This window comes from Faecalicatena sp. (assembly GCF_058819085.1).
This window is the reverse complement of record NZ_JBZUUL010000004.1, coordinates 1-230,686: the sequence shown is the minus strand read 5'-3', so window position 1 is coordinate 230,686 and position 230,686 is coordinate 1. Positions and strand designations below refer to the sequence as shown.

The 230,686-nt window shown below is 43.6% G+C and carries 225 protein-coding genes and 3 pseudogenes (1 of these 228 cut by a window edge); 190 read left to right on the top strand and 38 right to left on the bottom strand.

Annotated features, from left to right (window positions below; genetic code table 11):
* The 3 genes in view from AC4OGX_RS03150 to dnaB are tightly spaced (at most 13 nt apart) and all read left to right on the top strand, a layout consistent with a single transcriptional unit that may run on beyond the window.
* Nucleotides 1–3 carry the end of a DHH family phosphoesterase gene (locus AC4OGX_RS03150; protein WP_493328393.1) on the top strand. The gene continues 2,043 nt to the left of window position 1, outside the view, so 3 of the gene's 2,046 nt are visible here — the last part of the coding sequence; the start codon falls outside the window, past its left edge; it ends in the stop codon at nucleotides 1–3.
* A gap of 2 nt (nucleotides 4–5) precedes the next feature.
* Entirely contained in the window at nucleotides 6–455 is a 450-nt protein-coding gene (rplI, locus tag AC4OGX_RS03145; RefSeq protein ID WP_493328392.1) for a 50S ribosomal protein L9, read from the top strand.
* 13 nt (nucleotides 456–468) lie between these two features.
* Nucleotides 469–1,815 carry a replicative DNA helicase gene (gene dnaB, locus AC4OGX_RS03140; protein ID WP_493328391.1) on the top strand — a complete coding sequence of 449 codons (1,347 nt, stop codon included), beginning with the start codon at nucleotides 469–471 and terminating at the stop codon, nucleotides 1,813–1,815.
* Between the two features lie 61 nt (nucleotides 1,816–1,876).
* Here dnaB and AC4OGX_RS03135 read toward each other — a convergent pair whose 3' ends face one another.
* Both AC4OGX_RS03135 and fdxA read right to left on the bottom strand, forming a co-directional pair.
* Nucleotides 1,877–2,632: a helix-turn-helix domain-containing protein gene (locus AC4OGX_RS03135; protein ID WP_493328389.1), complete on the bottom strand. Its 756-nt coding sequence runs from the start codon at nucleotides 2,630–2,632 to the stop codon at nucleotides 1,877–1,879.
* Nucleotides 2,633–2,842: 210 nt separating this feature from the next.
* Nucleotides 2,843–3,013, bottom strand: coding sequence for a 4Fe-4S ferredoxin (fdxA, locus tag AC4OGX_RS03130; protein ID WP_493328387.1), 171 nt, complete (start codon nucleotides 3,011–3,013; stop codon nucleotides 2,843–2,845).
* 294 nt (nucleotides 3,014–3,307) lie between these two features.
* On the opposite strand from fdxA, the gene AC4OGX_RS03125 reads away from it, so the two are divergent.
* On the top strand, nucleotides 3,308–4,471 hold the full coding sequence (locus tag AC4OGX_RS03125; protein ID WP_493328385.1) for a substrate-binding domain-containing protein: 1,164 nt from the start codon (nucleotides 3,308–3,310) through the stop codon (nucleotides 4,469–4,471).
* 178 nt (nucleotides 4,472–4,649) lie between these two features.
* On the opposite strand, the gene AC4OGX_RS03120 is transcribed toward AC4OGX_RS03125, so the two are convergent.
* The 3 genes from AC4OGX_RS03120 to AC4OGX_RS03110 all read right to left on the bottom strand — a co-directional run bounded on the left by AC4OGX_RS03120 (nucleotide 4,650) and on the right by AC4OGX_RS03110 (nucleotide 9,292).
* A complete protein-coding gene (locus AC4OGX_RS03120) occupies nucleotides 4,650–6,059 on the bottom strand; it encodes a sensor histidine kinase (protein ID WP_493328383.1) in 1,410 nt (469 codons plus the stop codon).
* Nucleotides 6,060–6,116: 57 nt separating this feature from the next.
* Nucleotides 6,117–6,818: a response regulator gene (locus tag AC4OGX_RS03115; protein ID WP_493328381.1), complete on the bottom strand. Its 702-nt coding sequence runs from the start codon at nucleotides 6,816–6,818 to the stop codon at nucleotides 6,117–6,119.
* Between the two features lie 98 nt (nucleotides 6,819–6,916).
* Nucleotides 6,917–9,292 carry an endonuclease MutS2 gene (locus tag AC4OGX_RS03110; protein ID WP_493328379.1) on the bottom strand — a complete coding sequence of 792 codons (2,376 nt, stop codon included), beginning with the start codon at nucleotides 9,290–9,292 and terminating at the stop codon, nucleotides 6,917–6,919.
* 137 nt (nucleotides 9,293–9,429) lie between these two features.
* On the opposite strand from AC4OGX_RS03110, the gene AC4OGX_RS03105 reads away from it, so the two are divergent.
* The 23 genes and pseudogenes from AC4OGX_RS03105 (at nucleotide 9,430) to AC4OGX_RS02995 (ending at nucleotide 32,789) form a co-directional block, all read left to right on the top strand.
* Nucleotides 9,430–10,719 carry a S1C family serine protease gene (locus AC4OGX_RS03105; protein ID WP_493328378.1) on the top strand — a complete coding sequence of 430 codons (1,290 nt, stop codon included), beginning with the start codon at nucleotides 9,430–9,432 and terminating at the stop codon, nucleotides 10,717–10,719.
* Between the two features lie 247 nt (nucleotides 10,720–10,966).
* Nucleotides 10,967–11,908, top strand: a complete 942-nt coding sequence (locus AC4OGX_RS03100; protein ID WP_493328377.1) for a 3'-5' exoribonuclease YhaM family protein — start codon at nucleotides 10,967–10,969, stop codon at nucleotides 11,906–11,908.
* Nucleotides 11,909–12,007: 99 nt separating this feature from the next.
* Entirely contained in the window at nucleotides 12,008–13,411 is a 1,404-nt protein-coding gene (gene rlmD, locus AC4OGX_RS03095) for a 23S rRNA (uracil(1939)-C(5))-methyltransferase RlmD (RefSeq protein ID WP_493328375.1), read from the top strand.
* Nucleotides 13,408–13,590 (top strand): DUF7695 domain-containing protein, encoded by a 183-nt coding sequence (locus tag AC4OGX_RS03090; protein WP_074664381.1) that lies wholly within the window; start codon nucleotides 13,408–13,410, stop codon nucleotides 13,588–13,590. The genes rlmD and AC4OGX_RS03090 overlap by 4 nt, the downstream gene beginning before the upstream one ends.
* Before the next feature lie 67 nt (nucleotides 13,591–13,657).
* Nucleotides 13,658–14,917, top strand: coding sequence for a recombinase family protein (locus tag AC4OGX_RS03085; protein WP_493328373.1), 1,260 nt, complete (start codon nucleotides 13,658–13,660; stop codon nucleotides 14,915–14,917).
* 265 nt (nucleotides 14,918–15,182) lie between these two features.
* Nucleotides 15,183–15,452: a hypothetical protein gene (locus AC4OGX_RS03080; protein WP_493328372.1), complete on the top strand. Its 270-nt coding sequence runs from the start codon at nucleotides 15,183–15,185 to the stop codon at nucleotides 15,450–15,452.
* Nucleotides 15,453–15,517: 65 nt separating this feature from the next.
* Nucleotides 15,518–15,640, top strand: coding sequence for a hypothetical protein (locus tag AC4OGX_RS03075; RefSeq protein WP_493328371.1), 123 nt, complete (start codon nucleotides 15,518–15,520; stop codon nucleotides 15,638–15,640).
* Between the two features lie 414 nt (nucleotides 15,641–16,054).
* Nucleotides 16,055–16,900: a TIGR02391 family protein gene (locus AC4OGX_RS03070; RefSeq protein ID WP_074664383.1), complete on the top strand. Its 846-nt coding sequence runs from the start codon at nucleotides 16,055–16,057 to the stop codon at nucleotides 16,898–16,900.
* An 11-nt stretch (nucleotides 16,901–16,911) separates the two neighbouring features.
* On the top strand, nucleotides 16,912–17,715 hold the full coding sequence (locus AC4OGX_RS03065; protein WP_493328367.1) for a Hachiman antiphage defense system protein HamA: 804 nt from the start codon (nucleotides 16,912–16,914) through the stop codon (nucleotides 17,713–17,715).
* Nucleotides 17,709–20,873, top strand: coding sequence for a DEAD/DEAH box helicase (locus AC4OGX_RS03060; protein WP_493328366.1), 3,165 nt, complete (start codon nucleotides 17,709–17,711; stop codon nucleotides 20,871–20,873). Before AC4OGX_RS03065 ends, AC4OGX_RS03060 begins: the two co-directional genes overlap by 7 nt.
* Before the next feature lie 206 nt (nucleotides 20,874–21,079).
* Complete coding sequence (locus AC4OGX_RS03055; RefSeq protein ID WP_493328364.1) at nucleotides 21,080–22,075, top strand: hypothetical protein; 996 nt, start codon at nucleotides 21,080–21,082, stop codon at nucleotides 22,073–22,075.
* Nucleotides 22,076–22,587: 512 nt separating this feature from the next.
* On the top strand, nucleotides 22,588–22,764 hold the full coding sequence (locus AC4OGX_RS03050; RefSeq protein ID WP_493328363.1) for a hypothetical protein: 177 nt from the start codon (nucleotides 22,588–22,590) through the stop codon (nucleotides 22,762–22,764).
* A gap of 179 nt (nucleotides 22,765–22,943) precedes the next feature.
* Entirely contained in the window at nucleotides 22,944–23,705 is a 762-nt protein-coding gene (locus AC4OGX_RS03045; protein WP_493328361.1) for a hypothetical protein, read from the top strand.
* Nucleotides 23,706–24,142: 437 nt separating this feature from the next.
* Nucleotides 24,143–24,625, top strand: a pseudogene (locus tag AC4OGX_RS03040) (DUF1016 N-terminal domain-containing protein); the annotation flags it as partial.
* A gap of 3 nt (nucleotides 24,626–24,628) precedes the next feature.
* The gene (locus AC4OGX_RS03035; protein ID WP_493328530.1) at nucleotides 24,629–25,201 is read left to right on the top strand and encodes a PDDEXK nuclease domain-containing protein; all 573 of its coding nucleotides are present in this window, start codon (nucleotides 24,629–24,631) and stop codon (nucleotides 25,199–25,201) included.
* A gap of 609 nt (nucleotides 25,202–25,810) precedes the next feature.
* A complete protein-coding gene (locus AC4OGX_RS03030; RefSeq protein WP_493328359.1) occupies nucleotides 25,811–26,353 on the top strand; it encodes a GNAT family N-acetyltransferase in 543 nt (180 codons plus the stop codon).
* A 31-nt stretch (nucleotides 26,354–26,384) separates the two neighbouring features.
* The gene (locus AC4OGX_RS03025; protein WP_493328358.1) at nucleotides 26,385–26,834 is read left to right on the top strand and encodes a HEAT-like fold family protein; all 450 of its coding nucleotides are present in this window, start codon (nucleotides 26,385–26,387) and stop codon (nucleotides 26,832–26,834) included.
* A 260-nt stretch (nucleotides 26,835–27,094) separates the two neighbouring features.
* On the top strand, nucleotides 27,095–27,667 hold the full coding sequence (locus AC4OGX_RS03020; RefSeq protein ID WP_493328357.1) for a CatA-like O-acetyltransferase, family 3: 573 nt from the start codon (nucleotides 27,095–27,097) through the stop codon (nucleotides 27,665–27,667).
* A gap of 278 nt (nucleotides 27,668–27,945) precedes the next feature.
* Nucleotides 27,946–28,503, top strand: a complete 558-nt coding sequence (locus AC4OGX_RS03015; RefSeq protein ID WP_493328356.1) for an N-acetyltransferase — start codon at nucleotides 27,946–27,948, stop codon at nucleotides 28,501–28,503.
* Nucleotides 28,504–28,588: 85 nt separating this feature from the next.
* Nucleotides 28,589–29,194 carry a class I SAM-dependent methyltransferase gene (locus AC4OGX_RS03010; protein WP_493328354.1) on the top strand — a complete coding sequence of 202 codons (606 nt, stop codon included), beginning with the start codon at nucleotides 28,589–28,591 and terminating at the stop codon, nucleotides 29,192–29,194.
* Nucleotides 29,195–29,254: 60 nt separating this feature from the next.
* Nucleotides 29,255–30,136 (top strand): hypothetical protein, encoded by an 882-nt coding sequence (locus AC4OGX_RS03005; RefSeq protein WP_493328353.1) that lies wholly within the window; start codon nucleotides 29,255–29,257, stop codon nucleotides 30,134–30,136.
* Nucleotides 30,114–30,311, top strand: coding sequence for a hypothetical protein (locus AC4OGX_RS03000; protein WP_493328351.1), 198 nt, complete (start codon nucleotides 30,114–30,116; stop codon nucleotides 30,309–30,311). Before AC4OGX_RS03005 ends, AC4OGX_RS03000 begins: the two co-directional genes overlap by 23 nt.
* Nucleotides 30,312–30,563: 252 nt before the next feature.
* The gene (locus tag AC4OGX_RS02995) at nucleotides 30,564–32,789 is read left to right on the top strand and encodes an ATP-binding protein (protein WP_493328349.1); all 2,226 of its coding nucleotides are present in this window, start codon (nucleotides 30,564–30,566) and stop codon (nucleotides 32,787–32,789) included.
* Nucleotides 32,790–32,829: 40 nt separating this feature from the next.
* Here AC4OGX_RS02995 and AC4OGX_RS02990 read toward each other — a convergent pair whose 3' ends face one another.
* The 6 genes from AC4OGX_RS02990 to AC4OGX_RS02965 form a co-directional block, all read right to left on the bottom strand.
* Complete coding sequence (locus tag AC4OGX_RS02990) at nucleotides 32,830–33,591, bottom strand: glucose 1-dehydrogenase (RefSeq protein ID WP_493328529.1); 762 nt, start codon at nucleotides 33,589–33,591, stop codon at nucleotides 32,830–32,832.
* Nucleotides 33,592–33,684: 93 nt separating this feature from the next.
* Nucleotides 33,685–34,983 (bottom strand): ABC transporter substrate-binding protein, encoded by a 1,299-nt coding sequence (locus AC4OGX_RS02985; protein WP_493328348.1) that lies wholly within the window; start codon nucleotides 34,981–34,983, stop codon nucleotides 33,685–33,687.
* A gap of 51 nt (nucleotides 34,984–35,034) precedes the next feature.
* The gene (locus AC4OGX_RS02980; RefSeq protein ID WP_493328346.1) at nucleotides 35,035–35,754 is read right to left on the bottom strand and encodes an ABC transporter ATP-binding protein; all 720 of its coding nucleotides are present in this window, start codon (nucleotides 35,752–35,754) and stop codon (nucleotides 35,035–35,037) included.
* Nucleotide 35,755: 1 nt separating this feature from the next.
* Nucleotides 35,756–36,487 (bottom strand): ABC transporter ATP-binding protein, encoded by a 732-nt coding sequence (locus tag AC4OGX_RS02975; protein ID WP_493328344.1) that lies wholly within the window; start codon nucleotides 36,485–36,487, stop codon nucleotides 35,756–35,758.
* 18 nt (nucleotides 36,488–36,505) lie between these two features.
* Nucleotides 36,506–37,504 (bottom strand): branched-chain amino acid ABC transporter permease, encoded by a 999-nt coding sequence (locus AC4OGX_RS02970; protein WP_493328343.1) that lies wholly within the window; start codon nucleotides 37,502–37,504, stop codon nucleotides 36,506–36,508.
* A 5-nt stretch (nucleotides 37,505–37,509) separates the two neighbouring features.
* A complete protein-coding gene (locus AC4OGX_RS02965) occupies nucleotides 37,510–38,385 on the bottom strand; it encodes a branched-chain amino acid ABC transporter permease (protein ID WP_493328342.1) in 876 nt (291 codons plus the stop codon).
* Nucleotides 38,386–38,844: 459 nt separating this feature from the next.
* Between AC4OGX_RS02965 and AC4OGX_RS02960 the strand changes: the two genes are divergently transcribed.
* From AC4OGX_RS02960 to AC4OGX_RS02940, 5 genes are all read left to right on the top strand, one after another.
* The gene (locus tag AC4OGX_RS02960; protein WP_493328341.1) at nucleotides 38,845–40,476 is read left to right on the top strand and encodes a class I adenylate-forming enzyme family protein; all 1,632 of its coding nucleotides are present in this window, start codon (nucleotides 38,845–38,847) and stop codon (nucleotides 40,474–40,476) included.
* Nucleotides 40,477–40,602: 126 nt separating this feature from the next.
* Nucleotides 40,603–42,189, top strand: coding sequence for an acyl CoA:acetate/3-ketoacid CoA transferase (locus AC4OGX_RS02955; protein ID WP_493328339.1), 1,587 nt, complete (start codon nucleotides 40,603–40,605; stop codon nucleotides 42,187–42,189).
* 26 nt (nucleotides 42,190–42,215) lie between these two features.
* Nucleotides 42,216–42,959 carry a 3-oxoacyl-ACP reductase FabG gene (gene fabG, locus AC4OGX_RS02950; protein WP_493328338.1) on the top strand — a complete coding sequence of 248 codons (744 nt, stop codon included), beginning with the start codon at nucleotides 42,216–42,218 and terminating at the stop codon, nucleotides 42,957–42,959.
* A gap of 18 nt (nucleotides 42,960–42,977) precedes the next feature.
* The gene (locus AC4OGX_RS02945; RefSeq protein ID WP_493328337.1) at nucleotides 42,978–44,171 is read left to right on the top strand and encodes a thiolase family protein; all 1,194 of its coding nucleotides are present in this window, start codon (nucleotides 42,978–42,980) and stop codon (nucleotides 44,169–44,171) included.
* Between the two features lie 172 nt (nucleotides 44,172–44,343).
* The gene (locus AC4OGX_RS02940; RefSeq protein ID WP_493328335.1) at nucleotides 44,344–45,357 is read left to right on the top strand and encodes a LacI family DNA-binding transcriptional regulator; all 1,014 of its coding nucleotides are present in this window, start codon (nucleotides 44,344–44,346) and stop codon (nucleotides 45,355–45,357) included.
* 196 nt (nucleotides 45,358–45,553) lie between these two features.
* Here AC4OGX_RS02940 and AC4OGX_RS02935 read toward each other — a convergent pair whose 3' ends face one another.
* Nucleotides 45,554–46,318, bottom strand: a complete 765-nt coding sequence (locus tag AC4OGX_RS02935; RefSeq protein WP_493328333.1) for an IclR family transcriptional regulator — start codon at nucleotides 46,316–46,318, stop codon at nucleotides 45,554–45,556.
* Nucleotides 46,319–46,625: 307 nt separating this feature from the next.
* Between AC4OGX_RS02935 and kduI the strand changes: the two genes are divergently transcribed.
* From kduI to AC4OGX_RS02900, 7 genes are all read left to right on the top strand, one after another.
* Nucleotides 46,626–47,489 (top strand): 5-dehydro-4-deoxy-D-glucuronate isomerase, encoded by an 864-nt coding sequence (kduI, locus tag AC4OGX_RS02930; protein WP_493328332.1) that lies wholly within the window; start codon nucleotides 46,626–46,628, stop codon nucleotides 47,487–47,489.
* Between the two features lie 63 nt (nucleotides 47,490–47,552).
* Entirely contained in the window at nucleotides 47,553–48,194 is a 642-nt protein-coding gene (locus tag AC4OGX_RS02925) for an RpiB/LacA/LacB family sugar-phosphate isomerase (protein WP_493328331.1), read from the top strand.
* A gap of 3 nt (nucleotides 48,195–48,197) precedes the next feature.
* Nucleotides 48,198–49,010: a sugar phosphate isomerase/epimerase family protein gene (locus tag AC4OGX_RS02920; protein WP_493328330.1), complete on the top strand. Its 813-nt coding sequence runs from the start codon at nucleotides 48,198–48,200 to the stop codon at nucleotides 49,008–49,010.
* 206 nt (nucleotides 49,011–49,216) lie between these two features.
* Nucleotides 49,217–50,086, top strand: a complete 870-nt coding sequence (locus tag AC4OGX_RS02915) for a polysaccharide deacetylase family protein (protein WP_493328329.1) — start codon at nucleotides 49,217–49,219, stop codon at nucleotides 50,084–50,086.
* 218 nt (nucleotides 50,087–50,304) lie between these two features.
* Nucleotides 50,305–51,357 (top strand): TRAP transporter substrate-binding protein DctP, encoded by a 1,053-nt coding sequence (gene dctP, locus AC4OGX_RS02910; protein WP_493328528.1) that lies wholly within the window; start codon nucleotides 50,305–50,307, stop codon nucleotides 51,355–51,357.
* Nucleotides 51,338–51,820: a TRAP transporter small permease gene (locus tag AC4OGX_RS02905; RefSeq protein ID WP_493328328.1), complete on the top strand. Its 483-nt coding sequence runs from the start codon at nucleotides 51,338–51,340 to the stop codon at nucleotides 51,818–51,820. The genes dctP and AC4OGX_RS02905 overlap by 20 nt, the downstream gene beginning before the upstream one ends.
* Nucleotides 51,821–53,125, top strand: coding sequence for a TRAP transporter large permease (locus AC4OGX_RS02900; RefSeq protein ID WP_493328327.1), 1,305 nt, complete (start codon nucleotides 51,821–51,823; stop codon nucleotides 53,123–53,125). It abuts the gene before it with no gap.
* A gap of 44 nt (nucleotides 53,126–53,169) precedes the next feature.
* On the opposite strand, the gene AC4OGX_RS02895 is transcribed toward AC4OGX_RS02900, so the two are convergent.
* Complete coding sequence (locus AC4OGX_RS02895; RefSeq protein ID WP_493328325.1) at nucleotides 53,170–54,057, bottom strand: helix-turn-helix domain-containing protein; 888 nt, start codon at nucleotides 54,055–54,057, stop codon at nucleotides 53,170–53,172.
* Nucleotides 54,058–54,211: 154 nt separating this feature from the next.
* Here AC4OGX_RS02895 and AC4OGX_RS02890 point away from each other — a divergent pair, with 154 nt between their 5' ends.
* Complete coding sequence (locus AC4OGX_RS02890; RefSeq protein ID WP_493328323.1) at nucleotides 54,212–55,333, top strand: glycoside hydrolase family 88/105 protein; 1,122 nt, start codon at nucleotides 54,212–54,214, stop codon at nucleotides 55,331–55,333.
* Nucleotides 55,334–55,426: 93 nt separating this feature from the next.
* Complete coding sequence (locus AC4OGX_RS02885) at nucleotides 55,427–56,230, top strand: gluconate 5-dehydrogenase (protein WP_493328322.1); 804 nt, start codon at nucleotides 55,427–55,429, stop codon at nucleotides 56,228–56,230.
* A 129-nt stretch (nucleotides 56,231–56,359) separates the two neighbouring features.
* On the opposite strand, the gene AC4OGX_RS02880 is transcribed toward AC4OGX_RS02885, so the two are convergent.
* A complete protein-coding gene (locus AC4OGX_RS02880; RefSeq protein WP_493328321.1) occupies nucleotides 56,360–57,274 on the bottom strand; it encodes an AraC family transcriptional regulator in 915 nt (304 codons plus the stop codon).
* 264 nt (nucleotides 57,275–57,538) lie between these two features.
* On the opposite strand from AC4OGX_RS02880, the gene eda reads away from it, so the two are divergent.
* The 27 genes from eda to AC4OGX_RS02745 all read left to right on the top strand — a co-directional run bounded on the left by eda (nucleotide 57,539) and on the right by AC4OGX_RS02745 (nucleotide 84,783).
* Complete coding sequence (gene eda / locus AC4OGX_RS02875) at nucleotides 57,539–58,498, top strand: bifunctional 4-hydroxy-2-oxoglutarate aldolase/2-dehydro-3-deoxy-phosphogluconate aldolase (RefSeq protein ID WP_493328320.1); 960 nt, start codon at nucleotides 57,539–57,541, stop codon at nucleotides 58,496–58,498.
* Between the two features lie 25 nt (nucleotides 58,499–58,523).
* Nucleotides 58,524–59,549 (top strand): PfkB family carbohydrate kinase, encoded by a 1,026-nt coding sequence (locus AC4OGX_RS02870; RefSeq protein ID WP_493328319.1) that lies wholly within the window; start codon nucleotides 58,524–58,526, stop codon nucleotides 59,547–59,549.
* A 315-nt stretch (nucleotides 59,550–59,864) separates the two neighbouring features.
* The gene (locus tag AC4OGX_RS02865; RefSeq protein WP_493328317.1) at nucleotides 59,865–60,791 is read left to right on the top strand and encodes a sensor domain-containing diguanylate cyclase; all 927 of its coding nucleotides are present in this window, start codon (nucleotides 59,865–59,867) and stop codon (nucleotides 60,789–60,791) included.
* A 35-nt stretch (nucleotides 60,792–60,826) separates the two neighbouring features.
* Nucleotides 60,827–61,492: a response regulator transcription factor gene (locus AC4OGX_RS02860; protein WP_493328316.1), complete on the top strand. Its 666-nt coding sequence runs from the start codon at nucleotides 60,827–60,829 to the stop codon at nucleotides 61,490–61,492.
* Entirely contained in the window at nucleotides 61,489–62,502 is a 1,014-nt protein-coding gene (locus AC4OGX_RS02855; protein ID WP_493328314.1) for a sensor histidine kinase, read from the top strand. Before AC4OGX_RS02860 ends, AC4OGX_RS02855 begins: the two co-directional genes overlap by 4 nt.
* A 325-nt stretch (nucleotides 62,503–62,827) precedes the next feature.
* Complete coding sequence (locus AC4OGX_RS02850) at nucleotides 62,828–62,989, top strand: hypothetical protein (RefSeq protein ID WP_493328312.1); 162 nt, start codon at nucleotides 62,828–62,830, stop codon at nucleotides 62,987–62,989.
* Nucleotides 62,946–63,713 (top strand): ABC transporter ATP-binding protein, encoded by a 768-nt coding sequence (locus AC4OGX_RS02845; RefSeq protein WP_493328311.1) that lies wholly within the window; start codon nucleotides 62,946–62,948, stop codon nucleotides 63,711–63,713. Before AC4OGX_RS02850 ends, AC4OGX_RS02845 begins: the two co-directional genes overlap by 44 nt.
* Nucleotides 63,703–65,730, top strand: coding sequence for an ABC transporter permease (locus tag AC4OGX_RS02840; RefSeq protein ID WP_493328310.1), 2,028 nt, complete (start codon nucleotides 63,703–63,705; stop codon nucleotides 65,728–65,730). Before AC4OGX_RS02845 ends, AC4OGX_RS02840 begins: the two co-directional genes overlap by 11 nt.
* Before the next feature lie 77 nt (nucleotides 65,731–65,807).
* Nucleotides 65,808–66,383 carry a TlpA family protein disulfide reductase gene (locus AC4OGX_RS02835; protein ID WP_493328309.1) on the top strand — a complete coding sequence of 192 codons (576 nt, stop codon included), beginning with the start codon at nucleotides 65,808–65,810 and terminating at the stop codon, nucleotides 66,381–66,383.
* Nucleotides 66,376–66,525 carry a CD1871A family CXXC motif-containing protein gene (locus tag AC4OGX_RS02830; RefSeq protein ID WP_493328308.1) on the top strand — a complete coding sequence of 50 codons (150 nt, stop codon included), beginning with the start codon at nucleotides 66,376–66,378 and terminating at the stop codon, nucleotides 66,523–66,525. Before AC4OGX_RS02835 ends, AC4OGX_RS02830 begins: the two co-directional genes overlap by 8 nt.
* 33 nt (nucleotides 66,526–66,558) lie before the next feature.
* Complete coding sequence (locus AC4OGX_RS02825) at nucleotides 66,559–67,413, top strand: 4Fe-4S binding protein (RefSeq protein ID WP_493328306.1); 855 nt, start codon at nucleotides 66,559–66,561, stop codon at nucleotides 67,411–67,413.
* A gap of 186 nt (nucleotides 67,414–67,599) precedes the next feature.
* Nucleotides 67,600–68,283, top strand: a complete 684-nt coding sequence (locus AC4OGX_RS02820) for a CD225/dispanin family protein (protein ID WP_493328305.1) — start codon at nucleotides 67,600–67,602, stop codon at nucleotides 68,281–68,283.
* A gap of 58 nt (nucleotides 68,284–68,341) precedes the next feature.
* Nucleotides 68,342–68,776, top strand: coding sequence for a DUF2752 domain-containing protein (locus AC4OGX_RS02815; RefSeq protein WP_493328304.1), 435 nt, complete (start codon nucleotides 68,342–68,344; stop codon nucleotides 68,774–68,776).
* Between the two features lie 13 nt (nucleotides 68,777–68,789).
* Nucleotides 68,790–70,187 (top strand): MATE family efflux transporter, encoded by a 1,398-nt coding sequence (locus AC4OGX_RS02810; RefSeq protein ID WP_493328303.1) that lies wholly within the window; start codon nucleotides 68,790–68,792, stop codon nucleotides 70,185–70,187.
* A gap of 652 nt (nucleotides 70,188–70,839) precedes the next feature.
* Nucleotides 70,840–71,553 (top strand): LytR/AlgR family response regulator transcription factor, encoded by a 714-nt coding sequence (locus AC4OGX_RS02805; RefSeq protein WP_493328302.1) that lies wholly within the window; start codon nucleotides 70,840–70,842, stop codon nucleotides 71,551–71,553.
* Nucleotides 71,554–72,879, top strand: a complete 1,326-nt coding sequence (locus AC4OGX_RS02800) for a sensor histidine kinase (RefSeq protein ID WP_493328301.1) — start codon at nucleotides 71,554–71,556, stop codon at nucleotides 72,877–72,879.
* A gap of 31 nt (nucleotides 72,880–72,910) precedes the next feature.
* Entirely contained in the window at nucleotides 72,911–73,063 is a 153-nt protein-coding gene (locus AC4OGX_RS02795; protein ID WP_493328300.1) for a hypothetical protein, read from the top strand.
* A 152-nt stretch (nucleotides 73,064–73,215) separates the two neighbouring features.
* On the top strand, nucleotides 73,216–76,311 hold the full coding sequence (locus tag AC4OGX_RS02790) for a type 2 lanthipeptide synthetase LanM family protein (RefSeq protein WP_493328299.1): 3,096 nt from the start codon (nucleotides 73,216–73,218) through the stop codon (nucleotides 76,309–76,311).
* Nucleotides 76,312–76,618: 307 nt separating this feature from the next.
* Nucleotides 76,619–77,035 carry a DUF2712 domain-containing protein gene (locus AC4OGX_RS02785; protein WP_493328298.1) on the top strand — a complete coding sequence of 139 codons (417 nt, stop codon included), beginning with the start codon at nucleotides 76,619–76,621 and terminating at the stop codon, nucleotides 77,033–77,035.
* A 53-nt stretch (nucleotides 77,036–77,088) separates the two neighbouring features.
* Nucleotides 77,089–77,841, top strand: coding sequence for a hypothetical protein (locus tag AC4OGX_RS02780; RefSeq protein ID WP_493328297.1), 753 nt, complete (start codon nucleotides 77,089–77,091; stop codon nucleotides 77,839–77,841).
* 36 nt (nucleotides 77,842–77,877) lie between these two features.
* The gene (locus tag AC4OGX_RS02775; protein WP_493328296.1) at nucleotides 77,878–78,681 is read left to right on the top strand and encodes a hypothetical protein; all 804 of its coding nucleotides are present in this window, start codon (nucleotides 77,878–77,880) and stop codon (nucleotides 78,679–78,681) included.
* Between the two features lie 38 nt (nucleotides 78,682–78,719).
* Entirely contained in the window at nucleotides 78,720–79,553 is an 834-nt protein-coding gene (locus tag AC4OGX_RS02770; protein ID WP_493328295.1) for a hypothetical protein, read from the top strand.
* A gap of 16 nt (nucleotides 79,554–79,569) precedes the next feature.
* Complete coding sequence (locus AC4OGX_RS02765; RefSeq protein ID WP_493328294.1) at nucleotides 79,570–80,205, top strand: ATP-binding cassette domain-containing protein; 636 nt, start codon at nucleotides 79,570–79,572, stop codon at nucleotides 80,203–80,205.
* A 4-nt stretch (nucleotides 80,206–80,209) separates the two neighbouring features.
* A complete protein-coding gene (locus AC4OGX_RS02760; RefSeq protein WP_493328292.1) occupies nucleotides 80,210–80,782 on the top strand; it encodes a DUF5028 domain-containing protein in 573 nt (190 codons plus the stop codon).
* Between the two features lie 318 nt (nucleotides 80,783–81,100).
* Nucleotides 81,101–82,006, top strand: a complete 906-nt coding sequence (gene pfkB, locus AC4OGX_RS02755) for a 1-phosphofructokinase (RefSeq protein ID WP_493328290.1) — start codon at nucleotides 81,101–81,103, stop codon at nucleotides 82,004–82,006.
* A 14-nt stretch (nucleotides 82,007–82,020) separates the two neighbouring features.
* Nucleotides 82,021–83,931 carry a PTS fructose transporter subunit IIABC gene (locus tag AC4OGX_RS02750; protein WP_493328289.1) on the top strand — a complete coding sequence of 637 codons (1,911 nt, stop codon included), beginning with the start codon at nucleotides 82,021–82,023 and terminating at the stop codon, nucleotides 83,929–83,931.
* Between the two features lie 111 nt (nucleotides 83,932–84,042).
* Nucleotides 84,043–84,783, top strand: coding sequence for a DeoR/GlpR family DNA-binding transcription regulator (locus AC4OGX_RS02745; RefSeq protein WP_493328288.1), 741 nt, complete (start codon nucleotides 84,043–84,045; stop codon nucleotides 84,781–84,783).
* A 184-nt stretch (nucleotides 84,784–84,967) separates the two neighbouring features.
* On the opposite strand, the gene AC4OGX_RS02740 is transcribed toward AC4OGX_RS02745, so the two are convergent.
* Both AC4OGX_RS02740 and AC4OGX_RS02735 read right to left on the bottom strand, forming a co-directional pair.
* The gene (locus AC4OGX_RS02740) at nucleotides 84,968–86,578 is read right to left on the bottom strand and encodes a sensor domain-containing diguanylate cyclase (protein ID WP_493328287.1); all 1,611 of its coding nucleotides are present in this window, start codon (nucleotides 86,576–86,578) and stop codon (nucleotides 84,968–84,970) included.
* Between the two features lie 26 nt (nucleotides 86,579–86,604).
* Nucleotides 86,605–86,874, bottom strand: coding sequence for a hypothetical protein (locus AC4OGX_RS02735; protein ID WP_493328285.1), 270 nt, complete (start codon nucleotides 86,872–86,874; stop codon nucleotides 86,605–86,607).
* Between the two features lie 322 nt (nucleotides 86,875–87,196).
* On the opposite strand from AC4OGX_RS02735, the gene AC4OGX_RS02730 reads away from it, so the two are divergent.
* Nucleotides 87,197–88,123, top strand: a complete 927-nt coding sequence (locus AC4OGX_RS02730) for a DMT family transporter (RefSeq protein WP_493328284.1) — start codon at nucleotides 87,197–87,199, stop codon at nucleotides 88,121–88,123.
* On the opposite strand, the gene AC4OGX_RS02725 is transcribed toward AC4OGX_RS02730, so the two are convergent.
* From AC4OGX_RS02725 to AC4OGX_RS02700, 6 genes are read right to left on the bottom strand one after another with little or no spacing between them, the layout of a single operon-like run.
* Nucleotides 88,062–90,140, bottom strand: a complete 2,079-nt coding sequence (locus AC4OGX_RS02725; RefSeq protein ID WP_493328283.1) for a GGDEF/HDGYP domain-containing response regulator — start codon at nucleotides 90,138–90,140, stop codon at nucleotides 88,062–88,064. The two genes, AC4OGX_RS02730 and AC4OGX_RS02725, sit on opposite strands and share 62 nt — an antisense overlap.
* A gap of 12 nt (nucleotides 90,141–90,152) precedes the next feature.
* Nucleotides 90,153–90,500 carry an Hpt domain-containing protein gene (locus AC4OGX_RS02720; protein ID WP_493328282.1) on the bottom strand — a complete coding sequence of 116 codons (348 nt, stop codon included), beginning with the start codon at nucleotides 90,498–90,500 and terminating at the stop codon, nucleotides 90,153–90,155.
* Between the two features lie 13 nt (nucleotides 90,501–90,513).
* The gene (locus AC4OGX_RS02715; RefSeq protein ID WP_493328281.1) at nucleotides 90,514–91,326 is read right to left on the bottom strand and encodes a Cof-type HAD-IIB family hydrolase; all 813 of its coding nucleotides are present in this window, start codon (nucleotides 91,324–91,326) and stop codon (nucleotides 90,514–90,516) included.
* 2 nt (nucleotides 91,327–91,328) lie between these two features.
* Complete coding sequence (locus AC4OGX_RS02710; protein ID WP_493328280.1) at nucleotides 91,329–92,699, bottom strand: UDP-N-acetylmuramoyl-tripeptide--D-alanyl-D-alanine ligase; 1,371 nt, start codon at nucleotides 92,697–92,699, stop codon at nucleotides 91,329–91,331.
* A 9-nt stretch (nucleotides 92,700–92,708) separates the two neighbouring features.
* Entirely contained in the window at nucleotides 92,709–93,767 is a 1,059-nt protein-coding gene (locus tag AC4OGX_RS02705; RefSeq protein ID WP_493328279.1) for a D-alanine--D-alanine ligase family protein, read from the bottom strand.
* Between the two features lie 16 nt (nucleotides 93,768–93,783).
* The gene (locus AC4OGX_RS02700) at nucleotides 93,784–95,232 is read right to left on the bottom strand and encodes a nicotinate phosphoribosyltransferase (protein ID WP_493328278.1); all 1,449 of its coding nucleotides are present in this window, start codon (nucleotides 95,230–95,232) and stop codon (nucleotides 93,784–93,786) included.
* 220 nt (nucleotides 95,233–95,452) lie between these two features.
* Here AC4OGX_RS02700 and AC4OGX_RS02695 point away from each other — a divergent pair, with 220 nt between their 5' ends.
* Both AC4OGX_RS02695 and AC4OGX_RS02690 read left to right on the top strand, forming a co-directional pair.
* A complete protein-coding gene (locus AC4OGX_RS02695; protein WP_493328277.1) occupies nucleotides 95,453–95,731 on the top strand; it encodes a hypothetical protein in 279 nt (92 codons plus the stop codon).
* A gap of 193 nt (nucleotides 95,732–95,924) precedes the next feature.
* Nucleotides 95,925–96,452 (top strand): putative immunity protein, encoded by a 528-nt coding sequence (locus tag AC4OGX_RS02690; protein WP_493328276.1) that lies wholly within the window; start codon nucleotides 95,925–95,927, stop codon nucleotides 96,450–96,452.
* 114 nt (nucleotides 96,453–96,566) lie between these two features.
* Here AC4OGX_RS02690 and AC4OGX_RS02685 read toward each other — a convergent pair whose 3' ends face one another.
* Entirely contained in the window at nucleotides 96,567–97,301 is a 735-nt protein-coding gene (locus AC4OGX_RS02685) for a lysophospholipid acyltransferase family protein (protein ID WP_493328275.1), read from the bottom strand.
* Between the two features lie 320 nt (nucleotides 97,302–97,621).
* On the opposite strand from AC4OGX_RS02685, the gene AC4OGX_RS02680 reads away from it, so the two are divergent.
* The 12 genes from AC4OGX_RS02680 to AC4OGX_RS02625 all read left to right on the top strand — a co-directional run bounded on the left by AC4OGX_RS02680 (nucleotide 97,622) and on the right by AC4OGX_RS02625 (nucleotide 108,794).
* Entirely contained in the window at nucleotides 97,622–98,098 is a 477-nt protein-coding gene (locus tag AC4OGX_RS02680; protein WP_493328273.1) for a protease complex subunit PrcB family protein, read from the top strand.
* 12 nt (nucleotides 98,099–98,110) lie between these two features.
* Entirely contained in the window at nucleotides 98,111–99,670 is a 1,560-nt protein-coding gene (locus AC4OGX_RS02675) for a DUF3794 and LysM peptidoglycan-binding domain-containing protein (protein WP_493328272.1), read from the top strand.
* Nucleotides 99,671–99,852: 182 nt separating this feature from the next.
* Nucleotides 99,853–100,809 (top strand): 4-(cytidine 5'-diphospho)-2-C-methyl-D-erythritol kinase, encoded by a 957-nt coding sequence (gene ispE, locus AC4OGX_RS02670; protein ID WP_493328271.1) that lies wholly within the window; start codon nucleotides 99,853–99,855, stop codon nucleotides 100,807–100,809.
* Nucleotides 100,799–101,476 carry a GntR family transcriptional regulator gene (locus AC4OGX_RS02665; protein WP_493328270.1) on the top strand — a complete coding sequence of 226 codons (678 nt, stop codon included), beginning with the start codon at nucleotides 100,799–100,801 and terminating at the stop codon, nucleotides 101,474–101,476. Before ispE ends, AC4OGX_RS02665 begins: the two co-directional genes overlap by 11 nt.
* A 131-nt stretch (nucleotides 101,477–101,607) precedes the next feature.
* Nucleotides 101,608–102,249 carry a stage II sporulation protein R gene (spoIIR, locus tag AC4OGX_RS02660; protein WP_493328269.1) on the top strand — a complete coding sequence of 214 codons (642 nt, stop codon included), beginning with the start codon at nucleotides 101,608–101,610 and terminating at the stop codon, nucleotides 102,247–102,249.
* Nucleotides 102,250–102,317: 68 nt separating this feature from the next.
* Entirely contained in the window at nucleotides 102,318–103,505 is a 1,188-nt protein-coding gene (locus tag AC4OGX_RS02655; RefSeq protein WP_493328268.1) for a cation diffusion facilitator family transporter, read from the top strand.
* Nucleotides 103,506–103,613: 108 nt separating this feature from the next.
* A complete protein-coding gene (locus AC4OGX_RS02650; protein WP_493328267.1) occupies nucleotides 103,614–104,321 on the top strand; it encodes an acyl-[acyl-carrier-protein] thioesterase in 708 nt (235 codons plus the stop codon).
* 38 nt (nucleotides 104,322–104,359) lie between these two features.
* Nucleotides 104,360–105,415 (top strand): AlbA family DNA-binding domain-containing protein, encoded by a 1,056-nt coding sequence (locus AC4OGX_RS02645; protein ID WP_493328266.1) that lies wholly within the window; start codon nucleotides 104,360–104,362, stop codon nucleotides 105,413–105,415.
* Nucleotides 105,416–105,644: 229 nt separating this feature from the next.
* On the top strand, nucleotides 105,645–106,094 hold the full coding sequence (locus AC4OGX_RS02640; RefSeq protein WP_493328265.1) for an RNA polymerase sigma factor: 450 nt from the start codon (nucleotides 105,645–105,647) through the stop codon (nucleotides 106,092–106,094).
* Nucleotides 106,095–106,186: 92 nt separating this feature from the next.
* A complete protein-coding gene (locus AC4OGX_RS02635; protein WP_493328264.1) occupies nucleotides 106,187–106,933 on the top strand; it encodes a hypothetical protein in 747 nt (248 codons plus the stop codon).
* On the top strand, nucleotides 106,924–107,625 hold the full coding sequence (locus AC4OGX_RS02630) for an ABC transporter ATP-binding protein (RefSeq protein ID WP_493328263.1): 702 nt from the start codon (nucleotides 106,924–106,926) through the stop codon (nucleotides 107,623–107,625). Before AC4OGX_RS02635 ends, AC4OGX_RS02630 begins: the two co-directional genes overlap by 10 nt.
* Nucleotides 107,622–108,794: an ABC-2 transporter permease family protein gene (locus AC4OGX_RS02625; protein ID WP_493328262.1), complete on the top strand. Its 1,173-nt coding sequence runs from the start codon at nucleotides 107,622–107,624 to the stop codon at nucleotides 108,792–108,794. The genes AC4OGX_RS02630 and AC4OGX_RS02625 overlap by 4 nt, the downstream gene beginning before the upstream one ends.
* A gap of 5 nt (nucleotides 108,795–108,799) precedes the next feature.
* On the opposite strand, the gene AC4OGX_RS02620 is transcribed toward AC4OGX_RS02625, so the two are convergent.
* The 3 genes from AC4OGX_RS02620 to mobC all read right to left on the bottom strand — a co-directional run bounded on the left by AC4OGX_RS02620 (nucleotide 108,800) and on the right by mobC (nucleotide 110,167).
* The gene (locus AC4OGX_RS02620; protein WP_493328261.1) at nucleotides 108,800–109,276 is read right to left on the bottom strand and encodes a DUF1648 domain-containing protein; all 477 of its coding nucleotides are present in this window, start codon (nucleotides 109,274–109,276) and stop codon (nucleotides 108,800–108,802) included.
* A gap of 245 nt (nucleotides 109,277–109,521) precedes the next feature.
* Nucleotides 109,522–109,620 (bottom strand): hypothetical protein, encoded by a 99-nt coding sequence (locus AC4OGX_RS02615; RefSeq protein ID WP_493328527.1) that lies wholly within the window; start codon nucleotides 109,618–109,620, stop codon nucleotides 109,522–109,524.
* Nucleotides 109,621–110,023: 403 nt separating this feature from the next.
* Complete coding sequence (gene mobC / locus AC4OGX_RS02610; protein ID WP_493328260.1) at nucleotides 110,024–110,167, bottom strand: plasmid mobilization relaxosome protein MobC; 144 nt, start codon at nucleotides 110,165–110,167, stop codon at nucleotides 110,024–110,026.
* 206 nt (nucleotides 110,168–110,373) lie between these two features.
* On the opposite strand from mobC, the gene AC4OGX_RS02605 reads away from it, so the two are divergent.
* The 3 genes from AC4OGX_RS02605 to AC4OGX_RS02595 all read left to right on the top strand — a co-directional run bounded on the left by AC4OGX_RS02605 (nucleotide 110,374) and on the right by AC4OGX_RS02595 (nucleotide 112,355).
* A complete protein-coding gene (locus AC4OGX_RS02605; protein ID WP_493328258.1) occupies nucleotides 110,374–111,189 on the top strand; it encodes a MerR family transcriptional regulator in 816 nt (271 codons plus the stop codon).
* A gap of 98 nt (nucleotides 111,190–111,287) precedes the next feature.
* On the top strand, nucleotides 111,288–111,764 hold the full coding sequence (gene tsaA, locus AC4OGX_RS02600) for a tRNA (N6-threonylcarbamoyladenosine(37)-N6)-methyltransferase TrmO (RefSeq protein ID WP_493328256.1): 477 nt from the start codon (nucleotides 111,288–111,290) through the stop codon (nucleotides 111,762–111,764).
* Nucleotides 111,765–111,773: 9 nt separating this feature from the next.
* The gene (locus AC4OGX_RS02595) at nucleotides 111,774–112,355 is read left to right on the top strand and encodes a GNAT family N-acetyltransferase (protein WP_493328255.1); all 582 of its coding nucleotides are present in this window, start codon (nucleotides 111,774–111,776) and stop codon (nucleotides 112,353–112,355) included.
* A gap of 10 nt (nucleotides 112,356–112,365) precedes the next feature.
* On the opposite strand, the gene AC4OGX_RS02590 is transcribed toward AC4OGX_RS02595, so the two are convergent.
* On the bottom strand, nucleotides 112,366–112,695 hold the full coding sequence (locus AC4OGX_RS02590) for a hypothetical protein (RefSeq protein ID WP_493328254.1): 330 nt from the start codon (nucleotides 112,693–112,695) through the stop codon (nucleotides 112,366–112,368).
* 234 nt (nucleotides 112,696–112,929) lie between these two features.
* On the opposite strand from AC4OGX_RS02590, the gene AC4OGX_RS02585 reads away from it, so the two are divergent.
* The 7 genes from AC4OGX_RS02585 (at nucleotide 112,930) to AC4OGX_RS02555 (ending at nucleotide 120,766) form a co-directional block, all read left to right on the top strand.
* On the top strand, nucleotides 112,930–113,355 hold the full coding sequence (locus AC4OGX_RS02585) for an HIT family protein (RefSeq protein ID WP_493328253.1): 426 nt from the start codon (nucleotides 112,930–112,932) through the stop codon (nucleotides 113,353–113,355).
* A gap of 38 nt (nucleotides 113,356–113,393) precedes the next feature.
* Entirely contained in the window at nucleotides 113,394–114,215 is an 822-nt protein-coding gene (locus AC4OGX_RS02580) for a CvfB family protein (RefSeq protein WP_493328252.1), read from the top strand.
* A 260-nt stretch (nucleotides 114,216–114,475) separates the two neighbouring features.
* Entirely contained in the window at nucleotides 114,476–114,715 is a 240-nt protein-coding gene (locus AC4OGX_RS02575) for a polya polymerase (RefSeq protein WP_493328251.1), read from the top strand.
* Between the two features lie 97 nt (nucleotides 114,716–114,812).
* Nucleotides 114,813–118,286, top strand: a complete 3,474-nt coding sequence (locus AC4OGX_RS02570; RefSeq protein ID WP_493328250.1) for a DNA polymerase III subunit alpha — start codon at nucleotides 114,813–114,815, stop codon at nucleotides 118,284–118,286.
* Nucleotides 118,287–118,441: 155 nt separating this feature from the next.
* On the top strand, nucleotides 118,442–119,458 hold the full coding sequence (gene pfkA / locus AC4OGX_RS02565; RefSeq protein ID WP_493328249.1) for a 6-phosphofructokinase: 1,017 nt from the start codon (nucleotides 118,442–118,444) through the stop codon (nucleotides 119,456–119,458).
* Nucleotides 119,459–119,476: 18 nt separating this feature from the next.
* Nucleotides 119,477–120,298: a glutamate racemase gene (gene murI, locus AC4OGX_RS02560; protein ID WP_493328248.1), complete on the top strand. Its 822-nt coding sequence runs from the start codon at nucleotides 119,477–119,479 to the stop codon at nucleotides 120,296–120,298.
* A gap of 9 nt (nucleotides 120,299–120,307) precedes the next feature.
* Nucleotides 120,308–120,766, top strand: a complete 459-nt coding sequence (locus AC4OGX_RS02555; RefSeq protein ID WP_493328247.1) for a YwiB family protein — start codon at nucleotides 120,308–120,310, stop codon at nucleotides 120,764–120,766.
* 95 nt (nucleotides 120,767–120,861) lie between these two features.
* Here AC4OGX_RS02555 and AC4OGX_RS02550 read toward each other — a convergent pair whose 3' ends face one another.
* The gene (locus AC4OGX_RS02550; RefSeq protein ID WP_493328525.1) at nucleotides 120,862–121,284 is read right to left on the bottom strand and encodes a hypothetical protein; all 423 of its coding nucleotides are present in this window, start codon (nucleotides 121,282–121,284) and stop codon (nucleotides 120,862–120,864) included.
* A gap of 212 nt (nucleotides 121,285–121,496) precedes the next feature.
* Between AC4OGX_RS02550 and cls the strand changes: the two genes are divergently transcribed.
* The 33 genes from cls (at nucleotide 121,497) to guaA (ending at nucleotide 159,431) form a co-directional block, all read left to right on the top strand.
* Nucleotides 121,497–122,972 carry a cardiolipin synthase gene (cls, locus tag AC4OGX_RS02545; protein WP_493328246.1) on the top strand — a complete coding sequence of 492 codons (1,476 nt, stop codon included), beginning with the start codon at nucleotides 121,497–121,499 and terminating at the stop codon, nucleotides 122,970–122,972.
* 169 nt (nucleotides 122,973–123,141) lie between these two features.
* Nucleotides 123,142–124,218: a trigger factor gene (gene tig, locus AC4OGX_RS02540; protein ID WP_493328245.1), complete on the top strand. Its 1,077-nt coding sequence runs from the start codon at nucleotides 123,142–123,144 to the stop codon at nucleotides 124,216–124,218.
* Nucleotides 124,219–124,347: 129 nt separating this feature from the next.
* Nucleotides 124,348–124,590: an HPr family phosphocarrier protein gene (locus AC4OGX_RS02535; RefSeq protein ID WP_493328244.1), complete on the top strand. Its 243-nt coding sequence runs from the start codon at nucleotides 124,348–124,350 to the stop codon at nucleotides 124,588–124,590.
* Between the two features lie 209 nt (nucleotides 124,591–124,799).
* Nucleotides 124,800–126,074 carry an L-cysteine desulfidase family protein gene (locus tag AC4OGX_RS02530; RefSeq protein ID WP_493328243.1) on the top strand — a complete coding sequence of 425 codons (1,275 nt, stop codon included), beginning with the start codon at nucleotides 124,800–124,802 and terminating at the stop codon, nucleotides 126,072–126,074.
* Between the two features lie 46 nt (nucleotides 126,075–126,120).
* The gene (locus tag AC4OGX_RS02525) at nucleotides 126,121–126,990 is read left to right on the top strand and encodes an aldose 1-epimerase family protein (RefSeq protein WP_493328242.1); all 870 of its coding nucleotides are present in this window, start codon (nucleotides 126,121–126,123) and stop codon (nucleotides 126,988–126,990) included.
* A 150-nt stretch (nucleotides 126,991–127,140) separates the two neighbouring features.
* Complete coding sequence (locus AC4OGX_RS02520; protein ID WP_493328241.1) at nucleotides 127,141–128,751, top strand: ABC transporter substrate-binding protein; 1,611 nt, start codon at nucleotides 127,141–127,143, stop codon at nucleotides 128,749–128,751.
* Nucleotides 128,752–128,781: 30 nt separating this feature from the next.
* The gene (locus tag AC4OGX_RS02515; RefSeq protein ID WP_493328240.1) at nucleotides 128,782–129,777 is read left to right on the top strand and encodes an ABC transporter permease; all 996 of its coding nucleotides are present in this window, start codon (nucleotides 128,782–128,784) and stop codon (nucleotides 129,775–129,777) included.
* Nucleotides 129,774–130,613, top strand: a complete 840-nt coding sequence (locus AC4OGX_RS02510; RefSeq protein ID WP_493328239.1) for an ABC transporter permease — start codon at nucleotides 129,774–129,776, stop codon at nucleotides 130,611–130,613. The genes AC4OGX_RS02515 and AC4OGX_RS02510 overlap by 4 nt, the downstream gene beginning before the upstream one ends.
* 88 nt (nucleotides 130,614–130,701) lie before the next feature.
* The gene (locus tag AC4OGX_RS02505) at nucleotides 130,702–131,649 is read left to right on the top strand and encodes an ABC transporter ATP-binding protein (protein WP_493328238.1); all 948 of its coding nucleotides are present in this window, start codon (nucleotides 130,702–130,704) and stop codon (nucleotides 131,647–131,649) included.
* Between the two features lie 9 nt (nucleotides 131,650–131,658).
* Nucleotides 131,659–132,267 carry an ABC transporter ATP-binding protein gene (locus AC4OGX_RS02500; RefSeq protein ID WP_493328237.1) on the top strand — a complete coding sequence of 203 codons (609 nt, stop codon included), beginning with the start codon at nucleotides 131,659–131,661 and terminating at the stop codon, nucleotides 132,265–132,267.
* A gap of 204 nt (nucleotides 132,268–132,471) precedes the next feature.
* Complete coding sequence (locus AC4OGX_RS02495) at nucleotides 132,472–133,053, top strand: YesL family protein (protein ID WP_493328236.1); 582 nt, start codon at nucleotides 132,472–132,474, stop codon at nucleotides 133,051–133,053.
* A gap of 9 nt (nucleotides 133,054–133,062) precedes the next feature.
* On the top strand, nucleotides 133,063–133,641 hold the full coding sequence (locus AC4OGX_RS02490; protein WP_493328235.1) for a hypothetical protein: 579 nt from the start codon (nucleotides 133,063–133,065) through the stop codon (nucleotides 133,639–133,641).
* Nucleotides 133,642–133,689: 48 nt separating this feature from the next.
* Nucleotides 133,690–134,718 (top strand): LacI family DNA-binding transcriptional regulator, encoded by a 1,029-nt coding sequence (locus tag AC4OGX_RS02485; protein WP_493328234.1) that lies wholly within the window; start codon nucleotides 133,690–133,692, stop codon nucleotides 134,716–134,718.
* A 360-nt stretch (nucleotides 134,719–135,078) separates the two neighbouring features.
* Nucleotides 135,079–136,518 (top strand): ABC transporter substrate-binding protein, encoded by a 1,440-nt coding sequence (locus tag AC4OGX_RS02480; protein ID WP_493328233.1) that lies wholly within the window; start codon nucleotides 135,079–135,081, stop codon nucleotides 136,516–136,518.
* A gap of 79 nt (nucleotides 136,519–136,597) precedes the next feature.
* Nucleotides 136,598–137,467, top strand: coding sequence for a carbohydrate ABC transporter permease (locus tag AC4OGX_RS02475; RefSeq protein WP_493328231.1), 870 nt, complete (start codon nucleotides 136,598–136,600; stop codon nucleotides 137,465–137,467).
* Between the two features lie 12 nt (nucleotides 137,468–137,479).
* Nucleotides 137,480–138,322, top strand: a complete 843-nt coding sequence (locus AC4OGX_RS02470) for a carbohydrate ABC transporter permease (protein WP_493328230.1) — start codon at nucleotides 137,480–137,482, stop codon at nucleotides 138,320–138,322.
* Between the two features lie 24 nt (nucleotides 138,323–138,346).
* The gene (locus tag AC4OGX_RS02465) at nucleotides 138,347–140,464 is read left to right on the top strand and encodes an ADP-ribosylglycohydrolase family protein (RefSeq protein WP_493328229.1); all 2,118 of its coding nucleotides are present in this window, start codon (nucleotides 138,347–138,349) and stop codon (nucleotides 140,462–140,464) included.
* Between the two features lie 16 nt (nucleotides 140,465–140,480).
* Nucleotides 140,481–142,574 (top strand): ADP-ribosylglycohydrolase family protein, encoded by a 2,094-nt coding sequence (locus AC4OGX_RS02460; protein WP_493328228.1) that lies wholly within the window; start codon nucleotides 140,481–140,483, stop codon nucleotides 142,572–142,574.
* A 10-nt stretch (nucleotides 142,575–142,584) separates the two neighbouring features.
* Nucleotides 142,585–144,396 carry a PfkB family carbohydrate kinase gene (locus AC4OGX_RS02455; RefSeq protein ID WP_493328224.1) on the top strand — a complete coding sequence of 604 codons (1,812 nt, stop codon included), beginning with the start codon at nucleotides 142,585–142,587 and terminating at the stop codon, nucleotides 144,394–144,396.
* Between the two features lie 3 nt (nucleotides 144,397–144,399).
* Nucleotides 144,400–145,539 (top strand): SIS domain-containing protein, encoded by a 1,140-nt coding sequence (locus AC4OGX_RS02450; protein ID WP_493328223.1) that lies wholly within the window; start codon nucleotides 144,400–144,402, stop codon nucleotides 145,537–145,539.
* Nucleotides 145,540–145,550: 11 nt separating this feature from the next.
* Nucleotides 145,551–145,955 carry a secondary thiamine-phosphate synthase enzyme YjbQ gene (locus AC4OGX_RS02445; RefSeq protein WP_493328222.1) on the top strand — a complete coding sequence of 135 codons (405 nt, stop codon included), beginning with the start codon at nucleotides 145,551–145,553 and terminating at the stop codon, nucleotides 145,953–145,955.
* A gap of 28 nt (nucleotides 145,956–145,983) precedes the next feature.
* On the top strand, nucleotides 145,984–146,931 hold the full coding sequence (locus AC4OGX_RS02440; protein ID WP_493328220.1) for a nucleoside hydrolase: 948 nt from the start codon (nucleotides 145,984–145,986) through the stop codon (nucleotides 146,929–146,931).
* A gap of 14 nt (nucleotides 146,932–146,945) precedes the next feature.
* Nucleotides 146,946–148,058 (top strand): nucleoside 2-deoxyribosyltransferase, encoded by a 1,113-nt coding sequence (locus AC4OGX_RS02435; protein ID WP_493328219.1) that lies wholly within the window; start codon nucleotides 146,946–146,948, stop codon nucleotides 148,056–148,058.
* A gap of 90 nt (nucleotides 148,059–148,148) precedes the next feature.
* Nucleotides 148,149–148,853, top strand: coding sequence for a purine-nucleoside phosphorylase (gene deoD, locus AC4OGX_RS02430; RefSeq protein ID WP_493328218.1), 705 nt, complete (start codon nucleotides 148,149–148,151; stop codon nucleotides 148,851–148,853).
* Nucleotides 148,854–148,878: 25 nt separating this feature from the next.
* The gene (locus AC4OGX_RS02425) at nucleotides 148,879–150,048 is read left to right on the top strand and encodes a phosphopentomutase (protein WP_493328217.1); all 1,170 of its coding nucleotides are present in this window, start codon (nucleotides 148,879–148,881) and stop codon (nucleotides 150,046–150,048) included.
* 112 nt (nucleotides 150,049–150,160) lie between these two features.
* The gene (locus AC4OGX_RS02420) at nucleotides 150,161–150,556 is read left to right on the top strand and encodes a metal-sensing transcriptional repressor (RefSeq protein ID WP_493328216.1); all 396 of its coding nucleotides are present in this window, start codon (nucleotides 150,161–150,163) and stop codon (nucleotides 150,554–150,556) included.
* Between the two features lie 244 nt (nucleotides 150,557–150,800).
* On the top strand, nucleotides 150,801–151,052 hold the full coding sequence (gene spoIIID / locus AC4OGX_RS02415; RefSeq protein ID WP_493328215.1) for a sporulation transcriptional regulator SpoIIID: 252 nt from the start codon (nucleotides 150,801–150,803) through the stop codon (nucleotides 151,050–151,052).
* 99 nt (nucleotides 151,053–151,151) lie between these two features.
* Entirely contained in the window at nucleotides 151,152–152,387 is a 1,236-nt protein-coding gene (locus AC4OGX_RS02410; RefSeq protein WP_493328214.1) for an extracellular solute-binding protein, read from the top strand.
* The gene (locus tag AC4OGX_RS02405; RefSeq protein ID WP_493328213.1) at nucleotides 152,384–154,087 is read left to right on the top strand and encodes a sensor histidine kinase; all 1,704 of its coding nucleotides are present in this window, start codon (nucleotides 152,384–152,386) and stop codon (nucleotides 154,085–154,087) included. The genes AC4OGX_RS02410 and AC4OGX_RS02405 overlap by 4 nt, the downstream gene beginning before the upstream one ends.
* Nucleotides 154,088–154,157: 70 nt before the next feature.
* Complete coding sequence (locus AC4OGX_RS02400; protein ID WP_493328212.1) at nucleotides 154,158–155,684, top strand: response regulator transcription factor; 1,527 nt, start codon at nucleotides 154,158–154,160, stop codon at nucleotides 155,682–155,684.
* A gap of 124 nt (nucleotides 155,685–155,808) precedes the next feature.
* A complete protein-coding gene (locus AC4OGX_RS02395; RefSeq protein ID WP_493328211.1) occupies nucleotides 155,809–156,039 on the top strand; it encodes an HPr family phosphocarrier protein in 231 nt (76 codons plus the stop codon).
* Nucleotides 156,040–156,207: 168 nt separating this feature from the next.
* Nucleotides 156,208–157,581, top strand: a complete 1,374-nt coding sequence (locus AC4OGX_RS02390; RefSeq protein WP_493328210.1) for an MATE family efflux transporter — start codon at nucleotides 156,208–156,210, stop codon at nucleotides 157,579–157,581.
* Nucleotides 157,582–157,883: 302 nt separating this feature from the next.
* Nucleotides 157,884–159,431 carry a glutamine-hydrolyzing GMP synthase gene (gene guaA / locus AC4OGX_RS02385; protein ID WP_493328209.1) on the top strand — a complete coding sequence of 516 codons (1,548 nt, stop codon included), beginning with the start codon at nucleotides 157,884–157,886 and terminating at the stop codon, nucleotides 159,429–159,431.
* Nucleotides 159,432–159,492: 61 nt separating this feature from the next.
* On the opposite strand, the gene AC4OGX_RS02380 is transcribed toward guaA, so the two are convergent.
* Together AC4OGX_RS02380 and AC4OGX_RS02375 are read right to left on the bottom strand one after the other, a co-directional pair.
* Nucleotides 159,493–160,611 carry a site-specific integrase gene (locus tag AC4OGX_RS02380; protein WP_493328208.1) on the bottom strand — a complete coding sequence of 373 codons (1,119 nt, stop codon included), beginning with the start codon at nucleotides 160,609–160,611 and terminating at the stop codon, nucleotides 159,493–159,495.
* A gap of 47 nt (nucleotides 160,612–160,658) precedes the next feature.
* Nucleotides 160,659–161,243 (bottom strand): helix-turn-helix domain-containing protein, encoded by a 585-nt coding sequence (locus tag AC4OGX_RS02375; protein WP_493328207.1) that lies wholly within the window; start codon nucleotides 161,241–161,243, stop codon nucleotides 160,659–160,661.
* A 210-nt stretch (nucleotides 161,244–161,453) separates the two neighbouring features.
* Here AC4OGX_RS02375 and AC4OGX_RS02370 point away from each other — a divergent pair, with 210 nt between their 5' ends.
* The 4 genes from AC4OGX_RS02370 to AC4OGX_RS02355 all read left to right on the top strand — a co-directional run bounded on the left by AC4OGX_RS02370 (nucleotide 161,454) and on the right by AC4OGX_RS02355 (nucleotide 165,501).
* Nucleotides 161,454–161,642 carry an ICEBs1 excisionase gene (locus AC4OGX_RS02370; RefSeq protein ID WP_087166868.1) on the top strand — a complete coding sequence of 63 codons (189 nt, stop codon included), beginning with the start codon at nucleotides 161,454–161,456 and terminating at the stop codon, nucleotides 161,640–161,642.
* A gap of 3 nt (nucleotides 161,643–161,645) precedes the next feature.
* The gene (locus AC4OGX_RS02365) at nucleotides 161,646–162,392 is read left to right on the top strand and encodes a CHC2 zinc finger domain-containing protein (protein WP_087174555.1); all 747 of its coding nucleotides are present in this window, start codon (nucleotides 161,646–161,648) and stop codon (nucleotides 162,390–162,392) included.
* The gene (locus AC4OGX_RS02360; protein WP_278825556.1) at nucleotides 162,295–163,590 is read left to right on the top strand and encodes a virulence-associated E family protein; all 1,296 of its coding nucleotides are present in this window, start codon (nucleotides 162,295–162,297) and stop codon (nucleotides 163,588–163,590) included. The genes AC4OGX_RS02365 and AC4OGX_RS02360 overlap by 98 nt, the downstream gene beginning before the upstream one ends.
* A gap of 369 nt (nucleotides 163,591–163,959) precedes the next feature.
* Nucleotides 163,960–165,501 carry a MobA/MobL family protein gene (locus tag AC4OGX_RS02355; RefSeq protein WP_278825547.1) on the top strand — a complete coding sequence of 514 codons (1,542 nt, stop codon included), beginning with the start codon at nucleotides 163,960–163,962 and terminating at the stop codon, nucleotides 165,499–165,501.
* A gap of 68 nt (nucleotides 165,502–165,569) precedes the next feature.
* On the opposite strand, the gene AC4OGX_RS02350 is transcribed toward AC4OGX_RS02355, so the two are convergent.
* Complete coding sequence (locus AC4OGX_RS02350) at nucleotides 165,570–165,806, bottom strand: helix-turn-helix domain-containing protein (protein ID WP_278825548.1); 237 nt, start codon at nucleotides 165,804–165,806, stop codon at nucleotides 165,570–165,572.
* Between the two features lie 118 nt (nucleotides 165,807–165,924).
* Here AC4OGX_RS02350 and AC4OGX_RS02345 point away from each other — a divergent pair, with 118 nt between their 5' ends.
* The 24 genes and pseudogenes from AC4OGX_RS02345 to AC4OGX_RS02230 all read left to right on the top strand — a co-directional run bounded on the left by AC4OGX_RS02345 (nucleotide 165,925) and on the right by AC4OGX_RS02230 (nucleotide 187,681).
* Nucleotides 165,925–166,521 (top strand): hypothetical protein, encoded by a 597-nt coding sequence (locus AC4OGX_RS02345; protein WP_493328203.1) that lies wholly within the window; start codon nucleotides 165,925–165,927, stop codon nucleotides 166,519–166,521.
* 138 nt (nucleotides 166,522–166,659) lie between these two features.
* Complete coding sequence (locus tag AC4OGX_RS02340) at nucleotides 166,660–167,097, top strand: hypothetical protein (protein WP_493328201.1); 438 nt, start codon at nucleotides 166,660–166,662, stop codon at nucleotides 167,095–167,097.
* 58 nt (nucleotides 167,098–167,155) lie between these two features.
* Complete coding sequence (locus AC4OGX_RS02335; protein WP_278825554.1) at nucleotides 167,156–167,317, top strand: hypothetical protein; 162 nt, start codon at nucleotides 167,156–167,158, stop codon at nucleotides 167,315–167,317.
* 334 nt (nucleotides 167,318–167,651) lie between these two features.
* Nucleotides 167,652–168,119 carry a response regulator transcription factor gene (locus tag AC4OGX_RS02330; protein ID WP_493328200.1) on the top strand — a complete coding sequence of 156 codons (468 nt, stop codon included), beginning with the start codon at nucleotides 167,652–167,654 and terminating at the stop codon, nucleotides 168,117–168,119.
* A 150-nt stretch (nucleotides 168,120–168,269) separates the two neighbouring features.
* Entirely contained in the window at nucleotides 168,270–169,634 is a 1,365-nt protein-coding gene (locus AC4OGX_RS02325; RefSeq protein ID WP_493328199.1) for an extracellular solute-binding protein, read from the top strand.
* Nucleotides 169,635–169,828: 194 nt separating this feature from the next.
* Entirely contained in the window at nucleotides 169,829–171,271 is a 1,443-nt protein-coding gene (locus AC4OGX_RS02320) for a helix-turn-helix transcriptional regulator (RefSeq protein WP_493328198.1), read from the top strand.
* 316 nt (nucleotides 171,272–171,587) lie between these two features.
* On the top strand, nucleotides 171,588–171,938 hold the full coding sequence (locus AC4OGX_RS02315; protein ID WP_055283089.1) for a hypothetical protein: 351 nt from the start codon (nucleotides 171,588–171,590) through the stop codon (nucleotides 171,936–171,938).
* Between the two features lie 41 nt (nucleotides 171,939–171,979).
* Nucleotides 171,980–172,663, top strand: a complete 684-nt coding sequence (locus tag AC4OGX_RS02310) for a TIGR00266 family protein (RefSeq protein ID WP_493328197.1) — start codon at nucleotides 171,980–171,982, stop codon at nucleotides 172,661–172,663.
* A gap of 18 nt (nucleotides 172,664–172,681) precedes the next feature.
* Nucleotides 172,682–173,422 (top strand): hypothetical protein, encoded by a 741-nt coding sequence (locus AC4OGX_RS02305; RefSeq protein ID WP_493328195.1) that lies wholly within the window; start codon nucleotides 172,682–172,684, stop codon nucleotides 173,420–173,422.
* Between the two features lie 40 nt (nucleotides 173,423–173,462).
* On the top strand, nucleotides 173,463–174,941 hold the full coding sequence (locus tag AC4OGX_RS02300; RefSeq protein ID WP_493328193.1) for a hypothetical protein: 1,479 nt from the start codon (nucleotides 173,463–173,465) through the stop codon (nucleotides 174,939–174,941).
* A gap of 238 nt (nucleotides 174,942–175,179) precedes the next feature.
* Nucleotides 175,180–175,413: pseudogene (locus tag AC4OGX_RS02295) on the top strand (MobA/MobL family protein); the annotation flags it as partial.
* Between the two features lie 84 nt (nucleotides 175,414–175,497).
* Nucleotides 175,498–176,856: an SPFH domain-containing protein gene (locus tag AC4OGX_RS02290; RefSeq protein ID WP_493328192.1), complete on the top strand. Its 1,359-nt coding sequence runs from the start codon at nucleotides 175,498–175,500 to the stop codon at nucleotides 176,854–176,856.
* Nucleotides 176,857–176,889: 33 nt separating this feature from the next.
* Nucleotides 176,890–177,948, top strand: a complete 1,059-nt coding sequence (locus AC4OGX_RS02285) for a DUF4428 domain-containing protein (protein WP_493328191.1) — start codon at nucleotides 176,890–176,892, stop codon at nucleotides 177,946–177,948.
* A 76-nt stretch (nucleotides 177,949–178,024) separates the two neighbouring features.
* A complete protein-coding gene (locus AC4OGX_RS02280; RefSeq protein ID WP_493328189.1) occupies nucleotides 178,025–178,444 on the top strand; it encodes a hypothetical protein in 420 nt (139 codons plus the stop codon).
* 33 nt (nucleotides 178,445–178,477) lie between these two features.
* Entirely contained in the window at nucleotides 178,478–179,575 is a 1,098-nt protein-coding gene (locus tag AC4OGX_RS02275) for a TFIIB-type zinc ribbon-containing protein (RefSeq protein ID WP_278493483.1), read from the top strand.
* A 16-nt stretch (nucleotides 179,576–179,591) separates the two neighbouring features.
* Nucleotides 179,592–180,413, top strand: a complete 822-nt coding sequence (locus AC4OGX_RS02270; protein ID WP_493328187.1) for a TPM domain-containing protein — start codon at nucleotides 179,592–179,594, stop codon at nucleotides 180,411–180,413.
* Between the two features lie 40 nt (nucleotides 180,414–180,453).
* On the top strand, nucleotides 180,454–181,461 hold the full coding sequence (locus tag AC4OGX_RS02265; RefSeq protein WP_493328186.1) for a hypothetical protein: 1,008 nt from the start codon (nucleotides 180,454–180,456) through the stop codon (nucleotides 181,459–181,461).
* Between the two features lie 49 nt (nucleotides 181,462–181,510).
* On the top strand, nucleotides 181,511–182,848 hold the full coding sequence (locus AC4OGX_RS02260; RefSeq protein ID WP_493328185.1) for a hypothetical protein: 1,338 nt from the start codon (nucleotides 181,511–181,513) through the stop codon (nucleotides 182,846–182,848).
* A gap of 12 nt (nucleotides 182,849–182,860) precedes the next feature.
* The gene (locus tag AC4OGX_RS02255; protein ID WP_493328184.1) at nucleotides 182,861–183,307 is read left to right on the top strand and encodes a DUF6935 domain-containing protein; all 447 of its coding nucleotides are present in this window, start codon (nucleotides 182,861–182,863) and stop codon (nucleotides 183,305–183,307) included.
* A gap of 76 nt (nucleotides 183,308–183,383) precedes the next feature.
* Entirely contained in the window at nucleotides 183,384–185,006 is a 1,623-nt protein-coding gene (locus AC4OGX_RS02250) for a hypothetical protein (RefSeq protein ID WP_118348828.1), read from the top strand.
* A 24-nt stretch (nucleotides 185,007–185,030) separates the two neighbouring features.
* Nucleotides 185,031–185,900, top strand: coding sequence for a hypothetical protein (locus AC4OGX_RS02245; protein ID WP_493328183.1), 870 nt, complete (start codon nucleotides 185,031–185,033; stop codon nucleotides 185,898–185,900).
* On the top strand, nucleotides 185,897–186,529 hold the full coding sequence (locus tag AC4OGX_RS02240) for a hypothetical protein (RefSeq protein WP_493328182.1): 633 nt from the start codon (nucleotides 185,897–185,899) through the stop codon (nucleotides 186,527–186,529). The genes AC4OGX_RS02245 and AC4OGX_RS02240 overlap by 4 nt, the downstream gene beginning before the upstream one ends.
* A gap of 118 nt (nucleotides 186,530–186,647) precedes the next feature.
* Nucleotides 186,648–187,013: a hypothetical protein gene (locus tag AC4OGX_RS02235; RefSeq protein ID WP_493328181.1), complete on the top strand. Its 366-nt coding sequence runs from the start codon at nucleotides 186,648–186,650 to the stop codon at nucleotides 187,011–187,013.
* Nucleotides 187,014–187,141: 128 nt separating this feature from the next.
* Nucleotides 187,142–187,681, top strand: coding sequence for a DUF6933 domain-containing protein (locus tag AC4OGX_RS02230; protein ID WP_493328180.1), 540 nt, complete (start codon nucleotides 187,142–187,144; stop codon nucleotides 187,679–187,681).
* Nucleotides 187,682–188,428: 747 nt separating this feature from the next.
* Here AC4OGX_RS02230 and AC4OGX_RS02225 read toward each other — a convergent pair.
* The 3 genes from AC4OGX_RS02225 to AC4OGX_RS02215 all read right to left on the bottom strand — a co-directional run bounded on the left by AC4OGX_RS02225 (nucleotide 188,429) and on the right by AC4OGX_RS02215 (nucleotide 190,512).
* The gene (locus AC4OGX_RS02225; RefSeq protein ID WP_154322051.1) at nucleotides 188,429–189,613 is read right to left on the bottom strand and encodes a site-specific integrase; all 1,185 of its coding nucleotides are present in this window, start codon (nucleotides 189,611–189,613) and stop codon (nucleotides 188,429–188,431) included.
* Nucleotides 189,614–189,646: 33 nt separating this feature from the next.
* Complete coding sequence (locus AC4OGX_RS02220; protein WP_154322052.1) at nucleotides 189,647–189,841, bottom strand: DUF3173 domain-containing protein; 195 nt, start codon at nucleotides 189,839–189,841, stop codon at nucleotides 189,647–189,649.
* 353 nt (nucleotides 189,842–190,194) lie between these two features.
* The gene (locus AC4OGX_RS02215; RefSeq protein WP_154322053.1) at nucleotides 190,195–190,512 is read right to left on the bottom strand and encodes a helix-turn-helix transcriptional regulator; all 318 of its coding nucleotides are present in this window, start codon (nucleotides 190,510–190,512) and stop codon (nucleotides 190,195–190,197) included.
* A 236-nt stretch (nucleotides 190,513–190,748) separates the two neighbouring features.
* Between AC4OGX_RS02215 and AC4OGX_RS02210 the strand changes: the two genes are divergently transcribed.
* From AC4OGX_RS02210 to AC4OGX_RS02170, 9 genes are all read left to right on the top strand, one after another.
* The gene (locus tag AC4OGX_RS02210; protein ID WP_154322054.1) at nucleotides 190,749–190,943 is read left to right on the top strand and encodes a 2-ketoisovalerate ferredoxin oxidoreductase; all 195 of its coding nucleotides are present in this window, start codon (nucleotides 190,749–190,751) and stop codon (nucleotides 190,941–190,943) included.
* 353 nt (nucleotides 190,944–191,296) lie between these two features.
* Nucleotides 191,297–192,439 carry a transposase gene (locus AC4OGX_RS02205; protein ID WP_279000070.1) on the top strand — a complete coding sequence of 381 codons (1,143 nt, stop codon included), beginning with the start codon at nucleotides 191,297–191,299 and terminating at the stop codon, nucleotides 192,437–192,439.
* Nucleotides 192,440–192,473: 34 nt separating this feature from the next.
* Nucleotides 192,474–193,517, top strand: a complete 1,044-nt coding sequence (locus AC4OGX_RS02200) for a YqaJ viral recombinase family nuclease (RefSeq protein WP_493328178.1) — start codon at nucleotides 192,474–192,476, stop codon at nucleotides 193,515–193,517.
* A gap of 25 nt (nucleotides 193,518–193,542) precedes the next feature.
* Nucleotides 193,543–195,789: an SF1B family DNA helicase RecD2 gene (recD2, locus tag AC4OGX_RS02195; RefSeq protein ID WP_493328177.1), complete on the top strand. Its 2,247-nt coding sequence runs from the start codon at nucleotides 193,543–193,545 to the stop codon at nucleotides 195,787–195,789.
* A 103-nt stretch (nucleotides 195,790–195,892) separates the two neighbouring features.
* Complete coding sequence (locus tag AC4OGX_RS02190) at nucleotides 195,893–196,837, top strand: hypothetical protein (protein ID WP_493328176.1); 945 nt, start codon at nucleotides 195,893–195,895, stop codon at nucleotides 196,835–196,837.
* Nucleotides 196,838–196,904: 67 nt separating this feature from the next.
* Complete coding sequence (locus tag AC4OGX_RS02185) at nucleotides 196,905–198,122, top strand: CHC2 zinc finger domain-containing protein (protein ID WP_493328175.1); 1,218 nt, start codon at nucleotides 196,905–196,907, stop codon at nucleotides 198,120–198,122.
* 51 nt (nucleotides 198,123–198,173) lie between these two features.
* Nucleotides 198,174–198,956 carry a class B sortase gene (gene srtB, locus AC4OGX_RS02180; RefSeq protein ID WP_427761883.1) on the top strand — a complete coding sequence of 261 codons (783 nt, stop codon included), beginning with the start codon at nucleotides 198,174–198,176 and terminating at the stop codon, nucleotides 198,954–198,956.
* 116 nt (nucleotides 198,957–199,072) lie between these two features.
* Entirely contained in the window at nucleotides 199,073–200,005 is a 933-nt protein-coding gene (locus AC4OGX_RS02175; RefSeq protein WP_154322061.1) for a ParM/StbA family protein, read from the top strand.
* Nucleotides 200,006–200,022: 17 nt separating this feature from the next.
* Entirely contained in the window at nucleotides 200,023–200,400 is a 378-nt protein-coding gene (locus AC4OGX_RS02170; RefSeq protein ID WP_154322062.1) for a hypothetical protein, read from the top strand.
* Between the two features lie 141 nt (nucleotides 200,401–200,541).
* Here AC4OGX_RS02170 and AC4OGX_RS02165 read toward each other — a convergent pair whose 3' ends face one another.
* A complete protein-coding gene (locus tag AC4OGX_RS02165) occupies nucleotides 200,542–200,874 on the bottom strand; it encodes a helix-turn-helix transcriptional regulator (RefSeq protein ID WP_243133589.1) in 333 nt (110 codons plus the stop codon).
* Between the two features lie 414 nt (nucleotides 200,875–201,288).
* Between AC4OGX_RS02165 and AC4OGX_RS02160 the strand changes: the two genes are divergently transcribed.
* The 6 genes and pseudogenes from AC4OGX_RS02160 (at nucleotide 201,289) to AC4OGX_RS02135 (ending at nucleotide 205,512) form a co-directional block, all read left to right on the top strand.
* Entirely contained in the window at nucleotides 201,289–201,729 is a 441-nt protein-coding gene (locus AC4OGX_RS02160; protein ID WP_493328171.1) for a sigma-70 RNA polymerase sigma factor region 4 domain-containing protein, read from the top strand.
* Nucleotides 201,726–201,917 (top strand): helix-turn-helix domain-containing protein, encoded by a 192-nt coding sequence (locus AC4OGX_RS02155; RefSeq protein WP_330578514.1) that lies wholly within the window; start codon nucleotides 201,726–201,728, stop codon nucleotides 201,915–201,917. Before AC4OGX_RS02160 ends, AC4OGX_RS02155 begins: the two co-directional genes overlap by 4 nt.
* A 194-nt stretch (nucleotides 201,918–202,111) precedes the next feature.
* Entirely contained in the window at nucleotides 202,112–202,498 is a 387-nt protein-coding gene (locus tag AC4OGX_RS02150; protein WP_278999735.1) for a sortase family protein, read from the top strand.
* Nucleotides 202,479–202,877: pseudogene (locus tag AC4OGX_RS02145) on the top strand (ATP-binding cassette domain-containing protein); the annotation flags it as partial. The gene AC4OGX_RS02150 and the pseudogene AC4OGX_RS02145, both read left to right, overlap by 20 nt.
* 214 nt (nucleotides 202,878–203,091) lie before the next feature.
* The gene (locus tag AC4OGX_RS02140) at nucleotides 203,092–203,397 is read left to right on the top strand and encodes a DUF6110 family protein (protein WP_278999734.1); all 306 of its coding nucleotides are present in this window, start codon (nucleotides 203,092–203,094) and stop codon (nucleotides 203,395–203,397) included.
* Nucleotides 203,398–205,512 (top strand): heavy metal translocating P-type ATPase, encoded by a 2,115-nt coding sequence (locus AC4OGX_RS02135; RefSeq protein WP_493328170.1) that lies wholly within the window; start codon nucleotides 203,398–203,400, stop codon nucleotides 205,510–205,512.
* On the opposite strand, the gene AC4OGX_RS02130 is transcribed toward AC4OGX_RS02135, so the two are convergent.
* On the bottom strand, nucleotides 205,509–205,913 hold the full coding sequence (locus AC4OGX_RS02130) for a metal-dependent transcriptional regulator (protein ID WP_427761890.1): 405 nt from the start codon (nucleotides 205,911–205,913) through the stop codon (nucleotides 205,509–205,511). The genes AC4OGX_RS02135 and AC4OGX_RS02130 overlap by 4 nt on opposite strands.
* Nucleotides 205,914–206,133: 220 nt before the next feature.
* Here AC4OGX_RS02130 and AC4OGX_RS02125 point away from each other — a divergent pair, with 220 nt between their 5' ends.
* From AC4OGX_RS02125 to AC4OGX_RS02035, 19 genes are all read left to right on the top strand, one after another.
* Nucleotides 206,134–206,346: a FeoA family protein gene (locus AC4OGX_RS02125; RefSeq protein ID WP_278999730.1), complete on the top strand. Its 213-nt coding sequence runs from the start codon at nucleotides 206,134–206,136 to the stop codon at nucleotides 206,344–206,346.
* A gap of 13 nt (nucleotides 206,347–206,359) precedes the next feature.
* Entirely contained in the window at nucleotides 206,360–206,581 is a 222-nt protein-coding gene (locus AC4OGX_RS02120; RefSeq protein ID WP_278999729.1) for a FeoA family protein, read from the top strand.
* 74 nt (nucleotides 206,582–206,655) lie between these two features.
* Entirely contained in the window at nucleotides 206,656–208,830 is a 2,175-nt protein-coding gene (gene feoB / locus AC4OGX_RS02115; protein WP_493328166.1) for a ferrous iron transport protein B, read from the top strand.
* Nucleotides 208,831–208,872: 42 nt separating this feature from the next.
* The gene (locus AC4OGX_RS02110) at nucleotides 208,873–209,019 is read left to right on the top strand and encodes a FeoB-associated Cys-rich membrane protein (protein WP_278999727.1); all 147 of its coding nucleotides are present in this window, start codon (nucleotides 208,873–208,875) and stop codon (nucleotides 209,017–209,019) included.
* Nucleotides 209,006–209,500 (top strand): transcriptional repressor, encoded by a 495-nt coding sequence (locus tag AC4OGX_RS02105; RefSeq protein ID WP_278999726.1) that lies wholly within the window; start codon nucleotides 209,006–209,008, stop codon nucleotides 209,498–209,500. The genes AC4OGX_RS02110 and AC4OGX_RS02105 overlap by 14 nt, the downstream gene beginning before the upstream one ends.
* 135 nt (nucleotides 209,501–209,635) lie before the next feature.
* Nucleotides 209,636–210,334 carry an ABC transporter ATP-binding protein gene (locus AC4OGX_RS02100; RefSeq protein ID WP_278999725.1) on the top strand — a complete coding sequence of 233 codons (699 nt, stop codon included), beginning with the start codon at nucleotides 209,636–209,638 and terminating at the stop codon, nucleotides 210,332–210,334.
* A complete protein-coding gene (locus tag AC4OGX_RS02095; RefSeq protein WP_493328163.1) occupies nucleotides 210,334–212,814 on the top strand; it encodes an ABC transporter permease in 2,481 nt (826 codons plus the stop codon). The genes AC4OGX_RS02100 and AC4OGX_RS02095 overlap by 1 nt, the downstream gene beginning before the upstream one ends.
* 1 nt (nucleotide 212,815) lies before the next feature.
* Nucleotides 212,816–213,169, top strand: a complete 354-nt coding sequence (locus tag AC4OGX_RS02090) for a heavy-metal-associated domain-containing protein (protein ID WP_427761433.1) — start codon at nucleotides 212,816–212,818, stop codon at nucleotides 213,167–213,169.
* Nucleotides 213,170–213,258: 89 nt separating this feature from the next.
* Nucleotides 213,259–213,885 (top strand): TetR/AcrR family transcriptional regulator, encoded by a 627-nt coding sequence (locus AC4OGX_RS02085; protein ID WP_278999722.1) that lies wholly within the window; start codon nucleotides 213,259–213,261, stop codon nucleotides 213,883–213,885.
* 84 nt (nucleotides 213,886–213,969) lie between these two features.
* A complete protein-coding gene (locus AC4OGX_RS02080) occupies nucleotides 213,970–214,671 on the top strand; it encodes an ABC transporter ATP-binding protein (protein WP_493328161.1) in 702 nt (233 codons plus the stop codon).
* A 91-nt stretch (nucleotides 214,672–214,762) separates the two neighbouring features.
* Nucleotides 214,763–217,192 (top strand): FtsX-like permease family protein, encoded by a 2,430-nt coding sequence (locus AC4OGX_RS02075; protein ID WP_493328160.1) that lies wholly within the window; start codon nucleotides 214,763–214,765, stop codon nucleotides 217,190–217,192.
* 212 nt (nucleotides 217,193–217,404) lie between these two features.
* On the top strand, nucleotides 217,405–217,968 hold the full coding sequence (ahpC, locus tag AC4OGX_RS02070; protein WP_493328159.1) for an alkyl hydroperoxide reductase subunit C: 564 nt from the start codon (nucleotides 217,405–217,407) through the stop codon (nucleotides 217,966–217,968).
* A 73-nt stretch (nucleotides 217,969–218,041) separates the two neighbouring features.
* Nucleotides 218,042–219,661: an FAD-dependent oxidoreductase gene (locus AC4OGX_RS02065; RefSeq protein ID WP_278999716.1), complete on the top strand. Its 1,620-nt coding sequence runs from the start codon at nucleotides 218,042–218,044 to the stop codon at nucleotides 219,659–219,661.
* Nucleotides 219,662–219,705: 44 nt separating this feature from the next.
* The gene (locus AC4OGX_RS02060; protein ID WP_154322089.1) at nucleotides 219,706–220,683 is read left to right on the top strand and encodes a helix-turn-helix domain-containing protein; all 978 of its coding nucleotides are present in this window, start codon (nucleotides 219,706–219,708) and stop codon (nucleotides 220,681–220,683) included.
* Nucleotides 220,684–220,852: 169 nt separating this feature from the next.
* Complete coding sequence (locus AC4OGX_RS02055; protein WP_278999715.1) at nucleotides 220,853–221,431, top strand: MptD family putative ECF transporter S component; 579 nt, start codon at nucleotides 220,853–220,855, stop codon at nucleotides 221,429–221,431.
* Complete coding sequence (locus tag AC4OGX_RS02050) at nucleotides 221,428–222,132, top strand: energy-coupling factor transporter transmembrane component T (protein WP_278999713.1); 705 nt, start codon at nucleotides 221,428–221,430, stop codon at nucleotides 222,130–222,132. The genes AC4OGX_RS02055 and AC4OGX_RS02050 overlap by 4 nt, the downstream gene beginning before the upstream one ends.
* 16 nt (nucleotides 222,133–222,148) lie before the next feature.
* Nucleotides 222,149–222,454, top strand: a complete 306-nt coding sequence (locus tag AC4OGX_RS02045; protein WP_493328157.1) for an ATP-binding cassette domain-containing protein — start codon at nucleotides 222,149–222,151, stop codon at nucleotides 222,452–222,454.
* Nucleotides 222,406–225,426, top strand: a complete 3,021-nt coding sequence (locus tag AC4OGX_RS02040) for an ATP-binding cassette domain-containing protein (protein ID WP_493328522.1) — start codon at nucleotides 222,406–222,408, stop codon at nucleotides 225,424–225,426. Before AC4OGX_RS02045 ends, AC4OGX_RS02040 begins: the two co-directional genes overlap by 49 nt.
* Nucleotides 225,420–227,138 carry an ABC transporter ATP-binding protein gene (locus tag AC4OGX_RS02035; protein ID WP_493328156.1) on the top strand — a complete coding sequence of 573 codons (1,719 nt, stop codon included), beginning with the start codon at nucleotides 225,420–225,422 and terminating at the stop codon, nucleotides 227,136–227,138. The genes AC4OGX_RS02040 and AC4OGX_RS02035 overlap by 7 nt, the downstream gene beginning before the upstream one ends.
* A gap of 355 nt (nucleotides 227,139–227,493) precedes the next feature.
* Here the strand turns inward: AC4OGX_RS02035 and AC4OGX_RS02030 are convergent, their stop codons facing one another.
* Together AC4OGX_RS02030 and AC4OGX_RS02025 are read right to left on the bottom strand one after the other, a co-directional pair.
* Nucleotides 227,494–228,645, bottom strand: coding sequence for an IS91 family transposase (locus AC4OGX_RS02030; RefSeq protein WP_493328154.1), 1,152 nt, complete (start codon nucleotides 228,643–228,645; stop codon nucleotides 227,494–227,496).
* Nucleotides 228,645–229,487, bottom strand: coding sequence for a tyrosine-type recombinase/integrase (locus tag AC4OGX_RS02025; RefSeq protein WP_004452852.1), 843 nt, complete (start codon nucleotides 229,485–229,487; stop codon nucleotides 228,645–228,647). The genes AC4OGX_RS02030 and AC4OGX_RS02025 overlap by 1 nt, the downstream gene beginning before the upstream one ends.
* A 142-nt stretch (nucleotides 229,488–229,629) precedes the next feature.
* On the opposite strand from AC4OGX_RS02025, the gene AC4OGX_RS02020 reads away from it, so the two are divergent.
* Nucleotides 229,630–229,779 carry a hypothetical protein gene (locus AC4OGX_RS02020; RefSeq protein WP_493328152.1) on the top strand — a complete coding sequence of 50 codons (150 nt, stop codon included), beginning with the start codon at nucleotides 229,630–229,632 and terminating at the stop codon, nucleotides 229,777–229,779.
* A 4-nt stretch (nucleotides 229,780–229,783) separates the two neighbouring features.
* Nucleotides 229,784–230,395 carry a class I SAM-dependent methyltransferase gene (locus AC4OGX_RS02015; RefSeq protein ID WP_278999736.1) on the top strand — a complete coding sequence of 204 codons (612 nt, stop codon included), beginning with the start codon at nucleotides 229,784–229,786 and terminating at the stop codon, nucleotides 230,393–230,395.
* The last annotated feature ends 291 nt before the right edge of the window (nucleotides 230,396–230,686 follow it).

Below are 230,686 nucleotides of genomic sequence, written 5' to 3'. Positions count from 1 at the left end.
TAATTATGAAAGTGATTTTATTACAGGATGTGAAGTCTCTCGGTAAAAAGGGAGAAATTGTGAATGTAAATGACGGATATGCAAGAAACTTTATCCTCCCTAAGAAGCTTGGTGTTGAGGCAAATAATAAGAACCTGAACGAGTTAAAGCTTCAGAAGAAGAAGGAGGAGAAGATCGCCCAGGAGAATCTTGATGCAGCAAAGCAGTTAAAGGAAAAGATCGAAGCCGGAAAGGTAGTGCTTTACATCAAGGTAGGAGAGGGCGGAAGGACATTCGGATCGGTTTCCAGCAAGGAGATCGCAGCGGCAGTGAAGGACCAGATGGGATTAGATGTGGATAAAAAGAAGATCCAGTTAAAAGAGACGATCAAGACTCTTGGCATGCATCCGGTTCCTGTGAAGCTTCACACGGAAGTAACTGCTGAGTTAAAAGTATCTGTCGTAGAAGAAGCATAAGGGGATTTGCTTTATGGAAATGGAAGCAGCGATTAAGAGAATACTCCCTCACAGCGCCGAGGCAGAACAGGCTGTTGTGGGAGCTATGCTGATGAACAAGGATGCGATCATGTCGGCATCGGAGATCATCCGGGGGGAAGACTTTTATCAGACCGCTTATGGAATTCTGTTTGACTCGATGGTAGAGCTTTTTCAGGCGGGGAAGCCTGTAGATCTGATCACCCTGCAGGAGCATTTGAAAGAGAAGGATGTTCCGCCGGAGATCAGCAGCATGGAGTTTGCCAGGGATCTGGTGGCAAGTGTCACGACATCTGCGAATGTAAAATACTATGCAGAGATCGTGCAGGAGAAAGCTACCTTGCGCAAGCTGATCAAGGTCAACGAAGAGGTGACCAGCGCCTGTTATATGGAGAATCAGCCTCTAGAGGTAATCCTGGATAAGGCTGAGAAGGGGGTATTCGAGCTTGCCGAGCGGGGCAGTGTACAGGAATATACGCCCATCAAGCAGGTCGTGCTGAACGCTCTGGATGTGATCGAGAAGGCCTCTAAGACAACGGGAAGCGTTACGGGAATTCCCACCGGGTTCATCGATCTGGATTACAAACTGTCCGGGCTGCAGCGTTCAGACCTGATCCTGGTTGCGGCCAGACCTTCTATGGGAAAGACCGCATTTGTATTGAATATTGCCCAGCATGCGGCGTTCAGGCAGAATCTGGCTGTTGCCATCTTTAGTTTGGAGATGTCCAAGGAACAGCTGGTGAACCGTCTGTTCTCCCTGGAATCACATGTGGATGCGCAGCTTCTGCGTACGGGTAACTTAAAGGATACGGACTGGGAGAAGCTCATAGAAGGTGCCGGAAGGATTGGAAAGTCCAGGCTGGTCATTGACGATACATCCGGTATCTCGATCACGGAGATGCGTTCTAAGTGCAGGAAGTTCAAGATGGAGCTGGGACTGGACCTGATCATCATTGACTATCTGCAGTTGATGAGCGGAAGCGGCGGTAAGAGCAACGAGAGTCGTCAGCAGGAGATTTCCGAGATCTCCCGTTCCCTGAAGGGACTGGCAAGGGAGTTGAATGTGCCGGTTATCGCTCTGTCACAGCTCAGCCGTGCCGTTGAGCAGAGGACGGACAAGCGGCCTATGCTTTCTGACCTTCGTGAATCCGGAGCTATCGAGCAGGATGCCGACGTATGTATGTTTATTTACCGTGAGGATTACTATATCCCTGATACGGAGGATAAGGGGATCGCCGAGATCATCATAGCGAAGCAGAGAAACGGCCCGGTCGGGACCGTAAGGCTTGCATGGATCCCGCAGTATACCCGTTTTGGAAACGAGCTCCGTCAGCAGGAATAAAAAGAAAAATAAAAAAGCGGAAAATCAGGAGAATGGTGTCCTGGTTTTTCGCTTTTCTTTGTTAATTGAGAAGTTTCTTAAGCTTGCCGATGGGTGTTTCCCTGGCAGCTTCCTTCCGGTTTGCCTGCTGCTGGCGGATAAGACAGTCCAGCTTGCGGAAATGCTCTTCCTCCTGCCGTTCCTTGGCCTGAAACAGAAAATCCATTTCCCGGATCACGTCCTTGGTCACAGTCTGGCTGATCTCTTTTTTTAGAGCATCGTTGTTTGTAGTAACAACCTCGGTCAGAACATCCCCGATCAGGGAACGTACCTGCTCTAACTGGGTGACTGGAATCACCTCAGCCTGGGCGATGTCCAGAGCCGTCGGCTTGTCCTTTGCAGAAAGTGTCTTTTCCATTTCTTTAGCAAGTAAAAAGTCTTCACCTGCAGCTTTCGCATGAGAGCTTATGGATGTACTCTGAGGATTCCTGGAATTGGCGGAACTCTCAGCCGGTTTTATGTCTTTTTGAGTATCCTGGGTTGTGAGCCTGTCCTGTTTCTGAACATCTTGAGATTTTGAGTGCTCAGCTCCCTGAACCTTAAGGCGTGTTGCTTTTAACTCTGGGATCAAAGGCTTTAAGTCCTTCAGAAGCATCCCCTCATCTTTTAGTTTTTTAATACAGCGGAAAAGTTGTATATCGTCTTTTGTATAATATCGATGCCCCATTTCTGTGCGCCCGATCACCAGATTCAGCTCTTCTTCCCAATAACGCAGGACGTGGGATTCTACCTTCACCTGTTTGGCGGCTTCAGAAATCATAAATCTGACCTCACCCATATTATACCTATACCTCCTTAAGACATTGATGTTACAAAATTCTTGTGTTCGCTGTTATTATACCATAGCATGAAGGGGGTTTAGACAGAAATCGTTCGTCAAATTATGTCAGGATATTTAAGGAAAGAGAGTTTGTAAAAGGACAAAAAATACCGCTCCAATATGGAACGGTACTTTTGCTTGTGATCACTTTGCGATATATTACTGAAATTATTCTGCTGAAATAGCGCCTGTAGGACAAGCACCTTCGCATGCTCCACAATCAACGCAAGCATCAGCGTCGATAACGTACTTGCCGTCTCCCTCAGAGATAGCTCCTACTGGGCATTCGCTTTCGCAAGTACCACAGCTTACACATTCATCACTAATTACGTGTGCCATAGTATGTATCCTCCTTTACGAAATATAAACAGTGCTTATGCAACTGCCGATATGCTTATTCTAATATAAATCAAATAAATATACAAGCTATTTCGTGCTCTAAATTAGAAACAATTTCTGCTGTTTTGCTGTCTTGTTCTGTGAATACAGCGCCGCGCCTGCGCTTAAGCGGGAATACTGAAATAAATACTTTTTAAAAAATTAAGAAAAAATTCCTTTATTTTTCACAAGATTAGTGTATAGTATATAAGTGGTAATCTGGAGGCAGTAAGACAAAATCTGGAGGCAGTAATTATGAAAAAGAAATGGACGATCATCATCCCGGCAGTATTATGCATTATGATGGCTTTTAGTGCATGTACGAAGAAGGAAGAGAAGCCAAAATTCACAGGCGATACAACAGAGGAGCCGCCATATCAGGACAACCTGAATGCGATTTCTCCCTCAGCCTATAATAATGTGAAGGGGCTGAACTTAGAGCCGGGAGCTTATATATCAATTATAGGAAAGGACGACGGTTCTGCTTATTGGAAAGCAATCAAAAAGGGTGTAGAACAGGCTGCGGATGACCTGAATAAGGAGCTGGGATATAAGGGGGATGACAAGATCAAGGTCACATATAATGCGCCCAGCCAGATGGAGAATATTGACGAGCAGGTGAATATTCTGGACGAGGAGCTGGCACGTTATCCCGATGCGATCGGGATCGCGAGCATCGATGCGGATGCCTGCACAGTGCAGTTTGATCTTGCTACGGAGAATGGGATACCGATCATTGCATTGGACTCGGGAAATTCCTATCAGGGAATCCAGTGCACGATCAAGACGGATAATGACCAGGCAGCAAGGACCGGAGCGTACAAGCTGAGTAATCAGATTGAGAACAGCGGAGAGATCCTTCTTCTTGTACACGACTCTAAGTCGACCACTGGGAGAGAACGTGAAAGCAGTTTTGCGAAGGAGATCACGGAGAATTATCCGAATGTTAAGATCGTGGAGACTTTGTATCTGGATAAGATGGACGATATGAAGAAATCCATCGCAGAAGAGAAGAATAAAGCAAAGAAAGAGGGAGAGAAGGACATATCTCCTGACAGCCTTACGGATGAAGATGTGATTCTATACTATCTGGAGAAGCATCCAAATCTTAAGGGATGTTTCGGAACGAATGTGACGGCTGCACAGCTGGGACTTTCCTCACTTAAAAAGGCAGATAGGCTGGAGGACGTAGTGCTGATGGGATTCGATGGAGGAAAAGAGCAGATTGAGGCTTTAAAAGCAGGAGAGATCAAAGGTCTTGTGATCCAGAACCCATTTGGCATTGGTTATGCTTCTGTCATTGCCGCATCCCGTACTATTTTGGAGATCGGGAATGAGGCAGTAGTGGATACCGGATATATCTGGGTGACGAAGGATAATCTGGAAGAAGAGTCAATTCAGAATATGCTGTATGAATAGGATAAAGAACAGGGTCTAACCTGATTAAGGAAGCATCCAGGCGGACTTTGAGTATCCGCTTTGACAAAGGACGTGAAAGTACAGGGACGGGATATATTTTACCCGCCGCGATACATTTCACGTCCTTTTTATATGGATATCTCTGTTTTTAGGATTTTAAGTCATCCTTCTTTTAAACTTAACTTTCCTTTCGGCTGAGAGAGAAGATAAATTCTGTGCCGACCCCTTCTGTACTAATCACGTTGATATGCTCGTCATGCGCCTGGATGGCTTCCTTAACGATAGCAAGTCCAAGTCCGGTTCCTTTTTTGTCTTTTCCACGGGATAGATCTGATTTATAGAAGCGTTCCCAGATTTTATTCAGTTCTTTTCGCGGAATACCCATACCGGAGTCTTTTACGGAAACAAATATTTTCTCTCCGCGTTCGGATACCTCAACTGTAACGGTGGATTCATTTTCGCTGAATTTGATCGCATTATCGATCAGATTATATAAAACCTGCTGTATCTTTCTGCGGTCTGCGTAAACAGTTACAGTATCCGGCAGAAGTAAGAGATTAATGGAGATTCGTTTTGGCGTACAAGTGCCTTCGAAGGATGCAGCAGTATTCTTGATCATTTCCTGGATATCAAATTCTGTTTTATCCAGAAGCAGTTCTTTTGTATCGAATTCATTCAATGTAAGCAGGTCTTTGGTCAGATCTGTCAGCCGTTCTGTTTCAAATAAAATAATGTTCAGATATTTGCCATACAGTTCCGGCGGGATGGTACCGTCAGCCATGGCTTGGACATATCCTTTGATGGAGGTCAGGGGAGAACGGAAATCGTGGGAAACATTTGCCACGATCTTCTTCTGATACTCTTCCATATCCCTGAGCTGAGCGGACATATAATTCAAAGAAGCCGACAGATACCCCATCTCATCGTGTGTGTTGACCGGGATCTCGTAGGTCAGGTTGCCGGATGCGTACTGGGTGGCAGCTTCTGTGATCAGCCGCAGTGGGCGGTAGATCAAATAATGAAAGGCCAGGAGAATGATAAACGACAGGATATATATTGCGATCATCGTAATATAGACCGGGAACATCATCCTGCTGCATACAGCCTGGATATAGGAAACCGGCTTATGGATGAGGAGATATCCCCTGATATAAAAGCCCTGTGTTACGGGCGCCATGACAGTGATCACGTCTTCCTCGAAATATCCGTGATAGTCCCCGATCATATACTGGCTGCTCCCGATCTCAGCAGGATCAAAATCCTGAACTGCCTCCGGCGCTGTCGTATTTTCGAGGTTAGCGGAGGTGATCAGAGTGCCGTCCTCCTCCACAAACCACAGCGAAGAATTCAGGTACAGCTTCATTGCCTTTAACTGGGAATGGACAGCCCAGGAAGAGGCATCTCCCTGAAAATAAGAGGGCAGGTAATCTGTTGCGATTAAATTTGCTTCCTTATATAAGTTCTGAGAATCATTCTGCTCCAGACGGTCCAGCATGAGCTGGCTGGGCAGAATGCCGACAGTGAAGAAGCTTAAAAACCCGAATATGATATAGATAATGATAAACTTTAAGTACAAGGTACTTTTCATGCCGCACTTCCTTTTATTATGAATACATCCTGATGCTGAACCGGCAGAAGACCGCTTTTACTTTACTTCGAATTTATATCCTATCCCCCAGACGGTGCTCAGCCCCCAGGATGGATGATCCTTGATCTTCTCACGCAGACGCTTAATATGCACATCGACAGTTCTCGTATCCCCGATATACTCATATCCCCAGATCTGGTCTAAAAGCTGTTCACGTGTAAATACCTGGTTTGGTGAGGCTGCCAGGAAATAGAGCAGTTCCAGTTCTTTTGGCGGCATATCCACCTGATGACCGTCGCAGACAACTGCATAGTTTGTCAGGTTGATCGTCAGACCATCATATTCTACACATTTTGTCTTGTCCTCCGTGGGCTCCTCGGCCTTTACAGGATGATAACGGCGCAGGACTGCCCGGACCCTGGCGACCATTTCTTTGGAATCAAAGGGCTTCATGATATAGTCATCTGCTCCAAGCTCCAATCCCAGGACCTTGTCGAAGACCTCACCCTTTGCAGACAGCATAATGATCGGTGTAGAGGACTTGGCCCGGATCTCACGGCACACCTGATACCCATCGATTCCCGGAAGCATCAGATCCAGCAGGATCAGGTTCGGGTGATAGGTCTCAAAAGCCGAAAGGGCATCCTCCCCATTGTATACGATCTTTGTATCGAAACACTCCTTCACCAGATAGAGCGAGATCAATTCAGCAATATTTTCGTCATCATCAACAATCAAGATTTTTTGTTTGGTAACCATAAGCAGCCTCCTTCAAAGGGGTCAGGCCCTTTTGCTCGCCGTATTCTGACAACTCGAACAATTCAAGGGGATAACCCTGGTTTCTGTTATATTGTGTATTATTTTAATTCAACAATTGTGACACCTGCGTCTCCCTCGCCAAATTCTGCGAGGCGGTATGACTTGACATGTTTTTGTCTGCGCAGATATTCGTGGATACCTTTCCGAAGGGCGCCGGTACCTTTTCCGTGTACGACACGCACGGTGTTCAAATGTGATAACAGTGCATCGTCCAGATATTTATCCAGTTCGGAGACTGCTTCGTCCACGGTCTTGCCGAGAAGATTGATCTCGGGCCTTACAGAGAGTGACTTGCTCATCTTCAGCCTGCCTTTAGAGGTCCCTTTTGTAGATTTCGCGGAATAGGAAGGGGCTTCCTCAATGATCTCCAGATCGGAAATATTCACCTGGGAACGCAGGATTCCCATCTGTACAGTCAGATTGCCGCGGGAATCAGGCAGGGAGCTGATTGTTCCGGTCAGGTTCATGCTCAATACCTTGACGGACTCGCCGAGCTTGAAATCACTCGGTTTATAGGCCTTCTTCTGCTTCTGCACTGGCAGTTCACTGGCGGATGAGGTCTCCTTGATCTTCTGGCGCAGGCGTTCACGCTCTTTCTCCATCTCCGCGGCGGAAATATTTTCTTTTCCGAACTTACGGAAATTTTTCATCGTCTCATCGGCCAGTTCCTTGGCCTCACGCAGGATGCTGCTGGCCTTTTCATTGGCCTCCTTGAGGATTCTGTCACGCTGCTCCTCGATCTTCTCCTGCTTTTGTTTAGCCTGTACTTTTAAGGCCTCTATCTCACGTTTATAGGCGTTGATCGCCTCCTGCTCCTTCTCTATGGTACGTTTGCTTGTCTCCAGATCAGTCAGAAGGTCTTCAAAGGATACATCCTGATCGGATAAACGTTCCTTTGCATCCTCAATGATATAATCCGGCAGCCCCAGTTTCCCGGAAATGGCGAATGCATTACTCTTTCCCGGAATTCCGATCAGCAGACGGTAGGTAGGCTTCAAACTCTCAACATCGAATTCGCAGCAGGCATTTTCCACGCCGGGAGTAGAGAGAGCATAGACCTTCAGCTCGCTGTAATGAGTGGTTGCCATAGTGCGGATGTTTCTGTTATGCAGATGGGAAAGGATTGCAATGGCAAGAGCCGCTCCCTCTGTTGGGTCGGTCCCGGCCCCTAACTCATCGAATAGCACAAGTGATTTCTCATCCACATCTTTTAGAAAGGAAACGATATTCGTCATATGGGAGGAGAAGGTACTCAAGCTCTGTTCAATGCTCTGCTCATCTCCGATATCTGCATAAACCTGATGAAAGACAGCTAATTCGGAACGGTCGCCCGCCGGAATATGCAGGCCGGCCTGACCCATCAGTGTAAATAATCCGACTGTTTTCAGTGAAACTGTCTTACCTCCGGTATTGGGTCCTGTAATGATGAGCAGGGAAAAATCTTCCCCGAGTGAAACTGTGATCGGTACGACCTTCTTAGGATCCAGCAGTGGATGGCGTCCCTCCCGGATACGGATGCGTCCCTCAGCATTGAGTACCGGACGGCTTCCGTTCATAGCCAGGGCCAGAGATCCCCTGGCAAAAATAAAGTCTAGCTCGGTCAAAAGTTTATAATTTGTACGAATCTCTTCTATATATAATGCGGTATCTTCACTTAATCTGGCGAGAATGACCTGGATCTCTTCCTGTTCCTTAGCATACAGCTCCTTTAAATCGTTATTCAGCTTGACTACGGCCATGGGTTCGATAAAGAGAGTAGAGCCTGTTGAGGATTGGTCGTGGATCAGTCCATTCACCTGGCTGCGGTATTCTGCTTTGACAGGAACACAGTAACGGTCCCCTCTCATGGTGATGATCGGGTCCTGCAAATAGGTACGCAGGGAGCCATTCACCAGATTTGTAAGGGTCGCATGGACCTTGTCATTCAGACCGTTTATACTGCGGCGGATACTTTTCAGCGTACTGCTGGCCTCATCGCTGATCTCATCCTCGGCAGGGATACAGCGTTCGATCTCGGTAGTCAGCGGTGTCAGCGGTTCAAGCTGTTCGAAATAGACATCCAGGCAGTCAGCTAATTCGTCCTGAGTATCATGACGCCCATAAGCCTTGGCCCGTGCAGCAGTCTGCAAAAGCTTACAGATACGCAGCAGCTCACCGCTTCCGATCGCTCCGCCTATCTCCAGGCGCTTTAGTGATTCCCCCACGGGAAATGCGTCGCTTAAGGAGATCCTCCCCTTTTTAATGATCCTGGTAAATGCCGCAGAGGTTTGTTCCTGCAGAGTATCAATGCGCTCTAAGTCGGTCAATGGCTTTATTTTCCTGCAGAGCTGCCGGCCTCTCATAGAGGAGGCCTGCTCTTCTAATAATGCAGTGATCTTATCAAATTCTAATTTATATAATGTTTTCTGATTCATTTTCTTCACCTTTTACTTTAGTTCATAGGTACATTCTACCTTATTTAATGCATATTGAAAAGGACAAATTGAAAAGGATAAATATTGAACAATCCCAGTGAATCGGTTATACTATAGACTAAAGGAGATTAGAGCCTATGCCGTACGATGAAGAGCCGAAGCAAAAGCCGGAAAAAGGATTGGAAGAGCCGAAAGAAGAACAATTTTCTTTTCTGCAGGAGACGATCAAGCCCAAACCAGTCACCAGAAGAAAGATTCTGACCCAGCTTGCGAGAGTGGGGATTTATGGACTGATATTCGGGACGTTTGCCTGCCTTGGTTTCTTTGCGCTTAAACCATGGGCACAGAGTCAGTTTCAGGGAAATCCTAAGACTGTCACCATACCGGAGGATGAGGAGCCAAAGAAGGAACCTGCAGAGGATGCGCAGACAGAAGCGGTGCAGACCCCTGTACTGGATGCGGAAAGCTTCAAGGCGCTGATGAAAAGTGTCTTTGACATCGCAAAAGAGGCAAACAGAAGTGTCGTTTCGGTTCAGCCGGAGAGGGATAATCCTGTCCTTATGGCAGAGGGAAGTGGAACGGAAGGCAGTACGGCGGGGATCATCGTGGCAGATAATGGTCAGGAGCTCCTTGTACTCTGTGATAATGCAGTTTGTAATGATACAAAGAAGTGGACGGTTACCTTTGCAGACAATACACAGTATGGTGCGAATTTAAAAAAGCAGGATAAGAACAGCGGATTTGCAGTATTTGCTATTCCCCGCGTAAAGATCACAAAGGCAACATGGAACAATATTGATGTGGCTGTACTGGGAAATTCTAATCTGGTCACAAAAGGAGATGTAACGATCGCCCTGGGCAACATGTTTGGCTATGCAGACGGAGTCGGTTACGGGATTATCAGCTCTAATGAATACCAGGAGAATTTGGCAGACGGACAGCGCCGTGTGCTGGCAACAGATATTCCGGCGTCGTCAAATGGGACGGGTATTTTGTTTAATCTGTCTGGTGAAGTGATCGGTATCGTGAAGCCGGATGTGTGGGGTGAGAGCGCCGGCAATACAGCGAAGGCACTGGCAATCTCTGATCTAAAGGCTGTGATCGAGCTTTTGGTAAATGGCCAGGGTGTTCCTTATGTGGGAATCTATGGCACAACGATCAATGAAGCGCTGGCTAAAGAGCAGGATATGCCGGCCGGAATTTATGTCACGCAGGTGAATGCAGACTCACCGGGAATGGCAGCGGGTATTCAGAATGGAGACGTTCTGCAGGAAGTTTCGGGGGAAAAGCTTTCGAATCTTTTGTCTTATGAAAAGGCAGTGCTGGACTGCAAGGTCGGACAGAATGTTAAGATCAAAGGAAAACGCCGCGGGGCCGGAGGGTATGTGGATATCGACTTCAACGTTGTGATTGGAAGTCTGGAGTAGAGGCTTTCGTGACGATGTAAGATCCATAGTGATGACTGAGATACCAGGGAAACGAATAGTGGACAGTGTATAAAGCATAGGAAGTAAAGCATAGAAAGTAAAGTTTAGAAAGTAAAGTTTAGTGTAAAACGGCTGCCGGGCGACATGGCAGCCGCAGTTATGTCAGAGGCGGTCCGGGGGGGATGCAGCAGTTAAGATCTGGTGAAATATCTGCCGATATGGCAGTGAATATAGAATGGAGGATATCATGAAATTTATTAATGAATTACACGAAGGCGAGACATTACGCGGTATTTATCTTTGTAAGGGAAAGCGTTCCGCAGAGACTCGGAACGGAAAACCTTATGATAATGTGCTGCTTCAGGATAAAACAGGAACACTGGACGGCAAGGTATGGGATCCGAATTCACAGGGAATCGCTGATTATGAAGAAAAGGATTTTATTGAAGTATTCGGTGATGTGATCAGTTATAATAATAATCTTCAGCTTAATATTAAACAGATCAGAAAGGCCGGTGAGGGAGAATATAATCCGGCAGATTATATGCCGACTTCCGAGAAGAGTGTGGAGGGAATGTATGAAGAGCTGCTTTCCTACATACGCCAGATTTCCAATGATTATCTGAGACAGCTTGTGGAATATTATTTTGTAAATGATGCTGATTTTGTGAAAGGATTCAAAGGCCATTCGGCAGCGAAGACCGTGCACCATGGATTTGCCGGGGGACTGCTGGAGCATACTTTGAGTGTAGTTAAGATGTGCGAATATTTTGCAGGCACATATTCTATCCTGAATAAGGATCTGCTCATCGCATCCGCAATCTGTCACGATATCGGAAAAACAAAGGAGCTGTCTGCATTCCCGGATAATGACTATACGGATGACGGACAGCTGCTGGGACATATTGTGATGGGGGTCGAGATGGTGGGAGAGGCTGTCAGGGCTATCCCCGGATTCCCGGATAAGCTTGCGAGTGAGCTGAAACACTGTATTCTTGCACATCATGGTGAGCTGGAGTACGGGTCACCAAAAAAACCGGCGCTGGCAGAGGCGTTTGCACTGAATCTGGCTGATAACGCGGATGCAAAGATGCAGACACTGACAGAGATATTTAAGGACAAGACCGGAACAGACTGGCTGGGATATAACCGGATGTTTGAGACGAACTTGAGAAAGACTTCAATATAAAAATAGACGGATATGGAAGGCATGAGGGACGTAGTTTTATATGAAACTACGTCCTAACTTAAAATATTAGGAATATAGAATTGTAAAAGGGGTATTTTTATGCAGAAAAATGAGACTGCCAGAGTGACAATTGAAGATATAGGCGTGAATGGTGAGGGTATAGGCAGGGTGAATGGCTATACCTTATTTATTAAGGATGCAGTGATCGGTGATGTGGTGGAAGCTAAAGTGATGAAGGCAAAGAAAAATTATGGATATGCAAGGCTCATGCAGATCATCACACCCTCCCCGGACCGTGTAGAGCCAAAGTGCCCATTTGCGAGGAAATGCGGGGGCTGTCAGATCCAGGAAATGTCCTATGAAAAGCAGCTTGAGTTTAAGAATAAGAAGATCCGGGGGAATCTGGAGAGGATCGGCGGATTTTCACCGGATGTGCTGGACAAGGTGATGGAGCCGATCATTGGGATGGAGGAACCATTTTATTATAGGAATAAGGCACAGTTTCCCTTTGGAACAGATAAGGATGGGAATCCGGTTACAGGGTTTTATGCTGGAAGGACCCATGATATTATCGCCAATACGGACTGTGCGCTGGGCGTGCCAGTGAATCAGGAGATATTGGAGATCGTGCTGGAGTTTATGAAGAAGCATGGGATTGCTTCTTATAATGAGAAGACCGGGAAAGGGCTGGTCCGGCATGTTCTGATCCGTTTTGGTTTTACGACGAAAGAGATCATGGTGTGTCTGGTTGTGAATGGAAAGAAGATTCCTCACAGTGAGGAATTGGTGGAAAAGCTTAGAAAGATCGAGGGCATGACCAGTATCACAATGAGTCCGAATATGAAGAATACGAATGTGATCATGGGAGAAAGTTATGAGACTCTGTGGGGGCAGGGATTTATTACAGATTATATCGGGGATGTGAAGTATCAGATTTCCCCGCTGTCTTTTTATCAGGTGAACCCTGTGCAGACGGAAAAGCTTTATGAACTGGCATTGGAGTATGCAGGGTTAAAGGGAGACGAGACGGTATGGGATCTGTATTGTGGTATTGGTACCATTTCTCTGTTCCTGGCACAGAAAGCGAAGGAAGTCTACGGAGTGGAGATCGTACCGCAGGCGATCGAGGATGCGAAAAATAATGCCCGGATCAATGGGATCGAGAACGCAAGCTTCTATGTGGGGAAGGCGGAAGAGGTGCTGCCGGAGTATTATCGAGAGTATGAGGAAAAACACCCGGGGGAGACTGCTCATGCGGATGTGATCGTGGTGGACCCGCCCCGGAAGGGATGCGAGGAATCACTGCTGGAGACGATGGCAGCTATGAGGCCTGACCGGATCGTGTATGTGAGCTGCGACTCGGCCACGCTGGCGAGGGATTTAAAGGTGCTTTGTCAGGAGGGGTATCAGCTGGAGAGAGTGAGAGGGACGGATCAGTTTCCGATGAGTGTGCATATAGAATGCTGCGTTCTGTTGCAGCGAGTGGATGGTAAGATAAAATGAAAATACTGAAAAATCAGATTCAATGCAGGGGTTGCGGAGAGATTATTGAATCAAAATTTGAACATGATTTTGTAACCTGCTCTTGTGGTAAATGCAGTGTAGATGGAGGTAATGAATATTTAAGGCGATTGGCCGCAAACAAAGAAAGTTATACTGAACTGTCAATTTTAGAAAAATAAATGAGTGAGCAGAAGCGTGAAGGCTGTTAGCCTTTGCGCTTCTGCTATTTTAGGGAGGGAATGCTATATGAAAAGTGTTAAAGTTTTACCTGCAATGCCGTTTAGGGAGGGAGAATTCCAAAAGAAAAGGGTAGCCGTATACTGCCGCATCAGTACAGAATTTGAAGAGCAGCACAGAAGCTTAGCGGCACAGATGGAATATTACGGGGAGAAGACTCAGAGCAATCCTGACTGGGTACTAGTTGGAGTTTTCTTTGATTGTGAAAGTGGATTAAGAATTGAAAAACGAAGTGGGCTGAAAAAGATGATGGAACTGGTGCGGTTAGGACAGATTGATTACATATTGACAAAATCCATCAGCAGAGTGTCAAGAAATGCATTGGATACATTGCTCATTATTCGCAAATTGAAAGAAAGAGGTGTTGACATATATTTTGAAAAAGAGAATATTCACTCCATCAACAGCGCAAAAGAAATCGACATTGTGGTTGGCGCGGCGCTGGCACAGGAGGAAAGTTATAACCTAAGCGAAAATATTGGCTGGGGATATAAGCGAAGATGCGAAACAGGTGCTAAGAGTCTACTGCTGAAACCGATCTATGGCTTTTGTTGTAAAAATGATGAACTGGTTATTATGCCGGAAGAAGCCGATGTGGTTAAAGAAATTTTCAATCTTTATTTGTCCGGAAAAACTGTTCGGCAGATTAAAATGCATTTAGAGAACAGTCACATATTGTCGCCCAGCCAAAAGACGGTTTGGGCGGATAGCACAATCCGAAAAATACTAAAATGCGAAAAATACAAAGGTGATGTCATGTTGCATAAAACGTACACAGACAGTTATTTGACCGGAAAGCGAGCCGTAAATTATGGACAAAGAGCAAGATATTATGTGGCGGGCAATCACATCGGTATCATTTCACCAGAAATATTCCAGCGGGTTCAGGATGAAATATTCCGCCGGGCGCAAGTTGTTATAGATGAACAAGGCGAACAGATAAATACCGGAAATCGATACAGTGGCAAATATTTGCTTGGTAATCTTCTGAAATGTGGAAACTGCGGAGCAAGTTATTACCGCCGCACAGAACGTGGAAAAATTGTATGGAGGTGCGGAACGAGGATGGAAAAGGGCCGGAATGCCTGCCAGCACTCGGTAACATTGTGTGAAGAACGGATTCAAGAAATTTTGGCAGAAGCTGTCTGTGACGGTGTGTATAACGAAACTGTGATTAGAGAAAAGGTACAAAGAATTGATGTTTACGAATTGCAGATTATTATTTGCTTTTTGACGAAGGGTGAATTTCGAATTTGTGAATTGAACTAGATGGTTGTAGTTTACGTAAAAATAATGGAAATTGAAGTTTTAGAATGGAATTGCTTACTTTGGCGCAACAGCTATAAAATCAAGCAGATAGCGCTAAGGCCGGCACGGCCATATGGTGTAGAGCACCACGGAAATTGATAAAATGTTGTCAAACCCCTTGTTATAATAAGCATAAGCTCAAAAATCTAGCAACTAAGCGGCTTTTACCGGGTTATGCTTAATTTCTTTGGCGAGATAAAAGGGCGCTGTCGAAGAATGTAAAAATATGCTGACAAACCAGTATTACATCGAGGACAACCATGGAGCCATCATCCCCAAAGAATTATTCCACCGGGTGCAGGAAGAAAAGGCCCGACATTCTGCAATTTATTACCCACCACCAAGAAAAAGGCTGAACCAGTTAAGGGGAAATACAGCTTCAAATATGTGCTGTCCGATATCATGGCCTGCGTCGAATGTGGCCAGCCATATCGTAGACAGGTGTGATCAAAGTATGGGCAGAAGAAAGCTGTGTGGCGCTGCGACAGCCACTTAAAGCAGCGCTCCAAGCGGTGCAAGCATTCCCCCACCTTAAGGCAAGAAATCCCACATCAAGCCATTATGGCAGCCATCAACAGCGTAGTGGAGGATCAGGGCGAATTTGTGCAGGCATTTCGGGAGAACATCGTACGGATTATAGGTATCTATGCTCCCCAAAGTAAGCTGACCAGATTAAAATTCTAGAAAAGGAAAAAGCCAAGCTCATCCGGGAACGCCAACTTGCCTAGTCCTATGACCAGCGACTGCAGGATATGGAGAGCTACATGAAGAAAACCGGATACTTAAAGCAGGAAATTGATGATGACCTAGTCCCTAGGTTGCTGCAGACGGTCAGAGACATCAATGAAAATAAGATAGTAATCCAATTCAAATCCGGCATTATTATGAGCCAGCGGATTGATCTTGAGGATTGAACAGGCGGCGGGAGACGAGGATGCGAGAAAGCTCATGCCGCGTACATAAATACTGCTGAGAATTTTGTTGTTGGTAGTGTTTACAGAATAAACAATTAAATGTGAATTCATTTTATTAATTTGTGCATCAGTGCTATAATGGTTTTATTAATAACTATATATTCGCTTGGACAGAGGTGGCGAGATGACGAGTAAAGTATTAGATCAACAACAGTTGAAAGCTGTGTGTGATGTTTTGGGTCATACAAAAGAGGGATTTACAAAGACAGAATTGACGCGGTTATTGCAACAAAGTCAAATTGTTTTAATGGATGATGGGAATTCCAACAACGGCTACAGCTATACATTTGGGTTAAACAAGCGTGATTGGTTATACAACTGTTTAGTCAACGAAGTAAACGCTAATAAATCTTTGAAAAGAATATATCAATTTCTTACAAATGCGTTAAACCCTGTTTCCTTTACAGGACAGGCTGATAGAGAAAGATACCATCACCTTTTAGAAGAAACCAATAAGGTGCTCTTATTAGCGGGGTTGTCTGTTAATAATGCAGGGCAACTGGTTGAGGTTGATCAGGCAAAAACATTGGATGAAGTTGATCGGCGTGTAAACCATTTAAAACGCGAACTTTATAACAGGGCTATTCATAGTGAAGTACAAAAGTATTGCATTAAGGATTACTTGCGCAAAGATTATTATGATGCCGTATTCGAGGCAGCTAAAGGACTAGCCGAGCGAGTTCGTCAGATAACTGGTTTGACCTCTGATGGTGGCGAATTATTTCAGAAGGCGTTTGCCAAAGGTGATCCGTATCTATTTTTTAATTCCATGCAGACTGACAGTGAAAAAAGTGAGTTTACAGGGGTAAAAGAATTGCTTGAATCTATATTTCATCTGGTGAGAAACCCAGCAGCCCATGTTCCTAAAGTTAACTGGAATGTAGAAGAAACAAAGGCATTAGATATTTTGACGTTAATCTCATTTGCACATAAATATTTGGATGAATGTCACAGAATGCCTAACAAATAGGAGAATTGCATATGAGACCTCAATATTTAGACTGGCTTATTCAAGAAAAACCAGTAACTACTTATGAAGGAAAGCAGATTGTTATATATGAACTCGTCATTCAAAATGATGAGAGTGTTCTAAATTCATGGGCAAAGCATTTGCGGGAGCATTATTGTGCAGATTCAGAAATGGATGTCTTACGAGCAGGATATGGTTTTAAAAGAGATGAATATCTGGCAAAAATAAAGTTTCCAGATGCAAATATTAATCCGGGGCCCTCTGTGCGTTCGGGAGATTTTACAGAAATACTAATTGCCGACTACGTTCAATACGTGTTGGACTATATCGTTCCGAGAACACGTTATGACCGCAAGGTAAATAGAAACTCATCTACTATGGGCAGTGACCTTATAGGATACAAATGTGGCAAAAAAATAAGTAGCAGCGATGAACTTATAGTTTTTGAAGTGAAAGCTACCGCCAGTGAGACTCGTCCATCGTCGAAAGCTCGATTACAAAAGGCAGTGGACGATTCCAATAAGGATGTTGTTAGACTTGCAGAATCATTGAATGCAGTTGTTCAACGTTTAATTGATCGAGGTGATTTGGATGAAGCAAGACATGTGCAACGCTTTCAAAATGCTTCCGATACTCCTTATCGAAAGACCTTTGCTGCAGCTGCAGTACATTCCAACATGTCTTATTCCGAGAACCTACTTAAAACAGTTTCCACCAAGAATCATGCTGATCCAGATTTGAAGCTTATAGTTATGCACTGTGATAAGTTAATGGAGTTCATCCATGAAATGTATGGGAGGGCGTGTGGATGTTAATAGGAAAAAATTCTAAATACTTGCTAAAACAGACACGCTCAAAAGCGAAAATGTATGAATATAGTGTTCCAGATGAATTGCACATCGCAGTTGAAGATAACGCAAATGAACTATTACTGAGTGCAATTGCGGCAATTGGGAATATTTCAGCGCAGGTACTTCATGAAAACAACCCATACAGGATAATTTCAGCAGATAAAAAAGAAGAGCTTGAATTTGCATCACATTATTTTGATGCTTTTTTACAATCAAAATTAGAACCAAGTTATCCTCAGTATTACTTGGTTCTAGGAGCAGTTGCATATTATTTGTGTGATTACGCTGGTAGTGCAAAAGTTATGGCAAATATGATTGACACCAATGAGCTAGATCTGGGGTGTGGTGGAATTGAAACAATATTGGCGTTGTTACTTCAAGACCAATTAGATGCAAATAAGTTTGGGACGGCGGTTCAAGGAACCGCATACACACAATATTTGCATCAAGTAACCACAGCTTATGCCACCTGCTTTCATCAGCATAAAGCTGCTAAATTAGACTTTATATCGGAATTTCGTTCTTTAATATATTCACAAGGTTCCCCGCGAGAATTGCTGTTAACCGATGCTATGCTTGCCATTTTGCTTATAAAGATAGAACGCTCGGCGTTAAATCTGCTTCCAGTATATTCAGGGTTATCGGCAGATAATTGGAAGGGAATGCTACAGAACAAAAAGAGTATCTATGAACTTTGGCCAGCTCAAATTCGGCTTGGTGAGGCTGGCATCTTTTTTGGAAAATCAGCAATTATTCAAATGCCTACTAGTTCTGGTAAAACGACATCCATGTCAATCACTATAAGAGCTTCTTTTCTATCGGGTAGAACCTCCATGGCTGTTATTGTTGCACCTTTTAGATCATTGTGTCGAGAAATAAGTGTTGATATTTCCAACGATTTTTCTGATGATTCAAGTGTTCATGTCAACGCGCTTTCTGATGTTCCAGAGATGGGTGATCTACTTGAATTATTACAATCTGGCGGAGAAAACAGCAAGAACATTTTGGTTTTAACCCCGGAAAAGTTGCTATATTTACTTAGACAGGACAATGAACTAATTGTAGATACAGGTTTAATCATATTTGACGAGGCTCATATGTTTGATGATGCTTCGAGAGGCGCTCAATACGAGCTCTTAGTTTCTTCCATTATGATGTATTTAAGAGCTGGTACCCAAAGAATCCTTCTCTCTGCTGTCATTCCAAACGCAGCGCAAATTAATGGCTGGTTTACCGGCGGCGAAGGTGTTGTAATTGCTGATAACTCGATACGCGCAACAGAAAAAACGGTTGCAATTACTGACTGGGAAATATCTCATAAGGAGCCATATGGTTATCTATACTTTCTCGATTCAGACAATCCTAATGAACTCGAATTTTTTGTACCACGTATCATTGAAATCAAATCATTGAACAAGCTGAAAAAGAACGAAAAAGATCGGTTCTTTCCATCTGTAAATTTCCAAACAGCCAAGGTGGAACATAATGATATAGCAATTTATCTTGCCCTCAAGCTAAACCATAATGGCGGGGTGGCAATATTTTGCGGAAGAAAAGATACTGCAGATAGTGTTTTGCGAAGAATTCTTGAGATTAATAACAGAGGTATTGATATATCGTCTTTCAGCACTCATGTGGTTGATGATGAACACAAGAAAATAGCGCAATTGATAAAAGAAAACTATGGGCAAGACAATATTTATTATGACGCTGTTTTGAAAGGAGTGTTTACTCATCATAGAGGTATATCGAATGGAATTAGGATTGCCACCGAATATGCAATGAAGAAAAACCTAATTAGATGCATTATATGTACCTCAACCCTAGCACAAGGAGTTAATTTGCCTATTCGGTATTTAATTATTTCCAGCCTCTATCAAGCTCAAGAAAAAATCAAAGTGCGAGATTTTCATAATCTTATTGGACGAGCTGGACGCGCAGGGTTATACACAGAAGGAACTATACTGTTTTCTGAAACATTTGTATATTCCAGAAGAAATATATTTAAGGACAGATGGCGCTGGAGGGGCTATCTAGAAATGCTAGATTCCAGTAACGCTGAGTCTTGTCTTAGCCAGTTCCTGTTACTAGTGCGCCCCGAAACTTTCGAGGTTGCATATGACACCTACGAAACATATGATTTTTATAAGTTGGCATTGGCACGCTATACACATGCTGAAGAGTATGAACACGCTGTGGAGACATTGGTATCACAGTTTCAAGAAAAATATCCAGCAAAAGTATTAACCTTTAAATCTGCTATTTATAAAGTTAATCTTAGCTTGGATACAATAGAAAGCTATCTCCTCTCATTTCTCACAGAAGATGATCCGCAGGATATTAATTTGCTTGTGTCCAGCACATTTGGTTACTTCCTCTCAAATGAAGAAGAAAAAGAACGAATGCGAAATTTGTTTGCGACCGTAAAAAACTATTTGCTTGATACCGTTAATAGCCCTACTAGGCGAGCTGTTTTTAGCCGTACCCTTCTTGGAATAAACCAATTGCTCCAAATAGAACTGTGGGTTGCTGGAAATTTTAGCGCTCTTATAGGATGCGAAACAACTTCTGAAGTTCTTCAACTGATTATGTCTCAAATAATAGAATACAGTGAAAACAAATGTATTAAAGCTGTACTTTTAAAAGATGAGCTTTTTGGGATTGCTAATATGTGGATTGAGGGTATGTCCTATAAGCAAATACTTGAGTATGCACTTGAACACAATGTTAAGGTAATTCGTAGAAATAAAGAGACAGAAATACAGCTTGGTGACATCATAGATATTTGTGACGAGGGATTTGGGTATGCATCAACACTTATTATCAATGCCGTCTCTGATTTGTTACAATTTAATTATCAGGAAAGTGAAGATGCCTGTAAGCTGATAACTGAGCTGAGCAAACAGATGCGGTATGGCCTTCCAACAAGAAAAAGCATAATTATTTATGAATCTGGATTTTCTGATCGGGTGATATCTTTAAAGATTTCAAGCGAATTGTTGGGAATTCGCATAAAGACTAAAAAACAATTTCAAGAAGCCGCAAAAAAAAGAAAGGCTGCTTTGATGGAAGTATTATCCGAGTATCCTAGAGTATTTTTTGATAGAATGTCTGAACTATAATGATTAAAATAGCTTTTCGGAAAAGGATAATAAACGCAGATACATAGAATTTGCACTACTTAGAATAAGGCGCTTGAGTCTGCTGGTTCAAGCGTTTTTTTCTTAGTAGTATTCCGCTTTAATAATTCAATAGTTTGAAAATCTATGTTATAATTTTCTTCAAATGAACAGTGTTGGTATCAAAGATTTATGAAAGGAAAATACAAATGGAGACAAAGGGAATTATAGCAACTACACATATAGATAGGCACGGCGATAAAATTGAAAAAGAGGCATTGGAAACCTTAGTACAAGCAATTAATACTCAGGAAAGTGCTATTGCGGTTAGTGTTGAACATGACGGTTTAGCTATGCCAATTGGGAAAGTTCTAAAAGGAAACTTAGTACAGCTGCCTGATGGCGAATTTGCAGTTACTACTGTTCAAGAAATTTTTGATGTGCACAGCATAACCCCCCAAAATTCTGATGAAACATTTTATATGGCTGGAAGTGAACAGGATTATCGTCCATTTGCTGATTTTAAGATTGAAAATACAGATAGGCTAACGGTATCCTTCGATCCAAATAATTTTACTCAGAAAGATTTCACAGAAATAAAGAATTTCTTATTAGAAGAAGATGTAGAGATAGAATTAGAAGTAAGAAAATCATTAATTCCCGATCCGGAAATTGTTTTTCACCTGATAGAAGGTACGTTTATATACCTAATAGGAAAAAAAGTTGTAGGAAATTTAGCGGACGATATAGCAGCAGATATTAGCAGTTGCTATAGAATTATTAAAAATACCATATTAAAATTTGCACATTATAGTATTCCTGCGAATCGCCCTAAGACATATAGATTGAGAGAACAGGGAGAATACATGAGGGAATTGGCAGTTAGGACATCTGATCCAAATGTTGTATTTGAGGCATTACAACCAGATAAGCTGGAAAAAATAGAAACATTGATAAAAGGAACCTTGGGGCAATTCAATGTTTCACCTGCAAAAGTGCAATTGCTTTATGATGCTGGCGACAAGGAGTGGAAATTAAATTATCTGCTTACGACGTCAGGGCAAGCAATAGGAACTGAAAAATGTTACAAAAGAACAAGAGATCTATTTAATAGTCTGGGGCATGAGGATGGTTCAGCTAATGTATCAATTGCGGGATTGAATCCGGCTGTCATCAATGTGGTTGATGAAGACGATAGCAAATAAAAAAGTATCATCTGCAAATTACATATATTCTACAAAGAATAAAATCCTTAGATAATATGCTGAGGATTTTATTGTTGGTAGTATTTCACTATCAACGATTTTGGGGTGATGTGTTGCATCGCCAAAGGCAAAAATCTATGCTATAATTTTATCAGGAAAAGGGCATGGCATCAAGTAAACAAATGGTGTATTCGGCCTTGGGTAAGGAACTATAAGGCTTCCGCCAAGGTCATACTGCGCCTTTCGGGAATCTTTTTCACAGCCTCAACACATACGGAAGTTTGTATCGAATTATGTCGAAAATAAGTGATGATTTTATACCGCAACTTTTAAGGGTATGATTTTTTCGCAGGTGTGTCTGTGTTTGAATAAAATCATTTTTAGCATAGCCAATTAAGTCATTCTTGATTTCTCTGTACATTGTGGTAAACTTAGTATAAGTATTTTTTGAGTAATCTTAAATGCGAATAATATGTCAAAATTAGATGAATGTTTATACTGGAGGATTTTAGATGTTAGGACCAGAGTTAACAAAACTGAAAGAAGATTTAGAAGCTAGGGAACAAAATATTAATACTGAAAGGTTATTGGCAGAATTGAATGAACTGGAAAACGTGGATGATTGTTTAAATGAAAGCTTATCGTTGTCCCAAAATGTGTGCCCAACCTGTGGAAGGAGCCTTACATGATGGATTATAGAGAATTACGAAAATTGAAAGCGCAGTTGCTACAAAAGGAATATAAGACAAATGACGAAATACAATTATTGGCTGAATTACAGTCGTTAAGCCAAATTATTGATACGATGCATCATTCATTGACTTTGTCAACAAAAGTGTGCAGATCATGCGGAAGGCCATTGTAAGATATGGAGGGTTATTTTGTTGTATCTGAAAATCAAAGCGAAAAGTTTGATATTAAATGTGAATTGCGCCCAGATGTTAAAGATGAGGTTCCAGAAGAGCAAAGTCTTCTTTATGCTGATGTGGAAGATACATGTAATGTGATAAAAGCTCTTAATAAGACAACAGAAGATGTTAAACAAAAATATTTTGATAAGTTACTGTCTTTGGCTCAGGTTGGTCTTGTTCCAGAATGCGGAGCACAGCCTAGAATGGCAATGATATCATTAGAAAAACTAAAAGCTGAGATGCTTTTGGTTGAAGGTAAGAGAATTAAAAATCAGTATATGCGTCGGCTGGGGATTACAGCTACTATTCTGGCGGGCATAATTGGAGTAATTACTTCAGTATGTTATGCAATTACTAAGATGAATGCATTTTCAATGATAGGATATACATGGTTGGGAGCGATGGCAGGAGCATGGGTTTCTTATGGTGCAAGAAAATTTCGCTTGGCTTTTGAAGACATGGCACTGATTGAAAAGGATATGCTGGAGCCAGTTATTCGGCTTATCTATATTGGTGTGTGTGCGCTGATTTTTGAACTATTTTTGTCCTGTGGAATTGCAACTGTAACTGTTGGAAGTATTACAACAAAAGGTTTGACAAGTGATATTCAAACGCAGATCCTTATAGGGGTTTTGTGCGGATTGATTGAAAGTAAGATTGGGATTGATATATATAAAAAGGCGAATTCAGCACTTGATATAGCGGATGTTGAAAAATAACTTAATTTTCGGTTAGGGATTTCTACTGGAGTGATTCTACCACAGATTCTGGTAAAAATTTTTCGGTTATGTAGAATGCAGATGGTAAGAATAAGACGCTTGAGCTTTTATAGTTCAAGCGTCTTATTCTTGGCAGTGTTTTCTATCGACAAATCGACAAATTTTTTTCTGGTGATGCCGGAAGAACCCTCAAATTTTAAATTATGTGGTATAATCTAAAAATAGGAGAAATTGAGGTCTTGAGTAATGGAGACTACTTTTGCAGCAAATATAATATATCCGCCAAGGCTCAACTGCGCCTTACGGGAATCATTATCTCTACCTCAATACATACAGAATGCTGCGTGAAACTGGAACGGAAAGAAAGATAGAAGAAACAAACTTGTAATAACAAATAAGTGGATTGCAAGCTGAAACAATTGGATAATCGAAAGCGAATGGGAAAGAATAAAGATGGAGTGCTGTTTCCATTTGATCCAAATCTTTCTAAGATGAGTGATGCTTATTTGAAATTTATAGAAGAAGTGAAATCAGAAATTGAAAAGCAGAGGATTTCGGTTGTATTAAGTGCAAATTCCAGTATGATCTGCCTTTACTGGAACACCGGCAAAGCGATTCTGAAAAAGCAGGAGGAAGAAGGCTGGGGTGCAAAAGTGATTGACCGCATGGCCAAGGATTTAAAGGATGCGTTCCCTGAAATGTCTGGTTTTTCTCTGAGAAATATCAAATATATGCGGAAGTTCGCCGAGTGTTGACCTGATTTTGAATTTGTGCAACGGGTTGTTGCACAAATTCCGTGGAGAACTAATCTGAAGTTGATTGATAAACTGGATTCTCTGGAAAGTCGTATTTGGTATGCACATAAAACGATAGAAAACGGTTGGAGCAGCTATGTGCTGGAACTGCAAATACAGAGTGGTCTTATGGAGCGTTCAGGAAGAAGCGTAAATAATTTTCCGGCAGCACTTTCGCCAACAGATTCGGATATGGTCAACCAAGTGTTCAAAGATCCGCACTTGTTTGATTTCCTTGGAACGGATATGCCGCGCCGGGAGGTCGAGATTGAGCGGAAGTTGACAGAACATATTCAAAGTTTCTTGTTGGAATTGGGACAGGGGTTTGCATTTGTGGGCAGACAGGTACATTTGGAAGTGGGCGGTGATGATTTTTTTATTGATCTTTTGTTTTATCATTTGAAACTGAGATGCTATGTGGTAATCGAATTGAAAGCTTGTGACTTTGAGCCGGGATTTATCAGGCAGCTTAATATGTATCAAAATGTGGTAAATGATATTCTACGCCATCCAGACGATAAGCCCACAATTGGTCTGTTACTTGTAAAGGGCAAGAATGAAACTGTAGTAGAGTATTCTCTGGCGGGTTATAAGAACCCTATTGGTGTGGCTGAGTGGAAAAATCAGATTGCCAAGGCACGGCCTGAAGAACTAAGAAGTAGCCTTCCATCTGTAGAAGAAATCGAAAAAGAACTGGAGTAATTGTGCCACAGCTTGTGGCGCAATTAGAATTTGGTTAAGCAGAACATAACTGGTAAAAATAAGGCGCTTGAGCTTTCATGGTTCAAGCATCTTATTCATGGCATTTTTCTGCCAGCATATTGCCTTTCAAGTGATGCGTAAGCGTCCCAAAGTCTTAAATTCTATAATATAATCTAAAGCAGGACAAGGTTAAGGTTTTGAAAAGGAGTAAGGAAGTCACTTTTGCAGGAATTATAATGCTCCGCTAAGGTCAAACTGCGCCTTTTGGGAATCTTTTTCACAGTCTCACCGCATGTGGAGACCGCCGTGTTGCTGGTGCGGAAACCTTGATTCTATGTGCGAGTGCGGAATTATTTGGCGGAAAAGTAGTTGTGTTTTTATGAAAATAGATATGGATAAGTTCCGTGGAAGTGAAGATAGGGTAATGCCATGTGAGTTCAATACGCAGTTGGAGATTGGTTTTACCGGGAAATTTGTACACATTGGCAACCCCATACTTTTTAGCCAGAGGGATAATCCGCGGCAAAAGCGGGCTTCTGGTGTTTTAATATAGTACATATTGTGGTATATTGAGAAAAAGATAACCTGAGTCAGTTAGGAGGCTTGAATATGATACTGAGTACAGACCGATTACTCCTGCGCCCATGGAAAGAAACGGATGCAGAGAGTTTATATGAATATGCAAAAAATCCGGCAATTGGACCGATTGCAGGGTGGCCGCCGCATAAGAATATTGAGGAAAGCCGGGATGTGATACAGAATGTTTTTAATGGGAAAGAGTGTTATGCTGTCTGTTTGAAATCAGACAACCGGGCGATTGGCGCTGTCGAACTGAAACTGAATGGCAGCACGGATATGACGGATAAAGATGATGAGTGTGAGCTTGGCTACTGGATAGGTGAGGATTTCTGGGGACAGGGGCTGATTCCGGAAGCAGCCAGAGAGCTGCTGCGACACGGCTTTGAGGATCTTGGTATGAATATCATATGGTGTGGCTATTATGAGGGAAATACGAAATCAAAAAGGGTGCAGGAGAAGGTGGGATTTGTTTATCATCATACATGCAGTGATGTGCCTCTGCCACTCTTGGGTGAGACAAGAACCGGGCATACAAACTATATGACAAGGGAACAATGGGAAGCTAATAGATAGAAACAAATTTCAAGCTGTAAAGGAGAATATTGTGTTGCTTAATATAGCAGATACATTTGAATTATTGTTCGATAAAAATAATAATGTTGCATATAAGGCTTTACAGGAATTGCAAAGAGAAAGTAAAGAAACGGATTGTGTTTATCCCTATATGGATAGATTAAGTGATATGCTTGACAGCGATAATTCTTATATCCGTACAAGAGGGCTTACACTACTTGCCTATAATGCAAAGTGGGATAAAGATTATAAAATTGATGAAATTATTGATAAATATTTAAAACACATAACGGATGTTAAACCTATCACGGCAAGACAATGTATTAAGCTGCTTCCGGTTATCGCAAAGTATAAGCCAGAATTAAAAAATGATATTCTTTCCGCACTTCATAAGGCAGATATATCTGTTTATGGCGATAGTATGCAGCCCTTAGTTTATAAGGATATTCAAAAAGCATTGAAAGAAATACAAAAATTATGAAAACATAAATTCCAGTCTGCATAACTGGATAAATTTAGAAGCAGCAGTATTTCAGTACATGAAATTCATCTGGGGGTGACAATTATGAGGCTGTGCATTGCATTAGCCGATATCGCTCAATAAACTTAACGAATTTTAATTGGAGGAGTAAAAAAGGCTATATCGGATATTAACACGAATTATAAAATAATAGACAAGCAAAAGTATAATCGGAGCGTGTATTCAGGCATTTTTCGGAGGACTGTAAATGTTCCACTTCTATGACATCACGTATAAATGTGACAAAAATTAAAGTGTTATCAGAAGCTGCCGGTACGAAGTTTTATATCATTTTTCTGTATATTCTCCCAAAGGTACTTAATTCCAGAGAGGATTACAGGATGGGATGCCTTTGGCAGACGGAAGAACTGATTTGTTATGAGCAGATAAATCCTACTCAGTATATTTTTCATGAGGATACGGAAACCTGTACACCTGTTTATACCGTTTATGACGAGAATTACAAGAGTTTCTATGAGAAGTGTGTGACGGATATAAAAAATGCGAAGGAAACACGGGAGTATCTTCTTGACATGGTTAATCATCCTAATTGGTTTGATACATCCTATATTTCGTGGCTGTCTTATGATTCGCTGAATATTGAACTTCCGGACGGACATCTGTTTTTTGCGCCGATTGTCAACTGGGGAAAATATCGTGAGGAAAACGGTCAGTTTTTAATGCCTGTCAGTGTGAGACTGAATCATGCCATTGCGAATGGATATCTGGTTGCAAAAGTGTTCAAACTGCTGGAAGATGAGATATCCGCATTTTGCGATGAGCAGAAAGGTTAGAGGAATCCTGCTTCCAGAATGTTATAATAATTTATTTATAAAAAAGAAATCTATTATAGAACAGCATCTCTTCGAAGGTGCTTTCTTTTTGCCTATTTTAAGGAGGAGCCTATAAAACTGCCATTCATTTTAGATATAGATCGGCATCCCGCCGGAGGATATGGACAAGTTTTGGTTTTCGTTGATGTGCCAGTCTCTTTTTGTTATACTTGTTGTTAGAAAGAGCGTGGCGGGAGTCAGCGATAAGTATGAACTTTAGAATTTGCGGAGGATAAATTGTGAACATTTATGAATCATGCCCTGTATTAGAGAATGAGAAATTTTTATTAAGATTAGTGAATTATGAGGATTGTGAGGATTTGCTAAAAGTTTACAGTGACAAAAATGCTTTGCCGTTTTTTAATAGTGATAGTTGTGATGGAGATATTTTTTACTATGAAACAAAAGAAAGAATGACAGAAGCCCTCGACTTTTGGAACTTGGCATATCAAAATGGCTGGTTTGTCAGACTTTCTATTGTTGATAAAACAGTAGCAGGCGTAATCGGAACAATCGAGCTATGCTTACGAGTTTCCGAAGATGAATTTAATCATATGGGAATTTTAAGAGTTGATGTAAGAAGCGACTATGAAAAAGAAGATGTATTGTACAATGTGATGGCACTAATAACACCTCATATCTCCGCGATGTTAGATTGTGATGGAATAATTACTAAAGTTCCAGCCTATGCAGTTGAAAGAATTAAAGCAATACAAAGGATAGGATTTACGAAATCAGAGCATTTACTGATAGGAAAGACAGGATATGCTTATGATGGATATTGGATAATAAAATAAGTCCATAATTTTCGATGAGAATATCGGTTTATATTAAATGTAGTAAACTAAACTCACCAGAAAATAGGATTTCGGAGGATTGAATGTGGGGAAAAAGACGGAACAGTCACAAAAAGTATATAATGAGATGGCATGGGAATATGATTCTGCTCCAGAGGGCAGATACACAAGAGCACATAAAGAAGAAATCATCAAAAAGGCTGTGCTCAAGGATGGAGACAATATTCTGGATGTTGCCTGTGGCAATGGGAGTCTGCTTGGAGCGCTTTCCCAAAAGGCGAGGGTCAATGCCTTTGGCATAGATATTTCGGAAAATATGATCGCCTCCGCCAGAGAAAGATACCCGGCCTGTACATTTGCTGTGAGTCCCTGCTCTCCACTCGGGTTTGAAAACGAAAGTATGGATGTCATAACGGTGTCCTGTGCATTTCATCACTTTGAAACACCCCAGATCTTCGCTAAAGAATGTATGAGGGTATTGAAGAAGAACGGGAAGGTTTTTATTGCCGAACCATTTTTTTCTCCAATGGTGCGCTGGATTGCCAACACGGTGGTGTTCCCATTTACAAAAACAGGTGATGTAAAGGTATATAGCCAGAAGGAACTTCAAATATTTTTTGAATCAGCTGGATTTACTGACATGGAATCGTACACAACAGGTACGGTATTATTTTTTTCAGCAAGAAAATGAAAGCCGTTTTCCAGCTTGGTCAATACGGTTATGCAGAACATACTATAGGAGAAAGTGGAAATGGGGATACAGGAATATTTATATGATTTATCAATTAACCAGTTAAAAAATATAAAATACCGATATAGAACACTGATATTAGATGACATTAAAAACAGAATGTGTTCCCTTCTGTCAAGATGGCAGCAGGGAGATTTTAGAAAAACGGTTTTATTTGTAACAGATGAAGAAGCATTGTTTTACGAACCAATAGCAGAAGATGATGTGAGGAGATTTGTAGTAGCAACAATTCGAAACAGCATGATCGAGGTGGCGGCAAGTGTAAACTGTAACCAGTTTAAGATGCCAGAACCTTTATCGGATGAAAAGATAAAAAATATAACGATGGACGCAATTCGCTATTTTAAACAATGTAAAATTGAAACTTTACAAAATGAAGTAAAAAATATGGAATATGTAGATATTTACGGAGAGGTAAGCAAAAAATATCCATTAGCATGGGATGTGTTAAAACGGGTGGCGGCAGCGAATGGTACGGAAGACATATTCGAAAAAATATATGAAGAAAAATCAGAAGACACAGAAATATTAATTAGTGAAAATAAATACAAAATGGTGATTTGTGACGGATATAGTTTGGAGTTTGATGATTATTTAAAAGAAGAAATAGGAGATGTGATAGCAGGGAGAATAGATATTTTTTATGTGGATTGTTTCAAGATGTTGTCAAGAAATTTGGAAAAAATCTTACATGTGCTTGAAATTGTTTTGCAAAATGGAAAAGCTTTTGTGACCTGTAATTATTATATCAGTAATGGACGAATCGAGAGGCGGAGAAAAATTTTAAGAGCGGCTCATTCTGAAAAGGATATGTTTGACAATATACGAAATCTCAAGGGGTTGCCTACGTTCTTTAAAAATGTGTTACAAGGAATGGTATGAGAATTTGGGGGAATTAGATACTACCGTTGAAACGGTCGTATTGTCTTCCAAACTGAAATCCAAGCATTATGTAGAGATAGAACTTAAATCGGATAAGCCGGTAGAAATCTATAACCTTGATATTATTATTTCAGTTGGCTATCGTGTAAAGTTCAAACGGGGCACTCATGGGTAAAGGGAAAGATATTTAGGCGCCCTGGTTGATACTGTATCCGCTACCGCTGGCAGGGCAGAACTTGATTTTTATGCCAACCTTATGATGTATAACGATAGTTATTTTACCGACAATATGATATAATGACAGCAGTGAGGCAGACAAGGGTGTTATCTTCACGTGATGTCTGCATGAAGACCGTGAATAGGATTCATGATATGTTGATCAAGTAGGTGCAAAGTCGAATACACAAAGGATGATAGCGAGGAAGCAATGGATCAGAAAAAGCAGAGGGTATACGAAAAGGGGGAGAGTGCTCCCGGAAAAGAACTAAAGAAGCTTGCTGACAGACTCCGCGGGGTAAATGAACGGAATGTTACCGGAGATTCAGTCCATTATTTGGATGCTGCAGAGTTTTCGCAGGAGTATGAACCACTCATTATGGAGATGAATAAATCCATTGAGGTGGGAGCGTATGTTGCAGGGAAGAAAGATTACAACGATATATTAAGTGCTCTTTGTTCCGATTATATATCGGTTTATAGGGCGGATCTGAACACGGAATTATATGAGACTTACCGGATCAATGAAAATATGCGTGATGGGATCAGAGATAGTATTGTGGCAACAGAGGTTTACTACTCTTCTGCGTTCGAATATTATACGACCCATTATGTTTTAGAAGATGATCAGGAATATTTTCGCTCAATGGTAGATAAAGAACATGTGAGGAACGAACTGGAGAGCAGCAGTAGATTCACGTTTCGGTACAGAGTGAAAGAGAACTCTCAGGGAATGTGTAATTTCGAGGCTCTCTTTGCCAGGGCTAAGGGGCGGCCGGAAGAATTTTCCGTAATCATTGGCTTTCGTAATGTGGATTTTGCGGTGCGCAAGGAAGATGCATATAAAAAAGAAACGCAGCATGATATAGAAGAGACACTGGAAGGCGCGAGGACCGGGCTTTGGACGATAGAATGCGAAGAGGGATACGAGCCGAGGATGTATGCAGATAAAACGATGAGAATGCTTTTGGGGGCAGAAGAAGGCATCTCACCGGAGGAATGCTACAGAACTTGGTTTGAACGTATTGAGCCGGATTATGTAGGTATGGTGCAGGAATCGGTAGAAGAGATGCTAAAACAGGGGCGCTCAGAGGTCAAATATCCATGGAATCATCCTGAACTGGGGCTGATCTATGTCCGCTGCGGGGGCGTTGAGGACAAAAAGTTCAGCAGACCCGGATTTCGGCTGAAGGGATATCATCAGGACATTACAGAGATCATGGTGACAAGGCAGAAGCAGGAGAAGGCGCTTATGGAGGCGCTGCTTGAGGCGAAAAGGGCCAATATGGCCAAGACAGAATTTCTTTCCCATATGTCACATGACATTCGTACGCCAATCAACGGAATCCTGGGTATGCTTGCAATCAGTGAGAAGAACCCGGAGGATGCTGCCAGACAGAAAGAGTGCAGAGAAAAAATCAGGACTTCTGCAGAGCATCTGTTGTCATTGATCAATGATGTGCTGGATATTAGTAAACTTGAGAGTGGTGCTTTTGTTTTTGCGAAGGAACAGTTTTACCTTCTTGATGTGTTGGACAGCTGTGCGGGAATCCTGATCCCTCAAGCAGAAGAGCATGGGATCGAACTGGCAGAAAGACGGATTGGGCTGACGCATACAGCCTTAAACGGAAGCCCGCTTCATATCAGGCAGGTTCTGATTAATATTGTAAGTAATGCTATCAAATATAACCGTCCGGATGGTCGGGTTCTGGTCCGCACTGAGGAAGTTCAGAATGAAGAAGATTGTGTTACCTATCGTTTTACGATTGAAGATAATGGTATTGGGATGAGCGAAGAGTTTCAAAATCACCTTTTTGAGCCGTTTACTCAGGAGCGGAATGATGCCAGGACCTCTTACAGGGGGACAGGACTTGGCATGGCGATTACCAAGAATCTGGTAGAACAGATGGGCGGTACGATTTCTGTACGAAGTATACAGGGAGAAGGAAGTACATTTACGGTACAGCTTCCGGTAGAGCGGGCTGCCGAGGAAGCGGATAAGGCTTTGCAGGTAGAAGAGATACATGCGGATGTCTCAGGGATGCGGGTCCTTCTTGTAGAAGATAATGAGATCAATCGTGAGATTGCGCAGTATATGCTGGAGGATGCAGGGGTAACTGTGATGAATGCAGAAAATGGAAAACGTGCGGTGGAGATTTTCAGGGATTCGCCGGAGGGAGCATTTGATTGTATTCTTATGGATGTGATGATGCCTGTAATGGATGGGCTTGAGGCAACCCGGCTTATCCGAAGCATGGACCGTACAGATGCGGGGACGGTGCCTATCATTGCAGTATCGGCAAATGCATTTTCTGAGGATGCGCAAAAAGCAAAAGAAGCAGGAATGAATGAACATCTTCCTAAACCGTTGGATATGGAGGAAGTTTTCAGAGTTATGGCATCATGCTGCAAAAGGGAACAGGGGGATACTGTCTAGTATCCCCCTGTTAAGTGGATGACAGAGTGAGATAGATATTCTATTTTCCTAAATACCCGCCATCCACTGGTATTGTAGCTCCGGAGATATAGCTTGAGGCATCAGAAGCGAGGAAGACAGCAAGTCCCTGCAGGTCTTCTGGGTTACCCCATCGATTTGCAGGAATACGGCCGGTGATTTCTTCATATTGCTGTGGATTTACCTTTTTCATATTAGCCGTCAGTTCTGTTGCCATATACCCAGGTGCAATCGCGTTTACATTCACGCCGTGGGAAGCCCATTCGTTTGATAATGCTTTAGTTAACTGCATTACGGCTCCTTTGCTTGCGGTGTAGGCGGGGATCATAACGCTTCCGAAGAAAGAGCACATTGATGCGATATTGATGATTTTACCATAATTCTGAGAAATCATAGTGCGTCCAGCTATTTGTGACAGAAAAAAAACGGCATTAAGATTTATGTCAATGATCTTTCTCCAGCGATCTTCGGGAAATTCTATTGCAGGGGCACGAAATTGAATTCCTGCGCCGTTTAGCAGGATATCTACTCTGCCACCTAAATTCTCTTTGCAGATATCAAAAAGACTTTCCAAATGTTCAGTATCGGATAAATCTCCCTGTACTGCATAGACTGCCGGTGCGTTTTCTGACATTTTTCGTGCCGCTTCATGAACCTCGTCCAGAACATCTAAAAGAACTACTTCTGCGCCTGCATCATGGAAGGCCTGTGCAATGCCGTTACAGAGCCCCCTTGCGCCACCTGTTACGATTGCTTTTTTTCCTTCTAAGCTGAAAAGTTTCATATCCATTATCGTATCCTCCTGTTATAAAAAGGACGGAGGAGGAAATCTGACGTTACCTCCTCCGTACATATGGTTTGTTGTTACGGTTTATTATTATTTGTATGTAGCTGGATACTGAAGTTCTGTCTGGGCAATATCATATGGCCAGATTGGAACGTAAACACCGTTCTGGATCTGTGTTACTGTCAAGGTAGCGTTCAGGTTCTGGTTCAGATAAGGTGTTCCGTTGAATTCGTCCTCGTCAAATGAAATCTTATCATATGGAAGAATGATTTCATTTCCAGTGGAGAATTTTTGATCGATTTCAATATCTGTTAATTCTTTCTGAATAGATTTTGTGTCAATTGTTTCTCCTCTATCTGCGATATTTTTGAATGCATCGATCAGAACACATGTAGTTGTATAAGCCTCTGCGGAGTGGCCGTTGAAATCCTCGCCATATTTTTCTTTGTATTTATCGCAAATATCTTTGCCTTTTGTTCCTACAACAAACTCAGTGGCAACAACAATTCCATTTGCGGAAGCACCGACAGATTCCATATATGCGCTTTCTGTAAATCCATTTCCTTTACAGATGATCATAGGCGGCTCGTATCCCTGCTCTTTCAGAGTATTTGTAAAGAGAATGGCATCTGATACGTAGCAGTCAGCAATTACAACATCTGGATTCATGGATTTAAGCTCAAGTACTTCGGATGAAAGATCTGCTGCACCTGATGTATAGGTGATCTGCCCTTTGTAATCAATCTTGTTTTCTTTTGCCCAGTATTTTGCCCATTCACATGTCTGCTGTCCAACCTCAGAGTTATCTGCAAATACAGCAACTGATTTTCCGGCAAAAGAAGAATTTTTTGCACTCTCATCAACAATGTATTGAACCATATCACGTACAAACATCATGTTTGTAGGAGCCAGACGGAAAAAGTATTCATATCCGTTCGATGTCAGCGCATCGGAGGTTGCATTGGCTGTAATTAAAGGGATCTGATATTGCTCTGCGATTTGTGCTACAGTAACAGTTACACCAGATTGATAGCAGCCGATCAGCATATCAACATTTTTTTGGGTGATCAGTCGTTCTGCTTCGGACATACCGGTTGCAGAGTCACCTTGTGAGTCACCATAAATAACCTCGATTTCCTGACCATTGATTCCCCCTTCTTTATTGATCTCCTCAACGGCCATATCAATGCCCTGCTGCATAGTTTTTCCGGAGTCAGCTAAATCTCCGGTCATAGGGTAGATCGCGCCGATTACGATTTTGTCTCCGCCGGAGGACTTTTTATCTCCTGAACCGTCGGAACCGCTGTCTTTTGATGAACTGCCGCAGCCTGCGAGCAAACCACCTAACATACATGTTGCCATAAGTAATGCTAAAACTTTTTTCTTCATACTTCCTTCTCCTCCTTTATTAAAAGCCGTCTGGGCTTTTGTACATTTGATTTAGAATCCGAGATAAGCTTTTTTAACATCTTCGTTTGCCATGAGCTCCTGAGATGTTCCTTGAATGTTGATGATGCCATTTTCCAATACATATCCTCGGTCTGCCAGCTTCAGAGCTTTTCTTACATCCTGTTCTACTACAACAATGGTCAGCTGTTCTTCTTTTGCAACTCTTTTTGCGATCCTAAAAATATCATCTACAATGTTAGGTGCAAGTCCGAGTGAAGGTTCATCCATCATAAATAGCTTTGGAAGCCCCATCATGCCACGGGAGAAGGCAACCATCTGCTGCTCTCCGCCGGACAGCGTTCCTGCCATCTGATTTCTTCGTTCTTTTAATTTAGGAAACCAATCATATATTTTTTCTATTGTTTCTTTCTTTTTTGCGATAGAGGCTTTGGTACAGGCTCCCATTTCCAAATTTTCATAAACAGTCATACTTGGAAAAAGCTGACGGCCTTCCGGGCATAAGATTATGCCGTGATCGATGAATTTTCTGCAGTTTCCTCCGGTGAGGTCCGTTCCGTTAAATTTAACCGAGCCTGAATGAATTTTTACCAATCCTCCGGCGGCTTTTACAGAAGTACTTTTTCCTGCACCGTTGCTTCCAACCAGAGCAATAATCTCTCCTTTGTCAGCCTCAAAGCTGACATCCCATAAAACCTGGATATCTCCATACTTGACATTTATTTTGTCGACTTGAAAGTATCGTTCTGCCATATTACTGTTCCTCCTTACCAAGATAGATTTCAATAACGTAAGGGTCGTTCATGACATCTTGCGGTGTGCCTTCGGTAATTTTTTCGCCATGATGCATTACGACAACCTTCTGGCATAAACTTGTAACTGCCCTCATAACATGCTCGATCAAAAGGATAGTCGTCCCTTGCTCATTGATCTTACGGAATAATTCTACAGCCTCATCTGTTTCGGTAGGATTCAAACCAGCCATTACTTCGTCTAACAAAAGAAGATCGGGGTCTGTTGCTAATGCCCTGGCTACTTCAAGTCTTTTCTTGAAAGGTGTACCCATATCCATTGGAAATAAATCTTTTTTCTCATACATTCCGGTGAATTGGAGAATTTCTTCGGCATATTCTCTGGCTTGTTTTGCGTTTTTTAGGTCTTTTCTTCCGAACATTGCACCGGAGATAACATTGTCTAAAACTGTCATATTGCGGAGTGGCTTCATGATCTGGAACGTTCTCGCAATACCCATTTCGGAATATTTGTGTGCCTTTGTACCTGTAATATCTTTTCCCTTATAAATAATTTTTCCGTCGGAGGGAAGAAGGACCCCGCTGATCATATTGAATACAGTTGTTTTACCCGCACCATTACTGCCGATCATACCAGTGATCCCGCCCTCCTCAACAGTAAAGGAGACGTCACTGACTGCCTTCAACCCCCGGAAGTTTTTCGTCAGATTCTGGATTTCCAGTATATTTCCCATAACTAATTACCTCCACTTTTATCGATTGAATAGCTTCTTATCAATGCTGTCAAATTTGTCATTTATTTTGTCTTTCAGTTTGCTGCGGTTGAACCATCCCATAATTCCGTTAGGACGGAAGAGGATGACAACGATAACGATTGCTGCATATACTACCAGGTTTAAACCACTTATAGATGAAAGCGCGGAATTCAGCCATTCGGAAAGCGGTGTGAGGATGCCGGCACCCAGAAGTGGTCCAACTACGCTGCCGATACCGCCGATAATAGCCGGCATTACATAATTCAAACCATTTGAGTTTTTGAAAAGATCCGGATTAATATATCCTACATAACTTGCATAAAATACGCCTACGACTGCAATCAATCCTGCACTTAGAAAGGTTGCAATGAATTTGTATTTAAAGGAGCTGATACCAACGGCATGAGCGGTGTCTTCATCTTCCCTGATGGTTTTGAGCGCGTATCCCAATTTAGAGCGGTCAATGGTTTTAAGGATGATAAAGAACAGAATGACCATGATCAAGGCAATATAATAATATGGAATCTTGGAGATCCATCTCATGGTTGCAAGTCCGTTCTGGGACATTGGGATCAAGAGACCTTGTCCGCTTCCGGCAAATTCCCAGTTTGTAAACAGATTACGGAAGGCTTCTGTAAAAGCGATGGTCACCAAAGTGAAATATGCACCTGACAGGACGAAACAAGGTGAAAGCAGCAGTGCTGCAGCCAATCCCACTACAAAGAAGGAGATGATCATACTGATCCATGGTGAAATACCTGCATTGTTAAGAAGCATTGCTGATATGTAAGAACCCAGCCCCATGAATCCGGCGTGTCCCAGGGAAATCTGTCCTGTTAAACCTCCCAGGATGCTCCATGCGAGTGTACAGCAGCCGATGTAAAATGTAGTTATAAAGATCCCCAAAATATAAGGTGTGGTAACGAAAGCGGGGATAATTGCCAAAATAAGGATTAATAAAGCTATTAATATATGTCGAATGCTTAATCTTTTCATTTCTTTTACCCCCTTTTCTTTTTGATATTCAAGTTTTCTTTTATAACTAGTATCAGTATAAATGCAAGAAAGACAAGTGTGTCCTTGAATGCTGAACCTACAAGTGTGGAGCCAACTGTTTCCATAACACCTAAGCCGAGACCACCCAGACATGCACCGATCGTACTTCCAAGACCACCCATTGTAACAACGATGAAAGATCTTGTTCCGTATGTGTTGCCTACTGCCGGGAATACATAATAATATGACATCAGGCAGGCACCTGCAATACCAGCAATTGCAGCGCCGATTCCATAAGTGCAGGCATAAACAAATTTAGTTTTGATACCGGTAACCTGTGCACCTACTGAGTTCTGTGATGTTGCTCTGATTTGCTTTCCTAATCTTGTATACTTTAAAAGTAAGAAAACAAGTGCGGTTGCGATGCAGAGAATTATGAATCCTACCAGTCTTGGTACGCTGATGTTCATTCCGGCAATAGATACGATCTGATTTGCGAACATGCTGTCAGCTGTTCTGTAGTCGGATTTAAACAGGATCAGGGCACTGTTGGTGAGGAAGATACCAAGACAGCAGGTGAGAAATAAAACGTTCTGGTCTCCGTCCTCCTTAATAGAACGTGTGATCAACGTTACCTGTATAAAACCTCCGATCACAAACATTGCAAGTGCGACGATCGGAATCGCCACAAAGGGGTCCATGCCAAAATATTCATTCAGCATATATGTAATGTACATACTGACCATCAACAATTCTCCTTGGCAGAAGTTAACGATTTTCATAACACCGAAAATCATATTCAGGCTCATGCCGACAAGGGCGTATATACCGCCTATCATAATACCGTTGATGACAGCCTGAAGAATAACGTTAAAATTCATTATTATTTTTCCTCCTTCTCATTTCTTGTGTTTATAACTGGGCTGTACTTTCATCTATTGTTTCGCTGTATCTGGTCATTCTGTTTTTAAAACCACCTCCCTGAAAAAATATAAATTTTTGTAATATCATAGCTTTTCTTACATCTGTCGATCTGAGCAGTTACCGATTGCGATTGAATGTAACTGAAGAATGTGAACATATCATGTTTCGTGCAAATTGTGAAAAGTTACGTAATATTACTAACGTGCCTTGTGAAAGTATTATATCACCGTACTTTTGAAATTTCAATACATTGTGGAATATTTGCTTAAAATTTTCGAAAAATAACAAAAATGATATTAAAAATGCACATATGATAAAATAAGAAAATGAATTTGTTACGTAAAATGTTGACAGTTACGTCATTAAGAGATATAATTACGTTAAAAGTTACGTAAAGGATTTAAAAGGAGGGATTTATGAGTACTTCGGTTTCTAAGGTTGACGGCAGTTGTTTGTGGGCGGAACAAATACGAAATAACATGACTACAACAAATATGCTGGGAAGAGAATACGAAATATTCACGGGGCTGCCTGTTGGAATATATCACGCATTGAAGAGAAATGCCGAAAGATTTCCTGACAGAGTGTGTATCATTGATGATTTTGGTATAAAGTATACATTTTCTCAGGTATTAGAAATGACAGATAGTTTTTCAGAATCATTATATGATTCCCAAAATGTCAGACGGGGAGCGCATGTAGCGCTGTTAATGTATAACAGTATAGAATTCTGTGTTGCATTTTTGGCGCTTAACAGATTGGGAGCAGTTGTTATTCCTTTTCCGACTAAGTATAAAAGGGAGGAAATATTTTCATTGATACAGAAGTCGGATTTAGACGGAATGATTTGTGATAAAGATTTTTGTGGGTGGTTTAAGCAGGATTTTGAAAAATTGCCTTTCTTTCTGATAAAGGCGGACAGTCATTGTAACGAGTATAGTCTGCCTAATCCAAAAACAAAGAGGGCGGTATCCTTTGGCGGTCAGCCGAAGCCAGAAGATACTGCTGTGCTGATGTTTACATCAGGTACAACTTCGTTTAGTAAAGGAGTCATGTTATCTAATTTCAATATCATGCATGCGGTGTCTGTTTATCAAAGAATTTTAAAGATTACAGAAAAGGATTCTACGATCATTCCGGTTCCCATTTATCATGTGACGGGATTGATTGCGCTTTTTGGAGTGTTTATATTCGCTGGGGCCAGTATCAGGCTGCACAAATATTTTGATGCTAAGAGGATATTATCTGACACCAGGCGGTTTGGAATTACATTTTTACATGGATCCCCAACGGTATTCTCACTATTACTCCAGGAAAAGGGCGAATTCCCCAGTCTGCCTTCCCTGCGGGCATTAGCCTGCGGAAGCAGTTACATGCCGGTTAAGAAGATAAAAGAGCTGCACGACTGGCTTCCGGATATGAAGTTTCACACGGTTTATGGTCTGACAGAGACATCCTCTCCAGCGGCAATGTTTCCGGGGGATGCTTATAGCAGTCCTTATATCGGGGCATCAGGAATCCCTGTTCCTGGTACAAGTTTTAAAATTTGTGATGAAATGGGCAGATGTGTTCCGATTGGGCAGATTGGCACGGTCTATATCAAAGGCACGGTCGTTCTTACTGGATACTATAAAATGGAGACCGCTTCCTTAAAAGATGGATGGCTCGATACGGGAGATTTAGGATATTTTAATGAAGAATCGTATCTTTTTATTGTAGACAGAAAGAAGGATATGATCAACCGCGGCGGGGAAAAAGTGTGCAGCTACGATGTTGAAAATGAATTATACAGTATGGAAGGAATTTTGGAGGCAGCTGTTGTCGGAATACCTGATGAATTATATGGGGAGGTGCCGGCAGCGATGGTCGTGTTGGAAGATGCAGCAGTGCTCACTTGTGATGATATCAAGGAGTATCTAGGGGGAAAACTTGCCAAATTCAAGATCCCAGTAAAGATTATAATAGCAGATGCGCTTCCTCTTACGCCAAATTCCAAAATAGATAAGAAAAAAATACGTAAAGTATTGTCTGATAATTTAATGCTTTAGATCAAAAGTAACATTTAAGAGAAGGGGAGAGGAGGTGCCAATGCTTAGCATAAAATAATCGGACAAAATAGAAACCTTCACAGTTGTTTATGTCGTCAAAGTAGGACGGCAGAATGGAGATTGATTATGAAAAAACCAGTTTTTATGACGGGCCGTGAAGCGGCTGAACTCATTACTGACGGCAGTACAGTTGCTACGATCGGAATGACTCTTGTATCTGCTGCGGAAACTATTTTAAGTGCAGTTGAAAAAAGATTTATAGAAACAGGACATCCCAATGGACTTACATTGCTGCATTCCTGTGGTCAAAGTGACCGGGATCGGGGGATACAGCATTTTGCACACGAGAAGATGCTTTCGCGTATCATCGGAGGACACTGGGGGTTACAGCCAAAAATAATGGAATTGATTTCTGAAAATAAGATCTTAGCATATTGTATCCCTCAGGGACAGTTTGCGCAGTTATACCGCAGTATGGCGGGGGGCGAGCCAGGGAAAATTACGAAAGTAGGATTAGGAACGTTTGTTGATCCACGAATCAGCGGCGGGAAAATGAATGATATCACTCTAAATGCCCCAGATATCAATGATGTCGTAGTAATAGATGGGGAAGAATACATGCGTTATAAGCCAATCCCGATGGATTACTGTATCATCAGGGGAACCTATGTGGATGAATTTGGGAATCTTACTACAGATGAAGAGGCAATGAATCTGGAGGTGTTTCCAGCAGTTCTGGCATGCAAAAAATTTGGCGGAAAGGTGATTGCACAGGCCAAATATAAGGTTGCAGCAGGACAGCTGCACTGTAAGAAAGTTACGGTTCCGGGAGTATTTATTGATGCAGTTGTAATGTGTGACAACCCCGAACAAGATCATAGGCAGACGCATAGTTTTGCATTTGATCCTGCGTATTGCGGGGACATAAAGGTACCATTGGATTCATCAGATGTTCTGACGATGTCTGTTCGCAAGGTGATTGGCAGACGTGCTTTAATGGAATTATCTGTCAACGACATTTTAAATGTTGGTACAGGAATTCCAAATGATGTGGTTGGTCCGATCCTGGCTGAGGAGGATGTTACCGATGATGTTACGATCACCGTTGAGTCGGGAATCTATGGCGGGACTCCTATGGGTGGTATTGATTTTGGAATCGCAAAGAATAATTTTGCACTTGTTCGTCATGACGATCAATTTGATTATTATAATGGCGCGGGCGTGGATATTACATTTATGGGTGCGGGTGAAATTGACTTTGAGGGAAATGTCAATGCTACTAAGCTGGGACCAAAACCGACAGGAGCCGGTGGATTTATAGATATTACAACGAATGCAAAGCATGTAGTTTTTTGTTCTACTTTCACAGGAAAGGGGCTGGAATGTTCCTTTGACGGGGATAGACTGCATATCCTAAAAGAGGGATCGCTGATCAAATTTGTGAACCAGGTGCAGCAGATTTCATATAACGGGAAAATTGCCAGGAAAAAGGGACAAAAAATGCATTATGTAACAGAACGTGCCGTGTTTGAATTAAGCCCGGATGGAGTGGTTTTGACAGAAATAGCCCCAGGCATCGATCTTGAAACACAAATACTCGCACTCATGGAATTTAAGCCAATAATAAGCGACGATTTAAAGATCATGAATCCAAATGTTTTTAAAGCAGATGGTTCTTTCGGACTTGGAGAAATCATCCGCAATAAAATATAAATTTATCATTTAAGGAGGAAGTAACGATGAAACTACAAAACAAAGTCGCAATTGTAACAGGTGCCAGCCGCGGACTGGGAAGAGGGATTGCAGAGAAACTGGCGGCAGAAGGCGCAAAAGTGGTAATAGCAGATATTGCTGGATATGATGAAGCAGCAGCAGAATTAAATGAGAAGGGATATACTGCAAGTGGTTTTAAAGTAAATGTAGCGGAGCAGTCGGAGGTACAGGCACTTGTAGAATATACGGTCACTACATATGGGACTCTCGATATTATGGTTAATAATGCCGGAATCAACCGTGATGGCATGCTTCATAAAATGCCGGTAGAAAATTGGGATACAGTAATCAAGATTGACTTGACAGGAACATTCTACGGTACCCAGGAGGCGTTAAAGCACATGCGTGAGAAGGGTTACGGACGTATCATCAACATCTCATCCGGAAGCTGGCTGGGTAATCTGGGACAGGCTAATTATGCAGCAGCTAAGGCGGGAGTAGTAGGACTTACAAAAACAGCAGCGCGTGAAAATGCAAGGAAAGGAATTACCTGTAATGTCATCTGTCCTGGATTTATTGAAACAGATATGACACTCAAGCTGAAAGAAGTAAATGATGGAGCTGCATGGGAGAGCATGATGGGAAGAATCCCAATGGGATATGCAGGAAAGCCGTCGGATGTGGGAAATATGGTAGCTTTCCTGGCATCTGATGAGGCTGCATATATTACATCAGAAGTGATCAATGTCGGCGGCGGTATGATCGTCTAAAAGCGAGGAGGAATTAAGATGAGTGAATTAAAAGATGTTGTTATTGTAAGTGGGGTCCGTCTTCCGGTTGCTTCTTACGGTGGGAGCCTCAAGGATGTGTCTGTTATTGATATGGGTGCTATGGTAGTATCCGAGGCTGTAAAGAGGGCAGGGCTTACACCTGACCAGGTAGATGAAGTAATTGTTGGTGAAGTAGGAGAAGTGGCGGAGGATGGATTTGTTGCCAGGGCAGTCAGCCTGAAGGCGGGAATGCCAAAAGAATGTACTGCTTATTCTGTGAACCGCCAATGTGGCTCTGGACTTCAGGCAATCGTAGATGCGGTTATGGAGATTCAAACCGGATATGCAGATGTTGTTGTTGCGGCCGGAGCTGAAAACATTTCAAGACTTCCATATTATGTGAAGGATGCACGCTGGGGAGCCCGGATGGGACATAAAAGTTTTGAGGATGGAGTTATTGATATCCTGACCTGGCCGTTGGATGGTAATCATAATGGAGTGACTGCAGAGAATGTAGCAAAAAAATATAATGTAACCAGGGAGGAGCAGGATGCATTTGCACTTCAATCTCATCAGCGGGCATGTGCTGCTTTGAAAGAAGGAAAGTTTAAAGACGAGATCCTTCCTGTTGAGTTAAAGGATAGGAAAGGAAATATTACTGTTTTTGACACTGATGAAGGGCCGAGAGAAGGACTCACAATTGAAAAATTACAGAGACTCCGCCCATGCTTTGTTACAGATGGGACAGGAACTGTTACTGCAGGAAATTCTTCCAGTTTAAATGATGGTGCAGCAGCAGTTGTAGTAATGTCAAGGGAAAAGGCGGAGGAGCTGAATATCATTCCGAAGCTGAAGATTGAAGGATATGCGATTGCAGGATTTGATGCCGAACTTATGGGATATTCTCCTAAATTTTCAAGCGAGAAACTGGCAGACAAGCTGAATCTGGATCTGAAGTCAATTGATATGTTTGAAATTAATGAAGCATTTGCAAGCCAGGCATTTGCAGTCAGCAGAGACTTAGGACTTGATCCAGAAAAGGTAAACATTTATGGAGGCGGTATTTCAATAGGGCATCCAATCGGTGCAACAGGTTGTGTACTGACAGTAAAAGTGCTCTATGAATTGATGAGAACAGAAAAGAAGGATGCTATGATTTCCATGTGTATAGGCGGAGGCCAGGGAATCTCTATGTACTTTACAAAGTGCTAAGATAATTTGCAGACAGACGGTACAGCAGATGTGCCGTCTTGTTTTACGATATAAGAATTTTAGTCTGAATAAAGGCTTTTAGAAACATTTGCAGGTGCTCCATTGATTTTATATATAATTTGTTTTAATATAGGTATATAGATAGAAATAAAAAATTGAAAGTGCTGATATTATGAAAAGAAAGCCATTTACGATTACAGATATAGCAGAAAAATTACAAGTTTCACGGGCTTCCGTTTCACGGGCGCTGTCAGGTGCACCGGGAGTAGGTGAGGAGTTAAGGGAAAAGATCATCCGCTATGCGGAGGAGATTGAATATCAGCCCAAAGCGGCAGCTGGATCAGTCAATACTAAGTGTGTGAATGCGATTGGGTTGATTTTAGGAGATGTGAGAAATCCATTTTATGCCAGCTTGGTTTTTTCCATCCAGAAGATTCTGTGTGAACATAATTATTTTGTAACCATTTATAATAGTGAATATGACGCGGACCGGGAATTAGAGTTTATACAAATGACTGAAAAGTGTAATTTTGCAGGCCTGATACTGATCACTGCGCAGAGTCCGGAGCTGGGGAAAAAGCTGTGTGAACTGACGATGCCAAAGGTGTTGGTAAACAGGATCTTGCCTTCATATGAGGGAGATTCTGTTCTTACAGATAATTATCAGGCAGGATATGAAGCGACACTCCATCTGATTAATCTGGGGCACAGGAAAATTGGATTTATACAAGGACATCAAGCTTCATCTGCGGCCTCGCATAGATTTGAGGGGTATCTCCAGGCGCTGCAGAACTATTCTATTCCTTATTATGAAGAATTTATATGGAATAGTGATCTGCGATTGGAGACAGGATATACGATTGCCGAGGAGTTTGTGAAGCTCAAGGAGAAGCCGAGTGCGGTTATATCGGTAAATGATATGACTTCTCTGGGATTTATTGATGGCTGTGAAAAGCATGGCATTCGTATACCAGAAGATTTATCTGTGATTAGTTTTGATGATATACCTATAGCCGATCTGAAAGATATCCAGCTGACAACTGTGAGTCAGCATGCAGAGAAGATGGGGAGCGAAGCGGCGCGCCTGCTGCTAAAGCAGCTAAAGAATCCACAAGCACAGCCTGAACGAATCATCCTCACGCCGTCTGTGATGGTCAGAAAAACAACAGGAGCACCGGCATTCTAATGTAAGCAGGAGCAATACAAGTCATGGCATAGAGTGTAGATTAAAATGAATCTACAATTTATTATGTTACTTTTGGACTAAAAAGAAATCAGTTATTCAAAAATATTGGATAACTGATTTTTTTGTGGCCCAATAAATAGTTGTTTTAGATAGCAGAGTGTTTTAGGTATAAAATGGAGATGATACTTATGATTCTTTAGTATCCCCCTACTTCTTTCAATATCTGCTCCTTCGCCCCTAATATCATCTCTTTCAGTTCCTGAATCCTCTCATCACTCATCCGGTCCTTCGGTGCCGAAATACTGATCGCATAAGACGGCTTTCCACTAAAACTCTTCAATGATACAGCGATACAGCGCACTCCCAGTTCATTCTCCTCATTATCCATGGCGTATCCGTTTCTGCGGATATCTTCGATCAACTTCGCAAACTGTGCAAAGTCAGTGACAGTATAGTCTGTCAGCCGGCGGATATCGCTTTGTTCCCAGATATGACGTATCTTCTCATCCGGCATTTCTGCCAGCATGGCTTTTCCCACACCGGAACAATAAAGAGGAATACTCTTTCCGATCATCGAAACCAGACGTACGGTATTATGTGCAGATTCAACTTTGTCGATATATACGGCATTCATGCCATCCAGCTGTACCAGATGGACGATCTCACCGGACTGCTCTGCCAGCTGCTTTAAATACGGTCTGGCCAGATCGACCATATTGTTCTGGGACAGGATCTGGGTGGAGATCCTGCAGAACTTAAAGCTAAGGCTATATTTTAACGTCTCGGGATCCTGCCGGACATAATCCATACATATAAGAGAGTTCAGGATCCGGTGGACTGTGCTCTTGTTCAGTTCCAGTTCCGTGCTCAATTCCTGCAGCCCCATCGGCCCGGACGCGGCAAGGCACTCGATGGTATGAAAAATACGTTCGGATACCTGGATCGGATTTTTTGTTTCCATAAATGACAGCCTCCTGACAAGTCATAGTTAAAGTACATGTGATATATACGAAGTATTTTAACACGATTAATTCGAAATAGCAAAGAAAAATCAGAGAATAAGATTTGCAAGATTTAGTAGAATAAAACACAGGAAATTGCTTTTTATCTATGCTAAAATAAGCATGTTTACGCGGGGGGACGAAAAGATTTCCACATAAACTGATAGATGGAATAGGGATCGGACTCCTTACAGCGAAGAGATGGCAGGCTGCCCAAAGGTCTGGCATTACGAACTAAAATAAGAGTAAGAGAAAGGAATTATGATCATGGAATTGAGAACAGCGGCATCACCAAGAGATGTAAAAAATTATACAACACAGCGTCTGAGAGAGGAATTTTTAATTCCGCAGTTATTTTTTGCAGATGATATCAAGCTGGTGTACAGTCATATCGACCGCATCATCACCGGAGGAGTTATGCCGGTAAAGGAAACGCTGGTCCTGACAGCAGGAGATGAGCTCCGTGCAGATTATTTCCTGGAGAGACGCGAGATGGGAGTGATCAACATCGGCGGAGCAGGGATTCTTACGGTGGATGGAAAATCATATGAGGTAGGACATAAAGAAGGAATGTACATCGGAAGAGGTGCAAGGGATATTACATTTGCAAGCGTGAGTGAAAGCACACCGGCAAAATTCTATCTAAACAGTGCTCCGGCACACATGACCTACCCGACTGTTCTGATCAAAAGAGAGGGCGAGCCGGCAGAGGATGTTGTCATCATAAAAGATGAGAATAAGGTGGAACTGGGATGCCTTGAAGATTCTAACCACCGCACGATCTGCAAATATATCCTGCCGGGCCAGGTAGAAAGCTGTCAGCTGGAGATGGGAATGACCAGCCTGGAGCCGGGAAGTGTCTGGAATACGATGCCATGCCATACTCATGACAGAAGAATGGAAGTTTATATGTATTTCGAACTGCCAGAAGATGCATTTGTGATGCATTACATGGGTGAGCCGACGGAGACAAGACATATTGTAGTAAGAAATGAGCAGGCAGTGATCTCACCAAGCTGGTCCATCCACTCAGGAAGCGGCTCCAGAAACTATACATTTATCTGGGGAATGGTAGGAGAGAACCAGGATTTTGATGATATGGACCACTGTGCAATGCAGGACCTGATGTAAAATATAGTATTTCGTGAAAATTAGTTATCAAGAACAAAGATCAATCTAAGGAGGATCAATCAGATGAAAATCGCATTAATCAATGAAAACAGCCAGGGTGCAAAGAATGCAATGATTTTGAATTCCCTGAAAAAAGTCGTAGAACCAATGGGGCATGAGGTATACAACTATGGAATGTATACGGCAGAAGATGCCTGCCAGCTCACATACGTGCAGGTTGGTATTCTGGCAGCAGTACTTTTGAATTCCGGTGCGGCAGACTATGTCATCACAGGCTGCGGAACAGGCGAAGGAGCTATGCTGGCATGTAATTCCTTCCCGGGCGTGATCTGCGGTCATGTGGAGGATGCACTGGATGCATACACATTTGCACAGATCAACGATGGAAACGCGATCGCGATCCCATTTGCAAAAGGCTTTGGATGGGGTGGAGACCTGAATCTGGAATACATTTTTGAAAAATTATATGTGGAAGAGAGCGGACAGGGATACCCAAGAGAGCGTGCAGTGCCGGAGCAGAGAAATAAGAGGATCCTGGATGAAGTGAAAAAGGTCACATACCGCAGCCTGACAGATATTTTAAAGGAACTGGATCAGGAGCTTGTAAAAGGCGCGTTAAGCGGAGAAAAGTTCCGGGAGTTATTCTTTGCAAATTGTAAAGACGATGAGATCGCAGCAGTTGTAAGAGAGATTTTGGGGTTATAAGAGATGAAGATAGGTGTACGTGCCCATGATTATGGGAAAATGGAGATCGAACAGCTGGCAGAAACCCTTCATTTAGAGGGATATGAGGCGGCACAGCTTGCGCTGCCCAAAGCATTTGCCGGAATTGACAGCTATGAGGATATTACGCTGTCCCATCTGGACCGTATCCGTAATGCATTTGAAAAAAATAGCATTGAGATCCCGGTGTTCGGATGCTATATGGATCTGGGAAATCCAGATGAAAGTATACGTCAGGCTGCAGTGAGGACTCTGAAAATGTGCCTGGCATACTCGAAAGAGGTCGGTGCTAAGGTGGTGGGGACGGAGACTGCATACCCCCATTTAAGCAAAGAGGAGAAAGCCCTCTGGTACCCTCATATGATCGACAGTGTGCAGCGTGTTGTGGAAGAAGCGCAAAAGCTGGATGTAAAGCTGGCCATTGAGCCGGTCTACTGGCATCCGCTGGAAAATCTGGAGGCAGTTCTGGATGTGATGGAGCAGGTGGGGGATGAAAAGCATCTGAGGATGATCTTTGATGCGTCTAATCTGCTGGAATTCCCGGATACTACGGACCAGAATGCCTATTGGAGCCAGTGGCTTGAAAATATAGGATCTTACATTGAGGCGATGCATATCAAAGATTTCTATTTTGATGAAAACAGAAATTACTGCCCGACTCCGCTTGGGAAAGGTGCTATTGATTACACGGCAATCTCGAAGTGGCTGCATGAAAACCGCCCGGATATGTATCTGCTCAGAGAAGAAATGAATCCGCAGATCGCTCAGGACGATATTCAGTTTATGAAAAATATATAGTATCATGAGGTAGAGGCAGTTTCTGTAGTTTGCAGAAGCTGCCTTTGTAGTATAAGGCTCGAAAGAACCGAGCCTAAGTTGCATAAGCAGGGAAACATCCATGTCACTAAGGCGGGAAAGAACCCCGCCTAAGTCGACAGGATGTACTTTGCAACATAAGGCTCGAAAGAACCGAGCCTAAGTTGCATAAGCAGGAGGATAATACAATGTTAAGATTAAGAAGAGATATTCCCTTGTTCCCGGAGGGGAGACGGAAGGCTTTGACGTTGAGCTATGATGATGGGGTGACACAGGATGAACGTCTGATTGATTTGATGAGGGGATATGGAATAAAAGGAACTTTTAATATCAGTGCGGGACTGGCGGGAGACAATGACTGGCTGGAGCAGCCGGGGCTTCAGGTGGAGCATCATAAATTTCCGAAGGAAAGGATCGCGGAGGTCTATGCGGGGCAGGAGATCGCCGTCCACACAATGACCCATCCGGATCTTACGAAGGTTCCGGAAGGGATGGCGGCCTATGAGATCGCAGCATGCCGCAGGGAGCTGGAGGAACTGGTGAAAGCGCCTGTCACGGGGATGGCATACCCGATGGGGACATGGAATGACCGGGTAAAAAGGACTGCAGCCAGCTGTGGGATCACCTATGCGAGAACTACAAAACCGACGTTTGATTTTGCTCTGCCGGAGGATTTTTTAGAGTGGCATCCGACCTGCCATCATACTGAACCGAGGATGATGGAGCTGCTGGAGGAGTTTTTAAAGCCCATCGATCCGGAGTGTTTCCTTTCTCCGTGGCTATATTTTTTATGGGGGCATGCCTACGAGTTTGATGGATTTGGACAGTGGGAAGAAATCGAAGAGTTTCTAAAGAAAGCTTCCGGGCATGAAGAGATCTGGTATGCGTCCAACGGGGAGATCTGTGAGTATCTCAAAGCGGTTAGGAATCTGGTATATTCTGCCACAGGAGATTATATTTATAACCCTTCCTGTATCGATGTATGGATGCTGATCGATGGGAAAAAATATCGTATCAGGAGCGGGGAAACGATAGTAGTCCCATATGTACATCATTGATCTTAATTAATTTAGATGGTATATTTTGAGAGCAATATTCTTTGAAAAAGGTGCAATGGAAGCAATATTCAGTGAAAAACTCCATTTTTTTTGTGCTAGAATAGCAACATAAACAAGTGCACAAACAATAAATGATACAAGATGAGATCAAGGATACCATGCGAGAAGAAGACCGGTCTGACTGGTGTGGGAGATTCATTGAAGAGAAGGAGAGTAACATGGGAAGCATCAAGAAAAAGATTGGGGTTGCGGCTTCCGCAATCGGACTTTTAGCTGTAGCCGCGACGTTTGTGTCTGTCGTAAGTGCCAACAGCAGTGAGAAGGTGGAGATCAGGCTGGCACATAATCAGTCCGCCGGTTCAGAAATTGCAGACTCTATTGCAAAATTTTCAGAATTTGTAGCAGAAGACGATTCCAAGAATCTTGACATTAATATTTATGCAAGCGGTGTACTTGGAACTGAGAAGGAAGAGATCGAGATGGTCCAGGCGGGAATCCTGGATATGGCAAAGGTCAGCTCCAATACACTTGGCCAGTTCGATGACAGATATGCGATCTTCGCAGTACCATATCTGTTCGTAGATCAGGAGCATTACTACACAGCAATGGAGAAGAGCGAGGAAGTTAAAAATCTGTTTACAGCGACCGAAGACCAGGGGTTCATTGCGATCGGTTATTATGCGAACGGTTCCAGAAACTTCTACTTAAAGAAGGATGTCCGCTGTGACAGTCCAGAGGTTCTCAAGGGTCTGAAGATCCGTTCCATGCCAAGTTCCACCTCCATGGACATGATCCAGAAGATGGGCGGCTCCGCAGTGCCGATGGCAGGAAGCGAGACTTATACAGCTCTGCAGCAGGGAATCGTGGACGGCGCAGAAAATACCGAGCTGGCACTTACTGTCGACGGACATCAGGATCTGGTGAAATCCTATACATACACAGAGCATCAGTATTCTCCTGATATCTATATCATCAGTACAAAGATGTGGAACAGCTTAAGCGCAGACCAGCAGGAATACCTGGTGGAATCTCTGGAGAAGACAAATGACAATTTCAAGAGCCTGTATAATGGAATGATGGAAGATGCTATTGAAGAAGCACAGTCCCACGGAGTGAATGTTTACAGAGATATCGACAAGAGTGCGTTTATCGAGGCAGTACAGCCGATCCACGAGGAATTCTGCGAGAGAGGCGATAACTACAAAGCACTCTATGAAGATATTCAAAGTTACGCGAAGCAGGGGGGAACAGATGATGAAAATAATAAATAAAGTAATTGAATATATACTGGCCGTTCTGGTCGTAGTCATGGTGGCCGGATGTTTTTGGCAGATATTCACCCGGTTTATCTTAAATAATCCGAGCTCCTGGACAGAAGAGCTTCTGCGTTATGCTCTGATCTGGCTGACAATGCTGGGTGTTCCATATGCATACGGGAAAGAACAGCACATTGCTATTGAATTTATTACAAGTACATTTACGAAAAAAGGAACACTGAAAAACAAGATATTTATTGAAATTCTCGTGCTTTTCCTCAGCTCCTTTGTTATGATCGCCGGAGGCGTCATGGTTTCTGTCAATGCGGCAGGACAGGTTTCACCGGCCATGGGAATCCCGATGCAGTTCTATTATATCGGAATCCCGATCTGCGGAGTACTGATGGTAATCTATTCGCTGCAGCGGCTGGTCCGGTTTGTACGTGAATGGAAAGAGACAAAGGAGGAGGGCAAATAAATGGAATTACAGGCAGCTTTAGTATTGGTTATCTTATTCTTTTTCCTGCTGGCGATGAGCGTTCCGGTATCATTCAGCATCATCACTTCAGCACTGGTTACGATTATCATGTTCCTGAACCCACAGTTCGGAATGTTTATCTCCGCACAGAAGCTTGTCAGCGGAATCGACAGCTTTACACTGCTTGCTGTACCGTTCTTTATTCTGGCGGGCCAGCTGATGAGCAGCGGCGGTATCGCAAGACGTCTAATCAATCTTGCAATGTTATTCTTAGGTAAGGTTCCAGGTTCCCTGGCACTGACGAATATTGCAGGAAATGCGATGTTCGGTTCCCTTTCCGGTTCCGGTATCGCAGCAGCAACTGCGATCGGCGGTGTTATGAACCCGCTGGAAAAGGAATCCGGGTATGATGATGGATTCTCAGCAGCAACCAATATCGCAACGGCACCGGTCGGACAGCTGATTCCTCCGACAAACGCGTTTATCGTATACTCCGCTGCAAGCGGCGGTGCATCCGTTGCAACCTTATTCATGGCAGGATGGATCCCGGGACTTTTGTGGGCATTCGCATGTATGGTCGTTGCATTCGTATATGCTAAGAAAAAAGGCTATGTGATCAAACGTGACAAGCTGACAGGAAAAGTCATCTTAAAGACGATCTGGGATGCGATCCCAAGCCTTCTGCTGATCGTAATCATCATCGGCGGTATCCTGTCCGGTTACTTTACACCGACAGAGGCATCCGGAGTTGCAGTTATTTATGCATTTATCCTGTCCGTATTTGTATACAAGAGTATCAAGGTTTCTCAGATTAAAGACATCCTGGTAAATGCCGCAGTCATGACAACGATTGTTATGCTGATCATCGGAGCATCCTCCGTATTGTCATTCGTACTGTCATTCACAGGACTGCCTCAGGCGATCTCAAGCCTAATGCTTGGAATTTCTGACAATAAGATCGTGATCCTGCTCCTGATCAATATCATCTTACTGATCGTGGGAACATTCATGGATATGGCACCGGCTCTTCTGATCTTTACACCGATCTTCCTGCCGGTCGTAACCAGCATTGGCATGGACCCGATCCAGTTTGGTGTTATGATGGTCATGAACTTGTCCATTGGTACGATCACGCCTCCGGTGGGAAGTGTATTATTCGTGGGATGCAGCGTTGCCAAGCTGAAAGTGGAGGATGTCATGAGACGTCTGATCCCATACTTCGTGGCAATCGTTGCAGCACTGCTCTTCGTAACATTTGTTCCGGCATTCAGTACCTGGCTGCCGGGTGTACTCGGCCTGATGTAATCGAGGCCGGAACATAAAATAAAAGACGCCGGGAAATCCCAGCTTCAGGGATTGACCGGCGTTGTATTGGAAATAAAGAGATTTCTGGCTTTGCGGTATTTCAAAGGAGACATGGTCATGTAGTTTTTAAAGGTCTGCTCAAAATGGGTAAGACTGGCATAACCCACCATTTCCGCGATCTCAGAGATACTGTGGTCTGTTTCCTCGAGAAGGCGCTTAGCCCTTTGGATCCGGTGGATATTGATGTATTCACGGACCGTATAGCCGGTGACATCTTTGAATAACCGGCAGACATAATACTTACTTAAGAAAAACCGGGCCGCAAGCTGCTCCAGAGAGATATTCTCCTCGCAGTGTTCGGAGAGGTAATCGGCGATCTCATAGACATGCCGGTATTTATCGTCATTGGATAATAGCGGCAGCTCCTGCGTGCTTGAGTCCAGATCGCGTGAAATATTCAAAAAGTAAGAGGTCACGGCGAGCTCGATCGCCTGCTTATAGTTACGTTTTTTGTTTTTATATTCTTCCTTGAACAAATAGTACAGGTTCATAAATTCATCCTGCTGCTCGGGTGTTAAGTGGTACACTCCATAGTTCTGATGGAAGAAACGGACCAGATGAAGGGTGTTGTATTTCTCATCCAGCTCCTTCATTTTATCCAGGGTGACATAAAGGATGATCCGGTTGTGTCCGGTATCCTCCGCTGATACAGACTTAGTCATGTGGATCAGGTTAGTATCCACCAGGATCAGATCACCTTTTGAAGCAACAAAATTCCTGTTATTAAAGAAGAAAAGGCGCTGTCCCTCCAGGATATAGAAGATCTCATATTCCGTGTGGAAATGCTTGACACGCATATCAAATTTGCCGTAACGGACCATGTGTTCCAGAGAAATGCCATCAATGGCTGCATAGTAAGTGACCTTTTCCAATGTGTGGACCTCGCTTTCATTTTTTAAAATTATATCTCATTGACCAGGAGTGGTTCAATAAGTATATAATAAAGAAAGAAAAAAATCCACAAAAGGAAACAGGAAAGTTGGATATAGTGAAATCATTAGTAATCAATAGGAAAGGAAACCAGGAATGAATATCAAAGAAACAGAACTTAGAAAAAAATTAGATCTGGTGATCGAGAAGCTTTTGAATCTCGGCGGACCGGATAATGAAAAGGAGCTGGAAGAATCCGGCGGGGAAGCGATCGGATTTTTCAAAAGAGACTTTGGGATCAGAGAGTGGGACTGGCCCCAGGGAGTGGGACTGTATGGTCTGCTTAAGATCATGCAGTATGACAGGAATGAGGAATACAAGGAATTCCTGCATAACTGGTTTGTAGAGAATATGGAGCAGGGGCTTCCGTCAAGAAATATCAATACCACCACACCGCTTTTGACACTGGTCGAATTAAACGAATATTATCATGATGAGAAATTTGAAAAGCTATGTCTTAACTGGGCAGACTGGCTGATGAACTGTATTCCCAGAACAAGGGAGGGCGGCTTCCAGCATGTGACAAGCGCCAACGGTGACCGCCAGGGCGTACGGCTCAATGAGAATGAGATGTGGATCGACACATTGTTTATGACTGTTTTATTCCTGAACAAAATGGGACAGAAATACCAGAATGAGGAATGGATCAACGAGGGGATCCATCAGGTATTGATCCACATCAAATATCTGTATGATAAGCAGTCAGGGCTGTTCTATCATGGATGGACCTTCAACGGAAACCATAACTTTGGAGGCGTCTTCTGGTGTCGCGGCAACAGCTGGTTTACGCTGGGGATTCTGGATTATATCGATATGTTCAAGGGCAGCCTGAATCCGGGAGTGAAGACCATTATCCTCGATACATACAAGGCACAGGTAAAGGCACTCAAGAAACTTCAGGCTCCAAGCGGACTGTGGCACACTGTGCTGACAGATCCAGGCAGCTATGAAGAGGTCTCCGGCTCCGCAGCGATCACAGCAGGTATCCTGAAAGGAATCCGTTTTGGAATCCTGGATGATTCCTATCTGCCATGTGCAGAAAAGGCGGTCAGAGGGATCTTGAAAAATATTGATAAAGATGGCACTGTACTCAATGTATCCGGCGGCACAGGTATGGGTATGGATGCTGACCATTATAAAAATATCCTGATTGCACCGATGGCATACGGACAGTCACTGACGATCCTTGCATTGGCAGAGGCACTGCTGCATTTATAATCAGGAATTTGTAACCAAAACAGACGCAAAAAGGTAATCTGAGATTAGCGTTCCTTTTGCGGCAGAATAGATTTTTCATAGGAGGAAGTAGAAATGAGTATTTTAAATAGCTTTTCATTGGAAGGAAAAGTGGCTCTTGTAACAGGAGGCGCTTACGGGATCGGATTTGCCATCGCAGAGGCATATGCAAAAGCAGGGGCAAAGGTTGCTTTTAACTGCAGAAGCCAGGAGCACATGGACCAGGCGCTTGCAGATTACCGGGCAAAAGGGATCGACGCGAAGGGATATATCTGTGATGTAACAGATGAAGCACAGGTTGCAGAAATGGTTGCTTCTATTAAAAAGGAACTGGGCGTTATCGACATTCTGGTAAATAATGCAGGGATCATCAAGCGTATCCCGATGACTGAAATGAGTGTGGAGGAATTCCGCCAGGTGATCGATATTGACCTGAACGCGCCGTTTATCATGTCTAAGGCAGTGATCCCGGATATGATCGAGAAGGGACATGGAAAGATCATCAACATCTGCTCTATGATGAGTGAGCTGGGACGCGAGACTGTTTCGGCATATGCTGCAGCAAAGGGCGGATTAAAGATGCTGACAAAGAACATCTGCTCAGAGTACGGCGAGTATAATATCCAGTGCAACGGTATCGGACCGGGATATATTGCAACACCGCAGACAGCACCGCTGAGAGAGACACAGGCCGACGGAAGCAGACACCCGTTTGATCAGTTCATCATCTCCAAGACTCCGGCAGCGCGCTGGGGAGATCCAAAGGATCTGATGGGACCTGCGATCTTCCTTGCGTCCGATGCATCAGATTTTGTAAATGGACAGATACTGTATGTAGACGGCGGTATCCTGGCATATATCGGAAAACAGCCTAAATAACTATATTCTGCCAGTATGGCAGGTGAAAAATCTCCCGTCCTGGATGATACGGCGGGAGATTTTTCTATATCATGGGCAAATGCAGCCCATAGCTGTCTAAACTTTGGTACAGGGAAAAGTGCTCTGTGCCTAGCGTTCGAACTGGGCATATTTCTTGGGTGAGATTCCGACTGCTTTCGTGAAGGCTTTTAAAAAATTGCTGTAATCATTGAAACCACACATGGGGCAGACATCAGTGACAGAATATCCCTCTGCCAGCAGGGCCTTGGCATGGGTAATGCGCTTGGCCGTGATGTAGCGGTTGATAGTAGTTCCTGTCTCACTTTTGAAGATCTTACAGAGATAGGAAGGACTTAAGTAAAAATGAGAAGCCAGGTTCTGGATCGTAAGCTCCTGTGTCAGATTCTGATTCACATAGGACAGGATCGCATCGATCTGGGTATGCCTTGAAGACGGGTTCTTTTCATGATCCGCCGTATCCGCAGATAGGACTGCAGACCGGGAAGAGGCATCTATAGCCTGGGCAGTCTGTACATTGCGTGTATAAAATATCTTATTTAAGAACGTCATCAGTTCCAGGAAAAGCGCGTGTTCCAGGACATCCTGCCCAAAAGTGCCGACATCTCTGAGCTTGTGGATATAATAGAGAAAACGGCTCTGCTCGTCGGCTGTCAGGGAAACTTTATGTCCGCCTGCGTGTCCCCGGCTGGAAAAGCAGTAATTCAGATCGGTCTGATCGGTACAGCAGCTTTTCAGATAGTCAGGATAGATGGAGAGGATGATCCGTTCATGCGTCACACTGTCGATCTGTGACAGATAATGGCTTTCATACTGATTGATGAAAAAAAGGTCTCCGGGCTTAAAATCATAGAAGCGGTTATCGATCAGAAACTGCTTTCCGCCGGAGATCGAATAATAGATTTCATAGCAGTCATGGATATGGATCTTCATCGGTCTCTCATCATTATATAAATGTGCCGCTGCGAAACGCTGTGTATTCAGACAGGATTCAATGGCATCCTGGCATGAAGTATGGATCAACATAGCTCTACCTCCCTTTGCTATCAAGTATAACATGTCCGTCAAGCGGATGAAAACAGCAGAAAATGAAAAAAATATTTTAGGAATATATTTTTAGAGATATTTTAGGCAAACTGGTTGACAACGTAGTGAAAAAGAGTATAATAAAAAACAGCAAAGGTTCATAATATGAAATATGGTTTCATAATATGAAACAAAAAAGACGGCAGAAAACCAGAAACAAAATAAGTGATCCGTAAACACGGTAAGGTGAAAAGGAGAATAATCATGAACGAAGTATTAGAAAAGATTCAGAAGATAGGAATTGTACCGGTCGTAGTACTTGAGGACGCAAAGGATGCGGCACCGTTGGCAAAGGCACTGTGTGAGGGCGGACTTCCGTGTGCAGAGGTTACATTCAGAACGGCAGCGGCAGAGGAATCCATCCGCATCATGGCATCAGAATTTCCGAATATGCTGGTTGGAGCAGGAACTGTGCTCACAACAGAGCAGGTGGATCGCGCAGTAGCGGCAGGGGCTAAGTTTATCGTAAGCCCGGGGCTGAATCCTAAGGTTGTGAAGTATTGTATCGAGAAAGGTGTGCCGGTCACACCGGGAACCTCTAACCCAAGCGACATAGAGCAGGCCATCGAGTTAGGTCTGGAGGTCGTGAAGTTCTTCCCGGCAGAAGCGGCCGGAGGACTGAATATGATCAAGTCTATGGCAGCACCTTATACAAACATGAAGTTCATGCCTACCGGCGGGATCAATGCCAAGAACTTAAACGAATATCTTGCATTCCCTAAGATTCTTGCCTGCGGCGGAAGCTGGATGGTAAAAGGAGATCTTGTGAAGGCCGGTAAGTTCGACGAGATCACTGCACTGACAAGAGAGGCAGTGATGAAGATGCTTGGATTTGAACTGAGACACATCGGGATCAACTGCGCAGATGAGGATGAGGCAGAGAAGACAGCTCAGACATTTGCAGGAATTTTCGGACTGGAGAAGAAGAGCGGTAACAGCTCTGTATTTGCCGGCACAATGGTAGAAGCCATGAAGAGTCCGTTTAAGGGCGCAAAAGGCCATATCGCAATCGCAGCGAACAGTGTTGACCGCGCTGTAAACTATCTGGAATCACAGAATGTGGAATTTGATTATGACACAGCAAAATACAAAGACGGCAGAATGACAGTGATCTACATGAAGGATGAGATCGGTGGATTCGCAGTACATCTGGTACAGAAATAAGATCAGGAGTAAAGGAGAGCAGATCATGAGTAAAAAAGTAATTACATTTGGAGAAATCATGTTAAGACTGGCACCGGAAGGATATTACCGTTTCGTGCAGGCTGAGACACTGGGAGCAACCTACGGCGGAGGAGAGGCAAACGTTGCAGTTTCCCTTGCTAACTACGGATTTGATGCAAAGTTCGTTACCAAGCTGCCAAAGCATGAGATCGGACAGGCAGCAGTGAATTCCCTGAGAAGATACGGTGTCGATACATCTTATATCGCACGCGGCGGTGACAGGGTAGGAATCTATTTCCTGGAAAAAGGAGCATCCCAGAGACCATCCAAGGTTATTTATGACCGCGCAGGATCTTCTATCTATACTGCATCAAAGGAAGACTTCAACTGGAAAGAGATCTTTGACGGAGCAGAGTGGTTCCACTTTACAGGAATCACACCAGCACTCAATGACGGTGTTGCAGAGATCTGCCTGGATGCATGTAAGGCTGCAAAGGAAGCAGGTGTTAAGATCTCCTGTGACTTAAACTATAGAAATAAGCTGTGGAGCAAAGAAAAAGCAGGCCAGGTGATGGGCGAGCTGTGCAAATATGTAGATGTCTGCATCGCAAACGAGGAGGATGCGGCAGATGTATTCGGTATCCACGCTGCTAATACAGACGTTACAGCAGGGGAAGTAAATCACGAGGGTTATAAAGATGTTGCAAAACAGCTTGCTGACCGCTTTGGATTTGAGAAAGTGGCTATCACACTGAGAGAGTCCCTTTCTGCAAATGATAACAATTGGTCTGCAATGTTATATGACGGAACAGACTACTATTTCAGCAAGAAATACAAGATGCATATCGTTGACCGTGTAGGCGGCGGAGACAGCTTTGGAGGCGGACTCATCGCTGCATCCTTAAGCGGATATGATGCACAGGCAACGATCGAGTTTGCAGTTGCTGCATCTTGTCTGAAACACTCCATCGAGGGTGACTTTAATATGGTATCAATGGACGAAGTCGCAAAACTGGCCGGAGGAGATGCTTCCGGACGTGTCCAGAGATAAAATAGAGAATCTCATTTTGCCAAGTTGGATATGGCTGTCACATAGTGTGGCAGCCATATCCTATTTTTATCTGTTCTTATGAGTACCCCCAAGAGTACCCGTAAAGACGGACCTGCGTCTAAGTAAAGACAAAATACATTATTGGAAAACGGCTTTCTATTTTCAGGGAAATATAGTAAACTAAAGTGCAGGAAATACTTTTTATAGAAATACATGGGTATAGAATATTTTGGGGGGAGAATCAACGGATTGAACCTAATTCAGAAAGTGGGGAAGGGATTTATAATATCCGCTTTTACAAGGGGAATGGATGAAATGGATGAATTAAAACAATACAAGGAACGGCTTCACATCGCATTGACGTCTGCCAAGATCTGTATTTTTGAGGTGGACCTGATCAGGCAGCTATATACCTTTTTTGAAAATGCAGAGGCTATATTCGGAGTCTCAGACGAGACCATTTTAAATGCTGTCAGGCCTTACAGTATGCTGGATGCGGAGGCGTACCGCCTGGCCGTGAGTGCCTATTTTTCACATCCGGACGATGAAGAGGTGATCGCCATGGCCTTTAGACGTATATTGAACGGAGAGCCCACCACCTATGAGGCCCGCATGAAAGTCGGGGATTCAAAGTTTATCTGGTGCAGGCTGCATATGACTCCCATCCTGGAGAATGGGGTGCCGTCGCGTATGATCGGGGTGGTAACTGACATCAGCGATGAGAAGGAAAGGACAGACAGCTTGGAGCAGGCTGCAGTCAGGGATAGTTTTACGGGGCTTTACAACAAAAATCATAGCATCACGCTGATCGATCATGTCCTGCAGGAGGAAAGAGAGCATCAGCATGCTTTGATCGTGATGGATATCGATAATTTCAAGAAGTTTAATGACACCTATGGCCATCATGAGGGAGATAAGATTATCCTGGGAGTAGCACGGCATATTAAAAATGTGTTCAGAAGAGAGGATATCGCAGGCAGGTTCGGAGGCGACGAGTTCATCATATTAGTCAGGGAGATCGACGGTACCAAGGGCCTGCGTAAAAGGCTGAAAGACATGACATACTTAATGATCGAAGGTGCTGCCTGTACGAATAGTGTTGGCGTTTCCCTGTATCCGCAGGACGGAAAAAGTTTTCAGGAGCTATTCAAGAAGGCGGATATGGCATTGTACCAGGCCAAGATCCAGAAGGAGAGATTCATGTTTTACTCGGAGATAGAGAAATCAAAGCCTGACTCATAAACGGGGAGAATATAACGGGGAGGATGGAGGATACAATGGAGAGGATATTAATCGTAGAAGACGAGGAAAAAATGAGGGAAGAGCTTTGCATGGCCCTTGAAAAGAAAGGATATTCCTGTATTCTGATCGAAGATTTTGAGGACGTGGCAGGACAGATTAAAGCCCTGGCTCCGGATCTGGTCCTGCTGGATCTGAATCTTCCGGTGCAGGATGGGTTTTATATCTGCCGTGAGGTGAGAAAGAGCCTGGATGTCCCGATCATTGTGGTAACAAGCTCCAACAGTGATATGGATGAGCTGATGAGCCTCAATTCTGGTGCAGATGACTTTATCACGAAGCCTTATAACATGCATATCCTTCAGGCCCATATCGCAACGGTGCTCCACCGCACATATGGAAGGAAGCAGAGTATGGTGCTGTCCCACAAAGGTCTGACGCTGGATATCCTGAAAGGACGGATATCCTGCCAGGGAAAAGAGGCGGATCTGACGAAAAACGAGCTTGGCATCCTAAAGCTTTTAATGGAGAATGCGGGCAGCATTATTTCCCGGAATGATATCATCTGCCAGCTGTGGGAGATGGAGGAGTTCGTGGAGGAAAGTACGCTGAATGTGAACATCAACCGTCTGCGCAGGAAGCTGTCTGAACTGGGACTTGAAGACTATCTTGTGACAAAGCGTGGAATGGGGTATATGGTATGAGTATCGGTGAATATATCAAAGACAAGTGGGTATCTATCTGCATTGCAGTCATGACCTGCATCCTCACCGCAGTGTTTCTTATCTTTATGGAGGTGGAGATCCCTGCGGCTGCTGTGGTGGAGGTCATTTTTGTATTCGGGGTCCTGGTGATCTTTATTTATGACTGTGCAAGGAAAAAACAGTACTATGACGAGCTGTTGGAGACGTGGAACGAGCTGGAAGAAAAGTCTTATCTCTGTGAGGTGATAGAGCCGCCTTGTTTTTATGATGGAAAATTAATGTACCAGATCATCAGGCAGAGCGGAAAGTATTTAAATGACGTGATCGCCGCACAGCAGCAGGAGATGATGGATTACAAAGAGTACGTCCAGACATGGGCACATGAGATCAAGACTCCGATCGCCGTGCAGGAGCTGATCGTGGAAAATAACCGGAACCCGGTCACATCCAGTCTGGGGGAAGAGACTCGCAAGATCGAGGCATATGTGGAACAGATGCTTTACTATACGAAAAGCGGAAGTCTGGAATCGGATTATATCATACAGCCTGTCAGCCTCAAAAAACTGGTGACAGAGGTGATCCGTAAGAATTCCAAGATGATGGTGGGGGCAGGCGTCATGCCGAAATTGGAGAACCTGGAGCATGAAGTCCTGACTGATCCGAAGTGGATGGAATTTATCTTGAGTCAGATGGTTATGAATTCTGTAAAATACAGTGACTCCAGGAAGAAGCCATATGTAGAGTTTAGGGCAGTGGAGGAAGAAAGAAGCATCATTCTGACCGTTTCTGATAACGGGATCGGGATACCTAAAGGAGATCTGTCCCGGGTGTTCCGAAAAGGCTTTACCGGTGAGAACGGACGGATTTATAAGAAATCTACCGGAATGGGGCTGTATCTGTGTAAGAATCTGTGTGAAAAGATGCAGGTGCCGTTGGAGATCAGTTCCGTTCAGGGGGAAGGGACAAAACTTTCACTGCGGCTAAAGGCCTGTGAAGGAGATACGGTTTAAAATTTCGTATGGTAGTATTTGTTGATTTGTTTCTTAAAAATGGATATACTTATACTAAAGTACACCAGTCATTAAAAATAATTGTGTAGTTTAGTATAGAGGTGAGTCAGGAAATCTTCTTTAAATGGAGAGTTTCCTGACTTTTTTTCTTGACAATAGAATGTTCTCTCAAGCGTGCTTTCCAACGTTTCATAGGGAGTCCTGATCCGGGGATGTGCATTTTATTTGCAGTCATAACCTCGTGTGAATCCAGCTTAAAGTTATAGAAATATTACAGCATTGTAATGTTTCTGTCAGCTAAATGCGTGGTAACTTCATCTCCGGGATGGTAGACTTAGTTCATCAGCAGGAGATAAGGCAGAAAAAACACAGATTAGACAGAGAAACAAAAAAATCTGAAATAAAATACAACGTAATGGAGATAGGAAAGGAGAGCGGGCAGGATGAGAACTGTTCTAAGAGTAGAAAATCTGGAGAAGTTTTATAAGACAAAGGGCAGCATTACAAAGGCTGTGAATCATATTAATTTTGAGGTGGAAGAGGGAGAATACATCGGGATCATGGGAGCATCAGGAAGTGGAAAGACGACGCTTCTAAATTGTATTTCCACGATCGACCATGTGACGGCCGGGCATATCTATATCAACGGTGCCGATGTGACGGATATGAAAGAAAAGGCATTGGCAAAGTTTAGAAGGGAGCAGCTGGGATTTATTTTCCAGGATTTTAACCTTCTGGATACACTGACAGGCCGTGATAATATTGCACTGGCGCTTTCGATCATAGGGGAGAAGCCGAGGGTGATCGACAAAAGGGTAAATGCGGTTGCAAATGCGCTGGGAGTCGAGGAGATCATTGATAAGTATCCTTATGAGATGTCCGGAGGGCAGAGACAGAGAATTGCCTGTGCAAGGGCGATCGTTACCAAACCCTCACTGATCCTGGCAGATGAGCCGACGGGAGCTTTGGACTCTAAATCAGCAGGGATGTTTCTGGAAACAATGGGAATGCTGAACACGAAGATGCATGCCACGATCCTGATGGTTACGCATGATGCGTTTACAGCCAGCCACTGCAGAAGGATCCTTTTTGTGAAGGATGGAAAAATATTCAGCGAGTTGGTAAGAGGTGCAGATACACGTAAGGAATTTTTTGACAGGATCATGCAGGTGGTTTCTTTATTAGGAGGTGACAAGGGTCATGCTGTTTAAACGCAGGATTTCGAAAAAAGTGTTTCATCAGCTTGCGTCCAAGAATGTGAAGAAGAGTGCAAAGGATTACTTCATCTATTTTTTCACACTGACATTTGCAGTCTGTCTTTTCTATACATTTAACTCGGTCGGGGCACAGTTCGCGGCATTTGGGCTTCCCGATACTATGAATTATCTCACGGCAGCCCAGGGGGCGATGGCAGGTGTGTCCGTTCTTGTCTGCGGGATCATCGGATTTCTGGTCGTATATGCAAATAGATTTTTGATGAAACGCAGGAAAAAAGAGTTTGGGATTTATTTTGTCTTAGGGATGGAAAGAAAGGATGTCAGCAGGATCTTGATGAAGGAAACCGTTTTGATCGGTGGATTTTCTCTGCTCGCAGGGATTATTCTGGGAGTGTTTGCATCCCAGGGGCTGACCATGATCACCGCCAAGATCGCCGGAGTCGGACTGGCTGGTTATTCCTTCATTTTTTCACCGGAGGCCGTGGCTGCATCCGTACTATTCTTCGGATTAGTCTTCTTATTCGTTCACATTTTCAATGTGAGGGAAATGAAAAAGATGAAGCTGATCGACCTTCTTTATGCAGACCGTAAAAATGAAGAAGTACCATCAGAGAAGAAAAGTGCACTCCTCAAAGGAATTCTGGCGATTATCTGTATGATAGCCGGATACCTGTTGATCTATTTCAAGATCAGCACTGACGTATTCCTGATATTTGGAGGCGGAAGTACACTGATCGGTATCGGAACGATCCTATTGTTCTTTTCTGTTGCCGGATTACTGGTCAGATATCTTAAGAAAAGGAAGAAGTTCTATTACAAGGGGCTGAATCTGTTTGTTGTAAATCAGCTTGGAAGCCGTATGAAAAGCACGGGATTCTCGGTTGCAGTCGTATGTATCCTGATGTACCTTTCTGTATCCATCATGGGAATCGGCATGGGACTGGGGCAGAGTTCAATGAGCCTGACCGGGAAAGCAGCGCCCTATGATCTGACTGTGCAGTATTATTTTGACGGACTGGGAGGCGATGACGCCGGGGTGGAGCAGTACGGCATCAGAGACCAGCTGGAGGCCGGTCATGCAAAGATTACCGGTTATCTGGGAAAATCAGAGGAAATTGATTTTTATGAGCAGAAAAACCTGAAAGTTGAGGATGTGTTCGGACAAAGCTCTCAGGGAAACAAGAAAGTGGAGAAATTATATAGAGAAGGTAATATCAGGTATATTGGCCTGGAGGATTATAACAGGATTCGTGAGTTTATGGGACAAAAGCCGATTTCATTAGGGGAAGGCGAATATGCGGTCTCTTATAATGAACCAGAGGCAAAAGACGTGCTGAAAGATTATGAAAAGCAGGCACAGACTACGTTAGAGATAGGAAATAGTATTCTAAACTTAAAGGAAGGCGGGATCTATACCGCAACATTATATAACAGCAACTTTTTAGGGGATATTGGGACGATTGTCGTGCCGCAGAGTGTGACCGCCGGGCAGGAACCCAGTATGAAGGTAATGAATGCCCAATATAACAAGGATGGGAAGGATGCTTATTCGGCACTGCTTCATGATATGAGGAAGGTAAATGAATTCTCCTATTTCGGGCAGGAGGATATCCAGGTGGAGATCCTTTCAAATAAACTGATCTCTACTTATATTGGCGGATATCTTGGGATCACGTTTCTTGTAACAGCGGGTGCGGTACTTGCACTCCAGCAGCTGACCCAGTCAGCCGACAACAAGAAGAGATATGATCTGCTCAGAAAGATGGGCGCCGGGGAGCAGGCGATGAAGAAATCCCTGATGACACAAATGCTATTCTACTTCGGACTGCCGTTCATGGTCGCAGCGCTCCATTCAGGCTTCATTATGGCAGGCGTTTACCGGATCATCCCGTATCTGAGCGGGGCGGATATCGCAGGGAATATCCTGCTTGCGTCAGGCCTGGCAGTGGTGCTGTACTGCATTTACTTCGTGACCACATACTCAGGAAGTAAACGGATATTAAAGCTTTAGGAGCAGGAAAAGATCTATAAAAGGTAACCTATGAAAAATGTACAGGAAAAATAAATGAAAAACAGGAGGAAATACAGATGAAAAGAGCAGGCGTGATCGGCATTATGATAGCAATGGTTTTAGGAGCAGTGGCAGGATGTGGGAAAAAAGCAGAACCGGCTGAAGATGCAGGCAGTGCAAAGTCAGGTTTTGCAACATTGGAGACGGTAGATATGGAACAAAAAGAGGTGAATGCAGACATATTCAAGGATTATGATCTGACCATGATCAACACATGGGCCACATGGTGCGGCCCGTGTGTGGGAGAGCTGCCGGAGCTGGAGGAATTGAATCAGGAGCTGAAGGATGAAGGTAAGAAAGTGGCAATCAAGGGGATGGTCATTGAAACCCAGGGAGTGATCAAGCCAGGCCTGTCTGATGAGGAAAGAAAAAAGGCAGAAAAAGTCCTGAAAGAGACGGGAGTTACCTATCAGCAGCTTCTTGTTTCCGAAGATCTTGCAAATACCGTTTTAAGTAACCAATTATCATTCCCGACAACATATTTTGTGGATAAAGACGGCAACCTTGTCGGCGATCCTGTTGAGGGATCCAATGATAAGGCCGGCTGGAAAAGAACCATTGATGATAAATTGGAGGAACTAAAAAGTGAATGATTTTATTAAGAAAAACTACACAGGACTCATTGTGCTGGCTGTTGGTATCGCATTCATTGCCATGGGTGTATACCGGGACGAGATCGGGACCGTATTTACGAAGGCGGCGGCCATCTGCCTGGAATGTATCGGAATAGGATAAAAGGAATTTGGAAGATTTCAGAGAGGATAGAAAATGGAACTGATCAATAAGTTAAGAACAAATATCAGGTTAGTTGTTCAAATCTGCTTTACCGCTCTCACAAATGGGTATATTAATGGCTATCTGCAGGGTACTATTTATAGAGGAACCGGGAAAAAGTTCTGTGTGCCGGGACTGAACTGTTACTCCTGCCCGGGGGCTGTGGGAGCCTGCCCCATCGGCTCGCTGCAGGCGGTATTGAACAGCAGCCAGTACAGATTTTCCTTCTATATCATTGGATTTTTAATGGCAGTGGGAGCGTTCTTCGGACGGTTTGTCTGCGGCTGGCTCTGTCCCTTCGGGCTGGTGCAGGACCTGCTGCACAGGATCCCGGGAGTACATAAGATCAGAAAGGTTCCCGGAGACAAGTACTTAAGATATCTGAAATACGTGGTTCTTATTGTTTTCGTGATCATCCTTCCCCTGACGATCGTAAATGTTGCCGGAGGAGGAACGCCATGGTTCTGCAAGCTGATCTGCCCGGCAGGAACTTTATTCGGAGGAATCCCGCTGACGATCTTAAATCCGACGCTGAGAGCTTCTCTGGGATTTTTGTTCAGCTGGAAGGTACTGGTATTTATTGTGATCGTCGTATTATCCATCAAGATCTACCGCCCGTTCTGCCGTTATCTCTGCCCGCTGGGCGCGGCTTACAGTTTGTTTAACCCGATCGCGTTATATAGATTTGAGGTGGATCAGGAAAAATGCACAGGCTGCAGGGCGTGCCAGAAAGCCTGCCCGATGGACCTTCCTGTTCATGAGACGCCCAACAGTATGGAATGTATCCGCTGTGGAAAGTGTCTTAAATCCTGTAAAAACCATTCACTTTCAAGTACATTTAAATGTTGAAAACTCTTTCATGCCCCTAAAGTTTATGGTATGATAACTATACATAAATCTCGTTTTACACTACAAAGGGAGGGAAATCCGGTCTGTATTGTGGATCACTTTCGAGTAGAAGCAGTGTAATGTGTATATTTCTCCTACATACAATAGTGTGGCGGATTATTTTATAGAAAGAGTGAGGGAAAGCTTATGATTTGCAGGAATTGTAACCAGATTATTGATGACAATGTAAAGTTTTGTCCGAACTGTGGGACGCCACAGGATCCGGCGCCGCAGGAGGAGATCTTGCAGAATGAGGTACAGAAGGAGACGGCACCGCTGGATGCAGGGGCTCAGGGGAATACAGCCCAGGATCCACTTGTTGAGGCTCCTGAACAGTTAGGAGAACCACAGCAGCATGTGCAGGTGGAAGAACAGAAAGCACCTGCAGAGAAGGAAACCTCGTCCTATTACTATGAACAGCCTGGTGAACAGAATCAGTCATCGGGCTATGGGCAGCCTGGTGAACAGAATCAGTCAGGTAACTATACGCAGTCAGGAAATTATAACCAGTCAGGAAATTACAGTCAGCCCGGTCATTATGATCAGTACGGGAATACATACCAGAACCCGGCGGAGATGATCAACACTACTCCGTATCTGGTATTTGCGATCCTGACTACGATCTGCTGCTGTATCCCTCTGGGAATACCGGCTATCATATTTGCAAGCAAGATCAATGCTGCACAGCTGCAGGGACATTATGACGAAGCCAGGGATTGTGCAAAGAAAGCGAAGCTGTTTTCGATCCTCGCAGCGGTATTAGGGATCTTATTTAGCGTGATTTGGTTTGTGATAATTTTAATCAGTAATTACTCCTACTATTACTATTAAGATATCAGATGTACAGATAATTTGACAGGACAGGAAGTGGTTTGATCTGATTCGGCAGATGAGACAGTATCTAAGAAAATATTGGATCTTAAGGGCAGCAATACTTTCGGGTATTGCCGTCCTCTTTTTGCTGGGTGCGCTATATCTCTACGGTCACAATCCTGTGGAGGTCCCATTTATCCCGTGTATCTTTTATGAGCTGACCGGGTGGTACTGTCCGGGCTGTGGGGCAGGGCGCGCCAGTTATTCGATTTTACACGGACAGTTTTACCAGGCATTTCGATATAATCCGCTGATGATCTTTGTACTGCTGTTTCTGGCAGTTTATTTTAGCGCAAGATGCCTGGACTGGCTGATCACGGGAGGTAACCATGTTGACAGGCATATCCCGGACAAATATTTATACTGGCTTTTGGTAGTGATTATAGTATATGGAGTTGTGCGTAACATACCATATTTTCCATTTTACCTGTTAGCACCATGCCAGTTGTGAGGAACAGACTATCATGACGAAAGACTTGACGACAGGAAATGTCACAAAAACAATGCTGTTATTTGCCGGGCCAATGATCGCCGGCAACCTTTTGCAGCAGTTTTACAACATCGCTGATACCTTGATCGTAGGTAAGTTTATAGGTGCATCTGCTATGGCAGCGGTAGGTACTGCCTACAGCCTGATGAGTTTTATAACATCGATCCTGATCGGGCTGTGTATGGGCAGCGGTTCGCTGTTCTCATTCTATTTTGGAAAAAAGGACATATTGAAAATGCAGGGCTGTATCCGGGCAGCTTTTTTTATGATTGGCGGGATCACAGTTTTCGTCAATGTGCTGTCTTTTCTACTGATAGATCAGATCTTATGGCTTCTTCGTATTCCAAAAGAGCTCATGGAAATGATGCGTTTATATATATTGATCATATTTGCAGGGATCGCGTTTGTATTTCTTTATAATTTTTTCTCATACTTTCTGCGGTCGTTGGGAAATTCGGTTATCCCTCTGCTTTTTCTGGGGGCAACATCGATCCTGAATGTTGTTCTGGATCTCCTCTTTGTTATTGTTTTTCATTGGGGGATCGGCGGAGCAGCCGCGGCTACCGTGATTTCTCAGGGAATCTCAGGTGTGGGGATCTTAATTTATGCCTGGGTGAAAGAGCCTCGGTTAAAAGAAGCACTTCTGCCGGGGGCATGGAGCAGAAAGATGTTGACAGAAGAGTGTCAGCAAAGAGAATTGCGGTCTTTGACGAAGGAATCCTTTGGCGAGGTTGCAAGATTTTCCTTCGCAGCATCTATCCAGCAGTCTGTTATGAACTTTGGAATTCTTGTGGTCCAGGGCCTGGTAAACAGCTTTGGGGTCGCAGTTATGGCTGCATTTACCGCTGCCGTGAAGATCGACTCCTTCGCCTATATGCCGGCACAGGAGTTTGGCAACGCATTTTCTCTTTATGTTTCCCAGAATTTTGGTGCAGGAAAAGAAGATCGTGTACATATAGGGATCAAACGGGCACTGAGTGTGTCCATGATATTCTGTATTTTTATATCCGTGGCCGTATTCGGGCTGGCGGAGAAGCTGATGCTTTTGTTCGTATCACCGTCAGAAACGGAGATCATCAGGATCGGAGCCGGATATCTGCGTGTAGAAGGCGCATTTTACTGTGGAATCGGCATTTTATTCTTATTATATGCATTCTATCGGGGAATCAATAAGCCGGAGATGTCCCTGATCCTGACAATCATCTCTCTGGGTACCAGAGTATTGCTTGCCTATGTGCTCGCCCCGATCCCGGCAATCGGTGTGCTGGGAATCTGGTGGGCGATCCCGATCGGATGGTTCCTGGCAGATATGACGGGAATCCTCTATATGATATTCAAGGTCAGAAAACCGAAACAAGGAATAAAGAAATAAAATTAGTCGTATGAATATAGCTATCTGTGGATGTCAGAATGAGTGCTTTAGAGAAATTGAGGTAAATGTGATGTTTCACAACATGGTGCAGGACTGGTTTGCTACATTCAGTTATTTTGATACACGAGAGTGGGTATCAGAAAAGTCAGAGTCGGAAAGATTTATCATAGATTTGGGCTGGGGATTATGGTTGAATTGTTGAATTTATATATTCTGACATCTGACAGGGAAAATGGATTAGGAAAATAATGAGGTAGAGACGTATTTTAAAAAGGGGCTGGTGCAGCTCCTTTTTACCATTTAGGGCCCAAAAATCTACCAATTAGGGACAAAAAGATAAAATTCGACAATATTTATGCTATATTATTAAATAAAGTGTGGAAGTAAAAATTCCAGTGTTTCCATAATAATCTATTGGTTTTCACTTCGATTCATGAAACGGGGAAATATGTGTATAGAATCGGCAAGAATTATGAAGAAAGTTTACTCATATGCAATAAATATAATACTTTAATCTGTGACTTGCCGCAGACTCGCCCATAGGGCATGAATTACGGTATACTCTTAGGGTATACCTTCTTATGTTTCAGGCGTTCAGGATGTGGCCGAACTCTGTAAAATTACAGGCCATGGGTTGAGATGAGGGAGAACTATGATCAGGATTGCTATTGTTGACGACGACGAAGTTCTAAGGAACAAGATATACGAAGAGATTCAGGTGATAATAAATAAAAATGACAACATAGAAGTACTCATGTTTCCAAGTGGTGAGTCATTCTTAGAAGAAATGAAGAATAAAGCTTTATTTGATATACTATTTACAGATATTCAAATGTCGGGAATGAACGGAATGGAGTTAGGAAAGGTAGTGCGTGAAGCCCATTCAGAAATGTATATTGTGTTTATTACTTCTTACGCAGAATATGCTGCACAAAGCTATATGATTGAAGCATATCAGTACATATTGAAACAGGATATAGAATATCGTCTGCCAATTGTAGTTCGCCAGTTGATAGATAAAATTGACCTTGACAGCAGACAGTACAGAATGATGAAAATGAATGAGGGGCAAGTCAAAGTATATTATAAGGACATTATATATATTTATAAATCAAAAAACGGAAAATATGTGAATTTTGTTACAGCTGTAAGAGAGTATCGAGAAAGAATATCATTACAACAGGTTTATCAAGAAATGAGAAGCAAGACCTTTATAATGGTAGAACGAGGGTATATAGTCAATATGAAACATATTTATAAACTATCAGGCGATACCATACATTTAGAAAATAACTATACTGTAAAAATCAGCAGAGCGAAGCTGGCTGATGTGAAAAAGCAAATTAATTATTATTGGGGGAAGTAAATGAATGATGAGGTGGTTCTAAGTATTGTTCTGCTTGTAATATCACTTTACGAAGTTTGGCTTTACTATCAGATGCTTTTTGGCCTAATAATAGAGAAAAAGTATATAAATAGGAGCAGCAGGGTCATTTTATGGCTGAGTATTATAGTTATTGGGGTATCTTTAGGAATAAATCGTAAAATACTGTTCTTTTCAGATTCAGTATTTTTTCTTGCAGTGATGCTTCTAGTTTTTTTTAGTTTTTTAATTATAAAGAGAAAGATATTTTTAACAGTAAGCCTTGTTCTTATTTATTGTGCGTTTGTAAGCCTTTTAGATTTTTTATTTGCATTTATAGGAATGGACTTACTGAATGAGAAGTTTGATAAAATCATTTATTTTAATGGAGTAAGTGTTCAAAAAATAATGGTTTATGTCTTCTCCAGGATGATTACAACAGTTTTAGTGATTATTGTGAGAAAAAGCGACCTGAAAAAAAATATATTTGAACTGCGAAAAATATTGTTTTCATTAGGAATAATATTTGTGATGCTGGTTAGAGGATACCAAATTTATCTGGCTTCTATGGTTATGGGGAAGTTGGTACAGAATGGAACAGGCGGGATATTATCACTAGGCGCCATCATTGTGATTATTAGTTTTATTGGAATGATATTATCGAAAAATAAAATGATTAAGAATGAGTATAATTTTTTAATCTTCAAAGAAGAATTAGAGCAGAGGAAATATGAAGAATTGTCCGCAGCCTTAGAAAAAAATAAGGAGTTAGTACACGATATCAAGAATCATTGTCTTGTTATAAGCGAATATGTGAACCGAAGAGATTATCAAAAGCTCAATGACTATGTTGAGGAATTAAAAGGAGAATTTATTAAGGTTAATCCACATATTTATACGGGGAATTATGTAATAGACTTAATGTTGAGTCAGAAAAAAATGCTTTCTGAGCAAAAGAATATTGTTTTTACTCTGCAGGCTATGCCGCTTTCTAAGCTGCCTTTTAAAGATAGAGAAATATGTACAATATTTGGAAATCTACTTGATAATGCCATTGAAGCATGCGAAAAAGTTGATGCTGGTGAAAGGTGGATTAGCGTAAAGATGGAGATACAGAATCATTTATTCTTTGTTCAGATTACAAATACAATTCAAGAAAGACCGCAAGAAAGTAAAAGAGGATTTTTGACATCTAAGATGAATAAGGAATTACATGGTTTTGGACTAAAAAGTGTTCAGCGTATTGTAGATGATTATGAAGGCGATATTTTATATCAGATTGAGAATAATACATTTACAGTAAGGCTTTCTTTTTTTGATATAGAATAGAGTTTCATATAGAAAAAGGAGGAGAAAGAACATGAAAGATGAGAACAATTTGAAGTTTGCAGGGGATTTGTTAGAGGAAGTCAATGAAATAAGCAATATTATTCCAGAAAAGGATGATATAGAACTTATATCTTCTCTTCATTCCTATGGGTGCTCCACATTACTAACAATTTACTGTTGTTAAATTCCAGGTAAACGATAAAGGGGGTGCTGCAAGATGGATTTATATTTTAGATATAATGGAATTAACTTTCCAGGTAAGTATATCTAGTATAGAAAATTCATTTGCAGCAGCCCCTTTATCTGATTCTAACACCGTGAGAAGGATGAAAACATATGTATATGAAGATTAGTTACCTATCGGAACGCAAGTATAGAGAATGTAGTATAGGTGAGATTTGTAATAGAGAAAAATCTGATTATTGGAAAAGCTTATTAGGCGAACAGAATTATAAATTTCTGTTGAACAAGTATGTAAATTTTACTTGTTATTTGAACGAGGTAAAGTATACAGCAAATTTGAAATTAATATCAGATGACCTTCTTAACTATCTTATTCGTGATGACAAAAGAGGGTTACATTTAGAGTGTTTAAGATCAATAACAGAAAAAATTGTCTTTGTTGATTTTTATGAAACTATATTGAAGTATTATGCAGAGATATTAAGTCAAAGAATAAACAAATTAAAGATTGATTTTACAGAGAATATCTATAAAGATTTTTGCATTCATTTAGTGGGACAATTACAAAATATATGTACAAGAACCTTAATTGCCCAGATGCATTTTTATAAGCAGAAGGGACTTCTTCGTGGAGAAACATCTGGAGAAGAATATGAGTTTTATTGTACGCAATACATAGGAAAAGCAGATTTTTACAGGGAATTATTCGATACATATCCTGTGTTGTACCGCTGTATTACACAAAAATGTGAACAACTGGTCGGATATTATGAAGATGTTCTGGTACGTTTTAGCAGTGACAAAATTGAAATACAGAATAAACTATTTGATGAAAAAAGTATTGCTAAGATTACTGGGATAAAGGGGGATTTTTCTGATACACATAACGGTGGAAAACAAGTTCTGAGACTACAGTTTGATGGTTCAAACGAGGTTTTATATAAACCGCATTCAATGGAGAATGAAAAGCTGTTTTATAGTTTACTGGAGTGGTTAGGGAGAAAAACAGGTATTAGGCAGTACATATATCCTTTTATTTCTAAAGATACATATAGCTGGTCTTCCTATGTGGAGTATCATTCGTGTAAAACAGAGCAGCAGTTGAAAGATTATTATGTACGGTTAGGTGTCCAGTTATTTTTAGCATATGTTTTAGGGACAAAAGATTTACACTGTGAAAACATAATTGCTTCGGGCGAATATCCCGTTTTAATTGATTTAGAAGTACTGCTAAGTACCATGGAGTTAAAAGAGGGTAAGACTGCTCCGCAGGAAATTATTAATCAGTTGTCGAAGTCAGTTTTGCAGACAGGCATGCTTCCTTTTTATCACTGGAATAAAAATGGGGAAGGAATTAATAACAGTGCAATCAGTGGTACGGGCGGGCAGAAATATCCTTTTAAGGTGCCGGTAATTGTTTATGAGAGAACATCAGACATGAAAATAGAGTATCAGAATCTGCTTTCAAAAGTTGTTCAAAATTTAGCTACCCTGGATGGTGAGTTTTATAATCCGCATCTTTATAAAAAAGAGATAATAAATGGATTTACCCGTGCATATCAGCAGATTTTATGTAATAGAAATGATTTTTTTAGTCAGTTAAAAACCTTCAAAAATATAAAAAGCAGAGTACTAATGGCAGATACTCAGAGATACAGTATGATGTTATCGTGTTCCTACCATCCCAGTTTGCTAAAAGATGGAGCGGAGAGGGAGATATTCCTGTATGCCATGTTAAGTGGCAGGGAAGAGGGAGATATGGAACTGGTGGATAGTGAAGTAGCTGCCATGTTAGCAGGGGATATCCCATATTTTTATTGTGCTTTGCGGCAGAAGGAAGTGTTCAGTAATAAAAAACCAATTAGACAGCATGATTTTGCAGTAGAGCCGATAGAGTTTATTTATAAAAAACTAAGAGAGCTGAGTAAAATTGATTTAGAAAAGCAGATTGAGTATATACATTTATCATTGGATCTGATGCCTGACGAAAGGTCTGATAAAAATAGTTCATATATGAATCATATTTATCGTGCATCTCAAATGAATTTCATGAACAGGATCAACAAAGTCAGTGACCTGTATACAGTAGACGATCTCATAGATAGAATTCTGAAATATGCAGTATGGAATGGGGAGAAAACAGAAGTGAGCTGGTATACAGTTCAGCTTGCGTCTTTTGGCATGATGAGTTGGGATATAAAGCCAATGAATCATTACTTGTATGATGGTTTAGTTGGAATGTTATTAATCTTTTTTGAAATGGACAGACAATATGCAGATAAAAGAATTGCTAAGATTTATAATACACTGAAAGATATGATTTTTATGTATACTGATCAGGGAATTTTATCTCTTACAAGTTTAGATTCCAGAAATACAGGTGCATATGAAGGAGAAAGTTCTATTGTATATGTGTATATATTACTTTACAGACAAAGTGGCAATAAGGAGTTTTTAGAATATGCCGAAAAACATGCCAGAATTGTAGAGCAGTTAATTGATGAGGATATTCGTTTTGACCTCTTATCCGGTAATGCCGGTGCAGCATGGGTGATGATATTATTGTATGAAATAGCAAAGGACTCAAAATATCTTTTTAGTGCCGAACGTTGTATTGCCAGGCTGGAACAGATGTCAAAGAAACAATTATGCGGATCAGGATGGATCGTGGAAAAAAGCGAATTGCCTATGTCAGGACTTGCACATGGGAACAGCGGAATCCTCATGCCTGTGCTTGCTTTATGGAAATATACAGGGAAGGATCAGTATCATGTATTAGCCAATGAGGTGTGGGAATATGAAGATTCATTGTATGATACAGAAATTAACAACTGGAAAGACATGCGTAGCGGGACAGACAGTGAAAAGTTAGATGATATTGGTTCTGTTGCATGGTGTCATGGTGCTGGGGGAATTTTACTTTCGCGCCTCTTCTGTTATGAAATGGTTGAAGATGAAGTGTGGAAAAAGCGCATAGAAACAGATATAAAACGGGCACAAGCTAAGTTGAATGACTACTGGTTACGTGATAGTTATTGTCTTTGTCATGGCATATTAGGGAATCTGTGGATACTGGATATAGCAAGAAAGAAGATGAAAGAATTTGGAATAATTTCCTATTCTGAACGGAATGAAAAAGGGCTGGATATAAGTAGTATAAATTTATTATCACAGGAAAGAATGAATCCCGGCTTTATGAATGGATATGGAGGGATACTTTACAAACTTCTGTTATTACAGGCAGACTAAGATACTTTTTGAAGTCACATATTATACCATTAAAAGACAAAATATTGTTTTTCTTATGATTTACTTTTTATAATTAGGCTGTATCGCAGTATAGATAAGTTTCAAAAACTATAGGATTACAGCTCAGGCCCGCCGTATTGTAGATGGGCAAAAGACATTCAATTTGGGGGAGTGATCTTTCAAGATGTTGCAAAAAAAGTAGAGATAGAATTTAAAGAGAGAGAAGAGATTCCATTGTATTAGAAAAATATAAAACTAAAAGTGTAACAGGATAACAAAGTGACTTTATAGAAGGAGTGAAGTAAACATGAGAAAAAGAATAAAGATAACATCAATTGTACTAAGTGCATTAACAGTGGCAGTGTTAGGATCAGTAACAGTTTATGCAAACAACTATCCAGACTCACCCTATAATTTTACGTTTAATACAGCTTCTAACCAGACTGCATTCAGGCCCAAACAAGATGACAGCAGCAGTTATATGCGCTGTGAGTATGCTCAAAGAGCATATACAGCACATGTGATTTCCAGATCGACACAGACGGGGGCAAATGTGGATTGCTCTTATGGCCACACTTATCAATTTAATACCGGATCTAAATATTTTATGATAAATAGCGTATGGGAATCAGGATATCGAGAGGGTGGAATTTATGCCACCAGAAATTACGGATACTCTTATAATGCAAATGGTAAATGGAGTCCAGACAGCATACCAGAATAAAACTTGCGGCAACACTAAAAATTAGTGTTGCCTAATTAAAGAGGAGCAGATAGATGAAAAAGGAGAAAAGAATTTTGGGCGTAATATGTATCATGATTATTTTTACTTTAACTGCATGCTCAAGTAAGGCAATGGAAGATAGAATAAACCAGAATCAGCAGTCTGAGAATACGAATCAAAAACCGGAAAAAGATACCAACACCCAAAATGAACCTAAAAAACAAAGGGGGAACGATGAAGCTCAAACACAGAAATATCCTGAAATGGAATACAGTGCCATTGCACAAGACAACATAAAAAGCGTCGGCGATACTATTTTGTTTGAGGATAAGCAGAATCACAAATTTGATTTTACTGTGGAATCAGTAGAATTCACTAAGCAGCTTCAAGGAAGGCAAATTGGAGAACTTGAAAAAAACAGTTTGGATGCGTATGGTGTTGAATACGATACACAGGGTACTATTTTAAATGACTACTCTTACATATGGATGAAAGTGGATGTAAAAGCATTAGAAAAGGATCAAAGCTGGAATCCATTACAGTTTATAATTGTTGCAATGAATGATGACTTAACACTATATCAGGATATAGGTCCATATCTTTTTTATTTTGACGGTATACAGGAAACAGAGAGTTATTCAAAAGATATTTTCTATAAGACCTTTCCAAAGGGTGTCAGCACAGAGGTTTCACTTGGCTTTTTTACTCCAGACCGTGTTTTGGATAAGAAATTAGGTTATTTTATATCTGAATTCATGGCACCAAATGAACCAAGGGAAAATGAATATGTAGTGAAGTTGAATTAAATAATGTAACAAATAGGTTTGGATGGGAGAATAGCGATGAAACAATTACTCAAAATGGAGTATTACAGGCTGTTTCGAAATAAAATAACGTATATTGTTTTTGCTGTCAACCTAATGATAGTGTCTTTGCAATTTGTATTTGAAAGTTTACCTTATTGGAATACAAATGAAAAAATTCCGGGATATCCGCTCACTGTGTTTGAAAAATGGATTGGTGGGGAAACAGCCAGTATTTTTCCAACGATCTATTTTCTGCTAGTCCCGCTGCTGTCAGCAATTCCCTATGGTGGAACATTACAAGAAGATATCAGAAGTGGATATATTAAAAATATTTGTATTAGGACAAAACAAAGAGACTATTTTAGAGTGAAGTATATTGTTGCATTTACTACAGGAATATTTTCAGTTCTGCCACTGATTTTTAATTTTTTACTTACATCATTAATTTTTCCAGCCTTGCTTCCTCAAGCGTGCACAGGTTTTTATCCTATTAATGCAACCTCAATGCTGGGAACTCTCTTTTATTTACACCCTTATGTGTATTTGGGGGTGTGGTTGATTTTGGATATTGTATTTTGGGGATTGTTGGCAACACTGAGTTTAGCAGTCTTTTTTTTGACAAATTATATGTATGTTGCAATGGTAACTCCCTTTTTAGCGTGTATGGTACTATATAGCATTACTTGGATTTCAGACTATACGATGTTAGCACCATTTTATTTTCTACAGCCATGTCAGCCATGTGCGGCCCGGCCCAGTGCTATTTTTGCTGAGTTGCTTGTATTAGCGGCCATTGGCGGTTTTTATGGGTATAGGGGAAAAAAATGGGAAATTCTTTAGTAATATCATTCTTATGAAAGTTAAAAAGGGAAACGAGCATGAAGAAGAAACAGTCCCTATGCAGGCTGTTGGCATACGAATTTAAAATAGGAAGTAAGTTAACGATATATCGATACATCTTCACTTCTATACTGTTGATGTTTGTTATTGGACTTTTAACCTACCATGCGTATCAAACAGGGCAGCATCTACAGTTTTGGGATATGTATTTTGAATTATGGGAAGGGGTACCTATCTATATAAAAGGACGAACATCGGAATTTAAACTCCCGGTGCTAATTGTGTTTACTCAGACATTAATGTTGTTTTTAGTTGGCAGTTATCCTAGAAGAGAAATGCAGGGATATGGAAAATACGAATTTTTGTATACATCCAGGAGAAAATGGTGGTTTAGTAAGTGTGCATGGGTGTTTTCCAATATTCTCCTGTTTTACGTTTTGTTAATGTTAATACTTGTAATACCTGTCTTAGTACAGGAAAAAAGCATATCTTTTCTTAGTTTAGACAGTACATCTATATTTATGGCGTCTGGAAGAAATAGAGCTCAAATTCTATTGAATGTCGTTTTTCTGCCATTCCTTGTTTCAGAAACATTGGGAATGATACAGACGTTTATAAGTATATTTTTAAAACCAATTTATGGATATGTAATTTCAGAGGCAATTATTGTTGTATCCGCATACAAACTGAATCCGCTATTAATTGGAAATTATATGATGATGCTGCGAAACCGTTTTTTTGTTCCGGAAGCAAATATAGGCTTGAGGGAGGGCGTAATGACCTGTTTGTCCGTATACATACTTTTTTTCTATATTGGATGCAAATTAATTAGAAAAGCGGATATTTTGGTTAAGGGAAACGAGTTGGATTAACAGGAGGAAGATATTCATGGAACTTGAAGTTCAAAACTTAACAAAAATAATAAAAGGGACAGTCATACTTCAGGATATTAGGCTTTCTTTGAAAAGTGGAAATATTTATGGTCTGCGAGGAAAAAATGGTTCGGGAAAAACAATGCTTTTACGAGCGTTATGTGGATTGATTAAACCAAGCGAAGGAAAAGTTATAATTGATGGTCTTTGTCTTGGAAAAGATATAGATTTTCCGCCATCAGTAGGAGTATTGATTGAAAATCCATCGTTTCTAAACGGATATACTGGTTTTCAAAACTTAAAAATGCTTAGTCTTCTGAAAGATCATTTTTCGGATGAAGATATTAGAAATATGATTGATGCAGTGGGACTTGATGCGTATGATAAAAGAAAGTACCGAAAATTTTCTCTGGGAATGAAACAGAGATTAGGTATTGCCTGTGCACTAATGGGATCACCTGATTTAATCTTACTTGATGAGCCACTGAATGCTTTGGATGAAAAAGGTGTAGAATTGGTAAAAACTCTATTGATTCATTTAAGGGATCAGGGAAAATTGATTGTTGTTGCTTGTCATGATGTTGAGGAACTGGAATACCTGTCGGATGTTATTTTTAAGCTAGAGAATGGCGCCGTATACTTAGAGAGGTGATAGAATGAAGCTTGTAAAGGCATTGTCCATTATTACAATAGGTGTTTTTCTTTTTCTGTATTTTTATCGTTACCAAACATTACAACAGAGATATCCGAACCCTGTAAATGAAACAGTTGGAATTGGAGAAGCAATTGAGGATGGGAGTTTTACAGTTACACTACAGAAATCAACGTTGATTGAAGGAAATGAGTTAAAAAAGCTGGCACCCAATATAGTGATCGCGCGGCATGCAGATGGTACTCCATATGAAGGTAAGTCCATCCGTATACTTCTGGCTGATATCCGTGTTAAGAAAACACAGGAATGTGAAGATACATATAATTTTACAAAAATCCTTTGTGAGTCTGGAGCATGGTCAAATGGATTAGATGGTGAGTTGTTTATGCAGCTGAATAAGGGCATTTCTATGGTACATGAAGATGTACCGTATAATCATTATATTGATGTTATTCTGCCATTCTCTATGGTAGAAACGATGTTTAAGGACTCTGATTGGAAATCAGTAGATTCTAGAAGTTTTGGATTAATCTATTCTTTATATCCCATGAAAAAGAGCATGATCACTTCTCCTTAAGTTTACCTGAAATTTTTCTATTCCTCTGATAGCCGAATTCAAGCAAAGCAGTATCCGCTGATTCGGTCATCAGAGGATTTTTTTAACCTTCATGTACCCAGTGACAATATATCAATACCTCTGGCATTTGTAGGTATTGAATTCAGCTTTCTGGAAAATAATAGTTTATAGCATCAGTTTAAAATCAAAATAAATCAAATTCGATCATAATCGTGCAAAATAAACAAAAATAAAATCCATATTTTGTGAATTAGTTTGATTGAATTTGAATGAAAATGATTATATAATAAAAACATCAAAAAAGCAGGAGGTTATGTGATGATCTATACAGTAACTTTTAACCCGTCACTGGATTATATTGTTTCCGTGGAAGATTTCCGTCTGGGACTTACCAACCGGACCAGCTCCGAATTGATTCTTCCGGGTGGAAAAGGGATCAATGTGTCGACGGTACTTGGCAACCTTGGACTTCAAAGTACGGCACTTGGATTTGTAGCCGGTTTTACTGGGGAGGAGATCTGCCGGGAAGTAGAGGCGGCAGGGATAAGATCCGATTTTATACAGATTGAAGAAGGAGTCTCCAGGATCAACTTAAAGCTGAAATCTGTGGAAGGGACTGAGATTAACGGACAGGGACCTGACATCAGCGGGGAAAAGGTGCAGCTTTTGATGGAGAAGCTGGAGACGCTCGGCACAGGTGATATTCTTGTCCTGGCGGGAAGTATTCCTTCCTCTATGCCGGATGATATATACAGGCAGATCATGAAGGCATTGGATGGAAGAGGAGTCCATGTCATCGTGGATGCCACAAAGGAGCTGCTGTTGAATGTACTGGAATATCATCCGTTTCTCATCAAACCGAATAACCACGAGCTGGGAGAGCTTTTTGGCGTGGAACTGACAACCCGTGAACAAGTGGTTTTGTACGGGAAGATGCTGAGGGAAAAGGGCGCGCGCAATGTGCTTATCTCGATGGCCGGAGAAGGGGCGGTTCTGATCGCGGAGGACGGACAGGTCTTTTTGTCCCCGGCTCCAAAGGGAAGACTGGTCAATGGGGTCGGCGCGGGTGATTCCATGGTAGCCGGGTTTATTGCAGGCTGGCTGGAACAAAAGGATTATCTCCATGCATTTCGTATGGGAGTTGCAGCAGGCAGCGCCAGTGCCTTTTCAGAATATCTGGCGACAAAGGAAGAGATCGAGACGATTTATAGGACGTTGGTTTAGAAAGGGGATAGAATATGAGAATTACAGATCTGCTTGATAAGAGAAGTATTTGCCTGGACGGTGCACCAAAGAGCAAGAAGGAAGCACTGGATCAGATGGTGGAGCTGATGGGACGAAGCGGCAAGATCAATGATCTGGAAGCATACCGGGAACAGGTTTATGCCAGAGAGGAAGAAAGCACGACCGGGATCGGGGAAGGGATCGCCATTCCTCATGGAAAAGGGGATGCAGTATCCAAACCAGGGCTGGCTGCCATGGTTGTGAGGGATGGGGTGGATTTTGATTCCCTTGATGGTGCACCTGTGACTCTGATCTTCCTGATCGCAGCACCCAATACGAAGGATAATGTACATTTAGATGTATTAAGTAAGCTTTCGGTCCTGATGATGGATGAGGAGTTTTCTGGTTCTTTAAGAAATGCCCGCACAGTGGAACAATTTCTTGAGATCATAGACAAGGCAGATGATGAAAAAAGTGACATTGATGAGCGGCTTTCGGATACAGGAGAAGCAGAGGCTGCACAGGTGAAGATCCTGGCGGTAACGTCATGCCCCACGGGGATCGCACATACCTATATGGCAGCAGAGGGGATCGAAAAGGCAGCAAAAGCGAAGGGCTGTTTTGTGAAAATAGAAACAAGAGGTTCCGGCGGGGCCAAGAATGTTCTGGGCGAGAAAGAGATCGAGGAGGCAGACTGTATCATTGTAGCAGCAGATGCGCAGGTTCCGATGGACCGTTTTGACGGGAAAAAGGTGATCATCTGCCAGGTTTCCGATGGAATCAGCAAAGCGGACCAGCTGATCGAGACAGCAATGGCAGGCAGTGTGCCGGTCTACCATTCAGCAAACGCGCAGGCAGTGAAGGCAGAGAGCAGCAAAAGCGGGGGAGTGGGACACCGTATCTATACACAGCTGATGAATGGGGTTTCCCATATGCTGCCCTTTGTCGTGGGCGGTGGTATCCTGATCGCAATTGCTTTTTTGATCGATGGATTAAGTGTGGATATCAATGCGCTTCCTGCAGACCAGAGAGCAAATTTTGGTTCCATTACAGAGACTGCGGCATTATTCAAGGCGATCGGTGATACTGCGTTTGGATTCATGCTGCCGGTCCTGGCTGGTTTTATCGCGATGGCTATCGGGGACAGACCCGCACTTGCGGTAGGCTTTGTGGGCGGAATGCTTGCGGCAGGCGGAAAGTCAGGATTTTTGGGGGCTCTGGCAGCCGGGTTTATGGCAGGGTATCTGATCGTCGGACTGCGTAAGCTCTGTGATAAACTCCCGGATGCCCTGGAAAAGGTTGCTCCTGTACTGATCTATCCGGTAGTCGGGATTCTGGTCATGGGGCTTGCCATGAATTTCGTAGTAGAGCCGATCATGGGTGGCATCAATACAGGTCTGAACCAGGCATTGAACCATATGGGCGGTACGAGTAAAGTGGTATTGGGACTTGTTCTTGGCGGCATGATGGCGATCGATATGGGCGGTCCTTTCAATAAGGCGGCATATGTATTCGGAACGGCTTCCATTGCAGCAGGAAACTATGATATAATGGCAGCAGTAATGGTAGGCGGTATGACACCTCCGTGTGCGATCGCTCTGGCAACCATGCTGTTCAAGAACCGGTTTACAAAAGAAGAACGCCAGACAGGACCGACTAATTTTATCATGGGTCTGGCATTTATCACAGAGGGTGCGATTCCTTTTGCCGCTTCCGACCCGCTTCATGTCCTTCCGGCATGTATCATTGGCTCCGGCGCGGCAGGCGCGCTGTCCATGCTGTTTCACTGTACGCTGATGGCACCCCATGGAGGGATCTTCGTATTCCCGGTTGTGGGAAATGCGCTGATGTATCTGGCTGCACTGGTGGCGGGTACTGTGATATCAGCCATGCTGCTTGGACTCTTTAAGAAAAAAAGAGCATAGCCTAATAAAGAATCAGACCCTCTACACAGGAGAATCCGGGGTACACGTAAAAAGATCCGAAAGGGTCTTTTTCGTGCATCATCAAGGCAGATTTGGAAGGAGAGAAAAGAGATGTTGACAGAACAGAGATATGAAGTGATATTAAAGCTTTTAGAGGAAAAGAAAAGTATTACGGTGTCAGAGGTGAAAGAACTGATGCATACTTCCGAATCAACTGTGCGCAGGGACATTACAGCACTGCACCAGGCAGGAAAGCTGGTAAAAGTATTTGGAGGGGCCATCGCTGCGGACCATACATTGATGACGGAAGAGCCAACCGTAGCGCAGAAGGTGGATGTACATAAGGAAGAAAAAAAGAGGATCGCCCAATATGCAGCTTCTCTGGTGTGTGCCGAGGATTTTGTATATCTGGATGCAGGGACTACAACAGGATGTATGCTGGAGTATCTGGCGAAGTCGGAGGCGGTCTTTGTGACCAATGCTGTAGCTCACGCCCAGGCGCTTGCGGCGGCAGGGCTTAGAGTGTTTCTTGTGGGGGGGGAGCTTAAGGCCTCTACGGAGGCAGTCGTAGGAAATCAGGCGATGCTCACTTTAAAAAATTACCATTTTACGAAAGGTTTTTTTGGAACCAACGGGATCAGCAGGAAGGCAGGCTTTACCACCCCGGATGCCAATGAGGCATTGATCAAAAGGGCGGCCATGGAGCAGTGCCGGGAGCGGTATATATTGGGGGATTCCTCGAAGTTTGGCAGGGTCAGTGCAGTGACCTTTACGGATTTTAAGGAGGCAGGAATTATTACCGAGAGCCGGGTGGAAGGATATGGGGACTGTGAGAATGTCATTGTTGTTTAAGGAAACGAAGTATTACTTTCCGTATTTTTAAAAGATAACAATAAAAATCGTACCTGATGGAAATCAAGAATCTCCAGGAGGTACGATTTTTGTTTTATGTGAACCTCATAAATGAGGCGGTGAAGCACGATGAAAATGTCCGCGTTCGCAAAAGAGCAGGGCATATGACATCCGTTAGACCGTATCACATCTGCCTGACGCTTGCAAATCCGCCATCGTGAGTCTGTTTGGCTTCATATAAAGCCTCGTCTGCCTTTTTGGCCAGAGTCGTATAATGATCACCATGCCGGGCAATAATGGCACCGGAGGAAAGCGTGATAGCCGGAAGGCTGCGCTTTTGGGCCTCTTCTGCCAAGGTATGGTTGATATCCTCCATGATTCTCTGAGCAACCGCGTAATCAGCTGTCTTAGAGACAAAAATGGCGAATTCATCTCCGTGCAGCCGGGAGGCAAGGTCAATGGTTCTGATACGTCCGACGATCATCTGTGCGGACAGCTTGATGACCTCATCGCCTACTGAATGACCATAGTTGTCGTTCACTGCTTTAAAATGGTCTCCATCGATCATGAGGAGGATTCCGTTCTCGTCATGCTCCATGGAGTTTAAGATTTCTGTGACCCCTTTTTGGAAGGAGGCAACGTTCATCAGTCCGGTGAGGTCGTCTATAGCAGCAGCCTTTTGTGCAGCTGACAGTGCGATCTCCAGACGCTTCTGGGTCTGCCCTAGTTCCACATATGCCTCATGCAGCTCTTTGTTTCTCTGGCTCTTTATGATACGGCCCAGAATATAGATTAAAAGCAGCTCCAGGATCAGAAGCGGGATGAGCCAGACCTGAACGGTATCTTTCAACATGGAGAGGACGGGAACAAGAACAAGAACATGATAATCCTCACCATTTAAGAGATATCCATAATAACCTTTGTTATTGAGCTTCATTTTTACGACTTTTTCCGGATTCTTTGTCAGCTCAGAAAATTCCTGGTCAAATTCCTGCTGGAAAGAATAGAAAGCTTCCAGTGAATCCATCTGTTCTTTTAGCTTTTCTTTCTCAGTCTTGGAAATGTCACCGGCATTGGCATAGGCATCCTGTGCGTCTTTTAAGGCAGCGGCAGTCTCCTCCAGGGTGTTATAAAGTATTCCGCCCAGATAATTCTCGTTTGTACTGCCGATGACGGTCCCGTTATTGTCGAAGATCATCATCTGCTCCTGATCATAGGTCTTGAGAGTCGTGACCAGATTCTGGATATCCCCCATCTTGATATCGTAGGCGAATACCGTCTCCGAATCGGGCTGCAGCTGTGATATCGTTGACAGGATATAATGGTTCGCATAACTCATGTAAGGCGGAGTAAAGACGATCTCGCCTGCTCCCTCTTTTGCAGCTTTGTACCACGGCCGCTCTGTCGCAACATAGCCGGTGCTTTCATACTGGGAATAAGGAGTATCCCAGCTATAGAGATAACGCCCCTTATAATACATGTAAAGACCATCATATGTATCCCCTTCGATCTCTAACATCTTGGAGTCGACGGTCTTTAGATAATCCCAGATATAGTCGGGATCGGGATGATTGCTAAGCTCCCGTGACAGCAGATAGGAAAATAACTGAAAGGAGTGGGTATAGTTGTCCATGACATCCTCTGTCTTGTCCATGGATAGTTCCGTATGGGAATTCAGGCCTTTGCTGATATATGAGGTTTCCTTCCTGTAAATGATCAATACCGCTATGATATTGACGATTAAAAATACTGCTCCATACCCTATATGTTGTCTGCGTCTCGTGCCTGTTTTCATACCCCGCCCTCCTGAAAGCGATTTTGTTATTTTTTGAACATATGCTGTATTTCTATTACGTTCGGTTTTCCGTTCGTCTCGGAAAGCTGTACACTTACGGATGCTTTCGGAGCTTTCCTGCTTGCTTCTGCTTCTTCTGGAGTTGCGAATAATCTGTCTTCACTGAGTTTCATAGCGCCGCATGAGCCGATCAACTGGACGATGTAAGTGGTCCCCTGCTTGCTGACAACTTTTACCTGCGTCGGTTTTGGGTTGTCCTCTAAAATAAAACATGTATCACCACGTTTATATGGCATAATATCACCTGCTTTCTATTTGTAAAGTACTAAATTTAGGACTCATACACCATAAGATGAGGCCGGAAGGACAGGCCGTATTCGTCATATGATGCATCAGTATCAACAGCAGGTATTCCTGTCTGTAAAGAAAGGTCCAGACAGCTGTGCTGTATTAGGTTTTCACTCGTCTTTATTATACAATACTCCTTAGCATAACGTCAATGCGGGCAGGAGAGGAATAGTAAATAGTAACCTTTTCCACTCTGGAAAACAGCCCGGGAAAATGCTATACTTGACATTACAAAAAAGATTACATAAGAACAAAAGGATGGAATGAGAAATGAATGCAAAATTGAAAAATGATGGTATGCTTGTCCTGACGGCATTGATCTGGGGGAGCGCTTTTGTGGCACAGAGCGTGGGAATGGATTATATCGGCCCCTTTACCTTTAATTCCCTTAGATGTCTGCTGGGGGGTCTTGTACTTCTGCCTGTCATCTGGTATATGGGGAGAAAAAAAGCATCCGGTGATACACAGAACAATGATAAGGAGGAGCAAAAGAATAAGAAGACCCTGTTCATCGGCGGGATCTGCTGTGGTATCGCTCTGGCTGCAGCCAGTTCTCTGCAGCAGATCGGCCTTGTCTATACCAGTGCAGGAAAGGCCGGATTCATTACAGCACTTTACATTCTGATCGTGCCCGTTTTAGGTCTGTTCCTGGGGAAAAAGGTAGGGATCAAGACCTGGGCAGGAGTAGGCCTGGCTGTGATCGGGATGTATTTTTTGTGCATTAAGGAAGGCTTCTTTATTTCCTATGGGGATTTTCTGGTGGTGATCTGTGCCTTCATTTTTTCCCTGCATATTTTGATCATCGATTATTTTTCTCCGAAGGTGGACGGAGTAAAGCTCTCCTGTATCCAGTTCTGGATTTCCGGAGTGCTCTGTGCGATTCCTATGCTTCTTTTTGAGAGACCCACCCTGGCTGCGGTGGCAGCAGCTTATGCACCGCTTTTTTATGCCGGAGTGTTATCCTGCGGTGTTGCTTACACACTGCAGATCATTGCACAAAAAAATACGGATCCCACGGTGGCTTCCCTGATTCTGAGCCTGGAATCCGTATTTGCGGCCCTCACTGGCTGGATAGTGATACACGAAACTCTTTCACCCAAAGAATTATTCGGCTGTCTGCTTGTGTTTGCTGCTATTATTCTTGCGCAGCTCCCTGAAAAGCGCAGTGCATCGAACCATCTGGGCGATAGAGTGTAAAGCAGTTCTTGCCGTTTTGCTTGGAGGCATATAACGCCTGGCCTGCATGGGAATATAATTCATCAAAAGTCATGCCTGACTGCGGAAAAGCCGCGGCACCGATGCTGATCGTATACTCGGAATCCTGATAACTCTGCTTCAATGCCAGAGAAAGCATACGGCAGTATATCAGGGTGACTTCTTCGGAGACGGCCTCCCTAAGATAGATCAGGAATTTGTTGCCGCCCACCCTGGCGGCGATATCCATCCTGCGGATATTGTTTTCAGTCAGCCTGGCAACATGCTTGAGTATCTGGTCACCAAACAGGTGGCCGTTTTTATCGTTCAGATCTTTAAAATCATCCAGGTCAAACAGGATCATGATACCCGGCGCGCTCTGCTGGCTTTCCAGGATCTGCGTGATCAGCTTCTTCCCGGAGACCTGATTATACAGGTTAGTCAGAGAGTCCTTCTGTGCAAGCTCTTCCAGCCGTTTCTCCTCTATAGTCTGCATGTGGATATTAGAAATCCGCCCGATACAGCTGTAAAGCTGATCCTTCTGGCTGTCGAAAGCCCACAGGGTACGGCCGATGATCTCATACCATTCCTTGGAACCGTCCGCCTTGGACATAAGCAGCTTTGTCTGAAAAGTCGGAGATTCAGGAAGGGCAGAAAAAACTTGTTCCTTTAAAGTCTCAAAGGCTTTTTTCTCAACGATGCCATGCAGATTTCCTTTCGTTAAGAAATCTGTGACAATGCTGGGAATGCTGAACTCTGCATGACAGCGGTCGGAAAAGGTGACCGTATCTGTGTTGAAATCATACTCAAACAAAACATTATCTGATATGGAAGTAAGGAATTGGTATTTTGTGCGTTCCTGTTCCAGGAGAAAAAGTGTCTTATCGGATAATTTCACACCCTTTTTCTGTACAAGCTCCTGTGACAGCTGATTGACGTCGAACAGATGCCCGGGATCTTTACTTCTCAGCCTTACAGCTTCGTCCAGATGGCTGGAAACCTCCTCAAGGCACTGGATCAGCTTCGGGTTAAATACTCCGCATTCCCCGTTTAAGATCATCTCTATTGCTTTTTCATGAGAGTAGGCCGGCTTGTAGACCCGCTCGCTTACGAGTGCATCATATACATCCGCCAGGGAGACGATCTGTGCGGCGATCGGGATCTCATCCCCTTTGAGGTGATCCGGATATCCATTGCCGTCCCAGCGTTCGTGATGCCACCGGCAGATCTGCCGTGCATAGGTGACCAGTTCTTCATCATTGCCGAATCTTAAGTTATCCAGCATCCCCGCCCCGAGCGCTGAGTGAGTCTTCATGATCTCAAATTCTTCGTTTGTCAGCTTCCCCGGTTTATTCAGGATCTCCTCGGGAATCTCGATCTTTCCGATATCATGAAGGGCAGCTGCGTTGGAGATCAATGCGATGTGGGATTCCGCCATATTATATTCCCGATAGCGTTTGCGTAAGGCTTCCATGAGGATCTCTGTGATGATCCGGATGCGTATGACATGCAGGCCTGATTCCCCGTTGCGAAATTCAACGATCGTACTCAGGATATTGATCATAAGTGCATTATTGCTTTCCTTTTCGATGACCTGTTCTTTGACCAGGGATTCCAGCTCCTTCTGCTTGGAGTACAGAAGAATGGTATTCTTCACACGCTGTGTGACGATAATGGGATCAAAAGGCCGGCTGATATAGTCTACGACGCCGAATTCATAGCCCTTTTCAATATATTCAGGCGAATTTTCAGAAGAAATAATGACAACCGGGATGGTTTCGTGCCAATGGTTCTTCTGCATGATCGCGAGGACATCAAATCCGGTCATTTCGGGCATCAGCAGATCCAATAAGATCAGAGATATGGAAGCATCATTCTTTTTCAGGATCTCAATAGCTTCCTTTCCGTTACAGGCTTCTACAATGTGATAATCCTCCTGCAGGATATCTGTCAGTACACAACGGTTTAGCTCCGCGTCATCTACGATCAGAATCGTCTTCTTTTGTACCGTGTTTTCCATTTACATGCTCCTTTATTGTAGCAGATTACGGATGGCTGTATATTCGGTCATGACTTTTTCATATCTCTCATCTACTATTGTATTATCCTTCGGGGTACCGTTCCTCAGTTGCTCCGTCAAATCGGATGCAGCCTCGGCAAGAGGCTTAAGCTCCAGATTCAGAGCCATCCCTTTGATGGTATGGATGGCTCTGAACATCTGCTCATGATCACCATGCTCCCAGGCATCAGCAAGGAGGGCGAAATTTTCATCCTGCAGAAACATCATCAGGTACTTTTGAATGAGTGCTTCTCTGCGCAGTCTCCTTAATACTGTGTCATAGCTGACGCCAATTGCTTCATAAAAATCTTGAACGTTCATTTCATAATTACCATTAATCTTTCATAAATTTTTCGATTACATATAGGATCCCATCCTCATCATTTGAACGCGTAATAAAATCCGCACTGTCCTTTACGATGGGCTGTGCATTCTCCATTGCCACACCCAGCCCGGCATATTCGATCATGGACAGATCGTTGTAGCCATCCCCGCAGCAGATCATCTGGTCCGCAGTCAGTCCGATGCTGTTCAACAGCTTCTGCAGAGAATATGCCTTATCAATATTCTGGGGCATGATCTCCAGAAAATAGGGTTCTGACCGATAGATGTTCAGCAGCTGATGGAAATGCTTCTTCAAGACTTCCATGGCTTTTTCTATGATTAAGGGATCTCCGGTTACCAGAAGCTTATTGACCGGAAATGTCAGGTGTCCGATAAAATCATCTATCTGTACAACAGGCATTTTGTTTATGTAAGATTCCTTTTGAGTATACTCATTGCAGGCAATACCAGACAGGATATCAGGCCCCTCGTAAGTCAGGATATCCAGTCCGGGATAGGAACTCACAATATCGTAAACCGGCTTAAGGACATCCCTGGGCAGTGTCTTATTATAGATGACCTGTCCGTCGGAGCACTGAGTGATACGTGCACCGTTAAAGGACAGGATATAGCTTCCATATTCATCAAGCCGAAGCTCCTTTGCAAGCGGCAGCACACCGTTGATCGGGCGTCCGCTTGCCAGCACGACCTTTTTCCCTTCTTTTTGGATTTCAATCAATGCTTCCTTGGTAGGAGGCGTAATTTTTTTCTCGGAATTGGTCAGTGTACCGTCCAAATCCAGAACCAGCATTTCGTATTCCATAATTACCTCGTTTTCAACGCTTCCACGAGTTCAGGAAATTCCATCCCATGAGAAGCCTTTATTAAAATGGTGTCTTGATCTTTTATGATCGAATCAACCTTTTCCAGGAATTCCGCCTTTGTCTGAAAATGGTAGATCTCCATTCCAGTCTCTTTTGCGGCAGCTCCCCGGGCATATTCTCCGGCAAGCTCTCCGATACAGATGAGAACGTTGATCCCGGCCTCTGCGGCATATGCTCCGACCTCAGCATGCATTTCAAGCTCTTTTGGTCCCAGTTCAAACATGTCTCCCAGGATCGCTGCAGTGCGCCCGGAGGCTTTTGTAAGAACATCCAGGGAAGCTTTCATGGAAGCGGGGTTGGCATTATAGCAGTCATCGATCAAGGTCAGATGCTCTGTCTCGATCAGATTGTTGCGTCCTGCCAGGGGAACTAATGCTTCGATGCCTCGTTTGATCTCCTCATCATTCATTCCAAGTACACGGCCCACGGCGATTGCCGCAAGTGCATTATATACCATGTGTGCGCCGGGAATGGAAATATGGGCATAAAATTCAGAGTCCGGTGTACAGAAAAGGGCGGAGGTTCCTTTCAGCCCCTTATTCTCTATGTGTTCTGCATAATATCTGCAGCCAGGGTCAAGTCCAAAGAAGATCGGATCGATCCGGTTGGCAGGAGTCACGGTAGAGAGCATGTCATCGTCTCCGTTCAGGATGATGTTTCCTTCCGGGTTCATATACAGGAACATTTCTGTCTTGGCTTTCAGGATACCTTCACGGGATCTCAGCTGTTCCAGGTGTGCGCATCCGATATTGGTGATCACACAGATGTCAGGCCTTGCCATCTTAGCCAGGCGTTCCATCTCACCAAAGTCGCTGATGCCCATTTCCAGCACGGCTATCTCATGCTCTTCACGGATGTTGAAGATGGTCAGAGGGAGCCCGATCTCATTATTAAAATTCCCCTCTGTTTTCAGAACGCTGTATTTCTGGCCCAGCACTGAGGCGATCATTTCCTTCGTACTCGTCTTCCCCACGCTGCCGGAGATCCCGACCACCTTGATATGCAGGGAACGGCGGTAATGCTCTGCAATGTCCTTTAATGCCTGGACACAGGAATTGACCATGATATAAGGGTAGGAGGCACTTTCGATGCGCTTCTCAGAGATGGCACAGAGTGCCCCATCATGGATGGACTGCGGGATAAACATATGTCCGTCCACCCGGGCGCCTCTGATTGCAATGAAAAGGCAGTCCTTTTCGATCTTGCGGCTGTCAATGGTCACACTTGTGACTTCTTTATAATAACTTTCCTCATCGCCGTAATAAATACCTCCGCAGGCAACGGCGATCTCTTTTAATGTCATATTTCTCATGGCGTACTCCTATTTCTGGTATCTTGCTTCCAGTGATTTCTTTATGATCAGTTCACACAGATCCCCGTATTCAATGCCCACAGCTTTTGCTTCCTTTGGAAGAAGGCTGGCGGCAGTCATTCCGGGAAGGGTGTTCATTTCCAGGCAGTACAGGTTCCCATTATCATCCAGCAGGAAATCAGCCCGGCTGTAAACATTCAGCTTTAATGCATGGAATGCTTTCACGGTCAGTTCCATCATACGTTCTGAGATCTCCTTACTGATGTCAGCAGGGCAGACCTCATCGGTAGCTCCATCCTGATATTTATTGGCATAGTCAAAGAATCCGGTCTTGGGGATGATCTCGATCGGAGGAAGCGCCTTGCCGTCGATGACACCGCAGGCAAACTCGCGCCCCTTGATATAATCCTCGATCACGACCTCATCCTCGTAGCAGAAGGATTTCTTTAAGGCATCCTCGTATTCTTCTTCTGTTTTTACAATATAGACTCCGATGCTGGATCCTCCGGAACAGGGCTTTATAACGAGCGGAAGGGTCAGACCAAGGTCTTTTAGAGACTGTTCCTTCTGCTTCTTGTGGAGGCACACGCCTGCAGGAGTGTCAATCCCGGTCTGCAAAAATACCTGTTTGGTGAAGCCTTTGTCCATGGCAACCGCGCAGCCCAGGGAATCTGGTCCGGTATACTTGATGCCCAGCAGATCGAAGGTAGCCTGAAGCTTACCATTCTCGCCTTCGCCGCCGTGCAGGCCGAGGAAGGTAATATCTGCCATACGGCAAAGTTCAATGACGTTCGGTCCAAGGAAACAATCGGACTGATCCGGGCGGGAGGCTTTGACAGCCTCAATATCTGGTTCCGAAGTGCTGATGTTTTTCGCAAGCTCAAGCCCGTGGCCCGGCAGGGTGAACACCTCATCTAATTTATCCTTGTCATATGGAAAACCGAGGAACACATCCAACAGGAAAACATCATGTCCTTTTTCCAGCAGTGTCTTACAGATACCGGCACTTGAGGAAAGGGAAACATCACGCTCTGTACTGAGCCCTCCGGCTAAAACAATAATTCTCATAACAAAAAATCTCCTTTTATCTACTCATTTCATCCAATAATCTTGCTTTTGTATCGTAAAGCTTCTGGGACAGGTCCACATATACCCGGTGAGGATAGAAAAGACGCTTGGTCTCATCCCAGAGCGTTTCTTTTTCACGCTTGCAGTATTCGGCAATCTCCATGACAGACGGGGACTGATATTTGCATTCGCCGTTGATGAAGATCGGTTTTAAGATCTCGCGCATGGTGTATGTTCCGCCTGCAAGCCTTGTTTTTTTCCAGGTTGCATTCGGATCGAAGAGTAAAAGCTCCTCAGAGGTGTCGTAAGTCTCGTTTGCAAAGCAGATCAGGTCTGCACGGATCTTACCGGTCTCTTTATCATATACGCGGTAGATTGTCTTGTTTCCTGGATTTGTGATCTTCTCTGTATTCTCTGAGATCTTGATCTTTGGAACAAATTCCCCATCCTCGTTCTGAATGGCGGCAAGCTTGTACACTCCGCCGAAGGACGGACAGTCCTTGGATGTGATCAGGTTGGTGCCCACACCCCAGGAGGTGATCGCAGCGCCCTGCATCTTTAAATCGTGGATCAGCATCTCATCCAGGTCATTGGAGGCGGCGATAACAGCGTCCGTGAATCCTGCGGCATCCAGCATCTTCCGTGCCTGTTTGGAAAGGTAGGCAAGGTCTCCGCTGTCCAAACGGATCCCGTAGGACTTCGGCTTGATTCCGGCATCGCGCATCTCCTGGAATACACGGATCGCATTCGGAACACCTGATTTCAGAGTGTCATATGTGTCCACCAGAAGGGTGCATGCATCCGGGTAAAGATTTGCATATTCTTTAAATGCGGTATATTCGTCCTTAAAACTCATGATCCAGCTGTGGGCATGGGTTCCCATGACAGGGACATCGAACAGTTTTCCGGCCAGGACATTGGAGGTCCCGACACAGCCGCCGATAATCGCGGCTCGGGCACCATAAAGCCCGGCGTCCGGTCCCTGGGCGCGTCTAAGTCCGAACTCCATGATCCCGTCACCCTGGGCTGCAAAAACAACACGTGAGGTCTTGGTCGCGATCAGGCTCTGGTGGTTGATGATATTTAAAATCGCAGTCTCGATAAGCTGTGCTTCCATAATCGGTGCGATTACCTTCACAAGCGGTTCCTTTGGGAAGATCACGGTCCCTTCCGGGATCGCATAGATGCTTCCGCTGAAATGGAAGCCGCTCAGGTAATGCAGGAAGTCTTCGCTGAAAATGCCGAGGCCTCTCAAGTAGTCTACATCTTCATAAGAGAAGTTTAGATTTTTAATATATTCGATCACCTGCTCTACACCCGCCATGACAGAGTACCCGCTTTTGTTGGGGTTCTCGCGGAAGAACACGTCGAATACAACAGTTTCGTTTTCCTGAGTTTCAAAATAGCCCTGCATCATCGTCAGCTCATACAGGTCTGTCAGCAATGTAAGATTCTGCGCACTCATAATAATCTCCTTTTTGTGTAAACATATATACTCATTTGTGTAAAACATATATACTGGAACAGTATAGCACAAATAAAAAGATCGTGAAAGCCCCCCAAATCGCGAATCCGGCTTTTTAGCGAGATTTCCGGTTCATGTTTTGATGACTTTCCCACCAGGGGATGTTAAAATGAGGGTAACAGAAGGGATACATTTTGAAGGATTTCGAAGGAGAAAAAACATGATAACAATGTTGAACCGAAAAGAGCTTATCAGTACATTTGATATGAGAGTACAGTCAGAGATACGCGACATCCTGGTGCAGAACCATATTGATTATCAGATCAAGGTCGTGAACCAGAAGAGCGCACCGCCGATAGGCCCCGGGGTGAGAGCCTATACGGGAACTCTGGGCGGGAAGCTGGAGTTTGAAGATGAGTATATTATCTATGTGAAAAAAGAAGAATACGATGCTGCGTGGGAAGTGATCAAGGGGGTGGATATGCGGGGCGGACGGTAGCAAAGGGGTCAGCAAAGGGGTCAGACCCTTTTGCGGTCCGTTTTCAGAATATTCTCAAATTAACGCCCTTATCAGAGGTGAATCTCCGGTTTTCACTGATATAAGTTAAGTTTGTTGAAGTATTGGGGAAACAGATACTTTTTCAAGAATTAGAAAGAAATAGAATATATAGAAATAGTAAAGGAGTTTAGGTATGCCAAAGTTAAGAAAAATGCTGGGAGATGTGGATTCAGAAGAATGCCTTGCCCTTATGCATTTGATTGAAACACAGAATAAGAACACACTGGCAGCGTGGGCTGTTGGTTATGCAAAAGAGAATTATCTCGGGATTTATGAAAGAGAATTTCCTGGGGATAATAGACTGGCGGTTGCAGTATCGGCCTGTGAGGAATATCTGGCAGGGAATAAAAAGCTCAGTGAGATCAAACCCATCTTAAAGGAGGCTGGCATAAGTGCCCGGGATGCCGTTGAGAGTCCGGCTGGACAGGCCGCAGCCAGGGCTGTTTCCACCGCCTGCGGTACTGTGCAGACACCGACGAATGCGCTCGGGTTTATTTTTTACGGTGCAGCAGCCACTGCATACAGCCAGGCAGGGACGAGTGAGTCCAGGGAAATATATGACCAGCTGGCAAAAGAGGAATTTAAAAAGGCCTATGAGTCCTTGAAAAGGGCAGCGGTAGCGGATGAAGTGAATCCTGTTAAAGTGAAATGGAACTGTTGAACTGCAAAGGGGTCAGACCCCTTTGCAGTCCATTTTCAGAATATTCTCAAATCAATACCCCTATCAGAAGAAAACCCCAGGTATCAGACGTTATTGTCTTTTACCTGGGATTTTTTAAAGCAATTCTTTATTTTTCTGAATGGTCTCCTGAATGATATTCTGGACATAATTCCCGATATGTTTTTTCTCTTCTTTTTCCAGCTGATCCGGGTAGATGGGCTTTCCATATTCAATGATCACATGTACCCTTTTAATCTTTGGAAACTGCTTTTCAAAGATTGCGCAGGTGTTATTCATGGAAATCGGCACAATCGCGCAGTTGGTCTTTGTGGCAATCTTGAAAGCACCGTCCCTGAATGGAAGCATGCTTAGTTCTTCCCCCTTATTGCGTGTGCCCTCCGGGAAAATACAAATGGAGATTCCCTTTTTTACATAATCGATCGCCTGCAGGATGGTTTTAAGTCCTTCCTTTGGATTTTCCCGGTCAAGGAAAAGGCAGTATAGATAGCGCATCCAGGTGGAAAGAAGCGGGATATGCTCCATCTCCTTCTTCGCTACATATCCTGTCAGACGTCTGCAGCGGGAATAGGTCAGCAGGATGTCAAAAAAGCTGCGGTGATTGCCGATAAACAGTACTGGCTCATCCGGAACGTTTTCCTCGCCGATCACAGTTGTTTTCACACCTGTTATTTTCAAAATCACTTTGAATGCCCACTGGACGATACGAAGAGAGCTTTTGTCCCTTTTTTCGCGGTTGAACTTACCAATTACCCACTCCACGAAAAATACTGGTATCGAAAGTATAAGGAACGATACCAGGAAAATAACGATACAGATAAATCTAAACATAAAGAAATACCCTCTTTTCTACTAATTTATTTATGTAAAATACGAGGTTCACCCCTCGCAGTCCGCTTTTACAATTATACTAAAGCTGACGGCAAAAGACAAGCTTTCCGAGAAGGCAGCCGACATATTTTGCATAATTTTGCACAAATATCATGTATAGATCATACAGGTAAACTTAACCCGGCTTTTTATTTGGGCTGTCCGTTTCATGAATCAGCCGGCCAGTCTTTGAATGACCGGCATTTGATTTGACTGTAATAAGAATAATCCGGACTGCCTTTTAATATGATAATAGAGAGAATATACCGCGGAGATTGGATATGGAATATAGGTTACAGCCATCTGGAAATCCCATAATACCAGTCTTAAGGGCAGGAGTACTGCGCAGAAGGCTTCGATACCTGATATTTTTGGCAGGATGTCTGATGGCCCTGATGCTTTCGGGATGTGTTTCCCGCCCCCAGAAAACAGAGAAGCTTAAGGATCTGAAATTTACAGTGATGGATAAGGAGAAGGTGCCGGATGAATTAAAGGCGGCAATTCTGGAAAACCGGGATATGCCTTTTAAGCTGACCTATGCTGACCAGGGATATCTGTACATTGCGGAGGGATATGGGCCGCAGCAAAAGAGCGGGTACAGCGTGGAAGTGACGGGGCTTTATGAAACAGAAAATGCTGTTTATATACATACGAATCTGCTGGGGCCTGAAAAGGGCGAGAAAACTCAGGATGTGGTCACCTATCCTTATGTGGTGGTGAAACTTGAATTTATTGATAAAAATGTGGTGTTTGATTAGAGGAGGAAGCATATGGAATTGATTAAAAAGCAGGTACATTATACACAGGAAGGAAAACGCACATTTGACCAGTTCTATCTGGATGAAGATTATAATGTCCCGGATGCGAAGGAAGACGTACAGCAGATCATTCAGGGGAACGGAACTGTAAAAATAGAAGATATCAAATTGGTGGAAAATTACATACGCATTTCGGGGAAGCTTTATTTTCAGATCCTTTACGTGACGGCCACCGGAGACCCTCAGCCGGCGGTTTTGGACGGCAAGATCCCATTTGAGGAAATGGTTTATACCGATGGGGGAGAGATGGAAAGCTATTTTATCCAGAACATCCGGGTGGAATTCACATCTAATCTGGTCCACTCCCGGAAACTGAGCATCCGGGCCATGGTCGAGATGGAGATAGGCAGGGAGAAGCTGGAGGATGAGGAAACAACGGTAGATATAGATAGTCCGGTCCCGATTTTTAAGAAAATGAAGCGGGTAAATCTGCTGGAGCTGCATACTACAAAAAAAGATACCTACAGGATCAAGGAGGAGATTACTCTGCCCGGTACGAAGGAAAGAATTGGCCAGCTTTTACTGACAGATGTAAGCAGCAGAAAGCTGGAAATCCGCCTTGGGCAGGATGAAATGCAGTTAAAAGGGGAGCTGCTCGTTTTCTGTATGTATCTGTCTGAAGACGGGAAGACAGACTGGCTGGAGCAGACGGTTCCCTATGAGGGAAGGATCGAGTGCGGAGGCGTGGAGGAAGGGATGTATTATTATGTCCACAGCAGTCTGGAGGATACGCTTGTTGATATCCGTATGGATGAGGATGGGGAAATGCGCCTGCTCGGCATTGAGGGGACGCTGAACCTGAGGATGAATATTTATATGGAAGAGGAAATGGAACTTCTGGAGGACCTGTATTCCCTGGAGCAGAACTGTAGTTTTGAAACAAGGGAGGCGGTCTATGAAGAGCTGCTTGTTCAGAATTATTCCAAATGTAAGGTCACGGAGAGGCTTTCCCTTCCGGAGCTAAAGGATGATGTACTGCAGATCTGCCACAGTGAGGGCAGCGTGCAGATCGAACATATGGAGCAGGCCTCAGAGGGAATCCAGATCGAGGGCATCCTTCATATTTCCTTCCTGTATCTGAGAGCAGATGACACGATGCCATTTGGCGGCTGGCAGGGAATGGTCCCATTTTCCTATCTGCTGGAATGCCCGGGAATGTCTGAGGATGTCCGTTATAATATTTCCTATCATGTGGAACAGCTTTCTGTTAACCTGGCAGGCAGTGAAGCTGTGGAAGTAAAAGCGGTGCTGGCCTTTGACACCTTTATGCGCAAACCGGTGCCGATGCAGGTGATCACGAATGTGGAATTGACCCCTATTTCTATGGAAGAAATGGAGCGTCGGCCGGGAATCGTCGGATATATCGTAAAAGATGGGGATGAGCTCTGGAATCTGGCAAAAAATTATATGACAACAATAGAAGGGATTAAAGAAATTAACGAGCTGGAAAGTGATTCAATTAAGGCGGGAGATAAACTTCTGATCTTTAAGGAAAATATGAGTATACTATAATGAAGCACACTATAATATAGAAGGTCTGCACAGCCCAATATTTGTGATTGTGTGCACCTGAAAGGGAAACATAAGCTAAAGCATTGAAAGTAGTGCAAAACAGGAGGGAAAAGATTGATTTTTAAGAAAAATGTGGTTATACTGTGGGTATAATGTATACAAGATACAAAGGAGGACAAAGGATGAAACGGCTACCTGAGAGTGCAGCAAAATCTGCACAACCTTCTGATGGGCAGGCGCTTAGAGGAACCCGGAAGAGGATAGAATTAAAGGCACTTGCAAAAATTAATCTTGGATTGGATGTACTTGGAAGAAGAGAGAATGGCTATCATGATGTACGCATGGTAATGCAGTCTATCTATTTATATGACGATGTAAAAATTGAGCGGACGAAGGATCCGGGGATTGAAGTGAAGACAAATCTGTATTTTTTACCCACGGATGAAAATAATATCGCATATAAGGCGGCAGCAATGTTGATCGAAGAATTTCAGATCGATGAGGGGGTTATGATTACACTGGATAAACACATTCCGGTGGCAGCAGGTATGGCGGGCGGCAGTTCCAATGCCGCCGCTGTCCTGTTTGGTATGAACAAAATGTTCGGCCTCGGACTGTCCCAAAAGGAATTGATGGAAAGAGGCGTGAAGCTGGGAGCTGACGTGCCTTACTGCATCATGCGCGGGACCGTTTTGGCGGAAGGGATCGGGGAAGAATTGACGGTGCTTCCTGCGATGCCAAAATGTACAGTGCTGGTTGCCAAGCCGGCCATCAGCGTGTCTACAAAGGTGGTATATGAGGCGCTGGATTCTAAAGAGATCGTCAGTCATCCTGACATCGATGCACTTCTGGAGGGACTTGAGAAAGGCAGTCTGCGCAGGATTGCAGCCGCAATGGGAAATGTACTGGAGGACGTGACAATCCCAATGTATCCTGTAATAGAAGAAATTAAAAATGCAATGAAAGAGGAAGGGGCGTTGAATGCGATGATGAGCGGCAGCGGCCCGACTGTATTCGGATTGTTTGAAAATAAGGCGCAGGCAAGAAAAGCACAGGAGAAGATCCGTGAAAAGGCATTGGCAAAGCAGGTGTATGTGACCAATATTCACGGGGCAAGGAGGAACGAATATGGAGCCTAAATTCGAAGTGACAATGAATGAATACCTTCCCCTGAGAGATGTTGTGTTTAATACATTGAGACAAGCCATCCTGCGGGGGGAGCTAAAGCCCGGCGAGCGGCTTATGGAAATTCAGCTCGCCAATAAGCTGGGGGTGAGCCGCACTCCGATCCGTGAAGCAATCCGTAAATTGGAATTGGAGGGCTTAGTTCTCATGATTCCAAGAAAAGGTGCAGAGGTGGCAGAGATCACAGAAAAGAATCTCAGGGATGTTCTTGAGGTAAGAGGCGCGTTGGAAGAGCTTGCGGTCCGTCTGGCCTGCGACCGGATTGACAAGGAAGGAATAGAAAATCTAAAGAAAGCCGCAAAAGGTTTCGAAGCCGTATTGGATAGTGAGGATATCACCAAGATCGCGGAGGCGGATGTGGCATTTCACGATATCATCTACCTTGCAACGGACAATCAAAGGCTGATCCAGCTTCTGAATAACCTGCGTGAGCAGATGTACCGCTACCGGGTAGAATACCTGAAACAAAAGGAATGGCATCCAAAACTCCTGGCAGAGCACCAGGATATCATCCGTGCTATTGAAAACAGAGAACGGGATAAAGCCGCCAGTATTACAAGCCAGCACATCGACAACCAAGTCGAGGCTGTCATTGATATACTGCGCCATAAAGATGAATAAAATGAGAATATTCTGACAATGGAGAGCAAAGGGGTCAGACCCCTTTGAAATCCTCCCCAGTTTGTATAAAACAAAAAGTTCTGTCAATACTCCATATATAACAAAAAGCATCTGAATGGAGGAATATACATATGGACAGAACATATATAGAAAAGCATGCCAACAGGATCATTTTGATTCTGGCGGTCATGATCGCAACTATCATCACAGGGGTTTTTAGCTGGCGTATGCAGCTGTCGGTTCAGGCTGAGACGCAGGAACATTTGGCATCGGAGGTGCTGCGCTTTCATATTCTGGCAAACAGCGACAGCGAAGGGGATCAGGCGCTCAAGATGAGGGTGAAGGATCAGGTGATCGCATATTTGGAAAAGACGCTGCCCAAGGGCCTGGACGTAGATAGGACTAAGGACTGGATGCGCAGGCATACGGACGAACTGGAGAATGTAGCCGCAGCGGTCATTGAAAAAGAGGGACAAGACTACCCGGTAAGCGCTGCAGTGACGACCTGTTATTTTCCGGAAAAAACATATGGGGATGTAACTTTTCCGGCTGGAAATTATGAAGCGCTGCGTGTGGAGATCGGTGCAGCGAAAGGCCATAACTGGTGGTGTGTCCTGTATCCGAATCTCTGTTTTTTAGATGCTGCAAATGCTGTGGTACCGGAAGAAGGGAAAAAGGAATTAAAAAGTGTGCTGACTGAGGAAGAGTACTCCCAGGTTACGGCACAGTCAGACTTTAAGATAAAATGGTATTTTCTGGAGAACTTAAAATAAGATCCTGGCTGTGGATAAACAGCCGGATATGTGGATAAAAGAACTTCGGGAATCAGACGGAGGGGAAAATGACTGAATTTTTGGTGAAATGTTTTGTAAAAGATTACGAGCATGTAGAAAAGGTGTCCGTGCGTACAGCTTATGGAGTGTTATCCAGTATGGTGGGCATCTTTTGTAATGTCTTATTATTTGTAGTAAAATTTGTGATCGGGCTTGTGCTGCACAGTGTTGCAGTCATGGCGGATGCGTTTAACAATCTGTCGGATGCCGGCTCATCCATCATTAGTTTTATTGGGGTGAAAATGGCAAGCAAGCCGGCTGATGAGAATCATCCCTTTGGACATGGACGGATGGAGTACATAGCCGCTTTGGTGGTGGCATTTTTGGTGCTGGAGGTGGGATTTACTTTTCTGAAGGATTCCTTGGGAAAGATCAGAAACCCTGAAACATTAAACTTCCAGCTGATGTCTGTAATCATTCTGCTTTTGTCCATAGCCGTAAAACTATGGCTGGGGGTATTTAACAGAAAATTAGGGCAGAAGATCGATTCCAAGGTTATGATGGCGGTATTTACAGATTCTATGGGAGATGTGATCACAACGGGAGCGACGATCCTGTCTGTTGTATTTTTTGCGTTAACAGGTATTAACATTGATGGCTTCGTAGGAGTAGGGGTTGCCCTGGTAGTCATGTGGGCCGGTGTGGGAATCGCTAAGGATACACTGGAGCCTTTGATCGGTGAGGCTGTTGACCCGGATCTTTACACAAAGATTAAAAGGTTTGTTGAAAAATACGACGGGATCGAAGGTACACACGACTTGATCGTACACGATTACGGCCCGAACAGGAGCATGGCCTCCATTCATGCAGAGGTTCCCAACAATGTAAATATTGAGATCTCACATGAGATCATCGACAGGATAGAACGTGATGCAGTTGAAGAACTGGGGATCTTTCTCGTTGTCCACATGGACCCGATCGAGACAGAGAATGAAGCAGTGTTGAGGCTTCGTACCCAGGTAGAGGGGGCGCTTAAGGGCTTGGATGAAAATTGCAGCATTCATGATTTCCGTGTGGTGGAAGGTCAGGAGCAGATCAATCTGATCTTTGATATGGTGGTGCCTATTGCATACAGTGATGAACGGAAACGCGAACTTCATGAAAAACTGGCAGCTGTACTTCGTGAAACGGATTACCGCTATCGGTGCGTGATTACGATAGAACATAGTTTTATGGCAAATAAGGACGAGGACTAAGCCACGAATCTGATCGGTATAGGTATATGATCAGTACATGTATATGATCAATACATTGTATCAGGAGAGTGACCGAAACAGAACATATAAAGGAAAGAAGGATAAAACATGTATTCATTTGACAGTAGAGTAAGATACAGCGAGATTGACCACAGAGGGACACTCACCCTGCCGGGGTTAATTAACTATTTCCAGGACTGCAGTACCTTTCAGTCAGAAGACATCGGTCTGGGGCTGGAAGTACTAAAGAAGCGGAAAAAGGCATGGATTCTTTCCTATTGGCAGGTTGTGGTGGAGCGTTTCCCGGAAATGGGGGAGCAGATCACTGTAGGGACATTCGCAAGCGGGTTCAAGGGACTCTATGGCGACCGGAATTTTATCATGGATGACGCGCAGGGGAATCGCATTGCTTATGCTAATTCCATCTGGGTGTTTATGGATACGGAGAAAGGGAGGCCGACAAGACCCAGTGAGGAGGACATTGTGCCATATGGGGCAGAGCCGCCTCTTGAGATGGAGTATGAGGGGCGCAAGATAAAGCTTCCTGAAACGAGTGAGAGCCTTCCGTCATTCCCTGTACGGAAATATCATATCGATACAAATGAACATGTGAATAACTGCCAGTATGTCCAGATGGCTCTGGAAATCCTGCCGGAGAATCTGAAAATACATCAGCTGCGGGTGGAGTATAAGAAATCAGCGGTGCTGGGGGATGTGATCTATCCAAAAGCTGCGTATGAGGCTGAGCGGACAGTTGTGGAACTGTGCGATGCGGAGGGAAAACCGTATGCGGTGATCGAACTGAAAGGAGAATAAAGCAGGGATATTTATAATGGATAAAAGGAGGGAAAAAGGTGTTTGATATATCTAAATTTGATGAATATCGAGAAGACAATAGAAGAGAAGTCAAAAAGGCCAAGGGCGGACTTCCAGCAAGTCTTTGGGAAACATACTCCTCTTTTGCAAACTGTTATGGCGGTGTTATAATTTTAGGAGTGGCAGAAAACTCAGATGGAAGTTTTAGAACTACAGGTTTGGAGAATCCGGCTAAACTTTTAAAGGAATTCTGGGATCTGTTAAATAATAGAAGGAAGGTAAGTATCAATCTTCTTCGTGATGATGATGTTAAGATATATGAAGAGACGGGCGGAGTCATTATGGTTATTAATGTTCCGAAAGCCAGGCGGGACCAAAAGCCGGTTTATATCAATCATGACTTATTTACTGGTACTTATCGCAGAAATTGGGAGGGAGATTATCTCTGTACGAGGAATGAAGTGCTGGCAATGCTTCGCGATCAGCCAGAAGAGACTGCCGATATGAAGGTACTGGACAGTATTACGCTTAAAGATTTGGACTATGATACAATCCGTGGATACCGTAATAGACATATGGCTTATAAACCAGGGCACCCGTGGGAAAAATTAGATGACGAAAAATATTTAGAAAGGCTGGGGGCGGCCGGAATTTCAAAAGAGGATGGGCAACTTCATCCAACAGCGGCAGGATTATTGATGTTTGGAGAAGAATATCTGATCGTCAGAGAGTTCCCGGAATACTTTCTGGATTTTCGGGAAATGCTTGATCCTAAGATACGCTGGACCGATAGATTACAATCCAGTTCAGGAGAATGGAATGGTAATTTATTTGAGTTTTATTTTAGGGTCTATAATAAATTGATTAAAGATATAAAAGTCCCTTTCAGGATCGAAGGTGGGTCAAGGATTGATGATACTCCGGTACACAAAGCTTTACGAGAAGCTTTGGCAAACTGTTTGATTAATACAGATTATTATACAGGGAGAGGCATTGTTGTTAGAAAAGAGCCTGATTGTATTATTATGGAAAATCCAGGAGATGTACGCACAGGAAAGAATAAAACCAAAAGGTGCAGGTTAGTAAAAAAATAAAAATACATGAACAGTATAGCAGCGGAATCGGAGGGAAGTAATATTTCTTTATGAATTCCGCTGCTTTTTTCAATCATAAGCCGCACATTTTACTATGGAGTTACGTTAATCATATTGTAGGAGTTGTTTTGAAATTGTCATGGGGGTCAGACCCCTTTGCAAAGGGGTCTGACCCCCATGACAACTCTACAACAATTTCTACAATTCAACGAAAAGGAGGGATCCCCGCGTGTTTACGGGACTGGAAGAGGATTACGAGAAAATATACCGGTATTGTTACATGAAGCTTAAGCACCAGCAGACCGCAGAGGACATTACGCAGGAGACCTTTCTTTGTTTCCTGGAAAATTGTACATACAAAGAAATGGGCAGGCGCCTGCCTTTTCTTTATACGATTGCCAGAAATAAGTGTATTGATCATTACCGTAGAAGGCAGAGCGAGGAGCTGGATGAAAACATGGCGGGTGACATGAATCCGGACCTGGAAGTTTCACTTGATCTGCAGCGGGCGGTGGCTGAATTAAGTTCAGAGGATCAGGAATTGATTTTTTTGAGGTTTGTGAACGAGGTGCCAGTGAATGACATCAGTAAAATTCTGAATATTTCCCGCTTTTCTGTACGCCGGAGAATTCAGAGTTGTCTGAAAAGATTAAAAACAAGCCTGGGAGAGGATTTCTGATTTTATCTGAAAAAGCAGAACAAAAGAGAATAAAGCAGAATAAAAGAGAATAAAACAGAACAAGAATCTGCCAGGAGAGAGGAGGAAACAGTTTGAAGAGAAACGGAGAAGAGGATCTCACAAGAGGTTTGAAACAATTATATAGAGCCCCTGCTCCAGAGAGGAAAGCAGAATTCATCAAAGGAGTTGAACGACAGTTAGAACAGGATGCGGAGACAGCGGGAATTTCTACGGCGCAGTTCATCTGTCAGCAGATCCCCTACATCAGAAAATGGAACTGGCTGCTGGTGGGCGTGGGGTTTTTGATCACTCTGCTTGGTGTCAGGTATATTGACAGGCAGGCGGTGTGGGCAATGGCGGCATTTGTACCATTTCTTGCACTTGCGGCGGTATCGGAGGGGAGCCGATCGATTCAGTACGGCATGGAGGAACTGGAACTGGCCTCCAGGTTCTCACTCAAGGCGATTGCTGCCTCAAGGCTTCTTCTGCTGGGGGTGAGCAATCTGGTCCTGCTGGCGGTATCTATTCTGATCGTCGGTAACAGGGACCATGCAGGCATTTTATTCAGCGGAGCAGTCATCATGATTCCCTATCTGCTGGCGGCATTCGTCAATTTCTTTCTTGTAAGACGGATACGCGGCAGGGAAAGTATCTATGCCTGTCTTGGCGGGACCGTACTGATCAGCGGGACGAATCTTTTGATGAGCCTGTCAGAGAAATCTGTCTATGCAAACTTAAGCGGAATGAGTATCCTGCTGATTTTTGCAGCGGCAGTGGCTTTGACTGTGGAAGAATGTGTAAAATTCATGAGACAATCGGAGGAATATAAATGGAGTTAATGATAGATAGACTGACAAAGCAGTATACAAATAAAATCGCCGTAGACCGGGTCTCCATGACATTAACGCCGGGAGTATATGGTCTTCTGGGTGCCAACGGAGCGGGAAAAACAACCCTGATGCGCATGATCTGCGGTGTGTTGAAACCAACAGGGGGAACGGTAACTTTACAGGGGATGTCTGCTTCCAGCGAGGAATACCGGGACAAACTCGGTTACCTGCCTCAGGATTTCGGGTATTACCCCGACTTTACGGGGCTGGATTTTCTGATGTATATGGCCCTTTTGAAAGGGGTAAATAAGACTGCAGCACGAAAAAGATGCCGGGAATTACTGGAGATGACCGGGCTTTTCGGAATGGAGAAGAAAAAGATCAAGACTTATTCCGGCGGGATGAAACAGCGTCTGGGAATCGCGCAGGCACTTCTGAACCGGCCGAAGCTTCTTGTGCTGGATGAACCGACGGCAGGTCTGGACCCGAAGGAGAGGGTGCGTTTCCGGAATATGATCGCAGAGCTGGGGAAAGAGAATATTGTGCTTCTTTCCACGCACATTGTGTCCGACGTAGAAGAAATCGCGGACCGCATCCTCATGATGAAGGAGGGACAGCTGATATTCAACGGGACCGTTGATGCTGTCGGAGAAAAACTGGAGGACTTTTATCTGGAGCAGTTCGAGGAGGATAGTATATGAAGAATTTCTGGGCGTTAACAGGACTTGAATATAAGAAATTATTGAAGCGGAAGATCATACGGATCACATTGGCGGCTCTCACTGCATTTGCTGTGTTTTCCGTATGTGGATCTCTGCTGGGAAATGTATATGTAGAAGGGGAAGTGGTGAGCACACATTATGAAATGATTCAGCGGGACCGCAAAGCAGCGGCACAATTTGCGGGAGAGAAAATAGATGCAGGGTTGTTAAAGCGTCTGGCAGATCTCGAAGAGAAGGATCCGGATTCCATACCGGATGATTTGTTTTCCTTTGTCCTGACTATACGGAAAAATGCCGGCAAGACAGATCATCTGGAAGAAAATACATACAGGTTTGACGGGGATCTGTATCAGACGAGAACACAGGGGATTGAAAAAAACTGGAAATCTAAATTTTCTTCGACAGGAGAAAAGGCAGAACTAGGGGCGATGAATGAAAGAATAGAGACTCCTTTTACATATGGTTATGCGAAAGGGTATGAGAAAATGATCCGGCTGGAGTATGCTCTTGCGGTGCTGCAGGGGCTGCTGATCGCAATCTGTATTCCTATGATTTTTGCGGAAGAGCATCAGAGAAAAACTGCACAGGTAATCATGTGCAGCAGACTTGGGCGAAACACCCTGTTCCACGCAAAAATATTTACCGGGGTTACATTCTCCATTCTGGCTACGCTGCTTTTGTTTGCCGCGATGCTGATCCCTTCGGCATTGATTTATGGGATGAACGGGTTTAGGACGCAGATACAGATATACTTCCCAATGCTGCCATGGAATCTGAATATGGGGGAGATGCTGCTGATCCTTCTTGGAATCGGAATCATGTCCGCAGTGCTCGAAAGTATCATTGCCATGTTCCTGGCGGAGAAATTCAGGAGCAGTACAGTACCGATGGCAGTCCTGGTAGGCTTTCTGATTCTGAGCAGTTTCATATCGATCCCGGATCAGTACAGAGTGCTGTCCAGAGTGTGGGCCTGCATCCCTGTGAATCTTATGAATGCAACGGATGCATTTGGTGACAAACTGATCTCAGTGTTTGGGAATTATGCCGGAATCTGGCAGGCGGGTCCAGTCTTTTACCTGTTTATCAGCATTATACTGACCGGGATCGTGTACTACATTTACAACACATATCAGGTCAAAGAAAAATAGGCAGTCTACCTCTTTCTATAAATCTGTATCAGAAAAAATACCATTGGTCCGAACGTGAGCAGGAGAGAACCGGGAGTGAACCAGCCGGGCAGCGGGCGGACCAGGGTATCGTTATAAGTGATGTAAGTAAAAATGAACACCATGACAAATTTCAGGGTCACGATCATATTTTTTATAACAGAATAGATCTGTACCTTATTTTTCTTCGTTATTTCCACACCAGTATTCCAGATCTCAGGATACTTTTCGAGCAGTCCAATCCCAAGATACATAAATACAGCTACAATAGGGCAGAAAAGAAGGGTATATTTACTTCCCCAGCTGTCGATCTCACCGGCGCCGTTATAGTGCTTTGGTATCTGGTCCGGTATCTGGCGCCACATAATGAAGAGCCAGACAAAGATCCCTGCGAGTAGAAGCAGGCAGAGAAAATTCACAATGCGATGATATTTGGTACGGGGAACTTCAATTTTCTTATCCATAAAAATACCGCCTTTCCATGTTAATATTCTGAAAATCATCCCGCAGCTGCTGCAGGATAGATTCTATCAGCCTGGCTGTATCGGTGTCTTTAAAAATCTGGGTATCAGAGCACAGGTCTTCCGGCAATTCAGTTCCCTATGCCTGCTTGGCTTGTCGGGAGCGTGAACATATACCGCCTTTACCATGTCATTCAAAACAGCGGGCGTTATCTTCGTAAATACGCTTGAATAAGCTGTCCAATTCCTCAATTGGCCGTTCCGTTTGCGTCAGCTGCCGCCGCTTTGCCGAAGTTCTTGCTTGTGCAGTAATACAGCTTTCCCCCACAGTCGGTACAACGTACAATGCCGGAGAACAGATTTGTCTTGCCTGTCCTGGGCAGTCAGCCAATACAGGATTGTATATTCTCATTTTAACGATCATTGTCTTTTTTATCAATATCTTTATGTAAATTATCCTGTTCCATAAGCCGTAAAACCTTGCTCGGCAACGCTCTTTGTCCGTCATAACTGCCCGTAAAATGGTAGAGTGTCCTGCCCGAATTTATCACGACTTCACGCTTTGGCAATTCATAGGCAAGCGGATTTTTTTACCACGATATGCCCGTTTTTGAGTATTCTTTTCCGTTTCATTCCTTTCTGTTCTTTCCCCTGAAATCAGTGTTTTCAGTTTCGTAGCAAGCATAGGAACAGGATAGCCTGTTCAGTATTTTGCCCTGCAAAACGCTTGTTGGGAAGTTTCCCAAACCCTCATTTTGTCAGCCCCTTAAATTGCAGGAGCAGCCGACGCTCCAATCTCCAGACTTCTTCCATAAGCTGTTTTATCTCGTCCATGTCGTTGGCGTAAATGCGTCCTGTTTCATTGATACGCTTTGCAATCTGATTAATGTTCACGTCTATTTTCTAAAAATACCAAATAGAACGTTGATTTTGGACAAAAAAATATTACAGCGCATATCAGCTGCAATACCATATTATTGCTTATAATTAGTTTTCGCGAAAGCCTTAAAATCATATTCCACCTTTCTGCTATGGACATGTGCAAAATCAGCTTGAAGTATACAAAACATCAAGTATAATGATATACAGGTGGTGATAAGATGTTTAGAATAGGTGAGTTTTCAAAGCTAACGCAAGTATCTATTCGTATGCTTCGATATTATGATGAAGTGGGGCTGTTAAAAGCAGCAGAAGTCGATAAATGGACAGGACATCGAATGTATTCAGTCACTCAAATACCCCGTCTAAACAGAATACTATACTTGCGTGACAGCGGTTTTAATGTCTCTGAAATTGCTCTTGCGCTTGAAATGGACGATTGTTTACTCCTTAAAATGCTTGAACAAAAACAATTAGAAATTGAGCAGACAATACAAAACGAACAGGAAAAAATACGGAAAATTGCGATTGCTAAAAATGAAATTCAAGGAAACAAAGGAGAGCTTCATTACAACATTTCCATTAAAGCGATACCAGAGTATCAAGTCCTATCTTTACGCAGAATTGTCTCTACATACTACTCCGAGGGGGATTTATGGAATGAACTTTCTACTTTTGCCAAAGAACAGAAAATAGAAATTTCCAATCGGACTTTTACTGTTTATCACGATATAGAGTATAAAGAACAAAATGTAGATATTGAATTATGCGCCCCTGTAAGTAAACTATGCAAAGATACTGCCCCATTCTGCTTCCGTACTATTGAGCCTGTACCCATTATGGCTTGTATAATGGTATATGGTCATTTTTCAAATATCAAAAGAGAGTATATTGCTTTTGCTGAATGGTTACAAAAAAATAGTGAATATCGAATGTCAAACCCTATGCGACAAATTGTGCATAGAGGGGGGTGGAATGAAGAAAATCCGACAAAGTACCTGACCGAAATTCAAATACCTTTGGAATTTCAAACGTAATGTCCTGCAAAAATGCAGGGCATTTTTATTTTTTCTCTTGTATCTCACATGATGTGAGGTATTATACTGAATTCACAACAAAAAACAGGAGGTACGATATGAAAAATTATCCGTTAAAACCTATTGGAAAGGTAAAGAATGATAACAACGGAGCATTTATTGAATTAGAGCCGGAATATATTCCCGGACTGCAAGCATTGGAGGGATTTAGCCATATCAATGTAATGTGGTGGTTTAGTGATTGTGATAATTCGTCAGACAGAAACATATTGCAAACCGAACAGCCCTATAAAAATGCGCCGTCCGTAATGGGGGTTTTCGCCACAAGGTCGCCCGCCCGTCCTAACCCTATTGCTTTGACAACATCAGAAATTAACAGCATTGATTTTAACAAGGGAATTATACAAGTTACTTTTATCGACGCAAATGACAATACTCCCGTACTGGATATAAAACCGTATACACCGAGCTTTGACAGGGTAGAAACACCCGGTGTTCCCGTATGGTGCAGCGAGTGGCCGAGAAGCACAGAAGCGTCCGGCAGCTTTAATTGGGAACAAGTATTCAATTTCTAAGGGGGCTTTATGAAACTGCAAGATTATGTCCAGAATAAACCGATACTTGAAACAGGCAGGCTTCTATTACGTCCTTTGCAATATGATGATGTTGCCGATTTGAAAGAATGGTTGAACGACAATTCATTATATCAATATTGGGGGAAACGTCCCGGAAAAAGCGACTTAAACCCAGAGCTGCTATTTCAAAAAAAGGAGCGACCTACAAAGAGTTTTCATTGGGGGATTGTTCATAAAAAGGACGGCAAGGTAATTGGTGAAATTTGGGTATATCTCATTGAAAATTACCGTATGGCAAAAGTGGCGTTCCGGCTTTCTCCAACCTATCAAGGAAATGGTATTATGGCAGAAGCCTTAACAGAAGTAGTGATTTTTTGTTTTGAAAAAACAGAATTACAACGTCTATGGTCTGATGTTCATGTTCTAAATGTTGCGTCATATAAAACACTTGAAAAAGCGGGTTTTAAGCGGGAGGGGCATATTCGGGATGGAAAAATGGTAAATACTTATTGCGACTACTATTTGTATGGTATGACGAAAAACGATTATTATGAAACAGAGGGTATGACACAGCCGCCCAACGGTAAATAAAAAAACGTTGTTATGTCGGCAGGATAGATATGCCACTAAACAAAATACAATAACCTAACGGCAGTTTTGAAATCATAATCAAAGCCGCCGTTTTCCTTTTCAAAATTAGATTTACAGGGGGCTTGATAAAGTCGCCTTTTTTGAGGATATGGCGGTATTGGCAGCTCGCTTTGTTAAAAAAACATTTTGATATTTCAATATTTAGAGGAGCAACGCTATCTATGAGTTGTTCCTCTGTTATAGTGTTGTTAAGGTATTCTCTAAATATTTTGCTATATTGCTCTGCCGCCGATATAATATTGTCTGGAATCTGTGCGGGACTGATTATTGTCTTATCCATCGTACTTCAGAAAATCGAAAAAGAGCTGTCTAGCCAATGATGGCCGCTGTCAGCATAAAACACCGCCTGCATTTATTCCCAGAAAAATATTTGCTAATTCCGGGGATTCAAGTTATACTTACATAGTATGATACCAGGGGCAGAATACCTTTTGACCAGAATAGAATAAGTAAGAACAGAGAAGCATTGACATAGTATAAGTTTTAGATAACAGACGGGAAGGAGAGGAAGCATATGAAAGATCAGAACTGCGCATATTGTATAGAAGGGGAACTGGTAGACGCGTTTGGAATCAAGATCTGTGAACTGGAGAGTTCTAAGGTATACCTTTTTAAGGAGCAGAGTCACCCGGGGCGTGTGATCGTCGCTCACAAGGAACATGTAAGTGAGATCGTAGAATTATCTAAGGAGCAGCGCGCAGTGTATATGGAGGATATCGCGAAGGTGGCCGATGTACTTCATAAGTTGTTTCACCCGGACAAGATCAACTATGGAGCTTACGGAGATACGGGACATCATCTTCACTTCCATCTGGTTCCCAAGTATAAAGAGGAGTATGAGTGGGGCGGTGTATTTGCCATGAATCCGGGAGAGAAGTATCTGACGGAGGAAGAATATACAGAGCTGATCGAAAAGATCAGGCGTGAGCTGGAAGTATAGTAAAGTTTTATGGAAAAGTAATAGAAGGAGATTGATAGATGAAGTTAGGTGAAAAACAGGTTTTAACTGTTGTAAAGAAAGTAGATTTTGGGGTGTATCTCGGGACGGATGAGGAACGGGTTCTTCTGCCGAAGAAGCAGGTCCCGGAGGGGATCGAGCCGGGGGATCCGGTGGAGGTTTTCCTATATAGGGATTCTGATGACAGGATGATCGCTACTACGAATGAGCCGAAGATCACACTCGGACAGCTTGCAGTCCTCAAGGTTGCCGATGTAGGGAAACTGGGGGCGTTCCTGGACTGGGGATTGGAAAAGGATCTGTTCTTACCATTTAAAGAACAGACAGCGAAGGTACAGAAGGGTGACTCCTGTCTGGTATCTCTTTATATCGATAAGAGCAGCAGGCTCTGCGCTACAATGAAGGTTTATCATCTTTTATCTACGGATTCCCTGTATAAAAAGGACGACAAGGTCAGTGGTATCGTATATGATACCAGTGATGAATTCGGGGTGTTTGTGGCGGTCGATAACCAATATTCGGCATTGATCCCGAAGAAGGATGTCTGCGGCGGTCTGAAAGTCGGCAGGGTTGTGGAAGCACGTGTAACGGCAGTGAAAGAGGACGGCAAACTGGATCTAAGTGTGCGTGACAAGATCCCGGAGCAGATGGATAAGGATGCACAGTATATTATGAAGGTGATTCAGGGATATGACGGGGAGCTGCCATTCACAGACAAGGCTGACCCGGAGACCATTAAGACTGAATTCCATATGAGCAAGGCTGCTTTCAAGCGTGCGGTGGGGCGTCTTTTGAAGGCAGGGAAGATTGAGATTCTGGAAAAAAGCATCCGGGTCCGGTAACAAAACGGCAGGCATGGCCGCGTGGCGGTCTAAGGAATCCGCCATGCAAGCTCAATTCCGCGATAAAGCCGCTTCATTTCGCTTCGGCTAAACGCCGTATGAGAAGATTCCAGGGATCTGTGCTTAGTGAACAGGCTCCCACGCACAGCACCCTGAAATCTTCCCGCATGGCTAAATAGTGAAAAAAGATATTGCAATCCCCCTAAAATACGGTATAATGGGAGAGTAAGAAGAAGCAGATTGAAAGGAGATTGAGTAAAATGAAAGTACAGAACATCACAGACATAGACGCATTTTTCAAGGTAGTTGATCAGTGTAAAGGAAGAGTAGAATTAGTAACAGGCGAGGGAGACAGACTGAACTTGAAGTCAAAGCTTTCTCAGTATGTTTCCATGGCGAACATCTTCTCTAACGGTGAGATTCCGGAGCTTGAGATCATTGCATATGAAAAAGAAGATACAGATAAGCTGATTGGTTTCATGATCAATGGTGGACAATAAGATCAGCAGAACATAAGTAAGAAGGAAGCATATAGAAGGGTAGTCTCTGTTAGGGACCACCCTTTTTTGACATAGAGACAGGCAGCAGAGGTGAACAATGGATTTTGCACATTTACATGTCCATACAGAATACAGTCTTCTGGATGGTTCGAATAAGATAAAAGAATACGTTGCGAGAGTAAAAGAGCTGGGGATGAACAGTGCCGCGATCACGGACCATGGAGTGATGTATGGCGTGATCGACTTTTACCGTGAGGCGAAAAGCCAGGGGATCAAGCCGATCCTTGGGTGTGAGGTGTATGTGGCGCCGAATTCCAGGTTTGACAGGGAGATCACCGGAGGCGAGGACCGCTATTATCATCTGGTTTTGCTGGCGGAGAATAATACGGGATATGCGAATCTGATGAAGATCGTATCCAAGGGATTCGTGGAAGGATACTATTATAAGCCGCGTGTGGATAAAGAGCTTTTGCGTAAACATCATGAGGGAATCATTGCATTGAGCGCCTGCCTGGCAGGAGAGGTGCAGCGGTATCTCACGAAGGGATTATATGATGAGGCGGTCAAGGCGGCCCTGGAGTATCAGGATATCTTTGGAAAGGATAATTTCTTTCTGGAGCTTCAGGATCATGGGATTCCTGATCAGGCCTTTGTCAATCAGCAGCTTTTGAAAATGTCCCAGGAATTGAATATTGATCTGGTAGCCACCAATGATGTGCATTACACGTATGCGGAGGATGAGAAACCTCATGATATCCTGCTCTGCATCCAAACCGGCAAGAAGCTGGAGGATGAGAACCGGATGCGTTACGAGGGCGGACAGTATTATGTCAAGTCCCCGGAGGAGATGGCGCAGCTGTTTCCCTATGCTATCGAAGCACTGGACAATACCCAGCGGATCGCTGACCGCTGCGAGGTCGAGATTGAATTTGGCGTGACTAAACTCCCGAAATACGATGTGCCGGACGGTATGACATCCTGGGAGTATCTGAATAAGCTTTGTTATGAAGGACTAGAAAAGCATTATGGCGATCCGTCTCCGGAATTGAAGGATCGTCTGAAATATGAGCTGGATATCATTCGGAATATGGGGTATGTGGATTATTTTCTGATCGTGTGGGATTTTATCAAATATGCCAGGGACCATGGCATCCCGGTGGGACCGGGGCGTGGGTCTGCTGCGGGAAGTATCGTTTCCTACTGCCTGGAGATCACGAATATCGATCCCATCCGCTATCAGCTTCTGTTTGAGCGTTTCCTGAACCCGGAACGTGTGTCCATGCCCGATATCGACGTCGATTTCTGTTATGAAAGACGGCAGGAGGTCATAGACTATGTGGTACGCAAATACGGCAAGGACCGGGTGGTGCAGATCGTAACCTTCGGTACCCTGGCGGCACGCGGTGTGATCCGCGATGTGGGACGCGTGATGGATCTCCCATACGCGTTTGTGGATACGATCGCGAAAATGATCCCGACGGAACTGAATATAACGATCGATAAAGCACTTAAGATGAATCCGGAACTTCGTAAGACCTATGAGACGGATGAGCAGGTGAAGTATCTGATCGATATGTCCAGACGTCTGGAAGGGCTTCCAAGGCATAGCTCCATGCATGCTGCCGGAGTCGTGATCAGTCAGAAGTCAGTGGATGAATATGTTCCGCTTTCCCGCGCACAGGATGGCTCTATCACGACGCAGTTTACTATGACAACATTGGAAGAGCTGGGACTTTTAAAGATGGATTTCCTGGGGCTTCGTACCCTGACAGTAATCCAGAATGCGGTGCATTTAGCGAAAGACAAGATACCGGATCTGAATATGGATCAGATCAATTATAATGACAAAGAGGTCCTCGACTATATTGGAACAGGAAAGACGGATGGTATTTTCCAGTTGGAAAGTGCCGGGATGAAAAGCTTTATGAAGGAGCTAAAGCCCCACAGCCTGGAGGATATCATCGCCGGAATCTCACTGTACCGCCCGGGGCCGATGGATTTTATCCCGCAGTATATCCGGGGGAAAAATGATGCGGCCTCGATCACATATGATTGTCCTCAGCTGGAGCCCATTCTGGAGCCGACCTATGGCTGTATCGTGTACCAGGAACAGGTTATGCAGATCGTGCGTGACCTGGCAGGGTATACACTGGGACGAAGCGATCTTTTGCGCCGTGCCATGTCCAAGAAAAAGGGAGATGTCATGCAGAAGGAGCGGGAGATCTTCGTACACGGCGATCAGGAAAATGGTGTTCCCGGATGTATTGCCAACGGGATCGATGAAAAAACGGCCAATAAGATCTATGATGAAATGATCGACTTTGCAAAGTACGCGTTCAATAAGTCCCATGCGGCGGCTTATGCGGTCGTTGCCTACCAGACAGCATACCTGAAATACTACTATCCGGTAGAATTTATGGCGGCTCTTATGACATCCGTGATTGAAAATCCACCGAAGGTGGCAGAATATATCTATGCATGCCGTCAGATGAACATTCAGATCCTGCCGCCGGACATCAATAGGGGAGTCGCGAATTTCTCTGTGGATGAAGGGCATATCCGCTATGGGCTTGCAGCCATCAAGGGGGTCGGAAAGCCTGTCATAGAGGCGATCGTGGCAGACAGACGGGAGTTCGGGCCGTTTAAGAATCTGGAGGATTTTATCAGCCGGCTGTCGGTGAAGGAGATCCTGAATAAACGTGTCATCGAAAACTTTATCAAATCCGGTGCACTGGACGGTCTCGGAGGTACAAGAAAGCAGTTCATGAGCATTTACATCCAGATCGTGGACCATGTGAACCAAGAGAAAAAATACGCCATGACAGGCCAGATGACACTGTTCGACCTGGTAGATGATGAGCAGAAGAGTGAGTTTGAGATCAAGCTTCCTGATGTAGGTGAGTATACGAAGGAAAACCTTCTGGCATTTGAAAAGGAGGTCCTGGGTATCTACATCAGCGGACATCCTCTGGAAGAATATGAGGAAAAATGGCGTAGGTCGATTTCCGCTACCACAGCGGATTTCCAGCCGGATGAGGAGACGGGCAGGACGAAGGTACATGACGGTGCCCGGGAGATCATCGGAGGGATGATCACGGATAAGACGGTGAAACACACAAGGACAAACCAGATGATGGCATTTTTGACGGTGGAGGACCTTTTGGGGACCGTTGAGGTGGTCGTATTTCCGAGGGATTATGAGAAGAACCGGGTGCTTCTCGAGGTAGATAACAAGGTGTTTATCAAAGGCCGTGTATCAGAAGAGGACGAGAAAGCAAGCAAGCTGATCTGTGAGAGGATTATCCCATTCGAACAGACGAAGAAGGAATTGTGGATTCAGTTCCCGAGTAAAGCGGCATTTCTTGAGGAGGAGCAGATCGTATACGGATATCTGGCGGATTCTGAGGGGGAAGATGAGGTAGTCATTTACTGCCAGGCGGAACGTGCGGTGAAGCGGCTTCCGAGGAACCGCAATATCAGCATCGGGCAGCAGGTGTTGGGCAGATTAATGAACCATTACGGCGAAAAGCGGGTAAAAGTGGTAGAAAAACCTATTGAAAACCATATATAAATAGGTTAGAATAATACCCGAAGTGTTAAAAAATAAGCAAAGTAGGTTCTGGAGCAGTGTCAGGGCTTACGCGGCAGGATAAGATGCCGGCTGTGGAATGTTTGTTAGTAAACTTTATAGTTAGGTAGGGATTTTTTAGAAAGGTGGATATGAACATGGCAGAAACAAAAGCAAAAAAGGAAAGTATCCTGGATGAGATTGAAGATCAGATTCGCACAATTGGAGTTCTGACCAGTGGTGGAGACGCTCCGGGAATGAACGCAGCGATCCGTGCTGTTACAAGGACAGCGCTTTCTAAAGGACTGAAGGTCCGCGGAATCAGAAGAGGATATCATGGTCTTCTGAAAGAGGAAATTATAGATTTATCTGCCCGTGATGTATCTGATACAATTCAGCGCGGAGGTACGATACTCCAGACGGCACGCTGCCAGGCGATGCGTACAGAAGAGGGACAGCAGAAAGCAGCAGCGATCTGCAAGAAGTACGGCATTGACGGACTGGTAGTCATCGGTGGAGACGGTTCTTTTGCCGGTGCACAGAAGCTGTCACACCTCGGAGTCAATACAGTAGGACTTCCGGGAACGATCGACCTGGACATTGCATGTACAGACTATACGATCGGATTTGACACAGCAGTCAACACAGCGATGGAAGCGATCGATAAGGTGCGTGATACCTCCACATCCCACGAGAGATGCAGTATCATCGAGGTTATGGGACGTGATGCAGGCTACCTGGCATTGTGGTGTGGTATTGCCAACGGCGCAGAGAGAATTCTGATGCCGGAGGAGAAGGATTATGATGAGGCAGCACTGATCGCTGACATCATGGCCAATAAAAAACGCGGTAAGAAGAACTACATCATTATCAATGCAGAAGGTGTCGGTGATTCGATCAACATGGCAAAGCGAATTGAGGAAGCAACCGGAATCGAGACACGTGCAACGATCCTGGGACACATGCAGCGCGGTGGAAGCCCGACATGTAAGGACAGAGTATATGCATCTACCATGGGTGCAATGGCAGTAGAGCTTCTCTGTGCAGGAAAGTCTAACCGTGTCGTTGGTTATAAGAACGGTAGATTTGTAGATTACGATATCGAGGAAGCTCTTTCCATGAAGAAAGAAATTCCTTCACATCAGTATGAAATCGCAAAAATATTAGCAATCTAGGAGACGAGCGCATTGAGTATGGAATGTAAAAAAACGGCGCCGATCGGCGTGTTCGATTCCGGCGTCGGCGGGCTTACGGTAGTACGGGAGATGATCAGGCAGCTGCCCAATGAGAATATCGTATATTTTGGGGACACTGCCCGCGTTCCATACGGCAGTAAGTCCCAGAAGACGATCATCCGCTTTTCCGAGCAGATCATTCGTTTTCTGAAAAAGAAGCAGGTGAAGGCAATTGTCATTGCCTGCAATACAGCCAGTGCACTTGCGCTGGAGGCAGTCAGAGATGAATTCGACATACCGATCCTGGGGGTAGTTATCCCGGGTGCGCGTGCAGCGGTGGAAGCGACCCAGAATGCCAAGGTCGGTGTGGTCGGGACGGATGCAACAGTCCAGAGCGGAATGTATACCAAGGTCATCCGCCGGATGAACCCTGGCATCGAGGTCATAGAAAAAGCATGTCCCCTGTTTGTGCCGTTGGTGGAAGAGGGATTTAAGGAGCATCATGTGACCCGGGAGATCATCGACTACTATTTGGATTCCATGAAAAAAACGGATATAGACGCGATGATCCTGGGATGTACCCATTATCCGCTTCTGCGCTCTAAGATCCGTGCCTACATGGGGGATAAGATCCAGATCGTGAATCCGGCGTATGAGACTGCGATGGATCTAAAGAGATTATTAGAAGAACAGGATATGGTCAATGACGGGACAAAGTTACCCCACAGCAGTTACGAATTTTTTGTGAGTGACGCGGCAGAGAAGTTCAGAAGTTTTGCCAATACGGTGATGCCCTTCGACATATCCGAGACAAATGTTGTGAATATAGAAGAATATTAGGGGAAGCATATGACAAAGGATGTATTGGTCAGCATATCAGGAATGCACATGGATGTTGTCTCAGGAATGACGAACCCTGACAACGAGCCCATCGAGGTGGTCACTCCTGCAAGCTATTACTGTAAAAACGGAAAGCATTACGTCATTTACGATGAGGTGGTGGAAGGTGTATCCGGAACCATTAAAAACAAAATAAAGATCACCGGTACAGACAGCGTGGAAATCATGAAGACCGGTATATCCAATGCCCATATGGTCTTTGAGAAGAACAAGAAGAACCTAACTTATTATCAGACCCCGTACGGACAGATGCTCGTGGGGGTGAATACCAGGAGTATGGAGATCAGCGTGACAGATGATAACATCGGCATCAGCGTTGATTACGAATTGGATATCAATCATGAACCATTGGCTGATTGTAAGATTAAGATGGAGATTTATTCAAAGGGGTCAGACCCTTTTTCATAGGGGTCTGACCCCTTTGTAATCCATTGTACAAAAATAACCGCAGCTTTTTGATATTTGTCAGAATGCTGCGGTTATTGTTCTTTAAATTCTTGTTTCTATTTGCTTTTTTTGAATCGTGCAAAGAATCCCTTCTTTTTCTGAGGAGCCTCAAGCGGTCCGCGCAGTCCTCTTACGGCTGTTATGTAGATACCGCTGACAGTTGCTTTGACTTCTTTCTTTACCGGAATCAATGGGAATACTTCTGCATCGCACATCAGTGTCATGATCTTCGGCCCGACCTTGGCTTTTACAACCGGGACCTTGGTACGTCTTAAATACTTGGGAGTATTCTCAACTACGACAGCAGGAAAGCCTGCCTCTTTCAATTTCATCTTGCCCTTATCGATGATCAGCATGTTGACATTCTGTGCAGCTGCTTCCATCTGTTCTTTCTGTGCTGCCTGCTTTTTCTCCGCCTTTTTGCCGAAGAAATAAAGTACGACCAATGCAATGACTAAAAGGACAAGTACAATGAGCATTATCTTTAATCCTAAATTCACGACAAACCCTCCTAAAAATACTCTTTTTCCGCGATTATGCAAGTAGTATTGTACCATTCTTTGGGGGGAAGTGCAAGTGATTTTACCATGGAATAGGGCCAAACTGAATCATTAACGAGGCCTTTCATGACTTTACGATTCGTGGTATAATCAAATATGTTACATACAGACGAAGAAGGAGTTTTAATTTTATGGCAGAAACGTTATGGAATGGATTGGTAACAGCTTATAATTTCGTTATGGATAATCTGTTTATCATCAACATTTTCCTTTCTCTGATCATTATTTTCTTTCAGCGCCGCTCACCTCAGACAGTGTGGACGTGGCTTCTTCTGCTTTATTTTATTCCGATCCTTGGATTTATCCTTTATTTGGTCATTGGACAGGATTTTCACAAAAGCAGGATGTTCAAGGCGAAGGAGATCGAAGGAGAGTTAAAATACGCTGTCCGGCGGCAGGAAGAGACGATATACAGAAAGAAGCTGCGGCTTGCAAATCCGGAGATGGCAAGGTTTAAGGACCTGATTCTATATAATCTGGAGGCAGGAGAAGCAGTACTGACGGATAATAATGATGTGCGGATCTACACAGACGGCAGAGAAAAGTTCAGGGCACTGATTGATGAGATGAAGCAGGCGAAACGCTATATCCACATGCAGTACTACATTATCCGCAATGATGAATTATGGCAGGAAATAGAGCCTGTTCTGATACAGAAGGCGAAGGAAGGGATCGAGGTGCGTGTGCTGTTTGACAGTATGGGCTGCAGGACGATGCACAATAGAGACTGGGAGCGCTTAGAAAAGGGCGGTGTACAGGTTGCTGAGTTCTTCCCGGCACTTTTAGGACAGCTGCAGCTGCGTGTGAATTACCGAAACCACAGGAAGATCGTTGTGATCGATGGCCGAGTAGGCTTTGTGGGCGGGTTTAATGTGGGCAGAGAGTATCTGGGACTGGATAAAAAGTTTGGATACTGGCGGGATACCCATCTGTGCATCGAAGGGGCAGCAGTTACCTCGCTGGCAGTGCGCTTTGTATTGGACTGGAATTATGCGGCAAAGGAAAATCTTTTCCTGCAGGATGATCTGTTTGAAATCCCGGACTATGTCAGGAACGGACACGATCCGGTGCAGATCATTTCCAGCGGTCCTGACTCTCAGACAAAGACGATACATGATAATTATCTGAGGCTGATTCACAGTGCCAAGGATCATATTTATCTTCAGACACCGTACTTTATTCCGGACGATTCTATTTTTGATGCATTGAAGATAGCAAGCCGTTCAGGGATCGATGTTCGGATCATGGTTCCGTGTAAGCCGGATCACCCATTCGTTTACTGGGCAACCTATTCCTATCTCGGGGATATGGTGGCGGCAGGAGCGAAATGTTATGTTTATGATAACGGTTTCCTGCACGCGAAGACGTTAAGTGTAGACGGAATGGTAGCATGTGTGGGAACGGCCAATATGGATATCCGCAGCTTTGGATTGAATTTCGAAGTAAACGCAGTTGTTTACAGCGAAAGAACAGTGCAGCGTTTGGAACGGGCATTTGAAAATGATATGACAAAATGTACTCATGTGACACGAAAGGTATATGACCAAAGAGGATTAGTCATCCGGGTGAAGGAACAGTTTTCCCGGCTTCTTTCTCCACTATTGTGATTTACTTATCCTGTGAAATGGCGGATACTGTGAAAAGTCTATGAACCCCCTTTCAAATAGAGTAAAAATGTGATATAACGGTAAAGTATGCAGACAAGATCCGGTGCAGATAAAGTGGATGATGAAAGGATCTTGTTTGAATAAAGAGAAGACTACATGAGGTGAAAGAATGAAAAAGAGAATATTGGCACTGACAATGAGCGTTTTGATGGCAGCATCCCTGGCAGGCTGCAGCAAACAGCTTTCTAACGAATATATCACGATCAAGCAGTATGACGGTCTTGAGGTACCCAAGGCGGAAGTGACTGAGGTGACGGATGAAGACGTTGAGAATGTGGTACAGAGCAAGCTTACTGCGGCTGCAACGATGGAAGAGATTACAGACCGTGCAGCGCAGAACGGTGATACGGTGAATATCGATTATAAAGGAAGTGTTGACGGAACAGAGTTTGAAGGTGGTTCTGCACAGGGAAGTGACCTGGTGCTGGGATCAGGCAGCTTCATCGGGGCAAATGGAGACTATAAGGGCTTTGAGGAGCAGATCATAGGCCATACGACGGGGGAGACGTTTGATATTACGGTGCAGTTCCCGGAAGGATACCCGGATATGGCGAATAAAGTAGCGGTGTTTAATATTAAACTGAATAAGATCTCTGTCCAGCATGTTCCGGAACTGACAGACGAATGGGTGAAGAAAAACAGCGAGAAATCCAAAACTGTCGAGGAGTATAAAAAGGAAGTTAGAAAAGAACTGGAAGACAACAATAAGGAAAGTATGGAAAATTCCCTGCAGAACAGCGTGCTGGAGGCGCTTGTTGAGCAGGTGGAGGTGAAGAAGTTCCCGAAGAATGCCGTTGAAGAGCAGCTTACTTCGATTGAGGATTACTACAGCCAGATGGCATCTGCCTATGGAATGGAGTTTGCCGATTTCCGTGACCAGATGATGCAGATGTCAGAGGAAGACTTTAAAACAGAGTCAAAGAAGGCTGCCGAGACAGCAGTGACAAGGAAGCTGGCATGTGAGCTGATCGCGAAGAAGAAGAATCTGGAGCCTTCAGACAAGGAGTATGAGAAGCAGATTAAGGAATATGCAGAGGGCTCAGGGGTAGAAGATGTTGAGGAGTTTAAAAAGCAGGTCGGAGAAGACAAGCTGAAGTTTACGGTGCTGCAGCAGAAGGTAGGAGAGTATCTGGCTGATAAATGTATACAGGTTGAGCAGACCGACAGCAAAGAAGAAGCAAAATAACAGTATTTCGACATATTTCGACAAATAAGGACCTGAAAAATGACAAATAAAGTCCTTGCTTTATGGGAATAAATCCCAGTATTATGGATAAAATAACCATATACACAAAGTAAAGGAGGAAAACAGGACATGCAGAAAGTTGAGATATGTTTTCGCCGGCCAGAAGATATTACTGAGTTTGTGGATATTATGAATCAGTATGAATACGATATTGACCTGAAAAGAGGAAGAAATATAGTAGATGCGAAATCCCTATTGGGAGTCATTGCGATCAGTAAGGCAGACGGAATAGAACTTGTCATCCATAGTGATGAGTGTGCGGAGCTTCTGGGAAAGATCCAGGGGTTTGTACGCGGCAGGAAGATAGCATAAGAATGGATCTGATCAAACTTTAAGAGATATGTGCATAGGCTAGAAAATTACTGGAAAGCATAAAGAAAAATGGTTTGTAATTCAATACAAACCCAATTTCTTTATGCTTTTTCTTTATGAAGATTTCTTGCACTTTCCATCATAATAGTGTACATTTGTAATATGTAAATCGGATGATAATACCGGTATGTTTTGGAAGGAGAAATCAAATGAAGAAATCAGATGAAAAGTATGGTGCTTATGTACAGATTCTGAAAGAAGAACTGGTTCCGGCAATGGGGTGCACGGAACCGATCGCGCTGGCGTACGCAGCAGCTAAGGCCAGGGAGGTATTGGGGTGCCTGCCTGAGCGCGTACATATTGGGGCAAGCGGAAGTATCATTAAGAATGTAAAAAGCGTGATCGTTCCGAATACGGACCATTTAAAGGGGATTCCGGCGGCGGCAGCGGCGGGGATCATTGCGGGCCGTCCAGAGAAGGAGTTGGAGGTTATTTCAGAGGTTTCTAAGGAAGAGATCAGACAGATGCAGGAGTTTCTTGATGAAAAGGAGATAAAGGTGGAGCATATTGACAATGGCATCACATTCGACATTGTCGTTACAGTCTCTGCCGGGGAATCTTATGCACAGGTAAGGATCGCAAATTATCATACAAATATTGTTCATATTGATAAGGATGGGGAAATACTTCTGGATATCCCGGTGCTCGGTGAGACAGAAGAAGGATTGACAGACCGCAGCCTTCTGACTGTTGAAGGCATCTGGGATTTTGTACAGACAGTGGATGTGGAAGATATCCGTGATGTCCTGCAAAGACAGATCGATTATAATACAGCGATCGCTAAAGAGGGTCTCAGCGGGGACTATGGCGCAAATATCGGAAGCGTTATTATGGATTCCTATGGGGATGATGTCAGAAACCGTGCAAAGGCCATGGCGGCTGCGGGCTCGGACGCAAGAATGAACGGGTGCGAGCTTCCGGTCATCATCAATTCAGGTAGTGGGAACCAGGGGATGACCTGCTCTCTCCCGGTGCTGGAATATGCAAAAGAGCTTCAGGCAGATAAAGAAAAGATGTTCCGTGCCCTGGCATTGTCTAACCTGGTGGCGATCCATCAGAAAACAGGAATCGGACGTCTGTCTGCTTACTGCGGCGCTGTCAGTGCAGGGGCAGCGGCAGGAGCCGGTATCGCGTACCTGTGCGGAGGCGGTTATGAGGAAATTGCACATACGGTGGTGAATGCCCTGGCGATCGTATCCGGCATGGTATGTGACGGTGCGAAGGCATCCTGTGCGGCCAAGATCGCAGCGTCTGTTGATGCGGGGATCCTGGGATACGATATGTACAAGCATGGACAGCAGTTCTATGGCGGTGACGGGATCATCACGAAGGGTGTGGAAAAAACGATCCAGAACGTTGGACGGCTTGGAAAAGAAGGAATGCGCGAGACAAACGAGGAAATTATCAAGATTATGGTAGAATAGCGGGTGCGAATTGCAGACAGTGTGTTTTAGAATGGAGGAATCGGATATGAAACTTGAAAATGAATATCTCTGTGTAGAAATTTCAGAAGAGGGTGCGGAGGTTACAAGGATCTATGACAAGCAAAAGAAGACTGACGTACTGTGGGAGGGAGATCCGAAGTATTGGAAGAGACATTCTCCGGTGCTGTTTCCTAATGTAGGGAAGACTTACCACAATACGGTCCGCATCCAGGGAATTCAATATCCGACTTCCCAGCATGGATTTGCGAGGGACAACACATTTACATGCATTACCTGTAAGGAAGATACCGTACAGTTTCTTCTGCATTCAAACGAAGAGACAAAAGAAGTTTATCCCTATGATTTTGAACTCTATATTACCTATACCCTGAATAAAAATGTGATCAGTGTGCAGTGGAAGGTGAGAAATCCGCTGGATGAGGCGATCTATTTTACCATCGGCGGCCACCCGGCATTTCGTTTCACAGAGGCGGAGGAGAAAAAAGCAGATTACAGCCTTCGGTTTCCGGGAAAAGACAGCCTTCGTTATATCCTGATCGATCCTGATTCCGGCGCTGCCAATGTGGATGAGGTTTTTGAGATGAAGCTTGAGGATCATGTATATCCACTGTCAGAAGAGATGTTTGAAAAGGACGCTTTGATCTTTGATGATGGGCAGATCGAAGAGGTGTGGATCTGTACAAAGGATGGCAGTCCATACGTGGGAATGCGCTGTGAGGGTTTCCCAAATTTTGGGATCTGGTCTGTGAAGGATGCACCTTTCGTATGTCTGGAGCCATGGGCAGGAAGATGCGACGACCGCGGCTTTGAGGGAGACATTTCTGAAAAGCCGGGGATCAACAAAGTAGAGGGCCGGGGGACATTTATGAAAGAATATCAGATCATAGTTGCCTGATTAATAGGGACTGTATCAGCATCCCGGTTTCTTATAATTGAATCAAGTGAAAGATAATACAACCCCCGGTGAGTTCTATCCCCCACCGGGGGTTGTGCCGTGTAAACCCCAATGTTATACTGAAAAAAATCGCAAAAATGAGGGAAAAACATGAGAAAAAAATTAGTCAGTCTTATGTGTATCACGGGACTTACAGTCAGTCTTCTGGCAGGATGTACAGGAAAAGATGCAGAAAAAAAGCAGCAGGCAGACAGTGCGGCAAAAGACTCGGTCATTGTGACCATGCCGGTCACATCTGAGCCTGAGTCGGGCTTTGACCCGGCATATGGCTGGGGGGCAGGGGAACATGTGCACGAACCCTTGATTCAAAGCACTCTGACAACAACGACAAAGGATTTAAAGATCGGGAATGACCTGGCGGTTGATTATCAGGTAAGTGAGGATGGGCTGACATGGACAGTCACTATCAGAGATGATGTGAAGTTTACAGATGGGGAACCGTTAACGGCCCGGGATGTTGCATTCACTTACAATCATTGTAAAGAAAAAAGCACAGTAAACGATTTTACTATGCTGGAGAGGGCTGCAGCAGTCGATGATACAACGGTAGAATTCAAAATGAACAAGCCATTTTCAATCTGGCCTTATACGATGGCCATCGTTGGAATCGTGCCGGAGCATGCCTATGATGAGAATTACGGACAGGCTCCGATCGGTTCCGGCCGTTATATCATGAAGCAGTGGGATAAAGGGCAGCAGGTCATTTTTGAGGCGAACCCGGACTATTACGGGGAGGCGCCGAAGATGAAAAAGGTGACGGTGCTGTTCATGGAAGAGGATGCAGCTCTGGCTGCTGCAATGGCAGGGCAGGTGGATGTGGCCCACACAGCAGCATCCTACAGTGACCAGAGTGTTGATGGTTTCCGCCTGATGAAGGTACAGACTGTGGATAACCGTGGATTCAACCTTCCTGCTGCGAAACCGCAGGAAAAGGATGGGATTACCTATGGAAATACATTTACGGCGGATGTCAACGTCAGAAGGGCGGTCAACATCGGAATTGACCGGGATGAGCTGATCGAAAATGTGCTGAATGGTTATGGGACAAAGGCATACAGTGTGTGTGACAAAATGCCATGGTATAACAGTGAGTGTGAAGTACAGTATGACCAGGAGGGGGCTGAAAAGCTTCTTGATGATGCAGGGTGGAAGGAAGGAAAAGACGGTATTCGCGAAAAAGACGGTGTAAAGGCTGCTTTTACATTGATGTTCAGCAATGGAGATTCCGTGCGCCAGGCACTGGCCGAGGATGTGTCCCGCCAGCTGAAGAAAATCGGGATAGATGTGACAACGAAAGGTGTGGGATGGGATGTGGCTTATGACCAGGCACAGTCTGAGGCACTTGTATGGGGGTGGGGTGCACATACACCCATGGAGCTTTACAACATTTATCATACACTCCCGGGAAAAGGGATCGGACAGGCAGAGTATTCACCATATGCAAATGAAACAGTAGACCAGTATATGGACCAGGCATTGGAATCCGGGACACTGGAGGAATCCTATGAGCTCTGGCAGAAGGCCCAGTGGGACAAAACGACAGGAATCACCCAGCAGGGGGACATCCCGTGGATCTGGCTGTGCAATATCGATCATCTGTATTTTGTGAGAGACGATCTTACCGTGGCAGAGCAGAAGATCCATCCCCATGGACACGGATGGTCCATTGTAAATAATGTGGATCAGTGGTCCTGGGAATAAAAGTTTTGAGTCAGGAAGGGAGGAGAAGGGATGGAGCGGCGTTTGGGAAAACGCATCGGAAATAAAATGATACGCATGATGCTGCTGGTCATCGCAGCCAGTATCCTGACATTTACGCTGATGAAAGCGTCCCCTGTTGATCCCCTTCAGGCAAATGTGGGGCAGGCTGCGCTTGGGAGCATGAGCCAGGAGCAGTTGGAGAAGCTTGAGGAATACTGGGGAGTGGGTACGCCTCCTGTAAAACAATATCTGGAATGGGCCTCTGATTTTATCAGAGGCGACATGGGTACCTCTCTTCTGTACCGCCGGCCGGTGTCAGAGGTGATTGCGGTGAAGCTTAAGAACTCACTGCTTTTGATGTCTGTGGCCTGGATATTATCCGGGATTCTGGGATTTTTCCTTGGTGTGGTCTCGGGAATGAATCACGGAAAATGGATCGATAAGCTGGTAAAGGGGTACTGTCTATTGATATCCAGCACTCCTGCATTCTGGCTGGCCCTGCTGCTCTTGATGGTTTTTGGTGTCTGGCTTAGGGTTCTGCCTGTGGGCTTAAGTGTGCCCATAGGGGTAGAGGCGGCCGGGGTTACATTGGGGGACCGTATCTATCATGCTGTCCTGCCGGCAATGACCCTGAGTATCACAGGGGTATCCAATATCGCACTTCATACAAGGGAGAAAATGATCGGGATCATGGACAGTGATTATGTACTGTTTGCAAGAGCGAGAGGGGAAAAGGGATGGACCTTATTTAAAAATCATGGCTTTCGCAACGCCCTGCTTCCTGCGATCACCCTCCATTTTGCGGCAATCAGTGAGATATTTGGCGGTTCGATTTTAGTGGAGCAGGTGTTTTCTTATCCCGGGCTGGGGCAGGCAGCAGTATCAGCAGGGCTGGGGAGCGATATGCCTCTTCTAATGGCGATTACGGTCATCAGCGCATTGATCGTATTCGGGGGAAATATGGCTGCCGATATACTCTATGGAATCGTAGATCCCAGGATCAGAAAAGGGGGAGCAAAAGGATGAGAAACAGCAGGATGGGACACAGGAATCAAAGAGAGCGTTTGCTGCCCTGTCTGATAATCAGCGCCGTGATCCTCCTGGGGGTCTGTATCGGCGGATTTTTTTGTGCCCAGCCGGCCCAGGCAGTGGATTTTACCAGAAAAAATCTGACCCCTGGGTTTCCTTATCTTTTCGGGACGGACTGGATGGGGAGAGATATGCTGGCTAGGACGCTTAGGGGGATATCGCTCAGCATTATGCTTGGAATCCTGGCGGCTTTCGTGAGTGCATGTATCGCCCTGCTTCTGGGGATCGCAGCTGCGACACTGGGGCGGACAGCGGATGCCGTGATCACATTTGTGATCGATCTGCTGATGGGGATTCCTCATATCCTTCTTCTGATCTTAATATCAGTGGCATTGGGAAAAGGCTTTTGGGGTGTCGCCTGGGGTGTGGCATTGACGCATTGGCCGTCTCTGGCCAGGCTGATCCGGGCGGAGGTGATGCAGCTTAGGGAAAGTCCATATATCCAGATTGCCGGGAAGCTGGGGAAAAGTAAATGGTATATCGCTAAAAAACATATGCTGCCCCATCTTCTGCCTCAATTTCTAACGGGTCTGGTGCTTCTGTTTCCCCATGCGATCCTGCATGAGGCGAGCGTAACATTTCTGGGCTTTGGATTATCGTCGGAACAGCCTGCTATCGGGATCATCCTATCAGAATCAATGAAATACCTTGTAACGGGAAAATGGTGGCTTGCCGTATTTCCGGGGGCAGCTTTGGTGCTGGTAGTCGTCCTTTTTTATGTGGCGGGAGAAAATATTAGAAAACTCACAGATCCGGGCAGTGTGCATGAATAACATAAAAAGGCTCGGGAGAATAGGCATAAGGCAGCGGAAAACATGTGGTGTATAAGCATCTTATTATAGAAGGAAGAGGAGAAGGAAAATGCCGGAGAAGAGTGGTGCGGCAGGTAGAGAGCTTATCTTAAAGATTGAACATCTGAATATTTCCTTTCGGCAGTACGAAAGCGGAGTGCGCCAGAAACAGCTGGATGTGATCCGCGATCTGGATGTGGAGATACGGGAAGGGGAGATGGTGGCGGTTGTCGGTTCCAGTGGTTCCGGCAAAAGCCTGCTCGCTCATGCGGTTCTCGGCATCCTGCCTTACAATGCGGCCCGGGGAGGAAGGATCGTTTATCGGGGTGCTGAGCTGACCCGGGAGCGCATCGAAAAGCTTCGGGGCAGCGAGATCGTGATGGTACCACAGAGTCTGTCCTATTTAGACCCGTTAGTGAAGATCGGGAAGCAGATAAAAAAGGGCAGGAAAGATCCTGAGACTGTGAAGAAGCTGAAACATATTTTTAAGAGATATGATTTGAAAGAGGAGGTAGAAGCATTATATCCTTTTGAGCTGTCCGGGGGGATGAACCGGAGGATCCTGATTTCTACGGCGTTGATCGAGGAACCGAAGCTGGTGATCGCTGATGAGCCGACTCCTGGGCTGGACCTAAAGGTGGCAGAGCGGGCCATGGGGCATTTTCGGGAATTGGCGGATATGGGGGCAGGAGTACTGGTTATCACCCATGACCTGGAGCTGGCTCTAAAAACCGCGGACCGGGTAGTTGTATTCTACGCAGGATGCACTGTCGAGGAGGCGGACCGGGCGGATTTTGAGAAGGAGGAGGATCTGCGTCATCCTTATACAAAGGCGCTTTGGAGGGCCCTGCCTCAGCATGGTTTTCAGTTTATAGAAGGGGTGCAGCCATATGTCATGGATATGCCTGAGGGATGCCCTTTTTCGCCCCGCTGTAAAATGTATACAGAAGAATGTAGATCAGATATCCCGTACCGCGAGCTGCGCGGCGGCCGGGTACGCTGCCTGTATGCAAAATAGGAGATCACGATGAAATTAGAATTGAAGCATTTATCTTATCAATATAAAAGAGATGGTACGAAAATACTCGAGGACTTCAGTATGACAGTGGAAGATACGGAGAGGGTCGGCCTGACTGCACCCAGCGGATACGGGAAGACAACACTGTGCAAATTGATCTCCGGCTATTTAAGCCCGGATGAGGGGGAGATCCTGCTGGATGGGGAGCCTTTGTCCTCCTTTCAGGGCTACTGTCCGATCCAGATGATCTGGCAGCAGCCGGAGCTTGCGGTGAATCCTCGTCTTAGAATGAAGGAAGTGATCGGGGAAGGAGACCGAATCGAGGGACGGATCTTAAAGGAACTTGGGATCGAAGAGGCTTGGCTGAACCGATTTCCGGCAGAGCTTTCCGGCGGCGAACTGCAGAGATTCTGCCTGGCCCGTGCGCTGGGGGAAAGGACGCGATTTCTGCTGGCAGATGAGATCAGCACCATGCTGGATCTTATCACACAGAGCCAGATCTGGAATTTTCTCTTAAAAGAAGTGGAGCAGAGGAGGATCGGACTGATCGCGGTCAGCCACAATCAGGCGCTTTTGGAAAAAGTATGCACAAGACAGGTGCACCTGGACACAAAATAAATAGAAGTGCATCTTGTGTTAACCTCAAATTTAGCAAGAAGGAGCCGGAAAAATCGGGAATATAAAAGATTTTTCCGGCTTTTACTGTACAATTGGTTAAAAATATGCTAAAATCATGCTAATACAAGTAAAACTTTACCAGAAAGGTCATGTGTCGTCGTGTTTGATAAAATATTTGGTGTAGATGGACTGTTATATCGGATTTTGAATAAATTAGTAGATCTTCTCCTTCTGAATGTGGTATTCTTAGTTACCTGTATCCCGGTCTTCACTATAGGGTGTGCGGTTACAGCATTGTATGGCACAACGAGGAGCATGGTGAAGGAGGAAGGATATCTGATCAAAGGATATCTGAAAAAATTCAAGGAGAATTTTAAGAAGGCAACGATCGTCTGGCTCGTTATGCTGGCAGTACTGCTGGTACTTGCGGCAGATTTTTGGATACTGGGTGGAGGAAGATTGGGATCACTGCGCTGGGTGAAGGGAATCCTCATGGCAGTTTTGGTTTTGTGGTTTATGATCTTTAGCTATGTTTTCCCTCTGATGTCAAAGTTCGAAAACACAGTGAAAAATTCTGTAATGAATGCCCTGATCATTTCCATGACCCGGATTATTTTTACGGTTCCCATTCTGCTTTTAAACATACTCCCGGCGGCGATCTGTCTGATCGGCGGGAAGGTGCTGTTATATGGTATCACCTTTTATCTTGCGGTGGGATATTCAGCGACAGCATATATAAATACTTATATTCTGGAGCACGTTTTCAAAAAGTATATTAAGGAATAGGCACGGTCTATGATGAAGAGGATAAAAGATTTTTTACGGAAACACTGGGGGAAGCTCTGCATTGCCTTTTTGTGTACTGTAGTTGCAGGATATTTTGTGAATATCATTTTTTTCGAAAACAAGAAGGATGTGCTCACTGTTCTGGTCTTACAGACAGAGGTTGACAGAGAAGTACTGACGAATGAGCTGCAAAAAGCGGTTGCTGTAAAGCAGGGTGAGGAAATTTCGATACAGACCTTAGATTACAGTAATTCAATGAATCAGGGTACTGCGGTTACCTGGCTCAGATCAGGGACGATAGATCTGATCGTTGGAAACAGAGAGCAGATGACGGCCTTTGGACAGCACGGATACTTAAAAAGACTTGAGGGGATGGGGGATTTAGCGGAGAAGGAAAAGTTTAGGTGCGGGACTGCAGAATTTGATGACGAGGGGAATCTTATACGTGCCGGGGGGAATGACTGGGTCGGCGTATTTCCCGGCCGGATCGCAGGCATAGATTCGATGGATTCGCCGGTGATAGCCATCGTTGAGAATGCACCGAATAAAGAAAATGCTTTTAAAACGCTTGAAATGTTTTGCAAATAGCACGCAGAGAAGTACTGCGAAGTAAAAAGAAGGAAGGGGCGAGAGATTATGCGTGTGACAATGAAAGACGTGGCACAAAAGGTGGGGGTATCATCTGCTACGGTATCCCTGGTTTTGAACCGAAAGGAAAATCGGATACCAGATGAGACGAAGCAGAAAATCTTTGACGCTGCAAGAGAATTGGGATATGAAACAAAAAGACAGAAATCGTTAGTAGAGAACAAATATGGCCGGAATGTCATAGCTGTGATCTATTCAGAGGTGGATCATGCCCTTTCTGAGGAATGCCTCAAGGGAATCGAGGAGTATGCATATATATATGAATATTCGGTGATCCAGCTTTACAATATGAATTCTTCAGCAAAATGTATCGAACAGATCTGGCTCGCTGCATCACTGGGAGCTGCGGGGATCATCCTGATCCCTCCGACCGACATGAATACGGACGGCAATAATGTTCTTTTGGGAAAGGCCCTGAAGGAATGCGGCGTGCCGTTTATGCTTCTGGACCGTGCGATATACGACGTGTTTTGTAATTTTGTTACACTGGATAACAAGCTCAGTGCAAATATGGCAACGGAATATCTGATCAGCCATGGCCACAGGCAGGTCGGCCTGATCGTTGGGAAACGGAATATTTATAATACGAGGAAACGTGTGGAAGGGTTTGCGGAAGCCCTGACATTAAATGGGATCGAGCATAAGGAGGAGATGCTGTATTTTGGAGAGTATCAGCGGGAAACGGGATATCAGGGTGCAGAACAGCTTATCGGTCTGGGCATAAAAGCGATCGTATCCTGTAATGCCGAGACGTCCCTCGGGATCTACGCTTATGCGAAGGAGCATGGATTAAAGATTGGAGAGGAGCTGTCCCTGATCAATGTGGGAAACATGAGAGAGGCCAAATGGCTTGCTCCCGCTTTGACCTGTATCTTCCAGCCGGGTGAGCAGATGGGGCGTAAGGCAGCAGAGGTGATCATCAAGCTGATCAACAATGATGATGCAAAAACTGTGAAGACAAATTATTTTACTCCTTATCTGGTAGAAGGTGAATCAGTGAAAGATCTGCGGGGATAATGAGAGGATTGGAAATAAAGGGTACCGGAGAAAAAAGGAATCAGTGGGAGCTGATTCTTTTTTTTCTTTGGGGAGGACACCATATATCGGGAAATTTACTGTGTATAAAACCTATATGGTAAAAATATGATAAAATTTTACCTGGAAAAATCACATTAAAATAAAGAAAAAACAGTGAAATGCTGTAAAATAGTAATAAAGTTGGAAGAAAAAAGAGTTATATTAAGTAAAAAAATGATAAAATCTGGTTGACAAAGTGGTAAAACTGCAATATAATGTGATTAACAAAGAAAAGGTTTGGTAAAAAATCTGATAAAGTTTAGCAGATTACCAAAAAGAGTTCAAATAAGGAGGAAGAGGATGAAAAAGAAATTAGTATCGGTAATTTTGTGTGCAGCTATGATAGGAACGATGCTTGCAGGCTGCCAGGTCAGTACATCGAAGAAAGACTCCGGGGACGGCAAAAAGACAGAAGACAGTAAGGAAGAAGCTCCGGATGACGGAGTAGCGGTCTTAAAGGATGCGGATATGAAAGACCGCGAGGAGATCACGATGTGGTTCTGGGGTGCAGAGCCATATGCACAGGAAGCATTAAAGGCCAACCTGGCTGACGTATATAATGCTTCTCAGGACAAGTACCAGCTGGTATTAGAGTTCAGACCATCTGTAGACTCTGATATGACAACAGCTTTAGCAGCCAACCAGGGACCTGATATCGTATACGGCTCCGGCCCATCCTTCGTAATGCCTCTTGTAGATGCAGGAAAGCTGGAGAATCTGGATGAGTATTCCAAGGAATACGGCTGGCAGGATAAGATCCTGAAACCATATTATGAATCAGGCACAGTGAACGGCAACCTGTACAGTCTGGCAAACGGCGTGAGCACTATGGGAGTCTTCTATAATAAGAAGGTTCTGGATGATAACGGCTGGAAAGTACCGACCACGATCGAAGAGCTGGAAGGCATCATGGATCAGGCAATGGAAAAAGGTCTGTATGCTTCTGTAACCGGTAACAAGGGCTGGCAGCCGGTAAACGAAAACTATGGCTCACTCTTCCTGACACATATTGCAGGACCGGATACAATGTATAAGGTGTTAACCGGAAAAGAGAGCTGGGTAAATGATGACATTAAGGCAGCGATCCAGAAGTCAAAAGACTGGTGGGATAAAGGCTATCTTGCAGGTGATGATTATGTGAACTTGAACTTCAGTGATTCCCTGCAGCTGTTAGCTGACGAGAAATCTCCATTCTTCATCGGACCATCCATCGCATTCCAGTGGGCAGCTTCTTATTTCACCGGAGATAAAGAGGAAAATCTTGGATTTATCCCGTTCCCGGCAACAAAGGAAGTACCTGACACGACCTATACATTAGGTGTAGCCTGCACATTATCTATCAATGCCAATGCAAAGCAGGATCACAAAGATGAAGCAGCAAAGATCATCGACATGATGATGAATGCTGACTTTACACAGAAAATGGCAGCAGAGTGGCCTGGATACTGGGGAACTCCGCTGAAAGATTTATCAACCATCAATGCAGACGGCATGAATTATCTGTCTACACAGTTTGTTGATACAGTGAAGAAAATTACAGATGCTGTCAATGCAGGAAACTTCGGATACTATGACAACACATTCTTCCCTGCAGCAGTTCAGACAAGAATCGTGAACATCGATGAAGTATGGTATGGAACATCATCAGTAGATGACTACGTACAGTCTTTGGAAGACGAATTCAAACCGGCATTTGACGACGGCCTGGTACCTCCGATCCCAGAGCCGGCAGTAAAGTAGTATAGGAACTAAAGACGTGATGCGTGGTAAAACACGCATCACACTTTTTATAAGTCAGCGCCTTTGAAAGGATAGGAATATGAAGAATAAAAAAATAAACTGGAATTATGCTCTCATTGCTCCGGCGCTTCTCATAAGTGTCTGCATCATCCTGATACCGGGAATTATGACGATCGTATATTCTTTTACGGATTGGAACGGACTGTCACCGGAGATTCATTTTATAGGGGTTAGAAATTTCGTTGAGCTGTTTCAAGACAAGATCTTTTATAAAGCCATCGGGAATAACGTCATCTGGACAGTATTGTTTTTGACGATCCCTGTATGTATCGGTATGCTGGCCGCGATGCTGCTTCTTACACGTAAGAGAACCAGAAGTATCTATCAGGTAGCGTTCCTGATCCCTTATGTACTGGCTCCGGCTGTCAATGCAATGTTGTGGCTCAACATTATTTTCAGTCCTGTATGCGGACTGTTTTCTTTACTTAGAAATGTAGGATTCGATATCACCTCTCCGCTTGCGGATATGAGGACCGCGATCTATGGGTGTGCGGGTGTAGATATCTGGCATTACTGGAGTTACTTAACGGTCATCTATCTGGCGGCATTAAGGCAGGTTCCGACGGACCAGCTTGAGGCGGCAAGACTGGATGGCTGCAACGGATGGCAGTTATTCAGATACATCTATCTGCCGAATATCATGTCTACAGTCAGCCTGATGTTTGTCATGATCACGATCGGTTCCTTCCTGGCATTCGACTATATCAAGCTTATGACAGGCGGCGGTCCGGCTCATGCGACTGAGGTACTTGGAACATATGCTTATAGCTTCGCGTTTAGTTCCATGAAAGTAGGCAAGGCAGCAGCGGTTGGTTTATTTATCAGTTTCTTCGGCCTGATCGCTTCTATCGTCTATACGAAGCTCAGCAGCAAAGAAGAGAGAAGTTAAGGAGGGTGCAAAATGGGAGTACAATCGAAAAGGAAAAAATTTGGAGTGAACCTTGTCATCCATTTAGTTCTCCTTCTTTTGGCAGTGATCTGCCTGGCACCCATCTTCATGGTGCTGATCAACAGTTTTAAAGAAAATCAGGAGATCGTAGCGAATCCATTGGCACTGCCGACGATCCTCCATCTGGAAAACTACATAAGTGCATGGACAACAGGGAATTTCTCCGTTGGATTTATCAATAGTATCAAATTAACGGGCTGCACGGTCATCATTATCCTGATCACGGCAAGCCTTGCGGGGTATGTTTTATCAGCTAAGCGGATCAAAGGAAGCGGCGGAGTTCTTCTATACTTTATGATGGCTATGACCGTGCCGATCCAGCTGTTTTTGTTCCCGCTGTATTACGCATTTGCAAAGATGAACCTGATCGGAAACATTCCGGCGACAAGCTTTATTCTTGCAGCACTCTATATGCCGCTGTCTGTATTTTTGATGAGGACATATTTCCTGAATGTGCCAAGTGAACTCGAGGAGTCCGCGAGGATCGACGGCGCCAATACGAGACAGGTGATCTGGCATATCATGAGACCGGTGGTGTCTCCGGGTATGATCACGGTTGCCATCCTGGTCGGCCTGCAGTCCTGGAATGAATACCTGATCTCTTCCACATTCCTGCAGGGACAGAAGAACTTTACGGCTACCTTAGGATTCCTTGCTATGAACGGTTCCTACGGAGCCGACATGGGAATCATGATGGCGGCGGCCTTTACACTGATCGGACCGATCATCGTATTCTTCCTGTGTACACAGAGATATTTCGTAGACGGCATGGTATCAGGGGCTGTCAAAGGTTAATAGAAAGAAGGAATGGAGATTACAATGAGTATAAAAGAGTATCAAAACACAATCTATGCCGGGGTCCTGGGAAAGATCATCGGAGTTTACTTAGGCCGTCCGATTGAGGGCTGGAGCTATGAGAAGATCAGGGACACCTTCGGCGAAGTATATTACTACAAAAATTATAAGACAGGTGCACCGCTGATCGTGCCGGATGACGATATATCAGGTACCTTCGCGTTCTTCCGCGCACTGGAAGACAGTCACTATGATCCGGAGCTTTCGGCAGAGGATATCGGAAATGCATGGCTCAATTATATTGTGGAGAATGAGACGATCCTCTGGTGGGGCGGGCTGTGCAGAAGCACAGAGCACACAGCCTATATCCGGCTGAAACAGGGCATCAAAGCTCCGGAAAGCGGAAGCGAAGCGCTCAACGGAAAGAGTATGTCCGAGCAGATCGGTTCCGAGATCTTCATTGACACCTGGGCGCTTGCCAATCCGAACGCTCCGAAGCGGGCCGCCGAGATGGCGAGAAAGGCAGCCAGTGTCAGTCATGACGGTCTGGCTGTGGAGGCGGCTGTATATCTGGCAGTCATGGAGGCCATGGCTTTCGAGGAAAAGGATATCAATAAACTGCTGGACGGCGCTCTTGAATATGTGACGGATGAGCTGTTCATCCGACTGGTGAAGGAACTGAGAGAACGGTGCGCTAAGACGGAGGACTGGCATGTAGTCCGCGACTGGATCGCAGAAGAGCACGGATATGACAAATATCCGGGCAACTGTCCGATGGTAACCAATCACCTGACGCTTCTGATGGCATTTATCATGGGCGGGGATGATTTCCATAAATCCTGCATGATCGCATGCTCGGCAGGCTGGGATACGGACTGTAACTCAGGAAATGTGGGCTGCCTCAACGGCATCCGCCTTGGCCTGGACGGATTTTTGAAGGGAACGGATATCAGAAAGCCGGTTGCAGACAGATTATATGTGGTGACCAGTGACAGCGGCGAGACGATTTCCGATGCGGTGCTGGAAACGAGAAAAATCGTAAAAGCGGCTGCCGCCCTGGCGGGAGAAGAGATCGAACTGCCGAAGCAGCGTTATGCATTTGAATACCCGGGCAGTGTCCAGGGTGTGATCCCGTTTAACGATGACGTGGAAGAGCAGGTGCTTACAGGCATCGAGAACAGCTATGAGACAACCGGGGAATCCGGCTTAAAGATTTCTTATCAGGGACTGGGCCCAGGTGTCCATGCATCCTGCTGTGTTGACACCTTTATTGACTTAAAACCGAAGGGAGTGGAGGGGACGAGTTATTTCGATGTCCTCTGTTCACCGACCTTATACAGCGGCCAGGAGATGACCGCAGAAATCTTCGCATTCGAAGAGGAAAACCCGGATGTACAGTTCTTTATCCAGTTCTTCAACGAGAAGGATGCTCTGGAAATGAAGTATGGTGAGAGAAGAAAGCTGACAAAAGGGAGCAATCTCATCGAATGGCTGATCCCGGATACTAAGGGACATGCGATCTACAGACTGGGCTGGTCCTTATTAAGCGATACGCGTAAGGATGGGTTTATCTGCCTTAAGACACTGGATTGGAGCAATGCGCCTGTAAAATATGAGATGGGCAGATCTATGGAAATGACGCCGACGCTGACTCCGTGGACCACAACGACTGCATGGCTGAAGTCCTTTGTATCTTCTGCGGATCATTTTAATCCTGACTATACCGTGACATTCTCTGTCTGCCATGAATATCCGAACGGAGTCGTGACAACAGGAACATCATACTGGGATGATTATCAGGTATCCTCCGTGATCACATTTTCACAGCAGGATTCGGCGGGGCTGGCCGCAAGGGCCAAGGGACACAGACAGTATTACGGCGCTGTATTTACCGAAGGATGTGCGGTGATCTACAAGCAGAAGAACGATAAGAGGATCATTCTTGCGAAAGAAGAATTCGGATACCGGATCGATAACACCTATAAGCTGACGTTGAAAGTAAAAGGAAAAGACCTGGAATTCTATGTGGATGACAAGCTGGTCACAGCGGGTTCTGACGAAGAATACAGATGCGGGCAGGCCGGATTTGTGGTGGATTCAGGCGCCATCCTGGGAGATGGTTTTATCGTAGAACGTGTATAGACAGAGAGGTCATGAAATGAGCATAAAACAATATGAAAATAAAATCTACGCAGGGGTTCTGGGAAAGATCCTTGGAGTTTACCTGGGCCGCCCGGTAGAGGGCTGGAGTTATGAGAAGATTCAGGATACGTTCGGGGAAATCTCCTATTATGTCCACGATGAGGTGGGCGTTCCGCTCATCGTGGCGGACGATGATATCTCCGGGACGTTCGGATTCTTCCGCGCGATCGAGGATCACGGCTTTCAGGACATTACGACTGCAGAGGCGTTTGGAAATACCTGGCTGAATTATATCATTGAAAATAAGACCATCCTCTGGTGGGGCGGTCTGGGAAGGTCGACGGAGCATACTGCTTTCCTGAATTTAAAGAACGGGATACCTGCACCAAAAAGCGGGGCCATCGAGACGAATGGACAGACGCTGGCAGAGCAGATCGGGGCACAGATCTTTATCGATGCCATTGCCATGGCGTGTCCGAATGACCCGAAGAGGGCTGTAGAGCTGGTGAGAAATGCCGCCAGTGTCAGCCATGACGGGCTTGCTGTAGAGGCGGCATGTCATCTGGCAGCGCTGGAAGCACTTGCATTTGAAGAAAAAGATATCGATCAATTACTGGATCAGGCAGCCGTTTTTGTTCAGGATGAAAAGCTGCTGGCGATCATCGCAGACGTCCGTGATATCTGTGGAAAAGAGAAGGACTGGAGAAAGGTGCGTGCCTATCTGGATCCGAAGTACGGATACGACGTATATCCGGGATGCTGTCATATGGTGCCGAATCACGCCATGGTGATCGCTGCGATCATTCTGGGCGGGGATGATTTCCAGAAATCCATCAGCATCGCAAGTTCGGCCGCATGGGATACGGACTGTAATGCGGGCAACGTAGGCGCGTTCAACGGGATCCGGCTGGGGCTTGACGGGATCAATGCAGGCGCAGATTTCAGAGGGCCGGCTGCGGATCTGATGTATGTGGTCACCTCGGACGGCGGATCTGTTGTGACGGATGCGGTCCTGGAGACTAAGAAGATCGTAAAGGCAGCGGCCAGGATGAGAGGCGAAGATCCGGAACTTTCAAAGGAGCGGTATACCTTCGAGTATCCGGGCTCGGTGCAGGGATTTGCAGGATGTCACTTCAATCATGGAGGAATGGCTAAGGTCAGCATTTCGAACCTGAATGAGACAGGAGAAGGAAATGGTCTCTGTGTAAGGTGTCAGCATGTGGCTAAGGGGGTTACGGCAAATGTATCGACACAGACCTTCATCGATTTTTCCAAACTGGCAGCGAATTTCTCGACGGTTGCATCGCCAACTTTGTATTCTTCACAGAAGGTATACACAACGGCTTATGTAAAAGAAGCTGCTGACGTCAGGATGAGACCATATATTCTTTACTATGACATTGACAACAAGGAACAGGTGATCTACGGGGAAGAGCAGAGGCTCAATACCGAACCTGAGACCTATGAGTGGATCGTGCCGGATACAGAGGGAATGTCCATCTTCAAGCTGGGATACCAGATCCTGAGTGATCTTAGATTTGACGGGGAAGTGGTCTTACAGAAGATCGACTGGAGCGGTGCTCCGAAGAAATTTGCACAGCGGGGGATGCTCATGACATCCATCTGGAATACGAACCCGTTGTGGCTTGCAGGATTCGCAAGCTCCGCGGCACAGTTTGCAGCGGACTTTAAACAGACCTATTGTGTATCGCATATCGAGGAAAACGGTGTGGTCACCATCGGAACAAAGGACTGGAAGGATTACAGTGTGGAATCTACGGTATACTTCGCCCTGCATCAGGAAGGCGGATTAGTGGTACGCAGTGTGGGGCATAGGCGGTATTACGCGGCGGTTTTAAGCGGGTTTAACAAGGCGCAGATCCTCGTTGTCAAGGATGGAGTGCGCAGGGTTCTTGCCGAGACGAAGTACAGCTATCAGGAAGACGAGGGGTACTGTCTGAATCTCACGGCAGCAGGCAGTCATCTGGTTTTCAGCGTAAACGGAGAAAAACTGCTGGAAGCGAAGGACGATACCTTTGAGGCAGGAGCCGGGGGATTTGTGATCTCGAGAGGAACCATGACCTGCAGAGATTTTATTGTGAACAGCTAGGAGGAGACGTATGAAATATGGAGTAGTATCTGCGGTTGTTACGGATGAGATCCATTTCACAGACAGTTCCGTTAAGGTGGTGCCGGGAGGCGCGGGAATCTACGCGCTCTGCGGTATCCGGCTCTGGCAGGACGATGTGAAGATCATCACCGGGATCGGCGAGGATTACTTAAAGATGCACGGGGAGTGGTATGAAAGAAATCATCTGACGACCGAAGGCCTGAAAGTGAAGGGCGGACAGTCTCCGTATACAGTCATCCAGTATTATGAGGAAGGGGAGCGGGATGAGACGCCCCGGTATGGACTGGAACATTTTTGGCAGATGGAGACGACCAGTGAGGAATTAGCGCCCTATTTCAAAGAAATGGATGGAATCTATATTTTTAAGAATACCAGTGAAGTATTCTGGGCCGGAGTTTTGAATGCTAAGAGAGACACGGCATGCAAGGTCATGTGGGAGATCGCTGCGGATGCGGCTTACCCGGAAAATCTGGAGAATGTAAAAAGGATCGCCGCTCAGGTGGAGGCGTTTTCCATCAACATGACGGAGGCTAAAAATTTGTTCGGGACGAAAGAGAAAGAACAGATCATTGAGAAGCTGAAAAGCTGGGGATTGGAACTGATCTTTCTGCGCCAGGGTGCCGCCGGTGCAGTGATGATCACCCCGGATACAGTGGTGGAGGTCCCCTCCCAGCCGGACGTAAATGTGGTGGATTCAACAGGCGGCGGGAACAGCTCCACGGGCGGTGTGCTCTGCGGGCTGGTGGAAGGCTATGATGCTAAGACCTGCGGGGTGATGGGAAGCATATCCGCGGCAATGTGTATTTCCCAGTATGGTGTGCCAGAAGAGATCACACCGAAGATGAGGGAAACCGCACTTGAGAAAATCATCCGAAGAGACAGCTTAAGCAGTAAGATCCGACAGAAGCCGTCCATCCGGAATATGCACAACAGATATGAATACTATTCTCATGTTCCGGAGCGTGGACTTGTGATCAACGGAAGGCCTGCAATGACGCAGATCGATCCGAAACAGGTGGGAGACTTTGTCTTGATCACTGTCCGGGATCCGCTGTGTGCGTATGACCAGGATCCGGCAAAGGTGATTGCGGATAAAATGGAGGATTCCCGGCTGATCGGCAGTTCGGGGATGTTCACCAGCTATACAGGCACCTATAAGGGGGCGAAGATCACGGTGGTCAGCGGAGGAAGCGGATCACCGGAGATGGAACTGATCCTCTATGATTATATGGAATATACGGATGCAAAAACATTCCTGCGTGTGGGAGGCTCCGGCGGGATCGGAGATGAGGTCAGACCCGGTGATGTGGTGATCGCAAGCGGCGTGGTCCGGGAGGAAGGCATGACAAAGGCTTATATCCCGGCCCCATATCCGGCGGCCAGCCATTACGAGGTGGTGGCAGCCATGGTAAAAGCGGCTGAGATGCTTCACGCACCGTACCATGTGGGCGTTACCGTATCTGTGGACAGCGACTTCATCGGCGGCGGAAGGCCGGGAGTCGGCGGATATATGCAGCCGTGGAACATTGAGTTTGCGGGAATCTATAACCGGGCCGGAGTCTTAAACGGTGACAGGGAATCAGCGTCCATCGTTACCCTGTCGGCACTCTTTGGGCGCAGGGGCGGATCTGTCTGCTCGGTTGCGGACAATTTATGTACAGGTGAAGTGTTTGGAGCAGGAAAGGGTCATAATTTTGCAATCGATATCGCGCTGGAAGGATGTGCGGTTTTGAACGAGATGGACAGGCAAAAAGAAAAAAAGGGGAAACCGAACTGGTACCCGGGCATAGAAAAGGAGTAAAGTATGACAAAATATTCAAATCCAATGAGCCGTCAGGTGGAGAGTCTGCCGGAATTGATAGAACAGCAGTACGAGGATCTGGAGCCAAAGACAAGAACCGTGATGTCATTTCAGGAAATTTTTAATATACAAAGGATCGTACTGACTGGATGCGGAGATTCACTGGCCGCTGCCATGGCCACAAAGCATGCCTTCGAGATGCTCACAGGAATCCCGACAGAGGTAGTGACAGCGATCGAATTAAGCCGCTTATATTGTAAAAAGCATCTGGGCATTGACTGCAGAAACCCGCTGGTCATCGCAGTCAGCAATTCAGGGACAGGTGCGAGAGTAGAGGAAGCAGTCCAAAGAGCCAGGAAGCACGGCTGCTTTGTCCTGGGAGTTACGGGAAATGAAGAATCTCCATTGGGAAGGAACTCTGATAAGATATTAAAGCTTGATATCCCTTCTTTCGAGGGTGCACCTGGAACCAGGAGCTATCTGGTCAGCGTGATGTCCCTGCTGTTGTTAGCCATCCGGTTCGGAGAGGTCAGACTGCAGTATACGATGGATCAGGCGATGGCTTACAGGGAAGATATCAAGAACCAGGGACAGGCACTAAAGGAACTGCTGCCTCAGATGGAAGAGACCTGTGCACAGGTTGCCGGGAAGTGGAAGGATTTCCCGTGCTACGATTTTATCGGAGCAGGCTTCGATTATGCGACTGCATGGTTCGGACATGCAAAGATCCTGGAGGCGACAGGGAAGTTTGCAATGCATATCAACACAGAGGAGTGGTTCCATCTGAATTTCTTTGCACGCAATGCGCGTGAGATGGGAACCGTGGTCGTTGCGAATACAACGAACCCATGCCACAGCAGATCCCGGGAAATGGTGAAGTATGCAAATGAGCTGCACCGTCCGTTAGTCGTGATCACAGACGGGGATGCCAGTGATTTTAACGGTGAAGAAGCAACTTATATCAAGGTTCCGAAGCCGCTTTATCCGATCACAATGCCGGTCACACATTTCGCCCCGGTATGCCTGATCGCGGCTTATATCTCTGAGATCATAGGAGAAAAGTACGGAAGAGGATGCGAGGGCGACTGGGCATTCTGTGAAGACGGGGCATGCGTGAAAAACAGTGAGATCATAGTCGATTAGGAGGACCTTATATGCTGAAAAATTTTAAGATAGAGACACAGTATAATGAAGTGCATGATATTACAGATACCGTAAAAAAAGCTGTGGAAGAAAGTGGTGTAAAGGAAGGGACCTGTATCGTCTATAACCCACATTCCACGGCAGGGATCGCGATCTTTTCCCCGTGGGATCCGGATGGATTCATTGATCTGGACGAAGAGATCCGCAGGCTGATCCCCACTAGGGTTGATTTCAAACATCAGCACGATACGCCTCAGGATGCAGCCGGGCACATCAAATCCGCGCTGGTAGGAATCTCGGTCAGCTTTATTGTTACCGATGGAAAACTGCTGCTGGGCGGATCACAGGGGATTTATTTCCTGGAGTTTGACGGACCGAGAAAGAGAGAGTTCTTTGTGAAGGTGCAGAGCGATTGATATAAGAATTGTTGGGAGGAAGAAAGATATGAAGAAAATTATTCTTGACTGCGATCCGGGAATGGATGACTCCATGGCCATTGTCATGGCGGTGAAATCCCCGGAGCTTGACGTACAGGCTGTCACAACAGTAAATGGAAATTATCCGGTGGATGTGACAAGCACGAATGCCAGAAAAGTACTGGAGCTGCTTGGCCAGACAGACATCCCGGTAGCAAGAGGCATGGCAAACCCGATCATCCGCAAATCACCAAGCGATCCGTTCACGCACGGCAAAGACGGGCAGGCAGAGGCCTTTCTGCCGGAACCGGCAATGAAATTATCTGATTTGGATGCAGTGGATCTGATCATTGATCTTGTGAAAAAGAATCCGGGAGAGATCACATTGATAGCGACAGGCCCGATGAGCAATCTTGCCATGGCTATGATCAAAGCCCCTGAAATAAAGGAAATGATACCGGAGATCATTGCGATCTCAGGTGCGTTCGGACTGAACAAATATGCATTTTTGAATGCAACAGGAGACACGCCGCAGAGTGAGTGGAACGTATATGTGGACCCTGAGGCGGCAAAGGTCGTGTATGAGTCCGGTGTGAAGCTGGTTGCATTAGGCCTGGATGTGGCTACTTATTTTGATGTGAATTTCAGCGATGATGACATTAAAAAATTGGAGCAGAGTGATAAAAAAGAAGCGGCATTTCTCTTAAATGCGATCAAATTTGTAAACGGACGCGGCTTCGATGCATATTGTACAGTAATCGACTGTATGGCTGTGGCATATGCGATCGACTCAAGCCTGGTGGAGACGATGGATGCCCATGTAGGTGTAGAGACGAAGGACGGCCTGACACTGGGAATGACGGTCATTGACCGGAGACATCACTTTGTATGGGAACACCTGCCGTATATCAAGGTGGGATGCAAAGCAGACTGCGGAAGATTCTTAAATCTGCTTCTGGAATTAGTTCTGCAGTAAAAGGAGACGAAAGAATGTATAGATATCAACATAAACTGGTGGAAAAAGAAGCGCTCTATATTGCCGGACCGGAATGCTTTTATACATATGGATATGATGCCCTGGCGGCCATGAAGGCCCGCGCCCTGGCATTGGGATTCGGCGTGACCCTTCCGAATAATGATCCCCTGGATCTGGAGAATCCAGATCTCCAAAAGAGAGCAGACAGTATCTTTGAAAATCTTAAAGAGGTCATGCTTAAGACAACGGCGATTGTTGCAGATCTTGAGGCATACAGAGGTGCAGAGCCGGACAGCGGAACCGTCTACGAGATTGGAATGGCCTATGCAAAAGGGGCGAAATGCTACGGCTACACGCGGGATAAGAGAAGCTTTGGAACGAAAAATCTGAACTCTTATCTGAAAGACGGAGAAGTGACGGATGAGTTCGGTAACTGTGAGATGTATCAGAAGCTGCCGTTTTCTCCCACGATCATCGGCGCTACAAAGATCATTGAGGGAGACTTTGATGACTGTCTGAAAATGATGATCACAGATATCGAGGAAGAGCAAAAAGAAGCTGCAAAAAGAGCTGTATATGTAGATCATTCCACAGCCCGCACCGTAAAGCCGAAGGAAAAACCGATCGTTTATCTTTCCGGTGTGGAGCGGTATCAGAAGAATGCGGATGAAGTCTTCAGTAAGATGAAAAAGATCTGTGAGAAATACGGTTTTGAAGTGTACACCCCGACGGACTGGGCAGACGGAGTCAAGGAGATTCAGACCGACGATCCGTATGTCTGGGCATACAACAAGTTCGATAATTATCAGCAGCATGTCCGCAACTGTGATGTGCTGATCGCAGACCTGAATGATTACCGCGGATATGAGGTAAATAACGAGGTCGGATTCGAATGCGGTATGGCATTCCAGTTAGGGAAAAAGCTGTATGGATATCAGGATAATACGTCACCGCTTATCGAGAAGCTGCCTCATTTAGGGGAAGAAAAAGAGTTCCGCGATCATACCGGAAGCAACGTGGAGAACTTTGGATATCCTGCAAATCTGATGTTTGGTTCTTCTATGAAAATATTCGAAGGGAGATTCGAGGAGATCATGGAGAAGGTGGCGGAGGATTACTTTAAATAGGGAAAATGATACATTTATTTTGATGCGGAATGGATAAGAGGGAAACCCAGGATCTATTCCGCATCAAATGATGAAAAGGGAGGATGACATATGGGAACACCACATAATGCGGCAAATGTCGGAGAGATAGCGGATAAGGTACTTCTGCCCGGCGATCCGATGCGGGCAAAATTTATTGCAGAAACATTTTTAGAGGATATAGTATGCTATAATAATATTCGGGGGATGCTTGGATATACCGGTACTTATAAAGGAAAACGGGTATCTGTGCAGGGAACCGGGATGGGAATGCCGTCCATGCACATCTATGCCAGTGAACTGATCACAGAGTATGGCGCGAAAACCCTGATCCGTGTGGGAACCTGCGGCGGTTTGACAGAGGCTGTCCAGCTAAAGGACGTTTTGATCGCCATGGGTGCGACGACGGATTCCAATATGAACCGGGACCGTTTCGGGAGCATCTCATTTGCACCGATCGCAAGCTTCGATCTATTGAGAAGAGCTTATGATGAGGCGCAGAAGCAGGGGATCCATGCGATGGTCAGCAACATCTTTACAAGTGATAAATTCTACGATGACCGCGGGGCTGAGAAAAATAAGCTGGCAGCAGCTTATGGATGTGCGGGAGTTGATATGGAAACCTGTGAGCTGTATACATTGGCGGCAAAATACGGGGTGGATGCACTGACTATGCTGACAGTGAGCGACGATCTGGTAAGAGGGCTTAAATGCTCAGCCGAGGAGCGGCAGACGACATTCAATCACATGATTCAGATAGCGCTTGAAATTGTGTAATGAAAAAATAAAAGGAGGAATCGGCTTGGATAGAAGAGTATTTTTGATTGTATTGGACAGCTTTGGGATCGGATATGAACCGGATGCAGAGGAGTATGGAGATGTGGGGAGCAACACCTTAGCCACGATCGCGGAGTCATCTCATTTTCATGTACCACAGATGCAGCAGCTGGGACTTTTCAATATTGACCAGGTGGAATGCGGCGTGAAGGTGGAGTCTCCTTTGGGGGCATATGCGAGGCTGCAGGAAAAATCAAAAGGAAAAGATACGACTGTAGGACATTGGGAGATTGCAGGAGTGATCTCAGAAAAGCCGTTTCCGACTTATCCTGAGGGGTTCCCGAAGGAGGTTTTATCCGAATTTACAAGACAGACCGGCAGGGAGATCCTCTGCAATCTGCCCTATTCAGGGACTGAGGTCATCAAGGATTACGGGAAGGAGCATGTAGAGACAGGAAAGCTGATCGTCTATACATCGGCAGACAGCGTGTTCCAGATCGCTGCCCACGAGGAAGTGATTCCGCTGGAACAGCTGTATGAGTATTGCAGAATAGCAAGAAAGATCCTGGTGGGAAAACATGGCGTGGGGAGGGTGATCGCCAGACCATTCACCGGAACCTATCCTGATTTTAAGAGAACTTCAAACAGACATGATTTTGCATTGGAACCGCCAAAGGACACAGTGATGGACGTATTAAAGAACAATGGATATGATGTCATAAGCATCGGAAAAATCTATGATATTTTTGCGGGAAGGGGAGCCACTGACAGTAACCCGACGAAAAGTAATGCAGATGGAATCGAGAAATTGTTCATGATCCAGAATAGGGAATTCCGCGGATTATGTTTTTTAAATCTTGTGGATTTTGATATGGTCTACGGACATCGAAACGATATTGACGGATATGCACAGGCTGCCACAGAGTTTGACACTGCTTTAGGAAAATTCATGGCACAAATGCAGGATGACGATATCCTGATCATTACCGCAGATCATGGATGCGATCCGGGCTTTCAAGGTACCGATCATACGAGAGAGTATACGCCGATGCTTGCCTATGGGAAATCCATCCGCGGCGGGGCAGATCTGGGAACCAGAGGCAGCTTTGCGGATATCGGGAAGACAATACTTGATATTTTCGGGCTGCCGAATGAAATCGATGGAGAGAGCTTCTGGGGGCTGATCAGAGAGTAAATTGCGGACTATACATTATGCCGCCTATTTGGTATAATTTTTGTTATATCGGTCGTGCTTTCTGGCATATAGAGCACGGCGAAATATACAGAAGGCGGGAAAAATAAGATACATGGAGAAGAATACCGAAATTCACGAACATCAGCAAAGTCAGATACAGAATCATGAGCATGATCACGGGCAAGACAGCCATACGCATGAGCATTTTCACGAGCATACGCATACCCACGGACACAAGCATGTGCACAGCACTGCGGAGAAAAAGGCAGTCATCAACCGTCTGTCTAAAGCGATCGGACATTTAGAGGCCGTCAGGAGGATGGTGGAGAAGGACGAAGACTGCAGCGAAGTACTCATCCAGCTTGCAGCCGTGCGTTCGGCGATCAATAATACGGGAAAGGTTGTCTTAAAGAACCATATCAACCACTGTATCGTAGAGGCAGTGGAGGAGCATGATGAAGAGGCGATCAGGATGCTGAATCAGGCAATTGATAAGTTTATTAAGTAATGATTGAATATTGTGCATGAGAGAAGCGGCAGACGTTCAAACTCTACCGCTAAAGAAGCCAGAGAACTTCTAGGACAGGCGGAGTCTGCGGTTAAGCGCATTTTAAAGGAGATGTCCAAGGACGGGTTGCTCATAGAAGATGATGCAAGGAAAAACAGAAGATATTTAAAAGTAAACTTATGAAAGTCATACTCTTTCTTCCCCCAGCATACATTGTAAAAACAATGATTGCAGGGGGATTTTTTTGAAAGATTATATTGAAGAAAGAGCCGTGGAAATCGCCAATTATATCATAGAAAACAGTGCCACAGTACGGCAGACGGCGAAACAGTTCGGAATCAGCAAGAGTACCGTACATAAAGACGTAACGGAGCGGCTCCTTCAGATTAATCCTGCATTGGCGGGAGAGGCACGCAAGGTATTGGACATGAATAAGTCTGAGCGGCATATCCGCGGCGGACTTGCCACCAGAGAAAAGTATCTCCATCAGCATTAAGGGAAATAATAGTTTAGTGAGTTTTGTATTCATGGTATAATGAGTATAGCTATATTTCAAATTCAACGAACTAACGACTTGAGCATAGGAGAGAGATGAGTGAAAAGATACCATAGAATCTGTGCCGTTCTGGCCGCCTTTTTGCTGGCCGCGGGGCTGGGTGCGGGATGTGCAAAGGAAGAACAGGCTGTAAAAATAAAGAAAGAGAAGATTACACTCTGGTATTATTGGAACCAGAGCTATAGCAGAAAAGAACTGGCATATCTGGTGGACAGCTTCAACCGCTCACAAAAGGAGATTGAAGTGACCACCCAGTATGTGCCGGACGAAGATTTTAAGAAAAGACTGGCATATAGTATGGCGGACGGAGATATGCCGGACCTGGCTTTAGTGGATTCCTCTGATTTTCAATATTTTCACGCGATGGAGCCTTTCGTGGACCTGACAGATGAGATCGAAGGGATTGAAGAATATCTGCCAAAGGTGAAGGAACCATGTACGGTAGATGGACGGATCATGGGGCTTCCATATGGGATGAACTGCACAGTACTTTTTTATAATGAAGATATTTTAAAGACACATCAGGTTAAGCCCCCCCGGACTTGGCAGGAATTACATGATACGGCGGTTGAGCTCTCAGAGAATGGGCATTATGGTTTCGCTATGCCTGCCCTGGCGAGTGAAGAGAGCGTCTATTGCTTCCTTCCGATCCTGTGGTCCATGGGAGGAGATGTGGATGCCATGGATTCCAGTGAAAGCAGGGAAGCATTCCACTATTTGCGGTCTCTTACAGAGTCTGGAGCAATGAGCAGGCAGACGATCAATCTGACAGCAAAGGATCTTCTTCGGCAGTTTGTGGAAGGAAATATCGCTATGATGATCAACTCCACTACCATGATCGATTCTGTGGAGGTGTTGAATCCTTCTTTTAATTACGGCGTGACCAGTCTTCCGGCGGCGGAGGACGGAACACAGATATCAGTCCTTGGAGGAGAGATTTTTGGAGTCACGAATGGGAAGCATCAAAAGGCTGCGATTGAATTCCTGAGATTTATCAGTGAAAAGGAGAGAATGTCAGAGTATATGGAGCATTCCTCCTATATGGCGCCCCGTGCAGATGTACTGGAGGAACAGTATGCAGGAAATCCTCTCAAGAAAAGCATGATAGAATTGGCAAAGGCGGCAAATCTGAGAGAATTTTCGATAGAATGGCCCTCTGTTTCACTGGTCATCACAGATACGATGGAGGCAGAGATCATTGGTGACAGGGATGAGGATGAGCTTCTAAAAGAGGCTGCTGACAGGATGAAGGAGATCCGGGAGGAGAACCGATGAAAAAGGAACGCACATTAAGACGAAAAATGACTTTAGGGTTCCTGCTCGCAGCATTGATACCGGTCGGTATTTTTGCAGTGTTTTCTCAGATCCGCCTGAGGATCAGCCTGGAAGAGAATATGAATGGAAAGATCGCAAGTAATCTGAGTAATGCGGACCAATGTCTGGAAATGGTGTTGGACAAGTATGCCACCATTCTGTATGATATGTGTACGGATGATACGATCATTGATACGGTGGAAGCAATCATTCAGGATCAGGATGATCTGGATGCAAATACCAGCATCCTGCGTCATGAATTGAGCCATATCTGCAACCGTAATCCCGGTATTGAGGGGATCACGATTTACCTGGAAAACGGCGGCGTGATCTTCTATGACCGGCTGAACTCCTCCTCCACAGACAGCGTGTGGGCAGACAAGATCAGTATCCCAAAGATCACAAAAGGAGAAGCCTACTATGGGGTTACCAATCCGGTAACAGCGAATGAAAAGGAGAACTACCTGTTCAGCATTGCCCGCAAGCTGGTGGATTATAAGAATATCCATGAGCAGCTGGGAACAGTGATCATTAATATCAATGAGGAACAGATCAAGGCTGCGCTTGTGACGGGGACGGACAACCAGACCTATCTGTTGGATCAGGATACCGTGATCAGTGCACCGGATTCGTCTAAGATCGGGCAGAAGTTTACCAGAGTGCAGGATCAGGAGAGGAATAAATATACAAAGGCCGTTAATAAAAAGAGCGGTTTTACCATCTGCAATGAACAGCCTCTGGACGCTTATAACAGAGCCATCCGGGAGCAGGTTATCTTTCTATTGGTGATCGCTGCGGGATCAGTGGTGACGATGCTGCTTTTGATCTATTCTTTTACAAAGCCATATCTAATGGCCGTGGATGCGCTGGTAAACGGTATGAATGAAGTGGAGAGCGGGAATTTTGAGATCCGTGTTAATCCCCCGGAAACAATGCCTGCGGAGATCAAGCGGATCGGAGCGGGCTTTAATGAAATGGTCGTGCATATCGAGAGTCTGATCGCTCAGGTAAAAGAGGCTGTCGTGGAGCAGAAGAATGCGGAGCTGTCCGCGCTGGAGGCCCAGATCGATCCCCATTTTCTGTATAATACACTGGATACGATCAACTGGAAAGCCATAGAAAATGAGCAGTATGAGATCAGTCAAATGGTGGGGGCGCTGGCGGATATTCTGCGTTACACGGTCAAAAATGCCGGGGGCACCACGACGGTGCGTCAGGAACTGGGGTGGCTGAGGGAATATGTCATGCTGCAGGAGGTGAAGCTTGGCAGAAGTGTGAAGATAGAAGAACAGGTACCGGAAGAGCTGATGGGATATCCGATCCATAAATTACTTCTGCAGCCATTTATAGAAAATTCAGTGAAGCACGGTTTCCATGAGATGGATGGAGAATGCCGCATCGGGATCATTATGCGGCTGGTGGGAGAACAGATCCACATTATCATAAGGGACAATGGAAATGGGATCGGGCCTGGAATGCTGAAGAAATTAAATGACCCGACAGAAGAACTGGATGGACATGTAGGGATCATCAATGTAAGAAAACGTTTGAAGCTGTACTATGGTGAAGCGGCGGATATCTATTTCGAGAGCCAGCCGGGCAGTTATACGAGGGCCCATCTGTTTATTCCTTATCATATGGAAGAAAGGCGGGAACAGTAGGACTTCAGAGAGTATCAGGTTTCAATGGGGAATGCACAGGCAGATAAGATCAGGAAAGGAGGTCCTGCAGATGAAGATTGTCATTGTAGAGGATGAGACACCGATCAGGGAAGGGCTGGCGAAGATTCTTCGTAAGATCGACCCGGATTATGAAGTAGAAGGAATTGCGGCAGACGGGCAGGAGGGCTACAGCCTGATCTGCCAGACGAAACCGGATCTGATCATTTTGGACATTGAGATGCCGAAGATGAGTGGATTGGAGATGCTGGCAAAGCTTCGGGCTAAAGGATATCAGTGTAAGGTGTTGATCCTGTCCGCGTATTCTGACTTTAACTATGCGAAGCAGGCCATAGAGCTGGATATTGAGAATTATCTGCTAAAGCCGATCAAGATACCCGAGTTAAAAAAGGCGCTCCGGCAGGTAGAGGACAGCCTTGCCAAGGAGCAGAGCAGGGAAAAAGCATTCTCTATAGAAGGGATTTTCCTATCCTGTCTGAATGGACAGATCAAGCCGGACGAGCAGTTTCACAATATGACGAGGGAACGGTTTGGCTTTTCATTGGAAGAGCCGGCGGAGGTATTTGCAGTCTGGCTGGGGGATGGCTATGAGGAACAGAAAAAGTTAGCCAGGGAGCTTTTAGAGGATGTAGGTGCCCATACGGTAAAGTTTGCATCCTATGTCATCGAAGCGGACGCGTGGAAAATGCTGATTATGATCCTATACCGGCTGGAAGGGGAATCCCAGTACATATATTTCCAGAAATCAGTTTCACCCATGCTGTGCAGCCATCTGAAATCCCCGATTGTCCTGCTGTGGCGTCATGTGGATGATCTGCTTGCGCTTTCCACAGTTATTACAGAGATGCAGAAGGACCGGGAGTGGAATCTCCTTTTAGGAAAAGGCTTTTTGATCCGAAGGCGGGATGTGGAAAATATAAAGGTAGTTCCGTTAAAGCATCCGTCAGAACTGGAGGATAAGGCATGCCAGGCTATAAAGCGGCTGGATACAGAGGCTGCAGCAGACTGTTTTAAAGCGCTGTTTGAGTACTATCAGGAGGTACCCCATACCCCGGAAGAGGTGAAAAAATCGCTGATCGTTTTTACCTGGGCGATCATCAACGCCTATAAGGAAACCAATGAGATCGTCGCGGACCTTAAGGTTCAGGCGATCCTGCGGGAGATGTCCGAGGCGGTGAGCTGGAATCAGATCGATGCAAGCCTGCATCAGCTCTTTTATCTGATCAATGCAAGAAGTAAGAAGGAAGAGGAAGTTCCGGTCAGTGTACTTGTACAGAAGGCGCAGCAGATGATCCGAAAATATTATGATCAGGGGATCACACTGGATGAGATCGCTGACAAGCTGTTTGTATCGGAAGAATACTTAAGTGCACAGTTTAAAAAAGAAACCGGTGTAACATTCTCAGAGACGATTCGGAAGTACCGGATCGAGAAGGTAAAGGAGCTTCTTTTGGATACCCATCTAAAGCTAAATCAGATCGCGGAGCTGGCAGGATACTCGGATCCGAAGTATATGAGCCGGGTGTTTAAAGAGGAAGTGGGGATGCTTCCGAACGAATTTCGTAAGTCAGCCCATTAAATATTTCTACCTTTTTCAGAAATTTTATCCTAAAATTTGTCAAAATTTGTGTTATGATGTCGATAACAAAAAAGAGGGGCTAATCATTAGGAACATAGATAATTTGAAAAAGGAGAGGAAAATAATGAGCGAAATGATGATCAAATTCAGCAATCCTGAAGAAGTATTAGAATTCGTAAATAAGGTGGCAAAATATCCATTTGATATGGATATGAAGCGGGGCAGATTTGTTGTTGACGCAAAGTCTATCCTTGGGATCATGAACCTGGGATTCAACAACCCGATCGAACTAAAGATATATGATGAAGACTGTGATGAGCTGAAAAAAGAGATTTCTAAATATGCGGCTGCATAGTCTTGAGTAAAAGGACTGCTCCTGACAGCCGGAAGGTATGGTTAGAGACAGCATAAATGCCTGTCAGAGATACCTGTGAAATCAAGAGCTAAAGGTGTGGTTGAAGTGGTTTATACTTGTTTACAGAAACTTCTCGGCGTATAATAAAATACGTTGAGGAGTTTTTATTTGGAGGAAAAGAGAGAATTGAGAGCAAAAATAGACAGAAGTGCCTATTTATTCGATAATAAGGCACTGAAAGCATTGATCATCCCTCTGATTATCGAACAGCTTCTGGCCGTTCTGGTGGGGATGGCAGATTCTATTATGATCGCGAGTGTGGGAGAGGCGGCTGTATCGGGCGTGTCGCTGGTCGATAACATCATGGTATTGTTTATCAACGTTTTCGCGGCTCTTGCAACAGGAGGAGCAGTAGTCTCAGGTCAGTATCTCGGCCAGAAAAATGACAAGTCTGCCTGTGAAGCGTCCACCCAGGTGGTCTGGTTCATCACAATGATAGCAGTCGTGATCATGGCAGTCATCTACTGCGGAAAATGGTTTATCCTGCATGTTGTATTCGGCTCGATCGAGTCTGATGTCATGGGTCATGCCAATACTTACCTGATGATCGTTACGGCATCTATCCCGTTTATAGCCTTGTATAATGCCGGGGCGGCGACATTTCGTGCAATGGGGAATTCCAAGATTTCCATGCAGGTTTCCATCATCATGAATATGATTAATATCGGTGGAAATGCTCTGTTGATCTACGGATTTCATCGCGGCACAGAAGGGGTAGCGATTCCGACCCTCGTTTCCAGAATCGTGGCTGCGGTTCTAATTATTGGACTTTTGTGCGACCAGAAGCGGCAGTTACATGTTAAACGGACTTTAAAGTACAAGCCAGAATGGAGGATGATCAAAAGAATCTTGTCTATCGGAATCCCAAACGGCTTGGAGAACAGTATGTTCCAGCTGGGGAAGATCCTGGTACTGAGTCTGGTTTCCACGTTTGGTACCTATGCGATCGCGGCGAATGCAGTCAGCAACGCTGTGGCATTGTTTCAGATCCTGCCGGGAATGGCGCTGAACCTCGCGATCACGTCAGTCATTGCACAGTGTGTCGGTGCCGGTGATTATGAGCAGGTGCATTATTATACAAAGAAACTGGTAGGGATCGTTTATGTGCTCATGTGGATCATGAATGCGGCAATCTTTATGCTGCTCCCATTGATTTTGAGAGCCTATAACCTTTCAGACCTGACAGCAGAAACAACAAGACAGATCCTCTATTTCCACAGCATCAGCTGTATGCTGATCTGGCCGTTGTCGTTCTCCGTGCCTTCCACGCTGCGCGCAGCGGGAGATGCTCAGGTTACGATGGTGATCTCTATTTTCTCCATGTGGGTGTTCAGGATCGTGTTCAGCTATATCCTGGGCCGGTATATGGGAATGGGAGTATTCGGTATCTGGGTGGCGATGGTCATTGACTGGTGTTTCCGGGCTGTCTGCATGTGTATCAGGTATCGCGGCGGAAAGTGGAAGCTGAAACGTACGATCTGATAAGAACAAAATGGTGATAAGTAAGAGGCAGAGTGTGGATATCTTCTTCATTTGGCAGGAAGAATGTGGATATGTTTTCCATTTTGAATCAGATCTGCGGGAAAATGGAAGAAAAATGCTGTTCTATAGGGATTTTTTTGTAAACAGAGGCTTGATAATCCGAAAGTGCTACATTATAATAGGCTAGTACATCGTATCGTGATTAACAGCCAGTTATTTATTTTATCATGTACCAGTAAATCAGAAACAGGTTTCGATGGAAGAAGTTTTCTATCGGCCGTATTTTGAGTAGGAGGATAATTTTGAAGAACGAATTAGTGATTGTCCTGGATTTTGGCGGGCAGTATAACCAGTTAGTCGCAAGGCGTGTCAGAGAATGTAACGTGTATTGCGAGATTTATTCTTATAAGACAGATATAGAAAAAATCAAAGAAATGAACCCGAAGGGTATTATTCTGACAGGAGGGCCGAACAGCTGTTATGAGGCGGATTCACCGACTTATACCAGGGAACTATTCGAGCTGGGTGTGCCTGTATTAGGTCTGTGCTATGGTGCGCAGCTGATGATGCATGTGCTCGGCGGAAAGGTAGAGCGCGCCGAGGTGCGTGAGTACGGAAAGACAGAAGTTCTGATCGATAAGCAGTCTTCCAAAACATTCGAGAATGTATCGGAGAAGACGATCTGCTGGATGAGTCATTTTGATTATATCTCACAGACTGCGCCGGGATTCGAAATCACGGCTCATACGGCTGACTGTCCGGTGGCGGCTGCAGAAAATGAGGCAGAGGGGCTGTATGCGATCCAGTTCCATCCGGAAGTGCTTCATACGGTTGAAGGCACAAAGATGATCAACAACTTTGTGAAAAATGTATGCGGCTGTGCCGGAGACTGGAAGATGGATGCGTTTGTAGATGAGACGATCCAGACGATCCGTGAGAAGGTCGGAGACGGAAAGGTGCTCTGTGCGCTGTCCGGCGGTGTGGATTCTTCTGTGGCGGCAGTTCTTTTGTCTAAGGCGATCGGATCACAGCTGACTTGTGTCTTTGTAGATCACGGTCTGCTGAGAAAAGACGAAGGGGACGAGGTTGAGGCTGTATTCGGTCCACAAGGCCACTATGACCTGAACTTCATCCGTGTGAATGCACAGGAGAGATTCTATGAAAAGCTGGCAGGGGTGACCGAGCCGGAAGAAAAAAGAAAGATCATCGGGGAAGAGTTTATCCGTGTGTTTGAGGAAGAGGCCAAGAAGATCGGTACTGTAGACTTCCTCGTGCAGGGAACCATTTACCCGGATGTTGTAGAGAGCGGTCTTGGCGGTGAATCCGCAGTGATCAAGTCCCATCACAATGTGGGCGGTCTGCCGGATTATGTAGATTTTAAAGAAATCATCGAACCACTTAGGGATCTGTTTAAAGACGAGGTCCGCAAAGCCGGACTGGAACTGGGGATACCGGAAAGACTGGTATTCAGACAGCCATTCCCCGGACCGGGACTTGGGATCAGGATCATCGGTGAGATCACCGCTGAGAAGGTGAAGATCGTACAGGACGCTGACGCAATCTACCGCGAAGAGATGGATGCGGCAGGAATGAATAAGATCGTGGGACAGTACTTTGCGGCACTGACCAATATGCGGTCTGTGGGAGTTATGGGGGATGAAAGAACCTATGATTATGCCGTTGCACTCAGAGCAGTCAATACGATTGATTTTATGACCGCAGAGTCCGCAGAAGTGCCCTGGGAGGTACTGCATCGGGTGACGAGCAGGATCGTCAATGAAGTGAATCATGTAAACCGCGTATTCTATGATCTGACGGGGAAACCACCGGGGACGATAGAGTTTGAATAGACACCACATCTCTGGGAAGCCTTATTTTACAGGCTTTCCAGAGACTTTTCTCTTTTATTGGCTACAAATTGGCTACACCTGCCATTTGGCTACCATTCGGAACTGTCGTTCCGTTTATCACATTTTCAAGTTGGGCAGCTACTTCTGCCTGCTTATTCGGATACAGATGACTGTAAGTATTTAAGGTCGTCTGTATTTTTTCATGTCCGAGCCGGTCTGCAATCAGGAGAGGCTGGCATCCCATTTCGATCAAAAGACTTGCATGGGAGTGACGGAGATCGTGTACCCGGATTTTTTTTACTCCTGACTTCTTACACCCTCGGAGCATTTCATGGTTCAGAAAACTTTTGGTGTAAGGAAACAGTCTGTCATCCGGCTGGATCTCATAGCACTTATCCATATACTCTTTCAGACAGTTGGCAAGGGTCTGTGGAATGGTAACAACCCGGTTGCTTTTTGGCGTCTTTGGCGGCCAGATCACATCCCTGCCGTTGATACGCTGAAAGGTCTTATTAATCGTGATTGTATGGTCTACAAGATCCACATCTGCAGGCGTTAATGCACATAACTCTCCTACACGCATTCCGGTATAATACAGAGTCATAAATGCGGTATAGGAGGCTGGTTTATCCTGTACTGTCACTATAAACTGCTCAAACTCTGCTTTTGTCCAGAAGTTCATTTCTTCCGCATGACTTTTTCCCATACTTCCGGCTTTGGTGCATGGATTCTCATGCAGGTCATAATACTTCACTGCATAATTGAACATAGCCGTCAGCTGGTTGTTGATCGCTTTTAAATAAGTCTGGGAATAAGGTTTTCCATTTTCATCCCGATAGGCAGTTAAGCTGTTCTGCCATTTGCGGATATCTTTTGGCGTAATCTCATTGATAGGGATTTTTCCAAATACCGGAAGAATCTTTTTGTCCACCATATAATGTTTACTGATGATGGTAGACTCTTTCAGCCTGTGGCTCATATCTTCAAAATACAGTTCTACGAAATCCTGGAACAGCATTCCCATATCGGCTGTCGCTTTGTTCAGAAAATCCCGTTCCCATTCTAAAGCTTCTTTTTTGGTTGTAAACCCACGTTTCTTTTTATGGATGACTTTTCCGGTGTAATCCTTGACACGAATCTGTGACATCCATTTTCCTGAAGTATCCTTTGTTACTGACAAATCTGATCATTCCTTTCTTAGAGTTATAAAAACCCTATGTTGGGAGATTATTCGCCAGAAAGCAGAGCAGCTCTTCTTTTTATACGCTCGTTTTCATCAAGATCTTCAAATTCAGACATTTCTACACCCTGTGAAGCATAATAAGCCAGTGTCTTATCTTTCCACGCCTCATAGGCAGATTTTGACATGCTGTATTCTTTGAAAGATTCTCGATTGTTTTCCCACTCTTCCAGGAAAAGACATATATCCGCATTCAGATCGGCTGCTTTATCTTTTCCGTCAAAGGTAATGGAACACTGCCAGCCGTCATGGTGAGGCGGTCTTTTTGTCTCAATAGAAAAATGAAGTCCTGTTATTTTCTCAATCTGAAACAGGCATTCCATTACGTCTGAAAGGCTGTCAAATTTAAAATCGCCGGTCTGATGCCCCAGAAGATAGGTGGAAGTAGTATCCAGCACTTTGGCAAGTTCATTGACCATAGCAATAGATACTTCAATTTCTCCGCTTTCGTATTTCTGAATGGTGCGGAGTGACTTTCCTAAAAGATCTGCTAACTCTTTCTGGTTATAACCTCGTTTTTTTCGGAGAGTTTTAATACGTTCTCCAATCGTTGAAATATCCATATCATTCATTATTTATTCACCTCACGCACAGTATAACACAGAAAAATATGTATTGCAAGTGCGTAAAATTTAAAAATGCTATTTACAAATATGAAAAACAGACGTATAATAAAAACACGAATTAAAAATGCGTATAATATGACGTGTAATAATTCAAACTAATAAAAAACGTATGTAAAATGCACTATTTGTAGTTTGTCAGAGAAAGGAGGGAAGAAAATGCAGGTTAAGGTTTCTTATATAACAGCCAATGACATTATGGAGGTACTGGGTGTCGGCAGGAGCAAAGCATATGGCATTGTGCGGGAACTGAACCAGGAACTGGAAGAATCCGGTTATAACGTGATCAGAGGTAAAGTCCCGATCCGGTATTTCCAGAAAAAGTTCTATGGCTGCGAATCGGAGTAAGGGATGAATATTTTTCAAAGTGTTAAGAAATCCGTTACCGCAAGGCAGGCTGCCGAACGATATGGATTGAAGGTAAACACAAATGGGATGGCGTGCTGTCCTTTTCATCAGGACCGTCATCCCAGCATGAAAGTGGATCAGGGATTTTACTGCTTTGCCTGCGGGGCAAAGGGAGATGTAATCACATTTACGGGCAAATTATTTGGAATGTCTCCTTATGAGGCAGCAAAAAAGCTGATCACTGATTTTAATCTTCCAATCCCATTAAAGGAGCAAAAGTCTGTTCAGAACAAATCCCGGGACAGAGAAGGTAAAAAAGTACAAAGTCGGTATCATTTTTCGGTAAAAAGTAAGGTTAGAACCTGGAAAAATCATGCCGTAGAGGTTTTGACGGACTATCTGTCGTGGATTCGGTTCTGGAAACAGTTTTACGGATCCGGGCCGGAGCCTTTTGAGCAGGAATGCTTTGTGGAGGCACTGGATAATGAGAGGAAGATCAATGATTATCTGGATATCCTTTTGACCGGTGACGGAGAGGAAATAGCGGAATTTTTCATTTATAAACGGAAGGAGGTGGAGAAGATTGAGCAGCGAATGGAAGAATATCAGCGGGGAGTCCTGGAAGAAATTAGAGAATATTGTAGAGCAGGAAATGCTGACACCGGAAGAAATCCGGGACAATCTGGAAGTAACGGAGAAAGGCCGGATCCGGCAGTCTATCCAGAATTGCAAATACGTGTTGGAATATGATCCATGCCTGCGGGGAGCTGTCTGCAGGAATGAGATGACCTGCCAAATTGATATTAAGAAAAAAGTGCCATGGAAGAGACGGGGCGTACAGATGACAGATACGGATATGAACAACCTGTCTCTCTATCTGGAAAAAAATTACGGACTGACCAGTGACCGGGTGATCGGAAAAGCGATAGATATTGTAGCCAACGATAACAGTTTCCATCCTATCATTGATCTGCTGGAAAGTCTGAAGTGGGACGGCAGACCCCGTATTGCGGGGATGCTGACTCATTTCTTCGGGGCAGAAAATCCGGAATATGCAGGAGAGGTTATGAAGATGCACATGCTGGCAGCCATAAGCCGCCTGTATGAACCTGGAAAGAAGTACGATATCATGCTCTGTCTGGTTGGCGGTCAGGGGACAGGAAAATCTACTTTTTTCAAATATCTGGCAATTCAGGATGAATGGTTCACGGATGATGTGAAACGGCTGGATGACAAGAAAGTTTACGAATATCTGCAGGGGCACTGGATTGTGGAAATGTCGGAAATGAATGCAGTAGCGAATGCCAAAAGCATTGAGGAGACCAAATCTTTCCTGAGCAGACAGAAGGACACTTATCGGATTCCCTACGAAAGAAGAGCGGAAGACAGATATCGTCAATGCGTGTTCTGCGGCACTTCCAATGACCTTGCTTTCCTGCCTTTTGACCGGACGGGTAATCGGCGGTTCGGACCGGTAAAGGTATGTCCGGAAAAAGCAGAGACTATGATATATCGGGATGAAAAAGGCTCCAGAGAATATATCATACAGGCGTGGGCAGAAGCAATGGAAATCTACCGAAGCAGGGAATTTCTCCTGACCTTCTCTCCGGATATGGAAGACTATGTGAAATCTCTGCAGAAGGACTTTATGCCGGAAGATACACAGACCGGGATGATCCAGGCTTTCCTGGACAACTACGAAGAGGATTATGTCTGCTCCACCATCATCTATCAGGAAGTGTTTCATCAGGAAGGCATTGTCCCTAAATGGCAGTCCAAAGAGATCGGAGACTTGATGGACAATGAGATTACCGGATGGGAAAAACATGGGAATCACAGGTTCTCCGGGGGACTGGGAACGCAGCGTTCATGGAAGCGGATCCGTCCGAAAAAGGATTCGGATGGATTCATGAAAGTGGATGAAAATAAGGAGTTACCTTTTGAGTAAAAGTTAACTTTAAAAATGTTTTGGGCCTTGTTCACAAAAGTTTGTTCACAAGTTTGTGAACAGGGAAGTGTGAACAGGGAGAAAAAAACTTTGAAAGTTAAAAACACAGGAGTGAAATAAGGCCCGGATACGGGCAGAAAGAAAAAGGCGGATACGCCAGAAACTAAGCCCTCGGCGATTGAGAGCGAAATACACCCATCGCACAAATCTGACGATTTATACTCTGTGTATTTCGCGACTGCATCGAGCTCTTCCCTTAAGAAACAGCCACCGGCACTTCCTTAAGGGAATCCTCCGGAAGGCCCTGCGGGGCAGACCGGCGTGTAAACAAAGGGATGATCTGACGTACAACCGCCGGAAAGGAGATACATGACAAATGGAAAAAACAGTTTTCTTCAGGTGGTCAAACTGCCCAATGTCAGAGGCAGGGTGCGTTATATCTCGGATCCGAAACGACAGGAAAATTTATATGCCACCTTTACCAATGTGGAGTCGAAATATTGGTCTTACCTTTCAAAAGAAAATCAGAAGGATTTCAGAAAAAGCGGTACAGAGGGCAAATGCATTGAGGCGAGAGAGCTGATCATCATGCTGCCGCCAAGTCTGATCCAATATGATCCGGATATGCTGCTGAAATATTTTTCCGCAAAGTTTGTGGAGAGATATGATATGGCGGTGGCAAGCGCTCTGCACCATAATAAGGCAAAAACCAATCTTCATATTCATCTGATCTTTTCAGAAAGACAGGAATTAGATGTTCCGGAAAGAAAGATTGCTGCAAGGAATATGTTCTATGACGAAAACGGAAAACACGTCCGGACAAAGAAAGAGATCCTGAATGAACGTGGAGAGATCCGGCCGGGATGCAGGATCATTAAAAAGGGAGAAGTTTATGAAACCAATCTCTTCAAACCGAAAAACCAGGAATTCAAGTCCAAGAAATTTACGGAAAAAATGAAATATTACTATACGGATCTTATCAATGAACTGGTGAAAGATCCGACAGAGAAACTAAAGGTGTTTGATAAGAACAGTCCTTATCTGCCTACCAGAAAGATTGGAAAGAACAATCCAAAGGCAGAGGAGATTCGAATTGACAATTATCTCCGGCAGGAATGGAATCATATGGTGGACCGGGCAGTGATGGAAGGAGTGACAGAGGAAGAATTGTGCCAGGTGAAGAAAAAAGAGATCACTGTGCCTGCTCAAGAATCGATCATAAAGGCAGGCTGGAAACCGGATCAGTTCCGAAAGATTTTGCAGAAAGCCATCGGGAAACTGAGAGGATTCATTCAGTTTATGAAAGAGATCCGGAATGGAGAATTTGACACAAGAGGAAACCCGCTGATCCGCTATGATCTGAGATTTGATGTGACACCGGCATCACTACCGGAGTCAGCGAAAGGAGAAAGACCATCTTCCGCTCTGCAGGAAGCGGAAGTAATGAGGCTGGATCGTATTTTGCAGAAGATGAAGAAAGCAGAACAGAAAATTTACGCCATTGAGAAAGTAAAACTCAGGCTGGAGAAAGATCTGAAAGAAGTGCAGAAAAAGTGGTTTCATGGGAAAGAGAAGAAAGAGCTGGAGCAGAAGATTGCTGGAAAACGGCAGGAACTGAAGAAAGCACAGGAGACCCTAAGCGAGATTCCCAAAATGCAGGGATATGAAAATGCACTGGAAGTAAAGAAAGCTTATAAAGCTGCAGTTACTGAACTGGAAGGTGTGCGGAAACTTCAGAGTGAATGGGATCAGAAGGGAATTCCGGAAAAGAAGTACTGGGTGATTAAAGCCAACGTTCCAGAGCAGACAACGCAAAAAAGTATCCATGAACGCCTGGAGGAGAAAAAACGAGGCGTGGAACAACAAAAGAAAAAAGAGCGGAAAAGAAATCAGGATAGGGATTGCCTGTAAAGAAACAGCCGGAATCGTCAATGTTCTCATTGAAGGCTCCGGCTGTAATTGCAGGTTGCATAAATGATTTATAGTAATCCGAAAAAGAATTCAGCGATATCTGCATCAAAGATTTTGCTGAGTGCAATCAGTTCACTGACTTTGATATTCATTCGATTAGTTTCAAGTTTTGCATAAGTGCTTTTGGAAATTTCAATTCCCATCAGCTGTAACTGCGCAACAACCTGATCCTGTGTCATATTTGTACTGCGTCTTAGACGCTGGATATTATGGCCGATATCCATGTCTGGTCTGATTTTCTGCATATCTGATCTGCTCCTAAAAATTCGTAATAAAGAAATATATATTGATTGTATGTAGTATTCAGACTATAATGTTTCGTAATGAAGAAATATTTCGCAATAAAGAAAGGATGATCAGAAAATGTTCGTTGATAAAATATTTGAAAGAGCTACGATACGAGGGATAGCGGATTATCTGTTGTTTGGTCAAGGATCAGATGAAGACGATAGGAGTTATGAGGAACGATTGGATGAACCATATATGAGGTTTGAGAAGGCTGTAGAGAAATATGATAAAAGCAAGACTTCCGAGTTGCTGGATCTGTGTAATGAAGTGAGCAGTGAAACGGCTAGTGTGTATATGGAAATAGGGCTGCAGGCAGGGATATTGTTGATGGTGGATGTGATAAAGAATATCCATGTAGAAAAGAAAATCTCTTTTACCAATTTTGTGAATAGGGATGAGGTATATAATGGTAATGAAACATTACTGGATGCAATGTATAAAGAATGGGTAGATGGAGAATTGGGGGAGGTATTACTGAAAGATGAACGATATCAGAAAATAAACAAAGAGATGAGGAAAAAGGTTGAGAAAATAGATAAACTTGGGTTTGGAAAAGAGGAAGAGATGGCTATTGACAGAGCATTGTTGGAGACAAAGGAAAGGTGTGCGGAGTATGGCAGGGTATTGTATAGACAAGGTTTTTTTGATGCGATAAATTTATTAAAATGCTAATGTCTGTTAAAGAAAAATATGGTAAGATGAAAGAAAAGTTTAAGTATTTGAAGGAGAAAATATGGATAACAATAGAATTATTGATATTGAAGTTTTTTTAATAGATGCGAAAGGGAAGCGATAACTCCTTTTGCAGCTGTGAGTTCTTTAGATAAGAAGGACGTTATTTTGCAGTCGGATGATATTGAAGAATTGTTTGAATTGTGCAAGTTAAACAAAATAAATACCATATTTTATTATTATGGATATCCTGATATCCAAAATTATCAAATAGACAAAGATAAGTTGGCAGAAAATTTGAGACAGAGATACACAAGTAAATTGAATATAGCCATGTTCAATTTACAATATATCCCCAAAGACTATTTCGAGGATATTTTACAAAATATTATATTGAAAATGCAAGTGAGTGCGGAAAAGCAAAATCAGAGAATTGTAGGAGTTAATGAGGATGAACCAGATTATTTTCAAGCATTTGTATGTTTAAACGGTTATAAAGTTGCCGTGTTCTTGAATGTGGGATGGGATGAAGATGATGACGAAAGCGAACCGTTAATGATAGCAAGGATATATTAGTGATTATGTGATGATTATTACGGATAGTTATTCAAATCTAATATCTGAGGATGGTATTATGGAGAACAAAGACACTCATTACTATTCTTATAAAGATATTCCGGATAATGAATGGGAAAGCGGAGTAAAAACTGGAGGATATCAAATTATTTTTCATGGAGAGTCTTTTGGGCTGAAGACAGACTCTAATATGACTAATTACAATTTTATAAAGCAATAATAGGATAATAAAATAATTGTGCGGTAAACTGTAGAGTAGGCCTTTGCGGAAAGGACGTTCCCAATACAACCATGATGCAGATAAGAACTTGAAAGGTTACAGATTTGCAAGTCCTCTTGTGTGTTGGGGATGATTTTTTAAGAAGAGGACTGAAATTTGCGGTAATTTTGGAATTAAGGAGAGGTGTTCTCAATCGTGCTAAGTCGTCCATAGTTTGTAACGCGTCTGTAACAAATTTCAGTGTAATCCCTGATTTTCCGGCTGTTTTCGGTTACGCAAACGATAATTCTTGTTTTCAAAGAGAAAACTTGCAAGCCACTGGATAAAACTCTTGATGGATGTCTGTACGGAGAATGATGAGAGTGGTCTTGTGGCAGCAGAGAAGATTAAAAGGACAATGCCTCAGATAAAAATAATTATCGTGACTTCTTTAGTAGAGTGCAGTTTTATTGACAGGGCGCGCAAAGCGGGAGTAGAAAGCTTCTGGTATAAAGATGCCGGTAAAGAGGAACTGTTGGAGGTTATGGATCGCACGATGAAAGGGGAGAGCGTGTATCCGGATGCTCCACCGGTTGTGATGATCGGAACAGCGAAAAGCTGTGATTTTACACCTGGGGAATTAGCAGTTCTGCGATTATTGGTGGAAGGAGAATCCTATAAAAAAATTGCAGAAAGTTTGTGTATATCACCGGAGACTGTAAAATGGCATATCAAAAATATGCTGCAGAAAACGAATTTTGATTCCAAAACGAAATTGGCGGTAGCTGTTACAAAGAAAAATCTGATTATAAATGGATTTTAAAAATAGCATTTTACTACCCATATGGGGAGTGCTTAAGACTCTGAAAACCGATATCACATACTATGTAAAAGTGTATCAAACCTATGGTTTTGTTCCTTGTTGAGATGTCAGATTGTTTATAAGATACTGTCTGGAAAGGAGAAAAATAATATGAGATGTATTATGAGAAGAATCTGCCTATTCCTGGTAATGATTGCGGTTATAGTTTTTACAGGGTGTGGGCAGAAGAAAAAAGAAGATCCAGTAACCGTTACATTGTGGCATGTATATGGAGGACAGACAGAATCGCCATTAAACGATCTGATTGATGAATTTAATGAAACGATTGGAAAAGAGGAAAATATCCAGGTACAGGTTGGCAGTGTTACAAATACGAATACGATACATGAAAATGTACTGGCATCCGCATTTGGAGATCCGGGAGCTTCCAAACTGCCGGATATGTTTGTTTCCTATCCTAAAACAGTTCTGGCGATGCCGGATGATACGGAACTTGTAGATTATTATGATTATTTTACAGAAGAAGAATTGAACGAATTTATTCCGGCCTTTTTGGAAGAAGGTGTCATTCATGAAAGACTTTCTATTTTGCCGGTAGCAAAATCAACGGAAGTTATGTTTATCAATAAAACAGCATTTGATCGTTTTGCGAAAGAAACAGGAGCGAAGATGGAAGATTTAAAAACATGGGAAGGACTCTTCGCAATGGCAGAACAATATGCTGCATGGACAGATAACCAGACGCCGGACATACCTGATGATGGAAAGAATTTTTTCGTTCATGATTATCATTTTAACTATTTTCAGGTAGGTGTAGAATCTCTGGGTGAAAATTTCTTTAAGGGAGAAAATCTGGCTTTCGGCCCGGAATTTCAAACAGTATGGGAACCCTATGCAAAAGCGGCACTGTCCGGAGGAGTATGGCTTCGCGGCGGTTATGCAACGGAACCTTTGCGAACGGGAGATTCGATTGTATCAGTGGCTTCGTCAGCCAGTGTATTATATTATTCTGACGAGGTTACTTATGCGGATAACACATCGGAAAAAGTAGAGATTGTTTCTATGCCATGTCCCGTATTTTCCAGAGGAGAAACGATGGTTATGCAGCGAGGCGCCGGCATTTGCACAGTAAAATCTACACCGGAAAAAGAAAAGGCCTGTATTACGTTTCTTAAATGGCTGACAGAAGCCCAAAAGAATGTAGAATTTGTGACTAGTCTTGGATATATGCCGGTAAAGCAGGAGGCTTTCGATATTTACCTTCCGGAGGCGATCGAGAAGTTAAGTGATCCGATGTATGTATCACTTTATCAGGCTTTTTTAAAGACGCAGGAGAATTATACATTTTATACTGCTCCGCAATTGGATTCCTATCTGGATCTGGAAACAAAGTTTGAAGAACTTATCAGGCAAATCTTGTCAGTAAAGCGGTTGGAGTGGCTGGAAGACCCGGAAGATATGGATAAACTTGTTTCAGAGACATTAGAGGATTTCAAAGCAGCATACACACAATAATGTCTGCCGGATCGGCAAAAAGAGGTGGCTGACATATGGGAGAAAAGAAAATAAATTTCTGGAAGATTATAAAAGGAATAAAGAGACAAAGCATTCGTATGCAGCAAAGACTGATTGTTTATTGGTGCGTGGTGATTTTAACACTTTTTTTTGTGACAGTTCTATTACTCAGTATTTTGGGAGTCCTTCCGGGAATGGATTTTAAAGTACGGGAAATGTTGTCTGCCCAGCAGAAAAATACGTTGTCAACTATGACAGAGCAGACTGATATTATGATGGCGAGAAGTATTTCTTTATCGGAAGACATTACAAAAGAATTGAATCAATGCCTGACAGCCAATGGAAAGACATTTTCAGATTTGAATGATAATCCTCAGCTGATCATGGATTTAGAGTCTGCGCTGTATCCCTCCTTGAAATCTGCATTGGATGTGAAGTATTGCAGTGGAGTTTTTGTTGTATTGGATGCAACGGTAAATACGAAGACGGAATATGCAGATACATCACGCATGGGAATTTACCTGCGCCTGTCTGATTTAAAGGCAGTAAATACAAGCAAACAGCACGTAGTTTTTTTCAGGGGAAATGCTGATATTGCAAGAGCAGAGCAGGTACAGCTCCATAACCGTTGGAATTTAGAATTTGATACGTCCGCATTGCCGGGTTATGAACAGATTATGCGGTTTGATGGGAACCGGCTGGTAGAGAGCTGCCTGTGGACAGACCGGCTGGAGCTGAGTGACACATGGGAGGATGTGCAGCTTTTATATGTCCCGGTTTTAGACAGTACCGGAAAAGTACGCGGTTTGTGCGGTATGGAGATGAGTAATCTGTATTTCAGGCTGTCTTATCCTATGGTGGAAGGTTCCTGTGGGAATATAGTGACAGTACTGGCTCCTATGGACAAAAAAGGAAACATCTATCTGGATAAGGCGATGTTCGGAGATACAAAAGAAACGTATCTTTCACCATCAGGAACGATGACAGTGAAGAAAGGAAAGTATTATAATACATATTCTACCGCTTTCGGGAATTATATAGGCAGGCATGAACTGCTTGAATTGAAGAGTTGTAATGGGATGCCGCTTGCGGTACTGACATTGATATCAGAAGCGAATTATGAAAAATTAACAGCGGACAATCGAAGGGACTGGATCATCGGTACGTTGTTATTCCTGATTTTATTATTGGTTGTTTCTGTCAGTATGTCCCGTCGTTTTGTGAAGCCGATTCTTCGGAGTTTAAAAGCACTGCAGGAGGATACGCTGACAGATGAAAATATATCAGGAATTTCAGAAGTGGATGCACTGGTTGATTTTATGCAGAAAAAAAGAAATACGGAGAAACTGGAAAATGGAGGCATTCCTCCGAATATAGAAGAAATGCTCAAGGCGTTTGCTTTGCGCGTGGAAACTCTGACTCCGTCAGAGAGGATGGTTCTTCAGTATTATGTTGATGGATATACGATACAGGAGATTGCTTCATTGCTTTATATCAGTATTGGAACAGCTAGAAAGCATAATACAAATATGAATCGAAAACTGGGAATAACTGTCAGAGAGGAATTAATGCTGTATATTGAGTTGTTTCGAAAATGCGATCAGTTAGATAAGCTGACATATAATAGAACTGAGTAAAAGAAAAAGAGTCTGTACAGGCTCTTTTTTAGTTTGACCGACAGATATCGTTTACATTTTTACAAAAAAGAAATTGCGCATATATAGTAGATAGATAAAAAAAGAAACACTATATATAGTATACTAATCGTTCGTATTTTGGAAAATAAGCAAAATATACGAATGGCGACCATAGTATTTGCTTTCCGTATCTGCTACGCTTTCATTACGAAATGGTGGCCGCCCGATAAAAGAAAAAAATAAAGGAAATGGATAAGGAGGGAGAACTGAGAATAGGATGGTGATAGAGCAAGGAGGTTAACAAGGAGGTTGAAATGTGGAATATATTACGAAAAAGGATTTAATAGATTGTTCTACACCGGATGAGTTTTGCTTTTCACTATGCTGCATGGAATGTAAAACAGTATGGAAAAGCACACCAATTCGTTTTTCCAAAGCGGGGAAAAAACCGGAAAATGAAAATCGGAAGATTATTTATGATACGCTTTATGACCGGGAAAAGAATTTAGCATTTCAAAAAGCATTGAATCAGGCGAAAGAAATATTTAATATTTGTCCGATATGTAAGCGTCTTGTATGTGACCATTGCTTTTTGATCTGTGATGATCTGGATATGTGTGTGCAATGTGCCGCAAAACTTAATGAAAAAGGTACTGTTGTAGGATGAAAACGAAAAAAGAAAAACGAAAAAGAAAGGAGAACTTTACTATGAAAAAATATGAGATTTTAGGAGGAAATTTACCAGTTGTCGTATGTGAATTAGCAGCAGGAGAATCTATGATCACAGAAAGCGGAAGTATGAGCTGGATGAGCCCGAACATGAAAATGGAGACGGTTACCGGTGGCGGAATGAAGAAAATGTTCGGCAGAATGATGTCTGGTGATTCTGCGTTTCAAAACAGATATACCGCAGAAGGTGCAGACGGAATGATTGCATTTGCATCAAGTTTTCCGGGAGCGATCAAAGCATTGGAGATTAGCAACGGTCACTCCATGATCGTGCAGAAAAGTGCATTCCTTGCTTCAGAAGAAGGCGTAGAACTGTCCATGCATTTTCAGAAAAAATTAGGGAAAGGCATATTTGGAGGAGAAGGTTTCATTATGCAGAGATTGAGCGGAAATGGAACCGCGTTTGTAGAAATTGATGGACATGCAGTGGAGTATGATCTGAGTGCAGGACAGGAAATTTTGATCAGTACGGGGTACTTAGCGGCAATGGAAGAAACCTGCACTATGGATGTTGTAGCTGTAAAAGGAGTAAAAAATATGCTGATTGGAGGAGAAGGCATTTTTAATACCGTTGTGAAAGGACCGGGAAAGGTGATCTTGCAGACAATGCCAATCAGTAAGGTAGCAGAATTGCTGACTCCTTTTTTTGCAGATAAGAAGTAATTGAAAGGGGAGAAGATTATGAGAAAGAAGTTGAATTTGTTATTTGGACTGGTTCTTATCATCAGTATGGTAGTACTGACCGGTTGTGGAGGCTCCGGAAAAACAGGAGAGAAGAACCCGTATGAAGGGAAATGGGTAGCGGTGTCTGCTCAAATGATGGGAATGTCCGTCAGCATAGATGAAGTTTTCGGAGGAGATTTTGAATTTGAAGTGAAAAATGGCGGAAAAGTATCCTTTTCAGTCGGAGACACTACCGGAAATGGAAAATGGTCTGTCGAAGATGATCAGTTTACCTTGAGCATCGAAGGAGAAAAAATGGTGGGAACCATCGGAAAAGATATCATTTCTTTTGACGATATGCTGGAGATGGGAGTAAAGGTGATTTTTGCAAAGGATGGAACGGATGCAATGGATCCGGCACTCTATCTGACAGAGGAGGAAAATGCAGTCATAGGTGAGTGGGCTGCAGAAAGCGTGGAAGAACTTTTAGGAGACGGGCCTCAGACTTCTATGGAAGGAGTAGACAACATCAATGATGCACTGCGTCTTGATTTCAAAAGTGACCGTAATGTAACAGTTATTTATAAAGGAGAGGAGATTGGGACTTTCCCATGGTCAGTTGCACTGGGATATTGTTCGATTGAATCAGAAAATCCATCTCTTACAGTGATGATAAATGACGATGGTACTTTGAAAGTAGACTACAGTGATGATGATGACTACTACACATTCCACTGTGTAAAAAGTGACAGTGAATAACTGAAAAGGATGTGGAAATCATGAAAGGAGGGAAGACGCCATGAAAAAGAAACTGTGGTGTGTGCTGTGTATCATGATATGCATGATGATGATAGTGGCATGTGGACAAAAAAAGAATCCGGAGAAGAAAAAATCGGAAAAAGCAGAGCAGGAAGAAACAGAATTTAAAGACAGAGAAAGTCTTAAATTAAGTTTATTTACAGTGTATTATCCGAAGGCATGGAACTACGATAAAGAGAATATGAAGAAAGATGAAGAATATTCTTACGTTAGATTTTTTGATGGAGATACAGCAGATGGATCCGAGAATGTCATTTCTATAGAAGCGACCAAGGAGGATTCATATGCATATCGAAAGAGTTTAATTGACTTTGGAGTGGATTTAGAGGCATATGCTGAAGGGAAAATGGACACTGTAACAATAGGAAATGCAGAATATACAGCAATGCCGGAAAGTAATTCCATAGAAAAAACGTATATGTATCGTTATGAACAGTCTGGCACATCCTATGATATCAGAGTAAAAGGACAGGAAATAGATGATTCTGACAAAGAATTGCTGGAAGGAATTGTGCTGAAATTAGAGGATGAAGGAAATAAAGACGCACCATGGCCATGGGAGGGAGAGCCTCTTGAACCTGTATTGGCAGAGCAGATGGTAGGTTCTTATACAATCGTTCCGGAATATATCCCATTTAAAGAAGCACAGGGAGTTATGCAGATTATGGATCATCAGTTTGTAAAACAGGGCAATCAAGTGTTCCATTTGCTGGAGAACAAACTGGATACTTATGAATATTCAGAAAGTGGACTTGAATTCGTATCTTCGATGGAATTAGACGATGATTTTGAATATTTGTCTGGGGACAGCAGTGGAATGTTATATCTTTCGCCTGGAATTGGAGATGTAATTGGCGTAAAAGATGGGAAAAAGGCACTTCAGACAACAGTAGACGGAGATCTGAATATGCATCCATCCGGAGAATGGGGAATCAGTTTCTGGGTGAACAGTGATACTCAGAAGATTGCGAATCAAGGCGGTAACCTGACGGCAGAACCGTGGATACTGACCGGATTAAATAACGATGAAGAACGCAAGGGACTGTTTTCTATGATAGATGACGTACAGATCACGAATAGTCATATTATGGTTGCCGGCTCCATGGCTGTGGAAGATGAAGGCACAAAAATTGTTGTCTATGATTATGATGGCAATCAGCTTTTGAAATTAGGTGGAGAAGATATCAGTTCTCCGGACAAGCTCGGTTCCATTACAGGCATGGCGGAAACAGAAAATGGTTTTGTGGCTGCAGATGGAAATATGCGTGAAATACAATTTTGGGCAAAAGATGGAACGCACGTAGGTGCAATTTCTACAGAGGACATATTTGGTGTCAGTTATCCATGGCTGGAAGATATGCAGCTTTTAGATGACGGCTCTCTGTTAATTATGCTGACACAGGAACGAGACGACGGATCAGCAAATGAATTGATGTTTTTCAGATTGACAGGATTTTAATTGAAAAAATAAAAATCGTTTGTCGGCAGAAATTTATCTGCCGACAAGTGATTTTTCTGTTTCCTGTTTCCAATATAAAGGTAGAATTTTATCACATCAGTGAATCAATTTTCATATTTATCGTATACAGATATATATAACATAAATGGCATAGAGGATCAACATCAGGATCCACTCCTTTTTATCGAGTGCTTTTTTGGTCCATGCCATAATCCATACGATAACACTGAATACAAGCGGAACAGCTGGGAAGTGTATTGAAGGACGGGAGTTTATCATTGCACTTCCGGAAAGTTTTGTTGAGTACAAGGCAGATGATGTGGTAAGGCTTTTCACGGACAGCTTTCATAGAAGGTACGATGTGGAATGCAGTGCGGCACTTCTCCATAACAAGAAAATGACCAATTACCATATTCATCTCGTATTCAGCGAATGGAAAATGCTGGAACATCCAGAAGTGAAAATTGCTACCAGTGGTTCGCATATATTTTTTCTGTAAAAACTGATATGCTGACTTCAGATAGAAAGTGAAAACAAAGAGAAAGGAGATTTGTTTATGGGACTGATTAAAGCTGGTATGGGAGCATTGGGCGGCACACTTGCGGATCAATGGAAAGAGTTTTTCTATTGTGAGGCGCTGGGAAAAGATGTACTGGTAACAAAAGGACAGAAACGTATAACAGGACGTTCGTCCAATACGAAAGGAAATGACAACATTATTTCCAATGGAAGTGGTATCGCAGTTGCAGATGGGCAGTGTATGTTGATCGTAGAACAGGGCAGGGTCGTTGAGGTCTGTGCTGAGCCGGGTGAATTTACCTACGATACTTCTTCAGAACCAAGTATCTTTGCAGGAAACCTGGGAGAGAGCATTCGTGAGACGTTCAAGGTAGTCGGCAAACGTTTCACATTTGGCGGAGATACTGGAAAGGATCAGCGTGTTTATTACATTAACACAAAAGAGATGGGAGAGATCCTTTATGGAACAGCGACACCGATTCCGTTCCGCGTGGTTGTAAATGAAGAGCTGGGATATAAACTGTCAGTAGATCTTCGCTGTAACGGTAATTTTACGTATCGTATCAGTGATCCGATTCTGTTTTATACCAATGTCTGCGGAAATGTAGAAAGCGACTATGAAAGTACGGAGATTGCACCTCGCTTAAAGGGTGAATTGATGACAGCTCTGCAGCCGGCACTGGCAACTCTTTCTGCAAAGAAAATTCAGTATTATGAAATTCCGGCACACACCCTGGAGCTTTCTGATGCATTGAATGATGTTCTCTCAAAAACCTGGAAGGAAAAACGTGGTATAGAGGTATTTTCATTTAATATCAATTCCTTAAGTATTCCGGATGATCAGCGTCTGAAACTTACCGAGTGGGAAGAAAATGCAATGACAACCAATCCGAATACTGCGGCAGCCCGCCTGGTAGGAGGACAGATCGATGCTATGAAAGCAGCAGCAAACAACAATGCAGGAGCGATGACCGGATTCATGGGCATGGGTATGGCTATGAATGCAGGCGGAATGGGCGGCATGAATGCACAGAACCTGTTTGCAATGGGTCAGCAGCAGAACCAGGCAGCAGCACCACAGCCGGCACAGCCACAGGCGGCAGCAGCACCACAGCCTGCAGCAGGAAGCTGGACGTGTAAATGCGGAGCCACAGCTACCGGAAAATTCTGTCCGGAATGTGGTTCACCAAAGCCGGCAGATAGTGACGGATGGACCTGTTCCTGTGGAACGGTGAATAAAGGAAAGTTCTGTCAGAACTGTGGCGCAAAGAAACCGGCCGGAGCACCTTTATACCGTTGTGATAAATGCGGTTGGGAACCGGAAGATCCGGCACATCCGCCAAAATTCTGTCCGGAGTGCGGTGATCCGTTCGATGATGGAGATATTACAAACTAAAAATTACCTGACAAAAAGAAGGGAGGTTTCAAGATGGGATTTTTTGATAAAAAGTATTGTGATGTGTGTGGAGAAAAGATTGGTCTCCTTGGAAACCGAAAGTTAGAGGATGGAAATCTCTGTAAAGATTGTGCAGCAAAGCTTTCCCCGTTTTTCTCTGAGAGAAAATCTTCTACGGTGGAAGAGATCAAACAGCAGCTGGCTTATCGTGAAGAAAACCAGCGTCAGATCGCAAGCTTCCGGGCAACCCGTATCATCGGTGATCGGATGAAGGTGATGGTTGATGAACTTGGAAAACGTTTTGTTGTCACCTCTTCCAGCGATATTTTAAAGGCGAATCCGGATATCATTCCTCTTTCCGATGTAATTTCCTGTAATCTGGATCTGCAGGTGGATGACACGGAACTGAAGAAGGAGGATGCCCAGGGAAAGGAAGTCAGTTATAATCCACCGAGATTCTGCTATTCCTATAACTTCTATATTGAGATTTCAGTCAAACATCCTTGGTTCAGCCAGATTCGTTTCCGCCTGAACTCGAGTGATATTGAGATTGTAGATGAGGTTACCGGTATGGGTGCCGGCATGGGAAGAATGATGGGCAGCCGCCGCCAGAGTATGGTACATCCGGAGTATAATATGGATTATCGTAAATATCAGCAGATGGCAGATGAAATCGTAGCTGTTCTGACCGGTCAGCCGACAGCAAGAGGTGTAGCAGCGAATGTGATCAACAATATGGCAGATGGTCAGGGATTCGTCAATTCCGTTGTGAACGGAATAGGCGCTGGCATGGCTGGTGCTGGAATGGTGCAGGGACAGGCCGGCATGCAAAATCCGAATATGATGCAGGGACAGGCCGGTATGCAAAATCCGAATATGATGCAGGGTCAGGCAGGAATGCAGAATCCGAACATGATGCAGAATGGAAGCTGGGTCTGCTCCTGCGGTATGACAAATACAGGAAGATTCTGTCAGAACTGTGGTTCCCCGCAGCCGACAGCACGGCATCTCCGCTGCAGCAACTGTGGCTGGGAGCCGACAGATCCGACACATCTACCGAAATTCTGCCCGCAGTGTGGAAGTCCATTCTAGCAGAGAAAACAGCAGCAAAAGGAGGTGCTGATTTATTAAGAATAGAAGAATTTTAACAGTTGTACTGGCAGTGATTATGGCATTTGGCCTGGTTGCATGCGGCGGAGGTAATAAACCGGCAGAGACCGATGCTGCTGAGCCTGAGACGAAAGAGACAACAGAAGAAGAAACAAAAGTGAACGAACCAAAAGAGGAAGAACCGGAAGGGTACGAGGAATGTACCATTGCCGGATATTCTGGAATTATGAAACAGACCTCGTTCTATGGATATGTGAGCAGTTATCTGCGTCTTAAGATCACTGAGAGTACCAATTATGATGTGTATGCGACCACCTATGTGGATGACAGTGTACTGACGGATCCGGTGGAACTAGCAGCTGCTACGAATACCATGAAGAATGATCCGGATATCTATTATCAGAAATCTCTGGAGCTGTTGGAAGCTATGCTGACCGCGGCGAAATTCAGAGAACCGGTTGACTCATGGTTTGAGTAAATTCAGGAAGAGAGAATGAAAGGAGGACAGAGTATGGGAAATATTCAGGAATATAAATGTCCATGCTGTGGCGGTGCCATTGTTTTTGACAGTGCCATTCAGAAGATGAAGTGCCCCTGCTGTGATACAGAATTTGAGATGGAGGCGCTGCAGGGATATGATGACGCTTTAAAGCAGCAGGAGCAGGGCGATGATATGACGTGGGATACTGCGGCGGGAAGCGAGTGGCAGGACGGAGAGAAAACGGGACTGCGTACATATCAGTGTAAATCCTGTGGTGGTGAGATCGTGGGAGACGAAAGTATGGCGGCCTCTTCCTGCCCATACTGTGGCAATCCGATTGTTTTGATGGGGCAGTTTTCGGGAGACCTCCGCCCGGATTATGTGATTCCGTTTAAGCTGGACAAAAAGGCAGCGAAGGCAGGACTCATGAAGCATTTGAATGGAAAACGTCTGCTTCCGAAGATTTTCAAAGATCAGAATCATATTGATGAGATTAAAGGAGTATATGTGCCGTTCTGGTTGTTTGACACCAATGTAGATGCCAATATCAGTTATCGGGCGACAAAGATAAGAACCTGGAGTGACAGCAAGTATGATTACACAGAGACGCGGTTTTTCATGTTGAGCAGAGGCGGAACCATTGGATTTGAGCGGGTGCCGGTAGATGGCTCCAGTAAGATGGAAGATGATCTGATGGAATCGATCGAACCCTTCGATTTTAGCGAAGCAGTTCCATTCCAGACAGCATATCTTGCAGGCTATATGGCTGACAAATATGATGTGTCTGCTGAAGAAAGCATTGAACGTGCCAATGTCCGCGTGAAGAAATCAACGGAAGACAATTTCAGATCTACAGTGCAAGGATATAACACGGTAACTGTGGAACAAAGCAGTGTACAGTTCCATGATGGAAGTGCTAAATATGCACTGTATCCGGTATGGATTTTAAATACCACGTGGAATGGAAATCAGTACCGATTTGCCATGAATGGACAGAATGGAAAATTTGTCGGAGACCTTCCTGTGGATAAGAAAGCGGCAAACCGCTGGATGCTTCTTTCAACAGTTGCCATTGCAGCAGTGGCTTATGGGATAAGCTGGCTGTTGTGGCTGGCACGTATTTTATAGAAAGGGGGTAAGACAGATGAAAAGGATGCTGAAACAACTTGCGTGTATGACGGCTGCTGTGCTTCTGGCTGTATCGTCTTTCCCGGCTGCGGCAATGGCTTCGGAAGGATTTACGGGAGAGTATGAACGGCTGATAGACATGGCAGATCTTCTGACTTATGAGGAAGAGTCTGAGTTACTTGAAACCTTAAATGAGATCAGTGAACGACAGAAAATGGATATTGTACTGATCACGTCGGAAGACATGGATGGTTACAGCGATATTCAGGAATATGCGGACGATCTTTATGATTACTGTGACTACGGTTATGGAGCAAACAGGGATGGATTGCTGCTGCTTATCAGTATGGCAGAGAGTGACTGGTATATTTCCACCTGTGGGTATGGAATCACCGCTTTTACAGATGCGGGAATCAGCTATCTTGGAAGTGCAATGAAAGAAGATCTTTCTTCTGGAAATTATGCTTCTGCATTCTACACCTATGCGTCTGAGTGTGATCAGATGATCACGATGGCCAGAGAAGGTCATCCATTTTCAAAAAAGGATCTGCCCCATGCTCCGTTGTCACCACTGGTACTTCCTATCTGTATTGTGATTGGTCTGGTAGGAGCCTTTCTTATAGTGGGCAGCATGAAGGCTCAGCTGAAAACTGTGCGTAAACAGACAGCGGCAGCAAATTATGTAAAAAAAGGAAGTATGCAGCTTGCAACCCAGCAGGATCTGTTCCTGTACAGTAAAGTGGATCGGGTAAAGAAGCCGGAAAAGGACAGTTCAGGAAGCAGTACCCATACTTCTTCTTCAGGAACGACACATGGTGGCGGTGGTGGAAAGTTTTAAACGGTGCTGAAAATTGCGTGGAAAAGGAGGTGGTATGTGCATGAAAATTCTGATGGGTGCTGTGATCGTATTATCAATGGCAGCCGTGACAGCCTGTGGGAAAAAGCCGGAAGTGGTTGAAGAGAAAAACGTAGAATCTGTTCACGAAGAACCAGAGATGGCAGACGAGCAGATGACAGGATCGGAGCATGAGGAAACGACAGAATCGGTTGACGAAGAAATTGCAGAAATCACGGAATCTGCAGGACAGGGCTTTGAAAGAGTGGCAAATCAGTCTGCCTGGAATGGTACATATTATCGCAAAGACGGAGAATATATCACGGTGTATGATACGGATGAGGATTATCTGTTTCTTTCTTGCCCGGAGAGTAACTACGAGCAGATGATAGATATTCTGCAGTTCACAGATGCGGGAAAAACACAGGCAGTCTCAGCAACCCAGGATATAACGGCAGTTTATACACTTTCGGGAGATGTCCTTTCTGTAGATTTCGGTACAGCATATATTCCATTTATGCAAGGGGATTACTACAGGAAAAAAGATGCTTCCTGCTGGAAAACAGAAATAGATGGGACTGACAGATATCTGGATGAAACAGGAAATATTCTGCGTAACCATATGACTCCGGATGGCTGGTATACAGATGAAAATGGCAGAAAATTGTGGCAGATAGGGATGCTGCTGATTACACCAGGGCTTTATGAGTCCATGCCGGCATATTCAGAGAGAGAAGGATATGAGACCTGGAGTTTCAATATGTATAGTGGAGCAGGAGATTCTGGATTTTTCAACAGTCCGGACGAGCGGCTTGAGGTCGGAACAGTGGATTATACCGTGTACGATCAAGAGATGAATCCCTATTACACAAAGGAAGCAATGTATGTATATAATTCGCCCGACGGCTATGTAATCGAGGATGTGTCCGGACAGGAATTTGCCTGGTTTTATCCATCTATTCACTGGAACGATCTGATGATCCAGATGTATGGGACAGAAGCTTATCATACCGTGCGTCTGATAGAAGATTATTCAGATTATGGTGGCTAATATTTTGAAGAAGTTATAATTTTTATAATGATATGAGGAGGGACAGCAAATGGGAAAGAAAAGAAGAACTGGAAAAAAGGAAGGCGTGCTTCTGACAATACTGGTATTGTTCTGTACATTTCTTACCGGCTGCGCCTTCCTGGATATTAAAGACGGCGGGTTGGGAATGACCAATCCAGACTATGTGGAACCGGAAGAAGAATCGACCACGAGTGACCATACGGAATCCCCGGATTTGGGAGAGTTCCAAAAAGAAGGTACGACTTCCTGGCTTACGGAGGCGGGGAAAGCGGCATTGGTGGAAGAACAGGAATGGCTGCGAGATTATGGGGCAGCATTTGGAGCCTCATTTCTGGGTTATACGCCAGACTACAGCTTTCCGGGAAAAGAATATCAAAGAGCTGAGACCTATCCGTATTTGGACGGGATTCCAGAAGACCATATCATAGAATATACAGGGGATGAGTGGTATGTGATCGTTCCGGCAGAAGATGGGTGGAAGATATCCATAGAGTCCTGCAGCTGGAATGATGACTTTACGGAGAGCCGTACAGAAGATCTGTTATGGGAAAGCGACGATGGTCTTCCTCTGATCTTGCAGTGTAATCTCAGTGATCTTTATTCCAATGTACAGGTCACAGCCAGAAAAGGAAGCAGGGAAGTTTCCTGGCATCCTTATTATCCTACTTATGCCGGAGAGATTGAGCCGACAGACGGAGTAAAGCAGCTCTTATCGGGTTCCTATATGCCGGAGGAGGGATATCTCTATGGAATGGAGGGAAGCTGGTATTGCGATTCTGCTAAAACGGATGCTGGTGAACCTTATTTTTACAGCGTTACTTTCATGACCGGTGAGGATGGATATCCCTTGGACATGTGGTATTATGGGGGACTTTTGGATGGAGAGATGGAGGATATCCGTTTTTTCTGGGATGGCAATTATGCATATGGGGATCCACTTGGGGAATCTCTGGAATTCTGGCTGAACACGCCGGATGGCACCCGAAGTGGTACGATCTGGCTGGAGTTGGATGGAGAATGCTTGACCATTCATGAAATGGAAGGAGAAGCTTTTTTCCCATTTACGAGCGGGTCAGTGGAAAAATTCTATTTGCATCCTGTAGCAGCGGCTGGGGAGAATTACGATTATTCCAGCAATGAAATCGATGTACTGCTTGCACAATCTGAAGTACAGGAGAGACTGGAACTTGGTATGGCAATCCGGGATGTGGACGGCATGGATACGATCCGAGGGGAAGCTTGTGTACTTTTTGCCCTTGGAACAGAGCATCCTGATCAGTTTGTAGCAGAATATTATTATGCGGTATCTTCATCTGGATTAGTTTATCGAATGGATGATCTGACCGGAGAATGGGAACCAATCTAAAGGAGGGATATTATGAGCGAGATAACATTAAACAAACTACCAAAAACATTACAGGAATTACAGGCAATGCCACAGGCAGGATTGACAAACCCGGAGGAAGTGGCTGCTTTAACTGTAGCATCACTTGCCCTTTATCCTGAGAATCCATCTGAAACAGAAAAAATGCTGGATTTTCTGCGGGGTCCCAGACCGTTAAATGGAATTGACAAACAGTTTATAAGAGACAGATTTCGTGGAAAAGAGTATCTGATGCGTTCCTATTTTTCCGGGTCTTCTCCGGAAAATAATTATACTCCAGTACAGCCGTATCGGGTTGTTGTATTGGAAAATGCATATAGCAGAAGCCAGATAGGGGAAGGGTATCTTAATTTATATGTCGTGTGTAGTGGCGCAGACAGTCCGAGACCATTAAAGCTCCGGAATAAACCATCTACAGGACAGTGGTTCTTGTGGGAATAGCAGCTCTTAACCGGAATCCGTATACCAAAAGAAGCAGATCCTTGGGCATAAAAACAGGATCAAGGGAGGATAGGGTATGAATCAGGGAAAGATTATGACCATTCATTGTGCCACCTGTGGCGCACCTGCCCAGTTTGACGTTGTGACACAGAATTACCACTGTCCGAACTGTGGAGGAAATACAGGAACAGAGATTCCGCTAAAAAAGCTTCGGGAATTTCGGAGCCTTACAAAAACTTTGTTAGAGCAGGAACTTCCGGACAGTCAGACGATTGCCTGTGAGTGCCCGAATTGTGGAGCACGGGTGATTGTGAAAGAACATGAAGTGGCAGAGACCTGCATTTTCTGCCAGTCCAAGGTTCTGCGCTCGGATGTCCAGATGGGAGAAGGTTTCCCGGAGATGCTGATTCCTTTTAAACTGAATCGGAAGCAGGCAGAAAAACGACTGGATGAATGGATCGAGCAGCATCATGATAAAAGCGAAGCTCAGATTTTAAAGGAAAATAAGAAAAAATTAAAAGGAATTTATCTGCCATATGAACTGATCCGCGGACCTATCCGTTTTGTCGTGACCAGAGACAATTCCAACAGACATTATGAATGCGGAGGATTTCTGGAGCATGTGGCAGTCAATGTGACGGATCGCTGCAACAATCTGTTATTAAATGGAATGGAACCATTTTTGTGGGATGAACTGGAGCCATTTCAATTTGGATATATTGCAGGCCATGCAGCAGAGATTCCGACAGCAGATGGCGCGGAGTTAAGACGCCGTGTGTTTGAAGAGGTGGCAGAGGAATATCGCCCGACTGTGGAGCACACGATGCAGACAACCGGTCTGGCATTGTGTCCGGAGTCAGAAGCATTGCTTCGTCTGCCGGCATTTCTTCCGGTCTATTTTATGGATTGCGGAGAAGTGCAGGCGGCAGTGAACGGGCAGACAGGCAAAGTATCTGTATTGGCGGAAAAAGAAACCAGGACCTATCCCTGGGTGATCGAGCCGCTTCTTGGAACGCTGGCAGTGATGATTTTTTTCTTTTTTGCATTCCGGAATTATGGCGGAGTGCCGATGGATCTGAAGGAACTGTTTGAACTGGTTGGCATGGCTGGACTGGTGGCGGCGCTGATTCTGTTTACGGTGTTCAGTAAGGGAAGAGAGGCCAGAGTTCGAAGAAAGATTCTTAAAAGTATCAGCGAAGAAGAAAAGAAGAAACCAGAAGACTCCATAAAACCGGTGTTCTTTGAAACTATTGGCGGAAAGGAACTTCCGGTACAGCTGGGATTCTACTCTCCGGGGCGTATCGTAAAGATTGTGATGATCCTTCTGCTGGTGAATGCTTCCACTTGCATTCTGGCATGGATCCTTACTGCATTTAAGTGTATGGGTTCCGGTGACTGGACCCTGTTCCAGCAGCTGGATTATAGTTACAATATCATCTGGCTGTGTCTGGCACTTCCGATTTCTATGGTAGGATTTGCCGTATTTGGGCGAATTGAGGTTTATGATTCACCAGTGATCTTTCAGCTTCTGGAAAATGGAAAACGAAAACGCATTCACCAGAAGAGGGAGAACAGGAAAACTTTACTTATGCGTTGGAAGAATGTCAGGGAGACAATGGGAAACTGGGCGCTGCCGTTATTCATTGTATTACCATTATTTGTCATGACTGTTTATATGATCATGAATCCCTGGCCATAAAGCGACAGTAAAGAGCAGTGATGTATGATTTGGAAAGAAAGGGGTGTGAAGATGAAGAAAACCCAGAAACCAAGAAAAAATAGAAAAACAGGTGCAGTTATCGTGATACTGCTCGGCTTACTTTGTGCTGTCTCTACAGTAAGATCGTGTGGTACAAAGTGTGTGGCCATTCAAGGAAAAGTGGATGATGTGGTATATGTGGGACAGGGCAGCTATGATCCGGCAAATGATGGAAAGATTGTGATTGCCTGCGGAGAGCTGAAGGTTCTGGAACCGGCTTATGATGACGAACTGGGACTTACGATCTATGCCCCACGTGCTATGCGAAGTGCAAAAAAAATGAAACTGAAAAAGTGGAATCTCCCGGCAACAGAGGAAAATATGGAATGGAATTCCGATCTGGGCGTGGGCGGAATGGAAATCTTCCAGGGCGCAGCAGATGTGGGAGATTATCATCTGTCCGAGGAATTTATCGAACAGCTTATGCTGGGAAGAGAATACGAATTTGATGAGGAGACGCTATCGGAGGCAGGACTTGCGATTCTTACAGACCGGAAATACCGCGGTGAAAAATTTATCGGAACCCAGCGAATGGGCAGAGAAATCTTTGAGGAGGGCGATCGGCGTTATCAATATTCTGTTCCGTATCAGAGCGATGGGGATATGGTGACAGTAATCGGCATTCAGGAGCAGGGAACCCTGACTTATGTAAAAGGGGCGACACCCAATATGCTAAGCGGAGCACTGGATAAAAAAACTGCACTCAAAAAAAGTGGCATGTCTTCTGGTGGAGTCAGTATTTTCAGAGTTGTGCTAACTATTTTATTGCTGTCAACAGGCATCCGAATGCTTTTGAAGAAGCGTGATCAAAAAGAAGATGGAAGTGGCTTATGAAAAAAGGAAAGAAAGGCTGGTTATTGCTGATGGCATTTACTACATGGGCGGTGTTGATCGCAGGCTGCGGAAAGTGGACTGGAAATAAGCGGGATAAAGTTCCGGAAGTCACGATGGCAGGAAGTGACACAGAGAACATGGAGAATCCAGAAAACAGTCAGAGTACACCGCTTCCGGATATTCAGGAATTGACGTATTATGTGCATGGAACGATGATGGAGCTAATCAGGAGTGTAAGCCTGATCCGGCAGGGGGAGAAAGCGCTGGTACGGATAGAGCCCTGGGATGGGGAAAAAGAGGAGCTTTTTGACTATCCGGTGGATGCAGAGACTCTTGATAAAGCACGCAGGGTTTTGGAAACCTATGATGTGGCATCCTGGGCAGGCTTTCGTGGAAGCGATTCCAATGTCTTAGACGGATATTCCATGAGCTTTCAGGTGGAATTTGTGGATGGAAGCAGGATAGAAGCGTTCGGTGAGAACAAATTCCCTAAAAACTACCATGATGTTTTCTCGGAACTGGATGACCTGACGGTTGAGGCAAAGAACGCATTTTATGAGGAACAGGTCTTCTTTCTGAGCCCTTGCCTTATACCATCTGAACCAGCCATACATTACTGTGTACCATAAAATAACCGATTACTACTTTGGTCAATTCAGTTGCCTGTACAAGGAAGTACACACTTACGATAAGGAACTGGAAGAGTTTTGCCTAAAAAATAAAAGTGTTATAGCATTTATGATGAATATGGCAGAAGATATACATGGAAACAATATTTTGAAAGAGTATATGAGCATAGTCAACAGAAGGAACAGCCACGTAAATGGATATATGATATCGATTCAGTTTTCCAAAATTGTGGATCACGTTTGCAAAATGTATCATGTACTAAAGGGGAGGCAGAAATATATATTCCGTTCTGCCATAAATAATATAACGAAAAGGAAAAACTGGCGAGGGAACGCTTTCATGTGCATGAAAGACTATGGTGCAAAGAAGAATATTGGGAAGATCCGGATTATCCATTTGATTGGACAGAAGGTGAGTTTTGCTAGAAGGAGCATATGCTTATGTATGGGAATATTGATATGGAAAGAACGGCAATATTACTGAAAGAGTTATTTGATGGATCCGGTTATACAGTCAAAGATATCCAGAAAATATTGCATTTGTCATGCCCACAGCCTATATATCGATGGTTTAGGGGCAGCATTTTACCATCAGTAGATCATTTGTATGTATTGAGCAGATTACTCAAGGTACGTGCTTCACTTGTGTTCTGCTGGGATACACATTTGACGAAAATAAAACGAAGAAATGTCGTGTTTATTGTGAATGCCAGTAATCGTTATACAATAGCAATGACAGATATTGAACCAAGAAACTGGAATTACTATACAATGTATATCAGCCGTGTGATTCATGGCGTGATGCAGGAAATGGGATATTCCGAGGATCAGATAGGGCTGTATTTTAAAATGTCAGGCGATACAACTGTAACAAAAACTCATGGTAGGAAATCGGTTGGCGGCATTAACAGAATGGTAATGAATGCACAGTATTTTGGTAAGAAGCTGGAGAAAGAAGCAAAGTATCAGTGGGAACTTAGTGAGTATCTGAACAGAGATATCTGCCAGCCAGAGGGATTTGATGCGTATGGATATCCGAGTGAACTTTTTAAATTAGACATGGAACGACTAGGGATTGCTGCTAAGAGAAAGCCAGCAAAGGTAATTGATTTCGCTCAGTACATAGAAAACAATCGTGGTACTAACGATTAGTACCACAAAATTTTTCCTTGCAGAAATATCGCTTGGAGATTATAATTTCCATAGGTGGACTTGCAAACCGACAGAAATTTATTCTGTGAATGGCAAACGAACCTGCAAGCCACCGGAACTACACACAATAATGAAAAAATGCAATGGTACTGGATTGGTACTAAAAATATGTGAAACGAAAAATAATGTGTGGAAAAGGTGTGGTTTATCAATACACAATAGTATAGATAACTGTATTGAAATAATCTGAATCAAACCAGACTCTGCGAGTTCGAATAAATATGAGGGCGTATTTAGAGTAAGTATTGTAATTGATTTTGTGGCAACATTTTGGCAACAGAAAATCAGTAAAGCAAAATAACTGATGTAATTGAAGTAAATACCGGCGTGAATCCATACATAAGGGTGGAAAGCGCTTGGGACACTGAAAAGTAAAGTAGCATTATATTGATAGAAAAAGCCGCGTAAGCCATCAGATGAAATTTATTGTGAATAGAAAATTCGTTAACAGATAAATGAGGTGAATAAAAAACGGTGGCTACATTTTGGCTACATAAATATTATAGACGAAATGGATAGTGCATATAAAATGATAAAAATAATACAAAAAACGAACTGATAATTCACATTAATTGTAAGCGTACAAATATAAAAGTGGAGTTTGAATAGTAGGCGGTGGGCCGGAAAGCCTTATTTTACGGGGCTTCCGGGCTTCGGCCTTTGAAAATTGCATTTTCATTGCATTTTTTAATTCACCTGCTTATGATACTCGGCTGTGAACTGATTGCTTGTGTAATCAGCCACACTTTCTGTTGCAGGTGTATAGGTAAGTTTTCCTGTCAGCTTCTTTGCTACTTCAAAGTTGCTGTTTGGATATAAATGCCCATAGGTTCCCAAAGTCGTTTGGATTTTTTCGTGGCCTAGACGGTCTTTGATGATTAATGGGTTTTCTCCCATGCTGATTAACAGGGAAGCGTGGGAATGCCGTAAGGCATGAATTTTAATACGGTGGACACCAGCAAGATTTGCTAGCTTTTCGAGGGCTCTTGGCAGAGTTGTCTTGCTGGTGGGCGTTCCGTTATAGCTTAAAACAAAATTACATTTTGGTAGAACTTTCTGTTGAACTTCTTTCCATTCTTTCAGTTCTTTGATTGTATCATCATCTATAACGATATCCCGTATACTGGCCTGCGTTTTTGTCTCTACAAATTTATAGTCGGTCATGGTTTTATAGTAAAGATTCTTGTTGATGCTGAGAACACCTGTCTCAAAATCAATATCTGACCATTGCAGTGCTGCCGCTTCTCCGATTCGCATTCCAGTCATAAATAACAACCAGTAGGAAATGAACAGATAGTGTTCATAATAATCTCCCTTATACAGAAGAGAAATGACTTTCTGGAATTCTTCCAGTGTCCAGAAATCGATTTTCGGTTTTCTACTTTTGACATTTCCGATCATTCTGGCCGGATTTTTCTTTGCAAGTCCCAGAACAATAGCTCTGTCAAATGCGACCGCAAGCATTCCCTGTATAATCCTCACATAATTAGGGCTGTAATTTTTTGCCAGTTTTAATTGCCAGTTTTGCACATGAATTGGCTCAATTTTGTCAGTATTCATCTTATAGAAATAGGAAAAGTGTTTTTCAATGGTAGCATACCTGTTCTTGTATGTACTTTCTTTTACCTGGGTTTTATACCAGGGAAGATAAATCTCCTGAATAAATTTTTTGAAAGTCACTTCCTCTTTCTTTTCCGTAAGCTCATCTGGTGTAGACAGAATAAGCTTTGAATATTCTGCCCGAGCCTCTTTCTTTGTTGCAAATCCACTGCGATATTTTTGTATTTGTTTCCCAGTTACAGGGTGTTTTCCTAAGTTCGCCCTGAAATAATAGGTTCCGTTAGTTGCTTTCTTGATTGGATCTTTTGCCATGGTTACACTCCTTCTCTAATGCAAGAAGTACACTTAGTTTTCAGTATCTGGCAAAGTGATTCCCAATAATTCCTCAACCGCTTCCTTTGGCACCCTGTCCAGTTTCTTTGATTGATAATAAGTATGGCCTTTGGCAATCATCAGCTTTTTCGCTTCCCGTATAATATCTGCTGAAAAAGAAGGACCATAACCTAACTTTATCAAATCACTTTTTGTTACTGTAATCATTCTGCTCCTTTCTACGGACAGGATAAAACTTCAATACCTGTCCATTATTATATCAAGTTTAGAGTAATTTTACTATTGTAAAATAGCCTGACGAAAAATGGTGTAAATCTCCCGGAAGCCAGTTCCTGTGCCCTTCCTGGCCACGTAGAAGGCGTTACTATGTAATCATAAAGCTGCAGGCACGCAATAAACGCAGGCACTATCTGCAGCACCTATATCAATCTTCTGAGAGGTGTATGCAATTATCAAAGTACAACTGGGGGCTTACCCATTTACTTAGAAATAGTCATGGAATTTTAAATATTGGAAAAAAGCAGAAAAAAGCTGCCATAATACAGGCAGCCGATAAGCCATTAAGAATGTTTTTCAGTTAATCGTTTGAGAATAGAGAGGATGGCCAGCATATCGTCTTCGTCCAATTGTTTTAATAATTCATTGGCTTTTTGATACAGAGGCAGATCATGAAGCCTTTCATCAAAGAATTCCTGAGGTGTGATTTCAAAATAGCGGCAAATTTCATAGAACTGGCTCATGGAAGGCAGAGAACGTCCGGAACTGATATTCTGGATGTAGCTTTTATTTTTACCAAGATCAAGACTCATCTGGTATTCCGAAACATCTTTTTTAATGCGCAGTTCGGTAATGCGTTCTGCGATAAATTTTTCATCCATCTGTCACACCTCCATTTTCCTTTATTTTAAACTATTTACGAAAGTGAAATTACGGATTAAAATAGGTGTATTAAAGATATAAGGAACAATATTATTGATTGTAACCGTAATTTACGGATACAATACATTGCATCAAGTAAAATGGTGGGCTTTGGGCGTGTTACAGACGTAAAAAGCAAGATAAAAAATGTGTTGCTTATATGATTTCGGGGTATGATGTAAAAGAGGTGAGTCAGATGAAAGTAATCGGAACAGAACAGGAAATCGAATGGATTAAAGAAGCTCTGCAGAACAACTGTGAGGGATGTCCCCTTTCTGCATTGTGTGCAGGAGCTGCTAAGAAAGACAGTGAACAGTACGGAAAGGTAAAACAGACATGTAAAGAATTCCTGGGTGAGCATATTGTTTTTATTACAGAAAACAATATATAGTATATACAGAATTGACACAAACAATATCTTGTGTTACTATACTGATATAGTTTATTTTTTATGCATTTCCTTGTAGGGAAGTTCTGGGATTGTGCGAATCCCGGAATCAACAGGCAGAGAAAAACTCCCTGTCTGGCATAAGCTGTTTATGTTTGTATAAAGTGTCACTATGCGGTGTGTATCGCGGTAGTGATGCTTTTTGTTTTATTAGGTAAAATACCAGAGATTTAGGAATGAATGGAAAAATATTCTTTTCATTCCTTTTTTTATTTGTTTAATGGCAGATGATGTAGCCACAACCAGCTTTGAGCTGTTTATGGATAAAACTTATTTTAAGAAAGGTGGAAAGACACATGAATGAAACAAGAATTTTTGCAGATGCGTATCAGACGACGTTTGCAGACCCAAAGGAGATGCTGGAATTTCTGGCACAGAGAGCAAAAGAATCTTCCTGGATCCGTAAGCCTACAAGAACACTGCGACTGGTTCCGGCTATTCAGGAGGCGGGTAAAATGAAAGACACAGTAGGAAAAAACTGGGAAGAGATCCTGGAGGATACTGAGAATAATACCCAGCTTGCCTTAAAAATTAAGGGTGAGACCTATCCGGTGCGTACCTGTGCAATCCGGACAATTCTGGATCGGGCAGGAATTTCTGGTTCCGGGCTTAGAAAACTGGAAACAGCAAATTATGCGAAGGTAGTGAATTATTGCCTGAAGGTAGCGAAAGGGGATGCTCTGATCAAGATTGCAGATGGAAAAGTGTCTGCAGTTCACGGCGGAGATCACCACGATTACAGCATATTGGATATGCGGGCAGTATTTGAAATGACCATGCAGTTTCTGAATACCAATTTTCCGGGAAACAGTTACGTGGAAGGTTCCGGAATGTTCGATCATTCCATTGTTTCCGCAATGTGGGAACTTGGGGGAAATCAGGAACTTCTGGATACTTACAGGGAAGCTTTGAACGACCATGGTATCAGCGATAATATCATTGCACCCGCTGTAAGGCTTACTACATCAGATGTTGCAGTAAGCGGTGCCAATCTGTATCCGATGCTGACCTGTTCCAGCAGTGGCAGGACAATCAGTCTTGGCAGTCCAATCAAACTTGCGCATACCGGCGGTGCTGATATGACACAGTTTCTGGCAAATTTAAGAATGCTCTGTTCCAGATATCAGGATGCAATTTCAGATATAACAAAATTGATGGATATCGAAATCCGTCATCCGCTGAATTGTATTCGCTTATTGATGAAACGCTTGGGAATCCGAAAAAAGTTGATCAATGATGTGGCGGAAATGTTCGAGTTCCAGAAAGGAAACGGACCCTGCACGGCACATGACCTTTATTTTGCCATGAACGAAGCATCGTTCTTTGCAGCCTGTGAAGGGATGCAGGGAGCAGCAATCATTAATCTGGAGGAACAAATTACCCGTGCATTGGCTTTAGACTGGAAAGAATTTGATGTGGGCGGAGCAATCAAATGGTAAGGCGAGAAGAAAAATAAGAAGGAGGCAATAAAGAATGACAGGACTGAATTTGAATTATGAACCGGAGATTGTAGTGGATATCAGTGGACTTACGAGAGAGGAATGGCTTGATTACCGTAAAAAGGGAATTGGTGGCAGTGATGTGGCGGCTATTATGGGAATCTCCCCGTTTGCGACAATCCGGGATCTATATAACAACAAGGTGGGGATTCTGCCTGCTATTCTGGAGGAAGAAGAAAGTAACTGGGTTGCAAAGGAAGTCGGACATCGGCTGGAAAATCTTGTCGCAGAAATTTTTGTCAGAAAGACAGGACTGAAGGTATTTCCGGTAAGAAAAATGTTCCGGCATCCCCTGTATCCGTTCATGCTTGCAGATGTGGATTTTTTTATTTTATTTCCCGATGGCACATACGGAATTCTTGAATGTAAAACCTGTAATTACAATGCGAGTAAGAAATGGGATGATGATGCAATTCCGGATAATTATGTACTTCAGGTCAAACATTATCTGTCGGTTATGAACATGCAGAAGGCTTATATTGCATGTCTGTATGGGAATAATGAAGATGAATTTGTGTTCCGCTATTTGGAGCGTGACCTGATGGATGAAGAAGACATCATAGAACAGGAAGCGTTCTTTTGGGAGGAATATGTTGAAAAACATGTGGAACCGCCATATAACGGAAAGACAGATCTCATTTTAGATAGTATCCGGAGATCTGTGGGATATGCGGATATTAGTATCCCGGAAATCGAATTATCATGTCTGGAATCTAAAAATCTTGAAAGATATCTTGCTTTAGCAGAAGAAAAATCCCAAATTGAAAAAAGAAAAAAAGAAATCGAATCGGAGCAGCGAGCAATCAGTGTCCCTTTTGTGGAGCAGTTAGGAGCCGGATGCAAAGCCATTTTAAAGGATGGTACGAATTGTTACCGGGTTACGTATAATCCGACAAAACGTACACAGATCGGAAAAGCGCAGATGGAGAAGCTGAAGATCCAGCATCCTGATATTTATGAAGAATATGCGAAGACAACTGAGAGCAGGACATTTCGTATCAAGAAGGAGGCTGCATAATGTTTGGCAGATTCAAACTGGAGGGATGTGGAAGATGCGATGCAGATATGTGAATAAGATTTATATGAATGAAGGAAATGGTTTTACTGTAGCGCTCTATAGTACGCAGGATACCTCTGTGCCATTATCAGCAAGGGATAAGTATCTGGCATCCCGAAAGATGATCGGGTTTACTGCTGTTGGATACAATCTGCCGCTTACAGATCAGATTGAACTGGAAATGGAAGGAGCCTGGGAAAACGGAAGTCATGGTCTGCAGTATAAAGTGGAATCCTTTATGGAAATTGTTCCACGGACAAAAGAAGGAATCATAGGCTATTTAGCATCTGGTGCAATTAAAGGCGTCAGGCAGAGGACGGCGGAAGCTATCTATCATCACTTTGGTCTGGATACTTTGGAAATCATTGAGAAAACACCAGAGAAACTGCTTTCCGTTCCGGGAATTTCAGAAAAGAAACTTCATGGGATTATGGATTCCTTTGGAAAGAACCGGGTGTTTCGGGAACTGATGACCTTTCTGGCTCCTTACAAAGTGACACCGAAGAAAGTGAATATGATTCTGCAGACATTTAAAGATGAATCTGTGGATATCATCCGGAAACGCCCCTATATGTTATGTGCAGTCAAGGGATTTGGATTCCTGACAGTGGATAACATTGGCAGGGCACTTGGGAAAACGCTGAATGATCCCATGCGTATTTCCGGGTGCATCAGTTACGTGTTAAGTGAGGCTATGAAGGAAGGGCATCTTTATCTGGAACGGGAAATTTTAACAGAACAAGTACTGGAAGTGCTGAATAAAGATCTGACTTTTCAGGCAGTGACTGCTCAGAATGTAAGCAATGTACTCTACCGTCTGGTCATGCAGAACAGCATTGTATTAGATGGGGAAAAGGTCTATACCTTCCGCCAGTTTGAAGCAGAGGAACAGACCGCAGCCATGGTTGCAAGACGGATTCTTTATCCTATGGAATCGCTTGATGTGGAGACTGAACTTGTACAGGCGCAGAAAGTCCTGGGAATTATACTGTCAGAAAAGCAGAAACAGGCGGTGCGGATGGTGTTCGCAAATCCCATCAGTATCATTACGGGAGGTCCGGGTACCGGAAAGACAACTGTTTTAAAGGTAATCCTTTATATTCACGGCATGAAATGTAAGTCTGAAGTTCAGTTAATGGCACCGACCGGCAGAGCTGCAAGACGGATGGCAGAAAGTACGGGTAACCAGAACGCCTCGACCATGCATATGGCACTGGGGCTTCTGGGAGAAGATTATACGGCTGAGTTTGCCTATCTGGAGGCAGGGTTTGTCAATGTGGATGAAACGTCCATGGTGGATATGCGGCTGGCTTATGAATTTTTCCAGAGAGTCAAAGGGGATACAAGAATCCTTCTTGTGGGAGATGTGGATCAGCTTCCTTCGGTGGGAGCCGGTGATGTATTTCGTCAGCTTATCAAATGTGGGCTGATACCGGTCACAGTGCTTGACCTTGTATATCGTCAGGGATCCACAAGCAGCATACCAGTGAATGCAAAAATGATGCAGGAGGGAAAAACCAACCTGATTCTGGGTGATGATTTTGTGTTTGTGCCCTGCAAAGGAACAGAAGAAACTGCAGATACCGTAAAGAGACTTTATCAGGAAGAAGTCATCCAAAATGGTCTCGACCAGGTGCAGATCCTGACACCTTTCCGGGTAAGGACAGCGGCTGGTGTAGTGGAACTGAATCGCACGCTGGAGGATATCATCAATCCACCAGTCAGCGGAAAGAAGGAACTTGTGATTGGAAAAGACGTATTCCGGGTTGGGGATAAGATCATACAAAATAAAAATACTGCACTTATCAGCAACGGAGATATGGGAACCATTCTGGATTTTGATGAAGACGAGGAAGGAAACCCTAAGATCAGTATCCAGTTTACAGAGAACCGGATGATAGAGTATGAGCTGGAGCAGATGGAAATGATTGAACATGCAAACGCAATCACAGTTCACAAATCGCAGGGATCAGAGTGTCCGATAGTGATTATTCCGTGGGTGAAGGCATTCTATGTTATGCTGAAACGAAACATTCTCTATACTGCAGTGACCAGGGCCAAGTCCAAAGTATATCTGGTCGGGGATTGGAACGCAGTTTGTCAGGCGATTCATACTGATGACAGTGGAAAGAGAAATACAGTGCTTGCAGAGAGAATCTGCAGCTATTATGACCAGTATCAAAGTCGGAATAAGCCTGCGCAGGAAATGGACCAGTTAAAACTTGCAGTATAAAAATTTTAAGAAATATTACAATCTCAGAGAAATGCAGACTATTACTCTATGTAGGGTTTTCGTCTACTTTTATTTTGAACAGAAATCGAAAGGAGCAGAACGAATGAAATCAATCTTATATGACAAATCAGAAGCTGTTGCAGCACTCAACCGGGTGGAAGGATTTAATCCTGTGGAACTTGCAAGGAGATTGGAAAAGGAAGGACAGGAAGATCAGCTGTATCTGGATGTGAAATACCGGAAACTGTGGTTCCGTCTGGTATATCCCATGGGAAAAATTATCAGTATTGTTCGCAGTTTTTCAGAAAATGCAGCTTTGGTAGAAGCGAGAATCTATCTGGATAAGTGTGATGCGGAGGACAATTTCATTGCCAACGCATTTTCACAGAAATTCCGATCAGAGGATCCGAATTTTGGAGCAAAATTTCTGGAACTTGCGGAAACGGCTGCTGTCGGACGGGCACTGTCAGATGCCGGGTTTGGACTTCAGTTTGCGGATGTAGGAGAGGAAAATGATCCGGAACAGGTGGATGCCGGGATTCAGATTCCGCAGTCATCTCAGAATTCAGGAATTGTGCAGAGTCCTTATAGCGGGAATCAGGCTGATTATCAATCGACTGAAAATACGTATCAACAGACTGCAAGGCAGATGACGGGTGGTTCCATTCCGCCGATGCAGCCACAGTCTGGCATGATGGGACAGTTTTTTCAACAGGCACAGGCAAACGGCTCCATCATCGGTCAGCCATCTATGCAAAATACCTATGACCAGCAGCTGGGAATGAATTCCATGGCGGCGGGTACAGTGGGAAAAGCGATAGACGGTTTCTTGCCTGTGGAAGAACTTCTGCAGCACATGACTTATGAGCAGGCGGTGCAGGTTGTGATTCCGGGCAAAGGAAAATTTGGCGGAAAGACCATGGGACAGGTGGCAAAAGAAAGCCCACAAAGTCTAGAGTGGTTTGCCAGAAGCTATTCCGGAAATAACAATGCGGTTCCGGCTGCAGCTAAATTTTTGTTAAATAAAGCATTACCAATGGCAGGATAGTGGATTCTGCCTGTTAAGACCCCACAGTCAGCTATCTGGCTGCGGGGGAAAGGAGGCTTGAATATGGATGTATGACATGTCGGGGTTTGATTACGATATCCGCGATGTGGTGCATGTACTGAATCTGCAGGTGCGTCGAAAAAATCCTAGTTCCTATGACGTGGACTGTCCCTTCTGTAACCATAAAACAGGAAAGATGAATGTTAATATCAAGAAAAACGTCTTCCGGTGTAACTACTGCAACGAGCAGGGGGGAATGCTGGATTTATATGCCAAGTTATATGGACTTTCAAAGGCAGAAGCAAACCGGCAGATTCGGGAAGCATTAAACCTGGGCCAATACCGGGATGATTATAAGATTCCGGAGAAAAAGCCGGAGCCTGAGATTCCCGAAAATAGTGACCGTGCATCGGATGCGGATATCAACCGTACCTATTCCATGCTGCTTTCCTATCTTACGTTATCAGAAAAGCACAAGGAAGACTTGCTGGCGAGAGGGCTTACGGACGAGCAGATCGAGGCACAAAGATATCGGAGCGTTCCTCTCTTTGGATTAAAAAGTCTGACCAGGAAACTACAGGAAAAAGGATGTACGGTAAAGGGAGTGCCGGGATTTTATCAGGATAAGGATGGAAAATGGACGATTCATTTTTCAGCAAAAAATTCTGGGTTCCTAATCCCGATTCTTTCCATGGAAGGTCTGATCCAGGGATTTCAGATCCGGCTGGATCATGTGACAGATTCCAGAAAGTATATCTGGCTCTCCAGTGTAAATTACCAATATGGAGTCTCATCCGGAAGCCCCGTTCATGTAATAGGGAATCTGGATGCGAAAGAAGTGTATGTGACAGAAGGTGCTTTAAAAGGAACCATTGCTCATTATCTGTCCGGAGCTACGTTCTTATGTGTGCCCGGAGTGAACCAGCATCGGAATCTCCGCCCTATTCTAGACAGCCTTTCCAAAAGAAATCTCCACCTTGTATATGAAACTTTTGACATGGATAAGAAAATGCCGGTTGCCTGTGATGGACAGTATGGTAAATGCAGCGAATGCACGAAGAGGAACAGGTTTGGAGAGTGTCCTTATAAGGTGAAAAAACGGGAAATCATTCAAAGTGGGTGCAGAAAACTGTACGAACTTTGTAAGGAATATTCTTTGCCCGTGAAAAGAATGTTGTGGGATACGGATGAAAACAAAGAATGGCGTGGACAAATCAAAGGGATAGATGATCTATATTATGATTTGTACATAAATCAGACAGATAAAATGTCTCAAAGATTATAGAAACAGGAAGGTCGGAGTATTCTGCTCTGGCCTTTCTTGAAAGGAAGGTTTATGAAAAGTAAAAGAAATGTACCACTACTGGTTATGATGATTGCATCGTTCATTATATTTATATTTGCTGCAGGCAAATTAATAGGAATTTTTCTGGAGTATCAGAAAGGCAATCGTACGTATGAAGAACTTATGGAGTACGTACAGGATCCAGAAACAGATGAGCAGGGTAAAAATGATCCGGATCCAGAAGATGATTCAGGATTTACATTCCTTCAGGTAGATTTTGAAGGATTAATGGCTCAGAATCCGGATGTTGTAGCATGGATCCAGATACCGGCACTTTCTGTCAGCTATCCGGTTGTACAGGGAAAAGATAACTCTTTTTATCTGCATCATATGTTTGACGGACAGGAAAACAAGAATGGTAGTATCTTTATCGACTATCATAATAAGCCGGATTTCACGGACAGTAATACGATTGTGTATGGTCATAATATGAAGAATGGAAGTATGTTTGGAACGTTAGATAAATATCAGGAAAAATCTTTATTTGAGCAGTATCCTTGTTTTTATATTTATCTTCCAGACGGTATCTTAGAGTACCGGATCGTATCCTGCTATGCAGGAAGAACAGGAAGTGTGGGGTATACTTATAGGTTTCCTGAGCAGGAAGATTTTCAGGACTTTTTGGAAAGAATTTTATCCTTCGCTGCTTATGATACAGGAACGGAAGTTACGGACACAGACCATGTCGTTACGCTTTCTACCTGTGTCAACTCGAACCGAAATTATCGGTATTTGGTGCACGGAAAACTGGAGAGGAAAATAGAGATGGGATAATGGATGATGGCATCGGCAGCTATTGCTGGTGCCTTTTCATATTTTTGAGGGAGTGGTTGCGTTTTACGTAGGTAGTACGTACAGAGTAAGTAGAAAGAAAAAGGAGTGATCATTTTATGATTAAGAAATTAAGAGTAGCAGTAGATCATGGCAACCGTAATATGAAGACTTGCAATCATGTATTCACGACAGGGCTGACAGAAATGGATAAGAAGCCTGCAAGGGGCGAGATATATCTGCAGTATCAGGATAAGTATTATACGCTCAGCGAACGTCGTATCCCATATCAGAGGGATAAGACTTCAGATTCCCGATTTTTTGTACTGACATTGTTTGCAATTGTTATGGAATTGGAAGACAAGACACAAATTCAGTCAGATGATGTGATTCAGATTGAACTTCCAATCGGACTTCCGCCAAAGCATTACAAAGAGCTGTATGACAAGTATGAGAAATATTTTAAGGGTGATGGAAAAGTGTTTCGGGTGGAATACTGTGGCAGAGAATATCATCTCTGTATGAAAGATGTGAGGGCTTTTGTGCAGGACCTGGCTGCCATGATGACAAAGATAGATAAGATTGGGGAGGCTCCGAAAGCAGTAGGAATTGATGTTGGGGGATTCACAACAGATTATTTGCTATTAAGAAGAGGAAAGCCAGATATGGATTACTGTGATTCATTGGAAAAGGGCATCATTACTATGTGTAATGAGATCATTTCCAAAGTCAACAGTGAATATGACATGCTATTGGAAGAAGTGGATGTGGAAAGCATCATTCGGGGGAAAACAGAATTTTATGATGAGTATGTAGTCCGGGCGGTTGAGAACATGGTACAGGACTATGTGACAGATCTTCTGAATAGTATCCGTGAACGTGGTGTGGATACGAAATCTGCCTATACAGTTTTCATTGGTGGTGGTTCTATTCTGCTCAGGCGATTTTTAGAGAAATCTGACCGTTTGGGACGTTATCTGTTCATTGATGACCTATGCGCCAATGCAAAAGGGTATGATCTCCTGTATCGTATGTATGAGAGCAGCAAATAGAACGGGAAGTGATTGTTGTGACCAAAAAGAATCCCAATAAATTCACGATTGGATTTAAGAAAAATAATGTTTCCCATCAAAAAGTCGTTGAGATTTTAAATAATACGGAAGACAAGGCGGATTTCATTGCCAGCGCAGTGCTTCATTATCTTGGCGAGGGAAAAGGAACTGATTCTTTGAATCCGGACAAGTCTTCCCTATTGCCATTGATTAGAACAATTGTAAAGAAAGAGATTCAAGAAGCAATCTCAGAAAAGAAATTTGTTTCTACAGAAAAAACAAATCTGGATGAGACAGTCATGGATTTGTCTGGTTCAGAAGAAGAACCGATTGCTTTTGATGAACATATTATAAAAAATATCTCAAATGCATTGGATGCATTCCGAGGTATATAGAAAAGAAGCAGCCTTTGATTGGGCTGCTTCGAATTTTGTCGAAAAGTTTTTCGATTCATAAGTCATTCATAACTGGCTCATAAGTCGCTCATAAATGGCCGTTCTATAATCAAACAATGGTGAAGTGGAGAATGAAAGGAATTACTTTTGTTTTCGGAGACCGTCAAGGAGTCCACGGAGCGTATGTAAAGCCAGATCTTTTTCTTCATCTGTACAGTCATTTAACTCATAAATGATCTGTTCGATATAAGGATTGGCAGGTGGCTTGTCGTAGAAGATGACGGAATCAAGCGAAATATTCAAGTATTTGGCTAATAGACTCAGAGTTTCAAGTCTGGGGTTAGCATTATAGTTCTCAATATCAGATATTGTGCGTAAGGAAACGTGCACATTTTCAGCCAGAGCATTCTGTGAAAGATTCCTGCGAAGACGTTCTTCTTTGACCAGATCTCCGAGCAATTTCTTAACCATCATTTTCATCACCTCACTTAACGCATATATTTTACTCTAGTTCCGCAGTATATGAAATGCGTTAAAATGCGTGCGATAGAGCAATATGATGCGTTAAGTGAATAGAGAATAAGGAAGTTATTTGGGAGAAGAGTCTGATTGAGTTACACAGATCGGTATAGGCATAGCAAGAACTTATTAAAAAAATCTTATACCAATATGTGGAACATCCTTCTGGTGAGTATGCAGAATATGCCTTAATAACATGTGGATTAGCACATGAAATAGTATGGATAATCTGGAAAGTCGAATTAGGTATAAACCGATTCGACTTTCTTTTTGATTGTCGAATATTATCGAATAATGGAATACGGTGTCGATCCCCGCCTTCTGGGATTTCAAAAGAAAAACGAAATCAAAATACAGGAGGATAAACAATTGGATAAATTTACATATACCGGTTCCAAGATTAAGAATCAGTTTACTGCATACATACTGGCGCAGATTCGAGGAGCCAGACAGAATTATTTACGAAAGATGCTGCGGATTAGCAGGAATGAAATGCCAGCAGAGGATTTGACAATGGAAGAAATGGGCATTTCAGTAGAAGAAAGCCTTGAACTGAAATATCGTGAAGAATTGTTGTTAAAAGAGGCAGATGGGGACTATCCGAAATGGGACGAGATGAAGGATCAGAAACTTGTGGAGGCATTGCTCTTACTACGTGAGGATGAGAGAAAACTGATTTATCAGCATGTGTTTGAGGAACGGACGTTTGATGATATGAGTCGGATCAATGGCTTGCCATCTTACAAGGTGAAAGGGATTTATTATTATGCAATCCGTAAGATAAGAAAATGGATGGGAGGTGCAAGATGATGAATTTTGAAGAAGTGTTGTTCCGGGCGAAGATGGGAGACCATGTAGCTACTGAACGGATATTAGAGATGTTCCGACCATTGCTGATAAAAAACTCTTTGATAAATGGAAGATTTGATGAGGATTTGTACCAGGAGTTGATAATTGAAGTGCTAAAGTGTATTCAGTCGTATCAAGAATTGGATTAGCATGTATAAAGGTAATGAAGTAACAGGCGAGCTGGAATTTTATTACTCAAGTTGGAAAACGAGAAACATTCTCAAGTACAAATGTACATTTTAAGAAATAATATTGTATAATGATTAGACAAAACTAACCAATAATCATAGAATACAGAGTTGTTGAGGAAAAAGTAATGTCTTGAAAGGAATGTAATAAAAAGATGAAAAAGAAAAAATCATATCATTGGTTATTATTTATTATTATTGCAATTATCTTGATTGGGACTGCACTTTATCATATTCTTCCTCCATACATAGACCGTTTGTGGACAGCACGAAGCTATAAGAAACTGGCAGAGGAGTATGTCAGTGATGGATCCGAACCGGACGATGGAAAGCAGAAGAAAAAAGACTGGTGGCTTACGGACGTTAAGGTAGAATTTGACAAGCTGAAAGCCGAGAATCAGGATGTCATCGGCTGGATACGTTTTGATAATCAGGACGAGTTTGGAATTAATTATCCGATTTTGCATTCGGGTGACAATGAAAAATATTTAAGAACTGACTTGCATGGCAACAATCATATTGCAGGAAGTATCTTTCCATGATTCGATTGCGAACAATATCGCCATTGCAAAACCGATTGCAACACGAGAAGAGATTGAAGAAGCTGCAAAGAAAGCATCCATCCACGATTTTATTATGACACTACCGAAAGAATATGATACAGAAGTCGGAGAACTCGGCGATACGTTGTCAGGCGGAGAAAAGCAGAGAATCGGTATCGCAAGAGCGTTTTTACATGACGCACCGATGATTCTGATGGACGAGCCTACGTCCAATCTGGATTCGCTAAATGAAGGAATTATTCTGAAATCTCTAAAGGAATCAGCCAGGAAGAAGACAGTTGTCCTGGTGTCTCATAGAAAATCTACTATGAACGTTGCAGATGTGGTTTATGAGATGGAGAATGGAAGATTGTCCTAGCTTTTGATAAAAATATTCATTAAGAACAGTTAGCTTTGACTAGCAACCAAGTGTAAGGATATGATAGAGAAAACTTCAGATAAACGAGGTGATACAATGAAACAGCACAGGTTTTGGGCATGGGCTATGGTATTTTGTATGGGAATGTTGTTTTATACCGGAAAGAAGCACAAATAAGCAAAATATGAGATTGAGATGCAGAAATGGAGGAAGTATGATGGATGTTTTTAAATTGAAAAACCTTGGAATATTTGCAGGCGGTGTATTATTTGGAACAGCAGGTGTTAAGATGTTGTCCGGTCGGGATGCCAAAAAGGCTTATACAATCTGTACAGCGGCAGTTCTTCGCGCAAAAGATTGTGTTATGAAGACGGCAGAGACAATACAGGAAAATGCAGAGGATATCGTAGCAGAAGCAAAGCAGATGAATGAAAAACGTTCAGCGGAAGAGAAAGCAGCTGTTATGGAAGAAATGGACGTCTTTTCGAGTGAGGATGCTGCGAAATCCGAGGAAGTATAATTGAAATTTATTATTAAGCATGAGATCCCGGGAAGAATCCGTATTCATTTGATGCAGAAATATATGTCATGTGAGGAAGCTGATATATTGTTGTATTATCTGAATACGCTGGGCTATGTCACGCAGGCAAAGGTTTATGAACGGACGGCCGATGCCTGCGTTTGCTTTAACGGCGGAAGAGAGCCTTTGATTCAGGCGTTGCAAAGATTCCGATATGAGTCCGTGGATGTTCCGGATACAGTACTTGCTGATTCGGGAAGAAAACTAAATCATACATATCAGGAGAAACTAATGAGTAAGGTAGCTCTTCATTATGCGGGAAAGCTATTTCTTCCTTATCGTATCAGGACAGTTTGGACAATATTAAAATCGGTTCGATATCTGAGGGAAGGTCTAAAAAGTCTGGCGAAGAGAAAAATGGAAGTGTCTGTACTGGATGCGACAGCAATTGGAGTCTCTATTATACGAGGAGATATGGATACTGCTAGTTCTGTCATGTTTCTTCTGGGGATTGGAGAGATACTGGAAGAATGGACCCATAAGAAATCGGTTGGAGATCTGGCTCGCAGTATGGCTCTGAATGTTTCGAAGGTGTGGTTAAAAAGTGATGAACAGGAAATTCTTGTGGATTCTCGACAGATTAAAGAAGGAGATACTATTGTGATCCATATGGGAAATATCATTTCATTTGACGGAGTTGTTTTAGAAGGAGATGGAATGGTAAATCAGGCATCTCTTACCGGCGAACCTCTTCCAGTTCATAAAGAAAAAGGTGGTTATGTGTATGCCGGCAGTGTCCTGGAAGAAGGGGAGCTTGTAATTTCCGTTAAGAAAGCTTCAGGAGCTTCCCGGTATGAAAAGATTGTCACAATGATTGAAGAATCTGAAAAACTGAAATCTTCTGTCGAAGGAAAAGCAGAAAAGCTGGCAGACAAGCTGGTTCCTGTGACACTTGCTGGAACGGCAATCACCTGGTTTCTTACAGGAAACATAACAAAGGCATTATCGGTATTGATGGTAGACTTCTCCTGTGCACTGAAGCTCGCTATACCCATTACAGTATTATCTGCAATCCGCCAGGCTGGAACTTATGATATTACCGTAAAAGGTGGAAAATATCTGGAAGCCGTTGCGGAGGCCAGGACGATTGTATTTGACAAGACGGGTACTCTGACAAAGGCAAAACCTACGGTGAAGATGGTAGTTCCGTTCTGCGGTAAGGAAGAAAAGGAATTACTTCGGTTGGCAGCTTGTCTCGAAGAACATTTTCCACATTCTATGGCAAAAGCGGTTGTACATGCGGCGAAACAGGCAGGACTTGACCATGAAGAAATGCATTCAAAGGTGGAGTACATTGTTGCCCATGGAATTTCTTCCTATGTGGGAGAAAAAAGGGTAATTATCGGAAGTGCTCATTTTGTTTTCGACGATGAAAAATGTCGGGTTCGCGATGAATATCAGACACAGTTTGGTAATCTGCCGGAAGAATATTCGCATTTATATCTGGCCGTAGATGGCATTCTGGAAGCTGTGATCTGTATAGAAGATCCCCTGCGAGAGGAAAGTACAAAAGTCATACGGGTATTGAAAGAGGCTGGATTTACGAAGATTGTTATGATGACCGGAGACAGTGAGCGTACTGCAGCTGCTGTGGCAGCAAAAGTCGGTGTGGATGAATATTATTCGGAAGTATTACCGGAAGATAAAGCAAAATTTATTAAGCAGGAAAAAGCGACCGGCAGAAAAGTTTTGATGGTAGGTGACGGAATTAATGATTCACCGGCACTATCAGCAGCGGATGTGGGAATTGCAATCAGTGATGGTGCGGAACTTGCCAGAGAAATTGCGGATATTACGATTGCCGCAGATAATCTATACCAGATTGTCAGACTAAAATATTTAAGTAATGCATTAATGAAACGGATTCAGAGAAACTATCGAAAGATTGTAGGAATTAATACATTCCTGATTCTCCTGGGAGTTGGAAGCGTGATACAGCCGACTACATCGGCGATGTTTCACAATGTTTCAACACTGGCAATCAGTCTGCAGAGTATGCGGGATTTGTCGGGGATTATTACAGAAAGAATAGAGAAAGAGGAAAAGACGGTTTAATCTGCCGCCTTTTCCTCTTTTTTATCAGATGTAATGGTATGTTCCTCGATAAATTTCTTCATAGCCTGAAAACTTTCATCACTGATCTGGTGTTCCATTTCACAGGCATCTTCCGTGGCAGTCTTCGGGTCAACACCAAGAGAAATCAGCCAGTTAGATAGTACCTGATGCCGTTCATAAACACTTGTAGCAATCTCCATTCCTTTATCCGTTAATGTAATGAAACCTGCCTGACTGACAACAATACAGCCATTTTCACGAAGGTGTTTCATGGCAACACTGACACTTGGTTTGGAAAAATTTAATTCTACAGCAATATCAATAGAACGTACAACAGGTAATTTCCTGCTTAATATCAATATAGTTTCCATATAATCTTCGGAAGATTTGTTGTGTCGCATGTTATCTCCTTTCAATTTTGGTTAGTTAAAACTACTTCCTGTTGCTTTCATTGTAACAGTCATTTTTAGGAAATTCAAGACCGAAAGAATGGAAAAGGCACTATTTTTTAATGAAAAATATTATCAAATATAGTTATTGACATGCAATTAAAGTGAGAATATACTAACTATCGTAAGAAGCAACTGATAATTTTTATTAGAAAGCGAAAGCGGGTGGATTATGATGCCGTTAACAATGGCTGAAACTGGTCGGGAGATTCAGATCAGAAAAATTGGCGGAAAGGATGAGACCAGACGTTTTTTGGAAAGCCTGGGATTTGTGATGGGCGGATTCGTTACCGTTGTATCAGAAATCAATGGAAACCTGATTGTAAAAGTGAAAGATTCGCGGGTGGCAATCAGCAGAGAAATGGCGAATAAGATTATGATCTAGGAGGGAATGAGAAGTGGCTACATTAAGAGAAGCAAAGTGCGGTCAGACCGTAAAGGTCGTGAAAATTCATGGTGAAGGTGCGGTGAAGCGCAGGATCATGGATATGGGAATCACGAAGAATGTGGAAATCTACATAAGGAAAGTAGCACCGCTTGGAGATCCGGTAGAGGTAACTGTCCGGGGGTATGAGCTATCTTTGAGAAAAGCGGATGCGGAAATGGTAGAGGTACAATAGTACTTATTTTTTTTGAAAATCGGTTAGATAAAACTAAAAATAATTTGTAATGTATAATCAGAAAGAGGGAGAATATGAGAGTCAAAATTGCACTTGCAGGTAACCCGAACAGTGGAAAAACGACGCTGTTCAATGCGCTTACCGGATCAAACCAGTTTGTGGGTAACTGGCCGGGAGTAACGGTAGAGAAAAAGGAAGGAAAAATTAAAGGATATACAACGAAGGGAGAGGAAGCCGTACTGGTGGATCTCCCGGGTATCTATTCTTTGTCACCGTACACGCTGGAAGAAGTGGTATCCAGAAATTTTTTAATCGGTGAAAAGCCGGATGCGATCATCAATATTATTGACGGAACAAATTTGGAGAGAAACCTGTACTTGACCACACAGCTTACAGAACTTGGCATTCCAGTAATCATTGCTGTCAATATGATGGATCTGGTAAAAAAGAATGGGGAAGAGCTGAACATAGACCGTCTCTCAAAAGACACCGGCTGTAAGGTCGTTGAGATTTCCGCATTGAAGGGAGAAGGAATCGACCAGCTGATTCAGCGGGCGGTTGCAATTGCGAAAAGCGGAAAAAATATACAGCCGGCACATAAGTTTGACGGATGCGTAGAACATGCAATTGCTCATATTGAAGAGGCAATCTCGGGACATGTGGATGAAAGTATGGAACGCTGGTATGCAGTGAAACTGTTCGAACGGGATGAAAAAGTGCGCGAAAGCCTGAAACTTTCGAAAGCACTTCTCAATCATATCGAAGAAGACATTGTAAGCTGTGAAAAAGAGATGGAGGATGATGCAGAAAGCATCATCACCGGAGAACGTTATAACTACATTGGAAGTATTATCGAAGATTGTTATAAAAAGCGTGTGAAGAAACAGATGTCGGTGTCAGATAAAATTGACAGCATCGTGACCAACCGTTTTCTGGCGCTTCCGATTTTTGCGGTTGTGATGTTTATCGTCTATTATGTGTCTGTTACTACGGTGGGAACCATTTTGACAGACTGGACCAATGATACATTGTTCGTTGAATGGATCATCCCGGCAGCACAGACCGGTCTGGAAGCCATCGGCTGTGCAGATTGGTTAACGGGTCTTTTGGTCGATGGTATTGTCAGCGGTGTTGGTGCGGTGCTTGGATTTGTTCCACAGATGCTGGTATTATTCCTTTTCCTTGCATTCCTGGAAGGCTGTGGATATATGGCACGTATCGCATTTATTATGGACCGTATATTCCGTAAATTTGGTTTATCCGGAAAATCTTTTATACCGATGCTGATTGGTACGGGATGCGGTGTTCCGGGTGTTATGGCTTCCAGAACGATTGAAAATGACAGAGACCGTAAAATGACGATCATGACAACTACTTTTATCCCTTGTGGAGCAAAACTCCCGATCATTGCCTTGATAGCAGGTGCATTATTTGACGGGGCGGCATGGGTGGCACCAAGTGCATATTTTGTTGGAATTGCTGCAATTATCTGTTCCGGTATTATTTTAAAGAAAACGAAAATGTTTGCAGGGGATCCGGCACCATTTGTTATGGAACTTCCGGCATATCACCTTCCAACGGTAGGAAATGTACTTAGAAGTACGTGGGAGCGTGGCTGGTCCTTCATCAAGAAAGCAGGAACGATCATTCTTCTTTCTACCATCTTCGTATGGTTTGCACAGGGCTTCGGATTCGAAGGCGGAAGCTTTGGTATGGTAGAAGATATGAATAACAGTATTCTGGCAGCGATTGGCTCAGCCATTGCATGGATCTTTACACCGCTTGGATGGGGCGACTGGAAAGCGGCCGTTGCAGCAATTACAGGACTTGTAGCGAAGGAAAATGTTGTGGGAACATTTGGTATCCTGTACGGATTTGGAGAAGTGGCTGAAGACGGAGCAGAGATCTGGGGAAGCCTTGCCGGATCTATGACAGCAGTGGCAGCGTATTCATTCCTGATCTTCAATCTGTTGTGTGCACCTTGCTTTGCGGCAATGGGAGCAATCAAGAGAGAGATGAACAATGCAAAATGGTTCTGGTTTGCCATTGGATATCAGACCATTCTTGCGTATGCAGCATCCCTGTGTGTATATCAGGTCGGAACTTTGATTACGGCAGGAACGTTTGGAATCGGGACAGTTGTGGCATGTATCATCATTGTTGGCTTTTTGTATCTGCTGTTCCGTCCTTATAAGGAAAGCCAGAGTCTTACTGTGCCGAAAAGTGTAGCCGGTAAAATAAGAGCATAAATAGGAATCAGTTGCAATGGATAGTAAGGAGGCACAGAGTTTATGGGAACAGCAATCATATTGGTTTTACTTTTAGGAGCAGTAGGAATGATCATACGAAGCATGATTAAGGATAAAAAAGCCGGGAAATCTTTACAGTGCGGACAAAATTGCAGTCACTGCAGCGGACATTGCCATGGAAGATCATAAAATAAAAAAAGAACCTCGGTTTCCCGGTCTTGGAGAAGGTGACATAGATACAAATGGTTATCAGACAGTTCCTATGCAGAAAGACTATTTGATAGAGTGTCTCAGAAAACAGGGGTTTAGAATTACAAAACAAAGGAAAATATTAATTGATATTATTCTGAATGAATGCTGCGGCTGCTGTAAAGAAGTATATATTCTTGCCGCTAAAAAAGATCCGGGAATAGGGATTGCAACAGTCTATCGAACGGTTGATGCCCTTGAAAAAATAGGGGCTTTGAAACGAGGAACCGCATATCAGTTGTGTGATCATAAAAACAGGGTGTGCCAATGCTGTCTGGTAGAACTGGAAGACAGTTCTACTGTTAAACTGGATAGTAACTCCGTGGAAAAGATCATTAAGAGCGGAATGCAAAATAGCGGGCTTTGTGATGGAAAAAAAGTAGTGGGAATCACATGGATGCAAGCAGATGATCATTTGTGATGGAAGAATAAAATGATGCTATAAATGGATAACAGGGAATTCTTGGATGATGAAATAATCTATTAGGGGATTCCCTGTTTCGTATAAAACGAATAGGTAGTGTAAAGTATCCTATGAAAAATTGAAGGTGAAAAAATGATAGTAAAATTTCAAAATGCTGTCAAAACATATGGAACCGGAGAAGGAATGCAGATAGCGGTAGACCATATCAGTTTTAGTATTGATGAAGGCGAGTTTGTGGTAATTTTAGGTCAGTCCGGTGCAGGAAAATCCACGGTACTTAATATGTTAGGAGGCATGGATCAGCCTTCGGAAGGAATCGTAACAGTAGCCGGAAAAGAAATCTCCTCCATGAATGATAAGCAGCTTGGTTCCTACCGGGCAGATGTGATTGGCTTTATCTTTCAGTTTTATAACCTGCTTCCAAGCCTGACAGCATATGAAAACATTGCACTGGTAAAGAGCATTGTAAAAAATGCAGGCGATGCAGATGAACTTTTGCAGTTAGTTGGATTAGAACATTGCAGGGACAAATTTCCGTCGCAGATGTCTGGGGGAGAGCAACAGAGAGTGTCCATTGCAAGAGCATTGGCAAAGAACCCACAGATTTTATTGGGAGATGAACCTACCGGTGCACTTGACTCAGAAACTGGAGTGATAGTGCTGGAACTTTTACAGAAGCTGTGCCGTGAGCAGGGAAAGACAGTTATATTGGTAACTCATAATGCGGATATCGCGAAATGTGCAGACAAGGTCATCCGTATGAAGAACGGAAAAATAAAAGAAATTCAGAGGAATGAACACCCGGCTTCCGTAAGGGAGGTTGAGTGGTAATGTTACGAAAAAAGCTTTTAAGAGAGATGAGGCACAACTGGGGACAATTTCTTTCTATCTTCCTGCTGGCATTTTTAGCGATGGCACTCTACTGCTGCATGGAAGGGCATGTACTTGCGCAGCATTCTGCGAGAGCAGAATTTCATAAAGAATGTAATCTGGCAGACCTTTGGATTTACGGAGAAGGATTTTCCGAGGAAAACTTACAAGCAGTCAGGAATCTTGATTTTGTCAAGGATGCCGGGCTTCGTATGTCGGTTACCGGGTCTGCACCGGAGTGTGATGGTGCGCAGGTCGATATTTATCTGGAAAGAGAGAATATCGTAAATCGGCCGTACTACATAGAAGGAGAGGCTTTTGATCCTGCAGATAAGGATGGAATCTGGCTGACATCGGCCTTTGCCGAGGTAAGAAATATAAATGTAGGGGATGATTTCACCATTTCCTACAATGGAATTACTTTTACAAGAAAAGTAAAGGGGCTTATAGAAAGTCCGGAATATGAATTCCGACAGGCAGAAGGTGATGCAGATATTTACATAGAAAATATTGCTTTCGTATATATGTCGTATGATGCATTCCCGATTCGGGATTATGTGGAGCATTTGATTATACAGGGAAAAATCACTGCCAGGAAGGTGGCAGAGGAAACCAATCTGTTAGATGAGCAAATGAATGCACTTGCTGAAATTGGCATGAGCATTGATGACATTACGCAGGATATGCTACTGGAGAGAGTGGAACAGATCAGTGATGAAAAACTGGCGAAGCTGATGCCTTATACGCAGATGCTTGTGACCACCACGGATGGGAAAGCATTGGAGCATGAGGATGAAATTTCAAAGGCACTTCATGGAGAATATGCAGCCATGGTGGATGAACATTCTATCCCGGGCATTGAAAGATTAAACAGTGAGCTTTCACAGCATGAATCTTTTTCGTGGATGTTTGTCATTGTTTTTGTCGGAATCGCGATTCTTGTCATTGCAACAGCCATGAGCCGTATGGTAAAGAAACAGAGGACACAGATCGGCACCCTAAATGCACTGGGAATGAAGCGGTATAAAGTAGTTCTACATTATGTCAGTTTCAGTCTGTTTGTTTCTCTTGCAGGCGTATTGGCGGGTTTATGGGTTGGTTCTGCCCTGCTGGCGCCGTTTATGGTGGATATGTTTGGCACATGGTATATTGTTCCGGGATTAGAGGGTGGATTCCAGCTGGAATACCTTTTAATCGCTGCACTGATTGTGATTGTATGCAGTCTGGCAGCCTATCTCAGCTGTAAAAAAATATTAAAGGTCAGACCTGCAGAAGCGCTCCGCCCGGCACCTCCAAAGCAAGGGAAAAACTGCATCTTTGAAAAATGGCCATTTTGGGGGAATCTTAGATTTAACAGTCAGTACAATCTTCGGGATATATCTCGTGCTAAATTGCGTGCCGTAATGGGAATCATAGGTACTGCGGTGGGAATGCTTTTGATGATATATGGTATTGCCTGCAATTCGCTTGTAGATCAGATGGAGGAATTATGTTTTGATAAAATCCAGAATGCGGATTATTCTATGAATCTTTCTTCTGACGCAAAACTTAGTGATGTCGATGAGATGGCAAAAGAGACTGACAGTGAGCTTGTTATGACAGGGCAGATTGAGATTGCCACTGTTCCCAATGCCGCAGCGACAGAGAAGAAAAAGGAAACGCTGACCGTGCTGGAGGGAAAGGGATTATACAATTTGTTGGATAGTAGTCTGAATGTGATTCAGTTGGAACAGAAAGAAGGACAAGTGGGGGTAAGCCGAAAACTTTGTGAAGACATGGAACTTTCTGTAGGAGACACTTTTTACTGGCATGTATATTCCGAAAATCAGTGGCATGAAGCTAGGGTAGGATATATTTTCCGCAGTATGGAGACACAGGGGATTGCCTTCCTGCGGGAAGATTATGAAAAGACCGGAGCGGAGTATACACCAACAACAGCATATAGTAATGAGGACTTTGCAGAGTATAAAAACGAATCCTATGTGACCGCTGTGCATAGCAAAGAAGATATGATACAGGCTTTTGAAACAAGTTACGAAGTAATCAGTATTATGGTATGGATGATGGTGATTTTTTCTGTGATACTGATTGTGGTTGTGCTGTATAATTCCGGAAATCTTTCTTTCCATGAACGGATGGGAGAATTTGCAACGTTGAAGGTATTGGGATTACAGACTTCGCAGATTCGAAATATCCTTACAGTACAGAATCTCTGGCTGTCGGTTATAGGTATCATCATCGGAGCGCCCTTTGGAAAAATGAGCCTGAATGCCATGATGAATTCCAACGGAGAAAATTTTGATTATGTTCTCACGGTTACACCGGGATGCTATCTGATTGCCGGAATACTTGTGCTAGCAGTATCTATGGCGGTAAGTTTTTTATTTAGTGGACGAATTCGAAAACTTGATATGGTGGAGATTTTGAAAGGAGCTGAGTAAAATGGCGGATTTCGTTATTATAGGGATATTGATTATTTTGATTATTATAGGCATACGTTCCGGTGTTAAGCATTTTAAAGGTGAGGGTGGCTGTTGCGGTGGCGGTTCCTCCGTTAAGGTGAAAAGAAAGAAACTGAAACAGGTTGTAAAGCAAAGAACAGTTGTGATTGATGGGATGACATGTGAACATTGCAAAGCCCGTGTGGAAAGCAGATTAAATTCGTTGGATGGCGTATTAGCCAAGGTAAATCTGAAAAGGAAAACCGCGGTGGTTTCCATGGAAAAGGATGTAGAGGATGAAGTGATTAAGAAGGCTATAGAGAATGCAGGATATGAGGTTATAGAAATAAGATAATGGAAAAAGACTATTTATTTCTTGACATATCATAACATATAGAGTAACATAACGGTGTTATGTTTCGACACTGTTATGGAGGTAATAATTTGAAAGAAGACAAAGAAACAAGAAATAATCTGCTTCAAAGTGCCAGAAAAGAATTTACAGAGAAAGGCTATATGAAGGCATCTCTCAGAACCATATGCAAAAATGCAGGCGTTACAACTGGGGCTTTATATTTCTTTTTTAAAGATAAGGATGATTTGTTTGATGCAGTAGTTGGAGATACGGTAAATGTAATCTACAATATGATGCAGGCACACTTTGAAGATGAGAAAAATATGGCTGCAAAAGGCGGGGATATGCTGCCGAATGCAGAGGAAGAGGCTGAACATGAAGAAACAACGGCACTAGTTATTCATCAGATGTATCTTCATAGGGAAGAAATCTTGCTTGTATTAACCAAAAGTCAGGGTACAAAATATGAAAATATTGCGGATCGGTTTATTGATTCGGCGGAGAAGCATTATCGTTTAATGGCAGATGCGATGGTAAAACATCATCCAAAGGAAAAAATAGATGAAAAGTTCATTCATTGGCTTGCCCATGAGCAGATAGATACGTTTATCTTTATGATATCTCATATAGAAACCGAACATGAAGCCTTACCGTTTATTAATCAGGCTGTTACCTATATGATGTCGGGATGGTATGGCATGTTTTTGTCAAGGTAGTAAAGGACTGAGAAATCAGTCCTTAAAACATAACACTTACATAACACTGTTATGTAAAATTCATTAATGGAAAGGAAGAGAAAGATGTATTTACAAGTAAAAGACATGAAGAAAAGTTATGGCGAAGGAGGAAGCTATATACAGGTATTAAAAGGAATTTCTACCGGAGTTGAGAAGGGAGAAATGTGTGTGATAGAAGGCACCAGCGGCTCAGGAAAGTCTACCTTTCTAAACTGTATTGGTGGTCTTGATATACTTGATTCCGGTAGCATAATGGTGGATGGAATGGAAATTGTAGGAATGAAGGCAGATAAGCTTTCTGATTACAGAAGAGACAATCTTGGTTTTATTTTTCAGTTTTATAATCTGATTCCCAATCTTACCATTCGTGAAAATATACAGGTTTGTGAATATTTAAGCGAAAATCCTCTTGATATGGATGAACTTCTGGATGTACTTGGACTTACGGAACATCAGAACAAGTTTCCGTCACAGCTTTCCGGGGGACAGCAGCAAAGATGTGCCATTGCAAGAGCACTTGTCAAAAATCCGAAGCTTCTGTTATGTGATGAACCAACGGGAGCACTTGACTCTAAGACTTCAAGAGACATTCTTGCACTTTTGGAGAAGATTAATGAAAAATATGGTACTACTATGCTGATTGTTACCCACAATCACTCTATTCGAAATATGGTGCATAAGGTCATTCGAATCAAAGATGGTCAGATTAGCAAAGAATATTATAATGAGACACGAGTGCCTGCTATGGAACTGGAGGATTTGTGATATGCAGAAGATATTAAGTAAGAGAATTTTAAGAGATTTAAAAGAGAACTGCATGCGGTATCTGGCGTTAAGTGCGCTCATTATCCTGTGTATGTATGTCATTATTTCTTTGATTGGAACAGCAGATACGATCATTCTTGGTACCAAGAAGCTAGCTGAAAGCAATGATTTGGAGGACGGTGAGTTTAGTCTGTTTGTTCCACTGTCTGATAAAGAAAAGAAGGAATTGACAGATCAGGGGGTTACACTGGAAGAACAGTTTTATCTGGATTATGCCATGGAAGATGGCAGTACATTAAGAGTATTTCAAAACAGAAAGAAAATTAATATCATTGAAATCTTAGAAGGAAAAGAGGCAGAGAATGATACAGAACTTGTGGTGGAACGTCGTTTCGCTAAAGAACATGATATTGAGATAGGAGATAGCATTGTAATCGGAGATGATACATTTGTGGTTGTTGGAATTGGCTGCAGTCCGGATTATGATGCACCCCTTAAGGATTTTACAGATGGCAGTGTGGATAGCTTTCAATTTGGCACTGTCTTTGTAACGGAAGAAGCTTATAAGCAATTAGTTAGTGAGGGTGGTAGCTTGAAAGCGGAGGAATATGTTTATGCATATCTTCTGAATAGAGAAATGACGGATGAAGAGTTAAGAGACAAGGTAGAGGAACTGAAGGTGGATGCAGATTCGATACCGGATGATTTTTTTCAGGAGTATTGGGAGGAAATGACTGCGGATAAAACCGAATTAGAAGATGGAATCGATTCTCTTGTGGAAGGCTCCGGTGAACTTGCCAATGGCTTATCGGAATTAAATGAAATACCACTTGGAATTCCTGCATTAGAACAGGGTGTTTTATCTGCTTATGAGGGGGCTAAGGAGTTAAATGATGGATTAGGAGAGTTACAAAATAAAACGGATGAATTGATTGATGAGTATTTTGATTTTGAAATATCAAATCTGAGAAGCTTTTTAAAGGCGGAAGATAATCCGAGAATCATGGCAGCGGCGAATGATCAGGTGTTGAACAAATATGGTGGTTTACTTGCCGGTGGTATTGTACTTGTATTATTTGCTTATGTGATTTCTGTGTTTGTGGTGTATGGAATTGAAAAGGAAAATACTACTATCGGAGCCTTATATGCCCTGGGTGTGAATCGTAATCAGTTGATGTTACATTATTTATGTCTTCCGGTTGTAGTCTCGTTCCTTGCCGGTGTAATCGGTTGTATGATTGGATTTGCGTCGATTGGGGGCAGTACCATTATGGGAAGCTGTTACGAATATTTCTCCATTCCGAATATGGAGAGCGTTTATCCGCCTTATCTGATTGCATATGGGTTAGTGTTGCCTCCTGTTATTTCCGCACTGATTAACTGGATTGTAATTCGTGGAAAATTGAACCGTCCGGCATTGCAAATGATAAAGAACGAGCAAAAAAGTCAACCTATGAAGCAGATTAAGTTAGGAAAAATGAATTTTGTCAGAGCGTTTCGCATTCGTCAGATTATTAGAGAGGCACGTACATCCTTAACTGTAGTAGGGGGAATGTTTATTTCATTGCTAATCCTGATGCTGGGCTTAAATTGCTATGTAATGTGTCAGCATATCAGCAAAGAAAACAAAGCAGATACAAAATTTGAATATCTGTATACCTATAAATATCCGGAAGAAACTGTTCCGGAAGGTGGATATGAGGCATTTACAAAGACGGTAAAAAAAGAAAACATGGGCTATAATCTGGAGGTTGCTATTTTAGGTATTGGGGAAGACAACCCGTTCTTTGACGTTAATTTAACAGACAGTAAAAGTGATGTGGTGATTTCCTCTGCTATGGCTGAAAAGTATGGTCTGAAAAAAGGCGATGTTTTTGTTGTGGAAGATGAAGAGGCAAAAATGCATTATGCATTTACTGTTCATGATATTACGCAGTATGCTACCAGTTTCTATATTTTTATGGATATTGACTGTATGCGGGAAATGTTTGGTGAAGATGAAGATTATTATAACCAGGTATTTTCAGACAAAGAACTGGATATCCCGACGGGACGATTATATGGTATGACGACCAAAAAGGATATTGAAAAGTCCGCAGATGTATTTATACAGCAGATGATGCCGATGGTAGTAATGATGACGGTTGTTTCTTCCTTGATTTTTGCGGTAGTGATGTATCTGATGATGAAGGTTATGATTGACCGTTGTGCGTTTCACATATCCATGGTCAAGGTGTTTGGCTACAGGACAAAAGAAATAAAAAAACTGTATCTGGATGGGAATTTCTATGTGATTGCGGTAGGAGCAGCCGTTTGTATTCCTATGGCTAAAAAATGTATGGACTTGATGTATCCTCTTATGGTATCCAATGTAAACTGCGGAATGAATCTTCATTATCCATGGCGGATGTATGTGATTGTGTATGTTGCAGTATTGGTGCTGTATTTTGTAATGAATGGCTTATTGACTTCAAAGCTTAAAAAAGTAAATTTAGCGGAAGTGTTAAAGAATAGAGAGTGATTTTGTTGAAAAAGTGAATTACAATAAGGCTTAATTCAGAACTCTGATATTGTCTTACATTCGTACAGTTGATTTATTTTATCAGTTGGTATCTTGTCCCTGACATTGACAGCTGAGGTAACATTTGATACAATTTAATAGGTTAGACATAACTAACCAATAATCTAAATAATAAATTTGATTGTGACAATCAATAGAAAAGGAGGATTTCAATGTCGTTAATCAACAAAGAAGTAAGTGATTTTTCAGTACAGGCATTTCAGAATAATGAGTTCAAAACAGTAACAAAAGCTGATTTGCAGGGAAAATGGAGTATATTCTTTTTCTATCCTGCAGATTTTACATTTATCTGTCCTACCGAATTAGAGGATTTGGCAAATAAGTATGAGGAATTCAAAAAAATCGGCTGCGAGATTTATTCGGTATCCTGTGATACCCATTTCGTACACAAGGCATGGCATGATGCATCTGAGAGGATTCAAAAGATTCAGTATCCTATGCTCGCTGATCCTACTCATGCGCTTTCCAGAGATTTCGAGGTATATATTGAATCAGATGGTGTTGCGGAGCGTGGAACTTTTATTGTAAATCCCGAGGGAAAAATTGTGGCATATGAGGTAAATGCGGGAAATGTCGGCAGAAATGCAGATGAGTTATTCCGAAAAGTGCAGGCAAGCCAGTTTGTGTATGAGCATGGCGATGAGGTTTGCCCGGCAAAGTGGCAGCCGGGAGCAAAGACGTTAAAACCGAGCCTTGATCTGGTAGGACAGCTTTAATCTCAAATAGGAATTAAAACGGCATCGGTAGCGAAAGTGAAACCGATGCCGTTTTTGAAAGGATGGAATTGTTATGGATAATTTATACGATGTTGTTGTAGTTGGTGGAGGTCCCGCAGGACTTACTGCAGCCTTGTACCTTGCCAGAGCAAAATACAGAGTACTGGTTGTAGAAAAAGAGCAGTTGGGCGGACAGATTACCATTACTTCCGAGGTGATAAACTTTCCGGGGGTTTATAAGACAAGTGGCAGGGAATTAACAGAAACCATGCGAAAACAGGCAGAAAGCTTTGGTGCTGAGTTTATGCTCGCAGAGGCAACAGGATTTGAGTTGACAGGAAAAATCAGAAAGGTTATCACAAGCAGAGGGGAAATCTCATGTTTTGGGATTCTTCTTGCCACAGGTGCACATCCCAGAAAAATCGGATTTAACGGAGAAGAGAAGTTCAAAGGGCATGGCGTGGCGTACTGTGCCACTTGCGATGGGGAGTTTTTTGCCGGAAAAGAGGTCTTCGTCATAGGCGGTGGATTTGCGGCTGCAGAAGAGAGCGTGTTTCTGACCAGATATGCCAAGCATGTAACAGTTCTGGTTCGTGGAGAGGATTTTTCCTGTGCTAAGAATACCGCAGATGCAGCTAAGAACCATGAAAAAATAACAGTGCTTACCAATTGCAGCGTGGTCAGCGTTGAAGGAGATTCGGCTCTTCGTATTCTGAAATATAAAAATAACCAGACCGGGGATGTGATGGAATATCGGGCGGAGAAAGGAGATACCTTCGGAGTTTTTGTGTTTGCGGGATATGAGCCGGAAACGGCACTTGTGAAAGATTTTGTAAAATTAAATGAGCAGGGTTATGTTGAAACGGACGAACAGCAGAAAACCAATATTGATGGATTTTATGCTGCCGGGGATGTCTGTGTAAAAAATCTGCGTCAGGTGGTTACGGCTGTGGGTGATGGAGCTTTGGCAGCCACAGAATTGGAACGATATGCAGCGAAAATGCAGAAAATAACCGGATTAAAGCCTCAGATAAAAGAAGCGGTCAGACAGGAGAATTCCGAAAAAGAACATGAGGGAGCAAATCAATCAGCTGATTCCTTATTTGATGCAGATATGACGGCACAGCTAAAAACAGTCTTTTCCAGGATGGAACATCCGTTGCTATTAAGGCTCTATCTTGATTCAAAGCCGTTATCTGTGGAACTAAAAAACTATGTAGAAGCAATGGCAGAACTCACGGATAAACTCTCAGTAGAGATTGCAGAAAACCATACAGAAAGCGAGACTCCGTGTGTCAGGGTATTTCGGGAGGATCAATCGGATACAGGTCTTGCCTTTCATGGTGTGCCGGGCGGACATGAATTTACGTCTTTTGTTTTGGGATTATACAATGCGGCGGGAGAAGGTCAGACTGTAAGTGATTCAGTTAGAGAAAGAATTGCAAAGATTGAGCAAGCGGTGCATATTCAGATACTGGTTTCGCTTTCATGCACCATGTGTCCGGAACTGGTAACAGCTGCACAGAAGATTGCAGCTTTAAATCCTCTTGTTGCAGCCGAGGTTTATGATATCAATCATTTTGGTAAGAAAAAACAGAAGTACAACGTAATGAGTGTCCCTTGTCTTGTTATCAACGAAGATAAAATATCCTTTGGAAAGAAGAATATTGAGCAGATATTGGATTTGATTTAAAGGACTGGATTGGAAATTAATCTTTAGCCAAGAAAGGTGTAACTATGCAACAGCTGAATTATTTAAAGCAAGACGAAAAAGTGCCAGGCAGAGAGTCTTTTGTGACTTATGTAGATTTTCAAGTGCAGGATGGCAGTGCCGATATGTGGCTGTACGACATCTTCCCAGGTGTGCAGCTTATGGTTGCTAATTTTGCTACTGAAAGCTGTTTTCGAGATAGTGAAAGGCAGAATGTGATTGGAATCAATCATTGTCGGAAGGGAAGATTTGAGTGTGTCTTTGACAATAAGAACTATCTTTACCTGGGGGAGGGGGATATTGCTTTGAACAGTCAGATGCACCCACCGATTGCGTCATCTTTTCCACTGAACTATTATTATGGCTCTACCATTATTATGTATCCGGAGGTTGTGAAAACAGTACGTGAGCTTCAGGTGTTTGAAATCAGTGCAGAGAAGATAGTAGAGAAGTATTCGTTAAAAACCGGTTCATGCGTGTTTCGTCGTAATACGGAAATAGAGCATGTATATCATGAATTATATACGAACTTGAAGCATCCGTCCTTGACATTTTTAAGGCTGAAGGTATTGGAACTATTATATCATTTTCAATCCAGACAAACTGTTTTTGAGGAGAAGCAAGAATATCTTTCCGGCACAACCGTGGAACGAATCAAGCATGCGAGAGAGCATTTGATACAAGATATGGAACATCGAATTAACCTGAAGGACTTGGCATGGGAGCATAACTTAAGTCTGACACAACTGAAGGATGGCTTTAAACAGATTTATGGCGTATCTCCTTATGCATATTTGCGTAATTATAAAATGCATCTAGCGACACGGTTTTTGCAGGAATCTGATCGAAAAGTCAGTGAGATTGCCCTGGAGTTGGGATATCAGAATCCAAGCAAATTTGCAGAGGCATTTTGTGCAGTAATCGGGTGCAGTCCGAGTGCCTACCGGAAGAAGAAAGAGATGAATGGTGCAGTGAATGAATCGGCTACTATAACTTCTAAATAAAATGAGATAAGCAGTGGAATGATGCCGTCGTAATGACGGCATCATTTTTTTGGCTTTTTGGAGTGTTTTGCACAGAACGTGGCTTTTTGGAGTGGTACAATCTTGGACAATATAGTAAAATTTTCGAAGTTAGAAAAAACTAACTAAATATAGAAAGGAAAGATTACATATGAAAGAAAAACTTACAACAAAGGATTTGATTGCCGCAGGTGCTTTTGGGGCTATTTATTTGGTATTGCTCACGGTATTGTCTTCCGTACTGACCATTCTACCCGTCCTTTTTTTGGCCACACCGTTGATTGCCGGTATTGTTTTGGGAACGGTATACATGCTGTATGCAACCAAGGTGCCGCGAACCGGTGCCATCTTGGTGTTGGCGATACTGGTGGGGATAATTACCTCGATGTCAACGATTTATCCGTTATTGTTTGCTGTACTATGGGGAATCATTGCCGAGATCATTGTTAGTAAAAAACGCAAATCTGCCGGTGCGCTGGCTGTTAGTTACTGTGTGTTTAACCTGACTTCTATGGGGCCGTTCTTCGCCCTTGCTTTAGCTAAGGATGCTTTTTTGGAGAGTTGTGCCGAATATTACGGAGAGGGATATGTGGCTGCCTTGGATGCACTGACACCTAGTTGGATTGTTATGGTGCTGATAGTTCTGGCTTTGGTTGGTGGCTTGCTTGGTGGTCTGTTCGGCAGACGGATACTGAAAAAGCATTTTGCGAAGGTAGGGATTACGGCATGAGCACCAGATATGCTTCCAACGGTCTATTAGATCCAAGAAGCAAGCTGGCGGTGTTTATCGCCGCTTGCTTTTCTGCGTTTTCTGGATTGACACATCCACAGGAATTCGCAATGCTTGGCCTGTGCATAGCAGTAAATCTGCTGTGTCAAAAATGGAAACGGGCTTTTTTTATATGTCTGATTTTTTGGCTTATGTTACTGTGTGACTTGTTTTTGGCGCATCGATTATCAGGCATACCTCAGAATATGATTATGCTGCTATGCCATCTTTGCCGCTTTATCTTACCGTTGCTTTCAGCCTTTTATATCGTCACTCATTCTTCTAAAATCGGAGAATATATCAGTGCATTTACCCAAATGCATCTACCAAATGAGGTGATTATTCCAATGGCGGTAATGCTGCGTTTTGTTCCGACCATACAGGAGGAATGGCAGACAGTGAATCAGGCTCTTCGCCTGAGAGGAATGGCGTTGACATGGAAGAATATCCTTCGTCGCCCGGTTCAAATGATGGAATACATGTTGGTTCCTTTTTTGCTGCAATGCTCAGTTATTGTGGACGAGATGACAGCGGCTGTGATGGCCCGTGGGTTTGACAGAGACACACCTCGCAGCAGTTATATAGAGGTTCGGATGAAAATTCTGGATTGGTGCATCGTGATGGTTTCTGCTGGATTGTTGGTTTGGAATCTATTCTTTTGAGAAAGGAGTGGATATTTTGATTAAACTGAATCATGTTTCATTTGCTTATAAGACCGGCGAAGCAGGTGAATCGGTACAGGTTCTGCATAATGTGAACTTTCAGGCAGCACCAGGAGAATGCGTGGTATTTTGTGGAAAAAGCGGCTGCGGAAAGACGACGATGCTTCGGCTTATAAATGGTCTTGTTCCTCATTTTTATGCCGGCAATCTGGAAGGAAGTGCACTTATCGGAGGGGTGGATGCAACACAGACACCGTTGCCCCGGATGGCCGGATTGTTGGAAGTGTATTCCAGAATCCCCGTACTCAGTTCTTTCATTTAGATACCACAGGAGAAATGGTCTTTAATATGGAAAACCAGAATATTTCATGTTCCGAAATGCAGAAGCGTCTGCAGGAGGTTGTTTGTCGGCTGAATCTGCAGGAACTGATGGAACGGAATATTTTTGAATTGTCAGGCGGAGAAAAACAGCAAATTGCCTGTGGTTCTGCCTATGCGTCTCTACCGCCGATCATTGTTATGGATGAGCCGTCCTCTAATCTGGATATGGAAAGTATCCGGAAATTGCAAAAGATAATCTGTATTATGAAGGAAGAGGGGAAAACCGTTTTGCTCTCGGAACATCGGCTGTGGTATCTGGAGGGGATAGCCGATCGATATGTGCTACTGGAAAACGGGCAGATCAGCCAGGAGTTTACACCGGAAATGATAGCGAAGCTATCAAAAGAGAACCGAGATAAATTGGGACTTAGGGCAGTCAGCCGGAAACAGCTTTATGAGCCATGTTATGATATGAATATAGGGGAATATTCTGATGTCGGATTAGAGATAGACAGGCTACAGTTTTGTCGGGAGAAGCGTCAGGTGTTGAATATATCGCATTTAAAGATTCCAAAAGGAGCTATTGTAGCGGTAATCGGGGAGAACGGAGCAGGAAAATCCACCCTCAGTCTTTGTCTGACAGGGCTTTTAAAGCATGCCGGAACCATTCGAATCGATGATGAGAAGATCCCAAACAAAAAGTTGCCGGAACAGACGTATCTGGTCATGCAGGAGGCAGGGCATCAGTTGTTTAGTGACACGGTGCTTGGAGAGCTGACTTTGAACAAACAGACGGTGACAGAAGTGCAGGCTGAAGAGATTCTAGACAAACTTGGATTAAATGGAATGAAGAACCGTCATCCCGGCTCTCTCTCCGGAGGCCAGCAGCAAAGGCTTTCTTTGGGAATTGCTCTTTGTTCGAAGAGAAGGCTGATGCTCTATGATGAGCCGACCAGTGGACAGGATGGTGAAAACCTCCGGCGAACGGCTGCAATGATTTGCAAGGCCAATGAACAGGCGGTATGCACTTTGATTGTAACTCATGATCCGGAGTTGATTCTTCGTTGCGCTACGCATATCCTGCATATTCACGCAGGAGAAGTAAAAAATTTCATGCTGTTTGATAAGAGAGGAGTGAATTATATGAAGAAAGTATTTGAAGAGGATACACAGACAAATAAAAAACAAAAAACCGGTATCCCACGTTTGATGGAATTTGCGGGACAGTATCGTCCATTGCTTAGTGTGGCACAGCTTCTGGCCGGTATCAGCGCTCTGCTTTTGTTGGGTCCGTTTTTATGTGTTTATTTTGCTGCTTGTGAGCTTTTGGATGGTTTGACAGCTGGCGGTTTTGGCGCAATGGCATTAGTCCAATGGGGGGTATGGGCATTGCTCCTGGAACTGGCTGGCTTGATACTTAATTTTGTGGCATTGCTGTTATCCCATACAGTAGCATTTCATACGGAAAAGAATTTGAAGATGGCGGCGCTTCGCCATTTATCCAAGATGCCTATGGGGTATTTTGAGGAAAACCCCAGTGGAAAGCTAAGGAAGATTATTGATGAGAACAGCGCTCAGGTGGAGACTTATATAGCGCACCAAATGCCGGATTTGATGAGTGCCCAGGTAACAACCATTGCCAGTCTGGTGCTGATGCTGGCCATTGATTGGCATATTGGTCTTCCATTGATTGTGTTGATGCTGGCCAGCTTTGTCTTTCAGATGAGCATGATGGGAGAAAAAACCATGAATTTCATGAAGCGTTATCAGGATGCTCAGGAGGAGATGAACCACGAGGCGGTGGAATATGTCCGTGGAATTTCTGTCATCAAGGTGTTCGGACAGTCGGTACATTCGATTCGCCGATTTAAGGAGGCAATCAACGCTTATCGGGATGACGCACTGGCGTTTACTATGGCCTGCAAGCCTGGATACGTGGGGTTCAACACAGTGGTAAACGCTGCTTTTCTGGTATTGATTCCAGCCGGATTAATTGGCATAAGGGCAGCAGGAGATTTGACTGCATTTACAGAGAAATTTCTCTTTTATCTGATTTTTACGCCTGCCTGCGCTTCCGTTCTTAATAAGATTATGTATATGAGCAACTATAAAATGCAGGCAATGGAGTCTATGCGTCGTATTGATACAATATTGCTAACCAAAGAACAATCAGAAGACCGGGATCCACAGACGGCGCAGAGCAGTGACGTACAATTTGAACATGTAACCTTTACCTATCCCACCGGGGAGCAGCCTGCTATTTCGGATATCAGTTTTACTTCCAAAAGGGGAACAGTTACAGCATTGGTTGGACATTCAGGCTCTGGCAAGACGACAATCGGTACTTTAATTCCACGGTTTTATGATGTGCAGGAAGGTCACATTACACTTGGCGGTGTGGAACTGTCTAAGCTTTCGAAGCAGGAGTTGATGGCCAAGGTTGCCTTTGTGTTCCAGAATCCGAAGTTGCTGAAGGCTACACTGGAAGAAAATATTCGTGGCGGATGTAAGGATGCGAGCCGAGAGGATATCTTGAGAGCGGCTCATTTGGCACAGTGTGATGATATTCTGGCAAAGCTTTCGGAGGGAATTGATAGTATTGTGGGTGGAAAAGGCGTCTATCTTTCCGGTGGAGAGGTGCAACGGGTGGCAATTGCAAGGGCAATTCTAAAAGATGCACCGGTAGTTATTTTGGATGAGGCTACAGCCTTTTCCGACCCAGAGAATGAAGCAAAGATTCAGGCAGCTCTGAAAGAATTGGTGAAGGGGAAGACCGTTATTATGATTGCTCATCGATTATCCACCGTTCAGGATGCAGATCAGATTCTGGTGATGAAAACAGGACGTCTGATAGAACAGGGAACTCATCAGGAACTGTTGAATAAGAACGGTGAGTATGCCCGTATGTGGACTGATTATAGTCAGGCTATAACTTGGAAGATTGATAGACCAAAGGAGGTGGAATTATGCTGAAGAAACTACTGGCATTAAGCGACCAGGGAGCATGCAAATTAAGACACGGAATTGTGGCCACAACGATTGGGCACTTATGTATCATGGCTCCTATTTCTATTTTGATGATGGTGACAATGGGGCTTCTTGAAAAGATCTGCGGTGACACCGGACTAACCATTAATGCATATTCAATCCTTATGATGGCAGTGGCATTTCTGCTCCTTATTTTCATAACTCAGTGGATTCAGTATAACCTAACCTATAAAGTGGCTTATGAGGAAAGTGCCAATCGGCGGATTACACTGGCAGAAAAGCTACGTCGTCTGCCAGTGTCGTTTTTTGGGCAGAGAGATCTGTCTGACCTGACGACCACCATGATGGGTGATTGTTCCAAGCTTGAACGGATTTTTTCTAATGCAGTTCCAAGCCTGTTCGGAACAGTTATTATGTTTGTGATTGTGGCAGCTGGGTTATTGGTTATGGACTGGCGTATGGGTCTGTGTATTGTTCTGCCTGTGCCTGTGGCCGCACTCATTCTGGTTGCAGCAAGGAGAACACAGACCAGGGCGGAGAACCGCAATTATGACGCTCACCGTGCAGCCTATGATGGCGTGCAGGAATATCTGGACGCAATTCAGGAGCTGCGCTCTGCCGGACTGGAGCAGGAGTATCTGGATGGGGTCGAGAAAAAACTGGGAAATGTCGTGAAATGTGCGTTTCGCAACGAGCTGGCACCGGGTACTGCTGTAACACTGGCGCAACTGACGGTGCGTTTCGGATTGGTAGCTGTTTTGCTGATTGGAGGTTTGCTGGTGGTAAAAAATGCGTTGTCCATCAATATGTTTATCCTTTATCTGTTGGTGGCCGGTCGTGTCTATGAACCTTTTGGTTCTTGTTTTATGCTAATGGCGGAGCTGTTTTCCGCATTTGTCAGCATTAGGCGTACAAAGGAGATGGAAGCAACTGTGGAACAAAAAGGGCAGCCGGTTTGCAGGAATAAAGGATATGATATTGAATTTAAGAATGTTTTCTTTTCCTATAATGATGAACCTGTGCTGAAGGGGGTATCCTTTGTGGCAAAGCAGGGGCAGATTACAGCATTAGTGGGTCCGTCCGGTAGTGGAAAATCTACAGTTTCCCGTTTGGCTGCACGGTTCTGGGATGCGGATGAGGGACAGGTTCTGCTGGGTGGTGTAGACGTAACGACTGTGGAGCCGGAAACATTATTTCAGAATTATGCCATTGTTTTTCAGAATGTGACGCTTTTTGACAATTCCATCATGGAGAATATCCGTCTTGGTAAAGCTGGTGCAACGGATGAGGAAGTGATGGCCGCAGCTAAAGCGGCCCGGTGTGAGGAATTTGTTTCTCGACTGCCGGATGGCTATCACAGCAATATCGGGGAGAATGGTTGTACTCTCTCTGGCGGTGAACGGCAACGTATTTCCATTGCTCGCGCAATTTTGAAGGATGCACCGGTGATAGTTTTGGATGAGGCAACCGCTTCCATGGACGCAGAGAATGAAACGCTTGTTCAGCAAGCGTTGTCTGAACTTCTGCGGGGAAAAACTGTATTGGTCATTGCACATCGTATGCGGACAATTGCAAATGTAGATAAAATCGTTGTTCTGGATCAGGGACATGTCGCAGAGATGGGAACTCCTGAGGAACTTTTGGAGAAAAATGGATTATTCAGCCGCTTGGCCTTGTCGCAGACAGCATGTCGGTAAAACTAAAAAACAGAAAAATGTGACACCGGTGTTTCGTAATGGTAAAGTGGAACATCGGTGTTTGTTCAATCGAAGTTTGTAAGGAACAGAAACTTGATTAGAAACCAATCGAAGTTGGTGTAAACGATAAAGCAGCTTACAATATTTGATAAACTGCCCTATCGTTTACATCAATTTCGATTTTTCTATAGTGAACAAAGTCGCGTCACCGGAGCCGATATGTATGGACTTTCAATCTTTACACTTTACTATAAGATAAAGGTTTTGCCGTTGTGGCAGATGACTCGTTTCTGAATCTAAGCACGACAAATAGACCTCATTTCTGAGGCTTTTCAAAAAATATGAATATCAAGCTTTAAATACGTAGTGGTATCCGCTGTTGTGGTTTTCCAAGGTGTCCGCCACAGCATTTACAGACAGTAACCTTAATACCGTAGAGGGTTTCGAGCATCTGTGGAGTATCCAGGTCTTTCAGCCGGGAAAGATACTGTTTGCAGCCAAGGAGATTCCGACATAATGTCAGATGTTTGGCTTTGGTTCTGGTACATAGTAACCCATAATGCCTGATTCTGACAAAGCGTTTAGGAGGCACATGCATAAGAAACCGGCGAATAAATTCAACACCGGAAATGGTAAATTCCTTCCAGTTGCCTTCTTCTCGGTAGTCTTTGACATAGTAAGTAACTGTATCTTCATCCATGCGGATGATACGATGGTTGCTGATGGCAATCCGGTGGGTGTATTTCCCAAGGTAGTTAATAACGGACTGTGCACCATTAAAGGTTTTCTTGCAGTGGGGAACCCAATCCTTTTCATAGCAAGTATTTAGGAGTTCCTTGAAAGCATAATGGTTGCGGTACTTTTCACTGCTTCCGTGAAACTGAAGTTTTCTCTCTTCCCAGAGGGTTTTCAGTTCATCCAGATATTTACCCCGAAACAGTTTTGATAACACTTTTACCGGAAGAAAGAATTCTTCTCCTTTATCACGCCATTGATTGTTGGAAGTCAGACCACCACCGAGTAGAATGACATGAATATGGGGATGGTAATTCATTTCAGAGCCCCAGGTATGTAACACGCAAATATATCCAATCTTTGCTCCGAGATATTTTGTATCTTCGGTCAGCTCATTTATAGTTGCGGAAACAGAATGATACATTGCATCATATAGAAGCTGCTGGTTGCTGTAGATTAAAGAATTGAGTTCTTGTGGAACAGTAAATACCACATGAAAGTAAGGAGCATCCAGAACATCCTCACGGCGTTTGTCAATCCACATTTCTTTTGGCAGTGCCTGACACATGGGACAGCATCTGTTACGGCAGGAATTATAATGGATTTGCAAGTGGCCACAGTCCTCACACATGCTTACGTTGGCACCATAAGCACCGGTTTTGCAGTTGATGATGCAGTTTGCAACTTTGAATTGCTGGGAAGAAGGTGTGTATTTATCAAGGTATTCAGGATAAAACCGTAGAAATATATCCTGTACAGTAGGATGCTTCATTATGAATCCTCCTGTATATCAAAAGGACTTTTAATGCCAAGTAAAGTTTTGTTACTGACATGAAGATAAATCTCGGTAGACTTAGGATCCAAGTGACCTAACAATGCCTGAATATATTTAATATCACATCCGTCTTCCAGAAGATGACTGGCGAAGCTGTGCCTGAATGCGTGTGAAGTGACATGCTTAGGGATTCCGGCTCGTTCAGAGCTTCTTCTTAATACTTGATTTACCGCAGAGATATCCAGATATTCTCCGGTTGTCTGACTTGGAAAGAGGATATTTCTGGGTCTTTGGCACTGAAACCAGTACTGAGTCAGAATGTCGAGAGTGCGGTCAGCCAGAATGGTGTATCGGTCCATTCTGTTTTTGGTATTGCGGATGTGAATGGAATGATTGCTTCGAGATATATCATCATAATGCAAGTGGGTTGCTTCAGATACCCGAAGACCGCCTGAGTACATAACAGCAAAGATGGCCTTGTACTTCAGGTTTGTGGTGACATCAAGAATGGCATTCACTTCTTCCCTTGATAGAACCGTAGGCAGGGAACGATCACGTTTCATTCTGGGAATTTCATCTTCGTCCCAGTTGAGTTTGAGTACCCGCTTGTACATGAAGCGTAAAGCACCATAGTAATGGTTGTAGGTTTCAGGTAAAATGCCCATCCGTCTTTTGGTGGTCAGGTAATCATCCGCATCAGCTACAGTAAGTTCCTGCCAGGGTTTACCGGTAGCATTCAGGAAAGGGCTAAGGGCGTGACAATACGCCTTTGTAGTGGATTCCTTAAGATTCTTTTTCTGTGCAGCAATAGTTACTAATTCAAAAATATCTTCGTACATAAAATAACCTCCATGAAATAAAAGTAGTAATAACAACAGTAACTACCCATCATGGAGGAGCATTTGCAAAATAAAACTGCTTGTGAAAGCAGCCTGAAGGTGGTATCATTTTCATAGGCAGTTGTTGGGACTAAGCCCGTGTTTGAAGTTTGTTATTGGTGGTGCTTTAACAATACTATCTTGGGACGATCCTGTCACTGCCTTTTTTGGAAAAAGTAAAAAGCTGCGCCACAGCCTTGGCAGGCCATCGCGCAGCGATTTTGTTCAATTTGAATTTAAAGAGGAGGAATAATGCAATGAACTTCTTTGAAAATACTCGTAAGCCACAAGGCTTCGGCGGAAAATTGATGACGAAGATGATGAACATCGGTCACGCCAAGTTATCACAATGGGGATTCTCAAATATCTCAGTGAATCCGGACGCTGCGGTACTGGATGTTGGTTGCGGAGGCGGTGCAAATATTGTAACCTGGTTGGGTAAATGCGGAAATGGACATGTGACAGGAATGGATTATTCGAAGGTCAGTGTGGCAGAATCTCAAAAACTGAACGCCACCGCCATTAAACAGGGGAAATGTTGCGTGGTTCAAGGTGATGTATCTGCTATCCCTTTTCCTGATGCGGTTTTTGATTATGTTTCTGCTTTTGAGACAGTTTACTTCTGGCCGGGATTGAAAAAATGTTTTTTTGAGGTAAATCGAGTTCTGAAAAACGGAGGGACATTCCTGATTTGTAACGAATCTGACGGAACGAATGACGCAGATGAAAAATGGACAAAGTTGATTGATGGTATGAAGATTTACACATCTGATCAACTCATTGCTGCTTTGAAAGAAGCAGGTTTTACAGAGATAAAAACGTATTCAAATACAAAAAATCATTGGATAAGTATTGTTGCAACGAAATAGCCAATTTTCAGTTTGTTGAATTAAAAATGAAATAAAGTTCCAGTAATCATAGAGTGTATGGATTCAATTCCATATGCTCTTTTTCTTTACTTAATTTCAGGAAAAATGTAGAAATCTAATGTTACGAGTTTCTTACGAGTGGCATTAAAAAAACTCGCAAGAAAAAAAGTAAAAAAATTTGCTTTTGACCACTGTAAAACATGCTCTGAGCGTTTCGTTATATGAAGGGATAATTTTTCTTTCATATTTCAAGGAAAAGAGGATAAAGAAATGTCAGAGAAAAGATGTTAT

What these genes read in the sequence shown, in the direction of transcription:
- AC4OGX_RS02365 (WP_087174555.1), top strand. Translation starts at nt 161,646, where the DNA reads ATGAATATTTTTCAAAGTGTTAAGAAATCCGTTACCGCAAGGCAGGCT.
- AC4OGX_RS03105 (WP_493328378.1), top strand. Translation starts at nt 9,430, where the DNA reads ATGCCGTACGATGAAGAGCCGAAGCAAAAGCCGGAAAAAGGATTGGAA.
- AC4OGX_RS03075 (WP_493328371.1), top strand. Translation starts at nt 15,518, where the DNA reads ATGGCAGCCATCAACAGCGTAGTGGAGGATCAGGGCGAATTTGTGCAG.
- AC4OGX_RS02680 (WP_493328273.1), top strand. Translation starts at nt 97,622, where the DNA reads ATGGAATATAGGTTACAGCCATCTGGAAATCCCATAATACCAGTCTTA.
- AC4OGX_RS02245 (WP_493328183.1), top strand. Translation starts at nt 185,031, where the DNA reads ATGATTTGGAAAGAAAGGGGTGTGAAGATGAAGAAAACCCAGAAACCA.
- AC4OGX_RS03045 (WP_493328361.1), top strand. Translation starts at nt 22,944, where the DNA reads ATGGAGGGTTATTTTGTTGTATCTGAAAATCAAAGCGAAAAGTTTGAT.
- AC4OGX_RS02270 (WP_493328187.1), top strand. Translation starts at nt 179,592, where the DNA reads ATGAAAAGGATGCTGAAACAACTTGCGTGTATGACGGCTGCTGTGCTT.
- AC4OGX_RS02235 (WP_493328181.1), top strand. Translation starts at nt 186,648, where the DNA reads ATGGCAGAAGATATACATGGAAACAATATTTTGAAAGAGTATATGAGC.
- AC4OGX_RS02440 (WP_493328220.1), top strand. Translation starts at nt 145,984, where the DNA reads ATGAAGAAAATTATTCTTGACTGCGATCCGGGAATGGATGACTCCATG.
- AC4OGX_RS02915 (WP_493328329.1), top strand. Translation starts at nt 49,217, where the DNA reads ATGTTAAGATTAAGAAGAGATATTCCCTTGTTCCCGGAGGGGAGACGG.
- AC4OGX_RS03060 (WP_493328366.1), top strand. Translation starts at nt 17,709, where the DNA reads ATGTTAATAGGAAAAAATTCTAAATACTTGCTAAAACAGACACGCTCA.
- AC4OGX_RS02760 (WP_493328292.1), top strand. Translation starts at nt 80,210, where the DNA reads ATGAAGCTTGTAAAGGCATTGTCCATTATTACAATAGGTGTTTTTCTT.
- AC4OGX_RS02240 (WP_493328182.1), top strand. Translation starts at nt 185,897, where the DNA reads ATGAAAAAAGGAAAGAAAGGCTGGTTATTGCTGATGGCATTTACTACA.
- AC4OGX_RS02520 (WP_493328241.1), top strand. Translation starts at nt 127,141, where the DNA reads ATGAGAAAAAAATTAGTCAGTCTTATGTGTATCACGGGACTTACAGTC.
- rplI (WP_493328392.1), top strand. Translation starts at nt 6, where the DNA reads ATGAAAGTGATTTTATTACAGGATGTGAAGTCTCTCGGTAAAAAGGGA.
- AC4OGX_RS02595 (WP_493328255.1), top strand. Translation starts at nt 111,774, where the DNA reads ATGAAACTGCAAGATTATGTCCAGAATAAACCGATACTTGAAACAGGC.
- AC4OGX_RS02165 (WP_243133589.1), bottom strand. Translation starts at nt 200,874, where the DNA reads ATGATGGTTAAGAAATTGCTCGGAGATCTGGTCAAAGAAGAACGTCTT.
- AC4OGX_RS02355 (WP_278825547.1), top strand. Translation starts at nt 163,960, where the DNA reads ATGACAAATGGAAAAAACAGTTTTCTTCAGGTGGTCAAACTGCCCAAT.
- AC4OGX_RS02900 (WP_493328327.1), top strand. Translation starts at nt 51,821, where the DNA reads ATGGAATTACAGGCAGCTTTAGTATTGGTTATCTTATTCTTTTTCCTG.
- AC4OGX_RS02575 (WP_493328251.1), top strand. Translation starts at nt 114,476, where the DNA reads ATGAAAGTACAGAACATCACAGACATAGACGCATTTTTCAAGGTAGTT.
- AC4OGX_RS02975 (WP_493328344.1), bottom strand. Translation starts at nt 36,487, where the DNA reads ATGGGAAATATACTGGAAATCCAGAATCTGACGAAAAACTTCCGGGGG.
- AC4OGX_RS02960 (WP_493328341.1), top strand. Translation starts at nt 38,845, where the DNA reads ATGAGTACTTCGGTTTCTAAGGTTGACGGCAGTTGTTTGTGGGCGGAA.
- recD2 (WP_493328177.1), top strand. Translation starts at nt 193,543, where the DNA reads ATGTGGAAGATGCGATGCAGATATGTGAATAAGATTTATATGAATGAA.
- AC4OGX_RS02655 (WP_493328268.1), top strand. Translation starts at nt 102,318, where the DNA reads ATGACTGAATTTTTGGTGAAATGTTTTGTAAAAGATTACGAGCATGTA.
- AC4OGX_RS03000 (WP_493328351.1), top strand. Translation starts at nt 30,114, where the DNA reads ATGTGTTACAAGGAATGGTATGAGAATTTGGGGGAATTAGATACTACC.
- AC4OGX_RS02400 (WP_493328212.1), top strand. Translation starts at nt 154,158, where the DNA reads ATGAAGATTGTCATTGTAGAGGATGAGACACCGATCAGGGAAGGGCTG.
- AC4OGX_RS02325 (WP_493328199.1), top strand. Translation starts at nt 168,270, where the DNA reads ATGAGATGTATTATGAGAAGAATCTGCCTATTCCTGGTAATGATTGCG.
- AC4OGX_RS03110 (WP_493328379.1), bottom strand. Translation starts at nt 9,292, where the DNA reads ATGAATCAGAAAACATTATATAAATTAGAATTTGATAAGATCACTGCA.
- AC4OGX_RS02075 (WP_493328160.1), top strand. Translation starts at nt 214,763, where the DNA reads ATGTATGTCATTATTTCTTTGATTGGAACAGCAGATACGATCATTCTT.
- AC4OGX_RS02050 (WP_278999713.1), top strand. Translation starts at nt 221,428, where the DNA reads ATGAGCACCAGATATGCTTCCAACGGTCTATTAGATCCAAGAAGCAAG.
- AC4OGX_RS03100 (WP_493328377.1), top strand. Translation starts at nt 10,967, where the DNA reads ATGAAATTTATTAATGAATTACACGAAGGCGAGACATTACGCGGTATT.
- pfkB (WP_493328290.1), top strand. Translation starts at nt 81,101, where the DNA reads ATGATCTATACAGTAACTTTTAACCCGTCACTGGATTATATTGTTTCC.
- AC4OGX_RS02580 (WP_493328252.1), top strand. Translation starts at nt 113,394, where the DNA reads ATGAAGTTAGGTGAAAAACAGGTTTTAACTGTTGTAAAGAAAGTAGAT.
- AC4OGX_RS03135 (WP_493328389.1), bottom strand. Translation starts at nt 2,632, where the DNA reads ATGGGTGAGGTCAGATTTATGATTTCTGAAGCCGCCAAACAGGTGAAG.
- AC4OGX_RS02310 (WP_493328197.1), top strand. Translation starts at nt 171,980, where the DNA reads ATGAAAAAATATGAGATTTTAGGAGGAAATTTACCAGTTGTCGTATGT.
- AC4OGX_RS02450 (WP_493328223.1), top strand. Translation starts at nt 144,400, where the DNA reads ATGACAAAATATTCAAATCCAATGAGCCGTCAGGTGGAGAGTCTGCCG.
- AC4OGX_RS02345 (WP_493328203.1), top strand. Translation starts at nt 165,925, where the DNA reads ATGTTCGTTGATAAAATATTTGAAAGAGCTACGATACGAGGGATAGCG.
- AC4OGX_RS02265 (WP_493328186.1), top strand. Translation starts at nt 180,454, where the DNA reads ATGAAAATTCTGATGGGTGCTGTGATCGTATTATCAATGGCAGCCGTG.
- AC4OGX_RS02205 (WP_279000070.1), top strand. Translation starts at nt 191,297, where the DNA reads ATGAATGAAACAAGAATTTTTGCAGATGCGTATCAGACGACGTTTGCA.
- AC4OGX_RS02065 (WP_278999716.1), top strand. Translation starts at nt 218,042, where the DNA reads ATGGATAATTTATACGATGTTGTTGTAGTTGGTGGAGGTCCCGCAGGA.
- AC4OGX_RS02370 (WP_087166868.1), top strand. Translation starts at nt 161,454, where the DNA reads ATGCAGGTTAAGGTTTCTTATATAACAGCCAATGACATTATGGAGGTA.
- AC4OGX_RS03090 (WP_074664381.1), top strand. Translation starts at nt 13,408, where the DNA reads ATGAAAATACTGAAAAATCAGATTCAATGCAGGGGTTGCGGAGAGATT.
- AC4OGX_RS02840 (WP_493328310.1), top strand. Translation starts at nt 63,703, where the DNA reads ATGCTGTTTAAACGCAGGATTTCGAAAAAAGTGTTTCATCAGCTTGCG.
- AC4OGX_RS02685 (WP_493328275.1), bottom strand. Translation starts at nt 97,301, where the DNA reads ATGTTTAGATTTATCTGTATCGTTATTTTCCTGGTATCGTTCCTTATA.
- AC4OGX_RS02990 (WP_493328529.1), bottom strand. Translation starts at nt 33,591, where the DNA reads ATGAAACTTTTCAGCTTAGAAGGAAAAAAAGCAATCGTAACAGGTGGC.
- AC4OGX_RS02785 (WP_493328298.1), top strand. Translation starts at nt 76,619, where the DNA reads ATGAGAAAAAGAATAAAGATAACATCAATTGTACTAAGTGCATTAACA.
- AC4OGX_RS02125 (WP_278999730.1), top strand. Translation starts at nt 206,134, where the DNA reads ATGATGCCGTTAACAATGGCTGAAACTGGTCGGGAGATTCAGATCAGA.
- AC4OGX_RS02215 (WP_154322053.1), bottom strand. Translation starts at nt 190,512, where the DNA reads ATGGATGAAAAATTTATCGCAGAACGCATTACCGAACTGCGCATTAAA.
- AC4OGX_RS03070 (WP_074664383.1), top strand. Translation starts at nt 16,055, where the DNA reads ATGACGAGTAAAGTATTAGATCAACAACAGTTGAAAGCTGTGTGTGAT.
- AC4OGX_RS02940 (WP_493328335.1), top strand. Translation starts at nt 44,344, where the DNA reads ATGAAAAGAAAGCCATTTACGATTACAGATATAGCAGAAAAATTACAA.
- AC4OGX_RS02320 (WP_493328198.1), top strand. Translation starts at nt 169,829, where the DNA reads ATGGATTTTAAAGTACGGGAAATGTTGTCTGCCCAGCAGAAAAATACG.
- AC4OGX_RS02770 (WP_493328295.1), top strand. Translation starts at nt 78,720, where the DNA reads ATGAAGAAGAAACAGTCCCTATGCAGGCTGTTGGCATACGAATTTAAA.
- ispE (WP_493328271.1), top strand. Translation starts at nt 99,853, where the DNA reads ATGAAACGGCTACCTGAGAGTGCAGCAAAATCTGCACAACCTTCTGAT.
- AC4OGX_RS02030 (WP_493328154.1), bottom strand. Translation starts at nt 228,645, where the DNA reads ATGAAGCATCCTACTGTACAGGATATATTTCTACGGTTTTATCCTGAA.
- AC4OGX_RS02720 (WP_493328282.1), bottom strand. Translation starts at nt 90,500, where the DNA reads ATGAACGTTCAAGATTTTTATGAAGCAATTGGCGTCAGCTATGACACA.
- AC4OGX_RS03125 (WP_493328385.1), top strand. Translation starts at nt 3,308, where the DNA reads ATGAAAAAGAAATGGACGATCATCATCCCGGCAGTATTATGCATTATG.
- AC4OGX_RS02535 (WP_493328244.1), top strand. Translation starts at nt 124,348, where the DNA reads ATGCAGAAAGTTGAGATATGTTTTCGCCGGCCAGAAGATATTACTGAG.
- AC4OGX_RS02360 (WP_278825556.1), top strand. Translation starts at nt 162,295, where the DNA reads ATGCTGACACCGGAAGAAATCCGGGACAATCTGGAAGTAACGGAGAAA.
- AC4OGX_RS02485 (WP_493328234.1), top strand. Translation starts at nt 133,690, where the DNA reads ATGCGTGTGACAATGAAAGACGTGGCACAAAAGGTGGGGGTATCATCT.
- tig (WP_493328245.1), top strand. Translation starts at nt 123,142, where the DNA reads ATGAAAAAGAGAATATTGGCACTGACAATGAGCGTTTTGATGGCAGCA.
- AC4OGX_RS02825 (WP_493328306.1), top strand. Translation starts at nt 66,559, where the DNA reads ATGGAACTGATCAATAAGTTAAGAACAAATATCAGGTTAGTTGTTCAA.
- AC4OGX_RS02625 (WP_493328262.1), top strand. Translation starts at nt 107,622, where the DNA reads ATGAAGAATTTCTGGGCGTTAACAGGACTTGAATATAAGAAATTATTG.
- AC4OGX_RS02210 (WP_154322054.1), top strand. Translation starts at nt 190,749, where the DNA reads ATGAAAGTAATCGGAACAGAACAGGAAATCGAATGGATTAAAGAAGCT.
- AC4OGX_RS02130 (WP_427761890.1), bottom strand. Translation starts at nt 205,913, where the DNA reads ATGCGACACAACAAATCTTCCGAAGATTATATGGAAACTATATTGATA.
- AC4OGX_RS02015 (WP_278999736.1), top strand. Translation starts at nt 229,784, where the DNA reads ATGAACTTCTTTGAAAATACTCGTAAGCCACAAGGCTTCGGCGGAAAA.
- eda (WP_493328320.1), top strand. Translation starts at nt 57,539, where the DNA reads ATGAACGAAGTATTAGAAAAGATTCAGAAGATAGGAATTGTACCGGTC.
- AC4OGX_RS02260 (WP_493328185.1), top strand. Translation starts at nt 181,511, where the DNA reads ATGGGAAAGAAAAGAAGAACTGGAAAAAAGGAAGGCGTGCTTCTGACA.
- AC4OGX_RS02420 (WP_493328216.1), top strand. Translation starts at nt 150,161, where the DNA reads ATGGAGAAGAATACCGAAATTCACGAACATCAGCAAAGTCAGATACAG.
- AC4OGX_RS02350 (WP_278825548.1), bottom strand. Translation starts at nt 165,806, where the DNA reads ATGCAGAAAATCAGACCAGACATGGATATCGGCCATAATATCCAGCGT.
- AC4OGX_RS02460 (WP_493328228.1), top strand. Translation starts at nt 140,481, where the DNA reads ATGAGCATAAAACAATATGAAAATAAAATCTACGCAGGGGTTCTGGGA.
- AC4OGX_RS02605 (WP_493328258.1), top strand. Translation starts at nt 110,374, where the DNA reads ATGTTTAGAATAGGTGAGTTTTCAAAGCTAACGCAAGTATCTATTCGT.
- AC4OGX_RS02675 (WP_493328272.1), top strand. Translation starts at nt 98,111, where the DNA reads ATGGAATTGATTAAAAAGCAGGTACATTATACACAGGAAGGAAAACGC.
- AC4OGX_RS02705 (WP_493328279.1), bottom strand. Translation starts at nt 93,767, where the DNA reads ATGAGAATTATTGTTTTAGCCGGAGGGCTCAGTACAGAGCGTGATGTT.
- AC4OGX_RS02505 (WP_493328238.1), top strand. Translation starts at nt 130,702, where the DNA reads ATGCCGGAGAAGAGTGGTGCGGCAGGTAGAGAGCTTATCTTAAAGATT.
- AC4OGX_RS02500 (WP_493328237.1), top strand. Translation starts at nt 131,659, where the DNA reads ATGAAATTAGAATTGAAGCATTTATCTTATCAATATAAAAGAGATGGT.
- AC4OGX_RS02290 (WP_493328192.1), top strand. Translation starts at nt 175,498, where the DNA reads ATGGGACTGATTAAAGCTGGTATGGGAGCATTGGGCGGCACACTTGCG.
- spoIIR (WP_493328269.1), top strand. Translation starts at nt 101,608, where the DNA reads ATGGACAGAACATATATAGAAAAGCATGCCAACAGGATCATTTTGATT.
- AC4OGX_RS03035 (WP_493328530.1), top strand. Translation starts at nt 24,629, where the DNA reads ATGGAGCGTTCAGGAAGAAGCGTAAATAATTTTCCGGCAGCACTTTCG.
- AC4OGX_RS02890 (WP_493328323.1), top strand. Translation starts at nt 54,212, where the DNA reads ATGAATATCAAAGAAACAGAACTTAGAAAAAAATTAGATCTGGTGATC.
- AC4OGX_RS02985 (WP_493328348.1), bottom strand. Translation starts at nt 34,983, where the DNA reads ATGAAGAAAAAAGTTTTAGCATTACTTATGGCAACATGTATGTTAGGT.
- AC4OGX_RS02465 (WP_493328229.1), top strand. Translation starts at nt 138,347, where the DNA reads ATGAGTATAAAAGAGTATCAAAACACAATCTATGCCGGGGTCCTGGGA.
- AC4OGX_RS02735 (WP_493328285.1), bottom strand. Translation starts at nt 86,874, where the DNA reads ATGCCATATAAACGTGGTGATACATGTTTTATTTTAGAGGACAACCCA.
- AC4OGX_RS02305 (WP_493328195.1), top strand. Translation starts at nt 172,682, where the DNA reads ATGAGAAAGAAGTTGAATTTGTTATTTGGACTGGTTCTTATCATCAGT.
- murI (WP_493328248.1), top strand. Translation starts at nt 119,477, where the DNA reads ATGGAATGTAAAAAAACGGCGCCGATCGGCGTGTTCGATTCCGGCGTC.
- AC4OGX_RS02935 (WP_493328333.1), bottom strand. Translation starts at nt 46,318, where the DNA reads ATGGAAACAAAAAATCCGATCCAGGTATCCGAACGTATTTTTCATACC.
- dctP (WP_493328528.1), top strand. Translation starts at nt 50,305, where the DNA reads ATGGGAAGCATCAAGAAAAAGATTGGGGTTGCGGCTTCCGCAATCGGA.
- AC4OGX_RS02225 (WP_154322051.1), bottom strand. Translation starts at nt 189,613, where the DNA reads ATGGCAAAAGATCCAATCAAGAAAGCAACTAACGGAACCTATTATTTC.
- AC4OGX_RS02745 (WP_493328288.1), top strand. Translation starts at nt 84,043, where the DNA reads ATGTTGACAGAACAGAGATATGAAGTGATATTAAAGCTTTTAGAGGAA.
- AC4OGX_RS02475 (WP_493328231.1), top strand. Translation starts at nt 136,598, where the DNA reads ATGAAGAATAAAAAAATAAACTGGAATTATGCTCTCATTGCTCCGGCG.
- AC4OGX_RS02790 (WP_493328299.1), top strand. Translation starts at nt 73,216, where the DNA reads ATGTATATGAAGATTAGTTACCTATCGGAACGCAAGTATAGAGAATGT.
- AC4OGX_RS02155 (WP_330578514.1), top strand. Translation starts at nt 201,726, where the DNA reads ATGATGAATTTTGAAGAAGTGTTGTTCCGGGCGAAGATGGGAGACCAT.
- AC4OGX_RS02530 (WP_493328243.1), top strand. Translation starts at nt 124,800, where the DNA reads ATGAAGAAATCAGATGAAAAGTATGGTGCTTATGTACAGATTCTGAAA.
- AC4OGX_RS02870 (WP_493328319.1), top strand. Translation starts at nt 58,524, where the DNA reads ATGAGTAAAAAAGTAATTACATTTGGAGAAATCATGTTAAGACTGGCA.
- AC4OGX_RS02255 (WP_493328184.1), top strand. Translation starts at nt 182,861, where the DNA reads ATGAGCGAGATAACATTAAACAAACTACCAAAAACATTACAGGAATTA.
- AC4OGX_RS03120 (WP_493328383.1), bottom strand. Translation starts at nt 6,059, where the DNA reads ATGAAAAGTACCTTGTACTTAAAGTTTATCATTATCTATATCATATTC.
- AC4OGX_RS02815 (WP_493328304.1), top strand. Translation starts at nt 68,342, where the DNA reads ATGAGACAGTATCTAAGAAAATATTGGATCTTAAGGGCAGCAATACTT.
- AC4OGX_RS02810 (WP_493328303.1), top strand. Translation starts at nt 68,790, where the DNA reads ATGACGAAAGACTTGACGACAGGAAATGTCACAAAAACAATGCTGTTA.
- AC4OGX_RS02920 (WP_493328330.1), top strand. Translation starts at nt 48,198, where the DNA reads ATGAAGATAGGTGTACGTGCCCATGATTATGGGAAAATGGAGATCGAA.
- AC4OGX_RS02995 (WP_493328349.1), top strand. Translation starts at nt 30,564, where the DNA reads ATGGATCAGAAAAAGCAGAGGGTATACGAAAAGGGGGAGAGTGCTCCC.
- AC4OGX_RS02490 (WP_493328235.1), top strand. Translation starts at nt 133,063, where the DNA reads ATGATGAAGAGGATAAAAGATTTTTTACGGAAACACTGGGGGAAGCTC.
- fabG (WP_493328338.1), top strand. Translation starts at nt 42,216, where the DNA reads ATGAAACTACAAAACAAAGTCGCAATTGTAACAGGTGCCAGCCGCGGA.
- AC4OGX_RS02740 (WP_493328287.1), bottom strand. Translation starts at nt 86,578, where the DNA reads ATGAAAACAGGCACGAGACGCAGACAACATATAGGGTATGGAGCAGTA.
- AC4OGX_RS02300 (WP_493328193.1), top strand. Translation starts at nt 173,463, where the DNA reads ATGAAAAAGAAACTGTGGTGTGTGCTGTGTATCATGATATGCATGATG.
- AC4OGX_RS02700 (WP_493328278.1), bottom strand. Translation starts at nt 95,232, where the DNA reads ATGAGTGCGCAGAATCTTACATTGCTGACAGACCTGTATGAGCTGACG.
- AC4OGX_RS02800 (WP_493328301.1), top strand. Translation starts at nt 71,554, where the DNA reads ATGAATGATGAGGTGGTTCTAAGTATTGTTCTGCTTGTAATATCACTT.
- AC4OGX_RS02710 (WP_493328280.1), bottom strand. Translation starts at nt 92,699, where the DNA reads ATGAGAAATATGACATTAAAAGAGATCGCCGTTGCCTGCGGAGGTATT.
- pfkA (WP_493328249.1), top strand. Translation starts at nt 118,442, where the DNA reads ATGGCAGAAACAAAAGCAAAAAAGGAAAGTATCCTGGATGAGATTGAA.
- AC4OGX_RS02060 (WP_154322089.1), top strand. Translation starts at nt 219,706, where the DNA reads ATGCAACAGCTGAATTATTTAAAGCAAGACGAAAAAGTGCCAGGCAGA.
- AC4OGX_RS02970 (WP_493328343.1), bottom strand. Translation starts at nt 37,504, where the DNA reads ATGAAAAGATTAAGCATTCGACATATATTAATAGCTTTATTAATCCTT.
- AC4OGX_RS02550 (WP_493328525.1), bottom strand. Translation starts at nt 121,284, where the DNA reads ATGCTCATTGTACTTGTCCTTTTAGTCATTGCATTGGTCGTACTTTAT.
- AC4OGX_RS02110 (WP_278999727.1), top strand. Translation starts at nt 208,873, where the DNA reads ATGGGAACAGCAATCATATTGGTTTTACTTTTAGGAGCAGTAGGAATG.
- AC4OGX_RS03115 (WP_493328381.1), bottom strand. Translation starts at nt 6,818, where the DNA reads ATGGTTACCAAACAAAAAATCTTGATTGTTGATGATGACGAAAATATT.
- AC4OGX_RS02095 (WP_493328163.1), top strand. Translation starts at nt 210,334, where the DNA reads ATGTTACGAAAAAAGCTTTTAAGAGAGATGAGGCACAACTGGGGACAA.
- fdxA (WP_493328387.1), bottom strand. Translation starts at nt 3,013, where the DNA reads ATGGCACACGTAATTAGTGATGAATGTGTAAGCTGTGGTACTTGCGAA.
- cls (WP_493328246.1), top strand. Translation starts at nt 121,497, where the DNA reads ATGGCAGAAACGTTATGGAATGGATTGGTAACAGCTTATAATTTCGTT.
- AC4OGX_RS02275 (WP_278493483.1), top strand. Translation starts at nt 178,478, where the DNA reads ATGGGAAATATTCAGGAATATAAATGTCCATGCTGTGGCGGTGCCATT.
- AC4OGX_RS02905 (WP_493328328.1), top strand. Translation starts at nt 51,338, where the DNA reads ATGATGAAAATAATAAATAAAGTAATTGAATATATACTGGCCGTTCTG.
- AC4OGX_RS02865 (WP_493328317.1), top strand. Translation starts at nt 59,865, where the DNA reads ATGGATGAATTAAAACAATACAAGGAACGGCTTCACATCGCATTGACG.
- AC4OGX_RS02285 (WP_493328191.1), top strand. Translation starts at nt 176,890, where the DNA reads ATGGGATTTTTTGATAAAAAGTATTGTGATGTGTGTGGAGAAAAGATT.
- rlmD (WP_493328375.1), top strand. Translation starts at nt 12,008, where the DNA reads ATGCAGAAAAATGAGACTGCCAGAGTGACAATTGAAGATATAGGCGTG.
- AC4OGX_RS02885 (WP_493328322.1), top strand. Translation starts at nt 55,427, where the DNA reads ATGAGTATTTTAAATAGCTTTTCATTGGAAGGAAAAGTGGCTCTTGTA.
- AC4OGX_RS03085 (WP_493328373.1), top strand. Translation starts at nt 13,658, where the DNA reads ATGAAAAGTGTTAAAGTTTTACCTGCAATGCCGTTTAGGGAGGGAGAA.
- AC4OGX_RS02695 (WP_493328277.1), top strand. Translation starts at nt 95,453, where the DNA reads ATGATAACAATGTTGAACCGAAAAGAGCTTATCAGTACATTTGATATG.
- dnaB (WP_493328391.1), top strand. Translation starts at nt 469, where the DNA reads ATGGAAATGGAAGCAGCGATTAAGAGAATACTCCCTCACAGCGCCGAG.
- AC4OGX_RS02455 (WP_493328224.1), top strand. Translation starts at nt 142,585, where the DNA reads ATGAAATATGGAGTAGTATCTGCGGTTGTTACGGATGAGATCCATTTC.
- AC4OGX_RS02795 (WP_493328300.1), top strand. Translation starts at nt 72,911, where the DNA reads ATGAAAGATGAGAACAATTTGAAGTTTGCAGGGGATTTGTTAGAGGAA.
- AC4OGX_RS02375 (WP_493328207.1), bottom strand. Translation starts at nt 161,243, where the DNA reads ATGAATGATATGGATATTTCAACGATTGGAGAACGTATTAAAACTCTC.
- AC4OGX_RS02435 (WP_493328219.1), top strand. Translation starts at nt 146,946, where the DNA reads ATGTATAGATATCAACATAAACTGGTGGAAAAAGAAGCGCTCTATATT.
- AC4OGX_RS02140 (WP_278999734.1), top strand. Translation starts at nt 203,092, where the DNA reads ATGATGGATGTTTTTAAATTGAAAAACCTTGGAATATTTGCAGGCGGT.
- AC4OGX_RS02200 (WP_493328178.1), top strand. Translation starts at nt 192,474, where the DNA reads ATGACAGGACTGAATTTGAATTATGAACCGGAGATTGTAGTGGATATC.
- AC4OGX_RS02650 (WP_493328267.1), top strand. Translation starts at nt 103,614, where the DNA reads ATGTATTCATTTGACAGTAGAGTAAGATACAGCGAGATTGACCACAGA.
- AC4OGX_RS02850 (WP_493328312.1), top strand. Translation starts at nt 62,828, where the DNA reads ATGGTAGACTTAGTTCATCAGCAGGAGATAAGGCAGAAAAAACACAGA.
- AC4OGX_RS03055 (WP_493328364.1), top strand. Translation starts at nt 21,080, where the DNA reads ATGGAGACAAAGGGAATTATAGCAACTACACATATAGATAGGCACGGC.
- AC4OGX_RS02780 (WP_493328297.1), top strand. Translation starts at nt 77,089, where the DNA reads ATGAAAAAGGAGAAAAGAATTTTGGGCGTAATATGTATCATGATTATT.
- AC4OGX_RS02335 (WP_278825554.1), top strand. Translation starts at nt 167,156, where the DNA reads ATGGAGAACAAAGACACTCATTACTATTCTTATAAAGATATTCCGGAT.
- AC4OGX_RS02715 (WP_493328281.1), bottom strand. Translation starts at nt 91,326, where the DNA reads ATGGAATACGAAATGCTGGTTCTGGATTTGGACGGTACACTGACCAAT.
- AC4OGX_RS02845 (WP_493328311.1), top strand. Translation starts at nt 62,946, where the DNA reads ATGAGAACTGTTCTAAGAGTAGAAAATCTGGAGAAGTTTTATAAGACA.
- AC4OGX_RS02445 (WP_493328222.1), top strand. Translation starts at nt 145,551, where the DNA reads ATGCTGAAAAATTTTAAGATAGAGACACAGTATAATGAAGTGCATGAT.
- AC4OGX_RS02555 (WP_493328247.1), top strand. Translation starts at nt 120,308, where the DNA reads ATGACAAAGGATGTATTGGTCAGCATATCAGGAATGCACATGGATGTT.
- tsaA (WP_493328256.1), top strand. Translation starts at nt 111,288, where the DNA reads ATGAAAAATTATCCGTTAAAACCTATTGGAAAGGTAAAGAATGATAAC.
- AC4OGX_RS02820 (WP_493328305.1), top strand. Translation starts at nt 67,600, where the DNA reads ATGATTTGCAGGAATTGTAACCAGATTATTGATGACAATGTAAAGTTT.
- AC4OGX_RS03050 (WP_493328363.1), top strand. Translation starts at nt 22,588, where the DNA reads ATGTTAGGACCAGAGTTAACAAAACTGAAAGAAGATTTAGAAGCTAGG.
- AC4OGX_RS02190 (WP_493328176.1), top strand. Translation starts at nt 195,893, where the DNA reads ATGAAATCAATCTTATATGACAAATCAGAAGCTGTTGCAGCACTCAAC.
- AC4OGX_RS02150 (WP_278999735.1), top strand. Translation starts at nt 202,112, where the DNA reads ATGAAAAAGAAAAAATCATATCATTGGTTATTATTTATTATTATTGCA.
- AC4OGX_RS02925 (WP_493328331.1), top strand. Translation starts at nt 47,553, where the DNA reads ATGAAAATCGCATTAATCAATGAAAACAGCCAGGGTGCAAAGAATGCA.
- AC4OGX_RS03020 (WP_493328357.1), top strand. Translation starts at nt 27,095, where the DNA reads ATGACATCACGTATAAATGTGACAAAAATTAAAGTGTTATCAGAAGCT.
- AC4OGX_RS02515 (WP_493328240.1), top strand. Translation starts at nt 128,782, where the DNA reads ATGGAGCGGCGTTTGGGAAAACGCATCGGAAATAAAATGATACGCATG.
- AC4OGX_RS02730 (WP_493328284.1), top strand. Translation starts at nt 87,197, where the DNA reads ATGAATGCAAAATTGAAAAATGATGGTATGCTTGTCCTGACGGCATTG.
- AC4OGX_RS02585 (WP_493328253.1), top strand. Translation starts at nt 112,930, where the DNA reads ATGAAAGATCAGAACTGCGCATATTGTATAGAAGGGGAACTGGTAGAC.
- AC4OGX_RS02860 (WP_493328316.1), top strand. Translation starts at nt 60,827, where the DNA reads ATGGAGAGGATATTAATCGTAGAAGACGAGGAAAAAATGAGGGAAGAG.
- AC4OGX_RS02620 (WP_493328261.1), bottom strand. Translation starts at nt 109,276, where the DNA reads ATGGATAAGAAAATTGAAGTTCCCCGTACCAAATATCATCGCATTGTG.
- AC4OGX_RS02025 (WP_004452852.1), bottom strand. Translation starts at nt 229,487, where the DNA reads ATGTACGAAGATATTTTTGAATTAGTAACTATTGCTGCACAGAAAAAG.
- AC4OGX_RS02405 (WP_493328213.1), top strand. Translation starts at nt 152,384, where the DNA reads ATGAAAAAGGAACGCACATTAAGACGAAAAATGACTTTAGGGTTCCTG.
- AC4OGX_RS02855 (WP_493328314.1), top strand. Translation starts at nt 61,489, where the DNA reads ATGAGTATCGGTGAATATATCAAAGACAAGTGGGTATCTATCTGCATT.
- AC4OGX_RS02055 (WP_278999715.1), top strand. Translation starts at nt 220,853, where the DNA reads ATGAAAGAAAAACTTACAACAAAGGATTTGATTGCCGCAGGTGCTTTT.
- AC4OGX_RS02965 (WP_493328342.1), bottom strand. Translation starts at nt 38,385, where the DNA reads ATGAATTTTAACGTTATTCTTCAGGCTGTCATCAACGGTATTATGATA.
- AC4OGX_RS02725 (WP_493328283.1), bottom strand. Translation starts at nt 90,140, where the DNA reads ATGGAAAACACGGTACAAAAGAAGACGATTCTGATCGTAGATGACGCG.
- AC4OGX_RS02100 (WP_278999725.1), top strand. Translation starts at nt 209,636, where the DNA reads ATGATAGTAAAATTTCAAAATGCTGTCAAAACATATGGAACCGGAGAA.
- AC4OGX_RS02765 (WP_493328294.1), top strand. Translation starts at nt 79,570, where the DNA reads ATGGAACTTGAAGTTCAAAACTTAACAAAAATAATAAAAGGGACAGTC.
- feoB (WP_493328166.1), top strand. Translation starts at nt 206,656, where the DNA reads ATGAGAGTCAAAATTGCACTTGCAGGTAACCCGAACAGTGGAAAAACG.
- AC4OGX_RS02590 (WP_493328254.1), bottom strand. Translation starts at nt 112,695, where the DNA reads ATGGATAAGACAATAATCAGTCCCGCACAGATTCCAGACAATATTATA.
- AC4OGX_RS02080 (WP_493328161.1), top strand. Translation starts at nt 213,970, where the DNA reads ATGTATTTACAAGTAAAAGACATGAAGAAAAGTTATGGCGAAGGAGGA.
- AC4OGX_RS03030 (WP_493328359.1), top strand. Translation starts at nt 25,811, where the DNA reads ATGATACTGAGTACAGACCGATTACTCCTGCGCCCATGGAAAGAAACG.
- AC4OGX_RS02805 (WP_493328302.1), top strand. Translation starts at nt 70,840, where the DNA reads ATGATCAGGATTGCTATTGTTGACGACGACGAAGTTCTAAGGAACAAG.
- AC4OGX_RS02750 (WP_493328289.1), top strand. Translation starts at nt 82,021, where the DNA reads ATGAGAATTACAGATCTGCTTGATAAGAGAAGTATTTGCCTGGACGGT.
- AC4OGX_RS02880 (WP_493328321.1), bottom strand. Translation starts at nt 57,274, where the DNA reads ATGTTGATCCATACTTCATGCCAGGATGCCATTGAATCCTGTCTGAAT.
- AC4OGX_RS02630 (WP_493328263.1), top strand. Translation starts at nt 106,924, where the DNA reads ATGGAGTTAATGATAGATAGACTGACAAAGCAGTATACAAATAAAATC.
- AC4OGX_RS02175 (WP_154322061.1), top strand. Translation starts at nt 199,073, where the DNA reads ATGATTAAGAAATTAAGAGTAGCAGTAGATCATGGCAACCGTAATATG.
- AC4OGX_RS02395 (WP_493328211.1), top strand. Translation starts at nt 155,809, where the DNA reads ATGAGCGAAATGATGATCAAATTCAGCAATCCTGAAGAAGTATTAGAA.
- AC4OGX_RS02665 (WP_493328270.1), top strand. Translation starts at nt 100,799, where the DNA reads ATGGAGCCTAAATTCGAAGTGACAATGAATGAATACCTTCCCCTGAGA.
- AC4OGX_RS02105 (WP_278999726.1), top strand. Translation starts at nt 209,006, where the DNA reads ATGGAAGATCATAAAATAAAAAAAGAACCTCGGTTTCCCGGTCTTGGA.
- AC4OGX_RS02510 (WP_493328239.1), top strand. Translation starts at nt 129,774, where the DNA reads ATGAGAAACAGCAGGATGGGACACAGGAATCAAAGAGAGCGTTTGCTG.
- AC4OGX_RS03065 (WP_493328367.1), top strand. Translation starts at nt 16,912, where the DNA reads ATGAGACCTCAATATTTAGACTGGCTTATTCAAGAAAAACCAGTAACT.
- AC4OGX_RS02480 (WP_493328233.1), top strand. Translation starts at nt 135,079, where the DNA reads ATGAAAAAGAAATTAGTATCGGTAATTTTGTGTGCAGCTATGATAGGA.
- AC4OGX_RS02470 (WP_493328230.1), top strand. Translation starts at nt 137,480, where the DNA reads ATGGGAGTACAATCGAAAAGGAAAAAATTTGGAGTGAACCTTGTCATC.
- AC4OGX_RS03080 (WP_493328372.1), top strand. Translation starts at nt 15,183, where the DNA reads ATGCTGACAAACCAGTATTACATCGAGGACAACCATGGAGCCATCATC.
- AC4OGX_RS02185 (WP_493328175.1), top strand. Translation starts at nt 196,905, where the DNA reads ATGTATGACATGTCGGGGTTTGATTACGATATCCGCGATGTGGTGCAT.
- AC4OGX_RS02775 (WP_493328296.1), top strand. Translation starts at nt 77,878, where the DNA reads ATGAAACAATTACTCAAAATGGAGTATTACAGGCTGTTTCGAAATAAA.
- AC4OGX_RS02090 (WP_427761433.1), top strand. Translation starts at nt 212,816, where the DNA reads ATGGCGGATTTCGTTATTATAGGGATATTGATTATTTTGATTATTATA.
- AC4OGX_RS02330 (WP_493328200.1), top strand. Translation starts at nt 167,652, where the DNA reads ATGGATGTCTGTACGGAGAATGATGAGAGTGGTCTTGTGGCAGCAGAG.
- ahpC (WP_493328159.1), top strand. Translation starts at nt 217,405, where the DNA reads ATGTCGTTAATCAACAAAGAAGTAAGTGATTTTTCAGTACAGGCATTT.
- AC4OGX_RS02035 (WP_493328156.1), top strand. Translation starts at nt 225,420, where the DNA reads ATGCTGAAGAAACTACTGGCATTAAGCGACCAGGGAGCATGCAAATTA.
- AC4OGX_RS02280 (WP_493328189.1), top strand. Translation starts at nt 178,025, where the DNA reads ATGGCATTTGGCCTGGTTGCATGCGGCGGAGGTAATAAACCGGCAGAG.
- AC4OGX_RS03005 (WP_493328353.1), top strand. Translation starts at nt 29,255, where the DNA reads ATGGGGATACAGGAATATTTATATGATTTATCAATTAACCAGTTAAAA.
- AC4OGX_RS02945 (WP_493328337.1), top strand. Translation starts at nt 42,978, where the DNA reads ATGAGTGAATTAAAAGATGTTGTTATTGTAAGTGGGGTCCGTCTTCCG.
- deoD (WP_493328218.1), top strand. Translation starts at nt 148,149, where the DNA reads ATGGGAACACCACATAATGCGGCAAATGTCGGAGAGATAGCGGATAAG.
- AC4OGX_RS02525 (WP_493328242.1), top strand. Translation starts at nt 126,121, where the DNA reads ATGAAACTTGAAAATGAATATCTCTGTGTAGAAATTTCAGAAGAGGGT.
- AC4OGX_RS02570 (WP_493328250.1), top strand. Translation starts at nt 114,813, where the DNA reads ATGGATTTTGCACATTTACATGTCCATACAGAATACAGTCTTCTGGAT.
- AC4OGX_RS02980 (WP_493328346.1), bottom strand. Translation starts at nt 35,754, where the DNA reads ATGGCAGAACGATACTTTCAAGTCGACAAAATAAATGTCAAGTATGGA.
- AC4OGX_RS02220 (WP_154322052.1), bottom strand. Translation starts at nt 189,841, where the DNA reads ATGATTACAGTAACAAAAAGTGATTTGATAAAGTTAGGTTATGGTCCT.
- srtB (WP_427761883.1), top strand. Translation starts at nt 198,174, where the DNA reads ATGAAAAGTAAAAGAAATGTACCACTACTGGTTATGATGATTGCATCG.
- AC4OGX_RS02955 (WP_493328339.1), top strand. Translation starts at nt 40,603, where the DNA reads ATGAAAAAACCAGTTTTTATGACGGGCCGTGAAGCGGCTGAACTCATT.
- AC4OGX_RS02690 (WP_493328276.1), top strand. Translation starts at nt 95,925, where the DNA reads ATGCCAAAGTTAAGAAAAATGCTGGGAGATGTGGATTCAGAAGAATGC.
- kduI (WP_493328332.1), top strand. Translation starts at nt 46,626, where the DNA reads ATGGAATTGAGAACAGCGGCATCACCAAGAGATGTAAAAAATTATACA.
- AC4OGX_RS02835 (WP_493328309.1), top strand. Translation starts at nt 65,808, where the DNA reads ATGAAAAGAGCAGGCGTGATCGGCATTATGATAGCAATGGTTTTAGGA.
- AC4OGX_RS02250 (WP_118348828.1), top strand. Translation starts at nt 183,384, where the DNA reads ATGAATCAGGGAAAGATTATGACCATTCATTGTGCCACCTGTGGCGCA.